Source organism: Pseudomonas sp. Kh14, assembly GCF_900291005.1.
Taxonomy (GTDB): Bacteria; Pseudomonadota; Gammaproteobacteria; order Pseudomonadales; family Pseudomonadaceae; genus Aquipseudomonas; species Aquipseudomonas alloputida.
On sequence record NZ_OLKJ01000038.1, the window covers coordinates 57672 to 286048 of the forward strand.

Annotated in this window: 215 protein-coding genes, 2 tRNA genes, 1 other RNA gene and 2 pseudogenes (2 of these 220 cut by a window edge); 95 read left to right on the forward strand and 125 right to left on the reverse strand. The window is 62.1% G+C overall.

What is annotated here, in order from left to right; all coding sequences use genetic code 11:
• From carB to grpE, 6 genes are all read right to left on the reverse strand, one after another.
• Positions 1-1890, reverse strand: partial view of a carbamoyl-phosphate synthase large subunit gene (gene carB / locus FQ668_RS22640; protein ID WP_010955363.1) — the 5' portion only. Its footprint begins 1332 nt before the window's first position; only the first 1890 of its 3222 coding nucleotides appear in the window; its start codon is at positions 1888-1890; its stop codon lies off the left edge, out of view.
• A 105-nt stretch (positions 1891-1995) separates the two neighbouring features.
• A complete protein-coding gene (gene carA, locus FQ668_RS22645) occupies positions 1996-3132 on the reverse strand; it encodes a glutamine-hydrolyzing carbamoyl-phosphate synthase small subunit (protein ID WP_014592411.1) in 1137 nt (378 codons plus the stop codon).
• A 326-nt stretch (positions 3133-3458) separates the two neighbouring features.
• Positions 3459-4262: a 4-hydroxy-tetrahydrodipicolinate reductase gene (dapB, locus tag FQ668_RS22650; protein WP_012053753.1), complete on the reverse strand. Its 804-nt coding sequence runs from the start codon at positions 4260-4262 to the stop codon at positions 3459-3461.
• Between the two features lie 13 nt (positions 4263-4275).
• Positions 4276-5403: a molecular chaperone DnaJ gene (gene dnaJ, locus FQ668_RS22655; RefSeq protein ID WP_010955365.1), complete on the reverse strand. Its 1128-nt coding sequence runs from the start codon at positions 5401-5403 to the stop codon at positions 4276-4278.
• Positions 5404-5600: 197 nt separating this feature from the next.
• A complete protein-coding gene (gene dnaK / locus FQ668_RS22660; protein ID WP_010955366.1) occupies positions 5601-7526 on the reverse strand; it encodes a molecular chaperone DnaK in 1926 nt (641 codons plus the stop codon).
• Between the two features lie 101 nt (positions 7527-7627).
• A complete protein-coding gene (grpE, locus tag FQ668_RS22665; RefSeq protein ID WP_010955367.1) occupies positions 7628-8185 on the reverse strand; it encodes a nucleotide exchange factor GrpE in 558 nt (185 codons plus the stop codon).
• Positions 8186-8377: 192 nt separating this feature from the next.
• Here grpE and recN point away from each other — a divergent pair, with 192 nt between their 5' ends.
• Positions 8378-10051, forward strand: coding sequence for a DNA repair protein RecN (gene recN / locus FQ668_RS22670; RefSeq protein WP_014592412.1), 1674 nt, complete (start codon positions 8378-8380; stop codon positions 10049-10051).
• Between the two features lie 189 nt (positions 10052-10240).
• Here the strand turns inward: recN and fur are convergent, their stop codons facing one another.
• Positions 10241-10645 carry a ferric iron uptake transcriptional regulator gene (gene fur / locus FQ668_RS22680; RefSeq protein ID WP_003249922.1) on the reverse strand — a complete coding sequence of 135 codons (405 nt, stop codon included), beginning with the start codon at positions 10643-10645 and terminating at the stop codon, positions 10241-10243.
• Positions 10646-10742: 97 nt separating this feature from the next.
• On the opposite strand from fur, the gene FQ668_RS22685 reads away from it, so the two are divergent.
• Positions 10743-11279, forward strand: a complete 537-nt coding sequence (locus FQ668_RS22685; RefSeq protein WP_023390041.1) for an outer membrane protein assembly factor BamE — start codon at positions 10743-10745, stop codon at positions 11277-11279.
• Between the two features lie 63 nt (positions 11280-11342).
• On the opposite strand, the gene FQ668_RS22690 is transcribed toward FQ668_RS22685, so the two are convergent.
• A complete protein-coding gene (locus FQ668_RS22690) occupies positions 11343-11777 on the reverse strand; it encodes a type II toxin-antitoxin system RatA family toxin (RefSeq protein WP_014592414.1) in 435 nt (144 codons plus the stop codon).
• A 163-nt stretch (positions 11778-11940) separates the two neighbouring features.
• On the opposite strand from FQ668_RS22690, the gene smpB reads away from it, so the two are divergent.
• The gene (gene smpB / locus FQ668_RS22695) at positions 11941-12423 is read left to right on the forward strand and encodes an SsrA-binding protein SmpB (protein WP_014592415.1); all 483 of its coding nucleotides are present in this window, start codon (positions 11941-11943) and stop codon (positions 12421-12423) included.
• A gap of 163 nt (positions 12424-12586) precedes the next feature.
• On the opposite strand, the gene FQ668_RS22700 is transcribed toward smpB, so the two are convergent.
• Positions 12587-13354, reverse strand: a complete 768-nt coding sequence (locus tag FQ668_RS22700; RefSeq protein WP_010955371.1) for an FCD domain-containing protein — start codon at positions 13352-13354, stop codon at positions 12587-12589.
• A 256-nt stretch (positions 13355-13610) separates the two neighbouring features.
• On the opposite strand from FQ668_RS22700, the gene FQ668_RS22705 reads away from it, so the two are divergent.
• The 5 genes from FQ668_RS22705 to ssrA all read left to right on the forward strand — a co-directional run bounded on the left by FQ668_RS22705 (position 13611) and on the right by ssrA (position 20833).
• The gene (locus FQ668_RS22705) at positions 13611-15281 is read left to right on the forward strand and encodes a lactate permease LctP family transporter (protein ID WP_144180669.1); all 1671 of its coding nucleotides are present in this window, start codon (positions 13611-13613) and stop codon (positions 15279-15281) included.
• A 62-nt stretch (positions 15282-15343) separates the two neighbouring features.
• Complete coding sequence (gene lldD / locus FQ668_RS22710) at positions 15344-16489, forward strand: FMN-dependent L-lactate dehydrogenase LldD (RefSeq protein ID WP_021784340.1); 1146 nt, start codon at positions 15344-15346, stop codon at positions 16487-16489.
• 75 nt (positions 16490-16564) lie between these two features.
• Positions 16565-19375: an FAD-binding and (Fe-S)-binding domain-containing protein gene (locus FQ668_RS22715; protein ID WP_019438966.1), complete on the forward strand. Its 2811-nt coding sequence runs from the start codon at positions 16565-16567 to the stop codon at positions 19373-19375.
• 679 nt (positions 19376-20054) lie between these two features.
• On the forward strand, positions 20055-20342 hold the full coding sequence (locus tag FQ668_RS22720; RefSeq protein WP_014592419.1) for a hypothetical protein: 288 nt from the start codon (positions 20055-20057) through the stop codon (positions 20340-20342).
• Positions 20343-20441: 99 nt separating this feature from the next.
• Positions 20442-20833, forward strand: a transfer-messenger RNA (tmRNA) gene (ssrA, locus tag FQ668_RS22725).
• 228 nt (positions 20834-21061) lie between these two features.
• Here the strand turns inward: ssrA and FQ668_RS22730 are convergent.
• The 3 genes and pseudogenes from FQ668_RS22730 to FQ668_RS22740 form a co-directional block, all read right to left on the reverse strand.
• Positions 21062-21241, reverse strand: a pseudogene (locus tag FQ668_RS22730) (helix-turn-helix domain-containing protein); the annotation flags it as partial.
• Between the two features lie 127 nt (positions 21242-21368).
• The gene (locus FQ668_RS22735) at positions 21369-21977 is read right to left on the reverse strand and encodes a LysE family translocator (RefSeq protein WP_144180671.1); all 609 of its coding nucleotides are present in this window, start codon (positions 21975-21977) and stop codon (positions 21369-21371) included.
• Positions 21970-22269, reverse strand: coding sequence for a hypothetical protein (locus FQ668_RS22740; protein ID WP_144180673.1), 300 nt, complete (start codon positions 22267-22269; stop codon positions 21970-21972). Before FQ668_RS22740 ends, FQ668_RS22735 begins: the two co-directional genes overlap by 8 nt.
• A 101-nt stretch (positions 22270-22370) precedes the next feature.
• Here FQ668_RS22740 and gcvA point away from each other — a divergent pair, with 101 nt between their 5' ends.
• From gcvA to FQ668_RS22755, 3 genes are all read left to right on the forward strand, one after another.
• The gene (gene gcvA / locus FQ668_RS22745; protein ID WP_144180675.1) at positions 22371-23273 is read left to right on the forward strand and encodes a transcriptional regulator GcvA; all 903 of its coding nucleotides are present in this window, start codon (positions 22371-22373) and stop codon (positions 23271-23273) included.
• 445 nt (positions 23274-23718) lie between these two features.
• Positions 23719-23961, forward strand: a complete 243-nt coding sequence (locus FQ668_RS22750) for a hypothetical protein (RefSeq protein ID WP_143495241.1) — start codon at positions 23719-23721, stop codon at positions 23959-23961.
• Positions 23962-24033: 72 nt separating this feature from the next.
• Positions 24034-24297, forward strand: a complete 264-nt coding sequence (locus FQ668_RS22755) for a DUF3077 domain-containing protein (protein ID WP_003249898.1) — start codon at positions 24034-24036, stop codon at positions 24295-24297.
• Positions 24298-24336: 39 nt separating this feature from the next.
• Here FQ668_RS22755 and FQ668_RS22760 read toward each other — a convergent pair.
• Positions 24337-24725, reverse strand: a pseudogene (locus tag FQ668_RS22760) (nuclease); the annotation flags it as partial.
• A gap of 179 nt (positions 24726-24904) precedes the next feature.
• On the opposite strand from FQ668_RS22760, the gene FQ668_RS22765 reads away from it, so the two are divergent.
• Both FQ668_RS22765 and FQ668_RS22770 read left to right on the forward strand, forming a co-directional pair.
• The gene (locus tag FQ668_RS22765) at positions 24905-25288 is read left to right on the forward strand and encodes a nucleotide pyrophosphohydrolase (RefSeq protein ID WP_070384363.1); all 384 of its coding nucleotides are present in this window, start codon (positions 24905-24907) and stop codon (positions 25286-25288) included.
• A gap of 24 nt (positions 25289-25312) precedes the next feature.
• Complete coding sequence (locus FQ668_RS22770) at positions 25313-27181, forward strand: DUF2075 domain-containing protein (protein WP_070384364.1); 1869 nt, start codon at positions 25313-25315, stop codon at positions 27179-27181.
• A gap of 46 nt (positions 27182-27227) precedes the next feature.
• Here the strand turns inward: FQ668_RS22770 and FQ668_RS22775 are convergent, their stop codons facing one another.
• From FQ668_RS22775 to FQ668_RS22810, 7 genes are all read right to left on the reverse strand, one after another.
• Entirely contained in the window at positions 27228-28235 is a 1008-nt protein-coding gene (locus tag FQ668_RS22775; RefSeq protein WP_070384365.1) for an Ldh family oxidoreductase, read from the reverse strand.
• A 230-nt stretch (positions 28236-28465) separates the two neighbouring features.
• On the reverse strand, positions 28466-29299 hold the full coding sequence (locus tag FQ668_RS22785) for an ABC transporter substrate-binding protein (RefSeq protein ID WP_004576158.1): 834 nt from the start codon (positions 29297-29299) through the stop codon (positions 28466-28468).
• Positions 29300-29356: 57 nt separating this feature from the next.
• Entirely contained in the window at positions 29357-30016 is a 660-nt protein-coding gene (locus FQ668_RS22790; RefSeq protein WP_144180677.1) for an amino acid ABC transporter permease, read from the reverse strand.
• Complete coding sequence (locus tag FQ668_RS22795; RefSeq protein ID WP_004576156.1) at positions 30013-30654, reverse strand: amino acid ABC transporter permease; 642 nt, start codon at positions 30652-30654, stop codon at positions 30013-30015. The genes FQ668_RS22790 and FQ668_RS22795 overlap by 4 nt, the downstream gene beginning before the upstream one ends.
• A complete protein-coding gene (locus FQ668_RS22800; protein ID WP_004576155.1) occupies positions 30654-31463 on the reverse strand; it encodes an amino acid ABC transporter ATP-binding protein in 810 nt (269 codons plus the stop codon). Before FQ668_RS22800 ends, FQ668_RS22795 begins: the two co-directional genes overlap by 1 nt.
• 13 nt (positions 31464-31476) lie before the next feature.
• Positions 31477-32784 carry a Xaa-Pro peptidase family protein gene (locus tag FQ668_RS22805; protein ID WP_014592431.1) on the reverse strand — a complete coding sequence of 436 codons (1308 nt, stop codon included), beginning with the start codon at positions 32782-32784 and terminating at the stop codon, positions 31477-31479.
• A gap of 101 nt (positions 32785-32885) precedes the next feature.
• Positions 32886-34922 (reverse strand): NADH:flavin oxidoreductase, encoded by a 2037-nt coding sequence (locus FQ668_RS22810; RefSeq protein ID WP_144180679.1) that lies wholly within the window; start codon positions 34920-34922, stop codon positions 32886-32888.
• A 123-nt stretch (positions 34923-35045) separates the two neighbouring features.
• Here FQ668_RS22810 and FQ668_RS22815 point away from each other — a divergent pair, with 123 nt between their 5' ends.
• Positions 35046-35693: a TetR/AcrR family transcriptional regulator gene (locus tag FQ668_RS22815; protein WP_129932622.1), complete on the forward strand. Its 648-nt coding sequence runs from the start codon at positions 35046-35048 to the stop codon at positions 35691-35693.
• 128 nt (positions 35694-35821) lie between these two features.
• On the opposite strand, the gene FQ668_RS22820 is transcribed toward FQ668_RS22815, so the two are convergent.
• Entirely contained in the window at positions 35822-38215 is a 2394-nt protein-coding gene (locus FQ668_RS22820) for a TonB-dependent siderophore receptor (protein WP_064490868.1), read from the reverse strand.
• 169 nt (positions 38216-38384) lie between these two features.
• Here FQ668_RS22820 and FQ668_RS22825 point away from each other — a divergent pair, with 169 nt between their 5' ends.
• The 10 genes from FQ668_RS22825 to FQ668_RS22870 all read left to right on the forward strand — a co-directional run bounded on the left by FQ668_RS22825 (position 38385) and on the right by FQ668_RS22870 (position 47466).
• Positions 38385-39155, forward strand: coding sequence for a nuclease-related domain-containing protein (locus FQ668_RS22825; protein WP_144180681.1), 771 nt, complete (start codon positions 38385-38387; stop codon positions 39153-39155).
• A gap of 350 nt (positions 39156-39505) precedes the next feature.
• On the forward strand, positions 39506-40024 hold the full coding sequence (locus FQ668_RS22830) for a hypothetical protein (RefSeq protein ID WP_019438944.1): 519 nt from the start codon (positions 39506-39508) through the stop codon (positions 40022-40024).
• Positions 40017-40868 (forward strand): hypothetical protein, encoded by an 852-nt coding sequence (locus FQ668_RS22835; RefSeq protein WP_019438943.1) that lies wholly within the window; start codon positions 40017-40019, stop codon positions 40866-40868. The genes FQ668_RS22830 and FQ668_RS22835 overlap by 8 nt, the downstream gene beginning before the upstream one ends.
• 11 nt (positions 40869-40879) lie before the next feature.
• Positions 40880-41635, forward strand: coding sequence for a hypothetical protein (locus FQ668_RS22840; protein ID WP_014592436.1), 756 nt, complete (start codon positions 40880-40882; stop codon positions 41633-41635).
• A 1-nt stretch (position 41636) separates the two neighbouring features.
• Positions 41637-42773 carry a hypothetical protein gene (locus FQ668_RS22845; RefSeq protein WP_019438942.1) on the forward strand — a complete coding sequence of 379 codons (1137 nt, stop codon included), beginning with the start codon at positions 41637-41639 and terminating at the stop codon, positions 42771-42773.
• A gap of 7 nt (positions 42774-42780) precedes the next feature.
• Complete coding sequence (locus FQ668_RS22850) at positions 42781-43956, forward strand: hypothetical protein (protein WP_014592438.1); 1176 nt, start codon at positions 42781-42783, stop codon at positions 43954-43956.
• Between the two features lie 13 nt (positions 43957-43969).
• Entirely contained in the window at positions 43970-45106 is a 1137-nt protein-coding gene (locus FQ668_RS22855) for a M23 family metallopeptidase (protein ID WP_014592439.1), read from the forward strand.
• A 27-nt stretch (positions 45107-45133) separates the two neighbouring features.
• Positions 45134-46522, forward strand: coding sequence for a hypothetical protein (locus FQ668_RS22860; protein ID WP_014592440.1), 1389 nt, complete (start codon positions 45134-45136; stop codon positions 46520-46522).
• Between the two features lie 74 nt (positions 46523-46596).
• On the forward strand, positions 46597-47022 hold the full coding sequence (locus tag FQ668_RS22865; protein WP_014592441.1) for a hypothetical protein: 426 nt from the start codon (positions 46597-46599) through the stop codon (positions 47020-47022).
• A 15-nt stretch (positions 47023-47037) separates the two neighbouring features.
• Positions 47038-47466, forward strand: coding sequence for a hypothetical protein (locus FQ668_RS22870; RefSeq protein ID WP_014592442.1), 429 nt, complete (start codon positions 47038-47040; stop codon positions 47464-47466).
• A 151-nt stretch (positions 47467-47617) separates the two neighbouring features.
• Here FQ668_RS22870 and FQ668_RS22875 read toward each other — a convergent pair whose 3' ends face one another.
• Positions 47618-48034, reverse strand: a complete 417-nt coding sequence (locus tag FQ668_RS22875; RefSeq protein ID WP_064490862.1) for a hypothetical protein — start codon at positions 48032-48034, stop codon at positions 47618-47620.
• 85 nt (positions 48035-48119) lie between these two features.
• Positions 48120-48731 carry a hypothetical protein gene (locus tag FQ668_RS22880; RefSeq protein ID WP_019438941.1) on the reverse strand — a complete coding sequence of 204 codons (612 nt, stop codon included), beginning with the start codon at positions 48729-48731 and terminating at the stop codon, positions 48120-48122.
• Between the two features lie 115 nt (positions 48732-48846).
• On the opposite strand from FQ668_RS22880, the gene FQ668_RS22885 reads away from it, so the two are divergent.
• Entirely contained in the window at positions 48847-49194 is a 348-nt protein-coding gene (locus FQ668_RS22885) for a hypothetical protein (protein WP_014592445.1), read from the forward strand.
• A gap of 18 nt (positions 49195-49212) precedes the next feature.
• Here FQ668_RS22885 and FQ668_RS22890 read toward each other — a convergent pair whose 3' ends face one another.
• Positions 49213-49866 carry an OmpA family protein gene (locus FQ668_RS22890; RefSeq protein ID WP_014592446.1) on the reverse strand — a complete coding sequence of 218 codons (654 nt, stop codon included), beginning with the start codon at positions 49864-49866 and terminating at the stop codon, positions 49213-49215.
• Positions 49863-50354 (reverse strand): hypothetical protein, encoded by a 492-nt coding sequence (locus FQ668_RS22895; RefSeq protein WP_014592447.1) that lies wholly within the window; start codon positions 50352-50354, stop codon positions 49863-49865. The genes FQ668_RS22890 and FQ668_RS22895 overlap by 4 nt, the downstream gene beginning before the upstream one ends.
• A gap of 291 nt (positions 50355-50645) precedes the next feature.
• On the opposite strand from FQ668_RS22895, the gene FQ668_RS22900 reads away from it, so the two are divergent.
• Positions 50646-51179: a hypothetical protein gene (locus FQ668_RS22900; RefSeq protein ID WP_014592448.1), complete on the forward strand. Its 534-nt coding sequence runs from the start codon at positions 50646-50648 to the stop codon at positions 51177-51179.
• Positions 51180-51217: 38 nt separating this feature from the next.
• Positions 51218-52471 carry a DUF6685 family protein gene (locus FQ668_RS22905; protein WP_070384374.1) on the forward strand — a complete coding sequence of 418 codons (1254 nt, stop codon included), beginning with the start codon at positions 51218-51220 and terminating at the stop codon, positions 52469-52471.
• Positions 52472-52579: 108 nt separating this feature from the next.
• Here FQ668_RS22905 and FQ668_RS22910 read toward each other — a convergent pair whose 3' ends face one another.
• From FQ668_RS22910 to FQ668_RS22930, 5 genes are all read right to left on the reverse strand, one after another.
• Positions 52580-53011 (reverse strand): hypothetical protein, encoded by a 432-nt coding sequence (locus tag FQ668_RS22910; protein WP_241791621.1) that lies wholly within the window; start codon positions 53009-53011, stop codon positions 52580-52582.
• 111 nt (positions 53012-53122) lie between these two features.
• Positions 53123-54946, reverse strand: a complete 1824-nt coding sequence (locus FQ668_RS22915; RefSeq protein ID WP_019438937.1) for a DUF2235 domain-containing protein — start codon at positions 54944-54946, stop codon at positions 53123-53125.
• A 28-nt stretch (positions 54947-54974) separates the two neighbouring features.
• Positions 54975-55427, reverse strand: a complete 453-nt coding sequence (locus tag FQ668_RS22920) for a hypothetical protein (protein ID WP_014592452.1) — start codon at positions 55425-55427, stop codon at positions 54975-54977.
• Between the two features lie 90 nt (positions 55428-55517).
• On the reverse strand, positions 55518-55904 hold the full coding sequence (locus FQ668_RS22925) for a hypothetical protein (protein ID WP_014592453.1): 387 nt from the start codon (positions 55902-55904) through the stop codon (positions 55518-55520).
• A gap of 169 nt (positions 55905-56073) precedes the next feature.
• Positions 56074-59058: a DotA/TraY family protein gene (locus tag FQ668_RS22930; protein WP_019438935.1), complete on the reverse strand. Its 2985-nt coding sequence runs from the start codon at positions 59056-59058 to the stop codon at positions 56074-56076.
• A gap of 962 nt (positions 59059-60020) precedes the next feature.
• Between FQ668_RS22930 and FQ668_RS22935 the strand changes: the two genes are divergently transcribed.
• Positions 60021-60566: a hypothetical protein gene (locus tag FQ668_RS22935; protein WP_026031971.1), complete on the forward strand. Its 546-nt coding sequence runs from the start codon at positions 60021-60023 to the stop codon at positions 60564-60566.
• Between the two features lie 10 nt (positions 60567-60576).
• Positions 60577-60930, forward strand: coding sequence for a hypothetical protein (locus tag FQ668_RS22940; protein ID WP_014592456.1), 354 nt, complete (start codon positions 60577-60579; stop codon positions 60928-60930).
• Positions 60931-61027: 97 nt separating this feature from the next.
• Here FQ668_RS22940 and FQ668_RS22945 read toward each other — a convergent pair whose 3' ends face one another.
• From FQ668_RS22945 to FQ668_RS23065, 25 genes are all read right to left on the reverse strand, one after another.
• On the reverse strand, positions 61028-61876 hold the full coding sequence (locus tag FQ668_RS22945; RefSeq protein ID WP_014592457.1) for a hypothetical protein: 849 nt from the start codon (positions 61874-61876) through the stop codon (positions 61028-61030).
• A gap of 36 nt (positions 61877-61912) precedes the next feature.
• Positions 61913-62485: a hypothetical protein gene (locus tag FQ668_RS22950; RefSeq protein ID WP_223279197.1), complete on the reverse strand. Its 573-nt coding sequence runs from the start codon at positions 62483-62485 to the stop codon at positions 61913-61915.
• 5 nt (positions 62486-62490) lie between these two features.
• On the reverse strand, positions 62491-63294 hold the full coding sequence (locus FQ668_RS22955) for a hypothetical protein (protein WP_019438933.1): 804 nt from the start codon (positions 63292-63294) through the stop codon (positions 62491-62493).
• Between the two features lie 288 nt (positions 63295-63582).
• Positions 63583-64377, reverse strand: a complete 795-nt coding sequence (locus FQ668_RS22960) for a hypothetical protein (RefSeq protein ID WP_014592460.1) — start codon at positions 64375-64377, stop codon at positions 63583-63585.
• A 12-nt stretch (positions 64378-64389) separates the two neighbouring features.
• Positions 64390-65358 carry a hypothetical protein gene (locus FQ668_RS22965; protein WP_019438932.1) on the reverse strand — a complete coding sequence of 323 codons (969 nt, stop codon included), beginning with the start codon at positions 65356-65358 and terminating at the stop codon, positions 64390-64392.
• 133 nt (positions 65359-65491) lie between these two features.
• On the reverse strand, positions 65492-66802 hold the full coding sequence (locus FQ668_RS22970; RefSeq protein WP_014592462.1) for a hypothetical protein: 1311 nt from the start codon (positions 66800-66802) through the stop codon (positions 65492-65494).
• Positions 66803-66857: 55 nt separating this feature from the next.
• Entirely contained in the window at positions 66858-67076 is a 219-nt protein-coding gene (locus FQ668_RS22975) for a hypothetical protein (RefSeq protein WP_019438931.1), read from the reverse strand.
• Positions 67077-67179: 103 nt separating this feature from the next.
• The gene (locus tag FQ668_RS22980; RefSeq protein WP_014592463.1) at positions 67180-68379 is read right to left on the reverse strand and encodes an ATPase, T2SS/T4P/T4SS family; all 1200 of its coding nucleotides are present in this window, start codon (positions 68377-68379) and stop codon (positions 67180-67182) included.
• Positions 68376-69269, reverse strand: a complete 894-nt coding sequence (locus FQ668_RS22985) for a type IV secretory system conjugative DNA transfer family protein (RefSeq protein ID WP_230855413.1) — start codon at positions 69267-69269, stop codon at positions 68376-68378. The genes FQ668_RS22980 and FQ668_RS22985 overlap by 4 nt, the downstream gene beginning before the upstream one ends.
• A gap of 14 nt (positions 69270-69283) precedes the next feature.
• Positions 69284-69784 carry a DotD/TraH family lipoprotein gene (locus FQ668_RS22990; RefSeq protein ID WP_223279199.1) on the reverse strand — a complete coding sequence of 167 codons (501 nt, stop codon included), beginning with the start codon at positions 69782-69784 and terminating at the stop codon, positions 69284-69286.
• An 81-nt stretch (positions 69785-69865) separates the two neighbouring features.
• Positions 69866-70390, reverse strand: a complete 525-nt coding sequence (locus FQ668_RS22995) for a transglycosylase SLT domain-containing protein (protein ID WP_019438929.1) — start codon at positions 70388-70390, stop codon at positions 69866-69868.
• A gap of 2 nt (positions 70391-70392) precedes the next feature.
• On the reverse strand, positions 70393-71010 hold the full coding sequence (locus FQ668_RS23000; RefSeq protein ID WP_014592467.1) for a hypothetical protein: 618 nt from the start codon (positions 71008-71010) through the stop codon (positions 70393-70395).
• A gap of 115 nt (positions 71011-71125) precedes the next feature.
• Positions 71126-74077: a hypothetical protein gene (locus tag FQ668_RS23005; protein ID WP_019438928.1), complete on the reverse strand. Its 2952-nt coding sequence runs from the start codon at positions 74075-74077 to the stop codon at positions 71126-71128.
• An 11-nt stretch (positions 74078-74088) separates the two neighbouring features.
• Positions 74089-77151 (reverse strand): type IV secretion system protein IcmB/DotO, encoded by a 3063-nt coding sequence (locus tag FQ668_RS23010; RefSeq protein WP_019438927.1) that lies wholly within the window; start codon positions 77149-77151, stop codon positions 74089-74091.
• Positions 77152-77214: 63 nt separating this feature from the next.
• A complete protein-coding gene (locus tag FQ668_RS23015) occupies positions 77215-77961 on the reverse strand; it encodes an HNH endonuclease (RefSeq protein WP_014592470.1) in 747 nt (248 codons plus the stop codon).
• Between the two features lie 73 nt (positions 77962-78034).
• On the reverse strand, positions 78035-78415 hold the full coding sequence (locus FQ668_RS23020) for a hypothetical protein (RefSeq protein WP_014592471.1): 381 nt from the start codon (positions 78413-78415) through the stop codon (positions 78035-78037).
• 37 nt (positions 78416-78452) lie between these two features.
• Positions 78453-79037 carry a hypothetical protein gene (locus tag FQ668_RS23025; RefSeq protein WP_014592472.1) on the reverse strand — a complete coding sequence of 195 codons (585 nt, stop codon included), beginning with the start codon at positions 79035-79037 and terminating at the stop codon, positions 78453-78455.
• 15 nt (positions 79038-79052) lie between these two features.
• Positions 79053-79676, reverse strand: a complete 624-nt coding sequence (locus FQ668_RS23030; protein WP_019438924.1) for a hypothetical protein — start codon at positions 79674-79676, stop codon at positions 79053-79055.
• A gap of 10 nt (positions 79677-79686) precedes the next feature.
• Positions 79687-81114, reverse strand: coding sequence for a DotG/IcmE/VirB10 family protein (locus FQ668_RS23035; protein ID WP_019438923.1), 1428 nt, complete (start codon positions 81112-81114; stop codon positions 79687-79689).
• Complete coding sequence (locus FQ668_RS23040; RefSeq protein ID WP_014592475.1) at positions 81111-82124, reverse strand: DotH/IcmK family type IV secretion protein; 1014 nt, start codon at positions 82122-82124, stop codon at positions 81111-81113. The genes FQ668_RS23035 and FQ668_RS23040 overlap by 4 nt, the downstream gene beginning before the upstream one ends.
• Positions 82125-82126: 2 nt before the next feature.
• Positions 82127-82891: a DotI/IcmL family type IV secretion protein gene (locus FQ668_RS23045; RefSeq protein WP_014592476.1), complete on the reverse strand. Its 765-nt coding sequence runs from the start codon at positions 82889-82891 to the stop codon at positions 82127-82129.
• A complete protein-coding gene (locus FQ668_RS23050) occupies positions 82881-83147 on the reverse strand; it encodes a hypothetical protein (protein WP_019438921.1) in 267 nt (88 codons plus the stop codon). Before FQ668_RS23050 ends, FQ668_RS23045 begins: the two co-directional genes overlap by 11 nt.
• A 920-nt stretch (positions 83148-84067) precedes the next feature.
• Positions 84068-85459, reverse strand: coding sequence for an amino acid permease (locus FQ668_RS23055; RefSeq protein WP_014592477.1), 1392 nt, complete (start codon positions 85457-85459; stop codon positions 84068-84070).
• Positions 85460-86341: 882 nt separating this feature from the next.
• Positions 86342-87697 (reverse strand): glucarate dehydratase, encoded by a 1356-nt coding sequence (gudD, locus tag FQ668_RS23060; protein ID WP_019438920.1) that lies wholly within the window; start codon positions 87695-87697, stop codon positions 86342-86344.
• A 19-nt stretch (positions 87698-87716) separates the two neighbouring features.
• Positions 87717-89069: an MFS transporter gene (locus FQ668_RS23065; protein WP_019438919.1), complete on the reverse strand. Its 1353-nt coding sequence runs from the start codon at positions 89067-89069 to the stop codon at positions 87717-87719.
• Positions 89070-89328: 259 nt separating this feature from the next.
• Between FQ668_RS23065 and FQ668_RS23070 the strand changes: the two genes are divergently transcribed.
• On the forward strand, positions 89329-90030 hold the full coding sequence (locus FQ668_RS23070) for a FadR/GntR family transcriptional regulator (RefSeq protein WP_019438918.1): 702 nt from the start codon (positions 89329-89331) through the stop codon (positions 90028-90030).
• Positions 90031-90118: 88 nt separating this feature from the next.
• Here the strand turns inward: FQ668_RS23070 and FQ668_RS23075 are convergent, their stop codons facing one another.
• From FQ668_RS23075 to FQ668_RS23090, 4 genes are all read right to left on the reverse strand, one after another.
• Positions 90119-91129 (reverse strand): NAD(P)-dependent alcohol dehydrogenase, encoded by a 1011-nt coding sequence (locus FQ668_RS23075; protein WP_014592480.1) that lies wholly within the window; start codon positions 91127-91129, stop codon positions 90119-90121.
• A gap of 164 nt (positions 91130-91293) precedes the next feature.
• Positions 91294-91884 (reverse strand): HAD family hydrolase, encoded by a 591-nt coding sequence (locus tag FQ668_RS23080; RefSeq protein WP_014592481.1) that lies wholly within the window; start codon positions 91882-91884, stop codon positions 91294-91296.
• Positions 91881-92750, reverse strand: coding sequence for an acyl-CoA thioesterase II (gene tesB, locus FQ668_RS23085; protein ID WP_003249851.1), 870 nt, complete (start codon positions 92748-92750; stop codon positions 91881-91883). The genes FQ668_RS23080 and tesB overlap by 4 nt, the downstream gene beginning before the upstream one ends.
• 149 nt (positions 92751-92899) lie before the next feature.
• The gene (locus tag FQ668_RS23090) at positions 92900-93469 is read right to left on the reverse strand and encodes a GNAT family N-acetyltransferase (protein WP_019438917.1); all 570 of its coding nucleotides are present in this window, start codon (positions 93467-93469) and stop codon (positions 92900-92902) included.
• A gap of 179 nt (positions 93470-93648) precedes the next feature.
• Here FQ668_RS23090 and FQ668_RS23095 point away from each other — a divergent pair, with 179 nt between their 5' ends.
• From FQ668_RS23095 to FQ668_RS23105, 3 genes are all read left to right on the forward strand, one after another.
• Complete coding sequence (locus FQ668_RS23095) at positions 93649-94335, forward strand: histidine phosphatase family protein (protein ID WP_019438915.1); 687 nt, start codon at positions 93649-93651, stop codon at positions 94333-94335.
• Positions 94336-94537: 202 nt separating this feature from the next.
• Positions 94538-95452 (forward strand): histone deacetylase, encoded by a 915-nt coding sequence (locus FQ668_RS23100; RefSeq protein WP_026031969.1) that lies wholly within the window; start codon positions 94538-94540, stop codon positions 95450-95452.
• Between the two features lie 148 nt (positions 95453-95600).
• On the forward strand, positions 95601-96839 hold the full coding sequence (locus tag FQ668_RS23105) for a TIGR03862 family flavoprotein (RefSeq protein ID WP_019438913.1): 1239 nt from the start codon (positions 95601-95603) through the stop codon (positions 96837-96839).
• A 105-nt stretch (positions 96840-96944) separates the two neighbouring features.
• Here FQ668_RS23105 and FQ668_RS23110 read toward each other — a convergent pair whose 3' ends face one another.
• From FQ668_RS23110 to FQ668_RS23130, 5 genes are all read right to left on the reverse strand, one after another.
• The gene (locus FQ668_RS23110) at positions 96945-98276 is read right to left on the reverse strand and encodes a DEAD/DEAH box helicase (RefSeq protein WP_014592486.1); all 1332 of its coding nucleotides are present in this window, start codon (positions 98274-98276) and stop codon (positions 96945-96947) included.
• A gap of 55 nt (positions 98277-98331) precedes the next feature.
• Entirely contained in the window at positions 98332-99252 is a 921-nt protein-coding gene (yedA, locus tag FQ668_RS23115) for a drug/metabolite exporter YedA (protein ID WP_014592487.1), read from the reverse strand.
• 139 nt (positions 99253-99391) lie between these two features.
• Positions 99392-100003 (reverse strand): PolC-type DNA polymerase III, encoded by a 612-nt coding sequence (locus FQ668_RS23120; protein ID WP_019438912.1) that lies wholly within the window; start codon positions 100001-100003, stop codon positions 99392-99394.
• A 9-nt stretch (positions 100004-100012) separates the two neighbouring features.
• Positions 100013-100492, reverse strand: coding sequence for an NYN domain-containing protein (locus FQ668_RS23125; RefSeq protein ID WP_019438911.1), 480 nt, complete (start codon positions 100490-100492; stop codon positions 100013-100015).
• A 161-nt stretch (positions 100493-100653) separates the two neighbouring features.
• On the reverse strand, positions 100654-101412 hold the full coding sequence (locus FQ668_RS23130) for a DUF2076 domain-containing protein (RefSeq protein ID WP_019438910.1): 759 nt from the start codon (positions 101410-101412) through the stop codon (positions 100654-100656).
• Between the two features lie 167 nt (positions 101413-101579).
• Here FQ668_RS23130 and FQ668_RS23135 point away from each other — a divergent pair, with 167 nt between their 5' ends.
• Both FQ668_RS23135 and FQ668_RS23140 read left to right on the forward strand, forming a co-directional pair.
• A complete protein-coding gene (locus tag FQ668_RS23135; protein WP_019438909.1) occupies positions 101580-102236 on the forward strand; it encodes a YciC family protein in 657 nt (218 codons plus the stop codon).
• An 85-nt stretch (positions 102237-102321) separates the two neighbouring features.
• Positions 102322-102840, forward strand: a complete 519-nt coding sequence (locus FQ668_RS23140; RefSeq protein WP_019438908.1) for a hypothetical protein — start codon at positions 102322-102324, stop codon at positions 102838-102840.
• Between the two features lie 69 nt (positions 102841-102909).
• Here FQ668_RS23140 and hrpB read toward each other — a convergent pair whose 3' ends face one another.
• Positions 102910-105438, reverse strand: a complete 2529-nt coding sequence (gene hrpB / locus FQ668_RS23145; protein WP_019438907.1) for an ATP-dependent helicase HrpB — start codon at positions 105436-105438, stop codon at positions 102910-102912.
• A 116-nt stretch (positions 105439-105554) separates the two neighbouring features.
• Between hrpB and FQ668_RS23150 the strand changes: the two genes are divergently transcribed.
• Positions 105555-105974: a hypothetical protein gene (locus FQ668_RS23150; RefSeq protein ID WP_019438906.1), complete on the forward strand. Its 420-nt coding sequence runs from the start codon at positions 105555-105557 to the stop codon at positions 105972-105974.
• Between the two features lie 22 nt (positions 105975-105996).
• Positions 105997-106869, forward strand: a complete 873-nt coding sequence (locus FQ668_RS23155; RefSeq protein ID WP_019438905.1) for a cation diffusion facilitator family transporter — start codon at positions 105997-105999, stop codon at positions 106867-106869.
• 157 nt (positions 106870-107026) lie between these two features.
• Here FQ668_RS23155 and FQ668_RS23160 read toward each other — a convergent pair whose 3' ends face one another.
• Positions 107027-107863 carry a DUF6515 family protein gene (locus FQ668_RS23160; RefSeq protein WP_014592518.1) on the reverse strand — a complete coding sequence of 279 codons (837 nt, stop codon included), beginning with the start codon at positions 107861-107863 and terminating at the stop codon, positions 107027-107029.
• Between the two features lie 395 nt (positions 107864-108258).
• On the opposite strand from FQ668_RS23160, the gene FQ668_RS23165 reads away from it, so the two are divergent.
• Together FQ668_RS23165 and FQ668_RS23170 are read left to right on the forward strand one after the other, a co-directional pair.
• Entirely contained in the window at positions 108259-108735 is a 477-nt protein-coding gene (locus tag FQ668_RS23165; RefSeq protein ID WP_003249795.1) for an Lrp/AsnC family transcriptional regulator, read from the forward strand.
• 54 nt (positions 108736-108789) lie between these two features.
• Positions 108790-108993 carry a DUF2788 domain-containing protein gene (locus FQ668_RS23170; RefSeq protein ID WP_003249787.1) on the forward strand — a complete coding sequence of 68 codons (204 nt, stop codon included), beginning with the start codon at positions 108790-108792 and terminating at the stop codon, positions 108991-108993.
• Positions 108994-109105: 112 nt separating this feature from the next.
• Here the strand turns inward: FQ668_RS23170 and FQ668_RS23175 are convergent, their stop codons facing one another.
• The 4 genes from FQ668_RS23175 to FQ668_RS23190 all read right to left on the reverse strand — a co-directional run bounded on the left by FQ668_RS23175 (position 109106) and on the right by FQ668_RS23190 (position 115166).
• The gene (locus tag FQ668_RS23175; protein WP_014592519.1) at positions 109106-109738 is read right to left on the reverse strand and encodes a pseudouridine synthase; all 633 of its coding nucleotides are present in this window, start codon (positions 109736-109738) and stop codon (positions 109106-109108) included.
• 6 nt (positions 109739-109744) lie between these two features.
• Positions 109745-111208, reverse strand: a complete 1464-nt coding sequence (gene amn, locus FQ668_RS23180; protein ID WP_014592520.1) for an AMP nucleosidase — start codon at positions 111206-111208, stop codon at positions 109745-109747.
• A gap of 105 nt (positions 111209-111313) precedes the next feature.
• Entirely contained in the window at positions 111314-112966 is a 1653-nt protein-coding gene (locus FQ668_RS23185; protein WP_019437043.1) for an acyl-CoA dehydrogenase family protein, read from the reverse strand.
• A gap of 211 nt (positions 112967-113177) precedes the next feature.
• Positions 113178-115166 carry a hybrid sensor histidine kinase/response regulator gene (locus tag FQ668_RS23190; RefSeq protein WP_014592522.1) on the reverse strand — a complete coding sequence of 663 codons (1989 nt, stop codon included), beginning with the start codon at positions 115164-115166 and terminating at the stop codon, positions 113178-113180.
• 265 nt (positions 115167-115431) lie between these two features.
• On the opposite strand from FQ668_RS23190, the gene FQ668_RS23195 reads away from it, so the two are divergent.
• The 4 genes from FQ668_RS23195 to FQ668_RS23210 all read left to right on the forward strand — a co-directional run bounded on the left by FQ668_RS23195 (position 115432) and on the right by FQ668_RS23210 (position 118956).
• Positions 115432-116229, forward strand: a complete 798-nt coding sequence (locus tag FQ668_RS23195; RefSeq protein ID WP_019437044.1) for a hydroxymethylpyrimidine/phosphomethylpyrimidine kinase — start codon at positions 115432-115434, stop codon at positions 116227-116229.
• A 13-nt stretch (positions 116230-116242) separates the two neighbouring features.
• A complete protein-coding gene (gene thiE / locus FQ668_RS23200; protein ID WP_004576913.1) occupies positions 116243-116866 on the forward strand; it encodes a thiamine phosphate synthase in 624 nt (207 codons plus the stop codon).
• Positions 116867-116882: 16 nt separating this feature from the next.
• Entirely contained in the window at positions 116883-118166 is a 1284-nt protein-coding gene (gene hemL / locus FQ668_RS23205; RefSeq protein WP_003249773.1) for a glutamate-1-semialdehyde 2,1-aminomutase, read from the forward strand.
• Between the two features lie 244 nt (positions 118167-118410).
• Positions 118411-118956: a tetratricopeptide repeat protein gene (locus FQ668_RS23210; protein WP_014592525.1), complete on the forward strand. Its 546-nt coding sequence runs from the start codon at positions 118411-118413 to the stop codon at positions 118954-118956.
• A gap of 3 nt (positions 118957-118959) precedes the next feature.
• On the opposite strand, the gene FQ668_RS23215 is transcribed toward FQ668_RS23210, so the two are convergent.
• The gene (locus tag FQ668_RS23215) at positions 118960-119286 is read right to left on the reverse strand and encodes a DUF1820 family protein (RefSeq protein ID WP_003249769.1); all 327 of its coding nucleotides are present in this window, start codon (positions 119284-119286) and stop codon (positions 118960-118962) included.
• 232 nt (positions 119287-119518) lie between these two features.
• Here FQ668_RS23215 and FQ668_RS23220 point away from each other — a divergent pair, with 232 nt between their 5' ends.
• The 4 genes from FQ668_RS23220 to lnt are packed head-to-tail and all read left to right on the forward strand — an operon-like array spanning position 119519 to position 123374.
• The gene (locus FQ668_RS23220) at positions 119519-120517 is read left to right on the forward strand and encodes a PhoH family protein (RefSeq protein WP_014592526.1); all 999 of its coding nucleotides are present in this window, start codon (positions 119519-119521) and stop codon (positions 120515-120517) included.
• Positions 120510-120983, forward strand: a complete 474-nt coding sequence (ybeY, locus tag FQ668_RS23225) for an rRNA maturation RNase YbeY (RefSeq protein ID WP_076402298.1) — start codon at positions 120510-120512, stop codon at positions 120981-120983. Before FQ668_RS23220 ends, ybeY begins: the two co-directional genes overlap by 8 nt.
• Positions 120984-121008: 25 nt before the next feature.
• Positions 121009-121848: an HlyC/CorC family transporter gene (locus FQ668_RS23230; RefSeq protein WP_003249762.1), complete on the forward strand. Its 840-nt coding sequence runs from the start codon at positions 121009-121011 to the stop codon at positions 121846-121848.
• A gap of 8 nt (positions 121849-121856) precedes the next feature.
• Positions 121857-123374, forward strand: a complete 1518-nt coding sequence (lnt, locus tag FQ668_RS23235) for an apolipoprotein N-acyltransferase (protein ID WP_070384387.1) — start codon at positions 121857-121859, stop codon at positions 123372-123374.
• Between the two features lie 146 nt (positions 123375-123520).
• Here the strand turns inward: lnt and FQ668_RS23240 are convergent, their stop codons facing one another.
• Entirely contained in the window at positions 123521-124282 is a 762-nt protein-coding gene (locus tag FQ668_RS23240) for a YdcF family protein (RefSeq protein WP_014592528.1), read from the reverse strand.
• A 134-nt stretch (positions 124283-124416) separates the two neighbouring features.
• A complete protein-coding gene (locus tag FQ668_RS23245; protein ID WP_010955411.1) occupies positions 124417-124731 on the reverse strand; it encodes a hypothetical protein in 315 nt (104 codons plus the stop codon).
• 227 nt (positions 124732-124958) lie between these two features.
• On the opposite strand from FQ668_RS23245, the gene leuS reads away from it, so the two are divergent.
• The 5 genes from leuS to FQ668_RS23270 all read left to right on the forward strand — a co-directional run bounded on the left by leuS (position 124959) and on the right by FQ668_RS23270 (position 131066).
• Positions 124959-127565, forward strand: a complete 2607-nt coding sequence (gene leuS / locus FQ668_RS23250) for a leucine--tRNA ligase (RefSeq protein WP_010955412.1) — start codon at positions 124959-124961, stop codon at positions 127563-127565.
• A 61-nt stretch (positions 127566-127626) separates the two neighbouring features.
• Entirely contained in the window at positions 127627-128232 is a 606-nt protein-coding gene (lptE, locus tag FQ668_RS23255; protein WP_014592529.1) for an LPS assembly lipoprotein LptE, read from the forward strand.
• A gap of 39 nt (positions 128233-128271) precedes the next feature.
• The gene (gene holA, locus FQ668_RS23260; protein WP_014592530.1) at positions 128272-129309 is read left to right on the forward strand and encodes a DNA polymerase III subunit delta; all 1038 of its coding nucleotides are present in this window, start codon (positions 128272-128274) and stop codon (positions 129307-129309) included.
• 215 nt (positions 129310-129524) lie between these two features.
• Positions 129525-129689: an alternative ribosome rescue factor ArfA gene (gene arfA / locus FQ668_RS23265; RefSeq protein WP_014592531.1), complete on the forward strand. Its 165-nt coding sequence runs from the start codon at positions 129525-129527 to the stop codon at positions 129687-129689.
• Positions 129690-129749: 60 nt separating this feature from the next.
• Positions 129750-131066 (forward strand): lytic murein transglycosylase, encoded by a 1317-nt coding sequence (locus FQ668_RS23270; protein ID WP_014592532.1) that lies wholly within the window; start codon positions 129750-129752, stop codon positions 131064-131066.
• 33 nt (positions 131067-131099) lie between these two features.
• Here FQ668_RS23270 and FQ668_RS23275 read toward each other — a convergent pair whose 3' ends face one another.
• The 13 genes from FQ668_RS23275 to FQ668_RS23335 all read right to left on the reverse strand — a co-directional run bounded on the left by FQ668_RS23275 (position 131100) and on the right by FQ668_RS23335 (position 143483).
• Complete coding sequence (locus FQ668_RS23275; RefSeq protein WP_014592533.1) at positions 131100-132038, reverse strand: LD-carboxypeptidase; 939 nt, start codon at positions 132036-132038, stop codon at positions 131100-131102.
• 98 nt (positions 132039-132136) lie between these two features.
• Positions 132137-133153, reverse strand: a complete 1017-nt coding sequence (lipA, locus tag FQ668_RS23280) for a lipoyl synthase (protein ID WP_003249742.1) — start codon at positions 133151-133153, stop codon at positions 132137-132139.
• A 2-nt stretch (positions 133154-133155) separates the two neighbouring features.
• Positions 133156-133803, reverse strand: a complete 648-nt coding sequence (lipB, locus tag FQ668_RS23285; RefSeq protein ID WP_003249738.1) for a lipoyl(octanoyl) transferase LipB — start codon at positions 133801-133803, stop codon at positions 133156-133158.
• Positions 133803-134078 (reverse strand): DUF493 domain-containing protein, encoded by a 276-nt coding sequence (locus tag FQ668_RS23290; RefSeq protein WP_003249736.1) that lies wholly within the window; start codon positions 134076-134078, stop codon positions 133803-133805. Before FQ668_RS23290 ends, lipB begins: the two co-directional genes overlap by 1 nt.
• 73 nt (positions 134079-134151) lie before the next feature.
• Positions 134152-135312, reverse strand: coding sequence for a D-alanyl-D-alanine carboxypeptidase family protein (locus FQ668_RS23295; protein ID WP_014592534.1), 1161 nt, complete (start codon positions 135310-135312; stop codon positions 134152-134154).
• Between the two features lie 220 nt (positions 135313-135532).
• Positions 135533-136534 (reverse strand): septal ring lytic transglycosylase RlpA family protein, encoded by a 1002-nt coding sequence (locus FQ668_RS23300; RefSeq protein ID WP_014592535.1) that lies wholly within the window; start codon positions 136532-136534, stop codon positions 135533-135535.
• On the reverse strand, positions 136534-137544 hold the full coding sequence (gene mltB, locus FQ668_RS23305) for a lytic murein transglycosylase B (protein WP_014592536.1): 1011 nt from the start codon (positions 137542-137544) through the stop codon (positions 136534-136536). Before mltB ends, FQ668_RS23300 begins: the two co-directional genes overlap by 1 nt.
• 17 nt (positions 137545-137561) lie before the next feature.
• Positions 137562-138665 carry a rod shape-determining protein RodA gene (gene rodA / locus FQ668_RS23310; RefSeq protein WP_003249727.1) on the reverse strand — a complete coding sequence of 368 codons (1104 nt, stop codon included), beginning with the start codon at positions 138663-138665 and terminating at the stop codon, positions 137562-137564.
• A 38-nt stretch (positions 138666-138703) separates the two neighbouring features.
• The gene (gene mrdA, locus FQ668_RS23315) at positions 138704-140593 is read right to left on the reverse strand and encodes a penicillin-binding protein 2 (RefSeq protein ID WP_003249725.1); all 1890 of its coding nucleotides are present in this window, start codon (positions 140591-140593) and stop codon (positions 138704-138706) included.
• A gap of 16 nt (positions 140594-140609) precedes the next feature.
• Entirely contained in the window at positions 140610-141077 is a 468-nt protein-coding gene (gene rlmH, locus FQ668_RS23320; RefSeq protein ID WP_003249722.1) for a 23S rRNA (pseudouridine(1915)-N(3))-methyltransferase RlmH, read from the reverse strand.
• A 10-nt stretch (positions 141078-141087) separates the two neighbouring features.
• Entirely contained in the window at positions 141088-141507 is a 420-nt protein-coding gene (rsfS, locus tag FQ668_RS23325) for a ribosome silencing factor (protein WP_009685825.1), read from the reverse strand.
• 43 nt (positions 141508-141550) lie between these two features.
• Positions 141551-142243 carry a nicotinate-nucleotide adenylyltransferase gene (gene nadD / locus FQ668_RS23330; RefSeq protein ID WP_014592538.1) on the reverse strand — a complete coding sequence of 231 codons (693 nt, stop codon included), beginning with the start codon at positions 142241-142243 and terminating at the stop codon, positions 141551-141553.
• Positions 142212-143483, reverse strand: a complete 1272-nt coding sequence (locus FQ668_RS23335) for a glutamate-5-semialdehyde dehydrogenase (protein WP_004576854.1) — start codon at positions 143481-143483, stop codon at positions 142212-142214. The genes nadD and FQ668_RS23335 overlap by 32 nt, the downstream gene beginning before the upstream one ends.
• Positions 143484-143787: 304 nt before the next feature.
• Between FQ668_RS23335 and FQ668_RS23340 the strand changes: the two genes are divergently transcribed.
• Complete coding sequence (locus tag FQ668_RS23340; protein ID WP_010955424.1) at positions 143788-144456, forward strand: DNA-3-methyladenine glycosylase; 669 nt, start codon at positions 143788-143790, stop codon at positions 144454-144456.
• Positions 144457-144458: 2 nt separating this feature from the next.
• Positions 144459-145775, forward strand: coding sequence for a bifunctional DedA family/phosphatase PAP2 family protein (locus FQ668_RS23345; protein WP_014592539.1), 1317 nt, complete (start codon positions 144459-144461; stop codon positions 145773-145775).
• A gap of 130 nt (positions 145776-145905) precedes the next feature.
• Here the strand turns inward: FQ668_RS23345 and FQ668_RS23350 are convergent, their stop codons facing one another.
• The 3 genes from FQ668_RS23350 to FQ668_RS23360 are packed head-to-tail and all read right to left on the reverse strand — an operon-like array spanning position 145906 to position 147581.
• The gene (locus tag FQ668_RS23350; RefSeq protein WP_003249708.1) at positions 145906-146496 is read right to left on the reverse strand and encodes an LON peptidase substrate-binding domain-containing protein; all 591 of its coding nucleotides are present in this window, start codon (positions 146494-146496) and stop codon (positions 145906-145908) included.
• 9 nt (positions 146497-146505) lie between these two features.
• Complete coding sequence (locus FQ668_RS23355) at positions 146506-147222, reverse strand: LrgB family protein (RefSeq protein WP_004576852.1); 717 nt, start codon at positions 147220-147222, stop codon at positions 146506-146508.
• Positions 147219-147581, reverse strand: coding sequence for a CidA/LrgA family protein (locus FQ668_RS23360; RefSeq protein ID WP_014592540.1), 363 nt, complete (start codon positions 147579-147581; stop codon positions 147219-147221). Before FQ668_RS23360 ends, FQ668_RS23355 begins: the two co-directional genes overlap by 4 nt.
• A gap of 143 nt (positions 147582-147724) precedes the next feature.
• Here FQ668_RS23360 and FQ668_RS23365 point away from each other — a divergent pair, with 143 nt between their 5' ends.
• From FQ668_RS23365 to FQ668_RS23410, 9 genes are all read left to right on the forward strand, one after another.
• Positions 147725-148180, forward strand: coding sequence for a MaoC family dehydratase (locus FQ668_RS23365; RefSeq protein ID WP_014592541.1), 456 nt, complete (start codon positions 147725-147727; stop codon positions 148178-148180).
• Positions 148181-148296: 116 nt separating this feature from the next.
• Positions 148297-149175: a 50S ribosomal protein L11 methyltransferase gene (gene prmA / locus FQ668_RS23370; protein WP_003249700.1), complete on the forward strand. Its 879-nt coding sequence runs from the start codon at positions 148297-148299 to the stop codon at positions 149173-149175.
• A gap of 43 nt (positions 149176-149218) precedes the next feature.
• Complete coding sequence (locus FQ668_RS23375) at positions 149219-150574, forward strand: DUF3426 domain-containing protein (protein ID WP_144180685.1); 1356 nt, start codon at positions 149219-149221, stop codon at positions 150572-150574.
• Positions 150575-150781: 207 nt separating this feature from the next.
• Positions 150782-151795, forward strand: a complete 1014-nt coding sequence (gene dusB, locus FQ668_RS23380; RefSeq protein WP_003249695.1) for a tRNA dihydrouridine synthase DusB — start codon at positions 150782-150784, stop codon at positions 151793-151795.
• The gene (fis, locus tag FQ668_RS23385; protein WP_012274390.1) at positions 151792-152112 is read left to right on the forward strand and encodes a DNA-binding transcriptional regulator Fis; all 321 of its coding nucleotides are present in this window, start codon (positions 151792-151794) and stop codon (positions 152110-152112) included. The genes dusB and fis overlap by 4 nt, the downstream gene beginning before the upstream one ends.
• An 81-nt stretch (positions 152113-152193) precedes the next feature.
• Entirely contained in the window at positions 152194-153801 is a 1608-nt protein-coding gene (purH, locus tag FQ668_RS23390; RefSeq protein ID WP_014592543.1) for a bifunctional phosphoribosylaminoimidazolecarboxamide formyltransferase/IMP cyclohydrolase, read from the forward strand.
• A 146-nt stretch (positions 153802-153947) separates the two neighbouring features.
• Positions 153948-155243 (forward strand): phosphoribosylamine--glycine ligase, encoded by a 1296-nt coding sequence (gene purD, locus FQ668_RS23400; RefSeq protein WP_003249685.1) that lies wholly within the window; start codon positions 153948-153950, stop codon positions 155241-155243.
• A 135-nt stretch (positions 155244-155378) separates the two neighbouring features.
• On the forward strand, positions 155379-158150 hold the full coding sequence (locus FQ668_RS23405) for a hybrid sensor histidine kinase/response regulator (protein WP_019437009.1): 2772 nt from the start codon (positions 155379-155381) through the stop codon (positions 158148-158150).
• A gap of 75 nt (positions 158151-158225) precedes the next feature.
• Positions 158226-158822: a MarC family protein gene (locus FQ668_RS23410; RefSeq protein WP_014592545.1), complete on the forward strand. Its 597-nt coding sequence runs from the start codon at positions 158226-158228 to the stop codon at positions 158820-158822.
• Between the two features lie 40 nt (positions 158823-158862).
• On the opposite strand, the gene FQ668_RS23415 is transcribed toward FQ668_RS23410, so the two are convergent.
• From FQ668_RS23415 to cobG, 7 genes are all read right to left on the reverse strand, one after another.
• Positions 158863-159519, reverse strand: a complete 657-nt coding sequence (locus tag FQ668_RS23415) for a hypothetical protein (protein ID WP_144180687.1) — start codon at positions 159517-159519, stop codon at positions 158863-158865.
• Complete coding sequence (locus FQ668_RS23420) at positions 159512-160201, reverse strand: hypothetical protein (RefSeq protein WP_144180689.1); 690 nt, start codon at positions 160199-160201, stop codon at positions 159512-159514. The genes FQ668_RS23415 and FQ668_RS23420 overlap by 8 nt, the downstream gene beginning before the upstream one ends.
• Before the next feature lie 51 nt (positions 160202-160252).
• On the reverse strand, positions 160253-160936 hold the full coding sequence (locus FQ668_RS23425; RefSeq protein WP_144180691.1) for a hypothetical protein: 684 nt from the start codon (positions 160934-160936) through the stop codon (positions 160253-160255).
• A gap of 118 nt (positions 160937-161054) precedes the next feature.
• Positions 161055-162752 (reverse strand): precorrin-3B C(17)-methyltransferase, encoded by a 1698-nt coding sequence (gene cobJ / locus FQ668_RS23430; protein WP_144180693.1) that lies wholly within the window; start codon positions 162750-162752, stop codon positions 161055-161057.
• Entirely contained in the window at positions 162740-163471 is a 732-nt protein-coding gene (locus tag FQ668_RS23435; protein WP_144180733.1) for a precorrin-2 C(20)-methyltransferase, read from the reverse strand. Before FQ668_RS23435 ends, cobJ begins: the two co-directional genes overlap by 13 nt.
• Complete coding sequence (locus tag FQ668_RS23440; protein ID WP_014592551.1) at positions 163471-164097, reverse strand: precorrin-8X methylmutase; 627 nt, start codon at positions 164095-164097, stop codon at positions 163471-163473. The genes FQ668_RS23435 and FQ668_RS23440 overlap by 1 nt, the downstream gene beginning before the upstream one ends.
• Entirely contained in the window at positions 164090-165421 is a 1332-nt protein-coding gene (gene cobG / locus FQ668_RS23445) for a precorrin-3B synthase (RefSeq protein ID WP_172830942.1), read from the reverse strand. Before cobG ends, FQ668_RS23440 begins: the two co-directional genes overlap by 8 nt.
• Positions 165422-165664: 243 nt before the next feature.
• Here cobG and FQ668_RS23450 point away from each other — a divergent pair, with 243 nt between their 5' ends.
• From FQ668_RS23450 to FQ668_RS23530, 17 genes are all read left to right on the forward strand, one after another.
• The gene (locus tag FQ668_RS23450; protein WP_014592553.1) at positions 165665-166876 is read left to right on the forward strand and encodes a bifunctional cobalt-precorrin-7 (C(5))-methyltransferase/cobalt-precorrin-6B (C(15))-methyltransferase; all 1212 of its coding nucleotides are present in this window, start codon (positions 165665-165667) and stop codon (positions 166874-166876) included.
• Positions 166869-167963: a cobalt-precorrin-5B (C(1))-methyltransferase gene (locus FQ668_RS23455; protein ID WP_019437005.1), complete on the forward strand. Its 1095-nt coding sequence runs from the start codon at positions 166869-166871 to the stop codon at positions 167961-167963. The genes FQ668_RS23450 and FQ668_RS23455 overlap by 8 nt, the downstream gene beginning before the upstream one ends.
• Positions 167960-168679 (forward strand): cobalt-precorrin-6A reductase, encoded by a 720-nt coding sequence (locus tag FQ668_RS23460; protein ID WP_014592554.1) that lies wholly within the window; start codon positions 167960-167962, stop codon positions 168677-168679. Before FQ668_RS23455 ends, FQ668_RS23460 begins: the two co-directional genes overlap by 4 nt.
• A gap of 128 nt (positions 168680-168807) precedes the next feature.
• Positions 168808-169245, forward strand: a complete 438-nt coding sequence (locus tag FQ668_RS23465; RefSeq protein WP_014592555.1) for an NfeD family protein — start codon at positions 168808-168810, stop codon at positions 169243-169245.
• A gap of 26 nt (positions 169246-169271) precedes the next feature.
• Entirely contained in the window at positions 169272-170126 is an 855-nt protein-coding gene (locus FQ668_RS23470; RefSeq protein WP_014592556.1) for an SPFH domain-containing protein, read from the forward strand.
• A 120-nt stretch (positions 170127-170246) separates the two neighbouring features.
• Positions 170247-170636: a DUF2946 domain-containing protein gene (locus tag FQ668_RS23475; protein ID WP_144180695.1), complete on the forward strand. Its 390-nt coding sequence runs from the start codon at positions 170247-170249 to the stop codon at positions 170634-170636.
• 47 nt (positions 170637-170683) lie between these two features.
• Entirely contained in the window at positions 170684-171169 is a 486-nt protein-coding gene (locus FQ668_RS23480; RefSeq protein ID WP_014592558.1) for a copper chaperone PCu(A)C, read from the forward strand.
• Positions 171170-171191: 22 nt separating this feature from the next.
• The gene (locus FQ668_RS23485; protein WP_014754592.1) at positions 171192-171623 is read left to right on the forward strand and encodes a DUF2946 domain-containing protein; all 432 of its coding nucleotides are present in this window, start codon (positions 171192-171194) and stop codon (positions 171621-171623) included.
• Between the two features lie 66 nt (positions 171624-171689).
• On the forward strand, positions 171690-173756 hold the full coding sequence (locus tag FQ668_RS23490) for a TonB-dependent copper receptor (protein ID WP_070384401.1): 2067 nt from the start codon (positions 171690-171692) through the stop codon (positions 173754-173756).
• Positions 173757-173811: 55 nt separating this feature from the next.
• Complete coding sequence (locus tag FQ668_RS23495; RefSeq protein WP_144180697.1) at positions 173812-175179, forward strand: PepSY domain-containing protein; 1368 nt, start codon at positions 173812-173814, stop codon at positions 175177-175179.
• Between the two features lie 204 nt (positions 175180-175383).
• Positions 175384-176790 (forward strand): D-serine/D-alanine/glycine transporter, encoded by a 1407-nt coding sequence (cycA, locus tag FQ668_RS23500; protein ID WP_014592562.1) that lies wholly within the window; start codon positions 175384-175386, stop codon positions 176788-176790.
• 249 nt (positions 176791-177039) lie between these two features.
• Positions 177040-178305, forward strand: coding sequence for an urea ABC transporter substrate-binding protein (gene urtA / locus FQ668_RS23505; protein WP_003249642.1), 1266 nt, complete (start codon positions 177040-177042; stop codon positions 178303-178305).
• Positions 178306-178431: 126 nt separating this feature from the next.
• Entirely contained in the window at positions 178432-179919 is a 1488-nt protein-coding gene (gene urtB / locus FQ668_RS23510) for an urea ABC transporter permease subunit UrtB (protein ID WP_014592563.1), read from the forward strand.
• Positions 179919-180998: an urea ABC transporter permease subunit UrtC gene (gene urtC / locus FQ668_RS23515; RefSeq protein WP_019437186.1), complete on the forward strand. Its 1080-nt coding sequence runs from the start codon at positions 179919-179921 to the stop codon at positions 180996-180998. The genes urtB and urtC overlap by 1 nt, the downstream gene beginning before the upstream one ends.
• Complete coding sequence (gene urtD, locus FQ668_RS23520) at positions 180995-181852, forward strand: urea ABC transporter ATP-binding protein UrtD (protein WP_144180699.1); 858 nt, start codon at positions 180995-180997, stop codon at positions 181850-181852. The genes urtC and urtD overlap by 4 nt, the downstream gene beginning before the upstream one ends.
• A gap of 153 nt (positions 181853-182005) precedes the next feature.
• Entirely contained in the window at positions 182006-182704 is a 699-nt protein-coding gene (gene urtE, locus FQ668_RS23525; protein WP_003249634.1) for an urea ABC transporter ATP-binding subunit UrtE, read from the forward strand.
• A gap of 31 nt (positions 182705-182735) precedes the next feature.
• On the forward strand, positions 182736-183251 hold the full coding sequence (locus FQ668_RS23530) for a GNAT family N-acetyltransferase (RefSeq protein ID WP_014592567.1): 516 nt from the start codon (positions 182736-182738) through the stop codon (positions 183249-183251).
• Between the two features lie 142 nt (positions 183252-183393).
• Here the strand turns inward: FQ668_RS23530 and FQ668_RS23535 are convergent, their stop codons facing one another.
• Positions 183394-183699, reverse strand: coding sequence for a chaperone modulator CbpM (locus tag FQ668_RS23535; RefSeq protein WP_003249630.1), 306 nt, complete (start codon positions 183697-183699; stop codon positions 183394-183396).
• 2 nt (positions 183700-183701) lie between these two features.
• Positions 183702-184661, reverse strand: coding sequence for a curved DNA-binding protein (gene cbpA / locus FQ668_RS23540; protein ID WP_019437188.1), 960 nt, complete (start codon positions 184659-184661; stop codon positions 183702-183704).
• A 164-nt stretch (positions 184662-184825) separates the two neighbouring features.
• On the opposite strand from cbpA, the gene FQ668_RS23545 reads away from it, so the two are divergent.
• Complete coding sequence (locus FQ668_RS23545) at positions 184826-186097, forward strand: Hsp70 family protein (RefSeq protein WP_012053839.1); 1272 nt, start codon at positions 184826-184828, stop codon at positions 186095-186097.
• Between the two features lie 201 nt (positions 186098-186298).
• On the opposite strand, the gene FQ668_RS23550 is transcribed toward FQ668_RS23545, so the two are convergent.
• The 3 genes from FQ668_RS23550 to FQ668_RS23560 all read right to left on the reverse strand — a co-directional run bounded on the left by FQ668_RS23550 (position 186299) and on the right by FQ668_RS23560 (position 188515).
• Positions 186299-187306: an AI-2E family transporter gene (locus FQ668_RS23550; protein WP_014592570.1), complete on the reverse strand. Its 1008-nt coding sequence runs from the start codon at positions 187304-187306 to the stop codon at positions 186299-186301.
• 69 nt (positions 187307-187375) lie between these two features.
• Complete coding sequence (locus tag FQ668_RS23555; protein WP_014592571.1) at positions 187376-187663, reverse strand: PsiF family protein; 288 nt, start codon at positions 187661-187663, stop codon at positions 187376-187378.
• Between the two features lie 63 nt (positions 187664-187726).
• Positions 187727-188515: a helix-turn-helix domain-containing protein gene (locus FQ668_RS23560; protein WP_014592572.1), complete on the reverse strand. Its 789-nt coding sequence runs from the start codon at positions 188513-188515 to the stop codon at positions 187727-187729.
• Positions 188516-188740: 225 nt separating this feature from the next.
• On the opposite strand from FQ668_RS23560, the gene FQ668_RS23565 reads away from it, so the two are divergent.
• Positions 188741-189622, forward strand: a complete 882-nt coding sequence (locus tag FQ668_RS23565) for a DMT family transporter (RefSeq protein ID WP_014592573.1) — start codon at positions 188741-188743, stop codon at positions 189620-189622.
• Between the two features lies 1 nt (position 189623).
• Here the strand turns inward: FQ668_RS23565 and FQ668_RS23570 are convergent, their stop codons facing one another.
• Positions 189624-190514, reverse strand: coding sequence for a triacylglycerol lipase (locus tag FQ668_RS23570; protein ID WP_012053841.1), 891 nt, complete (start codon positions 190512-190514; stop codon positions 189624-189626).
• A 123-nt stretch (positions 190515-190637) separates the two neighbouring features.
• Between FQ668_RS23570 and osmE the strand changes: the two genes are divergently transcribed.
• Together osmE and FQ668_RS23580 are read left to right on the forward strand one after the other, a co-directional pair.
• On the forward strand, positions 190638-190979 hold the full coding sequence (gene osmE, locus FQ668_RS23575; RefSeq protein ID WP_014592574.1) for an osmotically-inducible lipoprotein OsmE: 342 nt from the start codon (positions 190638-190640) through the stop codon (positions 190977-190979).
• A gap of 42 nt (positions 190980-191021) precedes the next feature.
• The gene (locus tag FQ668_RS23580; RefSeq protein WP_004576962.1) at positions 191022-191552 is read left to right on the forward strand and encodes a bacterioferritin; all 531 of its coding nucleotides are present in this window, start codon (positions 191022-191024) and stop codon (positions 191550-191552) included.
• A gap of 39 nt (positions 191553-191591) precedes the next feature.
• Here the strand turns inward: FQ668_RS23580 and FQ668_RS23585 are convergent, their stop codons facing one another.
• Positions 191592-193658, reverse strand: coding sequence for an AsmA family protein (locus FQ668_RS23585; protein WP_070384405.1), 2067 nt, complete (start codon positions 193656-193658; stop codon positions 191592-191594).
• Positions 193659-193997: 339 nt separating this feature from the next.
• On the opposite strand from FQ668_RS23585, the gene FQ668_RS23595 reads away from it, so the two are divergent.
• From FQ668_RS23595 to FQ668_RS23610, 4 genes are all read left to right on the forward strand, one after another.
• On the forward strand, positions 193998-194495 hold the full coding sequence (locus tag FQ668_RS23595) for a hypothetical protein (protein WP_039612255.1): 498 nt from the start codon (positions 193998-194000) through the stop codon (positions 194493-194495).
• Between the two features lie 122 nt (positions 194496-194617).
• Positions 194618-195253, forward strand: a complete 636-nt coding sequence (locus tag FQ668_RS23600; protein WP_003249603.1) for a TetR family transcriptional regulator — start codon at positions 194618-194620, stop codon at positions 195251-195253.
• Positions 195254-195305: 52 nt separating this feature from the next.
• Positions 195306-196406 (forward strand): AGE family epimerase/isomerase, encoded by a 1101-nt coding sequence (locus FQ668_RS23605; protein WP_081384633.1) that lies wholly within the window; start codon positions 195306-195308, stop codon positions 196404-196406.
• Between the two features lie 105 nt (positions 196407-196511).
• Positions 196512-196760, forward strand: coding sequence for a hypothetical protein (locus FQ668_RS23610; protein WP_014592578.1), 249 nt, complete (start codon positions 196512-196514; stop codon positions 196758-196760).
• A 49-nt stretch (positions 196761-196809) separates the two neighbouring features.
• On the opposite strand, the gene FQ668_RS23615 is transcribed toward FQ668_RS23610, so the two are convergent.
• The 6 genes from FQ668_RS23615 to FQ668_RS23640 all read right to left on the reverse strand — a co-directional run bounded on the left by FQ668_RS23615 (position 196810) and on the right by FQ668_RS23640 (position 203262).
• Positions 196810-197574 carry an SDR family oxidoreductase gene (locus FQ668_RS23615; RefSeq protein ID WP_014592579.1) on the reverse strand — a complete coding sequence of 255 codons (765 nt, stop codon included), beginning with the start codon at positions 197572-197574 and terminating at the stop codon, positions 196810-196812.
• 593 nt (positions 197575-198167) lie between these two features.
• Positions 198168-198884: an ABC transporter ATP-binding protein gene (locus FQ668_RS23620; protein WP_004576969.1), complete on the reverse strand. Its 717-nt coding sequence runs from the start codon at positions 198882-198884 to the stop codon at positions 198168-198170.
• Positions 198881-199756 carry an ATP-binding cassette domain-containing protein gene (locus tag FQ668_RS23625; protein WP_010955466.1) on the reverse strand — a complete coding sequence of 292 codons (876 nt, stop codon included), beginning with the start codon at positions 199754-199756 and terminating at the stop codon, positions 198881-198883. Before FQ668_RS23625 ends, FQ668_RS23620 begins: the two co-directional genes overlap by 4 nt.
• Positions 199753-201054 (reverse strand): high-affinity branched-chain amino acid ABC transporter permease LivM, encoded by a 1302-nt coding sequence (livM, locus tag FQ668_RS23630; RefSeq protein ID WP_019437192.1) that lies wholly within the window; start codon positions 201052-201054, stop codon positions 199753-199755. Before livM ends, FQ668_RS23625 begins: the two co-directional genes overlap by 4 nt.
• Before the next feature lie 2 nt (positions 201055-201056).
• On the reverse strand, positions 201057-201971 hold the full coding sequence (locus FQ668_RS23635) for a branched-chain amino acid ABC transporter permease (protein ID WP_014592581.1): 915 nt from the start codon (positions 201969-201971) through the stop codon (positions 201057-201059).
• Positions 201972-202125: 154 nt separating this feature from the next.
• A complete protein-coding gene (locus tag FQ668_RS23640; protein WP_003249588.1) occupies positions 202126-203262 on the reverse strand; it encodes a branched-chain amino acid ABC transporter substrate-binding protein in 1137 nt (378 codons plus the stop codon).
• Between the two features lie 512 nt (positions 203263-203774).
• Here FQ668_RS23640 and pncB point away from each other — a divergent pair.
• Entirely contained in the window at positions 203775-204980 is a 1206-nt protein-coding gene (gene pncB / locus FQ668_RS23650) for a nicotinate phosphoribosyltransferase (RefSeq protein WP_014592583.1), read from the forward strand.
• 3 nt (positions 204981-204983) lie between these two features.
• Positions 204984-205811, forward strand: a complete 828-nt coding sequence (gene nadE, locus FQ668_RS23655; protein WP_053868172.1) for an ammonia-dependent NAD(+) synthetase — start codon at positions 204984-204986, stop codon at positions 205809-205811.
• Positions 205812-205922: 111 nt separating this feature from the next.
• Here the strand turns inward: nadE and azu are convergent, their stop codons facing one another.
• Complete coding sequence (gene azu, locus FQ668_RS23660; protein WP_003249580.1) at positions 205923-206372, reverse strand: azurin; 450 nt, start codon at positions 206370-206372, stop codon at positions 205923-205925.
• Positions 206373-206720: 348 nt separating this feature from the next.
• Here azu and FQ668_RS23665 point away from each other — a divergent pair, with 348 nt between their 5' ends.
• Positions 206721-207308 carry a TIGR00730 family Rossman fold protein gene (locus tag FQ668_RS23665; protein WP_019438728.1) on the forward strand — a complete coding sequence of 196 codons (588 nt, stop codon included), beginning with the start codon at positions 206721-206723 and terminating at the stop codon, positions 207306-207308.
• A 136-nt stretch (positions 207309-207444) separates the two neighbouring features.
• Here the strand turns inward: FQ668_RS23665 and FQ668_RS23670 are convergent, their stop codons facing one another.
• The 9 genes from FQ668_RS23670 to rnr all read right to left on the reverse strand — a co-directional run bounded on the left by FQ668_RS23670 (position 207445) and on the right by rnr (position 217584).
• Positions 207445-209745: a YgiQ family radical SAM protein gene (locus tag FQ668_RS23670; protein ID WP_014592586.1), complete on the reverse strand. Its 2301-nt coding sequence runs from the start codon at positions 209743-209745 to the stop codon at positions 207445-207447.
• A 284-nt stretch (positions 209746-210029) separates the two neighbouring features.
• Positions 210030-210245 (reverse strand): DUF3077 domain-containing protein, encoded by a 216-nt coding sequence (locus FQ668_RS23675; protein ID WP_019438726.1) that lies wholly within the window; start codon positions 210243-210245, stop codon positions 210030-210032.
• A gap of 173 nt (positions 210246-210418) precedes the next feature.
• The gene (dnaB, locus tag FQ668_RS23680; RefSeq protein WP_010955472.1) at positions 210419-211816 is read right to left on the reverse strand and encodes a replicative DNA helicase; all 1398 of its coding nucleotides are present in this window, start codon (positions 211814-211816) and stop codon (positions 210419-210421) included.
• 113 nt (positions 211817-211929) lie between these two features.
• On the reverse strand, positions 211930-212376 hold the full coding sequence (rplI, locus tag FQ668_RS23685; protein WP_003249568.1) for a 50S ribosomal protein L9: 447 nt from the start codon (positions 212374-212376) through the stop codon (positions 211930-211932).
• A gap of 20 nt (positions 212377-212396) precedes the next feature.
• Positions 212397-213260 carry a hypothetical protein gene (locus FQ668_RS23690; protein WP_003249565.1) on the reverse strand — a complete coding sequence of 288 codons (864 nt, stop codon included), beginning with the start codon at positions 213258-213260 and terminating at the stop codon, positions 212397-212399.
• A 33-nt stretch (positions 213261-213293) separates the two neighbouring features.
• Complete coding sequence (rpsR, locus tag FQ668_RS23695) at positions 213294-213524, reverse strand: 30S ribosomal protein S18 (protein WP_003249563.1); 231 nt, start codon at positions 213522-213524, stop codon at positions 213294-213296.
• A gap of 28 nt (positions 213525-213552) precedes the next feature.
• Positions 213553-213978 carry a 30S ribosomal protein S6 gene (gene rpsF, locus FQ668_RS23700; protein WP_003249557.1) on the reverse strand — a complete coding sequence of 142 codons (426 nt, stop codon included), beginning with the start codon at positions 213976-213978 and terminating at the stop codon, positions 213553-213555.
• 289 nt (positions 213979-214267) lie between these two features.
• On the reverse strand, positions 214268-215014 hold the full coding sequence (rlmB, locus tag FQ668_RS23705; protein WP_019437577.1) for a 23S rRNA (guanosine(2251)-2'-O)-methyltransferase RlmB: 747 nt from the start codon (positions 215012-215014) through the stop codon (positions 214268-214270).
• Positions 215011-217584: a ribonuclease R gene (rnr, locus tag FQ668_RS23710; protein WP_003249552.1), complete on the reverse strand. Its 2574-nt coding sequence runs from the start codon at positions 217582-217584 to the stop codon at positions 215011-215013. Before rnr ends, rlmB begins: the two co-directional genes overlap by 4 nt.
• 272 nt (positions 217585-217856) lie before the next feature.
• On the opposite strand from rnr, the gene FQ668_RS23715 reads away from it, so the two are divergent.
• The 4 genes from FQ668_RS23715 to FQ668_RS23730 all read left to right on the forward strand — a co-directional run bounded on the left by FQ668_RS23715 (position 217857) and on the right by FQ668_RS23730 (position 220936).
• Positions 217857-217943 (forward strand) — tRNA-Leu (locus FQ668_RS23715).
• 88 nt (positions 217944-218031) lie between these two features.
• Positions 218032-218118 (forward strand) — tRNA-Leu (locus FQ668_RS23720).
• Between the two features lie 239 nt (positions 218119-218357).
• On the forward strand, positions 218358-219371 hold the full coding sequence (locus FQ668_RS23725) for an extracellular solute-binding protein (protein WP_003249550.1): 1014 nt from the start codon (positions 218358-218360) through the stop codon (positions 219369-219371).
• Positions 219371-220936, forward strand: a complete 1566-nt coding sequence (locus FQ668_RS23730) for an iron ABC transporter permease (protein WP_003249548.1) — start codon at positions 219371-219373, stop codon at positions 220934-220936. The genes FQ668_RS23725 and FQ668_RS23730 overlap by 1 nt, the downstream gene beginning before the upstream one ends.
• 82 nt (positions 220937-221018) lie before the next feature.
• Here FQ668_RS23730 and FQ668_RS23735 read toward each other — a convergent pair whose 3' ends face one another.
• The 6 genes from FQ668_RS23735 to hflK form a co-directional block, all read right to left on the reverse strand.
• On the reverse strand, positions 221019-221486 hold the full coding sequence (locus tag FQ668_RS23735; RefSeq protein ID WP_076402318.1) for a DUF2867 domain-containing protein: 468 nt from the start codon (positions 221484-221486) through the stop codon (positions 221019-221021).
• A gap of 174 nt (positions 221487-221660) precedes the next feature.
• Complete coding sequence (locus FQ668_RS23740) at positions 221661-223595, reverse strand: methyl-accepting chemotaxis protein (RefSeq protein ID WP_041167101.1); 1935 nt, start codon at positions 223593-223595, stop codon at positions 221661-221663.
• Between the two features lie 338 nt (positions 223596-223933).
• On the reverse strand, positions 223934-225226 hold the full coding sequence (locus FQ668_RS23745; RefSeq protein WP_003249542.1) for an adenylosuccinate synthase: 1293 nt from the start codon (positions 225224-225226) through the stop codon (positions 223934-223936).
• A 56-nt stretch (positions 225227-225282) separates the two neighbouring features.
• Positions 225283-226470 carry an ATP phosphoribosyltransferase regulatory subunit gene (locus tag FQ668_RS23750; protein WP_010955481.1) on the reverse strand — a complete coding sequence of 396 codons (1188 nt, stop codon included), beginning with the start codon at positions 226468-226470 and terminating at the stop codon, positions 225283-225285.
• A gap of 301 nt (positions 226471-226771) precedes the next feature.
• On the reverse strand, positions 226772-227641 hold the full coding sequence (gene hflC / locus FQ668_RS23755) for a protease modulator HflC (RefSeq protein ID WP_014592592.1): 870 nt from the start codon (positions 227639-227641) through the stop codon (positions 226772-226774).
• Positions 227641-228377 carry the 3' portion of an FtsH protease activity modulator HflK gene (gene hflK, locus FQ668_RS23760; protein WP_014592593.1) on the reverse strand. The gene runs 445 nt beyond the window's last position, so the window shows 737 of its 1182 coding nt (coding positions 446-1182); its start codon lies beyond the right edge, outside the window — the gene reads right to left on this strand; the stop codon is at positions 227641-227643. The genes hflC and hflK overlap by 1 nt, the downstream gene beginning before the upstream one ends.

Sequence of the window (228377 nt, forward strand, 5' to 3'; positions counted from 1 at the left end):
GCGGCAGACTTCCAGCACGTCTTCCAGGGTCAACGGCTCGAAGTACAGGCGGTCGGAAGTGTCGTAGTCGGTGGAGACGGTTTCCGGGTTGCAGTTGACCATGATGGTCTCGTAACCGTCTTCACGCAGCGCCAGGGCTGCGTGCACGCAGCAGTAGTCGAACTCGATACCTTGGCCGATACGGTTCGGGCCGCCACCCAGGATCATGATCTTGTCGCGGGTCGACGGATTGGCCTCGCACTCTTCCTCGTAGGTGGAGTACAGGTAGGCGGTGTCGGTGGCGAACTCGGCGGCGCAGGTGTCGACGCGCTTGTACACCGGGAACACTTCCAGCTTGTGGCGGTGGCGACGCAGGTTCTTGTCGGTGATACCCAGCAGTACTGCCAGGCGCTGGTCCGAGAAGCCCTTGCGCTTGAGGCGCAGCATGTAGTCCTTGTCGATTGCCGACAGGGCCAGGGTCTTGACCTTCTCTTCTTCTTTGATCAGGTCTTCCATCTGCACCAGGAACCACATGTCGATGCCGGTCAGATTGAAGATTTCTTCGCAGGTCATGCCCGAACGCATGGCATCGGCGACATACCAGATACGCTCAGCACCCGGCACGGTCAGTTCGCGCTTGAGGATGCTGGCGGCTTCCGGGCTGGCCAGGTCGACTTTCGGGTCGAGGCCGCAGGCGCCGACTTCCAGGCCGCGCAGGGCTTTCTGCAGGGACTCCTGGAAAGTACGGCCGATGGCCATGACTTCACCCACGGATTTCATCTGGGTGGTCAGACGGGCGTCGGCTTTCGGGAATTTCTCGAAGGCGAAGCGTGGCAGCTTGGTGACGACGTAGTCGATCGACGGCTCGAAGGACGCTGGGGTGCGACCGCCAGTGATGTCGTTCTGCAGCTCGTCGAGGGTGTAACCAATGGCCAGCTTGGCGGCGATCTTGGCGATCGGGAAGCCGGTGGCCTTGGAGGCCAGGGCGGACGAACGCGATACGCGCGGGTTCATCTCGATGACGACCATGCGGCCGGTGTTCGGGCAAATGCCGAACTGGACGTTGGAACCGCCGGTTTCCACACCGATTTCACGCAGCACCGCCAGCGAGGCGTTGCGCATGATCTGGTATTCCTTGTCGGTCAGGGTCTGTGCCGGGGCAACAGTGATCGAGTCACCGGTGTGCACACCCATCGGGTCGAAGTTCTCAATCGAGCAGACGATGATGCAGTTGTCCTTCTTGTCGCGGACCACCTCCATCTCGTATTCCTTCCAGCCGATCAGCGATTCGTCGATCAGCAGCTCTTTGGTCGGCGACAAGTCCAGACCACGGGTGCAGATTTCTTCGAACTCTTCACGGTTGTAAGCGATACCGCCGCCGGTGCCGCCCATGGTGAACGACGGGCGAATGATGCACGGGAAGCCAAGCTTCTCGAGGACCGCATTGGCCTCTTCCATGCTGTGGGCGATACCAGAGCGCGGGCATTCCAGGCCGATGTCCTTCATGGCCTTGTCGAAGCGCGAACGGTCTTCGGCCTTGTCGATGGTGTCAGCGTTGGCACCGATCATCTCTACGCCGAACTTCTCCAGAACGCCGTGGCGCTCCAGGTCCAGGGCGCAGTTCAGGGCGGTCTGGCCACCCATGGTCGGCAGGACGGCGTCCGGGCGCTCTTTCTCGATGATCTTGGCCACCGATTGCCACTTGATCGGCTCAATGTAGGTGGCGTCGGCCATGGCCGGGTCGGTCATGATGGTGGCTGGGTTGGAGTTCACCAGGATGACGCGGAAACCTTCCTCGCGCAGGGCTTTACAGGCCTGCGCGCCGGAGTAGTCGAATTCGCAGGCCTGGCCGATCACGATCGGGCCAGCGCCGAGAATCAGGATGCTTTTGATGTCTGTACGTTTTGGCATGGTGGTCACTCAAATCCGGGGTCAGTCGGCAAGCCGCTTTGAACAATCTGGGTCAGGCGCTGCCGGGCGCGGCGTGTGCCGGCCCGGGGCCTTGAAGCAGGATGCTCAGCGGCGCTTGGCCATGGCATCGGTGAAACGATCGAACAGAGGCGCGACGTCGGTCGGGCCCGGGCTCGCTTCAGGGTGGCCCTGGAAGCTGAACGCGCTCTTGTCGGTACGCTCGATACCCTGCAGGGTGCCGTCGAACAGCGACTTGTGAATGGCGCGAACGTTACCCGGCAGGGTCGCCTCGTCAACGGCGAAGCCGTGGTTCTGGCTGGTGATCATGACCACACCGGTATCCAGGTCCTGGACCGGGTGGTTGGCACCGTGGTGGCCGTGGCCCATTTTCACGGTCTTGGCGCCGGAAGCCAGGGCCAGCAGCTGGTGGCCGAGGCAGATGCCGAATACCGGGATCTCGGTTTCGAGGATTTCCTTGATCGCCTGGATCGCGTAGTCGCACGGCTCAGGGTCACCAGGGCCGTTGGACAGGAACACGCCGTCCGGGTTGAGTGCCAGCACTTCGCTGGCAGGGGTCTGGGCCGGCACCACGGTCACGCGGCAGCCACGGGCAACCAGCATGCGCAGGATGTTCAGCTTGACGCCATAGTCGAAGGCGACCACATGGTAAGGCAGGTCGGCTGCGTCGATGGTCGGGTGGCTGTCGGTTTTCAGCTCCCACACGCTGGAGCGCCACTCGTAGCGTTCCTTGGTGGAAACTACCTTGGCCAGGTCCATGCCCTTCAGGCCTGGGAAGCTGCGGGCGGCGGCGATGGCGGCTTCTTCGCTGATGTTGTCACCGGCCAGGATGCAACCGTTCTGGGCGCCTTTTTCACGCAGGATACGGGTCAGGCGGCGGGTGTCGATGCCAGCGATGGCAACGACGTTGTTGGCCTTGAGGTACTCAGGCAGCGACTGGGTGTTACGCCAGTTGCTGGCCAGCAGCGGCAGGTCACGGATGACCAGGCCAGCGGACCAGACGCGGTTCGACTCGGCGTCTTCCGGAGTAGTACCGGTGTTGCCGATGTGCGGGTAGGTCAGGGTAACGATTTGCTGCGCGTAGGAAGGGTCTGTAAGGATTTCCTGGTAGCCGGTCATAGCGGTGTTGAATACCACCTCACCAACGGTCTGACCGTCGGCACCGATGGCTTCACCGCGAAAAATACTGCCGTCGGCAAGGGCGAGTATGGCTGGCTTTGTCAAGAAGACCTCCCGTAAATCAAGCATGAAAGGGCGATCGCAGGTTGCAAAAAAGCGGAGTGACGTATGGACACGTCACCCCGCTTTCATGTGCTGAATTCAATTCGCTGCGCGCTTTTAGTGGACACACTAAAGCTGTAGCTTACAGAAAAGTGTGTTTTCGGTCTACCGTGGATGTGTCTCTAAAACACATCAATGCGACAGACTGACATCTGTGTTGGCTTCTTCGCGGGCTTGCCCGCTCCCACAGGGACCGCACCAGCCCAAGAGCAACGCCGCACCTGTGGGAGCGGGCAAGCCCGCGAAGAAGCCAACACCACACTCACGGCTTAACGCAGCTCAAGCACATCCTGCATGTCGTACAGCCCCGGCTCGCGCCCATCCAGCCACAGCGCCGCACGCACGGCACCCTTGGCGAAGGTCATGCGGCTGGAAGCCTTGTGGGTGATTTCCAGGCGCTCGCCTTCGGCAGCGAACAACACGGTGTGATCGCCCACCACATCGCCGGCACGCACGGTAGCGAAACCGATGGTCTTGCGATCACGCGCGCCGGTCTGCCCTTCACGGCCATATACGGCCACTTCCTGCAGATCACGGCCCAGCGCATTGGCAACCACTTCACCCATGCGCAGTGCGGTACCCGATGGCGCATCGACCTTGTGCCGGTGGTGCGCCTCGATGATTTCGATATCGACATCATCGCCCAGCACCCGCGCAGCCATATCCAGCAGCTTGAGGCTAAGGTTGACACCCACGCTGAAGTTGGCGGCGAACACGATTGGAATGTCCTTGCCAGCTTCGGCCAACAGCTGCTTCTCTTCGACTGTAAAACCGGTCGTGCCGATGATCATCGCCTTGCCGTGTTTGCGGCAGAACGCGAGGTTCTTCAGGGTCACCGAGGGGTGAGTGAAGTCGATCAGTACATCGAACTCGTCGGCAACCTTGGCCAGGTCGTCGGACAGCAGCACGCCAATTCGGCCAAGTGCCGCCAGCTCTCCGGCATCAGCCCCGACCAACGAGCTGTCAGGGCGATCGATCGCCGCAGTCAGCCCCGCGCCCGATGTTTGTTGCACGGCTTCGATAAGGGTTTTGCCCATCCGCCCCGCCGCGCCCATCACTGCAATACGTCGCATAACCTGTTCCTTGTCAGAGATCGCCGAAGAAGCGCTTCACACCATCGAACCAGCCGCTGGCCTTGGGCGAGTGGGAACTGTCACCTTCCAGCGAATCACGCAGCTCTTCGAGCAGCTCGCGCTGACGGCGACTGAGATTGACCGGGGTTTCTACGGCCACACGGCACAGCAGGTCACCCGCACCACCGCCACGCACCGGGGCAACGCCCTTGCCACGCAGACGGAACTGCTTACCGGTCTGGGTGCCTTCCGGAATCTTCAGCTTCACGCGACCATCCAGGGTCGGCACTTCCAGCTCGCCACCCAAGGCAGCATCGGTGTAGCTGATCGGCACTTCACAGTACAAATGCTTGCCGTCGCGCTGGAAAATCTCGTGCTCACGCACGCTGATCACCACGTACAGGTCGCCAGTCGGGCCACCATGAGTACCAGCCTCGCCCTCACCCGACAGACGGATGCGGTCGCCGGTATCGACACCTGCCGGCACCTTGACCGACAGCGTCTTGTATTCCTCGACACGACCTTCACCATGGCACGAAGTGCACGGGTCGGTAATGATCTTGCCTTGGCCATGGCAGCGCGGGCAGGTCTGCTGCACCGAGAAGAAGCCTTGCTGCATGCGCACCTGGCCGATGCCGCCACAGGTCGGGCAGGTCGACGGGGTCGAGCCCTTCTTGGCACCGGAACCGTCGCACGGCTGGCAGTTGACCAGGGTGGGCACGCGGATACTGACCGTGGTGCCACGCACCGCTTCTTCCAGGTTCAGCTCCAGGGTGTAGCGCAGGTCGCTGCCGCGCTGGGCACCGCCTCGACCGCCACCGCGACCACCGCCGCCGAAGAAGTCGCTGAACACATCACCGAAGATGTCGGAGAAGTTGGCACCACCAAAGCCGGCACCACCGCCACCCATGCTTGGGTCGACACCCGCATGGCCATACTGGTCGAAGGCCGCACGCTTGCTCGCGTCCGACAGCACTTCGTAGGCCTCGTTGGCCTCCTTGAACTTGTCTTCCGACTCTTTATCGCCCGGGTTGCGGTCCGGGTGGTACTTCATCGCCAAACGGCGGTAAGCCTTCTTGAGGTCCGCTTCAGTGGCGCCGCGCTCGACACCCAGGACCTCATAATAATCACGCTTGGACATAGGTCATTTGCACCTTGTTGGGCGTGTGGCATCTGCGCCACGCCATCAGCACCCGCGCGCGACCCTCAAGAGCCGCTGACAGATGCTGTAAAAATTCTCGAATTCCAGATACGCCAACGCGGGAGCAAGCCCCCGCGCGGCGACATCCTACCAGCTCCCCGGCAAACGACGGGGAACTGGCCGACAACATGCAGGGATTACTGCTTGTTGTTGTCTTTCACTTCTTCGAACTCGGCGTCAACCACGTCATCGTGCTTGGCTTCCGGCTCGGCCTGCTGCGCGCCACCCTGAGGCTGTTCAGCCGACTGCTCGGCGTACATCTTCTGGGCAACCGGGGCAGAGACCTTGGACAGCTCCTCAACCTTGGCGTCGATGGCAGCCTTGTCGTCGCCTTTGACAGCGGCTTCCAGGGCAACAACGGCGGCCTCGATGGCGGTTTTCTCTTCAGCGGTAACCTTGTCACCTGCATCAGCGACCATCTTGCGGGTCGAGTGCACCAGCGCGTCACCCTGGTTACGGGCAGCAGCCAGCTCTTCGAACTTGCGGTCTTCCTCGGCGTTGGCCTCGGCGTCACGCACCATGCGCTCGATCTCTTCGTCCGACAGGCCGGAGTTGGCCTTGATCACGATCGACTGAGTCTTGCCGGTGGCCTTGTCTTTCGCACCTACGTGCAGGATGCCGTTGGCGTCGATGTCGAAGGTCACTTCGATTTGCGGCACGCCACGCGGTGCTGGCGGAATGTCAGCCAGGTCGAACTTGCCCAGCGACTTGTTCTGCGCAGCCTGCTTACGCTCACCTTGCAGCACGTGAATGGTCACGGCGCTCTGGTTGTCGTCGGCAGTCGAGAACACCTGCGACTTCTTGGTCGGGATGGTGGTGTTCTTCTCGATCAGCGCGGTCATCACGCCACCCATGGTTTCGATACCCAGGGTCAGCGGGCTTACGTCCAGCAGCAGGACGTCTTTCACGTCACCGGCCAGTACCGCACCCTGGATGGCAGCGCCCATGGCGACGGCTTCGTCCGGGTTGACGTCCTTGCGCGCTTCTTTACCGAAGAAGTCGGCTACTTCCTTCTGCACCAGCGGCATGCGGGTCTGACCGCCGACCAGGATCACGTCGTCGATCTTGCTGGCGTCGATGCCGGCGTCTTTCAGGGCGATGCGGCAAGGCTCGATGGTACGCTTGACCAGGTCTTCGACCAGCGACTCCAGCTTGGCGCGGGAGATCTTCACGTTCAGGTGCTTAGGACCGGTGGCATCTGCAGTGATGTACGGCAGGTTGACGTCGGTCGACTGAGCGGACGACAGCTCGATCTTGGCTTTTTCTGCGGCTTCTTTCAGGCGCTGCAGGGCCAGAGGATCGTTCTTCAGGTCCATGCCCGACTCTTTCTTGAACTCGTCGACAAGGTAGTCGATCAGGCGCATGTCGAAGTCTTCGCCACCCAGGAAGGTGTCGCCGTTGGTAGCCAGTACTTCGAACTGGTGCTCACCGTCGACTTCGGCGATTTCGATGACCGAAACGTCGAAGGTACCACCACCCAGGTCATAAACGATGACGGTGTGGTCGCCCTTGGCCTTGTCCATACCGTAAGCCAGTGCAGCGGCAGTCGGCTCGTTGATGATGCGTTTTACGTCCAGGCCAGCGATGCGGCCGGCGTCTTTGGTAGCCTGGCGCTGGCTGTCGTTGAAGTAGGCCGGAACGGTGATGACCGCTTCGGTGACTGGCTCGCCGAGGTAGTCTTCGGCGGTCTTCTTCATTTTCTTCAGAACTTCGGCGCTGATCTGCGGCGGAGCCATTTCCTTGCCAGCAGCCTCGACCCAGGCGTCACCGTTGTTCGCCTTGACGATCTTGTACGGCACCAGCTTGATGTCTTTCTGCACGACATCTTCTTCGAAGCGGCGGCCAATCAGGCGCTTCACTGCGAACAGGGTGTTGTGCGGGTTGGTGACAGCCTGGCGCTTGGCCGACTGGCCGACCAGGATTTCGCCATCGTTGGCGTAGGCCACGATCGAAGGGGTAGTACGCGCACCTTCGGCGTTTTCGATGACTTTGACGTTACCGTTTTCCAGAATGGAGACGCACGAGTTGGTGGTCCCCAGGTCGATACCGATGATTTTACCCATGTTAACTCTCCCGAAACTTGAATTTGGTAGCAGCGACTACTTTGGCCAACTGCGGTAATACTTGAAGGCTTGACACCTAGATGGGGATGCCCCGAAGGATTTCAAGCCTTTTCATTGATCGAGGGTTGCGCCGCGCTCGGCGCCTTGCTGACCACCACCATGGCGGGGCGCAGCAGGCGGCCGTTCAGCAGGTAGCCCTTCTGGAACACGTTCAGCACGCTGTTTGGCTCGACCTCGGCGTTTTCCTGCATGGCCATGGCCTGGTGGTGCTCAGGGTTGAACGGCTGGCCGTGCGGGTCGACAGCTTCAAGGTTGTAGCGCTTGAGGGTGTCCTGGAACATCTTCAGGGTCAGCTCGACCCCTTCGCGGATCTGCTTGACGTGCTCATCGTCGGCACTGGAGTGAGCCAGGGCCAGTTCCAGGCTGTCGATCACCGGCAGCAAGTCGCTGGAGAACTTCTCCAGGGCGAACTTGTGGGCTTTCTCCACATCCTGCTCGGCACGACGGCGTACGTTCTGCAGGTCGGCAACGGCGCGCAGCGCCTGGTCCTTGGCTGCGGCCAGCTGTTCCTCGAGCTCCAGAACACGGGTATCAGCTGCATTGCCTGCACCGGTTTCTTCCACGTTAAGGTCTTTCTCGTTCAGCTGCTCATCAGCCATGGGGTCTCTCCTGCGCAATTTTGTGGACTGCGAGCCAGGCTCGCCTTGGATGTCGGCTATATGGGGCCGGAAAAACCAGGTTCAAGGGGCAAGGTGGTTTTCGAGGCTGCAACAGAATCTGCGAAGGGGCATTGGCAGGCCTGAAAAAAGTACTGTATAAATAACCAGACCTGATTTCCGGGAGCCGCCCCCATGCTGGTGCACCTGTCCATTCACAACTACGCCATCGTCGAGCACCTCGACCTCGAAATCGCCCGTGGCATGTCCGTCATCACCGGCGAGACCGGTGCCGGCAAATCGATCATGCTCGACGCCCTCGGCCTTGCCCTGGGCGACCGTGCCGACAGCGGCGTGGTGCGCCCCGGCACCGACAAGGCGGACATCCTGGCCACCTTCGACCTGGTGGACATTCCCGAAGCGCATACCTGGCTGGCCGAGCGCGACCTGGACAACGAAGGCCTGTGCATCTTGCGCCGGGTGATCACCGCCGAAGGCCGCAGCCGCGGCTACATCAACGGCACGCCCTGCCCGCTCGGCGACCTCAAGGCGCTGGGCGAACTGCTGATCGATATCCACAGCCAGCACGAGCACCAGTCCCTGCTCAAGACCGACACCCACCGTCGCCTGCTTGACGAGTATGCCGGTGCCGTCGACCTGGCCCGCCAGGTACAGCTTGCAGCCAAGCGCTGGAACCAGACCCGCCTGGAGCTGGAGCGCCTGTCCAACTCGGGCGACGAGCAGCGCGCCCGCCACCAGTTGCTCAGTTACCAGCTGGAAGAGCTGGACAACCTCGGCCTGGGCGAGCACGAACTGGAGCAGCTGGAGCAGGAACACAAGAACCTGACCAGCGCCGAAGCCCTGTTCGGCATCTGCCGCCAGGTCATCGACCAGTGTAGCGAGAGTGATTCGGGCAATGTGCTCAGCGCCCTCACCTCCAGCCTCAACCGCCTGGGTGCCGCCACCAACTCGCCCAAGGCACTGAGTGAAGCGGCCAACCTGATCGCCAGCGCGCAGATTCAGGTCGAGGAAGCCGTGGGCGAACTCAACCGCTTCCTCGACAACTTCGACGCCGACCCGATGCGCCTGCAAGCCCTGGAAGAGCGCCTGGACACCATCTACACCCTGGCGCGCAAACACCGGGTGCACCCCACCGAGCTGCCCCACCTGCAACAGCAACTGATGGAGGAGCTGGAAGGCCTTAACGCCAGTGACGAGTCGATCGAGCGGCTGGGCGAAGAGCTTGCCGCCTACGCCCAGCACTATAAAGAGAAGGCGCGCGAACTCAGCGGCCTGCGCCAGCAAGCGGCGCAGCAGCTGGCAGGCGCGGTGGAGCAGGAAATCCAGCGCCTGGGCATGCCTGGCGGGCGCTTCTGCATAGAGCTGACACCCAACGAAGGCGCAGACCTGTCACCCCATGGCCTGGAGCAGATCGAACTGCTGGTCAGTGCCAACCCAGGCCAGCCGCTCAAGGCCCTGGCCAAGGTGGCGTCGGGTGGCGAACTGTCGCGCATCAGCCTGGCGATCCAGGTCATTACCGCGCAGACCTCGCGCATTCCTACCCTGGTGTTCGACGAAGTCGACGTGGGTATTGGCGGGCCAACGGCAGAAATCGTCGGTCAACTGCTGCGGCGCCTGGGCGAGCGCGGCCAGGTACTGACCGTGACCCACCTGCCGCAGGTGGCGGCGCAGGGGCATCACCATTTGTTCGTGCACAAGGTGCGCAACAGCGACACCACCCACACCGCCGTGGCTAGCCTTGGCAAGCGTGAGCGCGTGGAAGAAGTGGCGCGAATGCTCGGCGGTATCGACCTGACCAAGGAATCCCTGGCCCATGCACGCAAGATGGTGGTGAGCGGCAAGGCCTGAGCCCTTCTTTTCCAGGACGATTCGCGGGCACGCCCGCTCCCACAGGGTGATCACAGGATCTGAAACCTGAGGTGTACCTGTGGGAGCGGGCGCGCCCGCGAAGAGGCCGGCACGGACAACACATCTTTTAGCCCCAGAAAGCACAAAGGCGACCCGAAGGTCGCCTTTGCTATCCATAACGAAAAATCGTTACTTCTTCTTACGCACGTACAGGACCAGATTGTGGTCCACCAGCTCGAAGCCATGCTCGGCTACGATTTCGCGCTGGCGCTTCTCGATTTCGGCGTCCATGAATTCGATGACTTCACTGGTATCTACGTTCACCATGTGGTCGTGGTGACCGCCATCAGCCAGCTCGAACACTGCATGACCGCCGTCGAAGTTGTGGCGAACCACCAGACCCGCCGCCTCGAACTGGGTCAGCACGCGATAGACGGTGGCCAGGCCTACATCCTCGCCAGCCTCCATCAGCGCCTTGTAGACATCCTCTGCACTCATGTGACGCTGCTCGGTAGAGTCGAGCATCTGAAGGATCTTGACTCGAGGCAGGGTCACCTTGAGACCGGCTTTGCGCAATTCGCTATTTTCAACCATGGTCAGCTTTCTCGCCGATGCTGCTTCGCAGCTTCTCTTAATACGGGTATGATCGGGGTTTACGTTGTCCAGCCAAGATAGTGGAAGTCGCCCACCGATGCAAAACACCAAGCTCTTGCTAACCAGCCTCACCCTAGTGGGACTGCTCGCACTCGCCGGTTGCTCGTTTCCCGGGGTTTACAAAATCGACATCCAGCAGGGCAATGTCGTCACGCAAGACATGATAGACCAATTACGCCCGGGAATGACCCGCCGGCAAGTAAGGTTTATCATGGGCAACCCGCTGATTCAGGACACCTTCAACACTAATCGTTGGGATTACCTGTACAGCCTGCAGCCTGGTGGCGGTAAACGTCAGCAAGAACGCATGAGTGTATTTTTCAACGAAAGCGATCAACTGGTCAGCCTGTCTGGCGACTTCATGCCAGGCGTAAGCCGCGATCAGGAAATCCTCGGCGGCAGCAGCGACACCACCGTCAGCCCAGCCACCGAGCCAGGCCAGGCCGAACAGCCGGCAGCGCAACCTGAAGAAAAACCGGCCAAGCCTGGTTCGACCGAAGAGTCCATCCAGCGCGAGATCGACACCATCGAGACCACCCCGGTCCCGACCCCGGCACCGCTGGAAACCCGCTAAGCGGGAACAGCAGATGCAAAAAAGCCCGGACCTGGTCCGGGCTTTTTGTTTGCGCCTTATCCGTCAGGCATTCAATTGCTTGGCGCGCTGGCAGAACGCATCGACCAGTGTGTTGGCCGCCTGATTGAACAGCGGGCCCAACGTTGCGCGCACAATCGGCCCAGCGTAATCGAAGGAAAGGTCCAGGCTGATCTTGCAGGCTTTTTCACCCAGCGCCTTGAACACCCACACACCATGCAACTGGGTGAATGGCCCTTCTTCGAGGTTCATCTCAATGGACTGCCCCGGCACCAGCACGTTACGCGTCACGAAGTGCTGGCTCATACCACCCTTGGCCACTTCGAGCTTGGCACGCATGTGTGTATCGCTGGTTTCGATCACCGTCGAGGCCGAGCACCACGGCAAAAACTCAGGGTAGCTGGCCACATCGTTGACCAGATCGTAAAGCGCCTGGGCGGGGTATGGCAGCAGGGCGGAGCGTTGAATATGGGTAGTCATCCAGGCGTCACTTCCAAGGCTGGGTGGCGACGCTTCGCAGCGTGCCGAAAACAGGTTCTGTGCGTATGACAGGGTTTGTATTGTCCGGTATTCATTCCAGTGGCTCAAGCACACCGAAATCCCATAGCGGACGACGCGCGGACTTGCCTATAATGCCGCCCCTATGGCTAAGCAAAAAAAACATCCGACCGGGACCATCGCGCAAAACAAGAAAGCGCGACACGATTACTTCATCGAACACAAGTTCGAGGCCGGGCTGGTCCTGTCCGGCTGGGAAGTAAAAAGCCTGCGAGCCGGCAAGGCGCACCTGACTGACAGCTACGTGCTGCTCAAGGACGGTGAGGCCTGGCTGTTCGGCAGCCACATCACCCCGCTGACCACGGCCAGCACCCACGTCATCGCCGACCCTACACGCACCCGCAAGCTGCTGCTGAACAAGCGCGAGCTCGAGCGCGTGGAAGCGGCCGTGGCGCAAAAAGGCTACACCTGTGTGGCTTTGGCGCTGTACTGGAGCAAGCACCTGATCAAGTGCGAAATCGCACTGGGCAAGGGCAAGAAGGAATTCGACAAGCGCGACACCATGCGCGAACGCGATTCCAACCGCGAGCTGCAGCGGGCTGTGCGGAACAAGGGCAAGGAAGACTAACCAGCCTGCCTGGCCGCTGTGGGAGTGGCCTTGTGTCGCGAAAGGGCTGCGAAGCAGCCCCAGCAATCTGCGCATCGACGCCGATCCTGGGGTCGCTCTGCGACCCTTTCGCGACGCAAGGCCGCTCCCACAGGCCCCGCGTTACAGCACAAAGAGCGTGCTCTCAGCGCCCGCTGCGCCGCTCCGCCCGCGCCACCCGCTGCGCTTCTTCGTGCGCCTCATGCAGCACCTCCTGCACATACAAAATGTGCCGGCTGGACACCTCTCGCGCATCCTCCGCCCTGCCCTCGACAATCGCCAGGTACAGTTCCCGGTGCTGACTGATCAGCATGTCCCGGGTTTCGGTGCGCTGCTGGTACATGCCGCCGATGTTGGTCACCACGTTGCGCTTGAGCAGGTCGAACAGCCCCCGGATGGTGTGCAGCAACACCGCGTTATGGCTGGCCTCGGCGATCGCCAGGTGAAAGCGCGCATCAGCCGCGCCCTCCTCGGCACGGGTCACCTCATCGACCCTGGCATAGCAGTCCTGCAGCGCATCGAAGGCCGCCTTCAACCGTGCCCGGTCCGGCTCGGTGGCACGCTGGGCAGCGTAATAGGCGCAGGACGCCTCCAGGGTATGGCGGAATTCGAGCAGGTCACGCTGCGCTTCGGCACTGTGCTCGAGCAACTGCAGCAACGGGTCGCTGAAGGTGGACCCCAACGACTCCGCCACAAAATTACCCCCGCCCTGACGGCTGACCAACAGCCCCTTGGCCACCAGCTTCTGGATCGCCTCACGCAGTGACGGGCGGGACACACCAAACTGTTCGGCCAGGACGCGCTCGGCCGGCAGCCGCTGCCCCGAGGTCAGCGTGCCTTCCAGAATCATCCCTTCCAGCCGATCGACAATGTCGTCGGACAGGCGCCGTTGGCGTACCTGATCAAAAACCATCACATGCTCTCCACAAACCCCCGGCAAATTTCAGGGGGTGTCTATTCTCGCCGATCCAGGCCACGCAAACACCCATCAAGCCGCGATTTTCCGAGCACATCAGACGCCCGCTCATCGGCACGCGACCAAAGTTTTGCACGGGACAAATTGACACACCCACGGCAGCGCTTTTAACCTAGCGCCCAGCCATTGTAAATTGGTCTTACCAATTATCCAATGCCAGTGCCTGACCAACAACAATTAGGGGCCACCCCATATGCAAACCTGGCAACAACTCTATAGCCCGCTTGGTAGTCTTGGCTTGTCCGCACTGGCGGCGGTCATCCCTATCGTGTTCTTCTTCCTGGCCCTCGCCGTGTTCCGCCTCAAGGGCCACGTAGCGGGCAGCATCACCCTCGCGCTGTCGATCCTGGTGGCGATCTTCGCCTTCCAGATGCCTGTCGACATGGCCCTCGCCGCCGCGGGTTACGGCTTCCTCTATGGCCTCTGGCCAATTGCCTGGATCATCGTTGCCGCGGTGTTCTTGTACAAACTCACGGTCAAGAGCGGCCAGTTCGAGGTGATCCGCAGCTCGGTGCTGTCGATTACCGACGACCAGCGCCTGCAAGTGCTGTTGATCGGCTTCTGCTTCGGCGCCTTCCTCGAAGGTGCGGCAGGCTTTGGCGCACCGGTGGCCATCACTGCCGCACTGCTGGTGGGCCTGGGCTTCAACCCGCTGTACGCTGCCGGCCTGTGCCTGATCGCCAACACCGCGCCAGTGGCCTTCGGCGCCCTGGGCATCCCGATCATCGTGGCCGGCCAGGTTACCGGTATCGACGCCTTCCACATCGGCGCCATGACCGGCCGCCAGCTGCCGCTGCTGTCGCTGTTCGTGCCGTTCTGGCTGGTGTTCATGATGGACGGCCTGCGTGGCGTGAAGGAAACCTGGCCTGCCGCCCTGGTCGCCGGCCTGAGCTTTGCCGTCACCCAGTACTTCACCTCGAACTTCATCGGCCCGGAACTGCCAGACATCACCTCGGCTCTGGCCAGCCTGATCAGCCTCACCCTGTTCCTGAAAGTCTGGCAGCCCAAGCGTGCGTTCAGCGAGGCCAAGGGCAGTGTCGGCGCAGCCGTTGTGCAGCCAAGCGGCAGCCAGCCTAGCCCGTACAGCTTTGGCGAGATCTTCAAGGCCTGGTCGCCGTTCCTGATCCTCACCGTGCTGGTCACCATCTGGACCCTGAAGCCGTTCAAGGCGGCTTTCGCTCCGGGCGGCGCGATGTACAACTTCGTGTTCAACTTCGCCATCCCGTACCTCGACCAGCTGGTGATCAAGACCGCACCGATCGTTGCCGCGCCGACCGCCATGCCGGCGGTGTTCAAGCTCGACCCGATCTCCGCCACCGGCACCGCGATCTTCCTCTCGGCGCTGATCTCGATGGCGGTGCTGAAGATCAACTTCAAAACTGGTCTTACCACTTTCAAAGAAACCTTCTGGGAACTGCGCTGGCCGATTCTGTCGATCGGCATGGTGCTGGCTTTTGCCTTTGTCACCAACTACTCGGGCATGTCCTCGACCATGGCCCTGGTGCTGGCCGGTACCGGCGCCGCGTTCCCGTTCTTCTCGCCGTTCCTCGGCTGGCTGGGCGTGTTCCTGACCGGCTCGGACACCTCGTCCAACGCCCTGTTCGGCTCGCTGCAGGCCACCACCGCGCACCAGATCGGGGTCAACGACACCCTGCTGGTGGCGGCCAACACCAGCGGCGGCGTAACCGGCAAGATGATCTCGCCGCAATCGATCGCCGTGGCCTGCGCCGCTACCGGCCTGGTCGGCAAGGAATCCGACCTGTTCCGCTTCACCGTCAAGCACAGCCTGTTCTTCGCCACCATCGTCGGCCTGATCACCCTGGTCCAGGCTTATTGGCTGACCGGCATGCTGGTCCATCACTAAAGTGAAAGGGGCCGGGCGCCATCGCGCGCCCGGCACTCCCACAAGCAACGCTGCGAGAATCCATGATCATTTCTGCCTCTACCGACTATCGCGCCGCGGCCCAACGCAAGCTGCCCCCCTTCCTGTTCCACTACGCTGACGGCGGCGCCTACGCCGAGCACACCCTGCGCCACAACGTGTCGGACCTGGCCGGCATCGCCCTGCGCCAGCGCGTGCTGAACAACATGTCCGAGCTCAGCCTGGAAACCAAGCTGTTCGACGAAACCCTGAGCATGCCGGTGGCCCTGGCCCCGGTCGGCCTCACCGGCATGTACGCCCGTCGCGGTGAAGTGCAGGCAGCGCGCGCGGCAGCCGCCCACGGCATCCCGTTCACCATGTCTACCGTGTCGGTGTGCCCGATCGAAGAAGTGGCGCCCGCCATCGACCGGCCGATGTGGTTCCAGCTGTATGTGCTCAAGGACCGCGGCTTCATGCGTAATGCCCTGGAGCGGGCCAAGGCCGCCGGCGTCAAGACCCTGGTGTTCACCGTGGACATGCCCGTACCCGGCGCTCGCTACCGCGACGCCCACTCTGGCATGAGCGGCAAGAACGGCCCGCTGCGCCGCGTGCTGCAAGCCATGACCCACCCCGAGTGGGCATGGGACGTGGGCGTGATGGGCCGCCCGCATGACTTGGGCAACATCTCCAAATACCGTGGCAACCCCACCGGCCTTGCCGACTACATCGGCTGGCTGGGCAACAACTTCGACCCGTCCATTTCCTGGAAAGACCTGGAGTGGATCCGCGAGTTCTGGGACGGCCCGATGATCATCAAGGGCATTCTCGATGCCGATGACGCCCGCGATGCGGTCAAGTTCGGTGCCGACGGCATCGTGGTGTCCAACCACGGCGGCCGCCAGCTCGACGGCGTGCTGTCCAGCGCCCGCGCCCTGCCGGCCATTGCCGACGCGGTCAAAGGCGACCTGAAGATTCTGGCCGACTCGGGCATTCGCAGTGGCCTGGACGTGGTGCGCATGATCGCCTTGGGTGCCGACACCGTACTGATCGGCCGCGCCTTCCTCTACGCCCTTGCCGTGCATGGCCAGGCCGGCGTGAAAAACCTGCTTGAGCTGTTCGAAAAGGAAATGCGCGTGGCCATGGTGCTGACCGGTGCCAAGTCGATCAGCGAGATCACCCGCGACTCGCTGGTACGCGAACTGGGCGCCTGAACGCCTGCAAGAACCACCGCCTGAATGACCCGGGGCATGTAGCGCACAGACGCCACAGCCCCGCGAGGAGACTGCATGAGCCTGCCCGCCGCGTTCCTGCGTGATGCCGAGCGCCTGATCCCCGCCGAACGCCGCTTCGACGACCCCACCTCCACCCTGGCCTTCGGCACCGACGCCAGCTTCTACCGCTTGATCCCCAAGCTGGTGGTGCGCGTCGAGTCCGAGGACGAAGTGGTCGGCCTGATCAAACTGGCCCAGCGCGAGCGGGTGCCGGTCACCTTCCGCGCTGCCGGCACCAGCCTGTCTGGCCAGGCCATCAGCGACTCGGTGCTGATCGTGCTCGGCGATAACTGGAACGGCCGCGAAATCCGTCGCCAGGGTGAGCAGATTCGCCTGCAACCCGGCGTGATCGGCGCCCAGGCCAACGCCTGGCTGGCCCCCTTCGGGCGCAAGATCGGCCCCGACCCGGCCTCGATCAACGCCTGCAAGATCGGCGGCATCGTCGCCAACAACGCCAGTGGCATGTGCTGCGGCACCGCGCAAAACACCTACCACACCCTGGCGGGCCTGCGCCTGGTGCTGGCCGACGGCACCCGCCTGGACAGCGAAGACCCGGCCAGCGTCGCCGCCTTCGAAAGCAGCCACGCCGAACTGCTGGAAGCACTGGCCCGCCTGGGCCGCGAAACCCGCGCCAACACCGCGCTGGCCGAACGCATCCGGCACAAATACAGGCTGAAGAACACCACCGGCCTGTCACTGAACGCACTGGTGGACTACGACCAGCCGCTGGACATTCTGCAGCACCTGCTGGTCGGCTCGGAAGGCACCCTGGGCTTCATCAGCGCCGTCACCTACGACACCGTGCCCGACCACCCGCACAAGGCCAGCGCCCTGCTGGTGTTCCCCAGCGTCGAAAGCTGCTGCCGCGCGGTACCCGTGCTCAAGCAGCAGCCGGTCTCGGCCGTGGAACTGCTCGACCGCCGCAGCCTGCGCTCGGTGCAGAACATGCCCGGCATGCCGCTGTGGGTAAAAGGCCTGTCGGACAATGCCTGTGCCCTGCTGATCGAATCCCGCGCCGCCAGCCAGAGCCTGCTGCACGAGCAACTGCAGCAGATCATGGCCTCGATCGCCGACTTCCCGCTGGAACAACAGGTGGACTTCAGCGAAGACCCGGCCGTGTACAACCAGCTGTGGAAAATCCGCAAGGACACCTTCCCCGCCGTCGGCGCCGTGCGCCAGACCGGCACCACGGTCATCATCGAAGACGTGACCTTCCCCGTCGAGCAACTGGCCGAAGGCGTCAACCGCCTGATCCAGCTGTTCGACAAGCATCACTATGACGAAGCGATCATTTTCGGCCACGCGCTGGAAGGTAACCTGCACTTCGTCTTTACCCAGGGGTTCAACAGCGCCGAAGAAGTCGCCCGTTACCAGGCGTTCATGGACGACGTGGCGCAACTGGTGGCGGTGGAGTTCGGCGGCTCGCTCAAGGCCGAGCACGGCACCGGGCGCAACATGGCGCCTTTCGTGGAGCTGGAGTGGGGCCACGACGCCTACCAGCTGATGTGGAAGCTCAAGCGCCTGCTCGACCCCAACGGCATCCTCAACCCCGACGTGGTGTTGAGCGACGACCCGGATATCCACCTGAAAAACCTCAAGCCGCTGCCTGCCGCCGACGAAATCGTCGACAAGTGCATCGAGTGCGGCTTCTGCGAACCGGTGTGCCCGTCCAAGGGCCTGACCCTCAGCCCGCGCCAGCGCATCGTCATGTGGCGTGACATCCAGGCCAAGCAACGCGCCGGCATCGACACCCGCGCACTGATGCAAAGCTACCAGTACCAGGGCATCGACACCTGCGCCGCTACCGGCCTGTGTGCCCAGCGTTGCCCGGTCGGCATCAACACCGGCGAGCTGGTGAAGAAACTGCGCAGCCAGGCCGCCGACCACGCTAAAACCGCCGACTGGCTAGCCGAGCACTTCCACACCGCCCTAAGCGGTGCGCGCCTGACCCTGACCGCCGCCAATACCGCACGCAAGCTGCTTGGCGCCCCGCGCCTGGGCCGCCTGAGCGCCTCGCTGAGCAAAGCCAGCAAAGGCCGCCTGCCACAGTGGACCCCGGCCATGCCGCAACCGCTGCGCCCCCTGGCCTTCGGCGCGACCAGCAACGACGCCCGCCCCCGCGTGGTGTACCTGGCTGCCTGCGTCTCACGGGTAATGGGCCCGGCCTATGCCGACCGCGAACAAAGCTCGCTGCTGGACAAAACCCGCGCCCTGCTGGAAAAGGCCGGTTACCAGGTGGTGTTCCCCGACAACGCTGACAGCCTGTGCTGCGGCCAACCGTTCGCCTCCAAGGGCTACCCCGAGCAGGCCGAACACAAACGCCAGGAGCTGATCACCGCCCTGCTGCACGCCAGCCGCGGCGGCCTCGACCCGATCTATTGCGACACCAGCCCCTGCACCCTGCGCCTGGTGCAGGACCTGGGCGACACCCGGCTGGACCTGTACGACCCCGTGCGCTTCATCCGCACTCACCTGCTCGACCGACTGGAGTTCACCCCCCAGGACGAACCGGTAGCCGTGCACGTAACCTGCAGCACCCAGCACCTGGGCGAAAGCCAGGCCTTGATCGAACTGGCGCGGCGTTGCAGCAAACAGGTGGTGATCCCGGAAGGCATTCATTGCTGCGGGTTTGCCGGTGACAAAGGCTTTACCACCCCCGAGTTGAACGCCCACTCGCTGCGCAGCCTGAAGGACGCCGTGCAGTATTGCAGCGAAGGCATTTCCACCAGCCGCACCTGCGAGATTGGCCTGTCGAGCCACAGCGGCATCGACTACCACGGCCTGGTCTACCTGGTAGACCGCGTCACCCGGCCACGCAGCCTTTAACGCGTTGATATAGGTGGGGAGCGCTGTGTAGGAGCGGGTTGGAGGTGGACACACATTGGTGACTGGACACAGCCCGTCGTGTAGGAGCGGGTTTACCCGCGAAGAGGCCGGCCCTGCTGGCCAATCTCTACCCGTCGTCCACCGTCGCAGCCGCCACCGCATTCGCGGGTAAACCCGCTCCTACACCGATTGTTGGTGCCCACACATCGGTGGTTGTACACAGCCCGTCGTGTAGGAGCGGGTTCACCCGCGAAGAGGCCGGCCCTGCTGGCCAATTTCTACCCGTCGTTCACTATTGCCGCCGCCACCGTATTCGCGGGTAAACCCGCTCCTACACACAGATTGATGGTGGACACACATCGGTGGTTGTACACAGCCCCCCCGTAGGAGCGGGTTTACCCGCGAAGAGGCCGGCCCTGCTGGCCAATTTCTACCCGTCGTTCACTATTGCCGCCGCCACCATATTCGCGTGTAAACCCGCCCCTACACCGATTGGTGGTGCCCACACATCGGTGGCTGTACACAGCCCGCCGTAGGAGCCGGTTCACCCGCGAACACCGGCAACGCCGGTGCCATCCCCACCTCAATATCGCCCCGCCACCATCCCGATTGAACCCCCGCCAATCCCCCACAGTCCACCTTACAGGCCCACCTTCCAGAGGCCCCAGAGGAGACACCCATGAAAGGTACCGCACTTTCGGCCCTGTTCGCGGCCGCCACCCTGCTGGCTTCGCCGGTGTTCGCCGCCGATGACCTCTGCACCACCAACCTGCAAAAGATCGACGACAGCATGGCCACCGCTGGCGCCACTTCCGAAGGCCTGGACAAGGCCATCACCGAGCACGTCGACAAAGCCAAGGCCGCCCAGGCCTCGGGCGACACCAAGGAGTGCATCGCCATTACCAGCAAAGTGCTGGAGCGCCTGGAAAAAACCGAGAAAGGCAGTAGTGGCAACGGCGGCGCATGAGCCCGAAAGCGGGCGACTGGACCGGCTGTCGACGTCGCCCGCGCAATGGCGTATACTCCGTCCTACGCGCCGTAAGGTGCGTTAGCCAAGAGCTAGTGCGGGGCCGATTAGGATTCGACGCCGGTAGCGAAACTCTAGGTGCATGCCGAGTTGGTAACAGAACTCGTAAATCCACTGTTGCAACTTCTATAGTTGCCAATGACGAAACCTACGGCGAGGAATCCTACGCTCTCGCAGCGTAAGTGACCTTTGCTTCTGGTAGCTTCGGCTCCAGCAATCACTAGGGGATGCCTGTAAACCCGAAATGATTGTCATACAGAACAGGATCGTCGCGTAGCACGTTGTGGGCGAAGTGACTAAAACTTACACAACTCATCCAAAGCACCCTGCCCGTCGGGCGGCTGCGGATTAAATCAGTAGACACGGCTAAGCATGTAGTACCGACAGCGGAGTACTGGCGGACGGGGGTTCAAATCCCCCCGGCTCCACCAAATCCAAAGAAGAAGACGCCCTCGGGCGTCTTTTTTTGTGCCTGGCATTTGGGCGCTGCGGGTCGAAAAATCGGAGTTAACCCTTCCTTGCAGGGCGTTTCCCAAACCGCATCGAAGCCGGCATTCCTTGCCAAAACTCCCGCGAACAGGCGTCGGAACTGATGGGCTATGAATAGGGTAGGCAACGCGTTGAGATCAGCAATTTGACTCACCAAAGCTCAGTCGCCCTCACCCCACCAGCGACAATCCCCTACCCACCCCACCACGCGGCAGATCCTCGAGCCCGTCGATACCATTGGCCAGGTACCGACTACGCCACTTGAACACCACCGGCGCGGTAACGTTCAGCCGCAAGCTGACCTCCTTCGGTGTCAGTCCACTGTCCAGCAACAGCAGAATCGAGGCCCGGGTAACGCTACGATAGGGCATTCGCCCGGAGCGGGCAGTCTTCCTCAGATGTGCGCGGTCGTCATCCGACAGCAGGAATTCCAGTGCCTTCCTGGCCATGCAGCCTCCTGGTTACATTCAAAACGGTTCATTTGCTGGCCGACGCCATCAGCATGCCAAAACAGAAGAAAGTGACGCCCGAAAGCTTGCCGACAATCCGCGCGCCGCGGTTGGTCGACAACCAGCCCCTGGCGCCGTTGGCCATCAGCGCATAGCCGGTGTGCACCAGCACCACCAGCAGGGCGTAGGACGACACCAGTATGAAGAACTGGCTGTAGTAGCTGTCCTGCGCACGGATGAACTGCGGGAAAACCGCCAGGAAGAAAAATCCTGCTTTGGGGTTGAGCAACTGGATCGACAGCGCCTCGACAAAACGACGCCAGGGTTGCGTGGCGGTCACCGTGAGCTCGGGGATGAAGCGCTGCGTGCGCCACATCTTGACCCCCAGGTACAGCAGGTACAGGGCACCAACATACTTGAGCACGGTGAACGCCATCGCAGAGGTCGCCAGGATCAACCCGACACTGCTGGCCGAGAGTCCGGCGACGATGAAGGCGCCCAGGGCGATGCCGAGGATCCCGGGCAGCGCGCCGCTCCATCCATGGCGCAGGGCGTTGGAAAGTGTCAGCACCACTCCGGGGCCAGGGCTGAGTACGGTAAGCGTCGCGAGAATGAGGAACAGTCCATAACTAGCCATGCAGCATGCCTCCTGGCAGCAGGTTCAACAACGTCCGCGCCGCCCAGAGCAGGTATTGCCCCAGCAGCCCGGTGAACAGCAGGCCGGCACCGACCACATAGAGGTACGGTTGCAAGCCTTGATAACGCCTCCACCCCCGCTCGCCACACAGCGCCTGAATACAGGTGGCGCCATCCAGCGGTGGCACCGGCAGCAGCAGATACAGCAGGACATCGCCGGGCAGGCACAAGCCAACTATCACGGCAGCGCGCAGCGAATCCCGATCGGCAGCTTGGGTGGTGTTCACAGTCATGGGGCGGTGGCCAAGGCAGAAACAGCGGCCTTCAGGGTGGCGCGAAGCGCGACTGCTGACAAACGCTTTAATTGCGCCTCTGATGTGACTAAATTAGACAGATGATCGCCGACCTCCCCCCCTTGAACGCCGTCCGTGCCTTTGCCTCGGCTGCGCGTCACCAGAGCTTCAGCCGTGCCGCCGAAGAGCTGCACGTTACCCACAGCGCCGTCAGCCGCCATATCCGGCTGCTCGAGGAACACCTGGGGGTGGTGCTGTTCGAACGCCGCAACCGGCAATCGCTGCTGACCCCGATCGGCAAGGTCTATTTCGAACAGATCAGCCAGGGCCTGGCGCAGATCGCCAACGCCACCCACGCCCTGACCCGCGGCAGTGCGCCGCGCAAGGTAGTGATCAATGTCCGACCGTCTTTCGCGGTGCGCTGGCTGATCCCGCGTCTGCCCGATTTCATGGCGCAGCATCCGGACATCCAGCCTGAGGTGGTCACCAGCACCCTGGCCCCGGACCAGTCACGGGAAGCCTTCGATGTGGTGGTACGCCGTGGCAGCTCGGGCTGGGCGGCCAACGTGGAACCGCACGTCCTGCTCGAGGACGACATGCTGCTGGTCGCCGCACCCGCCCTGCTGCAGGCGATACCGGTAGTTGCACCGAGCGATGTGCTGCGCCATACCCTGCTCTCGGGCCGCACCCGCAGTGGCGACTGGGCGGCCTGGTGCAAACTGGCCGGCATCAGCCAGCCGCAGCGCCAGCCAAGACTGCAGTTCGACCACATGCACCTGGTGCTGCAGGCCGCCGTCGATGGACTTGGCGTGGCGCTGTGTCCGGCCTCGCTGCTGGGCAAGGACCTGGCCACCGGTCGCCTGCACAGCCCACTGCCACACCTGCGCCTGCCACTGACCCGTTACTACTACGGGGTATCCCAGGATGCGGTCGCCGAGACCCAGGTGTTCATCGACTGGATGTTCTCGCAGTTCAGCCCAGGCAGCGACCCGTTGCCGTTATGAGCGCCACTGACACGCAGCGCGCCGTCCTGCACCGGTAACGGCGTATCGAGAAGACACCTGCAGTGTTATCGAAGGGGGCCTCGGGCGTCTTTTTTTGTGCCTGCCATTTGGGCGCTGCGGGTCGAAAAAATCGGATTTAACCCCTTTCTTGTAGGGCGTTTCCCAAAGATACTGCCTGCGCCTGTTTTCCGTTGCACACGTTAAATACGGTCTCTAGTCTCGACGTGTCGTTGGCATTCAACGACCGGGTTTAGCCGCCCGCTATCGTCAGACAACACAGCCGTGCAATTCCGAGCAATCGGCATTGGCGCTTTATGGCGGCTGTGCGTGGGGCACCTTCGGGTGCGCCGGGTGCCTGACGTCCCGGTCGGCTAACCCGCGTACAGTTGCCACCTTACTGTTTAGCCGCGGTGGGTGGTTGCTTCACTACGACAGGAGCCACGCCATGCTAAAGATAGTCCCCGACCCACCCCATCACCTCCACTCCCTGGAAGACACGATCATGATGGCCTCGGACTACGCGCTCTGTGCAGAAGCCGTAGCCCAGCAGGCAATACTGATGCAGCCCAAGTCGCCCGCATCGGTTTTGATCATGGCCTCGATGCACGAGCTAGAAGCCCTGCGGCGATTACTCGAATCCGCGCTGACGCAAATACAGCAAACAGCCAACCCGCAACCGATGCATTGATTCGCATACTGAGCGGAAAAACTGTGGAAGCCCGGCTTACCGGCGCATCAGCAGAACCAGGGAGATTGATCAATGACAACCGAAGACACCCAATGCACAGTGGGTAAAACCATCTTCTTTCAAGGCGAAAACCAGACCCACCCACTGTTCCGCATCGAAGCCGGCATTCCTTGTCAAAACGCCCGCGAACAGGCCTCGGAACTGATGGGCTACGCACGGGACCTGACCATCGACGGGCTGATGGAAGATAAGCCTAAACTGATCTGGGCGGCGCATTACCTCTGTGCTTTGGGCAAAGCGCTACTGGATGATGCCGAACTCGGCATGATGCGTTAAGCCCTGCGTCTTCCATTTACGTGGCCGCGATCACACGACCTAGGTGGCGGCCATATCATCGAAATGCGGGAAGCGCTCCTTCAAACGCTCAATCGTAGATCTCCATTTCGGTGTTTTTGGCCGACACACCGTATTCTGATTGCCGAACATCCCAATCTCTCGGACTGCCTGACTGATCGGCACGGTTTGCAACCATTGCACCGGAACGAAATACTCGCACTGCTCTGGGTCGTCGATGAATGCTGCGTCGTAGCTAGCACGGGATGCCACCTCCAGAACTAGACGCTCCTGGCCATCTTTCATCACTGTAAATTCATTTGCAGGTGATGCACCACCGAGAACCCGGCCCCCCCCACATAACCCTGCTGCGGAATATTTATCCACACACGGTCCCCAGCAGATAGCTGCTGGAGAGTCTTACTGCACCAAAAGTCCACCATTCAGGCGACTGCAACGTAGAGTGTATGTAGCGAGCGTTGGCAATCAAACCTATCGACAGCTGATAGGTAAAAAACTCAAAAAATACTCGGAAAGCAACAAAAACTCTTACAATCCAAGGCCGGATTTCCTACACATTTTCCCCACCGCTGACCAAGAGATAGCCCCCGTGAGTGACTCAGACGGCTCATCCGCGCCACTGATTGACGTAGTGAAGCTTGCCGCATCGCTCCAGCGGTTCGCAGATGACCGCGACTGGCACCAGTTCCACTCCCCCAAAAATCTCATCCTGGCTCTCACTGGCGAGGTAGGCGAGCTGTGCGAGATTTTCCAATGGATGAGCGATGCCGACTCGATCTCCGCCGCAACAGATCCCGAAATCGGCCAAGCCGTTAAGGACGAATTGGCGGACGTACTGATGTACTTGGTTCGCCTGAGCAGCGTACTCGGCGTTGACCTCAACGAGGCCGTGACACAGAAACTCGCCTCGAATGGCCAGAAGTACCCCGTGGATAAAGCCAGAAGCAACAGCAAAAAGTACGACCGACTCTGACCAACACGCACCTAAGGACAACCCGTGATCGTTTACGCTGCGACCAAACAGCAATTTCTTCAAGACAACGATAACGATGACATTGAGGAGGTGATCCTCAGGCATTACAAGGAAGCTACCGGCAAGAACGTTGGCACCTCGGAAATCAGGTCGTGGCAAGGATCCCTGACATACATGGCCAAGGTCCTTAGAGATGAAGGCCTGCCGAGCGATGCAGGCCTGGCCATTGAATTGCACATTCCGCAGTCGTCGAAGCGAATCGACTTTCTACTCACCGGTCGCGACGAAAACCAGGCAAAAAAGGCCGTACTGATCGAGCTGAAGCAATGGAGCAAGGCCAACGCCACAACCAAAGACGCCATCGTCAAAACGGCGTTGGGTGGCGGCCTCATTGAGACCATTCACCCGTCCTATCAGGTGTGGTCATATGCAGCGCTGTTGGAAGGCTTCAACGAGGCGGTGTATGACAAAAGCATCGAAATTCGTCCGTGTGCCTACCTCCATAACTATGTCAGCGACGGCATCATAGATTCGGCTCACTACGGGCCCCACATCAGCAAGGCTCCACTGTTCCTGAAAGGCCCGGAAGAGCTCAGTAAACTCCGAAGCTTTCTGAAAAAGCATATAACTCATGGGGACAACAAAGAGGTTCTTTACGAACTGTCCGAAGGAAAAATTCGCCCGTCCAAGGCGCTAGCCGAAGCCCTCGGCGGGTTGATGAAAGGCAAACCCGAGTTCGTGTTGATTGACGATCAGAAAGCAATTTTTGAGTCGGCGCTGGCGGCAGCAAGCGAGGCCTCGGAGCAAGCACCCAAGGTGATGATCATCGAAGGTGGACCGGGCACCGGGAAAACTGTTCTCGCTATCAATCTGCTGGTGAAGCTCACCGAATTGAAGCTGATGAGCAAATACGTCTCCAAGAATGCTGCCCCACGCAAGGTCTACGAAAGCAAACTGGTTGGCACCATCAAGCGCAGCCATTTCTCGAATTTCTTTTCAGGCTCTGGGGCATTCATCGACACTGAGCCCAACACATTCGATGCGCTTATCGTGGACGAAGCTCATCGGCTGAATGAGAAAAGCGGGCTTTATGGAAACCTTGGGGAAAACCAGATCAAGGAGCTGATTGACTCAGCGAAATGCTCCATCTTCTTTATCGATGAAGACCAACGTGTAACCTTGAGCGATATCGGCAGCAAGCAGGCGATACGCGCCTTTGCAAAAGCCAAGGGCGCTGTGGTTGAAGAACACGTGCTGTCTTCGCAGTTTCGCTGCAGTGGTTCTGACGGTTACCTGGCATGGCTGGATGACACGCTAGGAATTCGCTCGACGGCAAACCCGACGCTTGAGACTCAAGAGTACGAGTTCAAGGTGTTTGACTCACCTCAGGCGATGCATGAAGCAATCAACGAGAAAAACCACGGAAACAAAGCTCGTGTGGTTGCGGGCTATTGTTGGCCTTGGTTGAGCAAGAAAGACCCCGCCGCTGCTGATATCGTCATTGGTGACTACAAACGCCAATGGAACCTGGATCAGGATGGCAGCCTGTGGATCATCGCTGAGAACTCCATCGAGCAGGTTGGCTGCATTCATACCTGCCAAGGTTTGGAAGTCGACTACATCGGAGTGATTATCGGGCCAGACCTAGTCGTACGTGACGGTCAGGTAATGACATCCCCGGATGAGCGCGACAAGCACGATAAATCGATTCGCGGCTGGAAAAAAATGATGAAAGAGCAACCTACCCTCGCGAAAAATGAAACAGACCTGATCATCAAGAATACATATCGAACCCTGATGACACGCGGGATGAAGGGTTGCTATCTGTACTGCACCGACAAAGAGACTGCGCAATACTTCAAGAGTCGGCTTAGCCAACACAGCAATCATTGACGGTATCGTTTGCTTCTGGCGCAGCCGGCATTGGCAAAGGACGTGACTACCCCACTTGCACCTTAAACGCATCGTACGCTGCTAACGGCAGGCTGATCCCCTCACGAACCGCACGAGCATAAGCTTGCTCTTTACCCTTCCCCGGCAGGTAAACCCCCAAGGCCTCAAGCCGAGCCATCTGCTCGCCCAACCTTAAAGCAAAGCACTCGTCCAGCAACCTGGGAGCAATACCAATCACCAGCATCCCAGCCCCAGGGGATTCACTACCAGCACGGAAATCCGCTGCATCCAACGACCAATTGGCCCCCGTCACCCCCGCCGCAAGCACCTCAACCATCAACGCAATATTAGCCCCACGAACGCCCCCAAATGCCAGCAATGTCCCATGCAGTGCCTCCCGCGCGCTGCGCGTTTCATTGCCTTGTGCATCAACCGCCCAGCCTGCCGGTATCGCCTCCCCCGCTTCAGCGGCCCGCACCAGGTTTACGTAGGCCGTGGCGCTGCTAGCTTGGTCAATCGCCAGTAACCGCCCCGTGTCACTGGCGGCGGCAAATGCGATGGGGTTAGTGGAGTACAGCGGCCGGCTCTGGCCAGCCACGGTGAGCAGCGGTGAGCCATTGGTGAACGCCAACGCGACCAGCCCCTCCCGCGCCAGGCGACGGGTGTAATAGCCCAACTCGCCGCAGGTGAACGCGTTGAACTGCGCAAACAGGGCGATACCCAGTTGATGCGCATTGCTGCACAGCGCTGGGAAGGCGCGATCGAACCCCAGTTGCGCGATGCCTCGGGCCGCGTCGCAGCGGATCATGGCCGGCGCGACCTGGGTCACGATGGGTTCGGCCGCCGTGGCGATTCGGCCGGTGGCAAAGCCGCTTAGGTAGTCCGGCAAATGGCCGAAACCGAGTTCGTGTTGGCCATGGGCCTGGGCTGATACCGTGGCGGCGGCAAGCGCCGAGGCCACGGCGTGGCTGGCGCCGTGGGCCAGGCAGAGCTGTCGGGCGAAGGTGGTGGCATCGGTCAGGGACAGGCGCTTTTCGGGGTTTTCGTCGTCCATGGTTTCAGTGTTCCCGGATAGTAGGTGTGCCGCAGGCTGAAAACCTGCAGGGGCGGGCTTGCCTGCGAACACCGGCACAGCCGGTGCCAACCACCGCGTTGGATTCTTCGCGGGCACGCCCGCTCCCACAGGGTATGCGGCGCGCTCACGGGCCTTGTTCTCTGCGCGACAGCGCAGCCCGGAGGGCTGGGTAATCTCCCACAGGATTTGGGTCGTTCAGTTAGTCACCTTTACTGAATCATCCTCGGCTCACCCACTTTTGCAGCCTCGCGGTCCAGGCCAAACGAGGCGAGGATTTCTGCGATTTCACCCGAGGCGTGCAAAGCCTGGATGTTCTTGCCCAGCGCCTCGCCCAGGGCGGCGTTGGCCTTGGTGTACGGGAAGGCGCTCTGCCCGGGCTCAAGCGTGGCCTTGACCCGTTGATCGGGCTCGGACACCTTGATGCTCTTGCCGGGGTAGCCGCCCTTCTGCTGCGAAGAAACGGCCACCGCGAAGCTGTCCGCGCCAACCTGGATGCGCCTGGACGCCAGGTCCTGGGCCATGGCCACGGGGTTCGGGTAGAGCACCAGGTTATCGCCAAAGGCTTTCTTCAAATCGTCCACCCACAGGTAGCCTTGCACGGTGCCGATACGCTTGCCATCCAGTTCGGAAATCTTCGTGTAACCCTCATCCGAAATGATGCCCATCACGTCCAGGTACAACGGTGCCGACAAGCCCAACGCCTTGCTGCGCTCTGCCGTGCGATACCAATCGCCGATGCCGACATCGGCGCGCTTTGCCACCACTGCCTGGACGACGGCTGCCGTGTCCACCACCATGGTTTTGACTTTCAGGCATTCGCGCTCGGCGATACGCTTGATGATCTCACCATCCACACCGCTCAACTGGTTGTTCGGCCCCGGTATCGAGTAAGGCGGGAAGACATACGCCGCCACGGTCAGCACACCCGGGGTGATGGTTTCAAACTGGTTCGCGGGGGTGCATTCGGCCAAGGCGTACGGGGCGCCGGCCAAGGTCGAGCACAAGAACATCCAACGGGTAAAACGCTTGAATGAGCGAGTCATGACGTCACCTTTGCAATAAGAGAGCAGCAGCCGAAATCGGCGCGAGTGGATTTGTTGTTATGGCTGGCTGGGGGCCAGTCTTTTTTCCAGCGCTGCCACACCCAAGGTCGCCGGGGCGCAGACAGCGGCATACATCAAACCGGCCAGTATCAGCACCGGCATGTACTCGAACGTGGAAGAGCCAATGGAGGACGCCCGGCTGACAATTTCTGGCAGGGCGATGGTGAAACACAGCGACGAGGCCTGGAACATCATGATCGAGAACCCTAGCAGCGATGGCAGCGCCACCCGCAAGGCCTGAGGCAGGATCACAAAGCGCAGCGCGTCGAACCGGTTGAGGCCGATCACTTCGGCGGCCTCGGTTTGCCCTGCGGCCACCGACTCGATGCCACCGCGAATGATTTCACTGGTGTAGGCCGCCGTGCAGTACGCCATGGCCAGCGCAGCAGCCCAGAACGAGGTCAGGGTGAGGTTGACGCTGGGCAGGCCAAAGTAGAAATACTGCAGCAGGATCAACGCCGGTGCGCCACGCCCCAGTTCCACCACTACCAGGGAGGGGTAACGCAACCAGCGGCTCGGCGACGAAACGCCCAGTGCCAGCAACAGCCCCAGCACAACGCCCAGGCCCAGGCTCACGGCCGTGACCTGCATCGACAGCACAAAGCCCTTCCACAACTCCGGCAACCATTGCCCCCACATCGTCAGCAGTTCGCTCATCGGGCAATCCTCTGTTTCAACGTGGCCGACAGCCAACGAGAGAACAAGGCCACTGGCACGCTGAGCACCAGGTACACCACCGCCGCCGCGCTGTAGACGCTCAGGCCCTGAAAGGTTTGCTGTGAAACCTGGTAAGCCTGAAAGCTGATTTCACCAACGCCAATCGTCGAGGCCACGGCCGAATCCTTGAGCAGGCCAATGGCGTAGGTGGCTGAGGTGGGAATGGCGATACGCACCAACTGCGGCAACACCACATCGAAAAACCGTTGCGGCGCCGACAGGTTAAGCACATAGGCGGCTTCGAACTGGCCGGCGGGAATTGCCGCGAACGCACCGCGGTACACCTCGGACATATGCGCCGCCGTGATCAGCCCCAGGCCAACCACCGCTGCGGTAAATGGCGACAGGCTGATATAGCCGCCACCGATGCCGAAGAAGATGAAAAACAGCCAGACAATCGGGGGGATTGAGCGCAGGGTCAGCACCAGCATGGCAGCCAGAATGCTCAGTACCTTGAACCTGGACATGCGCAGGGCACAGATGGGAAACCCCAGCACTACGCCGACACAGAATGCGAGCACGGTAACGGCAATGGTCCAGGGTATGCCGTTCAACAGCATCATCAGGATGTCTTTCATCAGCGATTCCTCACTGCCTGGAGGAACTGGATCACCCGTTCATGCTCGGGCTCGCGCATCACTCGCTGGCTCGGCCCGTGTTCGATGATGCGCCCGTCAGCCATGACCACCACCCGGTCGGACACGGTTTCGGCGAAGTGCATCTCGTGAGTCACGACAATCATCGACATGCCTTCGCCGGCCAGCTCTTTCATCACCGCCAGCACCTCCAGGCCCAGCTCGGGGTCCAGCGCCGAGGTCGGCTCATCGAACAGCATCAGCTCAGGGTCCAGTGCCAGGGCGCGGGCGATGGCGATCCGTTGCTGCTGGCCACCGGAGCAGCGCGCCGGATAATGCTGGGCCTTGTCAGCCAGCCCAACGCGTTCGAGCAGTTGCAAGGAGCGGGCGTCGGCTTCTTTGGCGCTGCGGCCCAAGGTGCGGATTTGCGCCAGGCTGACGTTGCGCAGCACCGTCAGGTGCGGGAACAGGTTGAACGACTGGAACACCATGCCAATGCGCCGGCGCAACTTCAGCAGCTCTGTACGGGGCAACGCCTTGCCAGCTTCGATGTGCACGCCATCCATGCTGACCCGCCCCTTGGTCGGCGGCTCCAGTTGGTTGATGCAGCGCAGCAAGGTACTTTTGCCCGACCCACTGGGGCCGATAATGGCCACCACCTCGCCCTTGTTCATTTCAAAACACACGTCGTGCAAGACGGGGTAAGGGCCAAACTGTTTATGAATGCCTTCCAGGCGCAAGAACGGTTCGGCGCTGGCCACCGGGCGCGGCGCCAAGGTGGGTGCGGTTTCGATCACAGTCATGCTGCTCATGGTTTTGCTCCAGCTATCGATCGCCGTCGACCAAGGGTGTGCGCGAGAGTTTGATCGGCCCGTTGGCGCTGATCAGCACCTGTTCTTCGAGCTTCACCCCTTCCCCACCGCCTTGCTCACCGATGTAACTTTCCACCGACACCACCATGTTTTCCTCGAACAGGCCGTCGTACCCCCACTCGGCAAAATCCACCGCGTAGGCGACGCTGGGGTACTCGTCCACCAGCCCGACGCCGTGCAGCATCATCATGTAGCGGTTGTGCTCGAAGCGCTGGGGCACCGGCCAGCAGCGCTCGGCGAACTCCCGAAAGGACAGGCCCGGGCGCAGCAGTTCGACGTTGTGGTTGATCTGCTGCGAGGCGATGTCCAGCAAGTCGCGTTGGGCCATGGTCGGCGCCTTGCCGGGGCAGATGAAGCTGCGCGAGATGTCTGAAAGGTAACCGCCGGGCCCGACCATGTCGGTGTCGAAACAGACCATTTCACCGGCCTTGATGACCTTGTCGGTGGCGTCCTGAAACCACGGATTGGTGCGCGGCCCGGAGCTGAGCAGGCGGCTTTCGGCCCACTCTCCGCCGTGCGCGACGTTGGTGCCGTGCATGATGCTCCACAGCTGGTTTTCAGTAACCCCCGGCACCAGGCTTGTGCGCATCCGGGCAATGGCCAGGTCGCACACGCCCATGGACACCCGGTGGCTGGCCACTTCTTCAGCCGATTTGATCAAGCGTGCCTGCTCCATCAATGGCTGCGCATCGAACAGCTCAATGCCCTGGTGTGTCAGGCGCTGCGCGCCCCAAGGGTCGCAGCGGTCGACCGCCAAGCGGCGATTGCCGCCACCGTGGCGGGCCATCAGGTCCGCCACCTCCTGTGCCCAGCGCTCGGCTTTTTCCTGCACACGGGGGCCGGCGAGGAAATACAGCCAGGGAATCGCCGGGCGAATTTCATCGATGGTTTCAACGTGCTCGCTGTTGTGCCGGCTGCTGGTGAACTCGAACAGCACCACCGGGCCGTCGGTGGCGACGAACACATAGCGGCTGGGCGAGTGCATCACCCACAAACCAAGGTTATTGGTGTCGGTGGCATAGCGAATATTGATCGGATCGGCCAACAGAATGCCGGCGTAATCCTGGGCGCGCAGTTGCTCGCGAATGCGCTCCAGGCGGTAATGGCGCAAGGCTTTGCGATCGATGGCGGCATACGCATCGAGTAACGCCGTGTCGACCGGCGCGATGGCATGTTCAGTGACCTTGGCATCGCTGCGAAAGCGCAGGTCGCGTTCGGTTAACGCCGTGAGCAGCTCAATGGAATCAGAACCCGTTTGCATGCAACAACCTCCGCTGAGTCAGACCAACTTTCGGGGCAGTAACTAAAAGGTTTCTAAATCTGGTGACGGCTGTCTTTATTGTTGTGGGCGACGCAGGGCGGCTAGAGGTCCTTGACCAGCCGTAGGGCATCGTAGATGGCCGCATGGGTATTGCGCGACGCCACTGCATCACCAATGCGGAACAGCTGGAAGCGCCCTTCGGGGTTGCTGACAACGGTTTGCGGCTTGCCGACAATCAGGTCCATGTACTCCAAGGCACCTTCGTTGCTGGCCAGGGGTTTGAGGTCGAAATACAGTTCGTCCAACGGCCGGGTGCCGTGGTTGACCACCACCTGATCCACCAGGCGCGTTTTTGTCAGGTCGCTGTAATCGGTGCCGATCGTGGCCAGCAATTGGTCGCCTTGTTTCTCCACGGCCTTGAGGCGGTAGGTGACGGTAAAGGTGGTGTCCAGGTGCTGTAACGCGCGCATGTAGGGCACCAGGTTCATGCCCATGACTTCTGGCGCGAACGAGCGGTCGGGGGTCATGATTTCAGTCTTGGCGCCACTGCGGGCTATGAATTCGGCGGCTTGCAGGCCGGCATGGTCGCCCGCATCGTCGTACACCAGCACATTGCGCCCAGGCTTCACGTCGCCGGAAATGATGTCCCAGCTTGAAACCAGAAACTGATTGCCGTGCTCCAGCACTTCAGTGTGCGGCATGCCCCCGGTTGCCACGATCACCACGTCGGCGTTTTCATCGAGCACAATCGCGGTGTCTGCCCAGGTGTTGAAGTGGAACCTCACGCCAAGGCGCTCGCATTGCGCCATGCGCCAATCGATGATGCTGATCATTTCCTTGCGCCGCTCGGACTGCGCGGTCAGGCGAATCTGCCCGCCGGGTTTGTCCGCCAGCTCGTACACCACCACCTCGTGGCCGCGCTCGCCTGCCACACGCGCCGCCTCCAGGCCACCAGGGCCGGCGCCGACAATCACCACTTTGCGCTTCTGCACAGCCTTGGGTATTTCATGAGGCATGGTGGTTTCACGCCCGGTCGCGGCGTTGTGGATGCAGTAGGCGGCGCCTGCGTTGTAAATGCGGTCCAGGCAATAGTTGGCGCCTACGCAAGGGCGGATATCGTCTTCACGGCCTTCGATGATCTTGCGCACGATGTGCGGGTCGGTCATGTGCGCGCGGGTCATGCCGACCATGTCCACCAACCCCGAGGCAATGGCATGACGCGCCGTGGCCACGTCGGGAATTTTTGCTGCATGGAAGGTCGGGAAGCCGGTCAGCGTCTTGATTTCGCCGGCAAAGTCCAGGTGCGGGGCATTGCGCATACCCTGGATCGGGATGATGTCAGTCAGCCCGGCGTCGGTGGCGATGTTGCCGCGAATCACATTGAGGAAGTCGATCATGCCACTGTCTTTCAACAGTTGAGAGATCTGCAAGCCCTCCTCTTTTTGCAGGCCACCGGCGAGCACTTCGTCCCCGGTGTAGCGAATGCCGACAATAAATTCCGGGCCCACGCGCTTGCGAATGGCCGTGAGCACATCGAAGGTGAAGCGCAGGCGGTTTTGCAGCGAGCCGCCGTACGGCCCTTCCAGTTCGTTGGTCAGTGGCGACCAGAACTGGTCCATCAAGTGGCCGTAGGCTTGCAGCTCGATGCCATCCAGGCCGGCGGCCTTCATGCGTTCGGCGGCATCGGCATAATCGCGAATGATGCGGTCGATGTCCCACTGTTCAAGCTGCTTGGGGAAAGCGCGGTGGGCAGGTTCCTGATTGTGGGAGGGCGACACCACCGGTAGCCAGTCGCCTTTGTCCCAGCGGGTACGCCGGCCCAGGTGAGTGAGCTGGATCATCACCGCTGCACCATGTTCGTGGCACTCGTCGGTCAGGTCTTTCATCCAGCCGACCACTTCGTCCTTGTAGGCCAGAATGTTGTTGAACACGGGTGGGCTGTCACGGGAGATCGCGGCGGAGCCTGCGGTCATGGTCATGGCTACGCCGGCTTTGGCACGTTCAACGTGGTAGGCACGGTAGAGCTTTTTCGGCATCCCGTCTTCCGGGTAGGCCGGTTCGTGGGACGTGGTGATGATGCGGTTGCGCAGGGTCAAATGCTTGAGGCGATAAGGCTGAAGTAGCGGATCGTTTTTCATATCGGTCTCGCAAACAGGTCATCAGGCACGCCGACAATATGCCCCTGTGTACACAGGTGTCAATACTCTTGACGATGGTGTACATTTACCACAAAGCGCACATTGAAAAGGGAAGAAATGCCCATGAAAGGAACCACTTCAAAGGCGGAAGCAGCAGGCCGAGGCTCACTGGAAGGCTGGCTTAATGCGGCCTATGAAAGCCTGACCGAGTCAGGTGTGGATGCCGTGCGCGTGATGCCGCTGGCCAAGAAACTGAATTTGTCGCGCACCAGCTTCTACTGGTTTTTCGAAGACCGCGATGCCTTGCTCGTGGCCTTGATCGAGCAATGGAAAAACAAGAACACCTTCAACCTGGTGACCAAATCCCAGGCCTATGCCGAGTCCATCACCGAGGCGATTCTCAACGTCTTCGACTGCTGGCTGAACAGCGAATTGTTCGACTCGCAATTCGAGTTCGCCATGCGCAGTTGGGCGCTGCAGTCGCCGGAAGTGGCGCAGGAAATCGGCCAGGCAGACGCGCAACGCGTCGAGGCATTGCGGCAGATGTTCGACCGTTTCGGCTTTGAACACGATGCTGCGATTACCCGCGCCCGTTCCATCTACCTGACGCAAATCGGCTACATCAGCATGAAAACCCGGGAGCCCCTGGCCCAGCGCATGCGCTACATCCCCGAGTACCTGAAGATATTCACCGGCAGGGAACCGGAAGCCCGTGAGCTGGAGCGCTTTTATCAGCGCAACGGTTTTAGCGGGGCCGATTTGAAGGTCTAAAAACACCGACTCACAAGTGAGCCTCTTTGAAGATACGGGGGTTCATTGCAAGCTTCAGGATCTTGCGCACCTGTAGGCACGGGTTTACCCACGAACAGGGGCGCAACCCGTGCCATCCCCTGGCCGCCTTACCAGCTATAACTCACCTTCGCCGTCACCTCACGCCCCGGGTTGTAGTAATTCGCCGTCCCCGACCCCACCACATGCTGCTCGTCAAACAGGTTGCTCACATTCAGCGCCAGGTCGGTCCCTTTGGCGATCTTGTAGTTCAGCGCCGCATCGAACAACGTGGTCCCATCGCTCTTCTTGGTATTGGCAGCATCCATGTAGTACGCCCCCACATACCGCGCGCCCAGGCCGACACTCACATCAGTGCCAGGTATGTCGTAGTAGCTCCACAGCGATGCGGTGTGTTTGGGCGCCGTGGTGAACTCATTGCCCTTCAAGGAAGAGCCGTCATACAGCGACCCGCGCAGCACCTCGGACTCCATGTAGGAGTAAGCACCAATCACGCTGATGTCTTGCGTGACTTGTGCCTTGGCTTCCAGGTCAAGGCCACGCACGCGTGACTCGCCCACCGTCTGCTGCTCGATGATGCCGCTTGGCAACACCACGGCAATGGTGACGTTCTCTTGGGTCAGGTCGTAAACAGCGGCGGAGAAGAGTGCGTCCATGCCCATGGGCGAATACTTGATGCCCACTTCGTATTGCTTGCCGGTCTGCGGGGTAACGCCCACTTGCGGGGGCGAGACGGACTCCACCATGCTCACGTAGGTCGACACTTCATCGTTGACGATATAGGTCAGTGCCGCGCGGTAGGAGGTTTCGGAGAAGTTGTCCTTTTCCGTCTGCTCGCCACCGATGTATTCCTTGCTCGACAGGTCCATCGAGTCGTTACGCACGCCTGCGGTCGCGATGACGCGGTCAAAGAACGACAGGTTCTGCTGCAGGAAAACCGCCTTGGTGGTGGCGTCATTCTTTTTGCGGGTATAGGGCGTGATGCCGCCAGGCACGCCGGTGAATACCGGGTTGGCGATGTCGATGGAGGGCGCCAGGCCGTAGACCGAGCTCTGTTTGGTCGTCGAGTCGAGGTACTCGACGCCCACCAGCGTGCTGCTGTCGATGTGTTCGAACTGGGCATCGTACTGCAGCATCAGGTTGCCATTGAGCTGATCGGCATCGCTGTCGGTGCCGAAGACGTAGCGTGGAATGGTAGTTCCAACACGCGAGGCGTTGTCGCTCAGGTAGGCGTAGCCAAAGTCATCGGTCAGCTCGCTGTAGCGCAGGTTGCTGCGCAGGGTGAAGCCGTTGTCGAAGTCGTGGGTAATGTTGCCGCTCAGGCTGGTGCGCTCGACATCGTGGAAGTTGTAGCCGGGCTCGCCGTAGAAGTCGCTGCGGTCGTACTCCTTGTCCAGCGGGTAGCCACCGCTGTTCGGCGAGCTGTTAGTCTTCAGGTAATCCAGCACCACCGTGGCCGAGGTGAAGTCGGTCGGCGCCCAGGTCAGGCCGCCCATGACGAAGCGGTTATCGTCCTGCGAATGGTCGTACTCGCGGTCGCTGTTCTGCATCTTGGCCGTGAAGCGGCCGGCCAGGGTTTGTTCGTCGTTCAGCGCATCGCCTACATCGATCCCGGTTTCGGCATGGTCATAGGAGCCATAGGTCACGTAGCCTTGGCCAAACTTCTCGAAGCGCGGTTGCTTGGTCACGAAGTTGACCGAGCCACCCGGGTCTGCCGGGCCGAACAGGGTGGAGTTGGCACCCCGCAGAATTTCGATACGCTCGTAGGCGTAAGGGTCTTCGCGCACACCGCGCATCGAGCTGAGGGTCAGGCCGTCTCGGTAGGTGGTGGCCTGGAAGCCGCGGATCAGGAAGTAGTCGTTGCGGTCGTCCGAACCGTAGTAGTCGCTGACCACGCCGGGGGTGTACTGCAGCGCCTCTTCGGTGGTGCTGACGCTGCGCTGCTGCATTTCCTTGTTGGTCACCACCGACACGGACGCGGGCGTGTTGAGGATGCTGGTCGCCACCTTGCCCCCTACCCACAACTCCTTGGCAACCACCGAGTTGGCGTCATCGTCGGCACTGGCCTTGACCTTGGCATTGATGATGACAGGCGCCAGGCGGTAGTCCTCGGTCGCGCCCAGTTCCAGCGGGCCGGCAGGCTTTGCCTGGGGGATGACCAGGTAGGCGTTCGGGCCCTGCTGCTCTACCTGCAAGTCGGTACCCTGCAATAGCGTCGACAGTGCTGCCGATGGCGCCAGGCTGCCCTGCACGCCTTGGGTCGTGCGATTTGCCACGCTCTGCGCATCGAAGGATAGGCTGATACCTGCCTGACGGGCAAAGCGGTCCAGCGCCGGCGCCAATGGGCCGCCAGGGATATTCCACTGCTGCATCTGGGTGTTCTGATCAGCGCCCGAGGTTTGCGCCAGCGACGGCAATGCATAGCTGCTCACTACCAAACCCAGAATTGCTGCGTGCAAGGCACGATTCAATGGATGGCGCTGTGGTACCGGTGTCGAACTCATTCTCTAGCTCCGTGGAGGGTCGGCAACTGGCCTGTATTCCGGCCTTATCCACAGGCCGAACGAGAATGAGAAATCACCTCATTTATTTTCGATGCTGAGCAATTCCATCGTGCTATCACGTCAATTTCGGTAAAGTCCGCAGCCCCATGGAACCTTGGAGCAACTAGAAATGGACTTCTTCGCAGTTATCAGCCAGAACGCGGGCACCCTGAGCTGGTTCGTCCCGCTCGTCATACTCCTGATGGTACTCAAGCAGCCCACGACCAAGGGGTATCTTGGCGAGCTGCTGGTGCGCTACTTCGTTTGGCTGAAGCTGGACGAGCAGGTCTATCGCAGCCTGCACAACATCACTCTGGATACCCCGGACGGCACCACTCAGATTGATCATGTGTTCATCTCGGTGTACGGCATTTTCGTGCTGGAAACAAAAAACATGAGCGGCTGGATCTTCGGCAGTGAAAAGCAGGCGCAGTGGACGCAGAAACTCTACAAGCGCACTTTCAAGTTCCAGAACCCATTGCGGCAGAACTACAAGCACCTCAAGGCGCTGGAGGCAACGTTAGGCGTTGACGCCAAGCACCTGCATTCGGTCATCACCTTCGTGGGTGACAGCACGTTCAAGACCGCAATGCCGGCCAACGTCACCCAAGGCAGCAAATTCATTCGCTACATGAAGTCGTACGATGAAGCGGTTTTCAGCGAGGCCGAAGTCGATGCCATGTTAGAAGCCCTGCAGGCAGGACGCCGCGCGCCGACGCTTGCCACCCATCGCGAGCATGTGCAAAACCTCAAGCGCCGCAGCAACCCGACAATCGAGCGACAATGCCCGAAATGCGGCAGTGCCCTACTGGTTCGGAGCTACAAGTCGGGCAACAAGGCAGGCCAACAATTCTGGGGCTGCTCGGCATTTCCCAAATGCCGAATCATGCAAAGTCTCTGAGGCAGCCTTTCACGCCGTAGGGCCAGGCCCGCCCTCCTTCTGACCGGGGCCTCCCTTCTCCCACCTCGCGCAAACCCTGCGCACCAGCCGCTGATTACGCACCACGAGCCGCTCCCGAGTGAGCAAGGTCCGCAGCGTATCAGCGGCCACCCTTCACCGCGCAAGCCACGCCAATCAAGGCATCCAACTGAATCTTCAGGCGCGAACCGCCCGCTGCGCAGTGGCCATTTGCCAACATCGCGCACTTGTAATTCCCATGTCAAAAAGTTGATACGCCAGCATTTTTGATACAGAATTAAAAAAAGGATGCATTTTAGCGTATTTCAGTATGCTTTAACCGAGTGCAGGGAATGGACGAATACACAACCGCCGGTGCGCACATACCGCCCATCGACTCGCTGGACCTCACGGCACACGGCGTCCTTGGTCATTTCGCGAAATCGTCGCGCAATGCCCAACTGGTGAAGTTTCTGGTGAGCATGGACCGCCTGGACCGCTGGACGGTGGACTTCGAAGAGGATGCCTCGACGCATCAGTTCGAGATCCAGTTGCTGATGCAGGAGCTGCAGTCGTTCGTCGAGGCCTATGCACGCGTCCTGCATCAGGTTCCACAGGCATTTGCCGAGTTGCTGGCCCACCTCACCTCTTCGCGCTGCATGTACCTAACTCGTTATGTCGCGCAACACAACGACGCGTTTAGCGGTGCGCTGGCGCCGCTGCTGGCTGGCGACCTGTCGCAACTCGCTGACCTCACGGTATTTCGCCGCCGGCTGGATGCCTTCAGCAAAGCTCACCTGCTCAGCGAGATTTTCTCTGCCGAGCGGCTGCGCGAGATTTCACAGATCATGGAGAGTTACGCAGATGTATGACGGACGACTGAACCCTGTCGCTGTGGCGGTGGGCAAATCTGTGGGCAAGCGCGCGGTGATGGGTGGTGTGCTGGGTGCCTGGCTATTGCTGGCCGGGCCGGCATTCGCCGCCACCAGCAGCCTGGGCTCCTCGTCGAGTACGCTGCTCTCGGAGCAAAGCTCCGTGGTGGCCGAGGCCATCAAGGCCGATGCGCAGGACTGCGCCGACGGCACCAAGCAGGGGACGATCGGTGCCTCCATCAACGACGCGTTGAGAATCCATACTGAACTGGCTGCCGCAACGCCCAATGTCGAGTCGCTATTCAGCGCCACCGCGGATTGCTTTGGGGGCCTGGGCAGCCTGTTCGATCTCTCCGGCTCGATCCCGAGCCTGGGCTCCATTTTCGCGGCAGCCCAGCAAGCGGTATTGAAATACGCGCAGAAGAAGGTCTGTACGGCGATACAGCAGGTTTCTTCGATGGTCACCACCCCCATCAACCAGGCGATCGGCAAGGTCAGCAGCGGCACTTCACTGGCGGACCTGAACGGGCTGACCAATGGCTTGGTCAGCAAGGGCATGAGTACACTCGACCCGGAACTGGGTAGCAGTTACCACAGCACGCCCGCCGGCTACGAGGCCACCTACACCGTCGACGTCAACCCGTTCAACTACATACAGACTGACTTCGGCGGCGGCGCCAGCACTGGTAACGGTACTGGCACCACCACCAGCAGTGCAGCCACCACCCGCACCGTGGCGCCCGCAGCGAGCAACTCATCTTCGAGAACTTCGAGCAATACCAGCCGTTCGTCGTCCGGGTCAGCCAGCGGGTCGTCCGGCTCGGCTGCAGGCCTGTTCAACTAAGGGGGCTGACGATGAAGAAAGTCGCGGCAGTTCTGGCCGTTGGCCTAGGCCTGGGCGCTACGGCGCTTCCGGCCCAAGCACTGACCTGGGCTTCGGTGCTGACATTCATCAGCACCATGCAGAGCGAGATGAGTGCCTGGTCGGTGACCGTCAAGCAGACCGCGTTGTCCGCCAACGTGATCTCGCAAATGGATAACGATTCGAAAAAGCAGCTTGCCAACGCAGTTGGCGCCATCGAGATGTCCGACCGGGCGATGGCGGCCGTGACCTCGTTCGACTCCGCGGTGGGGCAACCGGTCACCAGCAAGTGCATTGCCCAGCAGCAGGGCAAGCTGATGGTCGAAGCGGTGTCACAGCGTGACAAGGACGCGGCGCGCCTGATGGCAACCTATTCCTCGCAACGGGTGGGCTCCAGGGCAGTGGCCGACCGTGAGACCCTGGCCATGCACCGCGACAACTACTGCAGCGTGTCCGAAGCCAGGCAGGGCATGTGCACGCTCAACGCCAACGGTATGCAGGGCTGGGATGTGGACTACGCCGGGCCGTTCAGCGAAATGACCCTCGCCCCGGAAGGCGAGACCGCAGCGTATGCGTATACCGCCATGATCACGGATCAACGTGCGGAAGCATACATCGACTGCACCACGGTCGCCTGCAATGCTGCCCAGTCGCAGCAACTCGCCGCCTCGGCCATGACCGCGATGGCTGCCAACTCTCTCGTAGGGCAGGTGACGGACCGTCGCGTGCCAATGCTCACAGGGCAGTGATATGAATTTTCGGCTCAAGCTAGCCAGCATTGTCGTGGGCTCGACAATGCTCTCGGGTGTTTCCTACGGGGCGCTTTACGGTTTCGGCCCTGCCGAGATGTGGACCGCTGCGCAGATCAGCGCGCTGTCAGCATCCGTGGGCACCAACATCACCACGTTCGGCACGACCTTCGGTAACCAGATGACCATAAAGTTCGAGCAGATCATCTCGGCCGTGGCCGTAGCCACCAAGCAGGAAGCACTGTCAGCGAGTGTGATCGCGGACAACAGCAGGCAAACCGCTGAGCAACTGATCAATGCCAGCCGCGCGCAGCAACAGAACGCGGCCGCGACCAAGGCCTACCTCGACTTCAACGCAGCGACCGGCCAAGGTTTCGACCCTTGCGGCACCGTGATCAAGAACAAGTCGATGGACATCGCATTCACCAGCATGGCAGCCAAGGCCAAGGCAGCTGTCGGTGAGCTGGATGCCTCTCCAGGTCGGCTGGTGGCTTCCACAGGCAAGGCGATGCAGCAACGCCTGCAAGAGCACCGCGACAAGTTCTGTACCGCCGCAGAGGCAGACGCCGGGCTGTGCACGCTCAGTACGCTACCCGGTGGTGACACCAACGCCTCCCTGCTGTTCGAAGCCGCGGATGCTGACTCGCTGGCCACCGAAGCGCGTACCGCCTACATCCAGCACGTGATCGGCCCCCCGGACGAAGCCTTGGTCAAGGCCGCTGGCGCTACGCCCGCCGGCGAAACCTACATGGTGCAGAAAAACCGCAAGGACTCGATGTTGTCTGTACCGGCCTACAGCCTGTCGATGATCAACGCCGCCAACACCCGCAGCACGGAGTTCGGCGGCAAGTCCCCCAATGAAGTGCTCAAGCTGCGCGTGAACCAGTACTTCGGTGGCAAGGAAGCGCAGCAATGGTCGGGCAACCTGGCCCGCCAGACCCAGCGCGGGTTGCTGGTGGAGGCTGCCAAGATGGGTGGCCTCGAAGTCTGGATTCATCAGCAGCAGTACGAGCAGAACCAACGGCTGCTCGCTAACCTGGCAACGCTGGTAATCGCCTCCTCTGACGGCCTGGACGCCCCTTTGGAAGCGCGCTACCAGAAAGTGTTGTCTGAAACAGCAGCGCAGTCGGTACAGTGAGGTGCCCATGAAAAAGGATTTCGACGCAGCGCGTGAAGCGCGCAAATGGAAGGTCTCGCTGGGTGCTTCGCTTGTGCTGACCTCTACGCTGGCTTGGGCCTATTGCCCACCCCAGTATCAGGAAAATACCGTAGCGCCGGCATTCACTGCGGCCACCCAGACACTCAACGGCCTGGTGTCCGGGGTAGATGCTTCGCTGTCGGCCCTGCTTGAAACCGAGAGCCAGCGCCTGACCTCGGCCATCGCGATCCTGACCAAGCAGAAAGCCCTGGCGGCAAACCAGATCGCGGAAGCTGGGCACAATGCTGCCCAGCAAACGGCGACGGGGCTGAAGGTGCTGGCCCAGACCCAGCGGGTCAAGCAGTCACGCTTCGACTACGGTGGCGAATTCGGCCAAGGCTTTTCGCCTTGCTCGGTCTATGCGACACGAACGCTGATCAGTGCCCGCGATGCCGACATGGGCACCGAAGTGCGCCAGCGGGTCAAGTCCGAGATCGTGGCTGCACCAGGCACCTACGCCGAGCCCATCAGCGCCCAGGCTGCACTGGTCAAGGCGCGCAAGCAGTTCTGCACCCAGGACCAGGCAGATTCAGGCTTGTGCGAATCGGTCGGCTCGCTGCCGGGCGCCGACCTGACCGTGGCCACCCTGTTCGAACCCGTCATGGAAAACGAGCCGCTGTACCAGGCGAAAGTCGGGTTCGTCAATAACGTAGCCGGCCTGCCGGACGGCCCGGTGCCAGCATCGGCAGGCAAATCCGCAGCCACCGAAGATTACGCGCTTTCCAAGGCCCGCAAGGATGCGCTGGTATCGCCGGCACTGGCCAGCCTGAAAGCAATCCAGCTCGACTATTCCGGCGTGGAAGGCACGGAAACAGGCACCGACCTGCCACTGGCCGTGCACTTTCGCAACGAGGTCAAACGCTATTCGGGCAATACGCCTCAATATGACAGCTGGGCCCGGGTCATGGCCGCACAGAACGAGCGAGGGGCGCTGATCGAGATCTTGAAGATCAAGGCGCTGGACCTGGCCATACTGGAAAAACAATATCGCCAGTACGAAAGCATGGAGGCCCAACTCGCTTCGCTGGTGTCCATGTCGGTAACTGCCGCGGGTGCGCAAACCCAGACCACCCGGGCAGCGGAAAATGCCGCCAGGCAGAACGTACAGCAGAGCGTGCAGTGACGGAGCGCAAGGGATGAACAGAACGATCCTGCGCGGCCTCGCCGGCCTGAGCCTGCTGGCGTGTGCCCACGGCGCCATTGCGGACACCTGCATGGTGTCCCCCACCGACAAGGAAATTGTTTCCGGTCGTTTCGGCAAGTTCCGGGGTGGCGGCGCGGCCAACCATGGTTCGGCCAACCAGAAGGCGCACATGCACGATGGCCTGGACTTTTCCACCAGCGGTACATCGCAACCGGTATACGCCACCACCGAGGGCAAGATCACTTTCGCCGGCTCTCGCGGATCTGCGGGTAATACGATACTGATCCAGCGGGCCAATGGCGATATCGTCGCCTACTACCACCTCAGCGGTTTTGCCAACGGCATCAAGAAGGGCGTCACGGTCAAGCCGGGGCAGCAGCTTGGCCTGTCAGGCAACACCCCCAGCACGTCCATGACGAAACACTTGCATTTTACCTACGGCACCACGAAAAAAGACGAGGCCAGGGCCAAGGCGTTCAGGGAAAATGCTCATCGAGGGCCCTTCAACCCGGCGCAGTTGCCCTCCCCTTTGGTCAAACCGCAGGTTGACATTGGCTGGAAGACTGACCCGGCCCCCTATTTCTGCCAAACTTACGCCATCCAGGATGGTCATCCCGAGCATTATCCAATCCTCGGCAAAGACACCAAGGCGCAGCACCAGATCCTTTTCGGTAATGTACCTTCGGGCGGGGTTGCGCCAGACTCCACGGCTGAGCCTGTCCAGGTGGCAGCAGCCAACGCCGATGCAGCGCTGGCCGAAGCGGATGGCAAGACGCCTGCGATGTACTTGTCCGACGCTGATGGCTATGGTGCCTTGCCCACCGCTCCGATCGGTGGCTACGACACCATGTCGGTTTCAGAAATGCTGGCGACTGAAGCCAGCCGGCGCTTCAGCGATGCCGAGTGGAACAACAGTATCACCCATGTTTCCAGCCGAGCCCTGTGGGTCGACTACAACCGGGCGGTCGGTGTCGGTAATTATTTGTCGGAAGCGATTTATCGCAAGAAGGAAAAAGTTGAAGCATTGCTTGCCGTTTACGCGTCGCAGAAATTGGCAGGTCAACGGATGCAGACCGACAGGGCCCAGCAGCGAGCCCAGAGAGGAGCTGTTTCCAGATCCATTGAATAACGCGGCGCCCACGAAAGGTAAACACAGATGGAACCCAAAGAACTCGATAAGCCTGATCAAGCCTTCGCTGATTCTGCTGCCGGGCAAACAGCCCAGCCAGGGCGGAGTTATGCAGGCATCCTGGTCCATCATGGCGCAGCACCCTATCAAAACGACCCTGCCAAGCAGGGTAGCTACTACGTAACCCTGCAAACACCTGCCGGTCCACAGACCCTTTGGGGGGCAGGCCTTGAACAGGCCATGCGCGAAACAGCACCCGCCGTCGGCAAACCCGTGCAACTGGATTACCAAGGTGGCGCCGAAGCCGGCAGCGAACAGTCGACACAAGGTCGCTGGAGCGTGCATTCGATCGATACGGCTGCCCTGCAGGCCCACAATAGCGGCCAGCAAACAAACGCCAGGCCGTCGCCAGGCGCCGCGCCAGATATCGACCCAAGCGTATTTGACGCCATCATGAAGGTTGCCGGGGAGGTGAAACCCAAAGGATCGTCCCTCGACCCTGATGAAGTACGCCGCATCAACGCAGCCCTTCTCGACAACGCGAGCAACGCTGCAGAGCCACCGAAACCCGCAGAACCGGCAGAACAGGAGCCACAGCACCCGCGGGACGCCAACGGTGCCGAATCACTGCTCAGGGGCGGCGCCCAACTGGTGGGGGGCGTAGCCTCGCTCACCGGCGCCGCCATGCAAGGTATCGGCAAGGGCGCGAGTGCCCTGGCCTCTGCCCTGCGTGGGGATGGGCAAGTTCAGGATGCACAGGTGCCCTCAGCGCAATCGGCCACTGCGGAAAAACACAGCGCGGCGGTTGAGCCCGGCTCGGCCGAAGAAATGACCGGACGCGTGCAGGTGTTGCCGCGCCTTTCCGAGTACCGGGTAGATCAGGTTGAAAAGGCCGCGACCAACTACGAAAAAGCCCACTCGGCCTTCTGGAACGCTGGGAGCCTGCCTCAGGTGCGCGAGCAGATCGAAACCCGCGCCGAGCAAACCGGCCTGAGCGTTCCCGAAGTGATCGAGAAGATGAAACCCGACGGCGAATACACCGACCTGCACGAAAGCTTCGTCCAGGCCGTAGGTGAGTCCCCCGACGCCCAGAACAGCAAAAAAGCCATGGACAAGGCCCTCACCGGCTGGGCCCGGCAGTACGGGCGCGCCCAGGAAGAATTGCTGAACCCGGAAACCCAGGACAACCCGCACTACGACAAGCTGAAGAACCGGCTGGAAAGCTCAAGCGAGAGCATGCACCGCAATGCGGGCAGCATGCCGGCTTTCGCGGGCGAAACGCAGTCGCATCTGGAGCGCCTGAGGGAAGTGATGCAGCGTATTGGCGAACGCCTGAAGGAAATGGTGCAAGGCATCGTCAGCCTGGTTCGCGGCAAGCCTTCGGGCCCTTCACAGGGCGATGACTTCACCCCTTGAGACAGCCCCCAGCTCAGCCGATTCCCAGAGGGAGCCATGAAGGCGCACGTAATCATCCACGCAAGGAGAATGGAATGACCGAGTACAGCAACTGGAAAGAAATCACCGCCACGCCGGAAGCCCACCTGGAGTTCCTGCGGGTGATCGACGGCAAGCTGGAAGAAGGCCTGGGTGGCCGGAACCTGTATGAAAAACTGTCCAAGGAAATCACGGTGGAAGGCAAGGCCTTCAGCCAGGCCTTCCACCTGAACAAACTGGAAGCCAGCTCGAACGGTTGGGACACCGACGAGACGCCCGACCCGGTGAAGCTCGAGATCGTCGAGTTGACTTCAAGGATCAAGGAGGCTGACCCAGGCTACGACCTGGCCCACTTCATGGTCGGCTATGAGTACATGATCAGCGAGATGAAAGAGCGCGGCGTGGAAGTGAATGCCGGGCTGGACCACAGCGACCCTGTACCAAAGAACCGCAGCGGCTCGGACTACGAGCCGGGCATGTGACGCCGGGAGGCACCTGTGAAAGCGACCATTTCACTCATGCTGGCCTTCGGTATGTCGGCTCTGGCGAGTACTGCCCAGGCCCAGGAAGCCCCCGTGGCCGAGGAGCAATGGCAGGAGCTACCGCGCAATACCACCATCTACGTGCCGGTGCCCAAGCAGGTCACGCCGGTTGCAGCTTATCGTTCGTGCTCGAACCGCTACGAAGGTGAGCGCTGCGATTTCTCCACCCCTCGCCAAGGAGTGGTCGAAGGCACATGCCAGGCACCGGAAATGCGGCAGCCGCCCGCCTATGGCTACGAGATGCAGCAATACCCCGCCCAGGTGCGCACGGCCTTGGTTTGCATGCCCGTCGAGGGCCCGGCTGCTGGCGGCCCGGACAACCCGGGCCACGAGTCGCTCCAACCGCCTTCGACAGCCCCACAAGCGCAACAGCCAGCCCCCTAGCCCAAGGGTGCTGAGCTCTGCAACTTCGGACTCGCTCGCCGTCGGTTTAGCCTTGGCGCGCTTGGCCGCGCCGGCGACCTGAGGCAATTGCTGGTACGTCAGGTCTAAGCTGCTGCCGCCCCTGGTGGCTGGATGTTTACCAGGCCAACACTCACACCGTCGGGTCGGGCGCGTCATCCTGCGGCGTTGCTGACGACTGCGCCATCTTCGCCATCTGTCCGTGCATCAGCTGAATCAGTTCGCGCAGGCGCTCTGCTTCGGCCCTGAGCTGAACGGTTTCTTCAAAATACTGGCGCACATACCCACGCAAGGGCTCCAGCTTCTCGTTGGCTTGCGCCACACCGGCATCCCAGCCTTCAGCATAGCCATGGGAGCGCCCTTTCCTGAAGCCCTCCTTGCGGCCCTGCCCCAAGCCTTCCTGGTAGCCCGCCTGATAACCCTCCTGCAGCCCTTCCTGCCGCCCTTGGTCGCGGCCTACATGGAGGTTGGCAATGGCCTGCTGGACAGAGCCGTTGTAACCGCCATCCAGACTCATGTTGCCCTTGCGTGCAGCCCAGTTATCGTCCATTTCGCCATCTCCCCGGATCGGCGCTTTCCCGGAGCATGCGCCGCTAGATTGTGGTCAATGCCAAACCCGATACTGTCGGCCGGGTTCAACGCGTAGTCTTTACCTCGCTCCCAGCTGCTTGCTGGGCTTCGGCCTGAGGCAAGGCAAAACTGGCCAGCCGATGCAGCGCAACCGCTACCCAATCGCCACCGAAACGCTTGTCCTCCAGCACCGACTTTAGCGCCAGGATCGGCACACAGTGCCTTGCCAGGCCTTGGACATAAAAAGCAGCCGTCCATTCGGGCAGCAAGTGTTTTATATCTTCGTGGGTTTCCACGCTGAACACCAACGCAAGAATACCAGGCAGGGTCTTGACCTCCCGGCTGGGCAGCGCGTCCGCCAGCCAGAAGGCCACTTCGCCAAGCTGGCCGGCCTGGATCGGCAACAGGGCAACGACCTTGTTCCCGTCATGATCAACGACAATACCCGGCTCAAGATCGAGCGTTTCCGCGTCAAAGCCGAGCGCTGCCTGGCGAATGGGCAGCGACTTGAGGAAATGCTCCAGCAGCGTGTACATCTCGAAAGCTGCCGGAATGTCCTTCTGGATGGCCGGCGCACTCTTGGCCATCACACTGACGAAGCCGCCACCCGCCTGGGCGAGAACATCGCCACTGATGGCCTGCGCCACGAAAGCCTCGAGTTCACACAACGAATACATGGTCCCACTCCCGCACAACGGCTCGACTAGACTGAACTTAAACCTGCTGACAGGTCCAAAAACCTCAGTCGTTCGTGTTTTGTATGTTTGCAGCCCAAACTTCAAGGATGTACCAATGACCCATCAGTTTCACTGTGCATTTCATCCCGCGCCGGGCAATGACGGTGGCGTGCTGAACATCGGCCCTGCCTCGGTCAGCATCGACCTGGAAAACCTCTGCCTGTTCGCCAATGTGGTCGGGCAGATCGAAAAGCGCCGGGCGGCCGGCGTAGCCAGGTCAGAGATTCTTGGTGAGTGGGTGGGCAGTGAAGATATCGACTGGGCGCATATCGGCTTTCACCCCTGCCGCGAAAGCTACAGCCTGCGTTACAACGGGGTAGCCTGGGAGGCGCCTGCCGACGCCACCATCGCCGCCGCCGCCGAGGCGCGCTTGTTCCTTGACAACATGCGCCTGCAGGCCTGACCTGACAGCCCTTGCTACCTAGCGAGCGAGGGCCGTGCTCGCGTGGTACTGACCGAAGAACTCGAATTCAACCCGGCGGTTGGCTGCACGGCCAGCGGGGGTGTCATTCGCAGCGATGTAGTCGCCCTCCTGCCCCTCGGCGCTGATTTTCGCCGCTGGTACGCCACGCCGAACCAGGTACATCTTCGCCGCCTGCGCCCTGAGCAAGGCAACCCGGCGATTTGCCTCCACCGTGCCCACACTGTCGGTAAAGCCCACGATCTTCACCTGCAGCGCGTCCTGCGCCGAGCGCACCAGCACGTCGCCATCCTCGGCGCTGGGGCTGAAGCGTGAGTGGCCGAACGCAAAATTGAGCGTCATGTGGTTGATCGAAGTCTGGATCTGGTCCTGTCGCGCCCTGATTGCCAAAAGCTCCTGACGACTGCCATTGGCGTCGGCTTCAGCCGCAGCCAACCGCACCCGCAAGCTCTGGATCTCGATGTTCAGGGCATTGATGGTCTGTTGCATTTGCGCGGTGTTCTGCCCTTGCGCCGAGGGTGCTACATAGGGCACCGGGGCGGCGGGGCTCTCCACCAGCTCGAACCCTGCGAAAGCCTTCGGGGCAAGTGCCACCGAGAGGGCAGCCAGTACCAGCGGCAGCAACCTGCGAGGGGTGGAAACGAAGGTGCTCATACATCTCTCCAATATCGCAGGATCACGAAAACGATGCTCGACCAGGCATACCCCAGCAGCATTACCAGGATGCCTGCCAGCAAGTAGGTACGCAGCGGGTCCATGGCATCCTGGCCCAGCGGCTGAAGCCCGGGAACCAGCGTGGCCGGGAACCAGGCGAACAGCAGCGCCACCAGCGGTGCGAGCCACAGGCCAAGGCGCAACTGGCGATGGTCGCCCCCGCGCGTCCACCATGCGTACCAACCCAGGCTGAGCAGGTAGGCAGGCAGCAACATGACGCTCAGCAACAGGGCTGAAAAGGACAATGCCGCGGCGTAGAAGCGCGGCGACCCTTGGGCCATTTCACCCATCAAGGTCGCAACCACCGCGATGGTAAAAGCGACCAGCGCCACCAGCAGAGGCACCGACAGCAGCCACAGGGCTGCGCGACGATCGCCCACGGCCCTGAAGCCTGGCTTCACGGCAGGTGGAGGTAATGCGTAGGACATGCCTGGAAACTCCTTGTAAGGGTCAGCCGGGCGGCCAGATTCAGAAGAACTGCCGCTGCGTGCCAGCCAACGTTCGACACCCTGTCATCTATCAAAATGACCTGTTAGAAAAATGTAGAAATTGATGGCGAGTATGAATTTGGGGCCTTTTGCCGTCAAGGTTTGAATCTTCGTCACTGGCAGGCACTCACTTGACCAAGCGCAGGGCGTAGCGCACACTCCAGGCATATAAAAAACGTTTTTCTAACAACACGAATTAATAGCAATTTGTCATCCAGAAGGATCTGACGCATGAAAGCCCTGCACCTCGCCCTGCCGCTGCTGGTTTCGCTCGCCTGCACATCGGCATACGCCGCAAACATCGATCAGGCCGAAGCCAATGCCCGCATCACTCAGGCCCTGACCTGCAAGCGCAAGGTTTCCCCTGAACAATTCGAGGCGCTAGTCAAGGCCGCCAACGGCAAGGCCATCGTGCAGGCCTCGGACCTGTCCGACGGCGAGTACACCGTGCCTAACCCACTGGACGTTTACGGCCGCGCCGTGACCAAGCTTGCAATGCACCCAGGCTCCAATGGTGAAGGTGACTTCGATACCTACTCCGGCGTATTCACCGGCGAGAGCATCCAGGCAGTGGCCAAGCTCGCCGACATTCCCAAAGACGAATTCGGCCAGTACAAGAAAGAAGTCGGTAACCACGACCTGTGGCTGTATGAAGATGGCAACAGCACGTACATCAGCTGCTCGTACGACATGCGCACAGTGGTGAAGACCATCAAGAGCACAGCTCGCAAGGCAGCGGATGCGGTACAGCGCGCCACCCAGTAACGCCTTGCGAACCTGTATGCGCTGAAAGGAGTCACGCCATGAGCTTCAGGACACTGGCTGCGAAGTTTCTGGAGGCGGTCAAGGACGACCTGGGCATCCCTGCCCGTTTACGCCGGGTCATCGCCGACACTCCCAAGTTGCGCATGAGGGTGGATGACACCGCCGCCGTCATTGCCTCATCGAGCGTGGTGCGCTGGCATGAGTGGTCGCAGCGTATCGGTTTCGGCCAGGGCAGCGAACAGAACGGTCAGGTCAGGGGCTGGCGCGCCAGCGACGGCCATTACCACAGCGAGCATCGGCAGATCGCCGCACTGGCGCGGCTGGGCAAAACCGAAACCGTGCATGAATTTGCCTGTGACATCGGTGAGATAACTGGCCTGTCCGCCTCCAAATCCGAGCTGTACAGGTTTTTCTCCCTGCAGCAGATGGCCGAGCAAGCCTGCCAGGCTTTCACTCGCGACATGAGCCAGGAGGGGCTTGCGCAGAACCTGGGCTGGCCGGAGATCGGCATCGTGCATGGCGGCAGCGACTTCATGGTGCGCTACGACTGGGATGTTGGCCTGTACCTGGCCAACAACGGCGGCTCGCACCACTTCGTCGCCGCCCGGCATATCGCCACGCAGTTGCAGCAACCGGTTACGCTGCAGGGTCGCCTGGTCCGCAACGGCCTCGATGCCGAGGCCGCCGCTCAGTTGAACGATGAATACGCCATCTATGCCGTGAACAAGGATGCGTTCTTCAATGATGCACTCGATGCCCTGCGCGACTTCAAGGCCACTCACTATTGGGGCGACCTGCCGCAGCCGTATAACAACGGCATGGCGATCTTCCTGCCCAGAGAAGAAGCGCGCTCACGCAAGGTTGCGCAAATCTTCGCCAGCGAAGGCTTCACCGATGTAGGTGAAATGCTGGTGGAACTGGCATCGCCGGATGCGGCTGTGGAGCGCCGGGCGCGCCAGGAAAAACTGCGCGCGCGCATTGAAGCCCTGCCAGGCCTGGAAGCAAAAGCCGGGGTGGCACACCTCTTCGGCAAACACGCGGCAGCCGCCCTGCGCGATCAGTTGCCGACACAAGTGGACTGGCAAACCGTGGAGCAGGCCACCCTGGATGAAGCCTTCGGCATTCACCAGCTCGACGCCCAAAGTGTCTACGAAGCGCTCGCCCAACATAGCCCAGGCGCCGTTTCGAGGCATTCACTGCGAACACTGCGCGCCACAGTCGATGGCTACGCGGCGCTGCATGAGCGCCAATTGGCCAACCTGCCTGCACCCGAGGCACCAAGCCCCGACTGAACGCTTGCCCGGTGGCAGGTCAGCTGACAGTCGAGAGCAGGAAATGCGGCCCTGTTGAAACGCCGAAAATCAATTTTTCAACATGCAAAGTTGCCATAAAAAATCAGCTCAACCAGAGCAGTACTGCGCAGCCAGCTGATGAATGCGCGCAGCCGTTTGCTCCTGAGCGCGAGCCTGCTCGCAAGCCCATGACAGCGTCGCCGAATCAGGAAAATCCTCGGTGATCGCCTTTTTTGCGATAAACCACAGGGCGCGCATGACAAACAGCGGGTCTTCAGTCAGTCGCGTATCTCCCGAGGCCTGCAGGTAAGTAACTAGCGCCTGGGTCGCACTGACCAATCCCTTGTCCTGACTGAACTGGACCAATGTACCCAGTGCCTGCGGATTCATTGAAGGATGAATCGTCAGCGGTGTGCAGCGTTCGGAATCGAGCAAATCCCAAAACGTTACGCCGTCCTTGCAGACCATTCCCACACGGCGACCACCCGCCATGTCATCGACCTCGATGAAGGTGCCTGGCTGGTATTTGTGGATTTTCATCTTCTCGCCCTTACCGATTGAATGGCCGACCACCGCCGGCAACAGGTGCATTCTAAGCAAGCAGGCAGCAAAAAGCCTTACTACTGTGATTAGCGAAACTCAGCCTGACCGTCAGGGCTCGGGAGCTTGCCAGATAACAGTTCGCTGCAACTCGTGGGCGGCTGGGCGGGCAACCATCGCACGCACCAGCGGCTTGCCATCTTCCCCGGGAATTTCGTAATCATCCGTCAAACTGCCTTCCGGCCGCTCGGCAATCCATTGCGCGGCCTGCTTGAGGCCATCATGGAGGAAACCCGCCTGCGCATCTTGTGCCACCTGCCGCATGTCGATTGCGATCAGGACACCGCACTCACCAGCGAACGTCGGCGCCTCATAAGCAGCCTCCAGCCCGCCCACCACGTTGCCGTTGGTGTCGTGGAGCATGATGGGGTCACCAATACTCAGGGGGCCTCGATTGCGGACATAGTCACCGGCATCTTCGACAATACGGCTGGCCTCGTACTCGAAGCCTAGGTCAGCAAAGGCCGATGAGCCTTCGCGGTCGATCCGAAGCACTGCATACTTCGGCGGTATGTTCGGGGTTGGCAGCGGCACCTCTTCAAGGCCGAGCCGTTGAATGTGCTCTATCTCTGGTTTCGAGCCCGCGAGCAATAACGAGAGTTCAGCCACTTGCTTCCGTGACTGCGCAGCCTCTTCTGCCTCGAAGCGTTCTTGTCGAGCCTCTACTGTGCTGCTGAAGCTGCTATCGGGCTGGTAGTCAGGCAACGACGAAAAACCTTCGGCCTTGTCGCTCCACCCGAAGAAGTTCTGACCTAGCTCCTTGCCGATACGTCGGATAACTGGCTCGCCGCGCGAACCATCATTTTCAAATATGACTTTCCGGCCGCTCACCGCGTGATCGAAGGGCTGTTTCTGCCACTCCAGACGCCCCAGGATCTTCCACCCCAGCACATTAGCCGTACCACGCTCCGTCGGAAACGGTCGATTGTTGAGCACTGTCCATGAACCGTTCGCCTCGCGCCTGAATGCCTCATTGCCTTTGAGCAATCGAGAATCGATCAACGCATCCTGCAACCGGTCAGGGTGCTTGATCAAGGCGTTGTATTGTTCGATGCGCTTCATTTCTTCCGGCGGCAACGGCGCCAATTCGACGCCTGCAGACTTCAGGCGATCGTACATGAAGGCCAGTGGACCAGCAGCCAGCAGATCGTTGCGGTAGCCGCCCCCAACTTGAGAGTGCGCGCCTGCGAACTTCACCTCTTCGACTCTTGAGTTGTCGTCGTTACGCAACGCGCTGGTCAGCGGAAACGTCGTACGATACTCATGCATTGCCACCAGGTGAGTGGTCGACTTTACGTTCCTGCTTATTTCCAGGTTCTTGTCAGGGTGGCTTTCAGTTATGGGCAAGCCGTAGGAGGCAACAGTGTCGAATATGGCGAGTTTGTTCACCTGCGCCTGACCAGGCGGAATCAGGTACTCCCGGGTCGCTTTCCACTGGCTATCAAGCTTAGGTACACCCCGATCAATGATCTCGTTCGCCAAGGCACGCGCTTGCGCTGCGCCGCGACTGAAGCCGATCAGGTTCAGGTCGACCTGCAGATCCTGGTTCTTGTTACAAAACGCGACAACGGCCTCGTAGGCTTGCTCGATACGGCTCTCGCTACCGCGCCCGGTACCACGCTCGACCAGGGCAGTCGGTGTGCTGCGCTGATGGCTACCCACCCCGTCGAAGTAGAGCTTTTCTGAGAGGCCCAGGTAATGTGCGGGATCATAGGCGACGGCCTCATGGCCGGAGTTTCGGGAAAGGTTGGTACCTTTCGCCGCATCACACTCATAAAGACGGGCCACGTTAGTGTGGGTGCCCAAAGGTTTGTCGTTGTCCTTGCTATTAGCCGTACCGTCAAAGTACACGCTAAAGTATACATTCTTACTCATGTCATATCCCTATGAACAACTGCAAGCGTCAGCCTTCATTCAACTTCAGAATATGGGCCTTTATGGCCGCACCGGCCCGTTCGATAAAGTCGCCGAAAAACGCCTTGCCCAAGCCCCGCAACGGTGAGCCGTCCAAGGAATCCGCAGCCGCCTCCACGGTGACAATGGCAAACTGCTCGGCAATTATTTCGACACTACGCTTGCGCATCCAGGGCTCGTCATACGGCTTCTGATACCACGTGGCGATCTGGTATGGAATGTCGTCCCTCTCAAATGCCCGGTACAGATGCTCGGCCAGCGCGATAACAGTTTCGCGGATCAGACCGGGATCAATATTGTGCGCTTCAAGCAGCGCCTCCACTGGAGCGTTGGCAACTGCCAGAAGGTCCCCAGTGGTGTAGCCGGGCATCGGTGGAAATACGCCGGGAGGCAACTCAACACCCGTGCCCTTGTTGTCGCCCAAGTTGTCTTCGTCTTGCATATGAACATCCTCATGCAACATACCAAATCCAGATTACCGAGGCTGCTCCAGTACTTGAAGGATTGCCCCGCTCGACTAGTCATCGCCCAACTAGCCAGCTTGCTGCAAGCGCTGAGCAGCAGCATGGTAAAGAATTGTCAGATCCTGCCTGGCACCCATCACTTCATTGTGAAAAACCGCCGACACAAAAGGCGCCACCTTGAAAAAGTCCGGCAGCACTTCCGGAGCGCTGGCATGTATCGGAAAGACCGGATTGGCCGGCGCCGCCAGCTGGAACTGATAACCAAACCCGCCCAACCCCGCGCGTTCGGACAGCGCCTGGGCGATGCACAGCACCGCCACCAGCCCGATTTCCGCCACATCGTCAGCATACAGTTCACCACCATCGTAGATAAACTGCTCACCACGCACGATGGCCTGGTCCGCCAGGCCGGTCAGAAGCCGTCGAAGCTGGTCTTCCAGTTGATTGTCATCCATGCCAAGCCTCCGCCAAGCGATCCGAGTCAGGTATCAAGATACGCACACGATTGCGCGTCACCGTCCAAGACAACCTGGCGCGGGTAAAATTCCGCCCACACTGGCAAATTGCCAGACCATTGTTGCACCTGACAGCGCCAAGCCATGTGCGGCAGGACAGCGCCGTGGTTCAGCGGCTTTCATCATCGCCGTCTTTGTCGCTTGCCGAGCCGCTTCCGGCTGGAAGCGCAGCGTCGTTGAACGCGTGATTCTGGCTCGCTGAATGTTCTGCACCCGCATCAGGCGAGGCAGGCGGCTCCTGGGCCTTGTCGCTGCCGGCAGGTGGCGCCCCACCGGTCAGCGAAGCCTTGTACGCGTCGATCCGGGCGCCTGCACCTTCATGGTAGGCCGCTTTGCCTTCAGACATCGCTGTCGAAAAGGCTTGCTTGTACTCGGCCCCAGCGGCACTTGCAGTAGCGGCTAAACCCGCACCTGCAGTCAGCGCGCCAGCCGATACTGCGTCACGCACCCGGCCACCCAGGGACGCAGAACCCGAGTTGCGCAAAGATTCCACGCCAGACCGCCCCGCAGACAATGCAGCACTGCCCGCGCCACGCATGGCCCTGCCTGTTGCAGCAGCCCCCCCGGCGACCGCCCGCCCGAGGGCGACGCCAGCCGCTTCGCTGCGCTTCTCGCCGAGCGTACGATTGTCAGTCGACGCAGTCTCACCCTTGTTATCGCTGCCTTGGCTTGCACCGCCCGCGCCTTGACCGTTCGCGCTGAGCAGTGGCGTCTTGCCCCCGCGACCACCGCGCGGCCCACCACCCCTCGGCCCACCACCCTCTGGGCCACCACCCTCAGGGCCACCATCAGGAGAACCGCCGCCCTGGGATGTCAGTCGCTTCTGTCCCCCACCCAGGCGCATACCCGAGCCACTCCCGTGCAGCCTCGAACCCACAGAGGCGACGCCGCCGCGCATTTCCGCTGTTGCGCTGGTTTCACCCATGCTGCCGAGGCCGCCGCCGATCCACCTCAGCACCTCGTCAGGCAAGGTCTGAGGCAGACCGAAGATCATGTACAGCACCGGCAGAAGTGTCAGGCCGAACACCATGAACCACCAGGCAAAGGTCAGGAACTCGGCAATGACCCCAACGCCCCCGCTCGAGGAAACGACCGCCCCCCGCATGGCGAAGAAGCCCTGCGCTATGTAGTCGATCACAGGGTCGGATACCAATATCGCGGCAAACAGCCCCAGAACGGCCAGTGCCGGGCGAGCGAACAGCGACAGCAGCAACAGGTAGCCCTGCGTCTGCGAACCCACGAACGTCCGATCGGGTGTCATGTGCATCACGGCCCAGAGCGGGGCAGCAATGATGGATTGCAACACGGCGAGCACCCAGCCGACGAACACGATCATGAACAGCGTGTAGGGCAAGCTGGGAAGGAATACGCCAAAGTAGAAGGCCAGAGGTTCAATATAGGTCGCCAGCAGCGCGAGCTGCTTGATCGGCACCTCCATGACCCAGTCCCACAGCGGGATGACAATCTTGTCGAGATCCAGCCCGTTACCCAGCGCCTTGACCGATGAAACAGTACCGGCCAGCACCCGTACTGCCGTCGCAGCACTTTTGATGGCAACATCGGCGAGCAGTATGCCGCCACGGGCAACGCTCAGGTAATCGCCCACGCACTTCATGCGGTTGAGCGAGCCCCCCATCTGCCCCGCCGTGCCACACAGTGGCGTCTGCCCGTTACTGCCCGCCCCCGTGGCAAGCTCGACCACGTTCTGCATCATGCCGTTGACGAACGAGGACATCTTGCTGTCCATGTCCGCCCTCAATGACCCTACGTTGATATCGCTTTGCGGATCTTTGGGGATGAGGCTCGCCAGATCATCGGCCTTGGCGGGCTTTGCACCGTTGTACGCGTCTTTCTCTTCAGCCTTCTTGTCGATTGCCTCGGTCACAGTGGTGAGGCTGTTGCTCAGCAACGAGAAGCGCGCATCCGAGGGCAGCCCCGCAAGGGATGGCGCACCCACCGAGCCCACCGGTTCGGCAAGCACGTTGGCGATCTGCCCTCGCACCATGCCGACTCGCTGGAACCAGCCCCCAGCCGCAGCCCAGCCATCTTTCGTGAGCGTATCCAGAAAACCCTTCAAGCCACTATCGACGTCGCTCTGGCCGTCAGTGACCTCTTTGACGAGGTTCGTCGCAATCTGGTCTTCCTGCGTCCTGACAATCGTATTGAAGCGGTTTGAATCGACCTTGTCCCAACCGGGATCGTTGATGGTCGCTGGCCATGAGTTGACCCACTTGTCCAGCTCGCCCATCAACTTGCCAGCCGCTTTCACCTTCGCTAACTGAGTTTGTTCATGCACCTTCTCCAACGCCTGGGGAATGGGGTCGGTCTTGGTCTGTGCCGCGTAGGTAGACAGCTTCACGGTGCCGCAGAATGGCTCGCCACCGGCCAGGTTGGTTACCGCATTGCGATCCTTGAGGAAAAACGTGTATTCGGTACGCCCATCGACAAACGTCTGCTTGTCATAGACCTGCTCGACCTGTCCATTGCCCAGGCTCGTGCTCTTGGACTGGACAGCGGGCTGGCTACCAGACCCACTGTTGGCGTAGATGGCGTTTGCTGCCCTGGCACAGTAGGAAACAGCAACGTATTGCCGCGCAAAGTCACGCAAGCCGTAGAAGTTACCCGCCTGGTTGACACCCTGAACGATCCCGTCCGACGACAGCACGCCAATCGCCATGCCGGCCTTGTAGGTGCCATTGGCAAAGCCGATACCCCAGAGGGCGAACATCAGGACGATCAACTGGATGAACGAGTAGCCGCTGGTCGTCGGCAGCAATACGGCACCGCCTGCCACGATCCGCACCGGCGTCCACAAGGACGACCAACTCTTGCCCATTGCCTCCCCGTCGTTGGCCGTGTTTGTTACCCCCATCACTGCCACATACGAGACGATCAGCGACCCGATGATCAGGATGCCGCTGTTGAAGAAGCTGAACATGGTGGCAAGGATGTTCGCGCCGGCTTCCACAGCGTTAGGGTCAGTACCTGCAACCAGGCTATCGATCACTGGCCCGAAAATTCTGCCAAGCATCTTGACCGATTGATCGGAGCAGTCGCTCGGGTCGCTGCACGGTGAAAACGGCATTTGAGCCATTGTGAATACCTACCTGAATCGAGTTGCGGACGGTTGATCTGAATCGTTCGCGACGAATTCCCTTGGAATGCTCCGTCGTCCTTGAATTGGGCTGTCATCCAACCCGGCAAGCCACAGGGCCCAGGCATGCGTCGAGCCCAAGCCATGGCGCTACCCGTGCAACGTTGACTGCCAGGATAGCGAAAGCGCGCTAATCTTAAACCAGAAATCGCCTAATTATCAAAATATTGTTATGTAAGAAAACTAACAATAACTGACATTAGGATGCTAGCTACCTGAAATTTTTGATAGCGACGCTAGACCGAGGCAAAATGTAAAGTCGTGTAAATATTGGCATTTAGCCATCAAACGATGGATAAATAACCGAATTAGCGTGATAACCTTCGCATTCCGCGGAAAACCCCTAGCGCGCAATGGATCATTCTTCAGATGGTGCTTTCACAGGTTTTGAAGTCGGTTTTCAGGCGCCAAAAGCACGACATCGCGCGCTTTCTCCCTGAAGCAAGAATGAATGGCGCGCTTGCGCAGCGCCTGCAGAAGAAGGGTGACGGCGTAGCCAGACCCTGACGAAAAGGCTGTTTTACGGGCAGTTGAGCTAATTCTGCAGCAGTGGCAATTTGGCATTAGCGATCTTGGCTTAGTACGCCCCGACTCGCTCGGCGGGGATACTTAAAGTAACCAAAAAAACGATGATTTCGGGGCAGGCCCAAGAAATGCGAAAGCAAAAATGCTAAGGTCAAGCGAATCGATGAACCCATAGGGTTCGCAAGGGTTTATCCAGCACGTCAGCGGAGATCAGTGGATATCCGCATCAGGCCTACGCGACGCGGCGAGCCGCGCAGGGAAGCAGACGATGCTGAATGCCGACTGGTTGGGCGCGTTCAAGCCCTGTGAATAAATGATGGACATAGATGCAGCTATCAATACGTGATGCCAGCCGATTCGTGATCGGTGCTGGGTTAATGCGCGAGAGAGCCATAGAGGCCTCAGGCAATCCGGCAATCAGCTTTGAGAACGTAGCGCAAGCGGCGCTGCGCGAGGGCCCTGACGGCCAGAAAGTCCGGCAGACCATCGACACCCTTGCCGAACATGAGTCGGCATGGCTGCGCAGCACGCCGCCGCACACCCTGCGCACCGACCGGATCATGCAAAGCAGGGCAGCCGAAGCCAACGCTTTCACGGCCATTCATTGCGCCGTGATCAGTGCCATTGCCTTTGAGGTTGCCACCCCCACCGAAAAGCCCCATGCAGAATCCGGCCTGCGCCAGTCACTGACCCGTGCTATCGATGCGATCGACAATACCCCAGGTTCGCGAGCGGATCGTGAAGGGCTGCTGGGCAGCCTGCGAGACCAGGTGGTGTCCGCAGCCTCTGACGGCGACTTCATGAAACAAGCGCTGCGCCAGAGCGAACAGGCCTACCTGGCTGCCGAGCTGGACAAGACATTCGCCCGCTACACCAAGCCATCGCTGTCGCGCAGCGAGGACCTCAACGACAACAGCATGTAAGGACGAGACCATGCCGACTGCCCAGGACTTCCAGAGCTTCACAGCCTCCGTATTCCCGTCACAAGCGGCGGAAATCGTTATTGCCAAGCAGCCGGTGCTGGCCGAGTACGGTCAGGAGTTGCGCGGTGCAGTCAATCAGCTTGCGCCGGAGGCGTCGCGAGCACTGCTCGCAGAATATGGCGCTGCCTCGCCCACGCTGCTCAGCAGCATCGAAGCGTCCATCCTGCAACGCGAGTTCGCCCATGAACATGCGGCTCAGCAGGCGAACCTTAATCAGAACTGGCTGAACGCGGCCGACGCGCATGCGGCCGGTATCGACGAGTCGGTGGCAGCGGCTGACGATATATGGAATGCGGCTCAGTGATACCCCCAGCCTGCATCGCCTCCCAGCCTGAAAGAAGGGCCGGGTGCCACGGCGACTCGGCGCTTATTCACCACGCCGGCGCAGGGCACCCCACTGCTTAGCGCGAAGCGCTCTTGTACCCGTGCAAGGCATCCTTGCACGAGAGCGACGATACAGTGAAGCGCACCACGTACTGCATATAGTCACCAGGCGCGATATTGGCCGGACGCGCGCCTCTGTCAGCCACCGAATTGTAGGCAAGTACGGCATCACACGTTGTCCAGTCGCCAACCTCGGTATTCTGCTTGGCCGACTGCGTGCGCATCTGCGCAGCAAACCCTGCATCTTCCATGACAACCGGGATACGCTGAGGCGTGGTCGTCAAAGCCACATGCTGCCCACTGCCCACCCCCATGAAGCCTACGCTGATAGTGATGTTACCGTTGCGATCGACACGCGGGAGACCACCAAAACGCGTGGCGAACTGCTGCGTGGCCGCCAACCGAGCAAGGGTCTGCCCTTTCAACCTGGCCCAGTATGCATCGGGCGGATTGTCTGCATCATAGGCAGGTGCCGCCCTGTCGTACGGCTTGCCCGCAAGTTTCAGCGCCAGTTGCCGCTGGAAGTAACGGTCACGGCACTCTTCGTTGACATCGCGATCCAGTTCTTTGCCAGATTTGGCGCTGTACAGCAACGCGGACGCGCAGGTGTAGTCATACTGGCCGTTGAAATACAGGTACTGCCCATTACCAACAGGGCTCTTGGTCGGTATCAGGTCGAGCCCGCCGCTACCTGCACCACCAGCAACACCGGTCACAAGGCCGTTGGGCATCATTGAAGTCAGCGAGCTGACCGTTTCGTCCGAGAAACGAATCTTGGTTGTCCCGTCCGGCATCTGCTCGGTCGTGACACAGCCCGCCATTGCCACGGCAGCCAGCACGGGCAGGATGAATTTACACTTGGTCATGCACGTATCCTTACTTGTAAAGTCTGCTTGAGCGCATCAGAAGAACCGCCCCATGTCTTGCTGCTGCACCTTCGTTTGACGGGTCTCGCGGAGCTGGCGCACCACGTCACCCGGGCGCATCTCGACAGGATCGCCACACGGCTCGCCCACCTCGACCACGTAGCCGTCACACACCGACACCTGGATGAGCTGGACGAAACGAGCAGCGGCCATTCGCGCACGCTTTTCACCCTCGTCGACGAATATGCCCAGCGCCAGCGGTGGCATGCGCGAATCCATGAAGTTCACGCCCTCGACAGACAGGTACAGCCGGTCAGAGACGTAGGCAGCCTCGAAAGGCATGCACGAAGCCCAGGCAGCCTCGAATGGCTGGACGCCCACATACAAGGTGTCGCCTTCCAGGGCAAAGCTGAAACGCCCACTTTGCATGGGCGAGAGCAGTATCACGCGGTCGTGTTCAGGATGGCGCAGCACTTCGTCCCGCTTGAAGTTCGCCGTCCAGCGCAGAAAGTTGGCATACGCCACCACCTGCCTGGCCGCCCGCGCTACACGGGCCCGCTCCTCTGCACTTATTGCCGGCCCGACGTCCTTATGGCCCTGGATCCCCATGTAAATCAGTCCTCGTGCTTTTTGCGTTTTTCCAGCATTGCGAAGAAGTCATCCAGAATCTTGTTCAACATCTTCTGCGGCGTGTGGCCAAAATTCTTGGCGTGCTCCGACACCCGCTCATGGTTGTCATTGCGCAAGGTGTAGGAGTTGGACGGGTCCTTTTTGCGGTTGCGGAACGAAATCAGCCCGGAACGCCGCGCCATCGACATCATGCGCTCGTAGTCCGTGTGCGAAATGTTGAATTTCTTGCGGATGTCGACCTTGGTCAGTCGCTCGTCCGCCTTCATCAGCCGCACAGACTCCACCATCAGGTTATGCAACTGGTTCAGCCGCACCAGGTGGTTGAACCCGCTGTCGATCTGCCCCCGCTCTACAGCCCCGCGATCGGTGTCCGGGCGCGCCAGGCCACTGGAGAGGTTCTTCAGTACGACCTCATCGGACAAGTCGAGCGGGTTTCGGTTCTTCTTGGTTTCCTTGAAATCGGGTGATTCGCCGCTCAGGTAGTACACCGAGCCTTGCTTGGCGATTTCCACTTCCAGGAACGAACAGGCAACCATGAAGATGTCTTCGGTACAGAGCTTGCGCGACACACCCTGCTGAATAGCCTCGCGGCTAAGCGGCTCGTCGGCAGCGCGCATCGCGGCCTGGGTATGCTTGGCCCGCTGGATGTCCTGAACCATGTTGAAATACGACTTCAAAGGCAGCACCTTGTCGGACAGGTTGACCAACGGGTGCAACTCCTTGACGGTGTCGGCCAGTACATCTGGCGAGGGGACCAGCAGCGACCTCAGGCCCTGGGCAAGGGACAATAACTTGGCCCCGTCTTTAACTTCATTCGCTGGTCGCATATACGTACCTAAGATTTCCAATCCAAAATAGTCTTAAAGTGCCTGCGCAGGCATACACACTCCGCTCAAGCAGAACAGCAGCACCAAGCTTCGTAGGCCGGGCCCGCTCTCATTCTCCAATCCTGGAAAAGATCCTCCTTCGGCACCACAAGGCAGCATTCGGGCAACGCGAGAGGGCTCCCCGCCATTCTACGCGCCCGCAAACCAGCGAAAGGCATACCCCATCCATGAAGCAGGAAGCAATGGCAATCATTGCGGCGCCAAGCACCCGATGTCACCACCCTGACCTGGATCAAGCCCCATTGACTGCAGGGTCTGCTTGGTCAATTCCACCTGCGCCTTGATCGACTCCGGGTCGTTCGCCATCTGCTGCGCGACAGCATTTTCAATCGGCGACTGGGAGGAAGCAAGATGAGACATGGTCGCCATCACAGCAATTACCACCAAAGGCGGCACCAGCCAGGCCATTGCGGTCTTGCGCCGGCGCGACCTGGCCTGGCGCTCGGCATTGCTTGCGGCCTGCTCGCGCAGGGCCTTGCGCGAAGGCTGTGGTGCCGCGCCCTGGTACTGCGGGGCAGTCACAGGAACCGGGCGCAGGGCCTCTGCAGGCACTGCCGTCCTTTGCGCTTCTTCGCGCTGGAAGTAGTCGTTCAGGGCCTCGTTCAGGCATTCCGAAAGGGCCTGGCGCACCTTGTAGGCAACCAGCGCAGGCTCGATATGGGTAAGCGCACCCTTGCGGTCTGCCTCGGCATGGAACACCAGCTGCAGGGCCGCCAGTTCGTGACTGGCCTGCACCCCGGCATCGCCCTCGATCGCCAGGCTGACGCTGCCGCTGAGCACCCGCTGATGGCCATCGTCTTCGGCCGCGTCGAAGCCGGCCACTACCAGCGACAGCTGCTGGAAGGCCCTGGCGATACGCACGGTACGGGTCGCCCGCTGTGCGTCATTGGGGCATTGGCTGTCGAACACCACCAGCAGGTGCTCGCCCGAACCGAAGAGGCGGATACTCGGGTCGAACTCGAAGTTCGGCGCTTTGGCTTTCATGTACTTTGCTCCTTAAAGTTTTCCAAAGATGTCTTCAAGCACGACCGCCTGCGAAAGGCCGGTCATCATCCTTGGCTTCCCTGTACGGTGATCGATGAAGAATGCAGCCGGCACACCCGCCTGTTCCTTGCCGTTGTGTTCGAATGCGGCGAACAGAAACGCCAGGTTGGTGCTTAGCTGCTCGACGGTTTCCGGCGATGGCTCGGAGCGGACCTGTTCGTGGTTGCCCAGTACCCGCGCCAGCATCTTCTGGTCCTTGGTCTGCAGGATGGTGGCGGCCAACGGCACGCCATCCGCCGGGTTACCCAGTGCTGCAGACGGGATCCACTTGATCGAATGGCCCTTTGCTGCGTAGGCCCTTGTCAGGTTGTAGGCTTCGCGGCAGTACGGGCAACGCGGGTCGATGATGATGTAGACGGTATCGCCGATGCCGCCCTTGCCTTCCTTGATGCCTGCCAGGGAGTCGACGGTTTTCATCGACTCCGGGATCGCGCCTTTGAAGGTGCCGTCCATGGCTGCAGCTTCGCGCACATTCGGCGCCTCAACGGGTGACATCTGCGGCGCAGCTGGCGCGGCCGCGATCGGGGCAGTAACAGGCGGTGCGACGATGGCCTGGGCAACGCCAGGCAGGAAGGCATCGGAGATATTGCTGCCCGTTTCGGCATTCCAGGCCACGCCGGTGAACAGCACCGCAGAGTCCGGCGTACTGAAAAGCACCACTTGATGGCCGTTCTTCTCAACGGTCCAGGCGGTCAACCCGCCGAGGCCGACCGGTCGGGCGCTGACGATACGCCCATAGCGCGACACCCGTTGCGCGGTCAGGTCATCAAGCTCCTGCTGGGCAGGGTTAACCTGTGCGGCACCTTGAGCGGTGATGAAGGCAGAGAGGTCCGCCGGTTGTGCCGGGGCGGCATGGGCGACGGAAATACCCGCCGCAAGCGCCGCCAGCACGGCGACAGGTCTTGCAATCACACCCTTCATGGCTCGATGTCCCTATTAAGAATCCAATACGACCGTATTCTAACAAAAAAGCAAAAAAAGGCACCAAAAAAACAAAAAAAGGCCATCTACTTAGATGGCCATTTGCTTTTATCCAAACCTTCAAGACTGCGCTTCAGGCAGCCCCTTCATCGAGCGCTGCCCCTTGTGCCGCGGCATACCTCTCCTGCTGCAGGGCCTCATAGCGCTTCTTGTCGGCTTCGGAATACTTGTACGCCGACATCGCCAGCTCAAGACCGTTGACCGCCTTGTCCAGCTGGGGCTCCGCCAGTGACATCCCCGCTTTGCACTCATACAGGAAATGCGACAGGATCCCCGGCGCTTCCGGGAACCCGGCTTGGCGCCCGATCGTCTGCAGGGCATACCACATGTCACGGTCGAAGAAACGCATCCAGCGCATTTCTGCGGGTGGCAGCACACCCAGGCGGCGCGCCTGGAAGAACATGGCAAAGATGATGGTGCGGACGAATGCGTGCGCGTGCAGGATCGCACTGGCATTGGGGTGCTTGATGTACTTCTGGATGATCGCCCGAGGCTCTTCCAGCGGCACTTCGGGCTTCAGCCAGGCATAAGGGTCGCCCTGCTGCTTGGCCTTGCCGGCAGGTGCCTTGAACTGATCCCAGCACCAGGCAACCATGTAGTCGCTGTCGGCCATTGCCGCCTTGAAGGCATTGTCATCCAACGCCGTATCAGTGGCGACCACCCGCGGCAACGCTATCGCCACCAGCAGTGTTTCTGCCGGCGTCAGATTGGCAACCCGGGTCCAGTGCTGGCCCAACTGGCGACGCATCACCTCGGTGGTTTTCTCGCGATCCAGGGTTGGTGCCCAGCTGCGATCCGATTGCTCCTGCCAACCACTGATCAGCAAGTGCCGGTAGGCAAACTGGCGGGAGGTCTGCGACATGCCGAACACTGGGTGGTCCAGCGGCTGGGCGATCAGGTCGAGCTCGGCGAACATGCGCAGGTGCGGGTACTGCGCCTTGTTCTCTTGCACAAAGCTCTTGATATTGTGCGTCTTGGTGAACCTGAGCTTGGGGTGGGTCTTGTTGATACGCAGGAACATGCGCACCGACAGGATCACCATCAACAGCAGGAAAAAACCATTCATGAGCAGCGACGACGAAGTGATTTCACCCCACGCCACGCTGGAAAAATCTCGCTGACAGGCACCGATGATGCCTTCCGGCGCACACATGCGCCCGACCCACTGGTTGATCGAGGCAATACCTGGCAGCGCGGCAAAGTCGCCCAGCACACTTGGCAACCACAGCTCGACGTAGCGAATGTAGGTGTACACCTTGGCAATCTTGTCGTGAGCGAAGTACCAGGCACCCCACCCCCCGAGGTAAAGCACTGCCATGATCCCGAGCAAAATGGCGGGGTCATCCCAGGTAAAGCTCTTCTGCCCACCTCCCTGTTGCTTCATTCAACGCCTCCTCTGGCCGCCACAAAGACTCTGCCGGTCATGTCTGTCTTGCCAACTACCTGGCCAGTTCCTTGAGCAAATTGTGCGTGGTACGCACTCGCCCCACCATGAACACTGCGGCTCGGCGGCAAACCGCCCGCACAGTCATTTTCTTCACCACCTCGATGTAGACCAGGGCAATCGTCATGCACAGCGCCAGTGGCAGCAGAAACTTCCACAGCGCCGGCACCAGCAGCAACATCAACCACGGCAAGGCGGCACTTGCGTTGATCACGAAAAAACGTGCGGGGGGAGCGCATCTGCTCCAGTGATACCGTCCTGTTGCCATAACTTCTCCGTAAACTCGTTGCAGTCAGCATTAATGGGCAGCCCGCACCTCAGCCGTGGCGCAGGTCGCGGGCAGTCGCCTCGCTGATCAGGCCTGCGGCCAGCAGGCGATCCGCCTCGGCAGCAAAGGTATGCCCTTCTTCACGCACGAACTCGGCAACCCGCTGGGTTACCCGGCCCATGTCGGTCAGGTCCATCAAGGTGTCGCGCACCTGCTCGGTAAATCTCAGCCACGATCGCGCAGCGGTGCGTTTGCCATCCACCGTCGGCACAAGCTTCTGCGCCATCATGAAGCGGCTGGTATCGACGAGGTCGTAGATGGCGGTGGCACGCTCCTGCTCCGGAAAGCGGGAAATCATCCGGCGCATGATCGCCGCCACATCCTTGGCGTGCACCGTGCCAAACACCGGGTGCCCCGTCAGCGACAGCTCCACCGCCGCGCGAATGGTCTCCTGGTCGCGCAACTCGCCGATCACGCACAGGCCAGGCGCACGTCGCATGGCCTCGCGGTTGGCCCGGTAAAAGTCTTTGAAGTGCGTGGGAATCTGCGACTGCACGAAGATCGAGTGCTTGCTCTGGACCTTGTCGTAGGTGAATTCGATCGGTTCTTCATGGCTGATCAGGTTGCCCTTGATCGGCGTGTCGTTTTCCAGGATGAAGCGGTTGATGGCGGCAAAGGTGGTGGTCTTGCCATGGCCGGTGGCACCGGCCACATAGACAATGCCATCACGCGGCGTGGCCATTCTGACGATTTCCTCGCTCAGGCCCACGTCCTGGATGCGTGGCGGGTCATCGGGAATGGCCCGGATGACAATCTGGCACGAGGTATCGCCATGGCAGGCGATGGGCGAGGCGTTTACCCGGTAGGCATAACGCAGGCGCGCACCGCGGGCATCCTTGCGCTCCGGGTCGAACAACTCGTAACGCTCGTTGACCGCCGTGCCGGAGACGATATCGGTGGTGGCGGTGTCCCGATTGGCCGCCATCTTCAGCAGTTCGTTGACTTCCCCGACATCCAGCGCACGCCGGGTGACCGCATACATCCGCCCATATTTCTTCACCACCACCGGCAATGCGGGCTGGATGAAAATGTCGCTGACGCCATGGGTCAGGGTTTCCAGCATCATGGCCTTGAACTGGTCGGCGCGATCGAAACGAAACGGGTCTTCGTAACTGGTCAGGCGCTCCAGGCGCTCGATCATCGCACCCGGTTCCAGCATCATCACGTCGTCGTGGAAGTCCTGCTTCATTGCCGCCCGCCTTCAACACCCGCGGGCTGTCGGGCTGCAGCAGGCGATGACGCCGGGCTGCCAGCGCCGGTTACCGGCGCACGGCGCGGAGGGTTGGCAATGGTCGAAGTAGCGATCGAACTGCGCCACACGTTCATGTTTTCGTTGAACTCGGGCAAGGCGGTGATGCGCAGCAGGGTTTCGTCCACCGCCATCGACCGCCCTTCCCGGGTAACCGGGATCTCCGCACCGGAGATGATCGGCATGGTGACCTGGCCATGACGGGCAAACTCATTGAAACGGCGCATACCATCGATATCGCGGTTCATCCGGTCGAAGCCGTAGGTCAGCATCAGGTTGGCCTGCTCGACACCTTGTTGCCAGCCCTCGCGCACGGCCAGTTTCCACACCCGCTCTTCCTCGTCGGAACGCGGCACCAGCGCCGAAACCAACGAGGTGCGGTCGAAGGTGGGCGGCGGGAAGTTCAGGTATTCGCGCCAGCTGGGCGGCACGGAGGAAAAGCGTGCCTGCGACTCGATCTTGTAGGCCGCCCCCGACAGGCGCAGCGTGTAGTCGCCGTCCTGGTTGTACAGGTGGCGCGCTTCGGTGATGACCGGCGGCACGACGCGATCCTGGATCATCAGGCTACTGAAGTCATAGACGGTGTCGAACTCACGCTCGCGCAGCTTCAGGGCTTTGTTGATGTTGGTCAGCTGCCACGCCAGGCCAGCCTTCACCCCCACCTGCAATGCCGCATCGAGAATGGCTTCGCCGCGCGCGGCCGATGCCTGGTTCTTCTCGTCACGCATGGCCTCGATAGCCGACCTGGCATCGCCGGCGTCACTCTGCTGCTGCACGTAGGCGGGTTTGTCATAGAGGCGCTCGGCGTCCTCGAGGGTCATCGGAGGCATGTCCATCGCCATGTTCAGCCCCTCCCCAGCGCCAGCGGTACCGGCTTGTAGATCAAGCGCAGCGTGTTGGTGCTCTTGTCCAGCACCACATCGGCACCGGTATCGATCTGTGCACCCACATCCTTCAGCACATTGATCGGCGTTGCCTTGCGCACCCACACGTTGATGGGCTTGAGATCGACGCGCTTGCCGCTCTCGACATAGGCGTAGCCATAACGGCTGGCGAAGGTCTGCAGAAGCTCCTGAGGCTTGCCAATGAAGTCGATGTCGACCTGGTCGGTGTCTACTGCAGCCTGCCGCGAAGCAGCTTGCACACGGTCGGCGTTCAGCCGCGAAACGTAGGTGTGCTGAGAATTGACCGCTACCGACACCTTGTCGGCGATGATCCGGCTGGCAAACGCCTCGGTGTCTTCGGTAGTAGGCTTGGCAGAGCTGGCACAACCACCCAGCGCAACCAGTGCCACCAGCACACCGCCAGCCTTGCAGGCGCGTGCACCCATGCGTATTCCTTTCATGTAAAAACTCCTGAAGTTGTCTTGTTCATCGACCCGGGGTAACCCTTGCCCAGAAGCCTTGGCATTCTGCGGCGACCTGCGTTACTGGTAGCTGACCACCAGCCTGGCGTGGCGCTGCCGCTCGAGGTACTTGCCCCATTTCACCGCCAGCGGGATCAGGTCTTTCTTGTAGATGTCGTTGAATTTGCGGGTACGCGAGTGGTAATTGGCGGCGCGGGTCCAGAAGTCCTGGCCGTTGTTCTCGTCCAGCTTCTGGCGCAGCAGCCATGCCGCCAACTCCGCGTTGTAACAACCGCGCCAGGCAACATCGGACTTGGTGATCGCCGGGTATGCGGCAAACACGCCTTTCGGGCCCCAGTGGGTGGTATTGATCTGGAAGTGGCCAAGGTCGAAGGTGCCATTGCGGTTCGACACGCTTTGGCCGTTCTTGCCGCTTTCCTTGCTGGAGATGGCCAACAGCACGTTGGCCGGCACACCCTGGCGCTGGGCGGCCTGCACGACGCAGTCGATATCCGCAGGCCGCACGGCATAGAAGTCATCGGCCAGTGCCTGCATGGCGCAGCATATCAGGGCGATGAACAGCCACTGGGGCCGTTTGCGCATCATGGTCAGATGATCCATTTCTGGTGCTGGAACCAGAACCAGAACGCGCCCTCGACGAACAGCTGCCCGGTCGAGACCTGCCAGCTACGATAGGACTTCTTCATGCCGAATACCCACAGCGCGAAGCCGATCGACAGCCAGTTGAGGGCGATCAGGATGCCCGCGCCGGTCGCCAGCATGTAGATGAACCCGGCAATCGCAGCAGCGCTGGCAATGAAGAACGCCCTCGAGTGCAAGCGGTGGCTACGGGCAATCCGGTCGATCTCGTCACGTTCGATGGTGGTCAACTGCGCCTTGACTCGCTCGTTGCGGTAGCGCGCAGCATGCTCCTTGACCTTCTTGACGTCATCCTCTTCAAGCAAGGCGAAGCCGCAGTTGTTGCAACCCCAGCTGTGCAGCACACGCATCTTGCCTTTCGGCCCCTGCTCGAACTCCTGATGGTCACCTTCCGTCTTTAGCAGCACACCCCGCTCGCACTCGGGGCACGCTGGGCTGAAGTTGGAACGCCAGAGTGCCTTGATGTGCTGGTTGCCCATGCGCAGCTGATTCACGCCAAGCACCGCCATCGGCATGGTGATGAACGCGAACTTCGCAGCTTTCTTCCCTGAACTGAACAACCCCATCGCCTCACCTTAGCATGCAAAAATTCTTGTTTCTGATTATCTGTCAGATATCTATCGTCGTCAATTTATGACAAAAAATAGAATCACACGCCGATCTAGGCTCTGACGCCCGGTCTTACTTGGGCGGCTGCTCTTTCATCATCAGGCGGCACTTGGCCTGCAGGTCATTCAGCCGCTCGCGCATGCCGGCCACACCCTGAGCAGCGGGTTCAGGGGTAACGCTGTAGTCCGTTTGCCGGGCAATTTCTGCGCAGGTTTGCTCGATCCGCTCTTGTGCGGCCCACTTGTCCGACAGCGATGCAAAGCCTTCGCCGCTGGCCATCAGCTGCATGTCGAGCATCTGCTGAGGCACGACCATGGCCAGCTCACGTGCCCATTCATCGTCCAGTTCCTGCTCGTCTACCGGTGCAATGGCTGGCGTCACTGGCGTCACGGCCAAAAGGTCGGCAACGGCGAGGATGCTTGCCTGGATCCCCTCCGGGCTCATGGGGTCAATTTGTGGTGCGGGCACTGAAGCTGCTGTAACCATGACCGCATCCGGCACATCGGCGGGGGCCTGCGGCGCCGGTTTTTCTGCCAGTGGTGCTGCTGGAGCCGGCTTCTTCAGGTCGCCGGACAAATACGCCCCAAGCACGCCGAGCGAGGTGTCCAGCCGGCCCAGCAAAGGCCGGTCAGGGTCGGCATAGTTATGCTCGAACACACTGTGCATGCGGGCAAGAGTTGGGTCACCCTTCACTACCGCGCGTACCCGTTTGGCGAAAGAGCCATCCTTCAGGCTGTCGACGAATGCCTGGCGCGACTGCCGGTTCTGCGGCAGGTCCGAAGGCTCAGGCGGCTCGACCGGAATGAAATCGTTGATGCGCATTTCCTTCGGCGCCGGGCCGGCCGTGTAGAAGCCCAGGCCGCGAATAAGCGCCACGCCACCGGTCTTGCCATTTTGCGATTTCTTGCCGATCAGGAAGGTGAACTCGCCGTTCTCCTGCATGGCGACGTCGTCGTAGTTCAACCGGCTGCGCTGCTCGATGGCAATGTTGTCCGACTGCCGCAATTTTTCGTTGCCCGCAACACGTTCGAAGTTGCCCAGCATGGCTTGCGAAGACTCGGCCGCCGCACCCTGCACGCGCCGCCAGGTTTCCGATTCGGTGCCCGAGGTCAGGCGGCCAACGGCGCGAATGTTGGTGTTTTCCCAGGTGGCATCCGCTTCTTCGGCGCTGGATTTCTTCAGCGAGGAAAAGTCCTGCGCCGCGAAGGTGACACTGAAGCCCAGGCTACGCGCTTGGGCCGGGGCCACGGCAAAGCCGACCACGGCGTAATAGCCATATTCGTCGAGAATGGTATAGAACGGGAACTTCGAGCCGGTCGGCCGGCTGTCGATGATTTCGCGCACTACCCCTTCGACCCGGTTGCCCAGGCAGCCGGCCATCATCTGCTTGATGCTGCCTACAATCATCTTGCCAAGCATGCGCATGCTGTCCGGTGCACGCTCCAGCGCCGGCAGCAGCACCACCAGCAAGCGGCGGTTGATCACCACATCATAGAAGTCCACGTCACCGACGCGGGTCTTGAAGATATGGCCGTAGTTGAAGGTCAGGTCGTTGAAGATCCGTCCCAACTGCATGACGATGTAGCCGTGCTGCTCCAGGGTCTTGGTTTCCTGCTTCTTGAACTTCGCCTTCTGGTAGCCTGGCAGCGTCAGCAGGTACGAGCGCAGCGGGGCGACGATCACGTCGAACATCTCACCGTACTTGCCGCCGTGCTCCCACACCAGATCTTCGATGACGTTGAGCTCGAAATATTCCAGGTACTTCTCGGGCGACAGGTTGATGTGCCCCTTGTCCCGCAGGTAGGTCAACGGCCGCGTCAGGGCTGCCACGAACATGATCGCCCGCCCCTTCCACATGTCACCGCCGCCGCCGGAATCATCCATTAGCGACACAATCAGCTCGATCAACATGCCCGACGAGGTGTTGCCCATCATGTTCATGTTGTTGGTCACCTTGTCGACTTGCTTCTCGACGAAGTCGCGGCCAGAGGTGATGAAGTTGATGATCAGCAGGTCATCTTCGCGGCCCAGGTAGCGCGACAGGCGGAAGATTTCCTTCTGCAGCTTGGGGTCACCCTTGCCGTCGACGTAGATGAAACCAGTGTTCTGCACCAAAGCGTTGAAGACGATGCCGAGCAACAGCTCGGTGTTATGGGTGACCAGGCTGTCGTCAGTGATGTAGAGGTGATGCGGGTGATCGATCTCGATGCACTGGCAAGGTGCCTGGCCGGCAGCCGTCACTTTCCACACCTCGGCCCAGCCATTGAACTTGGCCGAGCCGCGCTTCTTGCGCACCTTGGGCAGCATCACCACGATGCCGCGCCCCATCAACTCGCGAATGGCGTCGGTGGTCACGGTATGGGCTTCTTCGCTGCCATCCTGCCCGCGGGTAAGCACCCGCCACAGGTGGTCACCCGTGGCTTGCGCCCGGCGCCCGTCACGCGTGGCCACGGTCCAGATCGGCTGGATGCCCTGCTCAATCACCCGCAGCACCGCAGCCTGCTTGCCATCGGGCGTGCACACGCTGTCGCCGACCCGGATGCGGCCCATTTCCACCCAGCCACCCGGAGTCAGCACCTTGGCATGCTTGGGCTGCGGCTTACCGGAGCCAGTGGTGCCCAGCACCAACTGGTGGGTGCGTAGGTCACTGTCGCCGGCGTAGATCTGCTCTTTGCTCTCCAGGTCATTGCCGAAGAGAGTCACGCCCTCACCTTTCTTCTTGCCCTTGTACGAGCCGTCATTGACGTCCGCCAGCTTAGGCACCCGATAAGGGAAATCGAACGTGCGATTGTCGACGTCGACGAACTTGCGCTTGAACGCCCAGGCCAGCAGCAACAGCAGCTCACCGGAAAAGGGCACCTTGATCGAAATCAGCGCCAGGACCGGTAGCGCGAAGGTTCCGAAAACCGCGCCGTCGGCCGACTGGAAGAAATCACTGAAGCGCTGCCCGGCCAGGCGGGTATCCTTGCGCCTGCGGCTGCTGCTGATTTCATGCTGACGGGATGCGCCCTTGTACTGAGCCATCTGTCACTCCCTCACACTACGTCTTCGAATGCACTGGCGCTGATGTAGTCAGCCACCAGGTCTTTGGCGATCCGCGCGATCACCGACTGCTCCATGTCGTCATCGACGAACTCGACGTCCTTGAACGTCTCTCGCTTCAAGCGTTCGACCATGTCTTTGCACCCCCCTGAAGGGAAGCGCCGGGCCAGCAGGGCCAGCGCATCGGGGCGCGGCATGTGCTCGTAGAGCATGGTGCGCAGCTTGCGGTCCTCGGCGGTCGTGGTCAGTGCCCACAGGCGCATCGGCCCGGCAGACATGGTGAACAGCTGGCTGTAGGTGGCATTCTTGGTCTCGAAGCGGGCCAGGAAGGTACAGCCATGCTTGTTCGCACCGTGCACGAAGTTGACCAGCGCATGCTCTTCGGTGTCAGACAGGCCGATGTTCTTCCGCAACCAGTCGCGGGTTTCCTTGGTGCCCGAGTCGAGGATGAAGGTGGCCGTGGCGATCTTGGTCAGCTGGCCGAAGTCTTCCATCAACTGCGAAGCCAGAATGATCTCCATGTTCCACTTACGGGCCTCGCGGCCATCGGTCTGCATCTGCTCCTGCAAGCCCACGTGGCCACCAGTCTTGTGGAATTCGTCCATGCACATGACCTTGTATTCATCCACCAGGTCGGCCACCAGGCGCTCGTAGAACGGCAGGTACTTCTCGGTGAAGAACGGGAAGTCCTCCTTCGAGAATGCCACCTTCTTCATGAAACACTGGCGGGCGATCATGTACATCAAGGCAGTCTGCTTCTTCGCCGAAGCAGAGCCCTGCAGCGCCACGTCCTGCAGGTCGAGGGCAACGATGCGGGCACTGCCGACGTCGAAACGGGTGTGGTCGGCGAACACCGGGAAGTCGCCGACCGCCTCGCGAATGCCGAGAATGAACGCATCGACCAGGCTGCGCCCTACCTCACCGGAGCCTTCGTACTCGGCACGCACCTCTTCGGTGGATGCCACCGCCACCAGGTCGTTGAGGGTAGGCACCGCATAGCGCTGGGTGACTTCCGCTTCGTACACCATGCCGGCATCGAACATTGCATCGACCAGTTCCCAGTAGGTGGTGGCCGGCAGAATGCGGAAGCCCAGCGCCGCCACGGCGCCGTCGACCACGTCGTTGTGCCCGGGCTTGTAGGTTTCCGGGCTGGCCCTCTCGATCTTGTCGTCCTTGCGCCGGTAGGCCAGGTCAACCATGCGGCCGACGAAGTTGCTCATCCCTTCATAGGGCTTTTCGCGTTCGGGCGGCGTCACCAGGATAGTGAGAAAGTTCTTGTTGAACTCGCGGTCCTTCGGCAGCGGGTAACGCTGGCCAAGCGGAGTGTCCAGTGGGTTGATGCAGTCCTTGCGAGCGTTCTGCAAACGTTTGTACACCACCAGGTGATGCAGCCGTGGTGGCAGGTTGTCGCGCACCAGGTCGCAGAAACCGGACGAAGAAATACCGATGTCGGTGATGCCGATGTAGGGCAACCCGGTCAGGCCCGGCATCAGGCACGATTCGAAGTGGTTGTTGTTCATCAACACCGACTTGCCCGAGCCTGGCTTGCCTGCAATCAGGGTGATCCAGGTGGTCTGCTGCGAGGAAAAACGCTGGTACTTGAGGATCTTGCCATCCAGGCTGCGGTAGATGGTCGACCCTTCCTGGAACGGCGAAGCTGGCCGGGTCAGCGGCAGCATGGCCACGGCATCGCCCAGCGGCGCAGCGGCCGGGTCGCCCAGGTGCTTGGTGGTCAGGGCCAGACAGTTGGACTGAAACGCCTGCATCGGGTTACCGGTACGTTCGATGAACACGGGCTGGCCCCAGGCTTCCAGGGTGCGCCAAAGCTTCGACTTGCGCAGCGCCAGTTCCTTCACGCCCTTTTCGTCCGGGCTGGCCCAGGTCATCGCGGCCACTTGCAGCTTGACCATGCATTCACCGTCACGCACGCGCTCGCGCAGTTCCTTGGTGGCGAGGTTGATGTTGCGGTTCTGCTCGGAGGTGACCGACAGCAGCTGGGCGAACAGGCTCTTCCAGGCCAGCACACTCATGCCGTCGGAGGACAGCATGATCGACACCGAATACGGCAAAGCGCGCGACACACCGTTCTCTTGCGTTTCCGCGCGGTTGAGGCTGTTGAACAGGGTGTTGAAGTATTGCGGCTCTGCCGGTGGAATCGACATCAACAACGGCGCATACACGCGCGAGCCAACCCGCACACTGGTAGGATCCGGCAGCAGACTGGTGCGCTCGCCACTGCCGATTTCAGCCGAAGTGACCATGATTTGGCTGGGCAGCGTGGGGTACATGAACTCCGACATGTCGCCATTGCGCTTGCTGGTCTTCCAGCGCATGGGAATGGCGCTACCCGGAATATAGGGCTTCCAGGTACGCGGCGTGATGTCGGGGTTTACCTTCGCACGGATGGCGCGGATCGCTTCACTGACGTCGAGCACATCCGCCGAGCAACCGAACTCAGGGGACGTCAGGTCTTCGGAAATCTTGGTGACAAAGGAAAGGTGGCGGTCCTTGAGGTAGGAAATAGGCCGCAGCAGGTTCTGCGCTTCGGCGGTGGCCGGCCACTCCGATTCCTTCCTGAACTCGTTCAGCGCCTCGCGCGCCATCGACCTTTCGGTCTGGTCGAGCAGCGCGGGCCGCGACCAGAACACGAGGTAGCATTCTTCGTCATACACATACTGAGCGTACTTGCTGACACCTTCGTTGATCAGGTGCCGCACGTTGAGGTTCAGCCGCTCGGCGGTTGCTGCCTGCTGCAAGGCGTTCTGCTCCAGCGGCGCGGTCGCATCCAGGTCGCGGCTGAAGACAATCTGCAGGTGGTGGCCGCGTACCTTGAAGTACACCGAGAGCGACGCTTCCAGCAGGCTGACCAGGCGTTCGAACTGTTCGCGCCCAAGCACGCTCTTGGTGCCGTTGAAGCGCACGATGGAAGCCAGCGAACCGTCGTTTGCGACGATGGCCTGCCCGCCATCGACCGTTTCCAGGTCGCAATAGTCCTGCACGTCTGCCTTGAGCTGGCTCAGCACCGTCAGGATCACCGCCTCGAGTTTGTTAAACATTTCCTTGTTCTCCCTTGCCAACGCTCTCAACGGCGAGACTGAGCAGCAGTACGAGCGGCTGCATCAAGCAAAATTCTTCAGTAACTGGCCGGTCAATGCCGACCAGTTAGCTGGCAAAAACACCGCACGGTTATTGGCCGCGTAGTATTCGAGTTGTCCATCTTTGAACGCGCTTTTGGTTGGGAACAGCCGTAACGGCGCCAACCATTCAGCGCGCTTGCTAAATTCTTCATCGCTGACAAGTTGCTTGCTCGCGAGGGTTTCCGCCACGCCAAGCACGGTGATGACTTCGCCACCGAATATTTCTTTCAGCGTGTCATTACCACGAAACTTGAAAGCCGCCAGCAGGCTGGCCAGCTTTTCATTGGCCGCCACGTCATCGAGCAACTCATTAACGTAGATACAGCGGGCAATGTTATTGATCTCGGTTTGCGTCAGTTCCTGCACGGCGACGAAAAAGCCGGTGTCATTCATGGCGCAGGCGCCAAGATGATGAACCTGACGACACAGGTTGCAGGCGGTGATCAGGTTTTCCTTGGTGCAGTTGTCGGCATTGCCGTCCAGTGCATGAAGTTCCTGAAACTTTGCAGACTTGAACCCGCAAAAGCGGCAGGTGTAATTGTCGCGCTGCCACACCGAAGTGCGAAGTTTGCTGTTTTCATCGCTGAACAGTTTGCGCTGGTCATCGTCCGAGCGCCACAGCGGCCGACGCACGCCAAATACCGGCTGGTTGGCAGTTCGACTGAGATAGCCACTCGACAACGTGGGCACAGTGTTTGCCCCGCGTTCAGAAGCGTTTGTTTCGCTCACGTCCGAATATTCCCGAAACTGTTCTTGAGGTGCGGGGCATGACGCCCCGCAATAGGTTCAGCGGCGTGCAGCGTTAGTTGACCAAAGTGTTGCGCATGATCCACATCACGGTACCGACACCCGCCATCAGGCCGCCGATGAACAGGCCGACAATCGCCGACATCGGCTTCTCACGCTCATCCTTGGAGGCTTTCCACAGGGTGTACAGGGAGATGGCAACAACTACGAAACCACCAACCGACACCAACGAGATCAGCAGCGTGGCGCCGCCCTGAGCAGTGTCGTCGATGTTGCTCATGACATCACTGGCCGTCTTGCCACCCGACTTGTCCTGGGTCAGGTCGGTTTTGTCGATGGCAAAAGCCGACGGTGCCGCCAGGGCCCCGATAACAGCGGTAGTTGCACGAACCTTGGCCGAATCGTATGCAGCTTTCAGAGTTTTGAGTGCTTTCATAAGTGACGCTCCTTATATTTCATGTTTCGAAAAGCCGTTACGACCACGGCGTGAAGAGGCCAACCAGATTGAATCCGATTGTGTTATTGAGTACATCGCTGAACCATTTGAAGTTCCATGCCAGGACGCCGCCGATGATCCAGCCGCTGGCGGTGCCGAGGCCGGCTTGAGTTTGATTGTTGTAATAACCGTTTACCGTCAACCAACCTTTCACCATGGCGATAAAGCCGACAACCTGCATGATGCCCAGTAGGGCCAGGGTTGCCAGTTGTGCCTGCTCTTGCAAAGTCGTCCCGGTCGAGGAATAGGACAACATGCGCGAATTGGCATAATCCCCGGTCAGGGTTCGCGACATGATGCCCATCCACTCCAGCGTACCGATCGCCAGCAAGATAGAGCCGATCACCAATTGCACACAGGCAGAGCCGACAGAAAAACGCTGTCTTCCGGCCACATATTTCAATGCGTTGTCATGGGTCACGCCCCACAACTCGATCAACGCCGCACCGGTCAGATAGAGGCCGATAAGCACGGCAATACCCTGGCACATCATGATCGCTGTCGGGATGACCTTCCCGATATTGACCATTACATCTACTAGATCGGCAAATCCGGCCGCCATGACAACGTCCCTGTTTTAAAGAGCGGGTGAAGTAACCACGATGCCGCTGTCGCGATCGACGGCAAGCACTTTCAATTCGCGCTGCACCGGTGGCAACGGGTCGCCGGCCTTGACGCTGTCTTCGCTATCGCCATTTTTCACCCAGGCCCGGTGCCCGACCACCGCCTGCACCTTGTAGCCCGAGGACTGCGGGATCGGGTGAGCGCGCCTGGTGTATCCTTGCGAGACAACGGGCGCCGGCTCCCGACGCGGTGGCTTGATCACCTCCACGCGCTGACGGCTGTCTTCGTAGAACTGCATGCGCTGCTGCAGGCCGGACAGGTTGTTATCCAGGGCCTTTATCTGGCTCAACAGCAGTTGAGTATTGCGCTGCGATTCCTCGCGCACGATCTTCAGCTGTTTTTCGCTGTTTTCCTGGGCCTGCAGCGCCGCCTGCGCCTGCTCCCGGGACTTGGCCAGCTCGATGCTCAGCACATCCATGCGTGGCTGTTGCGCCAATTGTGCCTGGGACTGCGGGATGCGCCTGGCCTTGGCCGCTGGCGACGAGGTCGCCTTGATCACGACCACGGCGAGCACAATGAGCGCCAGGAAGCTGCCGGCAAAAACGCCAATGAGTTTTCCGAACGACCAGTTCTTCATGTCGAACTCCTTATCGAGATTGATCGTGAACGTCTTGCAGGAAGAACAGGCCAAAGCCTTTGTTCGCAGGAGTTGCGTAGGTGGCCGGGCGGTTGAAGCCGCGGCGCACTTCGCCGGCGATGGCGGTGCCCATTTCACCGACCGACGAACCGATCACCTGCTTGGTCGAGGGCTCGGTAGTGGTCTGTGCCACAACGCCACTCGGGCTGATGACAGTGGTACCCGCTGTCTGCTGGTAAGCCCGACCGTAGCCGGACAACAGCGAGGCGGCACCCAGGGCGAAATAGCGCTCCATGGTGTGGTGGTCCTTGGTCTCGGCAATGCCCTGCTTGGCATCATCCTCGCGCAATGCCACAGCGCTGATGCGCATGGTCGGACGAGGGTCGTTGACCGGTGGCGCAAGAATGGTGAACTTCACGCGAATGTTGTCGGGCGCCTGCTCGATCTTGCCGATCAGCTTGGAACCGTTCCACTTGCCGCCTCGAATGGTCGCCAGCACGTCACCACCATCATCGGTGTTGACCTCGGCATCGAGCGTGGCGTACATGATGGTACCGGTCTTGATCAGCATCGCCCGGTCGGTGTCACCCACGGCCTCGATGGCATTGGGGTCCTTGTCCTTGGCAGCCCGTACTGCGGGGCCTGTGACACTGCCGCCAGCGCGCTCGGTCGGGTAGTAGCTGACGGTGCTGAAGCTGCTTCTCTCAGCGAAGCCCTTGGCACTTTCAGACTCGCCCATCAGTTGCTTGATCGACTTCAGCGTTTCGCTTTTCAGCTCGCTGACGTACTGGTCGCGCTGCTCCTCGGCCTTTTTCAGCTCCTCCTCCAGACGCCGGCGCTCCTGCTCCTGGGACTGGGCGCTGGCCACACCAGGCCGCTGTGAAACCTGGGCTGAGTCACGAGGCGGCATACCCGCCCCGATGTAAATCTCGGGCGAACGCTGATTGCCGTCATTGTAAGGCTGCCCAGGCACGTTGAACTGCGCGCCCTGGCCACGAGCCAGATCCCGCCCGGTGGACTGCACGATGTTCGGATCGAAGCCAGGCTGATAGGACATCCCGCGCTCGGCAGCCTGTTCGGCCTCCAACATGCTGCGCTGCGCACGGCGCTCTGCTTCGGCCTTGGTAATAGGGTCGATCGACACTTCAGGTTGCGGCGCATTCGGCACGTCCACCGTGGACGCCTTGCCCGCAGGCGCATCCTTCGAAGACATGCCGTTGTAGGCCAGGGCGCCCAGCGCCAGCACGACCAACCCGGCAGCAATCAGCGAGACCTTGCCGACACCGGAACCGAACACCGCCTGCAAGTTGCGCTGCATCTCATCGGACTTGCGCGCCTTCTTCACCTGCGGGCCAGCCGGCCCGTCGCGGTCGGCTACCAGGTGCTCGTCCTCTTCATCGAAGCCCGAGTCGTTCGGCGGCATGTTGTTATCACTCATTGCAGATTCCCTTGCTCGATGAAGACGGTTACGGCTTGCCCGCCAGTCGTGAACGTGACGCTGTTCTGCAGGCCCGCATAGCGATACACCGCCACACCGGTGGTGCTTCGCGCTGCGTTGGTGTAGGCCGGATATTGCGCATCAGCCTTGGCTTTCACGTACATGTTCGGGCCATAGCTCCAGGCCTCGACGCCCTCCAGCCCGGTCACCTTCAGGCGGTTGGCATCTTTCGGCGGCACACCATCCAGGAAGTAGGTCAGCGCATCGTCGATCGACGGCATCCGCAACATCGCCACACTCGCTGTCGCATCCGGGTTGCGCCCCGGCACCTTGGCATCAACACGCATGTCCACTTCTTCCTGGCCGGCGGCCAGGATCAGGATGATCGGCGTGGCCAGGCCGCGCAGGGTGACGGTGACGTTGCCGTAGGCCGCCGCTGTGGCGGGGTCCAGAGTGAGGATGTTGGTCGGTGCGGCAGTACCGTTCTGACCGTTCTGCCCACCTCGCTCGCGACCGTCGCTGAACAGCTCGCGGTTGATCGACACGTTCTGGATCATCCACGGCTGCCCGGCATAGTCGGAGAACACGATCGATGACTGCTGGCCCTTGCTCAGGCGAACGATGGGGGGCGATACCCCCGGGTCGAGGTTGAGTGCCAACGTGCGGGTCACCGGCTTGGCCGGGCTGACATAGGCGGTTGCCTTCTGCTTTTCCCGCTCCAGCCACAGCTGCTTGATCAACTCGACTTGCGACGATGTCAGCTGCGAGTCCTGCACGTCGTTGACCGTGTCACTGATGACATCCTCCGGGCGCGGATAGACCACTTGAGCAGCGCTGGATACCTGCCGGCCCAGGCCATTCATCGGCGGCTGGGGCGGAGCCTCGCTTCCTTGCGCCGCGTCAACCTGCCCTGCGCCACCCTCGGCAGCGGGCGCAGTTGGCGCCTCGTTGGCAAATGCAGGCAAAGCGATAGCGCTCGCAAGCAACGATGCGATCAGATGCTTCTTCATGGTCACTTCCTTGAGGTGTACGGCGACAGCTGAACAGAATCGACGGCAATGCCTTTGATGTTGGTGGCCGAGGCGGGGATCTGGACGATGGTCACGGCGGCGAGGAAGTCCTGGCGCGAGCGCGCCTGCTGGTCACCGCCGACATAGAATTCGATGGCAATCGGTACCTGCACCAGCCAGTAGTTCTGCCCGCTGGCCAGCACACCAGCCTCTTCGACCTGGGCAACCTGGGTGGCCATGGCGCGCAGGATCATCCGCCCCTTGAGCACGCGCTCCAGGTTGCCGGAATCGTCCAGGGTCTTCAGGAAAGCCTTGCGCCCCTCGTCGGTGTACCAGCGGGCGCCCGCAGAATTGAGGTTGGAGCGGTAGTTCACATAGTCGTAGGAGTACGAATTGACCACGGCATCCTTGGCATACTCGGCAAGGGTGGCCGGGGTTACGCGCGGATTGCTCTCGGTCGAGACTTCACAGATCGCGTGATTGTCAGTGGTCGGGATCCAGCGGTACTTCGGGTACCAGAACACCACCGCAGCGATGGTGACGCCAAATACGCAAGTCAGCGCCAACAGTTGGCCCCATACGCGCTTGTTGCGGCGCTTGAGATCGAGGCATTCCAGCTGCAGGCGCTTGACTTCACGCACGGTGGCCGCTGCTTCACCCGGCGTTTCATCCAGCGCCAGCTCCAGCAGTTTCTCTTCGTCCGTGCCCCGCCGAGTCTCCTGCGCTTCGCCACCAGGGGTTCCGTGTTGGGTTTCCTTACTCGACATTGCGGATTTCCCCTGTCGTTCCGTCGTAGATGCAAATCGAGTCGGTTCCGTCATAGAACACGACATTTTCAAAGTTGGTTTGAGTCACCAGCCAGATGGCAGCAACCGCAACAAACGGCAGCAGGCCTATGCACGCCCACTCGCCAACATTCAGCAACACGCCAAGCAAGCGGTTGTAGCGTCGCAGCGCGCGAACATCCACGTCCTGCCCTGCACCGCTGCCCCATGACGTAGTGATAGACCCCAGCTCATCCATATCTCGCTCCATGCGGCGGCATTTTCATCCAAAACTTAGAAAGCTGCAACAGCGAAATTTTGACAGATTGAGATAATACCTGCAATCCGCGACGCATTTTGACACGCCAGCACCCGAGCCTTTGACGCTAAATTGGCCAGATCACGCGAGCGCCCAGCCAAACAAAACCCTGCCCAAAACAGGGCTTTTATCCAATAAATGCTAATAAAATCAGAATGTTGAGATTGAGCGCCCAGCCACCAGATTCGACTGAGCACTTGAGTACTGCAGGTTTTAAAAAATGAAGGCCTTCAGATTATTATGATGCTATAAACCTGACCATTCAGTCATGTGCAGAGGCCAAACCAGCCTGCTTTGAAAAGCCTTTGAGAAACTGTATAACCCACGAATTTCGTGGCTTACAGGGGCTTTAGAGGGCCATACTTCCAGGTTGGTGACGGGGGGAGTTGCAACACTTCCGCCATAACACTCCTAGAACTTGCTCCAGCCTTCCTCCCTGACCTTCACCGAGGGCCTACACCCACACACCTCGGTTTAAAAACCCTCTTAAATCAAGGGAAGCGGCACTTCAAAAGCGCGTTCTGCCGCTTGGCATGTTGCGCAGCGCAACCGCAGAACCGGCGGATAAAATCCGACCGAGGCGTATAAGCCCAACGCCAGAGTAACGACCCAGCATGGCTAAAACGTGATTTTCCAACAAATACACAATATTCCGCGATAACGGCTTTTTGATATCAAACTGCCAGCACTCCTCACATGTTTGGGTGCCCTGCAAATCGAACGCCGCCGGGGCGGCGCTCGATCTCATGGACGATAAAAAACTTGCGACAAACACCCTTCAGCGCCGCCGCTATTTCACGCCCGAAAAAAAAGGGCACCCATCCTCGGGTGCCCTTTGCCTTACAGCCAGGTGAACTGAATCACCCCATCGATCGCGCGCCCACCGGTTGCGCATGGCCCCTCGACGTCACGATCCCCAGGAAGGAAATCACGATCGCCAGGCCCAATGTCGAGCTCACTTCCGCCCGATGCTCAGGCGTGTACATCATCACCGCCAGCGCCCCGGCAATGAAAATGATCACCGCCCAGGTCAGGTACGGGAACAGCCACATGCGGAACTTCAGTTCGGTGTTCTCGCGCTCCAGTCGGCGGCGCATGCGCAGCTGGGAGATGGCGATAACCATGTACACCAACAGGGCGATGGCGCCAGAGCTGGCCAGCAGGAACTCGAACACACCCTTCGGTGCGAAGTAGTTGAGGACCGCGATGGCCGCACCGATCAGGGTGCTGCCGAATACTGCAGCACGCGGTACACCGACCTTGGAGGTCTTGTTGAGGAAGGCCGGGGCGTCACCGCGCTTGGCCAGCGAAAACATCATCCGCGAAGCGATGTAGATCGACGAGTTCATGCAACTGGTAACGGCTACCAGAACCACCAGGTCGACCATGAATGCCGCGTTGGGGATGTTCATGATTTCCAGCGCACGCTGGTACGAACCCACCACCGCCAGCTGCGGGTCGTTCCACGGCACCACCGAAATAATCACGAAGATCGACAGGATGTAGAAGGTGCTGATACGCCAGATCACCGAGCGAGTGGCCTTGGCGATGTTGCGCGACGGGTCGCTGGACTCGGACGCGGCGATGGTCACCGCCTCGGTGCCGATGAAGCTGAACATCACGGTGATGAACGCCCCCACCACTGCCGACCAGCCTTTCGGCGCAAAGCCGCCGTATTCGGCCATCAACCCGCTCAACCCACTGACCTCGCGGTTGGGCAGCCAGCCCATCAGCGCGGCGAAGCCCAGGCCGATGAAGCCCAGGATGGCGGTGACCTTGAGGATGGCGAACCAGAACTCGAACTCGCCGTACTTGGCCACGCTGAACAGGTTGGTACCGGCCAGCAGCAACACCGAAGCCAGGGCGAAGATCCAGCTGTCCACCTGCGGGAACCAGGCGTTCAACACATGCCCGGCGGCCAATGCTTCGATAGGAATCACCAGTACCCAGAACCACCAGTACAACCAGCCGATGGTATAGCCGGCCCAGCGGCCAATGGCCTGGTCGGCATAGGTGGAAAACGATCCGGTGTCGGGGTGTGCCACGGCCATTTCGCCGAGCATGCGCATGACCAGTACCACCAGGGTCCCGGCCACGAAATAGGAAATTATGGTTGCTGGCCCGGCTGCCGCGATGGCGTGGCCAGAGCCTACGAAAAGTCCGGCGCCGATAATGCCGGCGATGGACAGCATCGTTACGTGACGTGGCTTGAAACCTTGTGCAAGGTTGCCATCAGATCCCACGGTGTTCATTGATGTTGTTCTCTTTTTGCTGACACAAGGAAGGACGGGCAGGCGTAGGCGAAAAATATCTCCTTTGAAATCAATAAGTCGACACGTTGTTCGCGCGCTGTTGTTGATATTTGGCACGCGTCACAGAGCAAGGTGTCAGTGCGGTTCGGGGTTCATTTAATCCCCGCATGGCTGTGGGGAATTACACGAGAACGCCACGGAACTGTTCGATCACGACAGGGCATTTCCATCAACGCCAGATGTCGCGAATGGCATATCCGATCGCGCCACAGGCCCAAATGGAGCTTTTGTTTTTCATTTGAATGTGTGTTGCCTGTGCCGGCCTTTTCGCGGGTGAACCCGCTCCTACAACGGTACGTGGCGATGCCACCGATTGATGTAGGAGCGGGCTTGCCCGCGAATGCGGTGGCGGGTGCGACGGTGAATGACTGGGGGTATTGGGCGGCAGGTCCGGCCTATTCGCGGGTGAACCCGCTCCTACAAGGGGGCGTGGCGACGGTGCCGATTGATGAATGCGGTGGCGGGTGCGGCGGTGAATGACTGGGGGTATTGGGCGGCAGGTCCGGCCTATTCGCGGGTGAACCCGCTCCTACAAGGGTGCGTGGCGATGGTGCCGATTGATGAATGCGGTGGCAGGTGCGGCGGTGAATGACTGGGGGTATTGGGCGGCAGGTCCGGCCTATTCGCGGGTGAACCCGCTCCTACAACGGTACGTGGCGACGGTGCCGATTGATGAATGCGGTGGCGGGTGCGGCGGTGAATGACTGGAGGTATTGGGCGGCAGGTCCGGCCTATTCGCGGGTGAACCCGCTCCTACGACGGTGTGGGGCGACACCACCGGTTGATGTAGGAGCGGGCTTGCCCGCGAAGAGGCCCGCAGCCTCAACGCACCAGGCAAGGCCGTTTGTTATCGAAGCTCCAACCCGGAATCAGGAACTGCATCGCCACGCTGTCATCCCGCGCACCCAGCCCCATGTTGCGGTAGCACTCATGGGCCTTGGCCAGTTGGTCTTCATCCAGTTCCACGCCCAAGCCCGGCCGCGCCGGCACTCGCACATGCCCGTCGACAATGCGCAGCGCCTCACGGGTCAGGCGCTGGCCATCCTGCCAGATCCAGTGGGTGTCGATCGCCGTGATCTCACCCGGCGCCGCAGCCGCCACCTGGGTGAACATCGCCAGCGAAATGTCGAAGTGGTTATTGGAATGAGAACCCCAGGTCAGCCCCCAGTCGTTGCACATCTGCGCCACCCGTACCGAACCCTGCAAGGTCCAGAAGTGCGGGTCGGCCAGCGGAATGTCCACCGACTGTAACTGAATGGCATGGCCCATCTGTCGCCAGTCAGTAGCGATCATGTTGGTCGCGGTGGGCAGGCCGGTGGCGCGGCGGAACTCGGCCATCACCTCGCGGCCCGAATAACCGTTCTCGGCGCCGCACGGGTCTTCGGCGTAAGCCAGTACATCGTGCTTGTCGCGGCACAGGGCGATGGCCTCCTTCAGCGACCACGCGCCATTGGGGTCGAGCGTGATGCGCGCTTCGGGGAAGCGTTCGGCCAGCGCTGTCACAGCCTCCATCTCTTCTTCACCGCGCAGCACGCCGCCCTTGAGCTTGAAATCGCTGAAGCCATAGCGCGCTTTGGCGGCCTCGGCCAGCCGCACCACTGCTGCCGGGGTCAGGGCCTTTTCATGGCGCAGGCGAAACCAGTCGTCATCGCTGTCGGCTTCGTTGCGGTAGGCCAGGTCGGTCTGCTGGCGGTCGCCGATGTAGAACAGATAGCCGAGCATCTTCACCGCATCACGTTGCTGGCCCTCGCCCAGCAATGCTGCCATCGGCACATTCAGGTGCTGGCCGAGCAGGTCGAGCAATGCCGACTCAATGGCCGTCACCGCATGCACGGTGATGCGCAGGTCGAAGGTCTGCAGACCGCGGCCCGCCGAGTCACGGTTGGCGAAGGTCTGGCGCATGGCATTGAGCACACGCTGGTAATGGCCGATCGGTTGGCCGACAACCAGGCTGCGGGCGTCCTCCAGGGTCTGGCGAATCTTCTCGCCACCGGGCACTTCACCCAGGCCAGTATTGCCGGCGCTGTCGCGCAGCACCACCACGTTGCGGGTGAAGAACGGGCCATGGGCGCCACTGAGGTTGAGCAGCATGCTGTCATGGCCGGCCACGGGGACCACGCGCAGGTCGGTGACCACCGGGGTGCTGGCATGTACGGCGGGATTGGTCTGCATATTCATGGTTGTTGTCTCGCAGTCATCAGTGGGTCTGGCCCAAGGCCGAAGGGGCATTGAGGTCATCGGAAGGGACGCCCTTGGGGCGAGTGCGTACGAAGAAGATGGCAATCGCCGCCAGCACCGAGGTCACCGCCAGGCCGTACAGCCCGCCCTGGATCGAGCCAGTCTGCTGCTCCAGCAAGCCGAAGGTGGTGGGGGCAACGAAGCCGCCGAGGTTGCCGACCGAGTTGATCAGGGCAATCACCGCCGCAGCGATGCGGGCGTCCAGGTAGCCCTGGGGGATTGGCCAGAACAGTGACGACGCTGACTTGAAGCCGATCGCGGCGAAGCACACGGCGACGAAGGCGAACACCGGCCCACCCGTGGTGGACATGAACATGCCCGTGGCAGCGACCAGCAGGGCGCCCGCCACCCAGGCCTGCTGGAACTTCCAGCGAGCGGAACCGGCGGCGAAGGCGTACATGGCCAGGATCGAGATCAGCCAAGGGATCGAGTTGAAGAAACCGACCTGCATGTCACTGAGGTCGCCCATCCGCTTGATGATGCTGGGCAGCCAGAAGGTGGCGGCATAGATGGTCAGCTGGATACAGAAGTAGATCAGGCAGAACAGCACGATCTGGCGGTCCTTGAGCAGGCTCCAGGCCGACGGCCTGACCGCGCCGATGGCCTCACGCGCTTGCTGCTCGCGGTCGATGGTGGCGACCAGCGCGTCCTGCTCGGCCTTGCTCAGCCACTTGGCGTCCTGCGGCTTGGAGTCGAGCCAGAAGAACACAAAGAAGCACAGCGCCACCGAGGCCATGCCTTCAATGAACAGCATCCACTGCCAACCATGCAGGCCCAGGCCCTGGATCTGCATCAACGCCCCGGCCAGCGGCCCGGAAATCAACGAAGCCAGGGCCGAGCCACTGAGGAAGATGGCAATGGCCTTGCCGCGCTCTGCCGCCGGCAGCCAGCGGGTGAAGTAGTAGATCACGCCAGGAAAGAAGCCTGCTTCGGCCACCCCAAGCAGAAAACGCAACACGTAGAACTGGGTTTCGTTCTGCACGAAGGCCATGGCCGTGGCCACCAGCCCCCAGGTGAACATGATACGGGTCAGCCACAGCCGGGCACCGACCTTTTGCAGCAGCATGTTCGAAGGTACTTCGAACAACGCGTAACCGATAAAGAACAGCCCGGCACCAAAGCCATAGGCCGCAGCGCTGATGCCCAGGTCGCTTTCCAGGTGCGGGCGGACAAAGCCAATGTTGACGCGGTCAAGGTAGTTGACGATGAACATGATGACGAACAGCGGCAGGACGTGGCGCTTGACCTTGGCCACGGCACTGGCCAACGCGTCGCCTTCATGCCGGGCAGACGGAGCGAGGGTGTCGTTCACTTGCGGATCTCCCACTAATTGTTTTTGTGCGGGTCGGGTTGTCTGACATGGCAGTGGGGAGGAGCTTATTCGCAGCGAGGTTGTACGACAAGATCATTAACGTCGGCAAAATAGCAAAATACAAGCTGTCATAATGCTAATTTGATCCGAACGTGCAAAAACAGATCAATTAAATGCTGAATTGGATGCGCGAAAAATCGGCAAAAAATTTTTCTATCGATTAACTTGTCGTACAAGCAAATCAAGAAGCGGATCCCACATGGAACCCGAACACGCTCGCAAACGCGGCCATAGCCGTGCCCATGACCTGGTTTCCAGCCTGACCCAGCAGATTCTGCTGGGCACCTTCAAACCAGGCGACAAACTGCCTTCGGAAAACACCTTGGTGCGCGAGCACGGGGTCAGCCGCACGGTGGTTCGCGAAGCCTTGTCGAAGCTGCAGGCCTCTGGGCTGGTGGAGCCGCGCCACGGGATCGGTACGTTCGTGATGGAGCGCCAGGCCCAGGCCGGGCTGCGCGTTGCGGCGGAGAGCGCGGCGAATGTGCGCGATCTGCTGGAGCTGCGTATTGGCCTTGAGGGCCAGGCTGCCGCGCTGGCCGCACTGCGTCGTGATGAGGGGCAACTGGCGCGCATGCGCCAGGCGCTGGATGACTATCAGGACCTGGCCGCTGCCGGCGACAGCTGCATCGAAGCCGACCGGCGCTTTCACCTGCTGATTGCCGAGGCCACCGGCAATCTGTATTTCACCGAGATGCTGTTGCAACTGGGTAACGGCCTGATACCGCGCAACCGCATGGCCCTGGCCGAGCGCGCGGGGGCCAAGCTGGCGCGGCAAGCGTACCTGGCCAACCTGGAGCATGAGGCGATCCTCAATGCCATTTGCCGACAAGACCCGGATGCCGCACGGGCGGCAGTGTGCCTGCACCTGTCCAACAGCCGAGACCGGCTACTGCCGGACTGACTGTCAGGCAGTGCAAGGCCTCGGGCTTGATGCTACGAACAGAGTGGCGTGCAGGGTGGCCGTTACATACAGCTACCCTGCCCTCACTTCACCAGGTCAGGCAGATCTTGCCGAAATGCCGGTTGCTCTCCTGGTAACGGAACGCCTCGACGATCTGTTCCAGTTCGAAATGCTTGTCCACCACCGGCCGCAGGCCGTTGGCATCAATCGCACGCACCATCGCCTGCTGCTGCGCTCGGCTGCCAACCAGCACCCCTTGCAGCCGAATCTGCCGCACCAGCGCCTGCACCAGCGGCAACTGCCCGGCCACCCCGGTAAGGATGCCGATCAGCGAAACATGCCCGCCAATGCGCGCAGCAATCATCGACTGCTCCAGTGTCGCCGGGCCGCCCACTTCAATCACATGATCGACACCGCGGTTGCCAGTCAGCTCGCGCACCTTCTCACCCCAGGCCGGGGTGCTCTTGTAGTTGATCAGGTGGTCGGCACCCAGGGCCTTCAGGCGCTCCAGCTTGGCATCGCTGGACGAGGTGGCGATCACGGTCGCGCCCGCCAGCTTGGCGAACTGCAGGGCGAAAATCGACACACCGCCGGTACCCTGCACCAGCACCGTGTCGCCGGGCTTGAGGTGATCATCGCTCATCAGCGCCCGCCAGGCGGTAAGGCCGGCGGTGGTCAGGGTGGCAGCCTCGGCATGGCTGAAACCCTGGGGTGCCAGGGTGAAGGCGGTGGTGCGGGCAGTCACCTGCTCGCGGGCGTAGCCATCGATGCCGTCGCCGGGCACTCGGGCAAAGCCCTCGACATTGGCCTGGCCATCGAGCCAGTCCGGGAAGAAGGTGCTGACCACATTGTCGCCGACCTGGAACTCAGTGACGCCATCCCCCACCGCAACCACCTCGCCGGCGCCATCGGCCATGGGGATGCGTCGCTCGCTCGGGCCCCACATGCCGCTGACCACGGCGAAATCGTGGTAGTTGAGGGAACTGGCGTGCAGGCGCACGGTAATCTCGCCGGCCTGGGGGGCCTGGGCCTCGCAGGTGCCGACCTGGACCTTGTCGTAGCCGCCGCCGGGTTGTACGTAGATGGCCTTGCTGCTCATGGGTGGGTCTCCGTATCAGAGCAAAGAATGGGGTTCAGCATAGACAGATCCGGCCCTTTCGCGGGCACGCCCGCCCCCACAGGGGCACCACAGGGCCCGAGACGTGCGCAATACCTGTGGAAGCGGGCATGCCCGCGAAGAGGCCCGCATTGCCAACACAAGCGTCAGCCCAGCATCACCTTCAACGCCCGGCAATCCTCTGCATGCCAATCCACCAGCTCCGGCCAGGGGTTGTCCGGCAGGTTCACCAGCACCGTGCGCGCCCCCGCCGCCCGCCCGCAGTCCAGGTCAAAGCGGTAATCCCCCACCATCACCAGTTCGCTCGGCGTCACGCCCCAGGCGCTGGCAATCTTCAGCAGCCCATCAGGGCTAGGCTTCGGCGCAGCCTCGTCACGCCCGAGAATGTGTTCCACCGGGAAGCAGTCCGCCAGGCCAATGGCCTCCAGCGTTACATGCGCCAGCTCACGCGCATTGCGGGTCAGAATACCCAGCCGGCACCCGCGCCCGGCCAACTCACGCACCAGTTCCACCGCCCCGGTGGCCGCCGTGGAGGCCGTTGCCAGGTCCCTTTCGTGCTCCAGCAACCAGGCATGCTTGGCCGCCGCTTCCTCTGCCGGCAAGGCCGCCAGGTGGGTGAGGATGTCGTGTTCGGCCGGGATGTCCAGCGCCACCCGAATGGCGGCAAAGTCGTGCACGGCCACGGTCAGGGTGCCGTCCATGTCGAACACCCAGTTGCGCACCTCGCCCAGGCTCATGCCCAGTCCTTGCGATGGCGAATCAGGCCTTCCTGGCTCGACGATGCCACCAGTTGCCCGGCCTGGTTGAAAATGCTGCCGCGGCAGAAGCCACGGGAATTGCCGGCCCAGGGGCTATCGGTGGCGTACAGGAGCCACTCGTCGGCGCGCAGGTTGCCGTGAAACCACAGCGAATGGTCGAGGCTGGCGATCTGCATGTCGCGCTGCCACACCGATTTGCCATGGGGCAGCAACGCCGTGGTCAGCAGGCCGAAGTCCGAGGCGTAGGCCAGCATGTACTTGTGCAGGGCAGGCACGTCAGGCAGGTTGCCGTCGGCGCGGAACCAGGCGTATTTCACCGGGTCGCCCGGCTTGGGGTTGAACGGGTCGCGCTCGGTGACCGGGCGGATCTCGATCGGCTTGGCACACAGCACCTTGTCGCGAATGCGCTCGGGTAACTGGTCGGCCATGGCACGGGCCAGTTCGACCTCGGTAGGCAGGTTTTCCGGGCCGACCACGTCAGGCATCTGCGCCTGGTGCTCGAAGCCTTCCTCGTCGTACTGGAACGATGCACTGCAGGTGAAGATGGTCTGGCCCTTCTGGATCGCCGTCACCCGCCGCGTACTGAAGCTGCCGCCATCGCGCACGCGGTCTACCGAGTACACCACTGGAAGGCTGGCATCGCCCGGGCGCAGGAAGTAGCCGTGCAACGAATGCACATGGCGCGCGTCCTCGACTGTCTGACTGGCAGCCGACAACGACTGGCCCAGCACTTGGCCACCGTAAAGCTGGCGGAAGCCCAGGTCCTGGCTACGTCCACGGAACAGGTTCTCCTCGATGGATTCGAGGCTCAACAGGTCGACCAGGTCGTCCAACACATGACTCATCGGCGGTTCTCCGTAGGAGCGAGCCTAGCTCGCGATGCGCCGCCCGAGCGGCGCTCGATTTCACAGGCGCTGAACGTGTTACGGGCAAGCGCCTTCCAAGTAGGCAAATGATACAGCGTTTGTCATTCGCGCCGGGCATGGCTGTGCATTCAGGCGCGCAGAGTGCGCTCCCAGTGCGCGCGATCGATCCGGTACAGCACATGCGGGCGCAGCGGGTGGCCGATGGGCAGGCGGGGGTGCTCGAAGCTGCCTTGCAGGTCCTGCTGCATGCCGATGGCTTGCATCACCTTCTGCGACGGCAGGTTGCATTCGCTGGTGAACGACACGACCTCCTCCAGGCGCAACTGGGCAAAAGCACAACGCAGGCAGGTCCACGCCGCTTCGCTGGCAAAGCCAAGGCCCCAGTGACGGCGTGCCAGACGCCAGCCGATCTCCACCGCCGGGGCAAAAGGCGCGTCGAAGTTGACATTGAGCAACCCGGTCATGCCGATGAACGCGCCACTGTCCTTGCGCTCCAGGGCCCACAAACCAAAACCGTACTCATTGAAATGCCCACGCACGCGGCCGATCAACGCAGCCGCCTCAACGCGCGTCAGCGGCGCCGGAAAGTAGCGCATCACCTGTGGGTCGGCGCACAGTGCGGCGAACTCGCGCAAGTCATCGTCATGCCATTGGCGCAGCACCAGCCGTGCGCTTTCCAGTTCAAGGATGGGGGTCATCGGGCCTGCTCCGGTTTACCGCCTTGCAGTTTACAGCGTAGGCGCGGGCGCGGGTTTCACCCAGCCCGCAGCCGCCAAATGCAATTTTCACACGCCCTTCACCGGCCCCCGACAGGCCGCTTGGCAGGATGCCGCCATCCACCACCGCGCCAGCCGCGGTATTGCCAACGGAGCAACGCATGCTATCGAGCAACACCCTGGGGCACCCTGCCATTCATGCCCGGCGCAAGCGACGCCTGGCTCGCAAAGCCGTCGGAGCCGCCCTGGGCCTGTGCATGGTCGTGGCGGCGTTGACCACCTGGCTGGTGACGAGGACGCACATCGTGGACCTTGGCAACGAGCAACAACTGAGTGACAGCGGCATGCTGCAGGACTGGGCCGACGGTGCGGTGATGGTGATGATCCGCCACGCCGAACGCTGCGACAGCGCCCCCGGCCCCTGCCTGGACGACCCCACGGGGATCACCCTGAGCGGCAGCCAGGCCGCTGCCCGCGTGGGCCAAGGGCTGCACCAGCTGGGCCTGAACAAAGCCGACCTGCTCAGCAGCCCGAAACTGCGCACCCGGCAAACCGCGCACTTCATACTCGGTCAGGCGGTGGCCAGCGAGGACTGGCTCGAAAGCTGCGACAGCCAGTTCGCCAACGAAGCGCTTGCACACAAACGCGCGGGCCACAACCTGGTGCTGGTGACTCACAACGGCTGCATCGACCACTTTGCCCGCCAGCAGCACGTTGCTGGCGGCGAACGTCAAAGCAACTATGCCAGCGCCCTGTTCGTATCAGTGGATGGCAATGGCAAAGCACGCATCCTCGGGCGACTGAACGAACCTGACTGGCAACGCGTATTGGCCAGCACAGGAAAATAGCCTATGTGGGAGCGGCCTTGTGTCGCGATTGGGCAGCAGCCCCAAAATTTCAGCGCAGATGCACACATTGCTGGGGCTGCTGCGCAGCCCAATCGCGACACAAGGCCGCACAAAGGGCCGGTACCGGCGCAAGAAACAGGAACTCCCATTGCAGTCACCCGTCATGGCAAGATCAGCACTGGCCCTGATTGCGACCCCATCCATGCCGTTGCCGCTGATCTACCACGAAGATTACAGCCCGGAGTTCCCCGCTGAACACCGCTTTCCGATGGACAAGTTCCGCCTGTTGCACGACCACCTGGTCGGCAGCGGGCTGACCACCGACCAGGCCCTGCTGCGCCCGGACATCTGCCCCAACGACATCCTCGCCCTGGCCCATGACCGCAGCTACATCGCGCGCTACATGAACGGCGAGCTGTCGCGCGAGGACCAGCGCCGCCTCGGCCTGCCCTGGAGCGAGGCCCTGGCTCGGCGTACCGTGCGCGCCGTCGGCGGCTCACTGCTGACTGCCGAGATGGCGCTGCAGCACGGCATCGCCTGCCACCTCGCCGGTGGCACCCACCACGCCCATTACGACCACCCCGCCGGCTTCTGCATTTTCAACGACCTGGCGGTGATCAGCCGCTACCTGCTGGAAGCAGGCCGGGTACATCGGGTGCTGATCTTCGACTGCGATGTGCACCAGGGTGACGGCACCGCGCGCATCCTGCACGACACGCCCGAGGCCATCACCGTGTCGCTGCATTGCGAGCAGAACTTCCCTGCCCGCAAGGCACAAAGCGACTGGGACATCCCCCTGCCCCGAGGCATGGGCGACGCAGCCTATCTGAAGGTGGTGGACGACGCCCTGAACTACCTGCTGCCGCTTTATCAACCCGACCTGGTGCTGTATGACGCCGGTGTCGACGTGCACAAGGACGACGCCCTGGGCTACCTGCAGCTGACCGACGCAGGCGTTGCCGCCCGTGACGAAGCCGTGCTGCGCCACTGCCTGGGCCGCGATATCCCGGTGATGGGCGTGATCGGCGGAGGCTACAGCAAGGACCGCACAGCCTTGGCCAGACGCCACGGCATCCTTCACCACAGCGCGGCACGTGTCATAGGTTGTTCACAATGACTGTGGAACCGCTTGTGGATAACCTGCGCGAAAGGCGCTGCAGCCCTTTACTGGCAAGGCCTGCGTGACACTGGCTATTTTTTGACCAGTGCTTCCATGGGCAGCGCTGCGGTAGAATGCGCCTCTTTTCCACAGCCTGCTGCCCACCATGCCCGATCTGACCCCCGCATCCCCTCCCCCCGCTGTCGTCATCGGTGGCGGCCCCGCCGGCCTGATGGCTGCCGAAGCACTGGCCAGGGCAGGCCTGGCGGTCGAGGTCTTCGATGCCATGCCTTCAGTGGGCCGCAAGTTCCTGCTGGCGGGTGTCGGCGGCATGAACATCACCCATTCCGAGCCCTACCCGGCGTTCGTGGCACGCTATGCCGAACGCCAGGGCGAAATCGAGGCCCTGCTACGCGACTTCGATGCGGACGCGTTGCGCCAGTGGATTCATGGTTTGGGCATCGAAACCTTCGTCGGCACCTCGGGCCGGGTGTTTCCTACCGACATGAAAGCCGCACCGTTGCTGCGTGCCTGGCTCAAGCGCCTGCGCGACAACGGGGTAGTTATCCACACCCGCCATCGCTGGTTGGGCTGGAACACCGATGGCAGCTTGCGAATTGCTTATCCACAGGGCGAACGGCAGGTGAAAGCCTCGGTCGTGGTGCTGGCGCTGGGTGGCGCCAGCTGGGCGCGCTTGGGTTCTGACGGCAGCTGGCAACCGCTGCTGGCAGAACGGGCTGTGGATATCTCGCCTTTGCAGCCGAGCAACTGCGGTTTTGAAGTAGAGGGCTGGAGCGCGCTGCTCAAGGACAAGTTCGCGGGCGCACCGCTGAAGAACATCGCCCTCAGCGTCCCGGGCAGCGCACCGCGCAAGGGCGAGTTCATCCTCACCGCCCAAGGTGTGGAAGGCAGCCTGGTGTATGCCTGGTCGGCACCGGTACGCGAGGCCATCCACCGTGAAGGCCGCGGGGTACTGTTGCTCGACCTGCTGCCGGACAAGCCTGTGGACAAGATTGCCCAGGCACTGGCCAAACCACGCGGTTCACGCTCCATGGCCAAGCACCTGCACAGCCAGCTGGGGATTGATGGGGTCAAGGCGGCACTGCTGCGCGAACTGACCGATCAGGCGACCTTTGCCGACGTTGATGCTCTGGCCCGGGCCATCAAGGCATTGCCCATTACCCTGGTACGCACGCGGCCGCTGGATGAAGCGATCAGCAGTGCCGGCGGGGTCCGCTTCGAGGGCCTGGATGAGGGGTTGATGGTCAAGGGAATGCCGGGGGTGTTCTGTGCCGGCGAGATGCTGGACTGGGAGGCGCCGACCGGGGGGTATCTGCTCACGGCGTGCTTTGCCAGCGGCTTGCGCGCCGGGCGGGCAGCGGCAGATTGGGTGCGGGCTTCCTGACAGCTTGCCGGGGCTGCTTCCACAAGTACTGCGTCAATCCAGATTGTGCAGCCCATGTGGGAGCGGCCTTGCGTCGCGAAAGGGCCGCAAAGCGGCCCCAAAACCTCAAGGCTTGCGCTTGCGCGGCCCACCATTGAAGCTCGGCACCTTGCGTACAGCCTTCACCGCCGGTTCCGCACTGCCAGCTTCACTGCTGTCCATCCAGCGCCCCAGCCCGCGCTTGGCGCTGTTTTCTTTCGGCTTCTTGGGCTTCTTCGGTTTCTTGATAACCTGCCCACTGGCATCGGTCATCGGCACCCGGTGCTCGGGGATGAAATCCGGCTCTTCATGACGCGGCAGGGTCTGCCGGGTCAGCACCTCGATAGCCGCCAGCAGTTGCACTTCATCCGCACACACCAGCGAAATCGCCTCGCCCTTGTTGCCCGCCCGCCCGGTACGCCCGATGCGGTGCACGTAGTCTTCGGCAACGATCGGCAGGTCGAGGTTGACGACCAGCGGCAAGTCATCGATATCCAGGCCACGGGCCGCCACATCGGTCGCCACCAGCACTTGCACCTCACGGGCCTTGAAGCTGTCCAGCGCACGCTGGCGGGTCGCCTGTGGGCGATCACCGTGGATGCCGTCGGCATTCACGCCTTCAGCCAGCAAGCGCTCCACCAGTTGGTCGACGCCATTGCGGGTCTTGGCGAACACCAGCACCTGCTTCCAGCGCTGTTTGCGCAGCAGGTGGCAGAACAGGTCGGCCTTGCGCTTCTTGTCCACAGGCACCAGCCACTGCTTGACGCTGGCGGCCGTGGCGTTGCGCGGGCTGACTTCGATACTGAGAGGGTCATTCAGCGCAAGCCCCGCCAGCATGCGAATCTGATCGGAGAAGGTGGCGGAAAACAGCAGCGTCTGGCGCTTGCGTGGCAGTGCCGCATACACCGACTGCAGCTCTTCGGCAAAGCCCAGGTCAAGCATGCGGTCGGCTTCATCCAGCACCAGTGTCTGCACCTGGTTGAACTTCACGGCGTTCTGCCGGAACAGGTCGAGCAAGCGGCCGGGGGTAGCCACCAGCAGGTCGACACCCCGGCGCAGGCGCATCATCTGTGGGTTGATACTGACCCCGCCATACACCGCGTAAGTACTCAACGGCAGGTTCTCGGCGTATTCGCGCACGTTGTTGTGCACCTGCTCGGCCAGCTCACGCGTGGGTACCAGTACCAAGGCGCGGATCGAGTTGCTGGCCACCTTCTCGCCCTCCAGCGCCAGGCGCTGCAGCACAGGCAGGGCAAAGCCTGCAGTCTTGCCGGTACCGGTCTGGGCTGCGGCCATCAGGTCGCGGCCGGCCAGCACGGCGGGGATGGCTTTGGCCTGCACCGGGGTCGGGGTGGTGTAGTCCAGTTGCTGCAGCGTGCGCAGCAGCGGTTCGATCAGGCCGAGTTTGGCGAAATTCATGGCAATACCGTCAGGGGGTTCAGCGAAGGCGGCAAGTTTACCGCATCGCCCCTGCCTACTTGCAGATTTCACCTTTCAACGGTGGCACAGGTTCAGGCGCCTTGCGCCACTGCGGCAAGCCGATCAGCACCACCGCGCCGATGATCACTGCCATCGCCACACACTCTTCAGCGCCAATCTGCTCACCGGCAAAGACGATCCCCAGCAGCACCGCCACCGCCGGGTTGACGTAGGCGTAGCTGGTGGCCGCTGCCGGACGCACATGCTTGAGCAGGTACATGTAGGCACTGAACGCCAGGATCGAACCGAAGAACACCAGGTAGGCCAGCGCCCCCCAGCCAGCGGCGGTCGGCAGCTGTGTCATGCGTTCGCCCGATAGCACACTGCCCAGCAACAGCACCGCCCCCCCGACCAGCATTTCCGCTGCGCTGGCCATCGGCCCCTGGGGCAGCGGCAAGGTCTTGCTCCACACCGAGCCAAACGCCCAGGACGCCGCCGCGAAGATGATCAGCGCAGCACCTATCGGGCTTGCCTGCAGGTTGGAGCCCAGGTTCAGCAGGCCGATGCCCACCAGCCCAAGGGCTATCCCCGCCCACTCCAGCTTCGAATTGCGGTGCCCGAACAACAGGCCGAACAGCAAGGTGAACAGCGGCACCGTCGCCACCGCCAAAGCCGCCACGCCCGAAGCCACGCCGGCATGCTCGGCCACGGTCACCCCGCCGTTGCCACAGCTGAGCAACAAGAAACCGATCGCCCCTGCCGCCCGCCATTGCGGCCAGGTAGGTGCCGGCACGCCGCGCCAACGCAGGAAGCCGTACAGCAGCCCCCCGGCGATCAGGAAGCGCACACCGGCCATAAGCATCGGAGGCCAGCTCTCGACGCCGATGCGAATGAACAGGTAAGTGGAACCCCATACCAGATACAGGGCCAGGAAAGCGCCAATCAGCAGCAGCGGGAAACGACGGGAGGCAGGCATGGGGAAAACTCGAAATCCGTTTACGGGTGACTCAGTTTAACGGCCTGCCTGGGTGAAGGGACGTTACAGAACGGGTGCAAATGAGCGGCACAATTCTGGTGCGTTCGACGCAGGCGATAGTTCCCCAGACGTTCACTTGCTAATCCCTGCAGTACTTGGCCAGCGCTTCGCGCAGCTTCGCAGCCGGGGTCTTCTGCAGCCGGCAAAGCAGCTCGTGCGACAGTTGCTGAACCCCGTGGTCCTGGCGCAACACACCCGCCAGATGCTGCAGCAGGTTGGCGGCCATTTCGGCATCGGCCATGGCCCGGTGCGCAGTCCCCGTGTCCGGCAACCCAGCCCAGCGTGTCAAAGTGCCCAGCTTGTGGTTCGGCGCCGCGGGCAGCAGGCGCCGTGACAGCAACAGGGAACACGCGAAGGGCTGGCTGCGGCTGCGGCCAATATGGCTTAGCTCGTAGTCCCAGAACTTCTGGTCGAAAGCAGCGTTGTGCGCCAACAAGGGGGTGCCACCGACGAACTCGGCCACCTCGTTCATCACTTTCTCCACCGGCGGCGCACTGCGCAGCATGGTGGTGGTGATGCCGGTCAGCCCTGCGACGAAGGCCGGCACCGGCACGCCAGCGTTCATCAGGCTCTGGTAGCGCTCGACAATGCGCCCACCTTCAAGCATTACCACCGCCACCTCGGTGGCACGGCAGCCGGTACCGGGGGAAATGCCGGTGGTTTCAAAGTCGATGACAGCGATACGTTCCATGAAAAGACCTTAGTGTTTAAGCAACAGCGCGCCTTCGATGGGCACGTAGCGGGTGGCAGCACGGATCAGTGACAACGCCGTCAGCCCCGGTACGCCATACACCACCGCTTCGGTGCCATGGCGCTGGATTACCCGTTCCAGCAGCAGGTCGAAATCACCGTCGCCGGAGGCCAGCACCACCTGGTCGACCCGGCTGGCCGCGTCGATCACATCCAGGGTAATGCCCACATCCCAGTCACCTTTGGCCGAGCCATCGCTGCGCTGGATGAACGGTTTGAGGCGCACATCGAAACCGAGGTTGCGCAAGATCTGCTGGAACTGCTGCTGTTTGCTGTCGCCACGGTCGATGGCATAAGCCAAGGCCTCGACGATCTGGCCTTCGCGGCTGACATCGGCCCACAGGGCGGTGTAGTTGAAGTGGCAGCCGTGGGCCTGGCGCACGGTGTAGTAGAGGTTCTGCACATCGGCGAACAACGCGATCTTTTTCACCTGGGAACCTCATTTTTGGCCTGGAGTGCTGCGGGGGCTGCTGCGCAGCCCTTCGCGGGCACGCCCACCCCCACAGGTATCGCGCGTACACCTGTGGGAGCGGGCGTGCCCGCGAAGGGGCGCAAAGCGCCCCCGGAAATGCCAGCAGTATGCCAGACCTGTCAGACGTAAGAATCGTCGTCCGAGAAGAACCCGCCGTCATCGCTGCCAAAACCACCGTCGGCGTATCCACCCTGGTCACTGCCCCAGCCACCGTTGTCAGCCACTTGCTCCTGCCCGCCCTGGTCGTTCCAGCCGCCACTGTCGCTGGCTGGCGCCGGCTCTTCCTTGATGACCTCGACCACTTCTTCCGGTTGCGAGTTGTGGTTGAACAGGCTGCTGATCCCCTGCGCCAGCAGCACACCACCGGCCACACCGGCGGCGGTCTGCATGGCCCCGCCAAGGAAGCTGCTGGCCCCGCTGCGCGCAGGCGCGGCGCCATAGCCAGGCTGCGGCGCCTGAGGTTGGGCAAAACCAGGTGCCGACGGCTCGCGCCAGCCACCACCGGACGCTACAGGGGGCACCGAAGGACGCTGTGGCTGCACCGCCGGGGCTGCGTTGCGCCCACCCGAACCAAAGATGCTGGACAAGAAGCCACCCCCGCCATTGCTCGGCGCACTGCTGGCGGCTTGTGCCGCCTGAGCCTGGGCACGGGCCTGCTGCAGCTCGGCTTGCAGCTGCTTGTTCTGTTCGTCGAGGCGCTTGATCGCGGCCTCCTGTACCAAAATCGCCTGGGCCATGTAGTAAGGCGCCGCCGGTTGCTGACGCACGTGCTGCTCGATGCACGCCTGGGCTTGCGCGTCACGCGGCTGGCTCGGGTCTTCGGCTTGCTTGAGGCGGCCGAACAGGCCGTCGATCAGGGTTTGTTCTTCAGTGTTCATGGGGCGACCTCGTGGGGTAGCGGGACATCGGACAGCGTCAAAGATGGGGCGTACAGGCGCGGGATTCAATCACTGCTGCGGTGAAACTTTTTTCAGCAAGTGACAGCCCCAGGCCTGCTTTGGGCTAAAGTTAGGCCCCTGTTTTTACTGCCATGCGATGTTGACTGATGAATCCGCTGAGCGTTTTGCGCGACTCCTTGTACTTCTTCCGCCGTCACCTGCCAAACATCCTGCAGCTGTGCCTGCCGCTGGTGGTGGTGGAAGCCCTGCTCACCCAATTGCTGGACCGGCAGCTGGGCGACCAGGCATCACCGGCCTACGGCATGCTGGTCAGCCTGTTGTTCTACCCGCTGTACAGCGCAGCCCTGATCCTGTACCTGGACACGCGCAGCAACGGCCAGGAAATCGCCAAGCGCGACCTGTTCGCCCGCGCCCTGCAGCTGTGGCCGCAACTGGCTCTGCTGATCCTGATCAGCTCGCTGCTGATCATGGCCGGCCTTGCGCTGTTCATCTTCCCGGGGGTGTGGATCATGATCAACCTGGTGTTCGCCGAGTACCTGCTGGTGCTGCGCGGCCGGCCGGTGGTGCAGGCGATGCGCGAAAGCGCAAGCATGACCACCGGGCATTTCATGCGCATCATGATCTGCGTCTTAGGCGTGCTGGCACCGATCTGGCTCATCGACGGGCTGCTGTTGATGGCCTTCCCCGAGCCATCACCTGGGATGGAACTGGCCATGGACAGCCTCAGCGGCTTCCTGCAGCTGTTCAGCACCGTGGTGCTGTACCGCCTGTTCATGTTGCTGGAAGGTGAAGCCCGCACCTGAGGCCACCGGGGAATGTTTTCGGCCTGCCGGCTGCCCAGCCCTGGCGCCAGAGTGCACATCCTCAATGCTATTCAAGGAGTGCACCATGAACGAAACCATTCAGGCCGGGTACGCCAGGTCTTTTCGCGGCAAGCTGTACATGCGCACCGTCGACCGGGACATCCCGCTACGCCTCAGCCGCAGTTCAGACAAGTTCGGCTGGGGCATTACCCCTGAGGATGACTGGTTGCAGGCGGGGGGAAGGCAGGACTCGCCGGTGATGGACTTTCATTACCACTCGCGGACCAACGATCGCCTGCACTACCGCATCAGCATGCCAGGGCGCCCGGAGACCAAGAAACTAGGGGTCAGCCGCAATGGCTATCTGGGCTTCTACTGGCATGCAGACGTTAGCGAATACTGGAAAATCGAGCCGCTGGCGCTGACAGATGAAGGCCTTGTCTGCCATCTGCGCGACCAGCGGGGCTACAGGGTCGGCGCCCTCCCGGATACGCCGCACAGGAGTGGGGAGTGGGTAGCCTGGCTCAACGTCGAGGAAGGCGAAGTGATCACTTTCCTATTGAGGCAGGCAGATCGAGCTTCACTGGCGGGTGCAATACGATGAATGGCACCACCACTGACACGTGGTGACCAGAGCATGATTTTTTCGGCCTGCCGCACTCGGTGGTGTGCATCAGCGCCCTCTCGGCTTGGCCCTGGCGGTAGCCTCGGCCACCAGAGGGTCGTCCGGCCAGTAGTGCTTCGGATACCGCCCTTTCAGGTCTTTCTTAACCTCGGCATAGGTCGTGCGCCAGAAACTGGCCAGGTCCTGGGTCACCTGCACCGGCCGACGCGCCGGTGACAGCAGGTGCAGCTTGACCTGCTGCCGGCCATTGGCGATGCGCGGGGTGTCGGCAAGGCCGAACAGTTCTTGCAGACGCACGGCGAGAATCGGCGGGGTTTCGCTGTAATCCAGGCGGATGTTCGAGCCGGACGGCACGGCCAAATGCACCGGGGCCTGTTCTTCCAGGCGTTGCGGCAGCGGCCAGGGCAGCAGGTTGCGCAGCATCGACGGCAAGTCCAGCGCAGCAAAGTGGCTGAGGCGCGATACTTTGCTCAGGTAAGGCTGTAACCAGTCTTCCAGGCTGGCCAGCAAGGCTTCGTCCCCCAGGTCAGGCCATTCGCTGTGGCCATCCTTCTGCAGGTCGAGCTGACGCAGCAGCGCCACACGTGCCTGCCATTGCCGCAGTTCCGGCGTCCAGGTCAGCAGGTTCAAACCTTTGCGCCGGACCAGGCCAAGCAGCGCTCGGGCCCTGGCTTCATCATCCAGCCCGGGCAACGGCTCGCGGCTGAGGACCAGTTCGCCAACCTTCACCTGGCGCTCGGCGCGCAACACCTGATCGCGCTCGTCCCAATCGAGGATATCGACCCGCTCGACCTGCTCGGCCAGTACCCCCTCGAGCAACGCCGGATCGAATTCGGCAGCCAGATAGATCCGCTCCTCACGCTGCCCCTGGCGGCTACCCAGGTCGGCGATCACCAGCCATGGGCACTTCATCAATGCATCGACTTCGCCAAACAGGGCCGCACGGCCGTTGGCGAGCCGATACTCCGCCCCACCCGCCCGGCGCTGCTGGGCGACCCGGTCAGGGTAGGCCAGCGCCAGCAGGGCGCCCAGCCAGCGTGGGTGGTCCGGGTCGGCGACCGGCGCACCGACCTTGCCACGCAACAGGCCACGGTATTGCCGGGCCAGCTGACGAGCACGCTGCACACCCCCCTGGCCGCCACGCTCAGCCTTGCTCTCACCGCTGACCAGCGCAAGCCGGCTGTGCAAGTCAGCACCACCGCCACGCTGAATGTCCCGCTCCCCCAGCAGTGCAGCCACATCGCATGCCATCTGTGCCAGGCCCAGGTCCTGGCCGCGCAGCAACAAGTGCGCGATGCGTGGGTGAGCCGGCAGTTCGGCCATGGCCTGGCCATGTTCGCTGAGGGTGTCGCGGCTGCCCGGCTTGAAGGCGCTGAGTCGCGCCAACAGGTCCTGTGCCTGGGCGAACGCTGCAGCCGGTGGCTGGTCGAGCCAGCGCAACTGCTCGGGCGTTACACCCCAGCGCGCCAGCTGCAGGGCCAGCCCGGCCAGGTCGGCCTGGAGAATCTCGGCACTGCCATGGGCGGCCAGCTGGTCATGCTGGGCCTCGGACCAAAGGCGGTAGCACACACCGGGCTCCAGGCGGCCGGCACGCCCCGCGCGCTGGGTGGCGCTGGCGCGGGAAATGCGCTGGGTGTCCAGGCGGGTCATGCCGCTGCCGGGGTCGAAGCGCGGCACCCGGGCCAGGCCTGCGTCGATCACCACGCGCACGCCATCGATGGTCAGGCTGGTTTCGGCGATGTTGGTGGCCAGCACCACCTTGCGCAGGCCCTTGGCCGGCGGGTCGATAGCGGCGCGCTGGGCATTGAGGTCGAGCTCGCCATGCAGCGGGCACAGCAGAATCTCGGGGCGCGCGCCCAGCGCCTCCTGAAGGCTTTGGTGAACCCGGCGGATCTCGGCTTGCCCAGGCAGGAACACCAGCACGCTGCCGGCCTGGTCAGCCAGCGCATGCAGCACGCAGTCCACCACCCGTGGCTCGATGAACTCGCCTGGCTGAAACGGCCGCCCCCAGCGGATATCCACCGGATGCATGCGGCCTTCGCTGCTGACCACCGGGGCATCGTCCAGCAACCGCGACAGGCGTTCGCCTTCCAGGGTCGCGGACATCAGCAGAATCTTCAGTGGCGGGTCGTCACGCAGCAACTCGCGGCCGTTAAGGCTCAGCGCAAGTGCGAGATCGGCATCCAGGCTGCGCTCGTGAAATTCGTCGAAGATCAGCAGGCCCACCCCTTCCAGCGCCGGGTCGGCTTGCAGGCGGCGTGTGAGGATGCCTTCGGTCACCACTTCGATCCGGGTTTTCGGCCCGACCTTGCTGTCCAGGCGGATGCGGTAACCCACGGTTTCCCCAACCTGCTCGCCCAGCTCACTGGCCAGCCGTTCGGCCGCTGCCCGCGCAGCCAGGCGCCGTGGCTCGAGCATGAGGATGCTCTGCCCGGCCAGCCATGGTTCGTGCAGCAGCGCCAGTGGCACGCGGGTGGTCTTGCCAGCGCCGGGCGGCGCTTCAAGCACCGCTTCGTCACGGTTTTGCAGAGCCTGGCGCAGGGCGGGCAAGGCAGCATCAATGGGTAATGAAATCATGGTGGTCCTCGAACAGTCTCGCGAGTATAACGGCGAACCCAGCCTGCTCTATCATGGTCTTAACATCAGGTGCAGGCGCTTCGCTTGTCCTGCTGAACACCTTTTCGGAGATTTACATGCGCATCTCGACCCGCGTCATCGGTGGCGTCCTCATCGCCACCCTGCTGACCCAACTGACGGCCTGCGGCACCATTTTCTACCCGGACCGGCGCGGCCAGATCGGCGGCAAGATCGACCCTGTGGTTGCCGCCATGGATGCCATTGGCATCCTGTTCTATGTAATCCCGGGGCTGATTGCCTTCGGTATCGACTTCGCCACCGGCGCCATCTACTACCCAGGTGGCCGCACTGCCCAGGTTGACCCGGCCAAACTGCAAGAAGCCGTCAGCCCGGATGGCAAGGTCGACAACCTGAAGCTGCAGGCCATTCTGGAAAGCGAACTGGGCCAGCGCCTGCCGCTGAACGACCCACGGCTTATCCAGCATCGAGGCAGCATCGAACAACTGGCCAGCCTGGGCCTGGTCCCGGCAGCCTGAGCCACACGGACACTGACCACGGATGATCACTACCCCGGCTGAACACCAGCGCCTGCTCCGCCTGGCCACGCGCGCGTCACTGGCGGTGGCCAGCATCCTGGTGCTGAGCAAGGCGCTGGCCTGGTGGCTGAGCGGGTCGGTGAGCCTGCTGGCCGGGCTGACCGACTCGGCACTGGACGCCGTGGCCTCGTTCCTCAACCTGCTGGCGGTGCACTACGCCCTGCGCCCGGCCGACGACGATCACCGGTTCGGCCATGGCAAGGCCGAGGCCTTGGCCGGTATGGCTCAGGCGCTGTTCATCGGTGGCAGTGCGGTGCTGATCGGGGTGCAGGCGGTCGAGCGCCTGTCCACCCCGCAACCGCTGGGTGATACCTCAATCGGTATCGCGGTGATGCTGCTGTCGCTGGTGCTGACGGTCGCCCTGCTGGCACTGCAGCACAAGGTAATCCGGCTCACCGGCTCTACTGCGGTACGGGCAGATTCCCTGCACTACCGTTCTGACTTGTTGCTCAACGGCAGCATTCTGCTGGCCCTGTTGCTGGCGCGTTTTGGCTGGCCGCAGCTGGATGCGCTGTTCGGCCTGGGCATCGCCTTTTACATCCTCTGGAGCGCGCTGCAAATTGCCCGCGAAAGTACGGCGATCCTGATGGACAAAGCGTTACCCAGCGACGTTGGCGAGGACATGGCTGCGCTGGTGCTGGCCGTTGCAGGCGTGAAAGGCGTGCATGACCTGCGCACGCGCGTGTCGGGCAACCAGTGGTTTGTGCAACTGCACCTGGAACTGCCGGGGCAACTGCCGCTGCATGAGGCGCATAGCTTGTGCGTGGAGGCCTCGCGGGTGATCCGCCAGCGTTACCCACAGGCGGACGTGATGGTGCACGCCGACCCGGTATGAGGTAAACACCCATGCCCCACCGATTACGCAATCCCTTGTAGGCGCGGGTTCATCGCGAAAGGGCCGGGGCTGCTGGCCAATTTCCACCTGCCGATCACCGTTGCCGCCGCTACCGTATTCGCGGGTAAACCCGCTCCTACACAGTTCCGTGCAGGGATCAGTTGATGCTGTAACCCCGACCACTGAAGCAAGCCCCCAGCGCCCGCTGGTAGTGGCTGAGCACCGTGGCCGCCGGTGCGTACGTCGCCGTCGCCGGGTCGAAGCCTGACTGGCTCACCGCCCAGCGATGGCACTGGTAGCGGTCCTGTTCCTGCTGTTCCTGACCCTGGCCATACATCGGATAAGCCACCACGTCATACCCGCCATTTGTCGGGGCCACCGGCACGGGCGACGGCACGCCGACCGGTGGGTTGACCACCACATATTCCTGGCTGTCTGCCAGGTACTGGTAATAGGTATCGGCCACCAGAAAGAACAGCGCGCCACCCAACCACACTTCCCGCGCATAAGGCGGCAGGTAATTGACCCGTACGCCGTACGGCGGGGTCACCACGATGTAACTGCCCCCGTGCGGGCGGTACCAGTAACCCCCCGAGTAGAAATAGTCAGCGCCCCGGTAGGGTACTTTCCAATAGCGGTCAGAAAAATGGTCCACCGTGTGCCCTGGTCGATACTGCGGCCCAGGCCCCCAGCCATTGCCGTGGCCATCCGGGCGCCCGTGCCAGTCGCCACCGGGCCGTTGCCCCGGGCCACCGGCCTGCCAATGGTGATCATCACCGTGGCGGCGAGGAATGTCCTGGTAATACCCCTGGCGCGGCGGTTGGGTCTGGCGCACTTCGTCGCGCGAGTTGAGCGAGCGCCCCGGCCCACCCTCACCTTGCACCTGCTGGCCACGTTCACCGGGCCCTTCGCCGGGCCCTTCAGCCAAGGCACCAAGGCTGATGCTCAAACCCAGCAAACCAACACCTGCCAACTGCCAGATGCGCGACGTCATGGTGTTCCTCTCGGTAGAAAAAACTGCAACCAACGCCAGTCTACCGCGCCCACCACACAGGCCAATTAAAATTCCCGACATGAAAAAAGGGAGGCCACAGGGCCTCCCTTCAGGAATTGTCGTCCGTGCTCGGCACTTGTGGCGCCGGCTCACCTCACAGCGTCTTCTGGAAGCTGTGTAGCCCGGGGGCCTGCAGATCCTGTTGGATGGCTGGCCGCGACCGCCCGCCTAGGGCGCGTCGCCGTGGACTGATGTCCGGGCAGTGATTCTGGTGATAAAGATACCGGACAGGCTGCGACAGAGGATTGCGAAGATTGCTCAGATAAATAGCACTTGCGCAATTTTTCACCCTGGATTGATAATTCGCAGCAATCCGAACAGAAAAGGCAAATGCCATGAGCAAACTTGACCGCTACGACCTGAGCATCCTCGCCGAATTGCAGCGCGATGCGCGCATTTCCAACCAGGAATTGGCCGAACGCATCGGCCTGTCGCCATCGCCATGCTCGCGTCGGGTCAAGCAACTGGAGGACGACGGCTACATCTCGCGCCAGGTGGCCCTGCTCGACCGCAAGAAGCTGGGCCTGAGCCTGACCGCCTATGTGCTGATCGGCATGGACCGCCACACCCCGGAGCGCTTTGAAACATTCGAGGCCGCCATCCGCAACCTGCCACAGGTGCTCGAATGCAGCCTGGTCACTGGCATGGATGCCGACTATCAGTTGAAAGTGGTGGTGCCGGACATGGACCATTACCAGAAACTGCTTCTCGGCAGCCTGACCCGTATCGAAGGCGTCACCAGCGTGCGCTCGAGCTTCGTGCTCAATCAGGTACTGGCCAGCACCGAGCTGCCATTGACCCACCTGCGTTAAATGCTTACGCCAGCCGACGTATAATCGGACGCTCAACCCGCCTGGAGAACACCGATGGATCCCGCCGTATTCGAAGAATGGATGATGATCATTCTGGTCACCGTGTTGATCGGTTTCATGGGCTTCATCGTCTGGGACCTGGCAAAAAAGTCAAAGGCGGGTAAGTTCGGGACGCTGATCCTGTTCTTCGTGCTGGGCCTGGGGGTGCTGGCCTTCATCATCAAAAGCGTGGTGGTGGGGTTTCTGGAAGGCGTATAAAAAATGTCAGGGCCATTCGCGGTCACGCCCACTTCAACCGTTGGCGCTGCCTTCAAGTACTGCGACGTCCCTGTGGGAGCGGGCGTGCCCGCGAACAGGCCCCTGACCTGAACTAAAGCTTGGCAGGGACCTCCCGCCAGCAACCCTGCTCTAGCCCATCCAGCGCCCAGTCACCAATGCGCACGCGCACCAGGCGCAAGGTCGGCAAGCCCACTGCTGCCGTCATCCGCCGCACCTGGCGGTTACGCCCTTCGCGAATCACCAGCTCCAGCCAGCTGGTCGGCACGCTCTTGCGAAACCGTACCGGCGGGTTGCGCGGCCACAGTTCGGGTTCTTCCAGGCGCCGCGCCTCGGCCGGCAAGGTCGGCCCATCGTTCAGCTCCACGCCATCACGCAAGCGCTGCAACTGCTCGTCACTCGGTTCGCCTTCCACCTGCACCCAGTAGGTTTTGGCCAGCTTGTGCTTCGGGTCGGCGATCCGCGCCTGTAGCCCACCATCATTGGTCAGCAACAGCAGGCCTTCGCTGTCGCGGTCCAAACGCCCGGCCGGGTATACGCCCGGAATGTCGATGAAGTCCTTGAGCGTCGCGCGCCCTTCACCATCGCTGAACTGGGTCAGCACGTCGAACGGTTTGTTGAACAGGATCAGGCGCGGCTCGGCGGGTGGCGCCTTGGCCTGGCGACGCGGGCCGGCGGCAGGCCGCGCCTGAGGGCGGCGCGGCTTGTTACGGGGTGGCAGTGACATGAATCCTCAGCGGAACGGCGGCTCATCGAAGCTGCGCAGTTTACGCGAGTGCAGCGAGTTGAGCTCGGTGCGCAGCAGGTCGAGGGCAGCAATGCCGATCTTCAGGTGCTGGCTGACCGCCCGGTTGTAGAAGGCGTTGGCCGAACCTGGCAGTTTGATCTCGCTGTGCAGCGGTTTGTCGGACACACACAGCAAGGTGCCGTAAGGCACGCGCAAACGGTAGCCCTGGGCAGCAATGGTGCCGCTTTCCATGTCCACCGCCACGGCACGCGACAGGTTGATCAGCGGGCGTTCCTGAGCCCAGCGCAGCTCCCAGTTGCGGTCGTCGTAGGTCAATACGGTGCCGGTGCGCAGGCGCTTTTTCAACTGCTCGCCACGCTCGCCAGTGACCTGCGCGGCGGCCTCTTGCAAGGCCATCTGCACTTCGGCCAGGGCCGGGATCGGGATATTCGGCGGCACGACCCGGTCCAGAATGCCGTCACGGCGCATATAGGCGTGTGCCAGCACGTAGTCGCCGATGGTCTGCGACTGCCGCAGGCCGCCGCAGTGGCCGATCATCAGCCAGCAATGCGGACGCAGCACGGCCAAGTGGTCGGTGATGTTCTTGGCGTTGGACGGGCCCACACCAATGTTGACCAACGTAACGCCATCGCCGTCGGCGGCGATCAGGTGATAGGCCGGCATCTGGTAGCGGTGCCAGACCACGCTGGCCACCAGGGCCTGGGTTTCGCCATGGTCCATGCCCTTTTCGATCACGACGTTGCCTGGCAGCACCATACGCACGAAGCGTGGGTCGTCACGCAGTTGTTCCAGGCCATGGCTGATGAACTGGTCGACATAGCGGTGGTAGTTGGTCAGCAGGATCCACGGCTGTACATGGCGCCAGTCGCTGCCAGTGTAGTGCACCAGGCGGCGTAGCGAGAAGTCGACGCGCGCGGCATCGAACAACGCCAGTGGCATGATTTCAGCACGGTCCCAGTCGTACAGGCCATCAGCGATGTTGTCGGTGGCCGCCGACAGGTCGGTGCTGGGGAACACCCGCGCCAGCTGCGCAGCGGTAATGCCACTACCGGCCAGCTCGTCGCCCTGGTCGACCACATAGGGGTAAGGGATGTTCTGCTCGCTGACGCCGACTTCTACCGTAACGGTGTAGTCATGCATCAGCGGGCGCAGTTGCTCCAGCAGGTAGCCACGGAACGCAGCGGGCTGGGTGACGGTGACGCTGTAGGTGCCGGCAACCTGGACCTTGGCATAGGCGCGGGTGGTGGCGGCGACTTCGCCATGGCTGTAGTAGGTCAGGCGCAGTGCCGGGTAGCGGAACAGGTCGCGCTCATCTGTATCGGGCTCGGTACGGTCCTTCAGGTAACGCTTCAGGGCCTGACTCAGGGCACCTGTGGCCTGTTCATGCAAGGCCGCCAGACGGTCGACGGCCTGTTCGGGGGTATCAACGACTACAAAAGCGTGGCTCACACTGTGCTTCCTGTCTGGACATGCATGTGATCCATCTTGCCTGCCTTCTTGGTTAAATACACCCCCATTGATCGGTGTTGGGTTCATTCGCGGGCAAGCCCGCTGCTACAGCGGCCAGGCAGGCGTAGCCCTTGTGACCAATGCCATCACATCCACACCTCGCGGCAGCACCCCGTACACCCGGCCACCACCGGCCAAGCGGCTGCCGATAAACGCATCACTGACGTCTGCATTCCCGGCCTCCAGCAGCAGCTTGGCCTGCAACGCCAGGGCAATATCCTCGGTCAGTTGCCGCGCGCGGTACTGCATGTCGCCGGTGTCGGCAAACGCCCCCTTGAGGTTGCCGATATGCGCCGCCAGGCGCGGGTCACCATACCCGTCACCCAGCTCGACAAACAGTGCATCGAGTACGCCCGGCTCCTTGGACAAGGCCCGCAGCACATCCAGGCACTGCACGTTGCCCGAGCCCTCCCAGGTCGAGTTGACCGGTGCCTCGCGGTACAGCCGTGGCAGAATGCTGTCTTCCACATAACCCGCGCCACCCAGGCATTCGGCGGCTTCGTTGATCATGGCCGGCGCACGTTTGCAGATCCAGTACTTGCCCACCGCCGTGACCAGTCGGGCGAAATGCGCCTGTTGCGGGTCGTCCAGTTGCTCCAGCGCCTGGCCCATGCGCAAGCTCAGGGCGAGCGCAGCCTCGCTTTCCAGGGCCAGGTCGGCCAGCACGTTCTGCATCAATGGCTGCTCGTTCAGCACCCGCCCGCCGACCTTGCGATGCGCGCAATGGTGGGCCGCCTGCGTCAACGCCTGGCGCATCAGCGCGCTGGAGCCGACCATGCAGTCAAATCGGGTCATGGCGACCATCTCGATGATGGTCGGCACGCCGCGCCCCTCTTCGCCAATCATCCACGCCAGCGCACCGCGGAACTCCACCTCGCTGGAGGCGTTGGAGCTGTTGCCCAGCTTGTTTTTCAGGCGCTGGATATAGAACTGGTTGCGGTTGTCATCGGGGCGGTGGCGCGGCAGCAGGAAGCAGCTCAGGCCTTTTTCGGTTTGCGCCAAGGTCAGGAAAGCGTCGCACATCGGCGCCGAGCAGAACCACTTGTGACCAACCAGCTCATAAGCCTGACCCGGGCCCGGCGCACCGACCGGATAGGCCCGGGTGGTGTTGGCGCGTACATCGGTGCCGCCCTGCTTTTCGGTCATGGCCATGCCCAGGGTGACCCCGGCCTTGTGCCGGTCGCCAACGTTGCGCGGGTCGTATTCGCAGGCAAGGATTTTCGGCAGCCAGTATTCCGCCAGCTCAGGCTGCAGGCGCAATGCCGGCACGGCGGCAAACGTCATGGTCAGCGGGCAGCCGGTGCCGGCCTCGGCCTGGCTGTGCAGGTAGGTCATCGCAGCCCGTGCAACATGGGCACCAGCACGGGGTTCGGCCCATGGTAAAGAAGGCAGGCCATGTTCGACGGCGGTACGCATCAGCTCATGGTAGGCCGGGTGGAACTCCACCAGGTCGATGCGATGGCCATAGCGGTCGTGGCTGCTGAACTCGGGTTTGTGCGCGTTGGCCAGGAAGCCTGCCTGCATCAGCGGGCCGCCGGCCAGGGCACCATAGGCGTCGATCCGCGACTCGGCCCAGCCCGCGCCAAAACGCCTTGACCATTCTTGCAATGGCAGGTCGAGGCGGTACAGGTTGGCGCCGTCGAGCGGCGGTGGCTGGTTGGTGACTTCGTGGGTTTCAGCGTACTGGTGCAGGCTCATCGGGGGGCTCCTGAATCCGGGTAGGCTTGAGAGACCCAGTGAAGCACTGCTTGCGGGGTAGTCAAAGGGGTATTAATGACTAAACGTGTGGTTGCTGGCGTGTGCGCGCGCGTAGGAGCGGGTTTACCCGCGAATACGGTGGTGGCGGCAACGGTGAATGGTGGGTGGATATTGGCCAGCAGACCCGGCCCTTTCGCGGGTGAACCCGCTCCTACAGCGAGCGCCGCGCCTGCAACATGTGCGGGCTCATCTGCGCCTGCGAAATCGCCATGTTCAAACTCAACTCGAAGCGGCTACCCAACCCGCGCGTCGATTCATGTGCCAATCTGGCCCCCAGCAACTCCCCCATCTGCCGGCAAATCGACAACCCGATCCCCAAACCGCCATACCGCCGGGTCATCGAACCATCGACCTGGAAGAACCGCTGGTACAGGATCGACTGCTCCAGATCATCGAAACCGATACCGCTGTCGCTGACGGTAAAGGTCAACGCCAGATCATTCGGCCCCACCCGGCGGCCGCGCACCTGAATCATCACACCGCCCTGATGGGTGAACTTCAAACCGTTGTCCACCAGACAACCCAGGCAGTGCGCCAGCTTCTGCCCGTCACCGAGCAACCCGTCCGGCAGGTCGGCCGGAATGTCCAGGCTCAGGTACAGGCCTTTGCCCAGCGCCTGCCCGGCATAACCGGCGCGCAAGCCCTGCAACAGGGCGCGCAGGCTGAACGGTGCCGGCTGCGCCCGCAGGCGGCCGGCCTGCAATTCGGACAGGGTAAGAATGGCATCGACCATATCCATCATGCCTTGGGCAGACCCCACTGCCGTGTGATGGTACTGAGCCATTTCAGCCCCCATCGGCAGGGTGTGCATCAGCTCGAGCGAGCCAATCACACCATTCATCGGGGTGCGCAGTTCATGAGTCACGCTGGCCAGGAACTCGTCCTTCAGGCGATTGCTCCTGGCCAGTTGCAGGTTCAGTTGCTCCAGCGTACGCCCTGTATCACGCAAAGTCTGCGCCTGCTGCTCGCGCAGGCTGTTGATGCGGTCGGCCAGCGCCAGCGACAGCAAGGCCACTTCCAAGGCCGAACCCAGCTGGCTGGCATACATGGTGATGAACACGTTCGGCAGGTAGCCCAGCACCATCAAGGTGTTGACCAGCCCGCCAAGCAGGAACGCCGTCCAGGCGATGATGAACCAGCGCGCCACTCGCAAGCCGCGCCACCAGGCATACAGGCCGGCGCTGAAGACGCTTATGGTGAACAGCAGCGCCAGCAGCGTGGCCATGCGCAGCGCAATGCCGTAGGGCATGCTCACCGCCAGTACCATGACCAGCGCCCCCCCCAGCATCAGCAGTTGCAACAGGCGATCAAAGCCACGGTTGATGCTGCCCAATTGCAGGAAGTGCCGGGCGAACTGGCAACCGAACAGCCCGGCTGCACCAATGAACAAAGGCGTGGAGGCATTCGCCCACCAAGGGCTGTCTGGCCAGAAATAGGCTACTCCGGCGCCGTTCACCGAGACTTGGTAAAGGCCGAACGACGCGATGTAAAGGATGTAATAGAGGTAGCTGACGTCACGCACGCTGAGGTAGATGAACAGGTTGTACACCAGCATCACCAGCAACACGCCGTAGATAATCCCCAGCACATACAAGCGCGTGGGCTGCTCTTCCAGGTAGGCTTCAGGGGACCATAGCGCCAGCGGCACTTGCACCGAACCCTGGCTGTGCAGCCGCAGGTACGCAGTGGTCACCTTGCCAGGCGGCAATTGCAGTTCGAACAAGTAGTTGTTCTGCCGGATCTGCCGGCTGTCGTAAGGCAAGGCATCGCCGGTGCGCTGCGCCAGGCGGTACAAGCCGCTGCTGTCAGGCAGATACAGTTCGAGGTGATCCAGCGGCGGGTAGGCCAACTCCAGCAGCCATGACCTCGGGGCAGCGTTGGGCGCGGCAGTGGGGCGCAGTTCGAGCTTGAGCCAGAACACCGAGGTGGAGTAACCGGCGTTCAGCACATCCTCATGGTGGGGCTGAAAGTGTTTGGCGAAACCGGGGGCACTGACCTGAGCAATGCTGGCATTGCCATCGGGGTCTTCATAAACCTGCATGGCCTTGCCCAGTGGAAGGTGCCGGGTAGCGTCGTCGAAATCGACCGCTCCGGCCAGCACGGGCAGCAAACCCAGAAGCACAATCAGCAAATAGCGCATACAGCCCCAGCATGGCCTGTCCGGTCGCGTCGCGGTAGCCTCCCATCCGTTTGAGACGACGTGATCCTGCAGAACCCGTTTATCGAGTTATCCGAGCACTCTAGCATAGCCTCACAACCTGGCAATCGGCCACATAAAAACACAAAGAAAAGGCTCTAAATCAATGCTTTCAATAGAAAATCAATCGACAACTTGACCGATCGATCAGTAAAACTCGTTTGTCGGACGATCCGCCCAAACAGGTTTGGTGGTAAGCTCGCCGACCATGAATATCTACAGCTCCCGCCCCGTTGTCCTCTGTCTCTCCGGCCACGACCCCAGTGGCGGCGCCGGCTTGCAGGCAGATATCGAAGCCCTGATCGCCCAAGGCTGCCACGCTGCACCTGCAGTGACCGCCCTGACCGTGCAGGATACCGTCAACGTTTCCGACTTCCGCGTGCTCGACCGCGAGTGGGTGCTGGCCCAGGCCAACGCCGTGCTGGCCGACTCCACGGTGGCCGCCGTCAAGTTGGGCATGCTCGGCTCGATCGAGATGGTCGACACCGTCGCCGAACTGCTGGCCGCCCACCCTCACCTGCCGCTGGTCTGCGACCCGGTGCTGCGTGCTGGTGGCGGTGGCCGCCTGGGCAAGGACGAAGTGGGCTACGCCCTGCGTGAACGGTTGCTGCCGCTGGCGACCATCGCCACACCGAACCTGCCCGAAGCACGCATCCTCGCCGAACTGCCCGAGGGCACCGCTGACGAATGTGCCGAGAAACTGTTGCCGTTCTGTAGACACCTGCTGATTACCGGCGGTCACGGCGACGAAGACGAAATCCACAACCGCCTGTACACCCAGGAAGGCCAGCACTTCACCTGGACTTGCCAGCGCCTGCCGGGCAGCTACCATGGCTCGGGCTGCACCCTGGCCAGTGCCCTGGCCGGCCGCCTGGCGCTCGGCGAGCAGCTGGAAAGCGCCGTGCGCACCGCCCTGGACTACACCTGGCGCACCCTGCGTGACGCCGAGCAACTGGGCAAGGGCCAATACGTGCCGCGCCGCCTGCCCCTGGACTTCTGCTCCTGATACGAGGCTTTCAATGAAGCTACGCGGTCTGTACGCCATCACCGACAGCCAGCTGCTCGCCGGCCGTTTCCTGTCCCATGTCGAGGCGGCCCTGGAAGGCGGCGTTTGTCTGCTGCAGTACCGCGACAAGAGCGACGATGCAGCGCGCCGCCTGCGTGAAGCCGAAGGGCTGATGAAGCTCTGCGAGCGTTACGGCACCCAGTTGCTGATCAACGACGACGCCGAACTGGCCGCCCGCCTGGGTGTCGGTGTGCACCTGGGCCAGACCGACGGCCCGCTGACCCCGGCCCGCGCACTGCTCGGCCGCCAGGCAATCATCGGCTCCACCTGCCACGCCAGCCTCGAACTGGCCGCCCAGGCTGCCAGCGAAGGCGCCAGCTACGTGGCCTTTGGCCGCTTCTTCAATTCTGTCACCAAGCCGGGCGCGCCCGCTGCCAACGTCGGCCTGCTCGAGCAGGCCCGCGCCCAGGTGAAACTGCCGATCGCCGTGATCGGCGGCATCACCCTCGACAACGCCGCCCCGTTGGTCGCCCACGGCGCCGACCTGCTGGCGGTGATCCACGGCTTGTTCGGTGCCGACAGCGCGCAGGAAGTCACCCGCCGCGCCCGCGCCTTCAACGCCTTGTTCGCATCCTGATTCGAGAGATACTTCCATGTCCCGTTCCGAAGCCCTGTTCGCCCAAGCCCAGAAGCACATCCCTGGCGGCGTCAACTCGCCGGTCCGCGCTTTCAAGAGCGTTGGCGGCACGCCGCTGTTCTTCAAGCATGCCGAAGGCGCCTATGTCGTTGACGAGGACGACAAACGCTACGTCGACTACGTCGGCTCCTGGGGCCCGATGATCCTCGGCCACGGCCACCCGGACGTGCTGGACTCGGTACGCAAGCAGCTGGAGCACGGCCTGTCCTACGGCGCGCCCACCGCCATGGAAACCGAGATGGCCGACCTGGTCTGCTCGATCGTACCGTCGATGGAAATGGTGCGCATGGTCAGCTCGGGCACTGAAGCCACCATGAGCGCCATCCGCCTGGCCCGTGGCTACACTGGCCGTGACGCCATCATCAAGTTCGAAGGCTGCTACCACGGCCACTCCGACAGCCTGCTGGTAAAAGCCGGCTCCGGCTTGCTGACCCAAGGCGTGCCAAGCTCGGCAGGCGTGCCAGCGGACTTCGCCAAGCACACCCTGACCCTGCCGTTCAACGACATCGCCGCCGTCGAGAAGACCCTGGCCGAAGTTGGCCAGACCGTGGCCTGCATCATCGTGGAGCCGGTGGCCGGCAACATGAACTGCGTACCACCGGCACCGGGCTTCCTCGAGGGCCTGCGCGAGCAATGCGACAAGCATGGCGTGGTGCTGATCTTCGACGAAGTGATGACCGGTTTCCGCGTCTCGCTCGGCGGCGCCCAGGGCCATTACGGCATCAAGCCGGACCTGTCGACCTTCGGCAAGATCGTCGGTGGCGGCATGCCGGTCGGCTGTTTCGGCGGCAAGCGTGAAATCATGGGCTGCATCGCCCCGCTCGGCCCGGTCTACCAGGCCGGCACCCTGTCGGGCAATCCGCTGGCCATGGCCGCCGGCCTGACCACCCTCAAGCTGATCAGCCGCCCAGGCTTCCACGCCGAGCTGACCGACTACACCAGCCGCATGCTTGACGGCCTGCAGCAACGCGCCGATGCCGCTGGCGTGCCATTCGTCACCACCCAGGCCGGTGCCATGTTCGGCCTGTACTTCAGCGGCGCCGACGATATCGTCACCTTCGAAGACGTGATGGCCAGCGATGCCGAGCGCTTCAAGCGCTTCTTCCACCTGATGCTCGACGGTGGTGTATACCTGGCACCGAGCGCATTCGAGGCGGGCTTCACCTCCATCGCCCATGGCGACAAAGAGCTGCAGATCACCCTGGATGCGGCTGAGAAAGCCTTTGCTGCCCTGAAGTGATGGCCAGCCTGTACCGGCCTCTTCGCGAGCAACCCCACGCCTACACTCATGAAAGCGACACCCCCTTGTAGGCGCGGGTTCACCCGCGAAGAGGCCGGCACAGGCAATAATTACGCACGCACAATCAGCTGACTTCCCCAACCAAGCAGAAATTCGAGTAAAACTTTGTAAGGTTGGCGCTGCTTATCCCATAATGTGCCACCAGAGACATTGGCCGCAGCTTTGCAGAGGTAAGTCGATCCCCATGAACCGCACCGGCCGCGCCCTGACCCTGGGCTGCCTGTTGCTTCTTCAGCCCCTGCTGGCCCTGGCGGAGGGCGGTAACTCGTTGCTGATTCCGGCGGCGGGCCGCTGCACCTTGAACGTTCAGCCTGAAGACCTGGCAAACGCCCTCAAGGCCTGCGAGCAGACGGCGACTGCGGGGGATGCCCAGGCGCAATTCGAACTGGGCGAGTATTACTACACGCAAACGCCAAAAAACCTGGGCAAAGCCCTGGACTGGTTCCAGAAGGCATCGCTGCAGGGCCAAGCCGACGCCCAATACCGTCTGGGTGCCATGTTCTTCCATGGCGAAGGGGTCAAGGCCAACAACGTGCAGGCCTACATCCTGCTGAAAATGGCTGCGGTCAATGGCGCCGAAGATGCGCTGGACATGGCCGACGAAGTGACCGAGCAAATGCCCCGCGACGAACTGGAGCATGCCACCCAGGTGCTCGGCCAGATTTTCCGCAAGTACCTGCTCGAACTGCAGAACGCCGAAGGGCGCACGCCGTTCTCGCCGCTTCCCTGAAGGTCACTTTTCCGGCATTGGCATCGGGAACGGCATCACATTGCCGCCGCCCTTGGCCTCGCTGATCTTCGCCGTGCCCAGGCGCTCCACCTCATCGATGCGCACAATCGAGTGCATCGGCACGAAACTGCGGACCACTCCGTCGAACTGGCTCTTGAGCTTCTCCTCACTCGGGTCCACTACCAGTTGCGAGCGCTCTCCGAACACGAACTCCTCGATTTCCAGAAAACCCCACAGGTCACTCTGGTAGATCTGCTTGGCGTACATCTCGAAGACCTGACCCTGGTTCAGGAAGATCACTTTATAGATGGCGGGTTCGCGTTTGCTCATGTTCGGCCAGATAACACATGCGTAAGAAAAGGTAGGCATGATACCTGTTCTGGCCTGTTCACGGGTGGACCCGCGCCCACAGGATCCCCACCAGCCTTGCAGGAGCGGGTTGACCCGCGGGGAGGCCAGAACAGCCCGTACATACCGTTGAACGTTTCAGTGCTTTCGCCACTGCCATTCAAGGGTTATTCTTGAGTTCAACTCCATCGCCGTCGAGCGGCTAAAAACGACCTTGAACGCACCCATAGAACCCCATCGTTTCATCCTCGAACCCTTCGAGGCCCACCGTTTCGCCAACTTGTGCGGCCAGTTCGACGAGCACCTGCGCCTGATCGAACAGCGCCTGGCCATCGAGATCCGCAACCGTGGCAATCAGTTCGAGCTGATCGGCGAACCCAGGACCACCTCTGCTGCCGAACAGCTGCTGCGCCGTCTCTATCGCGAGACCAAGGCCACCGACCTGTCACCGGAAACCGTGCACCTGTACCTGCAGGAGTCGGCTGTCGAAAACATCGACAACCCGGCCGTCAACGAGGTCAGCGTGTCGCTGCGCACGCGCAAGGGCAATATCCGCCCGCGCGGGCTCAACCAGCAGCGCTACGTCAAGGAAATCCTGGCCAACGACATCAATTTCGGCATCGGCCCGGCCGGTACCGGCAAGACCTATCTGGCCGTAGCCTGCGCCGTGGACGCGCTGGAACGCGAACAGGTACGCCGCATCCTGCTGGTGCGCCCGGCAGTCGAGGCGGGTGAAAAACTCGGTTTCCTGCCCGGCGACCTGGCACAGAAGATCGACCCGTACCTGCGTCCGCTGTACGACGCCCTGTACGAAATGCTCGGCTTCGAACACGTGGCCAAGCTGATCGAACGCCAGGTGATCGAAATCGCCCCTCTGGCCTACATGCGTGGCCGCACCCTGAACAACAGCTTCATCATCCTCGACGAAAGCCAGAACACCACGCTCGAGCAGATGAAGATGTTCCTTACCCGCATCGGTTTCGGATCAACTGCGGTGATCACCGGTGACATCACCCAGGTCGACCTGCCCCGTGGCACCAAGTCGGGCCTGGCGCACGTCATCGAGGTGCTGAAGGACGTTCCGGGGATCAGCTTTACCCATTTCCAACCCAAGGATGTGGTTCGTCACCCACTGGTTCAGCGTATCGTCGAAGCCTATGACCGCTTCGAAGCCCGCCAGCCCAAGCCCGAGGCGCCCGGCAAAGATGCTTGAACTTGATATCCAACGGGCCACGGATGCTGCCACTCCAGAAGACGCCGCCTTGCGCCGCTGGTGCGAATTGGCGTTGCGCCAGCGCAGCGCCGACTCGGAAATGACCATTCGCCTGGTCGACGAAGCCGAAGGCCGCGAGCTGAACCACACCTACCGGCACAAGGACTACGCGACCAATGTGTTGTCGTTCCCGGCCGATGTGCCCGATGAGCTGCTCGATATCCCGCTGCTGGGCGACCTGGTCATCTGTGTAGCGGTGGTCCAGCGCGAAGCGGCCGAACAAGGCAAATCGCTGGAAGCGCACTGGGCGCACCTGGTCATCCACGGTTGCCTGCACTTGCTCGGCTATGACCACATCGAGGATGAGGAGGCCGAGGAAATGGAAAGCCTGGAACGGGAATTGCTGGCAGAACTGGGTCACCCTGACCCGTATGCCGATGATGAAACCGACTCAATCACACACTGATACACGAAGGATCACGAGAACCGCCATGAGCGAAGATCGATCGAGCAACGGGCAGAAGTCCTGGCTGGGTAAACTGACCCAGGCTTTTGCCCATGAGCCGAAAAACCGCCAGGAGCTGCTTGAGCTGCTGCGCGAAGCCCATCAGAACAAATTGCTGGACAGCGAAGCGCTGACCATCGTCGAAGGCGCCATTCAGGTCGCCGACCTGCAAGTTCGCGACATCATGGTGCCGCGCTCGCAGATGAACAGCATCAAAGCCGGCCAGTCGCCTCGCGAGTTCCTGCCGGCAGTGATCGACGCCGCGCACTCGCGCTACCCGGTAATTGGCGAAAGCCATGACGATGTGCTCGGGATCCTGCTCGCCAAAGACTTGCTGCCGTTGATCCTCAAGGAGAACGGCGACAGCTTCAACATCAAGGACCTGCTGCGCCCGGCCACCTTCGTACCCGAGTCCAAGCGCCTGAACGTGCTGCTGCGTGAATTCCGCGCCAACCACAACCACATGGCCATCGTCATCGACGAATATGGCGGCGTGGCGGGCCTGGTCACCATCGAGGACGTGTTGGAGCAAATCGTCGGGGATATCGAAGACGAGCACGACGTCGAGGAAGACAGCTACATCAAACCACTGCCCAGCGGTGATTTCCTGGTCAAAGCGCTTACCCCGATCGAGAACTTCAACGAGTTCTTCGACAGCGAGTTCTCCGATGACGAGTTCGACACGGTCGGCGGCTTGGTGATGAGCGCCTTTGGCCACCTGCCCAAGCGCAACGAAACCACTGAGATCGGGTCTTACAAGTTCCGTATTCTCAACGCCGACAGCCGGCGGATACACTTGCTGCGCCTGACCCCGATCACCCGTTAAGGACAAACATGCGTTGGATCACCCGCCCCGGCTGGCCCGGTAATCTGCTGGCCCTGGCGGCCGGTGCTTCCACCCTCCTGGCCCTGGCGCCGTTCGACATCTGGCCGTTGGCGGTGCTGTCCATCGCGGTGCTCTACCTTGGCCTGCGCGAGCTCAGCCCGCGCCAGGCCATGTGGCGTGGCTGGTGGTTTGGGTTTGGCCTGTATGGCGCCGGCACCTGGTGGATCTACGTCAGCATGAACACCTACGGCGGCGCTTCGCCGCTGCTGGCAATCGTGTTGTTGCTGGCGTTCTTCGCCGCACTGGCCTGGTTCTTCGCCCTGCCCACCTGGCTGTGGGCGCGCTGGCTACGCCGCAACGAAGCACCACTGGCCGACGCCCTGTGCTTCGCCGCCCTCTGGCTCCTGCAAGAGGCCTTCCGCGGCTGGTTCCTGACCGGTTTCCCCTGGCTCTACGCCGGCTATAGCCAACTGGACGGCCCGTTGGCCGGCCTTGCGCCGCTGGGCGGGGTATGGCTGATTTCCTTCACCCTCGCCCTCACCGCCGCCCTGCTGTGCAACCTGCACCGCCTGCGCACCCGCCCCTCGTTCCTGGCCGTGGCCAGTGTGCTGTTGCTTGCTCCCTGGGGGCTGAGCCTGGCGCTCAAGGGCCATGCCTGGACCATTCCGGCAGGCGAGCCGCTGAAAGTGGCGGCGATCCAGGGCAACGTCGAGCAGGACCTGAAATGGGACCCCGCGCACATCGACGCGCAACTGGCGCTATACCGCGACCTGAGCTTCAGCTCCAGGCCGGTGGACCTGCTGGTGTGGCCGGAAACCGCCGTTCCGGTGCTCAAGGACCAGGCCCAGGGCTACATCGACGTGATGGGCCGCTTCGCCGCCGAGCGCCACTCGGCGCTGATCACGGGCGTGCCGGTGCGTGAAGAAGTGCACCACCAGCGCCGCTACTACAACGGCATCACCGTCACTGGTGAAGGCGATGGCACCTACCTCAAGCAGAAGCTGGTGCCATTTGGCGAGTATGTGCCGCTGCAAGACGTGCTGCGTGGGGCCATCGAGTTCTTCAACCTGCCCATGTCCGACTTCGCCCGCGGCCCGGAAGACCAGCCGCTGCTGCAGGCCAAGGGCTACCAGATTGCCCCTTACATCTGCTACGAGGTGGTCTACCCCGAGTTCGCCGCTGGCCTGGCTGCGCGTAGCGACCTGCTGCTGACCATCAGCAACGACACCTGGTTCGGCAAATCGATCGGCCCCTTGCAGCACCTGCAGATGGCGCAGATGCGCGCGCTTGAAGCCGGCCGCTGGATGATCCGCGCCACCAACAACGGCGTGACCGCGCTGATCGACCCGTTTGGCCGCATTACCACGCAAATTCCGCAGTTCCAGCAGGCCGTGCTGTATGGCGAGGTGGTGCCAATGCAGCAGCTGACGCCTTACCTGCAATGGCGCTCATGGCCGCTGGCGATTGTCTGTGCATTGCTGCTGGGCTGGGCGTTGCTGGCAGGGCGTATTGCAAAAACCGTCTGATTGGCGATACGCGGCCACTGTAGGAGCGGGTTTACCCGCGAATACGGTAGTCGCGGCAACGGTGAACGGCGGGTGGAGATTGGCCAGCAGGGCAGGCCCTTTCGCGGGCAAGCCCGCTCCTACAGGGGATTATGTAAGCCGGTGAATCAGTAGAACACCCGATACCCCATTAACCCCACCACTTCATTGAACAACTGCCCGCTCTGCCACATCGCCCGGCTCTCTGGCAGCAGACCGCCAAACGGCCGCGCATGATCGCGCCCAAGGAACCCCACCGGCGCCGGCACCACCTCGAACCCCGCCTGTTCAAAACTCCAGCGTGAGCGCTGCATGTGCCAGGCCTGGGTCACCAGCACCACCCGGCGAAACCCCAAAGGCTGCAGCACCTTGGCCGTCAGCTGAGCATTTTCCCAGGTCGTGCGGCTGGCCTCTTCGCGCCATTTCACCTCGACAGCGAAATCTTCATGCAGGCGCTCCGCCATCAGCCTCGCCTCGCTGGGCGGCGTGCCGTAATGCAGTCCACCACTGGTCAACACTGGCAGGCCCGAGGCCTTGGCCAGCCGCGCGGCAAAGCGCATACGCTCCAGTGCCGTGGCCGTGGGCTGGTCACCGCCACCCCAGGCCGGGTCCCCGCGCTCGCGCCCGGCGCCCAGCACCACAATGGCATCCGCCCGGCGCGCCAGGCCGGCCCAGTCGCTCACGGCCAGCGGCGGCTCACTTTCCAGCACACGGGCTGTTTCCTGCACCACCAGCGGCAGGCTCATCAACCACAGGCCACCCAGCCCTACGGTAAAGCAAAGCGCCGCCAACCGGGGCCGACGCGTACGCAGCCACCATGCCGCAAGCAGCAGCAAGAACAGCACGCCCGGCGGCATCAGCCATTGTTTGATGAAGAATCGGATCGGCATCGGCCACACCTCCTTGGCAGGCGTGCAGCCTAGAAGGATCGACGCCGGTCAACAAGTGCGTACCGGCGTCGATCTTGAGTTGTGTGATAGTGAAGAACCGGCGCGCGATAGCCTGCGCCTGGCGTCCTGAACGGCTAGCGATGTGGCAGCGTCCTGGATCTCGCCGTACTGGCGGGGCGTTTCTTGTCCTTGAGCCAGATGATCTTGGCCGATGTCGGCTCCGCTTGTGGGTAACTGCCGACAGGGGCATTGTGGCGCTCCGGAAGGGATTCCAGGTAGGCCTTGATCACTTCGAACTCTGCGTGGCTCAGGCCACGCAACTCAAGCTCAGCTGGCATCTCGTCGCGCAATCGCACCGAGGTCCTGGCCGTTTCCAGTGCCAGGCCAAGCCGGTCGATCAGGCGCTCGTAAAGCTCCGGTCTGATTGCGGGTAGCTGCGTCTCTCCCATCCGTTCACCTCATTGAAGGTAAGAATATCTCCCCCCACACCTGAGCTTAGCGTCGTTGCAAAAAGCAGCCGTGCGCCGCGACCAGCGGGCATTCGCAACGAAGGTTTCCCACGATGCGCGGCGCTGCTGTATGCTACGGCGTTCACTCTAAACGACACCGGAGTGCCGGACGCAGCGAGGTTCCGCTGCCTGGAACAAGGTCTCTTCTCTCTCAGCCAAAAGTAGCCATGCACGAACAATACACGCCCCGTGATATCGAAGCCGCCGCCCAGAAGTTCTGGGACGAGCAACAATCGTTCGCTGTTACCGAACAGCCAGGCAAAGACACCTACTATTGCCTATCGATGTTCCCGTACCCGAGCGGCAAGCTACACATGGGCCACGTGCGCAACTACACCATCGGTGACGTGATTGCCCGCTACCAGCGCATGCTGGGCAAGAACGTCCTGCAGCCGATGGGCTGGGACGCTTTCGGCATGCCCGCGGAAAACGCGGCGATGAAAAACAACGTCGCCCCGGCCAAATGGACGTACGAAAACATCGACTACATGAAGACCCAGCTCAAGAGCCTGGGCCTGGCCATCGACTGGGCACGTGAAGTCACCACCTGCAAACCCGACTACTACCGTTGGGAGCAGTGGCTGTTCACCCGCTTGTTCGAAAAAGGCATCATCTACCGCAAGAACGGTACCGTGAACTGGGACCCGGCAGACCAGACCGTACTGGCCAACGAACAAGTCATCGACGGCCGTGGCTGGCGTTCGGGCGCGCTGATCGAGAAGCGCGAAATCCCGATGTACTACTTCCGCATCACCGATTACGCCGACGAGCTGCTGGAGAGCCTCGACGAGCTGCCGGGCTGGCCTGAACAGGTCAAGACCATGCAGCGCAACTGGATCGGCAAATCGCGCGGCATGGAAGTCCAGTTCCCGTACGACAAGGCCAGCATCGGCCACGAAGGCACCCTCAAAGTCTTCACCACCCGTCCGGACACGCTGATGGGCGCCACCTACGTCGCCGTCGCCGCCGAGCACCCGCTGGCCACCCAGGCTGCGCAGGGCAACCCGGCGCTGCAGGCGTTCATCGATGAGTGCAAGAGCGGCAGCGTTGCCGAAGCCGACATGGCCACGCAGGAGAAGAAAGGCATGGCCACTTCCCTGCTGGTCGAGCACCCGCTCACTGGCGAGAAGCTGCCAGTATGGGTCGCCAACTACGTGCTGATGCACTACGGCGATGGCGCGGTAATGGCCGTGCCGGCCCACGACGAGCGCGACTTCGAGTTCGCCCACAAGTACAACCTGCCGGTCAAGGCCGTGGTGCGTACCAGCGCTGGCGATGAAGTCGGCAGCGAGTGGCAGGCCGCCTATGGCGAGCACGGCCAGCTGATCAACTCCGCCGAGTTCGACGGACTGGACTTTGCTGGCGCCTTCGACGCCATCGAAGCGGCCCTGATCCGCAAGGAACTGGGCAAATCGCGTACCCAGTTCCGCCTGCGCGACTGGGGTATCAGCCGCCAGCGCTACTGGGGCTGCCCGATCCCGATCATCCACTGCCCGTCCTGCGGCGACGTACCAGTACCGGAAGACCAGCTGCCGGTCACCCTGCCGGAGAACGTGGTGCCGGACGGCGCCGGTTCGCCACTGGCGCGCATGCCTGAATTCTACGAATGCAGCTGCCCGAAATGCGGTGCTGCGGCCAAGCGCGAAACCGACACCATGGACACCTTCGTCGAGTCGTCCTGGTACTTCGCCCGCTACGCCTCGCCAAACTACGACAAAGGCCTGGTCGACCCCAAAGCCGCCAACCACTGGCTGCCGGTAGATCAGTACATCGGCGGTATCGAACACGCGATCCTGCACCTGCTGTACGCGCGCTTCTTCCACAAGCTGATGCGCGACGAAGGCCTGGTCACCTCGAACGAGCCATTCAAGAACCTGCTGACTCAGGGCATGGTGGTCGCCGAAACCTACTACCGCGTTGCCAGCAACGGCGGCAAAGACTGGTTCAACCCGGCCGATGTCGAAATCGAGCGTGATGCCAAAGCCAAGATCATTGGCGCCCGCCTGAAGACCGACGGCCTGCCGGTGGAAATCGGTGGCACCGAGAAGATGTCGAAGTCGAAAAACAACGGCGTCGACCCGCAGTCCATGATCGAAGCCTACGGCGCCGACACCTGCCGCCTGTTCATGATGTTCGCCTCGCCACCCGACATGAGCCTGGAATGGTCCGACTCCGGCGTCGAAGGTGCCAGCCGCTTCCTGCGCCGTGTCTGGCGCCTGGCTCAGGCTCACGTCAGCCAGGGCCTGCCAGGCAAGCTGGATGTTGCCGCCCTGGACGACGCGCAAAAGGTCATCCGCCGCGCCATTCATGCGGCCATCAAGCAGGCCAGCACCGACGTGGGCCAGTTCCACAAGTTCAATACCGCCATCGCCCAGGTGATGACCGTGATGAACGTGCTGGAAAAGGCCCCGCAAGCCACCGAACAGGACCGCGCCCTGCTGCAGGAAGGCCTGGAAGCCGTCACCCTGCTGCTGGCGCCGATCACTCCGCACATCTCTCACGCGCTGTGGCAGCACCTGGGCCACGCAGGCTCGGTGATCGATGCCGCCTGGCCAAGCGTCGACGAACAGGCGCTGGTGCAGGACTCCATTACCTTGGTGGTTCAGGTCAACGGTAAACTGCGCGGCCAGGTCGAGATGCCTGCCGCTGCCAGCCGCGAAGAAGTCGAAGCCGCTGCCCGCAGCAACGAGAATGTCCTGCGCTTCATCGATGGCCTGACCATCCGCAAGGTCATCGTGGTACCGGGCAAGCTGGTCAACATCGTCGCCAACTGATGAAAACGCCCACCCGCATTGGCTGCGGGTGGGCGGAACAGGCCCAAAAGGGAGCAACAACATGATCAAACGCAATTTGCTGGTAATCGGCCTGGCGGTCATGCTCAGCGCCTGCGGTTTCCAGCTGCGCGGCACCGGCGCCACCGAGCTGAGCGTGAAGGAAATGGACGTCAGCGCGCGCAATGCCTATGGCCCGACCGTGGTCCAGCTGCGTGAAGTGCTGGAACGTAGCGGCGTCAACGTGCACGCTGGCGCACCGTATCGCCTGGTGCTGACCAACGAACAGGAGCGCGAGCGCTCGGCGACCTACAACAGCGGCAACCGTACCGCCGAGTACGAGCTGACCACCAAGCTGGACTACAGCATTCTGGGCCTGAACAACCTGGAGCTGATGAGCGACAAGCTGGAGGTGCGCAAGGTCTACGTGCGTGACGGCTCGAACATCACCGGCTCCGAGCAGGAAGCCAAACGCGCCCGCGAAGAAATGCGCCGCGACCTGGTCAACGCCATGGTCGTACGTTTGCAAATGCTGTCCCCGTCCCAACTGGATGAGCTGCAGCGTAAAGCCGACGAGCGCGCCCAAGCCGAAGCTGCCGCGCTGGAGGCTGCCCGCCGCCAGCAAGCCGAGACGCCTCAGCAATCGCCACTGGAAGTACCGGGCAACTAAGCCCGTGAGGGGCGCCCTCGGGCGCCCCGCTTGCTCCCCATGAAACTCGCCCCCGCCCAACTCAACAAGCACCTGCAAGGCGCCCTGGCACCGGTCTATGTGGTCAGCGGCGACGACCCGCTGCTGTGCCAGGAAGCTGCCGACGCCATCCGCAATGCCGCGCGTCAGCAAGGTTTCGATGAACGCCAGGTGTTCAGTGCCGACGCCAACTTCGACTGGGGCACCCTGCTCCAGGCCGGTGCAAGCCTGTCACTGTTCGCCCAGCGCCGCCTGCTGGAACTGCGCCTGCCCTCGGGCAAGCCCGGTGACAAGGGTGCCGCTGCGCTGATGGAATACTGCGCCAACCCCGCCGAAGACACGCTGCTGCTGATCAGCCTGCCCAAGCTCGACAGCAGTGCGCAGAAGACCAAGTGGGGCAAGGCGTTGATCGAAGGCACCCATTGCCAGTTCATCCAGATCTGGCCGGTGGATGTGCACCAGCTCCCTCAGTGGATCAACCAGCGCCTGCAACAGGCCGGCCTGTCAGCCCAGCGTGATGCCGTCGACCTGATTGCCGCGCGCGTGGAAGGCAACCTGCTGGCAGCCGCGCAGGAAATCGAAAAACTCAAGCTGCTGGCCGAAGGCAGCCAGATCACCGTGGAAACCGTGCAGGCTGCCGTCGCCGACAGTGCCCGCTTCGATGTCTTCGGCCTGGTCGATGCCATTCTCAACGGCGAGGCTGCGCATGCCCTGCGCATGCTCGAAGGCTTGCGCGGTGAAGGTGTGGAGCCGCCAGTCATCCTCTGGGCCTTGGCCCGTGAGCTGCGCCAACTGGCGGGGCTAGCCCAGCAGTTCAGCCAAGGCGTGCCATTGGACAAAGCGTTCAGCCAGGCCCGCCCGCCCATCTGGGACAAACGCCGACCGCTGGTCAGCAAGGCCCTGCAGCGCCTCTCGGCGCAACGCTGGGCGCAACTGCTGCAGGATGCCCAGCGAATCGATGCGCAGATCAAAGGGCAGGCTGAAGGTTCGCCGTGGATTGGCCTGGCGCGGCTGTCGCTTTTGATGGCTGGCCAACGCCTGGCCCTGCCTCCCGAGTAACTGCGGCCACTGTAGGAGCGGGTTTACCCGCGAAGAGGCCGGCCCTGCTGGCCAATCTCCACCCGCCGTTCACCGTTGCCGCCGCTACCGTATACGCGGGTAAACCCGCTCCTACATAGGCACCAGCGCCTCGACCATATACACAATCAATTGGCCCCCACCCCTCGGGGGGCCTACAGTGCGCCGCGAAACCCACCCAACCCGGGAAGCCCGCCATGAGCAAAAAGCTGAAAAAGCACGGCCCCAACAAGGCCAAGTCCATCGTTGCCCAGCCACTGTTCCGCTGCCGCCAGGAACAGCCGAACAAGGGCAAAGGCAGCTACCGCCGCGAAGCCTTCCAATCGAGAGATTGGGAGGCTTCCTACTTTTTGGCTGCATGAAAGCATCGCAAGCGCAGGCATGGTATGGTCGTCACCTGACCTGCAACTCTGGATCTGTGCATGCTCTTCCGTCTTATCCCCCGCTGGGAAACCCGCCAGCTGATCGCGGCCTCCAGCTTCATTCTGCTCGTGGCCTGTGCGGAAAAGCCCACCGCCGCCGACGCGCTGCCGCTGGCCCCTGCCCAACCCAATCCCGTGGTGACCGTGCCCGGCGCAACGCCCGACGTCAGCACTGACATCCAGCCCCTGCAAACCTTCGCCCAATGGCAAGCGGGCTTCCGCGAGCAGGCCCTGCAAGCCGGCATTTCGCCGAGCACCTTCGACCGTGCCTTCCTCGGTGTCACCCCCGACCTGGACGTGATCAAGGCAGACCGTAGCCAGCCGGAGTTCACTCGCCCGGTGTGGGAATACCTCGAAGGCGCCCTGTCGCCCCTGCGTGTGCGCAACGGCAAGAAGCTGCTGGAGCAGAACGCCGAGCTGCTGACTCGCCTTGAGCAACGCTATGGCGTGGACCGCCAGGTGCTGGTCGCGGTGTGGGGCATGGAAAGCAACTTCGGCCAGTTCCAGGGCAGCAAGTCGGTAATCCGCTCGCTGGCCACTTTGGCCTATGAGGGCCGCCGCCCACAGTTCGCCCAGGATCAGCTGATTGCCGCGCTGCAGATCATCCAGCATGGTGACATCCAGCCTGAAGCCATGCGTGGCTCGTGGGCCGGCGCCATGGGCCAGACCCAGTTCATCCCGACCACCTACAACACCCATGCCGTTGACTTCGACGGCGATGGCCGCCGCGACATCTGGAACAGCACACCAGACGCCCTGGCCTCAACAGCGCACTACCTGCAGAGTTCGGGCTGGAAACGCGGCCAACCGTGGGGCTTCGAGGTACAGGTGCCGGCGGGCTTCGACTTCTGGCAAGCCGATGGCGCACTGCGCAAACCAGTGAGTGAATGGCTGGCGATGGGCGTGAAACTGCCAGCAGGCACCCAGCTGCCGGCAGGTAGCAACCAGCTGTCTGCCGCCCTGCTGCTGCCGGCCGGTGCACGCGGCCCGGCGTTCCTGGTGCTGGACAACTTCCGCGCCATCCTCAAGTACAACAACTCGTCGTCCTATGCCTTGGCGGTGAGCCTGCTCGGGGATCGCTTCAGCGGCTGGGGCTTCATAGCCGGCAGCTGGCCGAAAGAGGATTTGCCGCTCAGCCGCAGCGAGCGCATGGAGTTGCAGAACCTGTTGAACAGCCGCGGGCATGATGCGGGTAATGCCGATGGCATTATCGGGGCCAATACCCGCAAGGCGATCCGCAATGCCCAGCAAGGGCTGGGCTGGCCGGCGGATGGCTACCCGACCCATAAGCTGCTTGAGAGCCTGCGGCAGCAGTAAGCATTTCGGGGCCGCTGCGCGGCCCCGGTAGTTTCACGCCCTGAACAGATCCTGCTCCAGCACCAGTGTTTGCTGAACACTATCCAGCGTCACCCGAGCCCCCAGGGGCAAACATACATTCGGGTCACAATGCCCGCTGCGCCAGCCCGCCAGCACCGGTACACCCAGCGGTGCAAACGTATCCTCCAGCAATGGTGTCAGCGCGGCTGTGGTAATACCGGCAAAGTCGCCCACCAGCACGCCTTTGATCCCCTCCAGCTTGCCTGCCAGGCGTAACTGGGTCAGCAGCCGATCCACCCTGTACAACGGCTCGTTGACATCCTCGATGAACAGGATGCAGCCCTGGGTATCCAGCTCGGCAAGCGTCCCCATGGTCGCACCCAGCATCGACAGGTTGCCCCCCAGCAGCGGCCCGCTGGCCGCCCCCGGCAGCACGCAGCCCAAAGCGAAACCCGCCGGGTGCGCGACCTGCTCGCCTGCCCTCACATGCCCTCCCAGTTGCGCCAGCAACGACGACTCGGTCGGTGGCAACTTGGCCCCCAACAGGTCGGCATTGAGCATTCCCCCATGGAAGGTCACCAGTCCGGCATGCCGGTAGATCGCCGTATGCAGCGCGGTGATGTCGCTGTAGCCGATCAGCGGCTTGGGGTTGCGCCGGATCAGTTCAAAGTCGAGCTGGTCAAGCAGGCGCATGCTGCCGTAGCCGCCACGCATGCACAGGATGGCGTCCATGGCCGGATCGGCAAACGCTGCATGCAAGTCCTGCAGGCGTTGCTGGTCCGGCCCCGCCAAGTAGCCCTGCGCCTGCAGGGCACCCGGGTAGATATGGCAACGGTAGCCGCGGTCAACGAACCACTGGCTGACCTTGTGCGCATCAAGCCGCGCCGCGCCCGCCGGGGCGACAATGGCAAAACATGCGTTGGCCGGCAGCGCGGCTGGCAGGGTGGGTTGGAAGGTTTTGGCGCAATACATCGCGGCTCCTTGCAGCGCATGGGACACAAACAAAAATGCCGATGCCGCCCTTGGGCGCGCATCGGCATCTGTGGCTCTGCTCTAGGCTAGAGCATAGCTCAGAGCTTGATCTTGGCTTCGTGGGCCTGCTGGTCGGCGTGGTACGAAGAACGCACCAGCGGGCCAGAAGCAACGTTCTTGAAGCCCATCTTGTAACCTTCCTCGGCAAACCAGGCAAAGGTGTCCGGGTGAACGAAACGCTGCACCGGCAAGTGGCTGCGCGACGGCTGCAGGTACTGGCCGAGGGTAAGCATGTCGATGTCATGCTCGCGCATGCGGTGCATCACTTCGATCACTTCCTCGTCGGTTTCGCCCAGGCCGAGCATCAGGCCCGACTTGGTCGGTACGTGCGGCACCAACTGCTTGAACTTCTGCAGCAAGTCCAGCGACCAGTCATAGTCCGAACCCGGGCGCGCGGCCTTGTACAGGCGCGGTACGGTCTCGAGGTTGTGGTTGAACACATCCGGCGGCTCTTGCGCGGTGATTTCCAGGGCAACGTCCATACGGCCACGGTAGTCCGGCACCAAGGTCTCCAACTGCACGCCCGGCGACAGCGCGCGGATTTCGCGGATGCAGTCAGCGAAGTGCTGGGCACCACCGTCACGCAGGTCGTCGCGGTCCACCGAGGTGATCACCACATACTTCAGGCGCAGGTCGGCAATGGCAACCGCCAGGTTTTTCGGCTCGTCCAGATCCAGCGGCTTCGGTCGGCCGTGACCAACGTCGCAGAACGGGCAACGACGGGTGCAGATGTCACCCATGATCATGAAGGTGGCGGTACCACCCGAGAAGCACTCGCCCAGGTTCGGGCAGGAGGCCTCTTCACACACGCTGTGCAGTTTGTGCTTGCGCAGCAGTTGTTTGATGCGGTCAACCTCGGGCGACACCGGGATACGCACGCGAATCCAGTCGGGCTTCTTGGGTAGCTCATCGGTAGGGATGATCTTCACCGGGATGCGCGCGACTTTGTCGGCACCACGCAGCTTGACCCCAGCTTCCACCTTCTTCGGCGCTGGGCGCGGGGTGGCATCCTGGGTAGGTATCAGGTTCGGCACGGCTTCTTGCACAGTTGTCATATTCAGTCGATTCCGCCCGTGAGGGTCGTCTGCTCAGCGTAGTCGAGGTGCTTGACCAGCTGTCCGCGCAGCCTTGTCCTGACCTCGTCGAGTTCGATCGGACCTGCCAGGTCGCGCAGCTGGGTCATCGCCAGCCCCGCATAGCCGCAGGGGTTGATTCGGCGGAATGGCGCAAGGTCCATGTCCACGTTCAGGGCAAGGCCGTGAAACGAACGGCCGTTGCGAATTCGCAGGCCGAGGGAGGCGATTTTCGCTCCGTCGACATAGACACCCGGGGCATCGGGCTTGGCAGACGCCTGAACAGCATAGCTGGCGAGCAGGTCGATCAGGGCCAGCTCGATACGGCTGACCAGCTCACGCACGCCAAAGCCCAGCCGGCGCACATCCAGCAGCAGGTAGGCCACCAACTGCCCGGGGCCATGGTAAGTGACCTGACCGCCGCGGTCGGTCTGCACCACCGGTATGTCGCCCGGCACCAGCAGGTGCTCGGCCTTGCCGGCCTGCCCCTGGGTGAAGACCGCAGGGTGCTCGACCAGCCAGATTTCATCCTGGCTGTCCGGGCTGCGCTGCTCGGTAAAACGACGCATGGCCTCCAGCACCGGTTCATAGGGCTGCAGGCCAAGCTCGCGAAAACCGAGGCAGGCGGACATCAAAGCACCATTTTCACGATGCCGGTAGCGCGCAGGGCGCTGTTGATATCGTGCAGCTGGTTCTCGCTTTCGGCAACGATGTGCAATTGCACGGTGGTGTATTTGCCTTCCTTGCTCTGGCGTTCGGCCAGGGTGGAAAGGTCGACTTTGGCGTGCTTGCTGAGAATCTCGATCACCGTGTCCTTGAAACCGACAACGGTGTCACCGATGACCTTGATCGGGTAATCGTCGCAAGGGAATTCGATCTTGTGCGACTTGACGTCTGGTTCGCTCATGGCGGAAACGGCCTCGTAAGCCGTGGCAACAACAACACCCCCGCGGTAGGCGCGGGGGCATGCAGGTCACGTATCAGTTGAACAACCCGTAGAAGAATAGACGGATGCTATCCCACATACGGCGGAAGAAACCACCTTCCTCGACGCCATCAAGGGCGATCAGGTCGGCGCTGTGAACCACTTTCTCGTCCAGTTTGACTTCCACTTTGCCGATCACGTCACCTTTGGCGATCGGTGCGGTGAGCTGCGGGTTCATGGTCATCGAAGCCTGCAGACGCTTCAATTGGCCTTTAGGCATAGTCATGGTCAGGTCGTCAGCCAGGCCAGCCTTGATCTGGCTGGTAGCGCCCTTCCAGACCGGGGCCTGGGTCAGCTCGGTGCCCTTCTGGTAGAAGGTCTGGGTTTCGAAGAAGCGGAAACCGTAGGTCAGCAGCTTCTGGGTTTCGGCAGCACGCGATTGTTCGCTGTTGGTACCGAACACCACTGCGATCAGGCGCTGGCCGTCACGAACGGCCGACGCCACCATGCAGTAGCCGGCTTCGTCGGTGTGACCGGTTTTCAGGCCATCGACGGTCTTGTCACGCCACAGCAGCAGGTTGCGGTTAGGCTGCTTGATATTGTTCCAGAAGAACTCTTTCTGCGAGTAGATGGCGTAGTGGGCCGGGTCGACGTTGATGATCGCACGGGCCAGGGTCGCCATGTCGTGCGCCGACGAGTAATGCTCGGGGTGCGGCAGACCGGTCGGGTTCATGAAGTGGCTGTTGGTCATGCCCAGGTCGGCAGCCGTCTTGTTCATCATGTCGGCAAAGGCGTCTTCGCTGCCGGCGATGTGCTCGGCCAGGGCGACCGAGGCGTCGTTACCGGACTGGATGATGATGCCGTGCAGCAGGTCGCTGACCGTTACCTGGCTGCCAACCTTGATGAACATGCGCGAACCGCCGGTACGCCAGGCGTTTTCACTGACGGTAACCGGGTCGCTTTCACCGATCTGGCCGCGACGGATGTCCAGGGTGGCGATATAGGCGGTCATCAGCTTGGTCAGGCTGGCTGGCGGCAGGCGCTCGTCACCGTTGTTCTCGACCAGCACGTTGCCGCTGGACGCGTCCATGAGTACGTAGGACTTGGCTGCCAGTTGCGGTGGCGCCGGCGTCATCTGCTCCGCCGCAAAGGCGGCAGGCGTGATCAGCAGCAGTACAGGCAGGCAAAGTCGTTTGGCAAGGTTGGTGATGTTCATCCGTCTCTCGAAAATCGCTAATGGTCTGAGATGTTCCCTGGGCAAGATCATGTGCCCAGCGCCAGTCAGTCTAGTTTTATGGCCAATGGCCTGGCCCGCGAATGTGCGGCTTTATGTCGCTGCGGGCAAAAGCGGTCATTGTACATGGCCGCGACCGGCAATTCATGACAAAACCGATAGTTTGGTGTTGCCGTCTTCGCAGGCGCGCCCGCTCCCACAGTCAGTCTGCTGTGACCAGCTTTGCCTGCCCCAAGTTCGCCAGGCGAATGCTGTCCTGTGCTTGCTGGATCTCGCCCTGGCTGCCGATCGGCCCCAGGCGCACGCGGTGCAGGGTCTGCTGGTTACGCACGATCGAGCTGATGAACACGGGTGCATTGACCATGGTGCTGAGCTTGGCGCGCAGTAACTCGGCAGCGTCCGGGTTGGCGAACGCGCCTACCTGCAAGAAACTGCCACCGTTACCACCGGGCACGTTGTTGCCACCCACCTGCACGGGTACCACGGGCGCTGCGTGCTGCTGTGGCGGCGGGGTCCACTGCTCGACCCGCCCGGTACTGGCCGGTATTGCCTGGGTCTGCGCCACTTGCGGCTCCTTCAGCACCATCGGCGGCGTTTGGCCGCGCTGAGCCCACCACTGCTGCGGGTCGATACCCTCGACGCGCACATGCGCGGTGCCGATCTCGGCATAGCCAAGCTTTTTCGCGGCAGCATAGGACAAGTCGATGATTCGGTCGGAATAGAACGGGCCACGGTCGTTCACCCGAAGGATCACGCTGCGGCCGTTCGCCAGGTTGGTCACCCGCACATAGGCTGGCAGCGGCAGGGTCTTGTGCGCTGCGCTCATGCCATACAGGTCGTACAGCTCGCCATTTGCAGTGTTCTGCCCGTGGAACTTGGTGCCGTACCACGATGCCGTACCCTCGGCGCGGTAGTTGCGCGAGTCCTGCATCGGGTAGTAGGTCTTGCCAAGCACTGTGTACGGGTTGGCCTTGTAGTTACCGGTGTGCACGGTCGGGGTGGCATCGGGGATCTTGTTCACATCCACGTCCCACCACGGCGCGCCGTCCTTGTGCGCCCGGTTGATGTCCAGGCCCGGCTGGCTGCGCACGACGTTGCCACTGCTTTTCGGGGCCGGGCGGTTGGAAGAGCAGCTGGCCAGCGCCACACCGACGGCGAGGCAGGTGAGCAGCTTGAAAGCGTTGGCAGAGATGATTGCGCGCATTACTTGACGCCCCGTACTTGAACCAGCTGTTCCGCAAGCTGATGTACCGCCATGGCATACATCACGCTGCGGTTGTAGCGAGTGATCGCGTAGAAGTTCTTCAGGCCCATCCAGTACTCGGGGCCGCTCTCGCCCTCAAGACGGAAGGCGGTAACCGGCAGATCATCGCGCAGCGAATCATGAACCGACCAGCCAAGCGTACGCAACTCCCCTACCGTTTTCACCGGCTCGATGCCGGTGGTCAGGCCTTCGTCGGCGCGCTCACCTTCCACCCAGGCGCGACTGACCACACCCTCGCCGGCCACCCAGCCGTGGCGCTTGAAGTAGCTGGCCACGCTGCCGATGGCATCGTCAGGGTTGTTCCAGATATTGATATGGCCGTCCCCGTCGAAGTCCACCGCGTAGTTGCGGAAGCTGCTTGGCATGAACTGCGGCAGCCCCATGGCGCCGGCGTACGAGCCCTTGAGCGTCAAGGGATCGAGCTGTTCCTCACGGGCCAGCAGCAGGAACTCACGCAGCTCCTTGCGGAAGAACTCGGCCCGTGGCGGGTAGTCGAAGCCCAGCGTCGACAGGGCGTCGATCACCCGGTAGTTGCCGGTATTGCGGCCAAAGAAGGTTTCCACGCCAATGATCGCGACAATGTACTGCGCAGGTACGCCGTACTCCTGCTCGGCACGTGCCAATACAGCCTCGTGCTGACGCCAGAAATCCACACCGCGAGCGATACGTGCATCGGTGATGAACATCGGCCGGTAGTCCTTCCACGGTTTGACCCGCTCGGCCGGGCGCGATATGGCGTCGAGGATCGACTGCTTGCGCTGCACCTCACGAAACACACCCATCAGTTGCTCAGGCGCAAAACCGTAGTCGCGGCTCATTTCGCCAACAAACGCGGCTACCTCGGGCGAGCCGTCGTATTCGCCGGCATGGGCCAGCTGTACAGCGCCGAACAGGCCCACCGCACCGATCCAAGGCGCACAACGGGCAGCCCAGTTACGCACTGCTTGCATGAAATTGTTCACCTTATTCAAACCTGCGCGATCCATTTGCGGTGCGTATGGATCGACATCAAAACGCCAAACGCTGACAGCAGCGTCACCAACGATGTTCCGCCATAGCTGATGAAAGGTAACGGCACGCCCACCACGGGCAGAAGGCCGCTTACCATTCCGATATTGACGAACACGTATACAAAAAAAGTCATGGTCAGGCTGCCCGCAAGCAGCTTGCCGAACAGGGTCTGCGCCTGGGCGGTGATCACCAGGCCACGGCCGATCAGCAGCAGGTAGACAATCAGCAGCAGGCAGATGCCGACCAGGCCGAATTCCTCGCCGAGCACGGCGATGATGAAGTCGGTGTGGCTTTCCGGCAAAAAGTCCAGGTGCGACTGCGTGCCAAGCAGCCAGCCTTTGCCAAACACCCCGCCCGAGCCGATCGCTGCCTTGGATTGGATGATGTTCCAACCGGTGCCCAACGGGTCGCTTTCAGGGTCGAGGAAGGTCAATACCCGCTGCTTCTGGTAGTCGTGCATGACGAAGAACCACATTGCCACCGCGACTGGCACGGCTGCCGCCAGCACGCTGAGGATCCAGCGCCAGCGCAAGCCGCCCATGAACAGCACGAAGGCACCAGAGGCCAGGATCAGCAGCGCGGTCCCCAGGTCGGGCTGACGTACGATCAGCATGAACGGCACGCCGATCAGCACCAGGCTGATCGCCACGTGCTTCAAATGGGGCGGCAAGGTGCGCTTGGACAGGTACCAGGCGATGGTCGCCGGCATGATGATCTTCATGAATTCCGAGGGCTGGAAGCGGATCACCCCAGGAATGTTGATCCAGCGTGTGGCCCCCATGGCGTTGTGGCCCATTACGTCGACCACTACCAGCAACAGCACCCCGGCCAGGTAGGCCAATGGCACCCAACGCGCCATGAAGCGCGGCTCCAGCTGGGCGATGACGAACATCGACACCAGACCGATGCCAAACGAGGTGGCTTGCTTGAGCAGCAGGTCCCAGTTCTTGCCACTGGCCGAATACAGTACGAACAGGCTGCCGGCTGCAAGGGTCAGCAGAATGATCAGCAAGGGGCCGTCGATATGGATGCGTTGCAGAAAGCTCGCACGCCGACGCATCACATCCTCGCTGGAGAGCATGCGATCGAAATTGTTCATCACAGGGCCGATTCCTGGGTAACGGTGGCGGGCGCGAACTCGGGTTTGAGCCGGCCATTTTCGTCGAGCAGCCAGGCGTCCATGATCTGGCGTACCACCGGAGCGGCGACACCCGAGCCGGACTCACCGTTCTCGACCATCACCGAAACCACGATTTTCGGGGCTTCGGCTGGGGCAAACGCGACGAACAGGGCATGGTCACGGTGGCGCTCCTGGAGCTTGTTGCGGTCATACTTCTCGCCCTGCTTGATCGCCACCACCTGGGCGGTACCGCTCTTGCCGGCAATGCGGTATTGGGCTCCGGCAGCTGCCTTGCGCGCGGTACCGCGGGCGTTGTGCATCACCTGTTCCATGCCATGGGTGACCTTGGCCCAGTCGGACTTGTCACGCAGCACGATGTCTTCCATGGGGTTGTCGTCTACCGGCGGCAGGCCTTCGATGGTCTTGGCCAGGTGCGGGCGGTTCCACACACCTTTGTTGGCGATCAGTGCAGTGGCCTGGGCCAGTTGCAGCGGCGTAGCCTGCATATAGCCCTGGCCGATGCCGAGAATCAGGGTTTCGCCAGGGAACCAGGCCTGGCGACGGGTGGCACGCTTCCATTCGCGCGACGGCATCAACCCGGCAGACTCCTCGAACATATCGAGGGATACCCGCTGGCCGATACCGAATTTGTTCATGTAGCTGGACAACCGATCGATGCCCATCTTGTGCGCAAGGTCATAGAAGTAGGTGTCGTTCGAGCGCATGATGGCGGTGTCCAGGTCGACCCAGCCATCACCGGAGCGGTTCCAGTTACGGTATTTATGGTCGTAGTTGGGCAACTGGTAGTAGCCAGGGTCGAACACCCTGCTGCTGGCATTCACCACGCCACTGTCCAGACCGGCAATAGCCACCGCCGGCTTGATGGTCGACCCCGGCGGGTACAAGCCACGCAGCACGCGGTTGAACAGCGGCCGATCGATCGAATCGCGCAATTCGGCATAGGCCTTGAAGCTGATGCCGGTGACGAACAGGTTGGGGTCGAAGCTAGGCTGACTCACCATCGCCAGCACCTCGCCGGTTCGCGGGTCGAGCGCAACCACTGCACCACGCCGGCCTCCCAGCGCGGCTTCAGCGGCCTCCTGCAGCTTGATGTCCAGGCTCAGCACAATGTCCTTGCCCGGCTTCGGGTCGGTGCGCTTGAGCACCCGCAGCACCCGGCCACGGGCGTTGGTCTCGACTTCCTCGTAACCCACCTGACCATGCAGGGCGGCCTCGTAGAAGCGCTCGATGCCGGTCTTGCCGATATGGTGGGTGCCGCTGTAGTTCACCGGGTCGAGCGTTTTCAGCTCTTTCTCGTTGATCCGCCCTACATAACCCACCGAATGGGCGAAATGCGCACCCTGCGGGTAATGCCGCACCAGCTGTGCCACCACTTCCACACCCGGCAGGCGGAACTGGTTTACCGCCACGCGGGCGATCTGCTCTTCGTTGAGCTCGAACAGGATCGGCACCGGTTCGAATGGCCGGCGGCCCTGGCGCATGCGCTTCTCGAAAAGGGCACGGTCGTCAGCGGTGAGTTCAAGCACTTCGACGATTGTATCCAGCACTTCCTGCCAGTTACCCGCACGTTCGCGGGTCATCGACAGGCTGAAGCTGGGCCGGTTGTCGGCAACGATCACCCCGTTGCGGTCGAAGATCAACCCGCGGGTTGGCGGGATCGGCTGCACATGCACCCGGTTGTTCTCCGACAGCGTGGAGTGGTAGTCGTACTGGATGATCTGCAGGTAGTACAGCCGTGCGATCAACACACAAACAAGCAGCATGATCGCCACTGCGCCGACCACGACGCGGTTGCGCACCAGGCGGGCGTCTTTCTCGTGGTCCTTGAGACGGATCGGCTGCGACATCGGACTGCTTACAGGCTCATTTGTGGTAAGGGTGCCCGGACAACACGGTCCAGGCGCGGTAGATCTGCTCGCCGATGAGTATCCTTACCAACGGGTGCGGCAAAGTCAGCGGCGACAGCGACCAACGTTGCTCGGCGCGCGCGCAAACCTCAGGCGCCAGGCCCTCCGGGCCGCCCACCATCAAATTCACCGTGCGCGCATCCAGGCGCCAGCGGTCCAGCTCGGTGGCCAGCTGCTCGGTACTCCAGGGCTTGCCATGGACCTCGAGGGTGACAATGCGTTCCCCAGGCTGCACCTTGCTCAGCATGGCTTCGCCCTCCTGACGGATCAGGCGGGCGACGTCGGCATTCTTGCCACGGGTGTTCAGCGGGATTTCCACCAGCTCCAGCGACAGCTCGGCGGGCAGGCGCTTGGCATATTCATGCCAGCCTTCCTCGACCCACTTCGGCATGCGCGAGCCGACCGCAATCAGGCGCAGACGCACAGCGCTTTCCTTATTCGCGGTCTTTGAGCTTGTCGGAGTACTCGTGAGCATGGTCCGGGCTGTGGTGCTTGCCATCGGCGGCACGGCTTTGCTCGGCACCCTGCCACAGACGCTCAAGGTCGTAGAACTGGCGGGCAGCGGCGGTCATCATGTGCACGATGACGTCGTTCAGGTCCAGCAGCACCCAGTCGCTGTCGCCTTTGCCTTCTTCACCCAGTGGCTGGGCGCCCTTGGCCTTGACTGCTTCACGGACCTTTTCGGCCATCGCGTTGATCTGGCGGTTGGAGGTACCGGTGGCAATGATCATGTAGTCGGTCAGGCTGTGCTTCTCGCGCACGTCGATGACCTGGATGTCCTGGGCCTTGACGTCTTCCAGCGCTGCCTTGGTCACTGCGACCAGTTCTTCGCCGTAAATTTTCTGCTTGGTCATATAAAACTCGTTCAACTCGTTGGATGAGGCGCCAGAGGCACCGTCAGTTGGGCGCACGATACAGTTCGTGCGCCTCGATATAGGCCAGTACGGCGTCCGGCACCAGGAACCTCACCGATTTGCCGCTGGCCAGCAGCTGTCGGATCTGTGTAGCCGACACCGCAAGCGGCGTCTGCCAGACGAACGAAATATTTCCCGCCGGGCCGGACATGGCGGTGGGATCGCTCTCCGAGCGCGCAGCCAACAGGTTGCGCAACTCGTCAGGGGGTTCTACGTCGGCATCCGGACGTTGCAGTACCAGGATGTGACAGTGTTGCAGCAATTCTTCCCAGCGATGCCAGGCGGGCAGGCCACAGAAGGCATCCCAACCCAGCACCAGGAATAGCTGGTCGTTGCCGGACAGCTCGGCGCGGATCGATTCCAGCGTATCGATGGTGTACGACGGCTTGTCACGTTCCAGCTCGCGGGCATCGACGCTCAGGCAAGCGACGCCCTGCACCGCTTCACGGACCATGGCCAGGCGATCCTGCGCGGCCACCTGTGGCGTGTCGCGGTGCGGCGGCCGGGCATTGGGCAGCAGGCGTAGCTCATCGAGCCCCATGAACTCGGCCACTTCCAGCGCGCTGCGCAAGTGGCCGATATGCACGGGGTCGAAGGTACCACCTAGAATGCCGATACGCCGGACTGCCTGGGCCTTGCTCAACTCAGCAGGACCCCTGGCCGCGCAACTGGCCATCGCCGATCACCACATACTTCTCGCAGGTCAGGCCTTCCAGGCCGACAGGGCCGCGGGCATGCAGCTTGTCGGTGGAAATACCGATTTCCGCACCCAGGCCGTACTCGAAGCCATCGGCAAAGCAGGTCGGGGTGTTGAGCATGACCGACGCCGAGTCGACCTCAGCCATGAACTGACGGGCTTCACCCTGGTGTTCGCTGATGATCGAGTCGGTGTGGTGCGAGCCATAGTGGTTGATGTGCTCGATGGCCTGGTTCAGGCCGTCGACCACGCGAATCGACAGGATCGCATCGAGGTATTCCGTGTGCCAGTCGGCTTCGGTGGCCGGTTTGGCGCTGATGATAGCCTGGGTACGCTCGCAACCGCGCAGCTCCACGCCCTTCTCCACGAAGCGGCGGGCCATTTCTGGCAAAAAGCGCTCAGCCACTTGCTGGTCGACCAGCAGCGTTTCCATGGCACCGCAGATGCCGTAGCGGTAGGTCTTGGCGTTGAAAGCCACATTCCAGGCCTTGTCCAGGTCGGCATGCTGGCTGACATAGATGTGGCAGATGCCGTCCAGGTGCTTGATCACCGGCACGCGGGCATCGCGACTAATGCGCTCGATCAGGCCACGGCCTCCGCGCGGTACGATGACATCGACGAATTCCGGCATGCTGATCAGCGCGCCCACGGCTTCGCGGTCGGTGGTTTCGACCACCTGCACCACCGCCGCCGGCAGGCCGGCTTCGGCCAGGCCACGCTGAATGCAGGTGGCAATGGCGCGGTTGGAGTGTATGGCTTCGGAACCGCCCCGCAGGATGGTTGCATTGCCCGACTTGAGGCACAGGCTGGCGGCATCAATGGTCACGTTCGGGCGCGATTCATAGATGATCCCGATCACCCCCAGCGGGGTACGCATCTTGCCTACCTGAATGCCCGATGGACGGTAGCTCATGTCGCGGATGGCACCGACCGGGTCCGGCAGGCTGGCCACCTGGCGCAAGCCGGTGATCATGCCGTCGATACGCGCCGGGGTCAGCGCCAGACGGTCGAGCAGTGCGGGCTCCAGGCCACTGGCGCGGCCGGCGGCCAGGTCCAGCTCGTTGGCAGCGGTGAGTTCGGCACGGGCAGCGTCCAGCGCGTCGGCGGCGGCTTGCAGGGCGCGGTTCTTCTGCGCAGTGCTGGCACGGCCAATCACCCGGGAAGCCTCACGGGCAGCGCGACCCAAGCGGGTCATGTAGTCAAGAACGGACTCAGTCATGGGTTCGGTGTCTTGGCGAAGGGGAAATCGGCTGATTATAACTGCCGCGCAGGTGTACGCCCAGCGGCGGGTGGCGGATGGTAGAAAATGGATGGGGCAATGTGTAGGAAAGATGTAACCGGGGTTATCGAGATTTCCACCTCCTGTTGCGGCCCTTTCGCGGGCGCGCCCGCTTCCACAGGGATTTGTGTAGGAGCGGGTTTACCCGCGAAAGGGCCGGCACTGCCAACTTCACCCTCCAATTCAGCCTCGATTAAGCCATTCATTGCTATCATCCCCGCCTCTCCAGCCACGAACTGCCCGCATGCCAGCCCTGCCCGACAGCTTTTTCGACCGCGACGCCCAGACCCTGGCCAAGGCCCTGCTGGGCAAGGTCATCCGTCACCGCCACGGCGACCTGTGGCTGGCCGCGCGGATCATCGAGACCGAGGCCTACTACCTTTCCGACAAAGGTAGCCACGCTTCGCTCGGCTACACCGAAAAACGCAAGGCGCTGTTCCTGGATGGGGGGCACATCTACATGTACTACGCCCGCGGCGGCGATTCGCTGAACTTCAGCGCCCACGGGCCGGGCAACGCGGTGCTGATCAAGTCTGCCTATCCTTGGCAGGACACCCTCTCGGGGCCCGACAGCCTGGCGCAGATGCAACTGAACAACCCCGATGCAAGCGGCAATATCCGCCCGCAAGAGCGCCTGTGCGCCGGCCAGACCCTGCTATGCCGGGCCCTGGGCCTGAAAGTGCCGCATTGGGACGCCCAGCGTTTCGACGCCGAACGCCTGTACGTCGAGGACTGCGGCAACGCCGTGCCCCGGGTGATCCAGGCTGCTCGCCTGGGCATCCCGCACGGGCGCGACGAGCACCTGCCATACCGCTTCGTCGATGCCGAGTACGCCCGTTTCTGCACACGGAACCCGTTACGTCGCGGCCAAGTCGAAGGCCGTGATTTCTTCATTCTCGAACAAGGAAGCTGAACATGGGCCAATGGCTCGACAGTCTGACCGGCTGGCTCAGCGCCAACCCGCAGTGGCTTGGCCTGGCGATTTTCCTGGTGGCCTGCATCGAATGCCTGGCCATCGCCGGCATTATCGTGCCGGGCACCGTACTGCTGTTCGCCGTTGCCGTACTGGCCGGTAACGGCACGTTCAGCCTGGGCGAAACGCTGCTCCTCGGCTTTCTCGGCGGCCTGCTGGGCGACGCCTTGTCTTACGCAGTGGGCAAGTACTTCCACCAGAACATCCGCCGCCTGCCGCTGCTACGCCACCATCCGGAATGGATCGGCAGCGCCGAAAGCTACTTCCAGCGTTATGGCATCGCCAGCCTGCTGGTAGGCCGTTTCATCGGCCCGCTGCGGCCGATGCTGCCAATGGTCGCCGGCATGTTCGACATGCCCCTGCCGCGCTTCATCGCCGTCAGCCTGTTGGCGGGCGCCGGCTGGTCGGTAGCCTACCTGCTACCCGGCTGGGCCACCGGCGCCGCCATGCGCCTGCCCCTGCCGGAAGGTTTCTGGCTGGACGCCGGGATCATCGCCGGCGCCCTCGCGGTGCTGATCGGCCTGAGCCTGAATACCAGCCTGCGTGACCAGCGCCACGGCACCCGGCTGGTTGCCGCGCTCAGTTTCATCACCCTGGCCGGTGTATTCCTCGGCTGGCGCTACTTCCATGAATTCGACCAAGGCGTGATGACACTGGTCCAGGAGCATCGCAGCCAGGCCATCGACAGCACCGTGGTGCTGGTGACACGGCTAGGCGATTTCCGCACCCAGTTGTTCCTCGGCGCCCTGCTGACCGGCCTGCTGCTGCTTGCCCGTCAGTGGCGACACGCATTTTTCGCGGCGGGCGCGTTGATGGGCACGGCGATCGCCAACGGCACACTGAAATGGCTATTTGCCCGAGCCAGGCCGGAAGTACTGACCGATCCACTGACCAGCTACAGCATGCCCAGCGGGCACAGCTCGGCATCGTTCGCGTTCTTCCTGGTAATGGCCGTACTGGCAGGGCGTGGGCAGCCACCCCGGATGCGCCTGACCTGGGTCATGCTGGGGTGCATTCCAGCGCTGGCGATTGCCCTGTCGCGGGTGTACCTGGGGGCGCACTGGCCAACCGATATCCTGGCTGGGGCCCTTCTGGCCTGTTGCGTATGCGCACTCAGCCTGACACTGGTGCAACGCCAGCAGCCCCTGCCAGCCCTGCCGCTACGGGTGTGGTGGCTGGTGTTGCCGGCATGTGTGGCGCTGCTGGCGTTCTTCGCCATGCATGCGTTGCCGCAGGCGTTGGCCAGGTATCAGTATTGATGTTGCCTGTGCCGGCCTATTCGCGGGTGAACCCGCTCCTACAATGGGTATCGCGTGGTTCACAGGGTATTACGCGCGTTGTAGGAGCGGGTTTACCCGCGAAGGGGCCGGCACCGGCAATACAGCACCATCAGGCGAACAATTCACCCTGAATCCGCTCCAGCAGCTTCTGGATTTCCCCCAGCCGCTGCTGCGGCGAATCGAGGGTCAGCAGGTCCAGCTTGTCCTCTTCCATGAACGGCAACAGATACGCCAGCTGATTGGCCAGCGCCTGACGCCCGTCCACCGGGCGCGGCATGCCCAGCGCTTCGACCATGGGGTGCTCACCCAGAGCCACCAGCAGCGCCAACAGGTCGTCATCGGCTTCCAGCAATGGGCTGTCTGCCTGCTCCGGCAGCCATTGCACCTGGCCCACCAGCAACTGGTCCTTCTGCACCTCGGAGCTTTCCAGGTTGAAGCGCCGCACGCCCTCGACGCGGATACCCAGTAAGCCGTTATCCTGCTGCACGAAGTCGCGGATCACCGCTTCACAGCCGATCGAGGCGACCACCGGCGGTGCCTTGCCGACTTGTTCGCCCTCAAGGATGCACACCACCCCAAACCCTTCGCCCTGCTTCATGCAGCGCCCGATCATGTCCAGGTAGCGCGCCTCGAAAATCTGCAAATCGAGAAAGCAGCCAGGAAACAGCACGGTATTGAGCGGAAACAGCGGTAGCGTCATCACAATTCCTCAAGCCACCAGGCTGACTGCCAGCGGCAGGAACACCGCTGTAGCCACTCCCATCAGGCTCATCGCCAGCGCGGCAAAGGCGCCGCATTCGTCACTTTCCTGCAGGGCCACCGAAGTGCCCACTGCGTGTGCGGTCACGCCCAGCGACATGCCGCGCGCCTCAGGGCTGTGCACGCCGAAGCGGCTCAGCAACGCCGGGCCGAAGATCGCCCCGATCACCCCGGTAATCAACACGAACACCGCGGCCAGGGCCGCCACGCCGCCAATCTGCTCAGCCACCAGCATGGCGATCGGCGAGGTGACGGACTTCGGCGCCATGGTCATCAGGATCATGTGCTCGGCACCGAACCACCAGCCCAGCACCAGGCAGCAGAGCGTGGCGAACAGGCCTCCGACTACCAGCGTAGTAAATGTAGGCCAGAACAGCTGGCGGATGCGACGCAGGTTAAGATAGAGCGGCACAGCCAGGGCCACGGTAGCGGGCCCCAGCAGGATGTTCATGATTTCGGTGCTTTTGCGGTACTCGCTGTAATCGATGCCGCACAGCAGCAACACACCGATCACCAGCAGCATCGATACCAATACAGGTTGCAGGAAGATCCAGCGGGTTTTCTCGTAGGCTGCCAGCACTACCTGATAGGCCCCCAGCGTGATGCCGATACCGAACAATGGGTGATGAATGACCGCATCGAGCGCGCCCTGCCAATCGAGCATCATGGCTGCTCCTCACGCTTGCCCTGGCGCTGGATGAGCTTTTGCATCAGCACACCGACGAATACCAGGGTCACCAGGCAGGAGATCAGCAAGGCCCCGGAAATCGCCCAGAAGTCGGCAGCAATGTCCTTGGCATATACCATCACCCCGACTGCCGGCGGCACCAGCAGCAGCGGGAGATAGCGCAGCAAGCTGCTGGCGGCCTCGTTCAGCGGCTTGCCGACCTCACCGCGGGCCATGAGGAAGAGCAGCAGCAACAACAGGCCGATGATCGGCCCGGGCAAAAACGGCACAAACAGGTGATTGATCGCCGTCCCCAGCAGCTGGAACAGGACCAGCCAGGTCAAACCACGCAACAGCATAAGCATCTCCCTCGGGCATGGCCGCCATTATAAGCACGCACAGCTTCAGACCGATATTCGCCGAAAAGCGGGCAACTTGACTGAAACGGTTCGCCGTGCTGATCTTGTACTTTCGTACCAATTGACAGCCCGGAGAGTCCGCGATGCCCCATGTACCGGTTACAGAGCTTTCGCAGTACGTTGGCAAGGAGCTGGGCCACTCGGAGTGGTTGAAGATCGACCAGCAGCGCATCAACCTGTTCGCCGAGGCGACCGGCGATTTCCAGTTCATCCATGTCGACCCTGAGAAGGCGGCAAAAACCCCGTTTGGCGGCACGATCGCCCATGGTTTCCTGACCTTGTCGCTGATCCCCAAGCTGATCGAGGACATCCTCGTCCTGCCGCAAGGGTTGAAGATGGTGGTGAACTACGGGCTGGACAGCGTGCGCTTCATTCAGCCGGTCAAGGTCGACAGCCGGGTTCGGCTGAAGGTAAAGCTGGGCGAGGTGGTGGAGAAAAAGCCGGGGCAGTGGCTACTCAAGGCGATTGCCACGCTGGAGATTGAGGGTGAAGACAAACCTGCTTATATAGCCGAGTCGCTGTCACTCTGTTTTGTCTGATACATGCCCGGGGGCTGCTGTGCAGCCCCCGATCCACAAATCCCCCGCACTCGCGTAAACTGCCAGCCTTCGCGCAGCCTAGGGCTGCCCCTGTCGATTTATCAAAGGTGCCCGCCATGCCCTGGCTGCAAGTACGCCTGGCCATCAGCCCGGAACAAGCCGAAACCTATGAAGATGCGCTACTTGAAGTAGGCGCCGTCTCGGTCACGTTCATGGATGCCGAAGATCAACCGATCTTCGAACCAGACCTCAACACCACCCCGCTGTGGTCGCATACTCACCTGCTGGCGCTGTTCGAGGCCGATGCCGACCCTGAACAGGTGTTCGCCCACCTGCGCCTGCTGACCGGCGCCGAGCTGCCCGAGCACCAGGCCGAGGTGATCGAGGACCAGGACTGGGAACGCAGCTGGATGGACAACTTCCAGCCGATGCGCTTCGGCCGCCGCCTGTGGATCGTGCCCAGCTGGCACGATGCCCCGGAAAAGGACGCCGTGAACCTGCTGCTCGACCCGGGCCTGGCCTTTGGCACCGGCACCCACCCCACCACGGCCCTGTGCCTGGAATGGCTCGACGGCCAGCAGCTTGAAGGCACCCAGGTGCTGGACTTTGGCTGCGGTTCGGGCATCCTGGCCATCGCTGCGCTGCTGCTGGGCGCTCGCGAAGCGGTAGGTACCGACATCGACGTGCAGGCCATCGAGGCTTCGCGCGACAACGCCCAACGCAACGGCATTGCCGACGAGAAACTGGCGCTGTACCTGCCCGAGCACATGCCGGCGATGCAGGCCGACGTACTGGTTGCCAACATCCTCGCCGGCCCCCTGGTGTCGCTGGCGCCACAGTTGTCCGGCCTGGTTCGCCCAGGTGGTCTGCTGGCGCTTTCGGGCATCCTCGCCGAGCAAGGTGAAGACGTGGCCGCCGCTTATGCCGCCGACTTTGAACTGGACCCGATCGTCGTGCGCGACGGCTGGGTGCGCATCAGTGGTCGGCGTCGCTAAGCGGGCCTAGAATACTTTTCTGCACAGCTCCCCGGATCGCCGCATGACCGACAGTTTCGTCACCCAGTGCCCGCATTGCCAGACCAGCTTTCGCGTCACCCACCACCAGTTGGGCGTGGCGCGTGGCGTGGTGCGCTGCGGTCACTGTCTGCAGGTATTCAATGCCGCCAAGCAGCTGCTGGAGCAAAACCGTGCCGCTACCACCAGCGCCCCCGTGGTGCCAGCACCGGTACCTCCAGCGCCTGCCGCCCCACTGGCCGAGCCGGCGCAAGAGCCCGCCGACAGCGTACGCGGCACCCCTCCTGACCAGGACTGGGCGCTGACTGCCCAGGCGCTGGACGAGCTCGACCTCGACAAGGAACTGGAGCGCCTGGAGCGTCGCGGCCAACCGGCCCCGGCCCGCACGGCCAGCCAGGATGAGAACCTGCAGGCCCGGCGCGATGAACTTCACCCGGACGAGCACGCAGAAGACCTTTTCGGCACGGCTACCGATGAGCCCTACGTGCCGCAGGAACCGGCAGAGCCTACCCCGGTGCTGCTGGAACCGGAACCTTTGGAGCTCGACCTGGAGCCTGCACCCGGCGAACGCACCGAGCCTACCCTGGGCAGCAACCTTGACCTGGACATCGATGGCGAGCCCCCCGTGCACGGTGCGGCCGTACGCGATGACCAGCCCGCATTCAGCGAACCGCTGCGCATCAGCGATGACGAAACCCCGGAAAAAGGCCTGAGCGCCCGCGACGATGAACCACTGGCGCTGCGCCTGTCGGCGCATGACGACGAGCCCGTCGAGCCGCTGCCCGGAGAGCGCCTGGAACCAGGCTTTGCCAGCAAACCCGAGCGCTCCTCGCGCAAGGAGCCGCTGGTCGACGTGGTCGACGACCCGCTGCAGCTAGGCTGGGAAAAACCCGCACCCAACTGGGGCAAGCGCCTGCTGTGGGGCTTTCTGACCCTGCTGGCTGCCGGCCTGCTGGCGTTCCAGTACGTGTGGTTCCATTTCGACGAAATGGCCCGCCAGGACCAGTATCGGCCGATTTTCCAGCAGATCTGCCCGATGGTCGGTTGCCAGGTGCCTACCCGCGTCGATATTGCACGCATCAAGAGCAGCAATCTGGTGGTGCGCAGCCACCCGGACTTCAAGGGCGCACTCATTGTCGACGCGATCATCTACAACCGCGCACCGTTCGCCCAGCCGTTCCCATTGCTGGAGCTGCGCTTCGCCGACCTCAATGGTCAACTGATCGCCAGCCGTCGCTTCAAGCCCAGCGAGTACCTGTCGGGCGAACTGGCAGGGCGTGGCGAAATGCCCAGCCAGACGCCAATCCACATTGCCCTGGACATCCTCGACCCTGGGCCGAAGGCCGTGAATTACAGCCTGAGCTTCCGTTCGCCGGAGTAGGCGGCAAGCGGCCAGCAGCAAGCGACAAGACAAGAAGCCCCAACCGTGACCGCTTTTCGTCTTGTCGCTTGCTGCTTGAAGCGCAAAGGCATAAGCCGACAACTGTTCAGATTTTATCCAAATCCATCTTTATCCAGTCATCGAGAGCGGGTATCATGCCAACCCTTTTTCGAACTCCAAGATTCGGCCCCACAACAGGGATCACCTATGTCGGCGGTACGCATCGGCCAATACACACTACGTAACAACCTGATCCTCGCGCCCATGGCCGGGGTCACGGACCAGCCTTTCCGTACACTTTGCCAGCGCCTGGGCGCCGGCATGGTGGTGTCGGAAATGGTAAGCAGCGACATGAGCCTGTGGAACAGCCGCAAGTCGAGCCTGCGCCGCATCCATGAAGGTGATCCCGAGCCACGCTCGGTGCAGATCGCCGGCGGTGATGCGCAGATGATGGCAGCGGCGGCAAAGGCCAATGTCGAAGCAGGTGCCCAGATCATCGACATCAACATGGGCTGTCCGGCAAAAAAAGTCTGCAACAAAGCCGCAGGCTCTGCTTTATTGAGAGATGAAGCCTTGGTCAGCGAGATCCTCCACGCCGTGGTCAGCGCCGTGGACGTACCGGTGACCCTGAAAATCCGCACCGGCTGGGACCGGGCGAACAAGAACGGCCTGAACGTGGCGAAGATCGCCGAACAGGCTGGCATCCAGGCGCTGGCGGTGCATGGCCGCACACGTGCCGACCTGTACACCGGCGAAGCCGAGTACGACACCATCGCTGCCATCAAGCAGGCGGTGTCAATCCCGGTTTTTGCCAACGGCGATATCACCTCGCCAGAAAAGGCCCGGGCGGTGCTGGAAACCACCGGGGTCGATGGCCTGTTGATTGGCCGGGCTGCCCAGGGGCGGCCATGGATCTTTCGCGAGATCGAGCATTACCTGCGCACTGGCGAACATCTGCCAGCGCCGCAACTGGACGAAGTGGAACGCATCCTGCTGGAGCATCTGGCCGCGCTGCATGCCTTCTATGGCGATGTGATGGGCGTACGTATCGCCCGCAAGCACGTTGGCTGGTACCTGGCAACACGACCCGGCGGCAAGGAGTTTCGCGCCCGGTTCAACGCTTTGGAAGACACACAAGCGCAGTGCGCCAACGTTCGCGCGTTTTTCAGCGAACGTCGACAGAGCCTTGAGACAGAGGACGGACAAGGGGTGGCCGCATGACGATGATGACCGAGACATTTGTGAGTGGAACAACGCCCGTGAGCGACAACGCCAACCTGAAACAGCACCTCAACACGCCGAGCGAAGAGGGCCAGACCCTTCGCGACAGCGTCGAGAAGGCGCTGCACAACTACTTCGCCCACCTGGAAGGCGCGACCGTGACGGACGTGTACAACCTGGTGCTCTCCGAAGTCGAGGCGCCCCTGCTCGAAAGCGTGATGAACTACGTGAAGGGCAACCAGACCAAGGCCAGCGAGATGCTCGGGCTGAACCGAGGCACCCTGCGCAAGAAGCTCAAGCAGTACGACTTGTTGTAAGCCAGAATCCCATCCAGAAAAGGCGACTCCCTGAACAGAGGCGCCTTTTTTGCTGACTCCACCGCGTTATTGGAACCCGAAATGACCGACCAGACTACCCGCCTGCCAGTCCGCCGCGCCCTGATCAGCGTCTCCGACAAGACCGGTATCCTCGAATTCGCCCGTGAGCTGCAGCAGCTCGGTGTCGAGATCCTGTCCACCGGCGGCACCTACAAGCTGCTCAAGGACAACGGCGTAAACGCGGTGGAAGTGGCCGACTACACCGGCTTCGCCGAAATGATGGATGGCCGGGTCAAAACCCTGCACCCGAAGATCCACGGCGGTATCCTCGGCCGTCGTGGCACCGACGACGCCATCATGAACGAGCACGGCATCAAGCCGATCGACCTGGTTGCGGTCAACCTGTACCCGTTCGAAGCCACCATTTCCAAGCCTGGCTGTGACCTGCCGACCGCCATCGAGAACATCGACATCGGCGGCCCGACCATGGTCCGTTCGGCAGCCAAGAACCACAAGGACGTGGCCATCGTGGTCAACGCCAGCGACTACGCCGGCATCGTCGAAGGCCTCAAGGCCGGTGGCCTGACCTATGCCCAGCGCTTCGACCTGATGCTCAAGGCGTTCGAGCACACTGCCGCCTACGACGGCATGATCGCCAACTACATGGGCACCATCGACCAGGCCAAGGACACCCTGAGCACTGAGGCGCGCAGCGAATTCCCGCGCACCTTCAACAGCCAGTTCGTCAAGGCACAGGAAATGCGTTATGGCGAGAACCCGCACCAGAGCGCGGCGTTCTATGTAGAAGCCAAGAAAGGCGAAGCCAGCATTTCCACCGCTGTCCAGCTGCAAGGCAAGGAACTGTCATTCAACAACGTGGCCGACACTGACGCCGCGCTGGAATGCGTAAAGAGCTTCGTCAAGCCGGCCTGCGTCATCGTCAAGCACGCCAACCCGTGCGGCGTGGCGGTAGTACCGGAAGACGAAGGCGGCATCCGCAAAGCCTACGACCTCGCCTACGCGACCGACACCGAATCGGCGTTCGGCGGCATCATCGCATTCAACCGTGAACTGGACGGCGAAACCGCCAAGGCCATTGTCGACCGCCAGTTCGTCGAAGTGATCATCGCCCCGAAAATCTCCCAGGCCGCCCGCGAGGTGGTGGCTGCCAAACAGAACGTACGCCTGCTGGAGTGCGGCGAGTGGCCAGCCGAGCGCGCTGCCGGTTGGGACTTCAAGCGCGTCAACGGTGGCCTGCTGGTGCAAAGCCGCGATATCGGCATGATCACCGCCGATGACCTGAAGATCGTCACCAAGCGTGCCCCGACCGAGCAAGAGATCCACGACCTGGTATTCGCCTGGAAAGTGGCCAAGTTCGTCAAGTCCAACGCCATTGTCTACGCCAAGCAGCGCCAGACCATCGGCGTCGGCGCCGGCCAGATGAGCCGCGTCAACTCCGCCCGCATCGCTGCAATCAAGGCAGAGCACGCTGGCCTGCAGGTGCAGGGCGCGGTCATGGCGTCGGATGCATTCTTCCCGTTCCGTGACGGCATCGACAATGCAGCTAAAGTGGGTATCAGCGCCGTGATCCAGCCGGGTGGTTCGATGCGTGATGCTGAAGTCATCGCTGCTGCCGACGAGGCCGGCATCGCGATGGTCTTCACTGGCATGCGCCACTTCCGCCACTAATTACGCGGATCCCGAGGCGAGTCGAGATCCTGTGGGAGCGGGCTTGCCCGCGAATACGATGGTGGATTCACCGCCGCATTCGCGGGCAAGCCCGCTCCCACAGTGTTCGGCGCAAGCCACGGGATCACTTGAATCGAGGTTTTGACATGAAAGTTTTGATCATCGGCAGCGGCGGCCGTGAGCACGCCCTGGCCTGGAAAGTCGCCCAGGACCCACGCGTCGAGAAAGTCTTCGTTGCCCCGGGCAACGCCGGTACCGCCATTGAAGCCAAGTGCGAGAACGTCGCCATCGACGTGTGTGCCCTGGAGCAACTGGCCGACTTCGCCGAGAAAAACGTCGACCTGACCATCGTCGGCCCGGAAGCACCGCTGGTTATCGGCGTGGTCGACCTGTTCCGCAGCCGCGGCCTGGACTGCTTCGGCCCAACCAAGGGCGCGGCCCAGCTGGAAGGCTCCAAGGCCTTCACCAAGGATTTCCTGGCGCGTCACAAGATCCCGACCGCCGACTACCAGAATTTCACCGAGATCGAGCCAGCGCTGGCCTACCTGCAGGAAAAAGGCGCGCCAATCGTGATCAAGGCCGATGGCCTGGCAGCTGGCAAGGGCGTGATCGTCGCCATGACGCTGGAAGAAGCCGAAGCCGCCGTGCGTGACATGCTGGCTGGCAACGCCTTCGGTGAAGCAGGTTCGCGTGTCGTGATCGAAGAGTTTCTCGACGGCGAGGAAGCCAGCTTCATCGTCATGGTCGACGGCCACAATGTGCTGCCCATGGCCACCAGCCAGGACCACAAGCGCGTCGGCGACCAGGATACCGGCCCGAACACGGGCGGCATGGGCGCCTACTCCCCTGCCCCGGTCGTTACCGCCGACGTGCACCAGCGCGTGATGGACCAGGTGATCTGGCCAACCGTGCGCGGCATGGCCGAGGAAGGCAACGTCTACACCGGCTTCCTCTACGCCGGCCTGATGATCGACAAGGCGGGCAACCCCAAGGTCATCGAGTTCAACTGCCGCTTCGGCGACCCGGAAACCCAGCCGGTCATGCTGCGCCTGGAGTCGAGCCTGGTCCTGCTGGTGGAAGCTGCATTCGCCAAGGCACTGGACAAGGTCGAAGCACAGTGGGACCCGCGCCCGAGCCTGGGCGTGGTCCTGGCCGCGGGCGGTTACCCGGGCGACTACGCCAAGGGCGACGTGATCAACGGCCTGGACGCTGCCGCCAAGATCGAAGGCAAGGTATTCCATGCCGGTACTGCGCTCAAGGATGGCAAGGTAACCACCAACGGCGGGCGCGTGCTGTGTGCCACCGCCATGGGCAGCACCGTTGCCGACGCGCAGCAGCAGGCTTATCGCCTGGCCAAGGAAGTCAGCTGGAACGGCAGCTTCTACCGTTCCGACATCGGCTATCGGGCCATCGCCCGCGAGCGCGGTGAGCACCAGCAGTAAGTACTACCGGTATGCCGTAGCGGTTTCAGCCTGCGGCATCCGGCTCGTCGACAGGGCCCGGAATGGGCCTTGCCTTCGACTTGGCGCGCCGCGCATAGTGAGTACCCGGCACATCGGCCAAGAAGGGATTTCGTAGTGCGTCGGCTTCGGATTGCCTCAGCTCTGATCGTCAGCTTGCTGACCCTGCTCTGCATGTTTCCGGCTGCGGCCGAACATGACGGTGGCTGGACCGTTCTGCTCGACGAACAGGCCAACCTGCAACTGAGCGATGTGCGCTCCGAGCGCTATCGCAACCAGTTCAGCCCACTGCCTCTCGCCGACCTTGATGCTGCCCCGGCTGGACAGGCCTTGTGGCTGCACTATCGTCTGGCACCAGGTGACCAGGAGCAACTGCTGCGGGTATTTGCCCCGGACCTTTCTGGCCTGGACCTCTACGCCCTCGAAGGCGAACAACTTCTGCGTCAGCTGCACCACGGGCACCAGGCCGGCAATGCCAGCCCGACCCTGCGAGGCAGCGACCATGTATTGCCCCTGCCCTACAGCAGGCAACCGCTGGACATCTACCTGCGCCTGGTCTCAGAGCACCAGCTGCGTCCGGCCATCAGCCTTGAGCCTGCGGCCGAGGCAGCCTCTGACCAACGCCAGCCGCTGCTGTTCGGCATGCTGTTCGGCGGCCTGATCATGCTGATCATGCACAACCTGATCCGCTTCCTCTACACCCGCTCCAGCACCACCCTGATCCTGGCGCTGTACCACGGCCTGATGCTGCTCAGCGGCCTGATCCTGCTGAACCTCAGCGGCCCTTGGTGGCATGTGTGGCACAGTGCGCAAACGCCTGCCGCCTATCTGACGCTGGTCCTGGCCGGCCTGTCCGGGTTGTATTTCACCCAACATTTCTTTTCGCCGTGCAATTCGCCCCGGCTTAACCGCCTGCTGCAAGGTGAGATGCTGATTGTCGGGCTCAGTGGGCTGGTGCTGCTGTTCATCGATACCCTGCCACTGAACCTGATGACCTACGCCCTGATGGCGCTGGGCAGCGTGAGCATGCTGCTGGTCAGCAGCTACCACTGGTACAAGGGTTATGCGCCCGGACGCCTGTTCAGCCTGGCCATGGTGGTGTTCAACCTCGGAGGCCTGGTACTGCTGCCAGCCCTGCTGGGCCTGACACGCACCTCGACACCCTGGCTGCTGTGTATCCTGCTGGGCCTGACCGTGGTCAGTGGCCTGCTGCTCAACCTGGCGGTCAGTGAACGGCTGCGGCGCATAAGCGAGGAGCGCTTCAGCGCCAGCCGTGCGCTGGCCGCCAGCGATGCAGAAATCAACGCCAAAGCCGAGTTCCTGGCCAAGATCAGCCACGAAATCCGCACCCCGATGAACGGCGTGCTCGGCATGACTGAACTGCTGCTGGGCACACCGCTGTCGGTGAAGCAACGAGATTATGTGCAGACCATCCACAGCGCGGGCAACGAGCTGCTGACGCTGATCAACGAAATTCTGGACATTTCCAAGCTGGAATCCCGGCAGATCGAGCTGGATGATGTGCAGTTCGACCTTAACGCGCTGATCGAAGATTGCCTGAACATCTTCCGCGCCAAGGCCGAGCAACAGAACATCGAGCTGATCAGCTTCACCCAGCCACAAGTACCGCGGGTCATCAGCGGAGACCCGACGCGCCTGCGCCAGGCCTTGTCGAGCCTGCTGGAAAACGCCCTGAAAAACACCGACCAGGGCGAAATCCTGCTGGTGGTTGCGCTTGATCAACGCGGCGAGGTGCCACGCCTGCGTATCGCCGTGCAGGACAGCGGCGAGCCGTTGCCCGCCGCCGACCGTGAAGCCTTGCTGCAGGCCGAGCTGCACAGCCACCACTTCCTTTCCAGCAACAAGCTGGGCGGCCACCTGGGGCTGGTCATCGCCAAACAGCTGATCGGTCTGATGCAGGGCGAGTTCGGCATCAAGAGCAGCACCGGCATGGGCAACACCTTGTGGCTGACCTTGCCGCTGGACCCTTCACGCCTGGAACAGCCACCGGCGGACCTCGACAGCCCGTTGCGCGATGCCCGCGTGCTGGTGGTCGACGACAACGACACGTGCCGCAAGGTGCTTGTACAGCAGTGCAGCGCCTGGGGCATGAACGTCAGCGCGGTGCCGTCCGGCAAGGAGGCTCTGGCCCTTTTGCGCACCAAGGCACACCTGCGCGACTACTTCGACGCGGTGCTGCTGGACCAGAACATGCCCGGCATGACCGGCATGCAGCTGGCCGCCAAGATCAAGGAAGACCCGAGCCTGAACCACGACATCCTGGTGGTGATGCTCACCGGCATCAGCAATGCACCGAGCAAAGTCATCGCGCGCAACGCCGGGGTCAAGCGAATACTGGCCAAGCCGGTGGCTGGTTATACATTGAAGACCACCCTGGCCGAGGAGCTGGCCCAGCGCGGCCGCGAACAGGCGATGCCTGCCAGCCTGCCTGGCATCCCGCAGGCGCTGGACCTGCCTGGCGACTTCCGCGTGCTGGTCGCCGAAGACAACAGCATCTCGACCAAGGTGATCCGCAGCATGCTCGGCAAGCTCAACCTCAAGCCCGATACCGCCTGCAATGGCGAAGAGGCCTTGCAGGCAATGAAGGCGCAGCATTATGACCTGGTGTTGATGGACTGCGAGATGCCGATACTGGACGGTTTCTCGGCCACCCAGCAGTTGCGGGCCTGGGAAGCTGAAAACCAGCGCCAGCGCACGCCGGTGGTGGCACTGACAGCGCACATACTGGCCGAACACAAGGAGCGCGCGCGGCTGGCAGGCATGGACGGACACATGGCCAAGCCGGTGGAGTTGTCGCAGTTGCGTGAGCTGATTCAATACTGGGCCAATCACCGGGAAGCCAAGGTGGACCCGGCACATACGTCCTGACCGATATCCAATGCTCTTGCAGGAGCGGCCTCGCGACACAAGGCTGCGCCGGCATAAACCCAAGGAACACTGCTCATGCTCCATGAGTTGTTCAGCGTCTACCTGAAAATGCTCGTGCTCTACAGCCCGTTCTTCGTGCTGTCGTGTTTCATCAGCCTGACCCGCGGCCACTCCAGCAAGGAGCGCAAGCAACTGGCCTGGAAGGTCGCGTTCGCAGCCTTGGTCGCCAGCGTGATGCTCTACCTGTTCGGGCGCGCGATCTTCGGAATATTCGGCATCACCGCCGATGCCTTCCGCATCGGTGCCGGCAGCGTGCTGTTCATTTCGGCCCTGGGCATGGCCCAGGGCAAGCCGGCGGTACAAGCCGACAACGTGCAGCAGGATGTGACCATCGTCCCGCTGACCATTCCGCTGACCGTTGGCCCCGGTACCATCGGTGCCCTGTTGGTGATGGGGGTGAGCCAGCCACACTGGGATGAAAAACTGCTGGCCATCGTCAGCATTGCCCTGGCCAGCTTCACCGTAGGGCTGGTGCTGTATCTATCGCACGGTATCGAGCGCCTGCTCGGTGACCAGGGTTTGCAAATCGTCAGCCGCCTGATGGGCCTATTCGTCTGCGCCCTGGCAGCACAGATCATCTTTACCGGGATTCGCGGTTACCTGCTGCCCTAGGGGGCAGAGCCTAAGCTGTCCAGATCGGTAGGCCGCAGGCCTACAATTGCAGCTCAAGGATAGCCTTGCCATTTTGCTTGTCGACACTGGCCTGGGCCCGCTTGCGGTAGTCTTCGCGGAACCCCTGCAAGTTGAAGTGGATCACTTCGACACGCATGTCCAGGATTTTTACTTCACTGTTCAACTGCATGAACAGGAAGTCCCTGGAGGTCTTTTTCATCGACATTTCCATGTGGACCAACACCATGTCGATGAAGCCGCTCGACTGCTGTGAGCATGGCAGCAACTGAAAGCGCCCGACCGCTTTGGAGACTGCCCTGGATTCAAACGCGGTCAGTGCCTGGCTGTCATTGCGCAGCGCCTGAAGCGACGACTGGGCAGATTGATAATGACCGGCGGAGCCTTTCTGGCGAACCTGGGCAAGCGCCTGCTCGGCAAGGCTGGCCCTGTCGGGCCCCGGTCGAGTCGCAGTGGGCGCGAGCCTGCCATCAAAGCCCAGAAACGCAAGGTTACGCCAGTAGTTCCTGAACCAGTCCGGCTCCAGGCCTTCGTTAAAGTCCCCCCAGGCTACTTGCTGGGCAAACGCATTGGCCAACAGGATGTCGTCACGGGCTTCGCGGCTAACACCTGGCAAGAATGACAGCAGGCTGCTGTGGACGAGTTTGCCACTGGCGACACCTTGATTGAACTCACTCATTTTCGACTCCTGATGTTGTGGCAAGTTTGACCTGGCTGCGGTACTGCAATTGCTTGACCTTGATAGCGTCATGCAAGCCCGGACTTATCGAACTGATCACTTTTTCATGGGTGAAATAATTGGCATCGAACTGCTGAGTGGCATGGGCACTTGAAAGATTCAGCGGCTGCCACAGCCAATCCATCGCCAGATGCTCTGCTGTGCTAAAGCCCAACTCGGTACTGATGACGCCTGAGTCGGCCAGTATCAGGCGCAACTCCATACGCACATGGCTCACGCCTTCATCGTCCGGGGGCCGAACACATTCCGTCCATAACAACTGTTCCATGGCACCGTCTGGTTGGGCGGAGTAGACGTCGAGGCATCTGGCTACCGGCCCCTGCAGGGCGCTGGGCACACCTGCCAAGAGCTTGGCCCGCAGCATGCTCCACGGTTCACAGGCCACTGCGGTTGCAGCAGGCACGGCGCCGGAATGCAAGGTCGCGACAGTGCAGCCGAAGTTACCCTGAATTCGCAGATAGTCCTTGTGCCAATCAGCGTCCTGAATGGCGTGCCCCTTGTTAGCGGTCAGGTAGGCTGCCAGCTGAATATCCAACAGTGCTTCTGCTCGTGAAGCACTGACATTGTTGTTGATCAATACCAAGCTATTGCCGTTCAACCACAAAGTGTAATTGGCTTGCATCAGTATGCCCTCCAAGCCCGTCGACGCCGTGTCGACAGGCCAACTTCATGGTCAGAGTTCCAGTGCCAGCAGGACCTGCAGGGCATTGTCGTCAAGTTTGGTTTCTATAATGGCGCGAACTTTGTCGTATTGGCGCTTATCGAAATTCAACACCGCACCACAAGCAAAGTTGGAAGTACCGTTGCTTTCCCACTTGAACAGCAGATAGTTGGCAGCCTTGTCAGGCTTGGCGTCGGTTTGGATCGCACTGACCAGCATCGCCACTTGGCCGCCGTCCGTCTGCTCGCACTTGGTAAGGCTCAGCCCGGTTCGGTCATCTTCAACCGACCTGCGGTCGAGCAACTCGACGTTTTTGGTGCTGGCGGCCAAGGCTGAAACAACCGTTTTGCCGAGATTGTCCAGGGCGGTTGCCACATCACCAGTGAAAACGCCATATGCCGCCTGCAGGCCCTTGCCCAGCAAGTTGCTGATCTCAAGGCGCATATTGCGTTCAGTGACCTGCTGTACATCGACATTGGTCGGCGCCCAGCCCATCTTGGACATCAGGTAGATGTAGTGTTTGAACCAGAGTTGCGTTTCACGGATAGGGTCATGCTGCTTGTTGGCACCTTGCGTTGCCAGGGCATGACAAGCCTTTGCAGCATCGCGGTTTTGCTCACCCATCAGGTCGGGGAACACGAACAGATTCTTGTCCGGCAGAACCTGAAGCTGCAGCTTCTCTTTATCGGTCGTCATGGGAAAGGTCTCCAGGAAGGGTACGGTCGGAGCCAAATAGCTCCAGCCGCAAACCTACCTACGACCTTTACCTCAATCTGCCACGAAGCAGTTCCTCATCTGCCCGCGCTACCGCCGCTTACGGCTTTGCGCCATACCAGCGCGGGGTATACACCCAAACCCCGCCAGCTGCGCGGTCGAAAGTGCAGGTAGTGGAAGATCCAACCAGCACCATGGTGCGCATGTCGACCATTTCTGGCAGCAGTTCGGCCAAGGTGACTACCTTCAGCGTCTGCCCCGGCCTACCGATGTCACGGCCTAGGACTACAGGCGTATTCCCGTCACGGTGTCGACGCACAACCTCCAGGGCCACACCGAGCTGGTGTGGCCTGGCCTTGGAGATCGGGTTGTAAAAGGCCAGCACCAGGTCGGCCTGGGCAGCCAGGTCCAGGCGTTTTTCAATGATCGACCAGGGCTTGAGGTTGTCCGACAGCGACATCACGCAGAAGTCATGCCCCAGCGGTGCACCTGCCTGGGCGGCGGTTGCCAGCGAGGCTGAAACCCCCGGCAAGATCTGCAGGTCAACGCGATGCCAGGTGGGGTCGCTGGATTCGTGCAATGCTTCGAGCACCGCAGCAGCCATGGCGAAAACGCCCGGGTCACCCGAAGAGACCACCACCACCGAACGGCCTTGGGCCGCCAGTTCGAAGGCATGTCTGGCACGCTGCATCTCTTCGCGGTTGTCGGTGCAGTGCAGCACCTGGTCGCGGCGGAACGGGCCAGCCATGCGCACGTAAGTTTCGTAACCGAGCACATCTTCGGCCTGCGCCAGTTCGGCCTTGACCGCCGGCACCATCAGCTCCGCCGCACCTGGGCCAAGGCCGATGACCGCCAGGCGACCGCGACGGCGGCCGACCTGCGCTACGTCGACCGGGGCAGGCGCCACCGCGACCACGACTTCTTCAAGCGCTATCAACTCGGCATCGGGCACCGCCGCAGCGACCATGCTGGCCACATCGCCAGAGCGGGTAGCGAAGCGCAAGGGGACACCCAGGGCCTGCGCAGCTTCTTGCAACGCGCTGTCGGCCATGGTTCGCTCGTCGGCCAGCACGCAGGCTACCGAGGGCTCGGCAATGCCGGCCTGCTGCAGTGCTGCGCGAATACTGTGCAGATTGCCACCTGCAACGCCCACGACCACCAGGCGCGGGTGGATCAGCAGCTCGTCGCGGTTGGCCGGGCGCGCCTGATGCCCCACATGGATGGTGCGCTGCGCCGCTTCGCTGGCGGGCAACTGCGCCAGCTGCAACCACGGGGCGTTACCTTCGATGCGCACAGACTCACCCGCCAACAGGTCGGATACAAAGCGCTTGCCTTGCTCGATGTCGGCCAATGCATAGCCCTGCGGCGGGTTCAGCAGGCAAGTCCCGAAGCGCAACTCGCCACTGGTAGTGATGGCGGCGGAAACGCCCAGTGCGTCAGCGATTTCGCGTGCCATCACGTTCACCCCGCCGAGGCCTCCGAGCAACGGCACTACCGCACTACCATCCTCGGCCACGGCCAGTACCGGCGGCTCGCTGCCCTTCTCGCTGAGCAGGCTGGCCAGGCTGCGGATGACGATACCCGCGGCGCACAACGCAATGATCGGCGTGTCTTGCTGGTACAACCCGCGCAGGGTATCGCCGAACGACGCGTACGACTGGTCCGCACCCTCGACACGCCCCTCGAGGCCATGGATCGTGGCCTGTGGATAACAGGCCTGGATACGCTGCGCCGTCGCCAGGCTGCCCGGGCCGAGAATGACGATGGCCGGTGCCCTGCGCATGTTCAGCCCTGCCATTTTTCCCCCGGCACGATGATCAGCGAGAAGTAGGGTGACGACTGCGGGTCGACCTGGTCCAGCGGCACGATCTTCTGGTTGGCCATGGTCGCCCGTTCCACATACAGCGCACGCCCATCCAGGCCCAGGTCGGCCAGCACTTCGCGCACCTTGGGGAAGTTGCGCCCAAGTTTCATGATCACCGCTGCATCGGCGTCGGCCAGACGGCGCTTGAGCTCTTCAGCGGGCAACACGCCGGACAACACCGACAGGCTCTGGTTACGGTACACCAGCGGTGCCCCCAGCACCGAAGCGCCACCGAGCATGGAGCAGACACCGGGGATCACTTCTGCCTCGTAGCGCTGCGCCAGGCGGTCATGCAAGTACATGTAGGAGCCATAGAAGAACGGGTCGCCTTCGCAAATCACCGCCACGTCGCGGCCGGCATCCAGGTGCTCGGCCACCTGGACGCTGGCCTCGTCGTAGAAGTCGCTGATCACTTGCTCATAGGACAGCGGCGCCGGCAGCACTTCGGTGGTGACCGGGTAGACCAGCGGCAGCAAGGTCTGCTCGGGCTGCAGGTGCACCTCGATAATGCCGAAGGCATTGCCACGCTTGCCCTTGGCCACGAAGTAGCCGACCACCGGTGCCTCACGCAACAGGCGCAGGGCCTTGAGGGTAATCAGTTCAGGATCGCCAGGGCCCACGCCCAGGCCAAGCAGTCGTCCGCGCGGGGCCATCATTCCACCTCCGTGGCCAGGGCGTTGACCGCCGCGGCGGCCATCGCGCTGCCGCCCAGGCGGCCTTGCATGATCACGAACGGCACGCCACGGCTGTCGGCGGCGAGCATGGCCTTGGACTCGGCAGCCCCGACGAAACCGACCGGGAAACCGAGGATCAGCGCCGGCTTGGGCGCACCGGCGTCGAGCATTTCCAGCAGATAGAACAGCGCGGTAGGGGCATTGCCGATTACCACCACGCTGCCTTCCAGGTGCGGGCGCCACAGCTCCAGGGCTACGGCCGAACGTGTGTTGCCGGCATCTTTGGCCAGGCCCGGCACGCTTGGGTCGCGCAGGGTGCAGATGACTTTGTTGTCGGCTGGCAGGCGGGCCCGGGTGATGCCTTCGGCCACCATGTGCGCATCGCACAGGATCGGCGCGCCGTTAAGCAGCGCCTCGCGCCCGGCCCGGCCGGCACCTTCGGAGAACTGCAGGCCATTGATGGCATCGACCATGCCACAGGCGTGGATCACGCGCACGGCGAGCTTTTCGAGGTCTGCGGGGATCCGCTCGAGTCGGGCTTCCTCGCGGATGATCCGGAAGGAATTGCGATAGATCTCCTGACCATCGCGGATGTAGTCAATCATCAAGGTGCTCCGTCGGCAGGTCGAGCATGGCGCCTGCTTCATTCAAGGTAAGGTCGGTGGCGCGCAGGGCACCGAAACCCGGCTGGCGCGCATCACGCAGGTACAGGTCGTAACGGCCCGGCGAACGGGCCAGCAAGGTGGCCGGGGCAACATGGGCCACGGCGCAGGAACGGGGGCAGCCGGACAGGTGCACGCTGGCAGGCACGCCAGGGCCCAACAACGCGGCCAGGACAACGGCGTCAGCCTTGGTCTCGGCAAGGGCCTTGGCGCAGCCGCTGGCACCGGTGCAGGCGCTGATACGCGCCAGGGGTTCATGGTCGTGGCACAGCAACCCCAACGCAGACAGTTCGGCCAGGGCCTGATCGATGTGCTGCGCTTGCAGGTTGGTCAGCACCAGGCTTTGCCAAGGGCTAAGGCGCATGCTGGCATCGCCCAGTTCACGGGCAATACGTGCGGCGCCACGCAGCATCGCGGGGGTCAGGCGGCCTTGCGGCGGGGCAGCGCCAAGGGCAATACCCTGCGCCTGGGGCAATCTGCCCAACCACGAGGCGCGGTGCGGTTCACGCCGCCAGGTGAGCACGGCAGCATCGCGGCGGATATCCAGGCCGAGCCCAGCGACAAAATCGGCTGTCGGGTACACCTCAAGCAGCTGGCGCATGCGCGTGTGCGTGGGGGATGCCAGATCGAGGAAGTGCTCCAGGACGGCGCGCACCAGCATCAGGCCCTGCGCCAGCGGCACCGCACCGAGCGCCTGGCCCTCTGCCGGGCAACCTGCCAGGCCAAACGCCAGCCAGGTCTGCTGGTCCAGGTGCAGGGGCGACAGCCACAGGTCATGAGGGTGCTCGAGCATCGCCAGGCGCTCGCCTGCATCCAGCTGCACAGCGAACTTGGCCGACAGCTGGTGAAAGCGCGGGGTGCCTTCCAACAGGTCGAGGATCTGCCCGGCCAGCGGCCTGGCGTCCAGCAGCATGAGCGGGTCATGCCCGGCCAGCGGGCTGAGCATCACGTTGCGCACATCGTCACCCGCGGCATCGCGTGGTCCCAGGCCAGCTGCGAGCAGTGCCTCGACCAAAGCGCGATGCTCGCTGCCAATGCCGCGAATCTGCAGGTTGCCACGGTTGGTGGCCTCGATCACGCCGCCAGCAAAGCGCTCGGCCGCCGCCGCCACGGCTTCGGCCTGCTCGGCCAGCAGCAGGCCACCCGGCAGCTTGATACGGCAGATGCCGCCATCACGGGCACTGACGATACGCCACAACCCCGGGCAGGCCGAGGGACGAGGGATGACAGTGGGGGCTTCGGCCTGGGTCAATGGGGTGTCCGGCAATCTGTGAAAGTGCGCTTGAGTGTAGAAGGCGCGGTATTATGCCTGCTTTGTCCGGTGGCATGAAAAGCCGGTGGTCGAGCATCCTCGGCGATTAAGTAGAAATTCAGGACCGCGTCGCCTTCTTCGCGGGCTCGCCCGCTTCCACAGGATCACTGCAGGCTGCACAGGCTGCCCGGTATCTGTAGGAGCGGGCTTGCCCGCGAAGGGGCGCGAAGCGGCCCCAAAAATGGCGGATCGAAATACATGACACCCTGGCTGACAGTAGTAGGCATCGGCGAAGACGGCTTCAGCGGCCTGGGCAAACAGGCCCGGCGCGCCCTGCTGGGCGCTGGGCGGGTCTTCGGCAGCCCGCGCCAGCTGGCCTTGCTGCCACGTTGCGTGACCGCTGAACAGCTGGCCTGGCCCAGCCCGTTCTCGTTGGCCCCGGTGTTGAACCTGCGCGGCGAGCCGGTGTGCGTACTGGCCAGCGGTGACCCTATGTTCTACGGCGTCGGCGCCAGCCTGGCGCGCCAGGTGCCTGCTGCAGAAATGCGCGTGCTGTCGATGCCCTCTTCCAGCGCCCTGGCCGCTGCCCGCCTGGGCTGGCCGCTGCAGGACCTGCAGGTGGTGTCGCTGGTGGCCCGCCCCCTGGCGGCGCTCAATGCCCACTTGTACAGCGGCATGCGCCTGCTGGTGCTGAGCAACGATGGCGACAGCCCGGCGGCAATTGCCGCGCAGCTGCGCGAGCACGGCTTCGGCCCAAGCCGCCTGCAGGTGTTCGAGCACTTGGGGGGCGTGGACGAACGTGCACTGGCCGGCACCGCCCAGGACTGGCCGCACACCGGTATCGCGGCGCTCAACCTGGTCGCCATCGAATGCCTGGCTACACCGGATGCCCCCCGCCAGCACCGGCTGGCCGGGTTGCCGGACGCCGCATTCCGGCACGATGGCCAGTTGACCAAGCGTGATGTCCGCGCCATCACTCTGGCGCGCCTGGCACCGCAGCCTGGCGAACTGTTGTGGGATGTGGGCGCGGGTTGCGGCTCGATCGGCATCGAATGGATGCGCGCCCATCCGTCATGCCGTGCCCTGGCCATCGAGGCCGACGAAGGTCGCCAGGGTTTGATTGAGCATAACCGCGATGCACTGGGTGTACCCGGCCTGCAACTGGTTCGCGGCCAAGCGCCAGCGGCGCTGCAAGGCCTGGAACAACCGGATGCGATCTTCATCGGAGGCGGCGTTACCCGCACAGGTGTACTGGACCTGTGCTGGGCAAGCCTGCGCCCCGGCGGCCGCCTGGTGGCCAACGCCGTCACCCTGCAAAGCGAACTGACCCTGGCGCACTTTCGCGAACAGCACGGTGGTGAGCTGACCCGTATCCATGTCGCTCATGCCCAGCCCTTGGGTGCGTTCGACACCTGGCGCCAGGCGCTGCCGATCACCCTTCTGGAAGTGCTGAAACCCGCCGATGCGTGAAGAAACCCGCGAACAGCCCGCGCCTCTGCGCAGCGGCCTTACCACCGGCAGCTGCGCCACCGCCACCAGCCTGGCAGCGGCCAAGCTGCTGCTCACCGGGCAGCGTGATGATGCAGTGGACATCACCCTGCCCAAAGGCAAGGTTGTGCAGATGCGCCTGGAATTCTGCCGCCTGATCGGCGAGTGCGCCGAGGCCGGCACCCTTAAGGATGCGGGTGACGACCCGGACGTGACCCACGGGGCCCTGCTCTATAGCCAGGTGCGCCTGCTGGCAGAACCTGGCATTGGTTTTGTCGCCGGCAGCGGCGTGGGCACGGTGACCCGGCCGGGGCTGGTGCTGGCGGTGGGTGAACCGGCCATCAACCCGGTGCCTCGGCGCATGATCAGTGAACACCTGCAACACCTTGCCGACGCGTGCGGCTACCTTGGCGGCTTCGAGGTCACGGTCAATGTGCAAGGTGGTGAGCAACTGGCCCTGAAAACCATGAACCCGCGTCTGGGCATTCTCGGTGGGCTGTCGATCCTCGGCACCAGCGGCATCGTGCGGCCGTTCTCCTGCGCGGCCTACATTGCCTCGATCCACCAAGGCATCGACGTGGCCCACACCAATGGCTACACGCACATAGCCGCGTGCACCGGCAATGCCAGCGAAGACACCATGCGCCGCGTCTACGGTCTGCCGGAAATCGCCCTGATCGAAATGGGCGATTTCGTCGGCGCGGTGCTCAAGCACCTGCGCAAGGTACCGGTGCCGCGCCTGACCCTGTGCGGCGGCTTCGGCAAGATCAGCAAACTGGCCGCCGGGCACATGGACCTGCACAGCCGTCACTCCAGCATCGACTTGCCGCAACTGGCAGGTTGGGCCGCAGACATTGGCGCTGACGAGGCGTTGCAGGCTGCCATCAGCAGCGCCAACACCAGCCAGCAAGCGCTCGCCCTGGCTCATGCGGCCGGCATTGCCCTGGGTGACGCGGTGTGTGCCCACGCCCTGGCCTTCGCCCGTAGCGTCGTGCCGGCGCAGGTGCACGTGGAAGTGTTCGCCATCGACCGCCAAGGCGGCATCGTCGGCCAGGCGGGTGTGCAATGACTGCGCGCATCCTGTTGCTGGGGGGGGTCACTGAAGCCCTGGCTATCGCCCGCCGGCTCGGGCCTCGACATGTCTACAGCCTGGCCGGTATCGGCCGCGTGCCGCAGGGCTTGGAATGCCAGGTGCGGGTCGGGGGCTATGGCGGTGTCGAGGGCCTGACCCGCTACCTGCGCGAAGCGGGCATCACCCTGCTGATCGACGCCACCCATCCCTATGCCGCGCAAATCAGCCGCAATGCCGCCAGCGCCGCACGCAACGCCGGCATCCCGTGCTGGGCCTTGCGCCGCCCCGCCTGGCAGGCGCAAGCGGGGGACGACTGGCGAGAAGTCGAGGATTGGGCAGGGTTGATCGAAACACTGAAGCCGTTCCGCAGGCCACTGTTCACGCTAGGACGCGAGCCGCTGCAGCACCTGGACGAGATTCCGCCAGAGCAGTTCTGGACCTTGCGTGCGCTGGAGGCGTGCCCTGGCAACGAGCGCTGTGAAGTGATTGGCGCACGTGGGCCGTTCCATATCGAGGATGAGCGGGCGTTGTTCCAGCGCCGCCACATCGATGTGTTGATCAGCAAGAACAGCGGCAGTGTGGCGACCGAGCCGAAGCTGGAAGTGGCGCGGGAGCTTGGCGTGCCGGTGCTCGTCCTGAAACGTCCGACACTACCGGAGGTGGACCGGACATTCGACTCACTGGTGGACCTGGCAACAGCGCTCGCCCTCTAGGCGCTGCCCTTTCCCGACACAAAGGCACTCCTACAAAGACTTCAGACTTTTCTTCCAACCAACCCAGTGGCCCGTTGCCGCTCTGCTGCCTTAAACTCGACGCCCCTCCCCCGGAAGGTTTCACCCATATGGAAATGCAATGGTGGATCTGGCTGGTCTTCGGCATCGCGCTGATCCTGCTTGAACTGGTCCTGCCAACGTTCTTCATACTCTGGTTCGGCATCGGCGCCGTGCTGGTCTCGCTGATCTCGCTCGCCGCACCCAGCCTGCAACTGGACATGCAGGTCCTGCTGTGGGTACTGCTATCGTCGGCCACCACCGTACTGTGGTTCAAAGTGTTCCGGCGCAAGCAACCGGATGTGCGCTGGACTGCCGACAGCGTGATCGGCGAAGTGGGCCTGCTGACCGCTCCCGTGTCGGAGTTCCAGAAAGGCCGCGTACGCTTTCAGAAGCCGATCCTCGGCAACGAAGAATGGACCTGCGTCGCCGATAGCCAGATCGCCGTCGGCGAGCGGGTACGCCTGACCGCCATTGAGGGGAACACCGCCCGCGTTATCCGGGCCTGAATCCGCATTAAAAGGAATTTTGCAACATGACCAGCCTCATCGTCGTCGGCGCCATCGCCCTGTTCGTCCTGATCACCGTGTTCAAGGGGGTGCGCATCGTGCCCCAGGGCGAGGAGTGGATCGTCGAGCGCCTGGGCCGCTACCACAGCACCCTCAAGCCGGGCTTGAACATTGTCATCCCCTACATGGACGTGGTCGCCTACCGCCTGCCGACCAAGGACATCATCCTCGATGTGCAGCAGCAGGAAATCATCACCAAAGACAACGCGGTAATCGTCGCCAACGCCCTGTGTTTCGCCAAGGTAGTCGACCCGCAGAAAGCCTCGTATGGCGTGCAGGACTTCTCGTTCGCCGTCACCAGCCTGACCATGACCTCGCTGCGCGCCATCGTCGGTGCAATGGACCTCGACGAGGCGCTATCCAGCCGCGAGCAGATCAAGGCTCGTCTGCGCGATGCAATGTCCGAGCAGACCGAAGACTGGGGCGTGACCGTACGCTCGGTGGAGATTCAAGACATCAAACCTTCGGAAAACATGCAGCTGGCCATGGAACGCCAGGCCGCGGCCGAACGTGAGCGCAAGGCCGACGTTACCCGCGCCGAAGGGGCCAAGCAGGCGGCGATCCTCGAAGCAGAAGCGCGCCTGCAGGCGGCCAGGCTGGATGCCGAGGCACAGATCAGCCTGGCCGAGGCCTCGGCGCGCTCGATTTCGCTGGTGAAGGAAGCGGTGGGCAACGAGACCGTACCGGCGATGTACCTATTGGGCGAACGCTATGTGGGCGCGATGGAGAACCTGGCGGGGAGCAGCAATGCCAAGGTGGTGGTGTTGCCCGCGGATCTGCAGGAGACCGTGCGTGGGCTTATGGGGCGCGGCAAGGCTTGAAAATGCTGGGGGCGCTTTGCGCCCCATTACCAGACCACCTGCGTCACTTCACCGCACCCCGGCATTTTTACCTATACTCCGCCGTACAATAGCCACCACGATTCCTGACCGGATCTCTCCATGCCCCCACGTCGGCACATTGCCTGGATAGCCTGCCTTGCAGTGCTGTTCAACCTGCTGGCCATGCCGCTGTCTTCTGCTGCGCCCAAGGGCCCGGCCGAGCAGTTGCTGTGGGGGGCTTTCTGTTCCAGCATGGCCAACAAGGCCAACGTCGACGTTCAGGCCCTGGCCAAGATCGACCTAGGCCCGCAAAGTGACGACAGCGTCGGCATGATGAACTGCTGGTGCTGCTCCGGTGCCGTGCCGCTGCTGGCCCTGCCCGGCTACCCGCCACAGTTGCACAACCCGCCGACACTGCTCAGCGGGCTGCTGCCGCCACCTGCCAAGTACACACCCACGCCCCGCCAGCTCTGGCCTGGGCTAAACCCTCGTGCCTCTCCACTAGCCTGAGTTCATCATGCTGTCTGCCTGAACCAGAACGGAAACGGAGATTCACCATGCTCAAGCACGCCCTCGTCATGGCCGCCCTGCTGCTGCCGGGCGCCTTTGCCAATGCCCACGAATACAGCGTGGGTGACCTGCACATTGCCCACCCGTGGTCGCTGCAGTTGCCACCCAACGCGCCTAACGTCGCCGCGTATTTCGTGGTGCACAACAATGGCCAGGCTGATGACCGCCTGCTCAGCGTCGACAGCCCCATCAGCGATGATGCGCAACTGCATGAGCATGCCATGAGCGCCACTGGCGCCATGAAGATGCAACAGGTGCCCAGCGTGGTAGTGCCTGCCGGCAAGGACCTGACCTTTGCCCCCGGTGCCTACCATGTGATGCTGATGCAGCCCAAGGACCGTAGCCTGCTCAGCGAAGGCAAACGCTTCCCGTTGACCCTGCACTTCGAAAAGGCCGGCGACATCACCGTCGAAGTGGCCGTGCAGAAGCAGGCGCCTGCGGACCAGCCGCAAGCCCACGAACACGCGCACTGATACCTGCTGACAGGCACGCGCCATGAGCCTGCCGCGCCACAGCATCGGCCGTACCACCCGCCCTGACCTCAGGCGCGCCGGTGGCGGATGGCTGAGCCTGTTCGCCATGTGGATGATCTTCATCGGCCCGCTGATTTCCCAGTCGATGCCGATGGACCACCACGCGGGCATGAACATGCCGATGGACATGCCGATGGCGGCTGCCCATCAGCATGGCGGCGACGCCCATCACGGCCACGGCGGCGATGGCCAGTTGCATGTGATGTGGGAAAAGTGCGGTTACTGCAGCCTGTTGTTCAACTGCCCGGCCCTGCCCCAGGCCCTCAGCCCGCTCAGCGCCGGCAGCATCGTCCCCACCACCCACCTGCTTGCGCCAACGCACCAGGGCCATGCCCGGCAGGCTGTATTCCCTGGTGCGCGCAGCCGCGCCCCGCCTTCTTCGATCAACGTCTGAAACCACATTTTGCGCACGAAGCCAGGAGGCTTCGCGCTAACTCATGACTGATCGACTGGAATCATTATGTCCGGCTGCACCCCTGTTTTTGCCTTGTCCCTGCGTGGGACCATCGCCGCCCTGTGCGGCTCGCTGCTCGCGCCCATGGCCCTGGCCGCCGACCCTGGCCATGAAGACCATATGCACGACGCACCCGAGCTGAGCCCGACGGTGATCACCGCCGTGGCCCCGAGTTCGCCGCTGACCGTGGTCACCAACCCGAAAGACCCGCGCCAGCCAGTGCCGGCCAGCGACGGCGCCGACTACCTGAAGACCATCCCCGGCTTCTCGGCGATCCGTGCCGGCGGCACCAACGGCGACCCGGTATTGCGCGGCATGTTCGGCTCGCGCCTGAACATCCTCACCAACGGTGGCCTGATGCTTGGAGCCTGCCCCAATCGCATGGACGCGCCCACGTCCTATATTTCGCCAGAAACCTACGACCGCCTGACCGTGATCAAAGGCCCGCAGAGCGTCATCTGGGGGCCCGGCGGCTCGGCAGGCACCATCCTTTTCGAGCGCGAACCGGAGAAATTCGGCACCCTCGGCAGCCGCGTCAACGCAAGCCTGCTGGCCGGCTCCAACGGCCGTTTCGACAAGGTACTGGATGCCGCTGCCGGCAACAGTCAGGCCTATGCCCGCTTCGTCGGCAACCAGTCACGCTCGGACGACTACCACGACGGCAACGACGACACCGTGCCGTCGCGCTGGGAGAAGTGGAACGGCGATGTCGCCCTCGGCTGGACACCCGACCAGGACACCTTGCTGGAACTGACTGCCGGCAAGGGTGATGGCGAAGCCCGCTACGCCGGGCGCGGCATGGACGGCTCGCAGTTCAAGCGCGAAAGCCTGGGCCTGCGCTTTGAAAAGTCCAACCTCGGCGAGGTGCTGGACAAGGTCGAGGCGCAGGTCTACTACAACTACGCCGACCATGTGATGGATAACTACAGCCTGCGCACGCCGTCGGGTAGCGGCATGATGGGCATGCCGATGGTCAGCAACGTCGACCGCCGCACCATGGGCGCACGCATCAAAGCCACCTGGCGCTGGGCCGACGTGCAGCTGATCAGCGGCATAGACGCGCAAACCAACGAACATCGCCAGCGTGGCGGTATGGGTGTGGACGCACACAAGGGCCAGGCCTGGACCAAGGACGCTGACTTCCACAACTACGGCGCCTTCAGCGAACTGACCTGGTACGTCAGCGGCGAGGACCGCTTGATAACCGGCGCCCGCCTGGACCGCGCCTCGGCGCGTGACTTCCGCAAAACCAGCGCCACCAGAGGCGACACCCGTGCCGACACCCTGCCGAGCGGCTTCATCCGCTACGAGCACGACCTGGCAGCCATTGCGGCCACCACCTACATCGGCCTCGGCCACGCCCAGCGCTTCCCCGACTACTGGGAGCTGTTCTCACCCAAGCTGGCACCCGCCGGGGCAGCCAACGCCTTCGACGGCATCAAGCCAGAGAAAACCACCCAGCTCGACTTCGGCATCCAGTACCGCACCGAGCGCCTGGAGGCCTGGGCTTCGGGCTATGTCGGGCAGATTCGCGACTACATCCTGTTCGACTACCGCACCGGCATGATGGGCATGAGCACCTCGCAGGCGCAGAACATCGACGCCCGCATCATGGGTGGCGAACTGGGCGCCGCCTACCAGCTGACTGACAACTGGAAGGCCGACGCCACGCTTGCCTACGCTTGGGGCAAGAACAGCAGTGACGGCAAGGCGCTACCTCAAATGCCTCCCCTGGAAAGCCGCCTGGGCCTGACCTACAGCCGCGATGCGTGGAGCGTCGGCGCACTGTGGCGGCTGGTGGCGGCACAGAACCGCATTGCCGAAAACCAAGGGAACGTCGTCGGCAAGGACTACGACAAGAGCGCCGGCTTCGGCGTGTTCTCCCTGAACGGCGCCTACAAGGTGAACAACAACCTCAAGCTAAGCGCAGGGGTCGACAACCTGTTCGACAAAACCTACGCCGAGCACTTGAACCTGGCCGGGAACGCCGGGTTCGGCTACCCGGCTACAGATCCACAGCCGGTCAACGAGCCAGGCAGGACCTTCTGGACCAAGGTCGACTTCAGCTTCTGACAACAACGGGCGCAGCTTCGGTTGCGCCTTTCAGCTGGTCAAAAAGGAGGTTCCCATGAGAGGAACACGCGTCTCTTTCTACAACCTGGCCTGGCGTTGGCATTTCTATGCGGGGCTGTTCGTGGCCCCGTTCATGATCCTGTTGGCAATCACCGGGATCATCTACTTGTTCAAGCCCCAGCTCGACCCGCTGCTGTACCGCGACCTGATGGTGGTCGAGGCCGGCCAGCACCGGCAGGGCGCAGACACGATGCTGGCTGAAGTGCGCCAAGCCTACCCAAAGGGCCACATCGCCCAGTACTTGCCGCCACTGAACGCCGAGCGCAGTGCGCAGTTCGTGGTGCATGACGGCGGGCGCGAACTGAACGTGTTCGTCGACCCATACAGTGGCAAGGTCCTCGGCGAACAGGACGGCAAGCAGAACCTGCAGGCCATCGCCCGCGCCCTGCATGGCGAGCTGATGGTCGGCACGGTCGGTGACCGGCTGGTGGAACTGGCTGCGGGCTGGGGCATCGTGCTGGTGGTATCGGGCCTGTACCTGTGGTGGCCGCGCGGGCGCAGTGGCGCTGGCGTGCTTTGGCCGCGGCTGACGGCACGCGGCCGGCTGCTCTGGCGTGACCTGCACGCGGTAACCGGTTTCTGGGGTGCGGCCTTGCTGTTGTTGATGCTGATCAGCGGCATGACCTGGACCGGCTTGTGGGGCAAGCAGTACGCTGATTTGTGGAACCGCTTCCCGGCAGCCATGTGGAACGACGTGCCCAAGTCGGACCAGCAGGCGCGTGAGCTGAACAGCGCACACCGCCAGACCGTGCCCTGGGCCATGGAAAACACGCCGATGCCACAGTCCGGTGCACACGCCGAGCACGCCGGGCACCACATGATGTCGGACATGCCCGCAGCGCCCCAGGTGAGCGTGCAGCACGTCGAAGACATTGCCACTTCGCGTCAGGTCGAGCCGGGCTACAGCATTACCCTGCCCACCACTGCCGACGGGGTGTTCACCATTGCCGTGTTCGCCGACGACCCGCGCAACGACGCCACCCTGCATGTCGACCAATACACCGGCAAGGTTCTGGCCGATGTGCGCTGGCACGACTACAGCCCGGTCGCCCGCGCCACCGAACTGGGCGTGATGCTGCACGAAGGCAAGATGTTCGGGGCGCTGAACCAGATCATCATTCTGCTGGTGTGCCTGATGATTCTGCTGGGTTCGGTGAGCGGGCTGGTGATGTGGTGGAAGCGCCGGCCTGAAGGCGGCCTGGGCGTACCGCCTTTGCGTCATGACCTGCCACGCTGGAAGGCGGCGGTGGCAGTGATGCTGGTACTGGGGGTGATGTTCCCGCTGGTGGGGGTGTCGATGGTGGTGATGTGGGGGGTGGATAGTTTGGTGGTGAGGCGCCGCCGGGTCTTGGCCAGCGCTTGAGCCTTGTATTGCCTGTGCTGGCCTCTTCGCGGGTAAACCCGCTCCTACGAGGGACCGTGTTGCCTTTGTAGGAGCGGGTTTACCCGCGAAGAGGCCGGTACAGGCGAAATGCTGAGCCGAAAATGCAGAGTCGATCTGTCGCGCCCCGATCTGGAACGCGCGTGTTAGCCTAGCCGGCTACCTCTGACAAGAAGACTGCAGCCTATGACGCAAACCTCACCCATAGCGACAGATGAACCGCACCTGCAACGCAACCTGACCAACCGCCACATCCAGCTGATCGCCATCGGCGGCGCGATCGGTACCGGTCTGTTCATGGGCTCAGGCAAGACCATCAGCCTGGCCGGGCCATCGATCATCTTCGTCTACATGATTATCGGCTTCATGCTGTTCTTCGTCATGCGCGCCATGGGCGAACTGCTGCTGTCGAACCTGAACTACAAATCGTTCATCGACTTTTCCGCCGATCTGCTCGGCCCCTGGGCCGGCTACTTTACTGGCTGGACCTACTGGTTCTGCTGGGTGGTCACCGGCATTGCCGACGTGGTCGCGATCGCCGCCTACACGCAGTTCTGGTTCCCCGACCTGCCGCAGTGGATACCGGCGCTGACCTGCGTAGGGCTGCTGCTGTCGCTGAACCTGGTTACAGTGAAAATGTTCGGCGAAATGGAGTTCTGGTTCGCCCTGATCAAGATCGTTGCCATCCTCGGTCTGGTCGCTACCGGCCTGTACATGGTCATCACCGGCTTCACCTCGCCCAGCGGGCGCACCGCCCAGCTGGCCAACCTGTGGAATGACGGCGGCATGTTCCCCCATGGCCTGATGGGCTTCTTCGCCGGTTTCCAGATCGCCGTGTTCGCCTTCGTCGGCATCGAGCTGGTGGGTACCACCGCCGCCGAAGCGAAGAACCCGGAACGCACCCTGCCGCGGGCGATCAATTCGATCCCGATCCGCATCATCGTGTTCTATGTGCTGGCGCTGATCGCGATCATGGCCGTGACCCCGTGGCGCGACGTGGTGCCAGGCAAGAGCCCATTCGTTGAGTTGTTCGTGCTGGCAGGCCTGCCGGCGGCAGCGAGCATCATCAACTTCGTGGTGCTGACCTCGGCGGCTTCGTCGGCCAACAGCGGCGTATTCTCCACCAGCCGCATGCTCTACGGCCTGTCGCAGGAAGGTGACGCGCCCAAGGCCTTTGAAAAACTGTCGAGCCGTTCGGTGCCGGCCAACGGCCTGTACTTCTCGTGCACCTGCCTGTTGCTCGGTGCAGTGCTGATCTACCTGGTGCCGAACGTGGTCGAGGCGTTCACCCTGGTCACCACCGTGTCGGCGGTACTGTTCATGTTCGTGTGGACGCTGATCCTGCTGTCATACCTGAAGTACCGCAAAAACCGCGCGGCGCTGCACCAGGCATCGAACTACAAGATGCCGGGCGGGCGCTTCATGTGCTACGTGTGCCTGTCGTTCTTTGCGTTCATCCTGGTGTTGCTGAGCCTGGAAGCGGATACGCGTTCAGCGCTGGTGGTGACACCAATCTGGTTTGTCGTGCTGGCAGTGACCTACCAGCTCGTACGCAGCAGGCGCCATCCCCGCACGGCCGTGCGCAACGGCTGATGGCCTCGGGGGCAGCTCCCAAGAAGGCACGGTGTACACCGTCCGATGTGGGAGCGGCCTTGTGTCGCGATGGGCCGCACCGCGGCCCCAATCTTGTGCACACAAATCCATCAGGCACCAACCTGGATCCAACCAACGCCCCAACACCTCGCACAGCCCCTCTAAACCGCACCTTTCGCCACTAGGCACACCCCTTGCAACGCCCTCCCCGCTTGCCCAACACCATAAAAAACTCAGCGGAGAGAGCACATGAAGCGTCGCAGTCTGATCAAGGCCCTTACCCTCAGCGCATCGATTGCGGCGATGGGCCTGAGCTGGAGTATCCAGGCCGCCGAGACCATCAAGGTCGGTATCCTGCATTCGCTTTCCGGGACCATGGCCATTTCCGAGACATCGCTCAAGGACATGGCGCTGATGACCATCGAGCAGATCAACGCCAAGGGTGGCGTGAACGGCAAGATGCTGGAACCGGTGGTGGTCGACCCGGCGTCCAACTGGCCGCTGTTCGCTGAAAAGAGCCGCCAACTGCTGACCCAGGACAAAGTGGCCGTGGTGTTCGGCTGCTGGACCTCCGTGTCGCGCAAGTCCGTTCTGCCCGTGTTCGAAGAACTCAACGGCCTGCTGTTCTACCCGGTGCAGTATGAGGGCGAAGAGATGTCGCCGAACGTGTTCTACACAGGCGCCGCCCCGAACCAGCAAGCGATCCCGGCCGTGGAATACCTGATGAGCGAGGACGGCGGCAGCGCCAAGCGCTTCTTCCTGTTGGGCACCGACTACGTCTACCCGCGCACCACCAACAAGATCCTGCGCGCATTCCTGCACAGTAAAGGCGTGGCCGACAAGGACATCGAAGAGGTGTACACACCGTTTGGCCACGCTGATTACCAGACCATTGTCGCCAGCATCAAAAAGTTCTCTGCCGGCGGCAAGACCGCTGTCATTTCCACAGTCAATGGTGACTCCAACGTGCCGTTCTACAAGGAACTGGCCAACCAGGGCCTGAAGGCCACCGACGTGCCGGTCGTGGCCTTCTCGGTGGGCGAGGAGGAACTGCGCGGCATCGACACCAAACCGCTCGTGGGCCACCTGGCGGCATGGAACTACTTCGAATCGGTGGATAACCCGGTCAACCAGAAGTTTGTCGCCGACTGGAAGGCCTACGCCAAGGCCAAGGGCCTGCCAGGTGCCGACAAGGCCGTGACCAACGACCCCATGGAAGCCACCTATGTAGGCATCCACATGTGGGCGCAAGCGGTGGAGAAAGCCAAGTCCACCGACGTCGACAAGGTGCGTGAAGCACTGGCCGGACAGAGCTTCGAGGCACCGTCGGGCTTCACCCTGACCATGGACAAGACCAACCACCACCTGCACAAGCCGGTGATGATTGGCGAGATTCAGGATGACGGGCAGTTCAGCGTGGTGTGGGAAACCGAGCAGCCACTGCGGGCGCAGCCATGGAGCCCGTTCATTCCGGGCAATGACAAGCGGCCAGATTACGCCGTGAAAGGTAACTGAGTGCATGGGGCTGCTTTGCAGCCCATTCGCGGGTGAACCCGCTCCTACAGGATCCCCACCGGTGAAATCCCTGTAGGAGCGGGTTCACCCGCGAAGAATCCAACACCGATTCCCAGGATTGCCCGCATGCTCAGACTCCTGCTCACCCTCCTGCTGCTAATCCCCCTGGCAACCCACGCCAGCGAGGGCGAATTCTTTCTCACCGCCAAGCCCGCCGAGCAAGGCCGACTGCTCGAAGGCTGGGCAGCACAACCCGATGCTGCGCGCCTGCCGCTGCTGGAAAACCTGCGCCAAGGCCGCATCGCTGCCGACGACACCCGCAAGGTGCGCCTGAACAACCGCCTGCGCGGCCTGATCGACAACGCCCTGGCCAGCCATCAGTTGCTCAGCGACAACATCGACACCCGCCTGGCCGCCGCCCAGCAATTGCAGAAAAGCGCACAACCCGCGCAAATGGCCTTCCTCGACCGGCGCTTCGCCGCCGAGCCGGACGCCGCCGTACAGGCCGCCCTCGGCCTGGCCCTGGCCAACCTGCAACTGGGCGCCAGCGAGCCAGCAGTGCGCCTGGCCGCCGTGCGCCTGTTAGGTGAAACTGGCGACCCGCTGGCCCGCACCCGCCTCGAAGCCCTGCTGCAGCCCGATGCGGAACGCGACCCGGGCGTGCGCACAGCCGCCGAAACGAGCCTGGCCCAGGTCAAGCGCAAACTGCTGGTAGGCGAACTGCTCGGCCAGGCCTTCAGCGGCCTGTCGCTGGGTTCGGTCCTGCTACTGGCAGCGCTGGGCCTTGCGATCACCTTCGGCCTGCTTGGGGTGATCAACATGGCCCATGGCGAGATGCTGATGCTCGGCGCTTACAGTACCTACATGGTCCAGGTACTGCTGCAGCGCTTTGCCCCAGGCGCCATCGAGTTCTACCCGCTGATTGCCCTGCCGGTGGCCTTCGCCGTCAGTGCCGGGGTAGGCATGGCGCTGGAGCGCACGGTTATCCGCCACCTGTACGGCCGCCCACTGGAAACCCTGCTGGCCACCTGGGGTATCAGCCTGATCCTGATCCAGGCCATTCGCCTGCTGTTCGGCGCGCAGAACGTCGAGGTGAGCAACCCGGCCTGGCTGTCCGGCGGCATCCAGCTGCTGCCCAACCTGGTGCTGCCATACAACCGCCTGGTCATCATCGGCTTCGCCCTGGCCGTGGTGCTGCTCACCTGGCTGCTGCTCAACCGTACCCGGTTGGGCCTGAACGTGCGCGCAGTCACCCAGAACCGCAACATGGCCGCCTGCTGCGGCGTGTCCACCGGGCGCGTCGACATGCTCGCCTTTGGCCTTGGCTCGGGCATCGCCGGGCTCGGTGGCGTGGCCTTGAGCCAGGTGGGCAATGTCGGCCCGGACCTGGGCCAGAGCTACATCATCGATTCATTCCTGGTGGTGGTGCTCGGCGGCGTCGGGCAACTGGCCGGTAGCCTCTGGGCCGCGTTCGGCCTGGGCATCGCCAACAAGCTGCTGGAGCCGCAGATCGGTGCCGTACTCGGCAAGATCCTCATCCTTGCGTTGATCATTCTGTTCATCCAGAAACGCCCGCAAGGCCTGTTCGCCCTAAAGGGACGGGTAATCGACTGATGAACCAGCCACTGCTTGTCACTGCTACGCAAAAGGCCGGCCCACGCCTGACCCTTGCCATCGGTGCCGTCGTCGTCCTGCTGCTGGTGGCTTTGCCACTGTGCTCACTGCTGCCGGCAGATCATGCCCTGCACGTGTCGGCCTACACCCTGACCCTGGTCGGCAAGATTCTCTGTTACGCCATCGTCGCCCTGGCTCTGGACCTGGTCTGGGGCTATGCCGGGCTGTTGTCCCTGGGCCATGGCCTGTTCTTCGCCCTGGGCGGCTATGCCATGGGCATGTACCTGATGCGGCAGGCCGCCGGCGAAGGCCTGCCCGGGTTCATGACCTTCCTGTCGTGGACCGAGCTGCCCTGGTACTGGGCCGGTACCCAGCATTTCGCCTGGGCCCTGTGCCTGGTGGTGCTGGCGCCCGGGCTGCTGGCGCTGGTGTTCGGCTGGTTCGCCTTCCGCTCGCGGATCAAGGGCGTGTACTTCTCGATCATGACCCAGGCCCTGACCTTTGCCGGCATGCTGCTGTTCTTCCGCAACGAAACCGGCTTCGGCGGCAACAACGGCTTCACCAGCTTCCGCACCATCCTCGGCTTCGACATTGCAGCCCAGGGCACCCGCGCGGTGTTGTTCCTGCTGACCGTGGGCCTGCTGCTGGCCAGCCTGTACCTGTGCTGGTGCCTGACCCGCAGCAAGTTCGGCCGCCTGCTCACCGCGGTGCGTGACGCTGAAAACCGCATGATGTTCTGTGGCTACGACCCGCGCGGCTTCAAGCTGCTGGTGTGGGTACTGAGCGCCGTGCTGTGCGGCCTGGCCGGTGCGCTGTACGTGCCGCAGGTGGGCATCATCAACCCCAGCGAGATGTCGCCGACCAACTCGATCGAAGCCGCCGTCTGGGTAGCCTTGGGCGGGCGCGGCACGCTGATCGGCCCGCTGCTCGGTGCCGGCCTGGTCAATGGCATGAAAAGCTGGTTCACCGTGGCCTTCCCCGAGTTCTGGCTGTTCTTCCTCGGCGCGTTGTTCATCCTCGTTACCCTGTACCTGCCCAAGGGCGTGGTCGGCCTGTTGAAGAAAAGGAGCCAGCCATGAGAGGCGTGCCCCCAGTCCACCCGGAGTTCATGCTGGAACCGGTATTCGACAACCTCGGCGCCGGGCGCGATGCCATCGGCCTGGGCCACAGCCGCAAGGCCGGCCTGGATACCCGGCACGGTACGGTGCTGAGCCTGGAAGACATCAGCGTCAGCTTCGATGGCTTCAAGGCGCTCAACACGCTGAACCTGTACATCGGGGTGGGCGAGCTGCGCTGCATCATCGGCCCCAACGGCGCCGGCAAGACCACGATGATGGACGTAATCACCGGCAAGACCCGCCCCGACAGCGGCACGGCTTACTTCGGCGACACCCTCGACCTGACCCGCATGAGCGAATACCAGATCGCCCAGGCCGGCATTGGCCGCAAGTTCCAGAAGCCCACAGTGTTCGAAGCGCTGACCGTGTTCGAGAACCTGGAACTGGCGCTGAAGACCGACAAGTCGGTGTGGGCCAGCCTGGCCGCGCGCCTGAGCGGTGACCAGCGCCAGCGCATCGAGGAAGTGCTGACCACCCTACGCCTGCTGCCGCTGGCCCAGCGCCAGGCCGGCTTGCTGTCGCATGGGCAGAAGCAGTTTCTGGAGATCGGCATGCTGCTGGTGCAGGAGCCGCAACTGCTGCTACTGGATGAACCGGTGGCCGGCATGACCGATGCCGAGACCGAATTTACCGCCGAGCTGTTCAAGGGCCTGGCCGGCAAGCATTCGCTGATGGTGGTGGAACATGACATGGGCTTCGTCGGCAGCATTGCCGACCATGTGACCGTGCTGCACCAGGGGAGCGTGCTGGCGGAAGGCTCGCTGGAGCAGGTGCAGGCAGATGAGCGGGTGGTCGAGGTGTATCTGGGCCGGTGACCGGATTTGAATTTTTGGCGCCTGTGCCGGCCTCTTCGCGGGCAAGCCCGCTCCTACGACGGGAACCGCCCCCTGGCATTACGCCCACTGTAGGAGCGGGTTTACCCGCGAAGAGGCCGGGCCAGGCACAGCATCCCTTTCAGGAACTCTCACATGCTCAAGATCGACACCCTGCACCAGTACTACGGCGGCAGCCACATCCTGCGAGGCCTGTCCTTCGAAGCCAAGGTCGGCGAAGTGACCTGCCTGCTGGGCCGCAACGGCGTGGGCAAGACCACCTTGCTGCGCTGCCTGATGGGCCTGGTGCCCGCCCGCGATGGCAGCATCGAATGGGAAGGCAAGCCGATCACCGCGTTCAAACCACAGCAACGGGTACAGGCCGGCATCGCCTACGTGCCCCAGGGCCGCGAGATCTTCCCGCGCCTCACCGTCGAGGAAAATCTGCTGATGGGCCTGTCGCGCTTCCCCGCCCGTGAAGCCCGCGAGGTACCGGCCTTCATCTACGAACTGTTCCCTGTGCTGGAGCAGATGAAACAGCGCCGCGGTGGCGACCTGTCTGGAGGCCAGCAGCAACAGCTGGCCATCGGCCGCGCCCTGGCCAGCCGCCCGCGCCTGCTGATTCTCGACGAGCCGACCGAAGGCATCCAGCCGTCGGTGATCAAGGAAATCGGCGCGGTTATCCGCCGCCTCGCCGAGCGTGGCGACATGGCGATTTTGCTGGTGGAGCAGTTCTACGACTTTGCCGAAGCGCTGGCTGACCAGTACCTGGTCATGGCCCGAGGCGAAATCATCCAGCGCGGTCGCGGCGAAAACATGCAAGCCGAAGGTGTACGCGGGCTGGTAACCATTTAATCTGCGAGCAACGACCTTGCGAGACGCTGTCATGAGCTACGAAATCCGCGATGCCCTGCCCACCGATGTGCCAGGCATACTCGACATCTACAACGACGCGGTGCTCAACACCACGGCGATCTGGAACGAAACCCCGGTGGACCTCGGCAACCGCCAGGCCTGGTTTGAAGCGCGGGCGCAGCAGGGCTACCCGATTCTGGTGGCGGTCGATGAAACCGGCGTGCTGGGGTATGCCTCGTTTGGCGACTGGCGGCCTTTCGAGGGCTTTCGCCTGACCGTTGAGCACTCGGTGTACGTGCGCAGCGACCAGCGTGGCAAAGGGCTCGGGCCGGAGTTGATGGCGGCGCTGGTCGAACGCGCGCGCGGATGTGGCAAGCATGTGATGGTGGCAGCGATCGAGCGTGGCAATGCAGCGTCGGTGCGCCTGCATGAGCGGCTGGGCTTCGTGGTGACCGGCCAGATGCCGCAGGTGGGTGTAAAGTTTGGCCGCTGGCTTGATCTGACCTTCATGCAACTGGTGCTGAACCCGGGCGCCGAACCAACCTGAAATGCGCTCCATTGGGGGAGCGGCCTTGTGTCGCGAACGGCTGCAAAGCAGCCCCGGCAATTTTGCGGTGGAGCAAAGATCTGGGGCTGCTGCACAGCCCATCGCGACACAAGGCCGCTCCCACAGATGCCGGCAAGGCAACTTACATCTGGATAAACCGGCCCAGCCGCTGCTTCAGCATGTTGTTCTCACTGCGCAACTGCTGCACTTCCTGCAGCAGCTCCAGCGCCAGCGCCACCCCTTCCCACTCAAGTTCCAGCTCCTGGTGCAGCTTCACCGCTCGTTTGGTCACCAACGGCGCCTGATCGTCAAACAGCCAGTCCTCCGGCGTTCGCCCGGAAGGTTCGACAATGCCGTGTTCGACGATTTCGATCACGCATTCAGCCGTGACATCGGCTTCCTGACACAGGGTACGCATGTCCAGTTGAACGATCAGGGTGCTGCTCATGATCACTTACTCCATTGTGTCCTCGGGTTGAACGCAGCTTTCTCGGAAAGCTTGGTCCAAAGTTCGCGGGCAGATTCGTCAGACGCGGGCGGCATGACCACCTTGAGCTGCGCATAAAGGTTGCCGCGCTCTCCTTGCTTGTTCGCCAGGCCCTTGCCCGGTACACGCAGGCGCTGGCCGCTCTGGCTGTCAGGACGGATGGTCAGGTTGATCTTGCCATCCAGGGTCGGAACCGCCACCTTGGCGCCCAAGGCCGCCTCCCACGGTGCCAACGGCACAGTGATGATCAGGTCATGACCTTCGACATCGAACAGCGGGTGCGGTGCCATGCGGATGGTCAGGAACAGGTCACCGTTGGCCCCGCCACCGCTGCCCGGCGCGCCCTGGCCCTTGAGGCGGATGCGCTCGCCGTCGGTCACCCCAGCCGGAATCCTCACGTTCAAGGTCTTGGTGGTGAAGCCGGTGCGCTGGCCCATGGCATTGGTTTGCGGCACCTGGAAGCTGATCTGCTTGGACTCCTTGCTCAGGGTCTCTTCAAGGAACACTGCCAGTTCAAGCTCCACGTCCTGCCCCCGCCTGCCGGCACTGCGTTGCTGCTGCCGGGCGCCACCGAAGGGGTTGCCACCCGCACTGCGCCCACCGAAGATCGAGCTGAAGAAGTCGGAGAAGTCGCCGCCTTCGAAGCCGCCGCCACCGCCGCGGTTTTCCCAGCCCGGTGGTGCCTGGAACGGCCGGCCATGCTGGCCGCCGTACTTGCGGATTTCATCGAACTCGGCACGTTTTTGCGCGTCGCCCAGCACCTCATAGGCCTCGTTGGCCTCCTTGAATTTCTCCTCGGCGTCGCGCTCCTTACTGACATCGGGGTGATACTTGCGCGCCAGTTTGCGGTACGCGGCCTTGATCGCCTTGTCGTCCGCAGTGGGCTCTACGCCGAGTATCTTGTAATAGTCTTTGAAGTCCATTTATGGATCACCAATGTGAATGTGCATGTTGCAACTGAAGATAGGGGTCAAGCATAGCCTTTCAAGACCGACTTGGGTTTGCTTCAAGGCAGACGACTGGTCTTGATTCTGTAGCCAACTGGCATACACTGCGCGGCCGTTTTGCCTCCGGAAGCCCATTTCCCATGTCTGACGTATCCCCGGCCCGCGCCCTGGGCATCGACTTTGGCACCTCCAACTCCACCGTCGGTTGGCATCGGCCTGGCGTCGAGTCGCTGATAGCCCTGGAAGACGGCAAGATCACCTTGCCCTCGGTGGTGTTCTTCAATATCGAAGAGCGGCGCCCGGTGTATGGCCGCCTGGCGCTGCACGAGTACCTGGAAGGCTACGAAGGCCGCCTGATGCGCTCGCTGAAAAGCCTGCTGGGCTCGAAGCTGATCAAGCACGACACCAGCGTGCTGGGCAGCGCCCTGCCGTTCAAGGACCTGCTGGGCATGTTCATCGGCGAGCTCAAGAAGCGCGCTGAGGCCGCCGCTGGCCGTGAATTCGACCAGGTGGTGCTGGGCCGCCCGGTGTTCTTCGTCGACGAAGACCCGGCTGCCGACCAGGAGGCCGAGGACACCTTGGCCGAAGTGGCGCGCAAAATCGGCTTCAAGGACGTGTCGTTCCAGTACGAACCGATTGCCGCGGCCTTCGACTATGAGTCGAGCATCAGCCGCGAAGAACTGGTGCTGATCGTCGACATCGGCGGTGGTACCTCGGACTTCACCCTGATCCGCCTGTCGCCCGAGCGCCATCTGGTCGCCGAGCGCCAAAGCGACATCCTCGCCACCGGCGGTGTGCACATTGGCGGTACCGACTTCGACAAGCAACTGAGCCTGCAGGGCGTGATGCCGTTGTTTGGCTACGGCAGCCGCATGAAGAGCGGTGCGCTGATGCCGACCAGCTACCATCTCAACCTGGCCACCTGGCACACCATCAACGCCTTGTACTCGCAGAAGTCACAGCTGGCGCTGGGCAGCATGCGCTACGACATCGAGGACAGCTTCGGTATCGATCGCCTGTTCAAATTGATCGAACAACGCGCCGGGCACTGGCTGGCGATGGAAGTGGAAGCCAGCAAGATCGAGCTGACCGAGCATGACAGCCGCCACATCGACCTGCGCCGCGTCGAGCCCGAGCTGACTGCGGAACTGACCCGCGCGCTGTTCGAAGAGGCGATCGAAGGCCTGCTGGAGCGCGTGCGCGGTAGCGTGACCGAACTGCTGGCCAAGGCTGGGGTAAGCGAAGACCAAGTCGATACGGTGTTCTTCACCGGTGGTTCAAGCGGCATTCCGGCGCTGCGCAACAGTGTTTCGGCGATGCTGCCGAATGCGCGGCATGTGGAAGGCAACATCTTTGGCAGCATTGGTAGCGGGCTGGCCATCGAGGCGCGCAAGCGTTACGGCGCGGCCTGATTTGTCGTTTAGCCTGTAGCCGCGAACGGGCCGGGCCTGCTGGCCAATCTCCACCCGCCGTTCACCGTTGCCGCCGCTACCGTATTCGCGGGTAAACCCGCTCCTACACACCGATCGGGGGGGACACACATCGGTGATTGACCGCAGGCCGTCGTAGGAGCGGGTTTACCCGCGAAAGGGCCGGTACAGGCCAATACATGATCAGACCAGCTCCGCCCGCTTCAGCTCGCTCTTCAGATAGGCATAGTAGATGGGCCCCGCCACAACACCAGGCAGCCCGAACGCCGCCTCGAATACCAGCATCGCCAGCAGCAATTCCCACGCCTTGGCACTGATCTGCCCACCCACGATCCGCGCGTTGAGGAAGTACTCGATCTTGTGGATGACGACCAGGTAACCCAGCGCCGCTGCCGCCACCCAGATCGACAGCGACAGGCCGACGATGGTGATCAAGGTGTTGGACATCAGGTTGCCGATCACCGGCAGCAAGCCCAGCAGGAAGGTCAGCACGATCAGCGTCTTGGTCAGCGGCAGGTGTACGTCGAACAGTGGCATCACCACGGCCAGAAAAATGCCGGTGAAGATTGTATTGAGCAGCGAGATCTTGATTTGCGCGAACACGATGTTGCGAAACGCCTTCACCAGCAGGCTAAGACGTTCGAACAGCGCCGCCGCCAGGGGCTTGCGCCGGGAAATATCGGGAATGCGCTGCAAAGCGATGATGGCGCCGAGGATCATGCCGATGAGCATCGTCACGAACATGTGCGCCATGCCCTTGCCCACCAGCTGCAAATCGCTCAGATGGCTCTTGATCCAGTCGCCGATGGCCACCTTGAACTCTGCGGCACTGGCAGGCAGGTAGCCCTCGATGAAAGGGGGCAACTGGCTGCGGGCTCGCTCGACCAAGGCCATGAACTTGTCCAACGAGGCGCCGGGGTTTTCCGCCTCGTGCAGCAGGAAGCTGAAGGCACCGGCAATCAGCAGTGTCAGGGTGCTGACCACCAGCGTGCCGAGTAGCGCCACGGCCAGCCAGCGCGCGCGTTGGCCAGCAAGAAGCGGTTGCAGGCGCGGGGTCAGCATGTTGACCAGTTCGAACACCAGCAGACCGGCCAGCAGGCTGGGCAGCAACTTCAGGGGCAAAGCCAGCAGCAGCCCGGCCATGACGATGATCAGGCTGGCCAGGGTGATCTGACGGGGGGTAAAGGTCATACAGGCTCGACGGCAGACGGCGGGAATGCCGCAGTCTGCCAGCCTTGGCGGCGCAGGCATAGGCGCAGGTCATTTCTTCTTCAGGCAATCGCTCATGAAGGCCTTGCGCTCATCCCCCTTGAGGGCTTTGGTGGTGGCGTCAGCATTGCAGGTCTTCATTTTCTCTTGCTGGGTTTGTGGCACATCCTTTTTCAGGCACGTGCTCATGAACGCTTTGCGTTCATCGCCCTTGAGGGCCTTGGCAGTGGCGTCGGCGTTGCAGGTTTTCATTTTTTCCTGCTGCGCGGTATTGGCAGCGAAACCTTGGGCACTGAACAACACCGCCAGCGCCAGTAACGGGATTTGCAGCACTTTCATGGAGTGGTCTCCTTGGCTCCGCGCCCGATGCACGGGGGTCGAGCTGAGTGTAGCCAAGAATGTTCAGCGCCCCGCCCGTGCTTGCCGGCGGTACTGCTCGGGCGTACACCGGGCCTGGCGCTGGAACATGGCGATGAACGCCGAGGCGCTGCTGTAGCCAAGGTCGAAGGCGATGGTCTGAATCGGCAGGCCGGCTTCCAGCGCTTCGATGGCACGCAGAAAACGCAGGCGCAGGCGCCATTCGCCAAAGCTGATGCCCAGCTCGCGCAGAAACTGGCGGGCCAGGGTGCGTTCGCTGACGTGTACGCGTGCGGCCCAGTCGGCCAGCGGGCGGTTGTCCCCCGGCTCGGCGCTGAGCGCGTCGAGCACTTGGCGCAAGCCATCGCTGTGGGCAAACGGCAGGTAGCAGGCCAGGGTGGGCGCCAGCAGCAACTGGTCAAGCAGTACCTGTACCAGGCGCTGGTCACGCTCGTCCTCGGCCACCTTGAGATTGCGCCGGGCGAAGTCACCGAGGATGGCCTTGAGGATGTCACTGATCATCAGGCTGCACGGGTGCGGTGGCAGCGCTGCGCACAGGCTGCGGTCAAGATAGATGGAACGGTAGACGATGGCCTGGGGGTTGTAGCAGCCGTGCTCGGTATCGGGCGGCACCCAAACGGCGTAGTGCGGCGGTGACAGGAAGCGCTGGCCGGCCACATCCAGATGCATTACGCCGTGGGCAGTGTAGTTCAGCTGGCCCCAAGCGTGTTGGTGCACGGCGCTGTGGGTGTCGGCAACGAACTCGTCGTGGCGGAAGTACACCGGGGCCGGCAGTTGGGTGAACTGGGGGATATCAAGGTATTTGCGCGGCATGCTGTCTGCTTTGCAGGGTCGATTGTCTGGATAGAAGTATAGGCTTGTTAACAGACATTCGATAATACAGGCCTATCGAGGGCCTGCCTTGCAGGCCCTCGCGGGCTCGCCCGCTCCCACAGGATCTGCGCCAGCCTCCAGGCCCGTGTCCCCCCGTAGGAGCGGGTTCACCCGCGAAGGGCTGCAAAGCAGCCCCAATCCAGCCCCCAACGAGTATCCTGCTGCATGAACTACCTGTTCCCCCTCACCGCCATCCTCATCTGGGCCGGCAACACCGTGGTCACCAAGATGTCCGCCGGTGCCATCCACCCTGCGGAGATCGGCTTCTACCGCTGGTTGCTGGCCGCCTTGCTGTTTACGCCGTTCCTGCTGCCCGCCGTGTGGCGCAACCGTGCAGCCATCCGCCCGCACCTGGCCAAGGTGTTCGTGCTCGGCGTGCTGGGCATGGCGATGTACCAGAGCCTGGCCTACTTCGCCGCCGGCATCACCAGTGCCACCAACATGGGCATCATCCTCTCGCTGATGCCGCTGATGTCACTGGCGCTGTCCATCGCCTGGCTGGGCCAGCGCCTGAGCTACGGTGCCTTGCTGGGCGCAGTGGTGTCATTCTTTGGCGTGCTTGAAGTGGTCAGTGCCGGCCGCCCCGCCAGCCTGCTACAGCAAGGGCTGAACAGCGGCGACCTGTTGATGCTGGTGGCAACCTTGGCCTATGCGCTGTACAGCTTCCTGCTGAAGAAATGGCAGCTGCGCCTGCCGCCGATGCAGCTGCTGTACCTGCAGGTGCTGGTGGCCATCGTCGTGTTGCTGCCGTTGTTCGTGCTGTCAGACAAGACCGGCCTGAACAGCCACAACATCGGCCTGGTCCTGTATGCCTGCGTCCTGGCTTCGATGATCGCGCCACTGGTGTGGATGCAGGCCGTGCACCGCCTGGGGCCCAGCCGCACCACACTGTTCTTCAACTTGCTGCCGCTGGTCACCGCGCTGATCGCCGCCGTGGTGCTCGACGAACAACTGGCCAGTTACCACCTGGTCGGCGGCTTGCTGACCCTGGCCGGCGTAGTGCTGGCCGAACGCTGGACCACGCCGATCCGCCGCCAAGGCACTTGAGCTAAAGCCCCGCCGCCTTGAGCCGGGCGGCATGTTCGGTGAACAGCCGCACCGGCTCCGCGCCTTTGCCCACGGCACCGAGCGACTGGTTGACGATGTCCAGGTGATCGAGCGGGTAATCGTCGCCGATCACCTGCCCCAGGTGCGAACTGAAACGCCCGACCATGCCGTCGCAATGGCCCTTTTCCTTGATGAAACTGCGTGCGAACAGGCGGCAGAAGCGGCTGCTGCCGTCGAAGCGGTTGCGCCCCTGGTCTGTCAGGCCGGGCTGCAAGGTGCCAGACCAGGAGTAATAGCGGACGCCATTGACCTCATAGGCCCCTTCCCCACCCCAGGTTTGCGGCAGGCCCTGTGGATAAGCCTGGTTGAACAGTGCCACCCCGGCGCTGGTCAGCGACTGGTGCGAGGCGTGCACATCTACCGGCAGCGGGTCGCGACGCCAGCCGGTTTCCAGCCACACCAGCAGCACGGCAAACCCATGCAGCACGGCCTTGAGGATGCGCCCCTGGGGTGAATCGCCCGGTGCCGTGCGTTCCAGGTGGTCGGCCAGTTCAGAACCATGGTTGGGCCCGGCCACCGAGGTGACCGAAGCCACTCGCCCGGGCCGTTTGGCCGCTGCGTAACGCGCACTCAGGGCTCCTTGGCTGTGGCCGATGAGGTTGACCTTGTCGACGCCGGTACGTTGGCAGATATCGTCGATGATCGCCAGCAACTGCTCGCCGCGTACCTCGCTGGAATGCAGCGGCGAAACCTGCACCGGAAACACCTGGGCCCCGCCCTTGCGCAAGGCCGGCACAATACCGAACCAGTAGGGGTAGAGCACCATCCGGACAAACCCGAGCATGCCCGGCACCAGCACCAGCGGGTATCGCGTTGCCAAATCCTGCTGCATTGCCGCAGCTCCTTTGCGTGTACGACGAGCCAACACTACAGCGGCCATCATGACCATCGCAATCGAACTCCTGGCGCGCGCTGTGGTTCAAAACCACACAGACCCTTTGCAAGGAGCGGGACCATGTACAAGCAGACCCTGGCAATCCTTCTGGCAAGCGCCACCCTGGCCGCCTGCGGCAGCCGCCCGGAAAACCCGGTGGATTACGTCACCTACCGCGATGAGCCGCTGGTCAAGCAGGTGGAGAACGGTATGACCATGCAGAAGGTCATCGCCATTGGCGGCAGTCCGTCGAGCGTGATCGACCTGCCGCACGGGGGCACCTGCAACGACTACATCCTCAACCGCGACGGCAAGCAGCAGCCCTATTACGTGCGCTTCGATGCCACCGGCCATGTCGATGCCAAAGGCTTCAAGACCTGCAAGCAACGCCAGGAGGACAGCGACGCCCTGCATGGCGCATAAGCCTGTGTTCCGACCCGACCCTGACCCCTGCTGGAGATAACCATGAGCAATGTTGAACTGACCGATGTGAAAACCCTGCGCGAGCGTGCACGCCAGCATGTGGAGCAAGGCGCAGTGACCGAGGGTTACCACGCCGACCGTGAACAGATCCTGCGCCTGCTTAATGAATCGCTGGCCACCGAGCTGGTCTGTGTGCTGCGCTACAAGCGCCACTACTTCATGGCCAGCGGCATCAAAGCCAGTGTGGCTGCAGAGGAATTTCTGGAACATGCCAACCAGGAAGCCGAACATGCCGACAAGCTGGCCGAGCGTATCGTACAACTGGGCGGGGAGCCGGACTTCAACCCTGACAACCTGACCAAGCACTCGCATGCCCAGTACGTGGCCGGCAACTCGTTGAAAGAGATGGTGCTGGAAGACCTGGTGGCAGAGCGGATTGCCATCGACAGCTACCGCGAGATCATTCAGTACATCGGGGATAAAGACCCGACTACCCGTCGTATCTTCGAAGATATCCTGGCGCAGGAAGAGGAGCACGCGGACGATATGTCCGACCTGTTGCAAGGCCTTTGATTTCTGACACCCTCAAGGGGCCGCTTTTGCGGCCCCTTGCTATTTCCGCGCTTTCACCGCCGCCGGCGCCTTGCCTGCCTTCATCTGCTGCAACAACGGTGTGCACTGGTTAGGGTCATCCCCGCTGCTGGGCGCAATCAGCGCCAGCAACCCAGCCGCCGGCCCTGCCACCACCCCCAGCGCAACCATCCCTGCGCCACGCAACGCCAGCGGCAATGCCTGCACACCGGCGTTCGGCTTGGCGAACGGTCCGCGCACATACAGGGGGGAACGCAGCGAGAACAACCGCAGCCCTTTCGATTCCGGGGTGATGTTCAAATCCAGTTGCTCGGAAGCGAAATTCGCCGTGCCGTCGATGTAGATGATCGCGTTCTCGGTATCGAAGATGAACAGCCGCGTAGTCGCCAGGCCATCCTTGATGCCTACATCGGCTGCCGCACAGTTGATCTTCACGTCCTCGTCACCAAACAGCTTGCCGACCACATAGTTGCCCACGTTCAACCCGGCGATTTCCATCAGGCTACGGCTGATGGCGCCATCGTTGATCAGCATGCGCAGGTCGCCACTGGCGGTACCCAGCAAGGCGGCTACCGAGTTGCCACGGCCGCTGATGTCGGCGTCGCCATTGAGCTCACCAAAGCTGGTCTGCATTGGCGCAAAGGTGGGGAACAGTTGCTTGAGCTTGAAGCCCCGCGCAGTCAACTTCGCGCGCCCCTGCAAGGGCACGCTGCGCCCGTCCAGGCGGATGTTGGAGGCAAGGCTGCCGCCGGCCACGCCAAAGCGCAGGGGCTCCAGGCGCAACAGGCCGTCTTCGAGCACCACATGGGCCGACAGGTCAGTAAACGGCAGTTGCGCGCTGTGCACGATGCGTTTGCCTGCAAAGGTGACATCAGCGTCCATTGCCCGCCAACGCTCGGTGCGAAACGCCTCCACTGGCAGCACCTTGCCTGCAGGCTGCTTGCTGGCACCGCCACGGGCCTTCTGTTCGGCATTGGAGTCGGCACCGATCAGCGGCGCCAGGTCCTTGAACAGCAACTGGTTCGATACCAGGTTGCCGGACAGTCTGGGCCGTGGCTGGCTGGCAACGAAGGCCAGGTCCCCATGGATATCGCTGTCGCCGATCTTGCCGTTGAAGCCCTGGTAATTGAACGACGCCCCTTGCGCCGCCTGCAGGTTGGCGCGTAGGTGGCCGTCGGTGGAATAGGCCGGGGTGTCAGGCAAGGTGACGCCGGTCAATGGGTAGAGGTTGCCCAGGCTGGCACCCGACAAACGCAGGCGCAGGTCGAGGGCACCAAGGTTGCGCGGGTCGGTGAGGGTACCGGCGAGCACCACATGGGTGTCGGCGATGCGCACGTCGGCCTGCAGCGGGAACGGCTGGCTGGCGTCCTGCAGGGCCAGCAGGCCACCGATCTTGCCGGTGCCGGACACTGGCTGGCCTTTGTAGCGGCCCTGAGCCTTGAGGGCGAAGGCATAGTCCTGCGCACCGCCGGCCTTCTCGGCGCTGGCCTTGCCGACAATCTCACTGAACGGGATTGGCTTGCCAAGCGGGTCAATCTGCACCTTCATGCTGGTTTTGAGGGTCTGGTCGTCGAAGCTGACGTTGCCTTGGTCAAAGCCGATGGCGCCGATGTCCAGCTGCCATTTGGAAGGTTCAGCGTTCTCATCCTTGGGGCCGAAGTCGAAGACCCAGTTGGCGCGGCCATCGGCCAGGCGAGTGAGGCTGGCAGTGGGCTTGGTGAGGTTGATGCGGGGTATGCTGATCTGCTGGAACACCAGCGGCAGCGGCGCCAGGCGAAACTCCACGCGCTCAAGGCCGACCATCTTCGGCTCCTTGAGCCACTCGGGGTTGCCCAGCGTCAGGTCTTCGGCAATGAAGTGCGGCCAAGGCACCCAGGCACGCCAGCCGCCCTCTTCGGGCTCGGTACGCCAGTGCACGGCGAGGTTGCCGTTGATCGCGAAGGGCCGATGCAAGGCTTCGGAAACCTTCTCATTGAGCAGTGGCTTGACGCGGTTCCAGTCGAAGGTGGCAATCACTACCACCAGGATCGCCAGCACGGTAAGCAGGCTGGCGAGGGTCCAGACGAGGATTCTGACGGGACGCGTCATTGCGTATTTCTCCTTGCGGCATGACAGAAAACAGGCGCAGCGATGGCCTCATAACTCCGACTGATGAAAACCCGTGAGGTTTTATCGATGGCGCCATGATAGCGAAGTTTTTCCTGGCCTCTTGCTCAGAAATTTGTCTCACCAGACTGCACATGTTACCCACCGCCAACCGGGCAAGCGGATTGCCTGCATGGCTGCAATGGCCGGAATAGACGCCCTGAAAACCTCTATCAATATGGTCGATTGTTACCATTACCCGTATGAACTTCTCTCTGGCGTTACGCGGCGTAGCATTGGCTTCGTACCCACTTTCCAGCCCCCGAGAGGAGCACCGAAATCATGAAACGCCATCTGCTGACCCTGACCCTGTCCCTTCTGGCCGCCAACGCTTTCGCCTTGCCTGCGTCCGAGCAACACCTGACATCCGAAGCGCGCTCCAGTGCAGCCGAAATTGCCCAGCCGCTGAAAACCGTAGCTGAAGGTGGTTCCGATCGACTGATCGAACGTACTGGCCGTGTCGCCGAAGGTGGCTCGGACCGCCTGATCGAACAAGCTGGCCGTGTTGCCGAAGGTGGCTCGGATCGCCTGATCGAACAAGCTGGCCGTGTTGCCGAAGGCGGCTCCGATCGCCTGATCGAACAAGCTGGCCGTGTCGCAGAAGGTGGCTCCGATCGCCTGATCGAACAAGCTGGCCGTGTCGCAGAAGGTGGCTCCGATCGTCTGATCGAACAAGCTGGCCGTGTCGCAGAAGGTGGCTCCGATCGTCTGATCGAACAAGCTGGCCGTGTCGCTGAAGGTGGCTCGGATCGCCTGGTTGAACTCAGCCGTGTGAGCTGATCGCCATGGCCGAAAAGAACAACTTCTGTCACAACGCTTGCTCCCCTCCAGGCCCGGTCCATTGACCGGGCTTTGTTTTTTTATCTAGAGTGCCCAGCCTGACCGTTACAGAAGCCCGCATCATGCTGCCGCGCGCCGAACAGAAGCTACAGACCCGCCAGGCCCTGCTCGATGCCGCCTGCCTGCTCATGGAGAGTGGCCGTGGTTTCGGCAGTATCAGCCTGCGCGAAGTGGCGAAGACAGCTGGCATCGTGCCGACCGGCTTCTATCGGCATTTCTCCGACATGGACGCCCTGGGCCTGGCCCTTGTCGCCGAAATCGACACCACCTTCCGCCAAACCATCCGCCTGGTGCGCCAGAACGAATTCGAACTGGGCGGCATCACCGACGCCTCGGTGCGCATCTTCCTCGACGTGGTAGCCGCCCACCGCGCGCAGTTCCTGTTCCTGGCCCGCGAGCAGTACGGCGGTGCACAGGCCGTGCGCCAGGCCATTGCCCGCCTGCGCCAGGATATCAGCGACGACCTTGCCACCGACCTTGCGCGCATGAAGCGCTGGCAACACCTGGACAGCGCCGCGCTTGCGGTGATGGCCGACCTGGTGGTGAAGACCGTGTTCGCCACCCTGCCCGAGCTTATCGACAACCCGGAAGCGGGTTATCCACAGGCCCTGACGCCGCAGGAAAAGATCACCCAGCAATTGCGCTTCATCTTTGTCGGGGCGCGGCATTGGCAGGGGCTCGGCAACCCAGGCTACTGAAAACCCCACTTCTGCTACCATGGCGCCCTGCCCGACAGCGACGAGCGCCCAAATGTCCGACCCCCGCCCCACCCTGCCCGAACTGGCCCGCTTCAACCAGCACTTCGCCGAACGCATCGTGCCGCTGTGGCAAGGCCCGGGCTGGAACGCCGACATGGCCCTGCCCTACGAAGCGCTGGACGCCCAGCACCAACCGTTGCCGGTGCAGCGCTACCGGGCCATGGCCTGTGCACGCCAGCTGTACGTGTTCAGTAGCCGTATCGGCCAACCAGGCGCCGCCGAACGCGCCGCAGCCCTGTTTCGCTCGCTGCAAAAGCACTTCCATGATGCCGAGCACGGGGGCTGGTTCTACAGCATCGACGCCCACGGCAAGCCGCTGGACCGGCGCAAGGACCTGTATACCCACGCCTTCATCGTGTTCGCCTGCGCGCACTACTGGGGCAAAGTGCGCGAAAACCTGGTGGAGTCCACGTTGAATGCCGCGCTGGACATCATCGACCAGCAGTTCGCCCGTGACGATGGCCTGTACGAAGCCTGCCTGGGCGAAGACTGGGCCGACCTCGGCAGTGGCCCGCTGCAAAACCCGCAGATGCACCTGGCCGAAGCGTTCCTGCAAGTAATGGCTGTGCGTGACGACGAACATGTCCGCCAGTCGCTGCTGCAATTGTGTCAGGCGCTCGAGGCGCATTTCATTGAACCGGCCCATGGCCTGATGCTGGAAAAGCCACGCGGGGCTGTGGATAACTGGTTCGAGCCTGGGCACCAGTTCGAGTGGTTCTATCTGCTGCATACCTCCCCGCTGCTGCGTGACACGCCGCTGCATGCGTCAATAGACCGGGCTTTCGGCTTTGCCGAGCAATTCGGGGTGAAGGATGCGGCAGTACTGGCCATGCTCAATGTGGATGGCCGGGTGCTAGATGCCTCCCAGCGTATCTGGGCGCAGGCCGAGTACCTGCGGGCGCTTACATTGCGTGAAGGCAGTAAAGCAAAGCTCGCGGGGCAGTTGGGCGCCCTTTCAGCGCGATTCCTGCGTGACGCCGGTTGGTATGAGTGCCGAGGGGGTGACGGCGCGGTGAGCAGGGATGACATGCCATCGACCACGCCTTATCACTTGGCTACCTGCCTGGAAGGGCTGAATCAGTCGAGCCTCTGACTGTCCATCCAACGAACCTGTCAGGGGTGAGCGTTTCCCTCTGCCGGAAGCATCTCCCCACGCCTATGTTGGTGCTCCTTTCTCGAACGTTCAGGAGTAACCAACATGGAAGCAGAAGCCTTCAAGGCATTTGTCGAAGAGCAGATCAACCGAGCGGCACAGAAGATAATCGATCACGGCCACCGCTATGACGAGCACTCCCATGGCAAACTCAGCTACCTGCTAAGCCTGCGCCGTGTCATCAATTGCGAAGCAACGGCCGAGGACATGGGCCGGCATGACGCCATCAACGATGTCCTTCAAGCGTTAGGCATCATCCCTGAAGAAAGAACCGGCTTTTACTATATCAACTGAGCGATGCGGTTGCTTCGCGAACCGGATCTTTCCGGTTCGCGCCTCGTGCTTAGCCTTTTGATCGGTCGATCGAGAACCCTGCCCAGTCCTGGCTCACCGGCATCAGTTCCAGGCTGTTGATATTGATGTGCGCCGGCTGGTTGAGGATCCAGAAGATGGTCTCGGCAATATCCTGTGGCTGGATCGGCTCCGCACCCGCGTAGGTAGCATCGTACTTGGCCTGGTCACCCCCGAAGCGCACCAGCGAGAACTCGCTCTCGCACAGGCCCGGCTCGATGTTGCTCACACGCACGCCGGTACCGCGCAGGTCGCAACGCAGGCTCAGCGAGAACTGGCCGACGAAGGCCTTGGTGCCGCCATACACGTTGCTGCCCGGGTACGGATAGTTGCCCGCCACCGACCCGACGTTCAGGATCGACGCGCCGCGGCCATGGGCGATGAGCCGTGGCAGCAGCAGGCGAGTGGTGTACATCAGGCCCTTGATGTTGGTGTCGACCATGGTTTCCCAGTCGTCCAGGCTGCAGTTCTGCGCAGCATCCACACCCAGCGCCAAGCCGGCGTTGTTGACCAGACCGCGAATCTTTTCAAAGCCGGCCGGAAGGTGGGCAATAGCCTGCTCCATGGCCTTGCGGTCACGCACGTCCAGCACCAGGCCATGCACTTCGGTCTTGGCCGACAGTTCAGCGCACAGGGCATCCAGGCGCTCTTTGCGGCGCCCAGTGAGTACCAGCTTCCAGCCGGCTTCTGCAAAGCGGCGGGCGGTGGCCTCGCCGAAACCGGAAGTCGCGCCAGTGATGAATACGGTGGACGTCATGCTGTGTTCCTCACGGTAGGTTGTCATGGCAGCTTTGCAGCATGCCCGCGCACGGCGCAGCCAGCAAGCCGCTCAGGGGCTGTTCATTTTTTGTTCATATTCTGCAAACCCTTGCGGCAGAGGGCTCGCCGCCAGGTATGCGCATGTTATCCACAAGGCTTTCCCCACAGATTGGGGGCAACTTGTCCACTGCACGGAACCCTTTCAGCAGGTTGTGGTCGGTGGATATCTTGGCGGTGATGGCGCAAGGCTTTCAAACATGCCGCCTGCAGCGGTCTGTCCAAGGTTTTTACACAGAGTTATCCACAGGGTTATCGCGGCACTTTAAGTGCAGGCAGAGATTTTGAAAGCTTGGGAAAATCATCCACAACCGGGATATGAACAAAAATTGATCAAATCGCTACAGGGCTTGATACTAAAGGGCTTGAGCGATATGCCACCATGTTTTCCACAGGCGGCTCCACACTATCCGTGGAAAAGAACCGGCCTGTGGAAACAATGGCTTGCGAAGGAATATGGGTGTGTTTCGGGAGAAGGGGACGACAAGTTTTCCACATTGAGAAGGGGGCTGCATTGCAGCCCCTGCATACAACTCAGTGCCCGCCCAGATAAGCGTTACGCACTTCCTCATTGACCAACAGTTCCTGCCCGGTCCCGGTCATGCGAATCTGCCCGTTGACCATCACATAGGCCCGGTCCGACAGTTTCAGCGCATGGTTGGCGTTCTGCTCCACCAGGAAGATGGTCATCCCGGTCTTGGCCAGTTCTCGCAGGGTCGAGAAAATCTGCTTGACCACGATCGGCGCCAGCCCCAGCGAGGGCTCGTCCAGCAACAGCAACTTCGGCCGGCTCATCAGCGCCCGGGCAATCGCCAGCATTTGCTGCTCGCCACCGGACATCGTCATGGCCCGCTGGTTACGCCGCTCCTTCAACCGCGGGAACAGCTCGTACATACGCTGCATGTCTTCGTCGGCATGCTTGTCGCCGATGGGGATGGTACCCATCATCAGGTTTTCCTCGACGGTCATGTCGGGAAACACCCGGCGCCCCTCCGGCGACTGGGCAATGCCGTTGGAGGCGATGTAGTGCGAGGATTTGCGGGTGATGTCGGTGCCGCGGTACACGATATGCCCGGATGCCGCCCGCGGCTGGCCGAAAATCGACATCAGCAGGGTCGACTTGCCGGCACCGTTGGCACCGATCAGGCTTACTGTCTCGCCCTCGTTGATGTGCATCGAGACCTTCTTCAGCGCCTGGATCGGCCCATAGAACACGTCCAGGTCCTTCAGCTCGAGAATGGGTGCACTCATACCAGTTCCTCTTCGTCTGCACCCAGGTAGGCGGCAATCACCGTCGGGTTGTGGCGGATGTCCTGCGGCGCACCTTCGGCAATCACGTTGCCGTGGTCCAGCACCACGATATGGTCGGAGATGCTCATGACCATGCCCATGTCGTGCTCGATCAGCACCACAGTGATGTCGTGCTCGTCGCGCAGCACACGGATCATGCGGCTGAGTGCCTCGGTTTCCTGCGGGTTAAGGCCCGCCGCCGGTTCGTCCAGGCAGATGATCTTCGGCCGCGTGCACATGGCCCGGGCGATTTCCAGGCGCCGCTGCTGGCCGTACGACAGCTCGCCGGCCAGGCGGTTGGCGCAATCGACCAAATCGACCACTTCCAGCCAGTAGAAGGCGTGGTCCAGTGCATCGCTTTCGGCCTTGCGGTAGGCCTTGGTATTGAGCACCCCGGCCAGCAGGTTGCGGTTGACCCACATGTGCTGGGCCACCAGCAGGTTCTCCACCACCGACATTTCCTTGAACAGGCGAATGTTCTGGAAGGTGCGCGCCAGGCCGGCGCGATTGACCAGGTGGGTACCGCCGAACATCTTGTAGTACATACGGTTGGCAAAGCGCGCAGGCGACACGAAGTCGGCCGCCTGGAAGCGTTCGCCGAGCAGCTGGATGACGTTGGTGTGGCTGCCGCGCACGTTCAGTTCGATACGTCCGCCACTGGCCTTGTAAAAGCCGGTCAGGCAGTTGAACACCGTGGTCTTGCCGGCGCCGTTGGGGCCGATCAGGGCAAAGATCTGGTTGCGCCGAACCTTCAGGCTGACGTCGCTGAGCGCCTTGATGCCACCGAACTGCATCATCAGGTTGTCGACCGAGAGAATGATATCGTCGCTCATGGCGCCACTCCTTTACGCGGGGTCACACCGGTACGGCTGATGCGGATCAGCCCACGCGGTCGCCAGATCATCATCAGCACCATCAGCACGCCGAACAGCAGCACCCGGTACTCGGAGAAGCTGCGCAGCAGTTCCGGCGCCACGGTCAGCACGAACGCCGCGATGACCACACCCACGGTCGAGCCCATGCCACCCAGCACGACGATGGCGAGGATCAGCGCCGACTCGAAGAATGTGAATGACGACGGGTTGACGAAGCCCTGGTAGGTGGCGAAGAACACCCCGGCCAGACCGGCAGTCGAGGCGCCCAGGGTAAAGGCGGACAGCTTGACCAGCACGTGGTTCAGGCCCATCGAACGGCAGGCGATCTCGTCTTCGCGCAGCGCTTCCCAGGCCCGGCCGACCGGCATGCGAGTCAGGCGATGCTTGATGTACAGCACTGCCAGCACGACCATGAACAGGACCGCGTAGATGAACACGAACTTGAGGCTGGCGTTGTACTCGAAGCCGAAGAACTCGTGGATAGGCACCCCGCCATCCTTGGCCCGGCGGCCGAACTCAAGGCCGAAGAAGGTGGGTGAAGGTGCCGGCATGCCGTTGGGGCCACCGGTGAACGATAGCCAGTTGTTCAGCACCAGGCGGATGATCTCGCCAAAGCCCAGCGTCACGATCGCCAGGTAGTCACCGTGCATGCGCAACACCGGGAAGCCGAGGATGCACCCGGCCAGCGCCGCAGCGATGGCCGCCAGCGGCAGCACGCTCCAGAAGCCCAGCCCCAGGTACTGGTAACCCAGCGCCAGGCCGTAGGCACCGATGGCATAGAACGCCACGTAACCCAGGTCGAGCAGGCCGGCCAGGCCGACCACGATGTTCAGGCCAAGGCCCAGCAATACGTAGATCAGGCCGAGGATGACCACGGTCAGCAGGTACTTGTTGGCGAAGATCGGGAAAACGATGGCAATCACGATCAGCGCGGGGATGATGTAGCGCAGGCGCGACTTGTAGTCCGGTGCGGTCACATGCACGCCCGAGCCACCGCTGTCGAAGCCCAGGAGCATGCGCTGCCCGGGGGCAGTCTGCAGGAACAGGCTGAGCAGGAAGCGCCCCACCATCACACCGCCGACCAGCCAGGCCACGCGGCGCGGCTCGGCATTGAAGGTGTAGCCGTCGAGCACCACGCCAACGACCGGGCCAAACACGATAAGTGCAAGCAGGCCAGCGACAATGGTCTCCAGCAGGCTGCGTTTAAGGTCGAAACCCTTGGTTTCGCTAAGAGAGGCAGTTTTGGCAACGGACATGTTCACACCTTAGCCACGAGCGGGCGACCCAGCAGGCCTTGTGGGCGGAAGATAAGGATCATCACCAGCAGCGAGAAGCTGAACACATCCTTGTAGTCGGAGTTGATCAAGCCTGAGAACAGCGACTCGGAAATGCCCAGGATGATCCCGCCGAGCATGGCCCCCGGCAACGAGCCAATACCCCCGAGCACTGCGGCAGTGAACGCCTTGATACCGATGATGAAGCCGGCGTAGAAGTCGAAGGTGCCGTAGTTCATGGTGATGAGCACGCCGGCCAGGGCGGCCATCACCGCACCGATGACGAACACGTAGGAAATCACCCGGTCGGTGTTGATACCCAGGATCGAGGCCATCTTGCGGTCTTGCTGGGTAGCACGGCACATGCGGCCGAGCTTGGTGTACTTGATCACGTAGGTCAGCAGGCCCATGCCGACGAAGGCCGCCACCAGGATGAAGATCTTGGTATAAGTCAGTTGCACGAAGCCGGTTCCGACTTCGACACGCATGGCGCCTTCCAGCAGGGTTGGCACGCCTTGCTGGCGGGCGCCCTGGCTGATCTGCGCGTAATTCTGCAGGATCAGCGAAATGCCGATGGCACTGATCAGCGGTGCCAGGCGGGTGGAGTTACGCAGCGGTTTGTAGGCGATGCGCTCGATGGTGAAACCATAAACGCCGGTGACGACGATGGTGAACAACAAGGTGCCCAGCATCAGCAGGGGGAACGATTCGACACCGAAGTAAGCCAGCAATGCCAGGCTGATCGCCGCGAGGTAAGCGGAGATCATGTACACCTCGCCGTGCGCGAAGTTGATCATGCCGATAATGCCATAGACCATTGTGTAGCCGATGGCGATCAGGCCATAGACCGACCCGAGGGTCAGGCCGTTGACCAGTTGCTGCAGGAAAATACCATCCATAACGCAATCTCACCTGATTGAGATTGCACGAGCGCCGACCACGGCGCGGGCCACCTGTGCGGGGCCCTCGCAGCGCAGAACTGTGCAGATCTACGAATAAAGACAGGTACCGCGGGGCTTGGGCCCGAGCAAACGCCCGGGCCGCGGGCCGTTGTTATTTTTGTTTTTCCAGCTGGTGGTATTTACCGGTCTTGTCCCACTGGTAGACCACGTAGTCGGACACGGTCAGGTCGCCCTTGCTGTCCCACTTCTTCTCACCCATGACGGTCTGCACCGGGTTGGCCTTGAGCCACTTGGCAGCGTCTTCGCCTTTGTTCGACTTCGCGCCATTGAACGCGGCAGCCAGGGCCTGCAGCGAAGCGTAGGCGTACAGGGTGTAGCCCTCAGGTTCAGTGCCCGCCTTGCGGAACTCTTCCACCACCGCCTTGCTGTCTGGCAGCAGGCGCGGGTCGGCACCGAAGGTCATGTACACGCCGTCAACGTATTGCGCGCCGCCGGCGGTGGACACCAGTTCGTCGGTGACGATGCCATCATCGGACATGAACTTGACGTCCTTCAGGCCCTGCTCGCGCAACTGGCGTACCAGCGGGCCGGCTTCCGGGTGCAGGCCGCCGAAGTAGACCACGTCGGCACCGGTAGAGCGGATCTTGGTGACCACCGCGCTGAAGTCTTTCTCGCCACGGGTCAGGCCTTCGTACAGCACAGGCTTCACGCCGCGTTTTTCCAGCTGCGCCTTGGTCGCGTCGGCCAAGCCCTGACCGTAGGTGTCCTTATCGTGCAACACCGCGACCTTCTTGCCCTTGAGCACGTCGACGATGTAGTCGCCAGCGACGATCCCCTGCTGGTCGTCACGGCCGCACATGCGGAACATGGCGCTCAGGCCGCGCTCAGTGACCTGTGGGTTGGTGGAACCTGGGGTGATGGCGATCACGCCCGCCTCGTCATATACCTCGGAGGCCGGGATCGTGTTGGAAGAACAGAAGTGGCCTACCACGCCAATCACCTTGTCCTGGTCGACCAGTCGGTTGGCCACGGCCACCGCTTGCTTCGGCTCACAGGCGTCATCGCCTTTGACCAGGACGATTTTCTCGCCATTCACGCCACCGGCGGCGTTGATCTTGTCAGCCGCTGCCTGCGCACCTTTCATGTACTGCTCGCCAAACGCTGCGTTGGCACCGGTCATGGGGCCCGCTACACCGATCTTGACGTCGGCCTGAACATACGAAGAAACACCCAGTGCCGTAGCTACGGCCAGAGCCAGGAAACCTTTCTTGTAAAACGTCTGCGACATGAGGTGGTGCTCCTAGAGTTTTTTTGGTTGGCACTACAACTTCTCAGCCCGGTACTCAGAGCAAGGGCCGTGCCATCGGTTTTGTATTCCGGGAAAACACACTGTGAAGGGTGCCTGCAGCCGACGGGCGGCCTTTTCTTTATTGAGCGTGCAACCGTCTGCCACGCGGCAGGCGCCACCACACGTACAGACAAGGAGCAACCGTCGAGTGCCATCATTGCAACCCTGGCAAGTGTTTACGTGCAACCGCCCTGTAACAGCGGACGTCACCGAACTGCACACTGCTGGTGCGCGACTGCTACAGGCGGCACCGTTTCAAGGCTAGCTGGTGCACGGAAAAACACCTCTGTTTTGGCCGTTCCGGCCTCTTCGCCGGCAAACCCGCCCCTACAACAGGAGCAAGTACCCGCACCGTGCAGGAGCGGGCGTGCCCGCGAAGAGGCCGGAACAGCCACACAAGGTGGAAAAGGCTGGCACAATGTCCGCCAATCGCCGCTTCCGGAGCCCCCTTGATGAGCGAAAGCGCATTCGCCGAGCGCATCGTGCACAACCTGCTCGACACCGATTTCTACAAACTCACCATGATGCAAGGTGTGCTGCACAACTACCCGGACGCCGACGTCGAATGGGAATTCCGCTGCCGCAACGGGGAGGACCTGCGCCCCTACCTCGGCGAAATTCGCAATCAGCTCGAACGGCTTGGCGACCTCACCCTGGACGATGGCCAGCTGGCCTTCCTCGAACGCATCAGCTTCCTCAAGCCCGACTTTTTACGCTTTCTGCGCCTGTTCCGCTTCAACCTGCGTTACGTGCACGTCGGCATCGAAAATGATCAGCTGTTCCTGCGCCTGAAAGGCCCGTGGCTGCATGTGATCCTGTTCGAAGTGCCGCTGCTGGCCATCATCAGCGAAGTACGTAACCGCAACCTGCACCCGCACATGCGCCTGGCCGAGGCGCGGGACCAGTTGTACCGCAAGTTCGACTGGCTGCGTGCGCATGCCAGCGACGACGAGCTGGCCGAACTGCAGGTGGCCGACTTCGGCACCCGCCGGCGCTTTTCCAGCCGCGTGCAGGAGGAAGTGGCAAGGGTGCTGCGCGACGACTTCCCCGGCCGTTTTGTCGGCACCAGCAACGTCGACCTGGCATGGAAACTGGATATCAAGCCGCTGGGCACCATGGCCCACGAGTGGATCATGGCCCACCAGCAGCTCGGCCCACGGCTGATCGACAGCCAGATCGCGGCGTTGGACTGCTGGGTACGCGAGTACCGCGGCCTGCTCGGGATCGCCCTGACCGACTGCATCACCATGGATGCCTTCCTCGGCGATTTCGACCTGTACTTCGCCAAGCTGTTCGACGGCCTGCGCCATGATTCGGGCGAGCCGGTAGCCTGGGCGGAAAAGGCCATTGCCCATTACCAGAAACTGGGTATCGACCCGATGACCAAGACCCTGGTGTTTTCCGACGGCCTCAACCTGACCCGCTCGCTGGAAATTTTCCGCGCCCTGCGCGGACGCATCAACGTCAGCTTTGGCATCGGCACCAACCTGACCTGCGACATCCCAGGTGTGGCACCGATGAACATCGTGCTTAAAATGACCGACTGCAACGGCGCGCCGGTGGCCAAGATTTCTGATGAAGCCGCCAAGACCCAGTGCCGCGACGAGAACTTCGTCGCCTACATGCGCCACGTATTCAAAGTCCCCAGCAAGGAGTAACCCATGCAAGCGGTTCAGCAAGAGATTGCCCAGGCGCTGAAGGTACAGCCGCCGTTCGCCGACTCGGCAGCGCTCGAGGCCGAAGTCGCCCGGCGGGTGGCGTTCATCAAGGACTGTCTGGCCAACGCTCGACTCAAGACCTTGGTGCTGGGCATCAGTGGTGGCGTCGACTCACTGACTGCCGCCCTGCTCGCCCAGCGCGCCATCAACGAGCTGCGCGCAGAGACCGGCGACAAGGCCTACACCTTCATTGCCGTGCGCCTGCCGTACCAGGTACAGCATGACGAGCATGACGCTCAGGCATGCCTGGAAGTTATCAAGGCAGATGAAGTTCACACGGTGGATATCGCCCCGGCAGTGCGTGCATTGGCAGCTGAAGTGGCGGCGTTGAAGAACGGCTCGCCGACGCTGGTGGACTTCGTGGTTGGCAACGTCAAGGCACGCACCCGGATGGTCGCCCAGTACACCATCGCTGGCGCTCGCGCAGGTCTGGTGATCGGAACCGACCACGCCGCCGAGGCGGTGATGGGCTTCTTTACCAAGTTTGGTGATGGTGCCTGCGACCTGGCGCCGTTGAGTGGGCTGGTGAAGAATCAGGTACGGGCGATTGCGCGCAGCTTCGGTGCGCCGGAGTCACTGGTGGAAAAGGTGCCAACGGCCGACCTGGAAGACCTGGAGCCGGGCAAGCCGGACGAGGCGTCACATGGCGTGACCTACGCGCAGATCGATGCCTTCCTGCATGGGCAGCCGGTTGACCAGGCAGCGTTCGACATCATCGTCGCCACCTACCGCAAGACCCAGCACAAGCGCGAACTGCCGTTCGCCCCTTGATAAGGCGATAGAAAGACCTGTAGGAGCGGGTTCACCCGCGAATACGATGGTGAACCCACCGACGCATTCGCGGGTGAACCCGCTCCTACAGGGTTCGCCGTCAGCCTTTGATTACTTGACGATGACCTTGCCTTTCATCATCGAGATGTGGCCCGGGAAGGTGCAGAAGAAGCTGTAGTCACCACCGGCTTCCAGCTTGGAAGTGTCGAACTTCACTTCAGTTTCTTTCTCAGGCGCGCCGATCATCTTGGTGTGGGCGATGATCGCGGCGTTGTCAGCCTTCAGGTAGTCCTTATCCAGACCCTGGCTCATGCCTTCGGTGGCAATGGCCTGCATGTCGGCAGTCTTGCTGATCACCAGGTTGTGGCCCATGACGTTCTTCGGCAGGTTGCCGGAGTGGGTCAGTTTGACGGTGAATTCCTTGCAGCTCTTGTCGACAGTGAATTCCTTGCTGGTGTAGGACATCTGGTCAGTCGAGTCGACAGTGACCGAGCACTCGGCGGCGAAGACAGAAGCGCTGGCGAGGGTCAGCAGGGATACCGCTACAGCTTTCGCAAACATCATGAATCTCCTTGGCAGGGTTTTATCAATTGCGAGACTGCCTGAAACCGTTCAGCCCCTTGCTGATATGGGTCAAGGGGGTGTCAAGCGGTCAGCCAGTAGAATTGTTCAATGGATTGTATACAACCAATTTAAGGGCACATCATGCCCTTTTATTAGACGATGGGACAACCTCTCATTTAGGAGCAATACCAAATGCCCATCTCCAACTTCCTCAATAGCCTGCTCGCCGCCTACGCCCACGGGGCCACAGGAGCCATCTGCGAATTCTCCCGACCAGAATGAACCGGCCTTGGAAGCGACGGGCATGCGCCGTACCCTGTGCGCCTGAGTAACAGGAGATGAGCAATGCCCGTACGTTCCGTTTGTGTGTTCTGCGGCGCCAGCATGGGCGCCAACCCTGCCTACCGTGAAGCAGCCGTCGCGCTAGGCCAGGCCATTGCCCGCCGTGGTTTGACCCTGGTGTATGGCGGTGGCGCGGTCGGCTTGATGGGCGTGGTGGCCGACGCGGCCATGGCGGCCGGCGGCGAAGTGGTCGGGATCATTCCGCAGAGCCTGCTGGACGCTGAAGTCGGCCACAAAGGCCTGACCCGTCTGGAAGTGGTGGATGGCATGCATGCGCGCAAGGCCCGCATGGCCGAGCTGAGCGATGCCTTCATTGCCTTGCCGGGAGGGCTGGGTACGCTGGAGGAACTGTTCGAAGTGTGGACCTGGGGGCAGCTGGGCTATCACGCCAAGCCACTCGGGCTACTGGATGTGATCGGTTTCTACGACAAGCTGGGCGGGTTCCTCGACCATATCGTCGAAGAAGGCTTCGTGCGCCCGCAACACCGGGCGATGCTACTGCTGGGGCAGCAGCCGGACGAGCTATTGGAAGGGATGGACCGTTTTATCGCGCCGGTGGTGCCGAAGTGGGTCGACAAGCAGCCTGATTGAAGCTGAGATTTTTGGGACCGCTTCGCGGTCCTTTCGCGACACAAGGCCGCTCCCACATAGGCACTGCGTATGCCGATCAATGTGTGTGGGCCTTGTGTCGCAATGGGCTGCAAAGCAGCCCCCAAAAATCGATCAGTTAACGCGGAATGACAGGCTGACGCGGCTTCTTGTTGCCCTTGCCGCCCTTGCTCGCCTCTTTGCGCTCCTTGGCCGCCTGCTGGTTACGCGCAAACGCCTCGGCCTTGGCCTTTTCGCGCTTGTCCCACGGCTTGCTGCCATCGCTGCCACGCGGCGGCAGGCCGGTGTGCTGGGTGAGGATCTTCTGATCCTTGCCCACCTTGTGGCTACCTGCTGGGGTCGAGTTCTTCCGGCGCGCGCTCTGATAAGTATCGGTCTGCGGCTGGTGCAGCGGGATCAGTTGGTGCTTGCCCGGCCCGATCAGGTCGGCGCGGCCCATACGCTGCAGCGCTTCACGCAGCATCGGCCAGCCCTTCGGGTCGTGATAGCGCAAGAACGCCTTGTGCAGACGGCGTTGCTCGTCGCTCTTGACGATCTCCACCCCTTCGCTCTTGTAGGTCACCTTGCGCAGCGGGTTCTTGCCCGAGTGATACATGGCCGTGGCCGAGGCCATTGGCGACGGGTAGAACGCCTGTACCTGATCGGCGCGGAAGCCGTTGCCCTTCAGCCACAGGGCCAGGTTCATCATGTCTTCGTCGGTGGTACCCGGGTGCGCGGCAATGAAGTACGGGATCAAGTACTGCTCCTTGCCCGCTTCTTTCGAGAACTTCTCGAACATGCGCTTGAAGCGGTCGTAGGTGCCGATACCCGGCTTCATCATCTTGTCCAGCGGGCCACGCTCGGTGTGCTCCGGGGCAATCTTCAGGTAGCCGCCAACGTGGTGGGTGACCAGTTCCTTGACGTACTCCGGCGATTCCACCGCCAGGTCGTAGCGCAGGCCGGAAGCAATCAGGATCTTTTTCACACCCGGCAAGGCGCGGGCCTTGCGGTACAGCTCGATCAACGAGCTGTGGTCGGTATTGAGGTTTTCGCAGATACCCGGGAATACGCACGACGGCTTGCGGCAGTGCTTCTCGATTTCGGGGCTTTTGCAGGCGATGCGGTACATGTTGGCAGTCGGCCCGCCAAGGTCCGAGACCACGCCAGTGAAGCCCGGCACCTTGTCACGCATCTCTTCGATTTCGTGCAGGATCGACTCGTGCGAGCGGTTCTGGATGATGCGGCCTTCGTGCTCGGTGATCGAGCAGAAGGTACAGCCACCGAAGCAGCCACGCATGATGTTCACCGAGAAACGGATCATCTCGTAGGCCGGGATGCGCTCCTTGCCATAGGCCGGGTGCGGCACACGGGCGTAAGGCATGCCAAACACGTAGTCCATTTCCTCAGTGCTCATGGGGATGGGTGGCGGGTTGAACCACACATCCACTTCGCCATGCTTCTGCACCAGCGCACGGGCGTTGCCCGGGTTGGTCTCCAGGTGCAGCACGCGGTTGGCATGGGCATAGAGCACCGGGTCGTTACGCACCTTTTCGAACGATGGCAGGCGGATCACCGACTTTTCCCGGGTCACGGCCGGGCTGTCGAGAATCTGCACCACCTTGGCTTCGTTCGGGTCTTCCTGGTCGCCCTTGGCCTGCTCGATGGCGCAGGCCTGGGTGTCCTGGGTGTTCACGTACGGGTTGATGATCTTGTCGACGCGCCCCGGGCGGTCGATACGGGTGGAGTCGATCTCGTACCAGCCCTGCGGGGTATCGCGGCGCACGAAGGCGGTGCCGCGCACGTCGGTGATGGTCTCGATCTTCTCCCCGTTGGACAGGCGCTGGGCCACCTCGACCACCGCACGCTCGGCGTTGCCGAACAGCAGGATGTCGGCGCTGGCGTCGATCAGGATCGAGTGACGAACCTTGTCCTGCCAGTAGTCGTAATGGGCGATGCGGCGCAGCGAAGCCTCGATGCCGCCGAGCACGATCGGCACATGCTTGTAGGCTTCCTTGCAGCGCTGGCTGTACACCAGGCTGGCACGGTCCGGACGGCTGCCGGCCAGGCCACCAGGGGTGTAGGCATCGTCGGAACGGATCTTCTTGTCCGCGGTGTAGCGGTTGATCATCGAGTCCATGTTGCCGGCGGCCACACCGAAGAACAGGTTCGGTTCGCCGAGCTTCATGAAGTCGTCTTTCGACTGCCAGTTCGGCTGGGCGATGATGCCCACGCGGAAGCCCTGGGCTTCCAGCAGACGGCCAATGATGGCCATGCCGAACGACGGATGGTCGACGTAGGCATCACCGGTCACGATGATGATGTCGCAGGAATCCCAGCCGAGCAGATCCATCTCCTCCCTGCTCATTGGCAGGAAAGGTGCTGGCCCGAAGCATTCGGCCCAGTACTTGGGATAGTCGTAGAGTGGTTTGGCTGCTTGCATGTCAGTGACCGGTTCTGGTGTGCAGGGAAATCGCGGGCGCGGAATATAGCACAAATTTTGACCAAATCCGACTGGATTCGTGGGGATTGGTGGGCGGGGCGACGGTTGGGGGATGGACGTGGCAGGTGGTTGGCTTGAGGGGGGTAGTGGGGTTGCCAGGTGTTCGACAGAATCCTTGCAGCGCCTGTGAGATCAAGCGCCGCGCGGGCGGCGCTCGATCTCACAGGCGCTGAAACTGTTGCGGCGAACTCCTGGCGGCCTTCATGCAACCTGAAGCCAACCCCTCACTGCCTCATCCACAGTTCAGCATCATCCATCAGCGCCTTGGCCATCGCACTCAGGTAATGGGCAGCCCAGATCATCATCGGCTTCTCATCCATCAACCCGGTGATGGTCAGTTCGCGCACATAGCCCATCAACTCCGAAGACTGCTCGCGGGCGTCTCTACACTGGATCCCGGGCTCGATGCGGAACAACGGGTGGGGTAAACCCGCTCCCACAGGTACGGTGCAACTCTTGAAGCCTATGGTGAACCTGTAGGAGCGGGTTTGACCGGGTGATCACCCTGAGCGAGGGGCGGATCATCAGCCAAGGGCAAACGAACATCGCTCAGATTTCAGAGCTAGCAGGCGCACCGCAAACCTTGTAGGAACGGCCTTGCTAGCTCAATGGGTTATTCATCATCATCAAAGTTGTACATCCCCGGCGCCAAGTTCTCGAACCGGGTGTACTTGCCGATAAACGCCAAACGCACGAAACCGATGGGGCCGTTACGCTGTTTGCCGATGATGATTTCCGCCACGCCCTTGTGCTCGGTCTCGGGGTGGTACACCTCGTCGCGGTACACGAACATGATCACGTCGGCGTCCTGCTCGATTGCACCGGATTCACGCAAGTCGGAGTTCACCGGGCGTTTGTTCGGGCGCTGCTCCAACGAGCGGTTCAGCTGCGAAAGGGCAATGACCGGGCAGTTGAATTCTTTGGCCAGGGCCTTGAGCGAGCGGGAAATCTCGGAAATTTCGTTGGTACGGTTGTCACCGGCCGACCCCGGGATCTGCATCAGCTGCAGGTAGTCGACCATGATCATGGCGATTTCACCATGCTCACGGGCCAGGCGGCGGGTACGCGCGCGCATTTCCGAGGGGCTGATACCCGCGGTATCGTCGATGAACAATTTTCGGTCGTTGAGCAGGTTCACTGCCGAGGTCAGGCGCGGCCAGTCGTCGTCGTCCAGCTGGCCGGAGCGGACCTTGGTCTGGTCGATACGCCCCAGGGACGAGAGCATACGCATGATCAGCGACTCACCTGGCATCTCGAGGGAGAACACCAACACCGCCTTGTCGGTACGCAGTACGGCGTTTTCCACCAGGTTCATGGCGAAGGTGGTCTTACCCATCGACGGACGACCCGCGACGATGATCAGGTCGGCTGCCTGCAGGCCGCTGGTCTTCTCGTCCAGGTCGGTGTAACCGGTGGAGATACCGGTGATGTCACTGTCGGAGTTGAACAGCGTATCGATGCGGTCGATGGCCATGGTCAACAGCTCGTTGACGCCCACCGGGCCGCCGGTTTTAGGCCGCGCCTCGGCGATCTGGAAGATCTGCCGTTCGGCATCGTCGAGAATCTCGGCAGCGTTGCGCCCCTGCGGGTTGAACGCGTTGTCGGCGATGTCGGTACTGATGCTGATCAGCTGGCGCAACGTGGCCCGCTCACGAATGATCGCGGCGTAGGCCTTGATGTTGGCCACCGAAGGGGTGTTCTTGGCCAGCTCGGCCAGGTAGGCCAAGCCGCCGACTTGCGAGGACAGGCCTTCCTTGTCCAACTGCTCGTGCAGGGTCACCACGTCGAATGGCTGGTTGGCGTCGGCCAACTTGTGCACAGCGCGGAAGATCAGCCGGTGGTCATGCCGGTAGAAGTCGCCGTCCGACACCTGGTCCAGCACCCGCTCCCAGGCATTGTTGTCCAGCATCAGGCCACCGAGCACGGCCTGTTCGGCCTCGATGGAATGCGGCGGTACCTTCAGGGCTGCGGTTTGCAGGTCAAGCTGTTCGGAGGTGGTGATCTCGTTCATGGCCACGAAAGAATTCTGGAGGATGAAAAAGACAAAGGGCACGGCCTGTCGAAAACAGGACCGTGCCCGATGTTAACTGCCTGACTCGCAAGGAGCCAGCCAGTTAGCGCAGCTTAGGCAGCTACAACGACCACGCGTACGGTGGCTTCAACGTCGCTGTGCAGGTGCACGGCTACGTCGTATTCGCCAACCTGACGGATGGTGCCGTTCGGCAGACGAACTTCAGCCTTGGCCACTTCAACGCCGGAGGCGGTCAGGGCGTCAGCGATGTCGTGGGTGCCGATCGAACCGAACAGCTTGCCTTCGTCGCCAGCGGTGGCAGTGATGGTCACTTCCAGCTCGGCCAGTTGGGCAGCACGGCTTTCAGCCGAAGCTTTCTTGTCAGCGGCTGCTTTTTCCAGCTCGGCACGACGCTCTTCGAACGCAGCCAGGTTGGCGGCGTTGGCAACGGTGGCCTTGCCGAATGGCAGCAGGAAGTTACGGCCGTAACCAGCCTTAACTTTTACTTTGTCGCCCAGGTTGCCCAGGTTAGCGACTTTTTCCAGCAGGATCAGTTCCATTTGGTAAAACCTCTTAACTTTTAACCTTCACCGTTCGCGGAGTCTTTCCCCGGAGGGGACTTGCGACCGCGAAAATCAATCAGGCTGTCGACAATGGCCAGAACCATCAGCAACGGATAAATCAGCTGCATGATCAGCGGTAGCGTTACGTACATCCCCACCAGCCAGAAACCGGCCAGTCGGCCCTGTGCCACCAGCCCGTGCATCAAGGCGATGCCGGCCAGCACCAGTACCAGGCTGGAAGCCGATGCCAGGATGATGAACTGCGGGCCGATAAACGGCGCCACCACCATCACTGCCACCAAGACCGCCATGGTCTGTTTCGGCAACTTCAGTTCGCGAAACTCGCGACCGAAGCCTCCAGGGTTGTACAACGCTGCCTGCCAATAGCGCGCCAGCATCAACGCCAGCACGCTGAACAATTGCACCGTCACTGCTGTGGAAGCGACCAGCACAGGGCGGATCAGCTCACCGGAGAGCACCGGTTGCCCTTCGATTTTCGGCATGGCTTCGGCAAACGCCTTGGCCAGCACATCGAAGGTTTGCGCCAGCGCCAGATCAAGCACGAGGCTGAAAGCCACGGCGAACACGGCACTGGCGAGCAACACCCGGCTCCAGGGGTGCTCGGCACGCAACATGGCGGCCAAGGCCAAGGCACCCGCAATCACCAGAAAGGTGATGGGATCGCCCATGACCCACACGGCCAGCCCGGCCAGCAAGCCGCCGGCGATGACCGATGTAGCATCCTTGAACCCCCGCCGCAGCAGCACGAGGCTGCCGGCAGCGGCACTCAACCAGAACAGCAGCGGCAGTACCGCGCTGATGACCACCACGAGGGTGGCCTGCACACGACCGCGCATGATGAAACTTGCTAACGCTCGCATGCTAATCCCTTACTGCTTGTCGACGACCCGGTCTCAGCGGCCGTGGCTGTCGGTGTAGGGCAGCAGGGCCAGGAAGCGGGCGCGCTTGATAGCGGTAGCCAGCTGACGCTGATAACGAGCTTTGGTACCGGTGATACGGCTTGGAACGATCTTGCCGGTTTCGGATACGTAAGCTTTCAGGGTGTTGAGATCTTTGAAGTCGATCTCTTTCACGTCTTCAGCAGTGAAGCGGCAGAATTTACGACGACGGAAGAAACGTGCCATTTAATAGGCTCCTCTAAAGGTCCGTGGATTACTCGTCAGCGTTATCGCTGGAGTCGCTGTCATTGCTGTCGTCGCCTTCGGCGGAGTCAGCATGCTCAGGACGCTCGCGACGCTCACGGCGCTCGCTGCGGTTCTCTTCAGCCTTCAGCATCTCGGACTGGCCGGTAACGGCTTCGTCGCGACGGATGACCAGGTTACGGATAACGGCATCGTTGTAGCGGAAGTTGTCTTCCAGCTCGGCCAGGGCCTTGCCGGTGCACTCAACGTTCAGCATCACGTAGTGAGCCTTGTGAACATTGTTGATTGCGTAGGCCAGTTGACGACGGCCCCAGTCTTCCAGGCGGTGGATTTTGCCACCATCTTCTTCGATCAGCTTGGTGTAACGCTCAACCATGCCGCCGACTTGTTCGCTCTGGTCCGGGTGAACCAGGAAGATGATTTCGTAATGACGCATGAATGCTCCTTACGGGTTAGTAGTCTGCCAGTGAATCTGGTCAGACAAGGAGTGAATGACACTGTATGTCTTGCACGGAGGGGAGGCACATGAGCGCCTGCCAGCTCGGCAAGGGGCGCAATTGTAGAGAAGCCGGGGCGCACAAGCAAGGTGATTGGTGAATATTTGAACAGCCTGAAACATATTCACAAGCTGCGGGCCCATTCGCGGGTGAACCCGCTCCTACAGGGGAACGCAATCACCCTGTAGGAGCGGGTTCACCCGCGAAGAGGCCGGAACAGGCTGAGAATCAGCGCTTGCCTTGACGCTGACGCACGGCTTCGAACAGGCAAACCCCGGTCGCCACCGACACGTTAAGACTGCTGACGCTACCCGCCATCGGCAACTTCACGAGGAAGTCGCAATGCTCACGGGTGAGCCGACGCATGCCCTTGCCTTCCGCCCCCATGATCATCACCAGCGGCCCGGTCAGATCCTGCTGGTAGATCTCCTGCTCGGCCTCGCCAGCGGTACCCACTACCCAAAGGCCACGCTGCTGCAACTTCTCAAGCGTACGCGCCAGATTGGTCACAGCCACCAGCGGAATGACTTCTGCCGCCCCACAAGCCACCTTTCGCACAACCGGCGTCAGCGTTGCGGATTTGTCCTTGGGCACGATCACTGCCGTGGCACCGGCCGCATCCGCGGTACGCAAACAAGCGCCGAGGTTGTGCGGGTCGGTCACGCCGTCCAGCACCAGGATCAGCGGCGGCGTTTCTGTGCGTTCAAGCAACTCTTCGAGCATCAACTCGCCCCACACCTGGCTCGGACTGACCTCGGCTACAACGCCTTGGTGCACGCCTTCGACCCAGGCATCCATCTCACGGCGCTCGGCCTGGCCGACCGGCACGCGGTTTTCCGCGGCCAGCGCCAGCAAGGTTTCGAGGCGTGGCTCACTGCGCCCTTCCGACAGCCAGATCTGCTTGACCCGCTTTGGATGGTGCTGCAGCAATGCCTGCACGGCGTGTACGCCGTAGATTTTTTCCAGCTGACTCATGAATTGCTCTTGTTTTTGCGTGGTGCGCCGGACTTCGGCGGGCCTTTACGGTGCTTGGTCGGTTTGCCGGACGGCTTGCCACCTTTCTCCGATTTGCTGCCAGCACTGCTGCGCGCGTCGGTCATCAGCGCTTTCTTCATCTCGCGGCTTTTACGCACTTCAGCATTACGCTGCACAGCATCCTTGGGGAAGTACGCTTCGGATGCTTCGCTCTTGCGGCTGCGCGGCTTGGGCGTGGCTTTCGCTTCGGTTGCCGGCTGCTGCTCGGCTTTTTCGGCAACCGGCGCGGCGCCACGCTGCTTGCGGCCGATCGGTGCGGCGAGGGTCTTTTCCGACACTTCGAAATCGATCTTGCGCTCATCCAGATCGACACGCATGACCTTGACTTCGATGGTGTCGCCCAAGCGGAAGCTGCGACCGGTGCGCTCGCCGGCCAGGCGATGGTGTACCGGGTCGAAGTGGTAGTAGTCACCTGGCAACGCACTGACGTGCACCAGACCCTCTACATAGATATCGGTCAGCTCGACGAACAGGCCGAAACCGGTCACCGCAGTAATCACACCCGGGAAGGTCTCGCCCACGCGGTCTTTCATGAACTCGCACTTGAGCCAGTTGACCACGTCACGGGTGGCTTCGTCGGCCCGGCGCTCGGTCATCGAGCACTGCTCGCCCAGTTGCTCCAGGGTGTTTTCGTCGTACGGGTAGATACGCGCCTTGGGGATGCTCATGGCGCCGGCACGCTTGACGTGCGGGGTATCGACCTTGGAGCGGATGATGCTGCGGATGGCGCGATGCACCAGCAGGTCCGGGTAACGACGGATCGGCGAGGTGAAGTGGGTGTACGCCTCGTAGTTCAGGCCGAAGTGGCCGTTGTTCTCGGTGCTGTATACGGCCTGGCTCAGCGAGCGCAGCATCACCGTCTGGATCAGGTGGAAGTCCGGGCGACCGGCGATGCTCGCCAGCAGGGCCTGGTAATCCTTCGGCGACGGGTCCTTGCCCTTGTGCAGGCTCAGGCCCAGCTCGCCGAGGAAGGCGCGCAGTTTTTCCAAGCGCTCCGGCGGCGGGCCGTCATGCACACGGTACAGGGCCGGTACGCCGTGCTTCTGCAGGAACTCGGCGGTGGCCACGTTGGCCGCCAGCATGCATTCCTCGATCAGCTTGTGGGCGTCGTTGCGCACGGTCGGGCGGATTTCGGCGATCTTGCGCTCGTCACCGAAGATGATGCGGGTTTCCTGGGTCTCGAAGTCGATTGCACCCCGGGTGTGACGCGCCTCCACCAGCACCTTGTACAGGTTGTACAGGTTCTTCAGGTCCGGCACGACCTCCTTGTACTCTTCGCGCAGCGCCTTGCCCTCACGGGTACGCGAGTGCTCGAGCATGCTGCTGACCTTGTTGTAGGTCAGACGGGCATGAGAGTGGATCACGCCTTCGTAGAACTGGTAGTCGACCATCTGGCCGGCTTTGTTCATGGTCATTTCACAGACCATGGCCAACCGGTCGACATGCGGGTTCAGCGAGCACAGGCCGTTGGACAGCTCTTCGGGGAGCATCGGCACCACGCGCTCGGGGAAGTACACCGAGTTGCCGCGCTGCTGGGCTTCGACATCCAGGGCAGAGCCCAGACGCACGTAGCTGGAGACGTCAGCGATGGCCACGTACAGGCGCCAGCCACCGGAGAACAGACGCAGCTTGCCCAGCGGTTCGCAATAAACGGCATCGTCGAAGTCGCGGGCGTCTTCACCGTCGATGGTGACGAACGGCAGATGGCGCAGGTCGACACGCTTCTCTTTGTCCTTCTCCTCGACTTCGGAGCGGAACTTGCGTGCCTCCTTGACCACATCATTGGGCCAGACGTGCGGAATATCGTAGCTGCGCAGGGCAACGTCGATTTCCATGCCCGGTGCCATGTAGTTGCCGATGACTTCGACCACATCGCCTTGCGGCTGGAAGCGCGGCGTTGGCCAATGGGTGATCTTGATCTCGACGAACTGGCCGATCTTGGCACCGCCGTTGCGCCCGGCGGTCACCAGCACTTCCTGCTGGATCTTCGGGTTGTCCGGGGTCACGTAGCCGATGCCGCCCTCTTCGAAATAGCGGCCAACCACGCTTTCGTGGGCACGGGAGATGACTTCGACCAGCACGCCTTCACGGCGGCCACGGCGGTCGACACCGGAGACGCGGGCCAAGCCGCGGTCGCCATCGAACACCAGTCGCATCTGCGACGGGCTGAGGAACAGGTCTTCGCTGCCGTCATCGGGAATAAGGAAGCCGAAGCCGTCGCGGTGGCCGGAGACGCGACCACAGATCAGGTCCAGCTTGTCTACCGGGGCATAAGTGCCGCGCCGGGTATAGATAAGCTGGCCATCGCGCTCCATGGCACGCAGGCGGCGGCGCAGGGCTTCGATCTGGTCTTCTTCATACAGACCGAACTCTTTTGCCAGCTCCTCGCGGGCAGCAGGTTCGCCTCGGTCGGCGAGACGCTGCAGGATCAGCTCACGGCTGGGAATGGGGTTGTCGTATTTTTCCGCTTCGCGAGCGGCCTCGGGATCGAGGGATTGCCAATCGGCCATCAGAAGGGGTTCACCTTGGGGTATATAGATAGGAATTCTGGCATAGGCGTATTGAAACCGGAAATGTCTGCCTTGGACAGCCCCCGCTGCAGTGCATAAACAGCAGAAATAGGCTTGTGGAATCAACAAGTTGAATTTTTTGAATTTTTTTTCGATTGGGGGCTTTACAGCCTTGGGGAGCGTCCGTATAGTGCGCACCACAACGACGGACAACCCCGAAGTTGTAGTAGAGATGAACGATGCTGTAAAGCATCAAGTAACCTCGAATGTGTGCCCAGGTGGCGGAATTGGTAGACGCGCTGGTTTCAGGTATCAGTGACCGCAAGGTCGTGGAAGTTCGAGTCTTCTCCTGGGCACCAAGTATTTTCAAGTAACAGATGACCAAGGATCTGTTACTACTGTGTGAAAGCGAACGATAGTCGCCTTCTGCAGATGATGTAAAGCTTTGCCCAGGTGGCGGAATTGGTAGACGCGCTGGTTTCAGGTATCAGTGACCGCAAGGTCGTGGAAGTTCGAGTCTTCTCCTGGGCACCATACAAAAACCCACTAGCTTGCTAGTGGGTTTTTTCTTGCCTGCGTTTTTTGTGCCCCCCTCCCCGACACGCGCACGCTGTAGGAGCGGGTGCACCCGCGAAGAGGCCCGTACAGGCAACACACGCCCAGCCCCCTTGCACCATGGTCTGACCATGAATTTCTCGTCACCCGGCCACTTGAGAAACAATTTCGTTTACCATTGTTTCCAAATATGTAGCCGTAAGCGAGGAAGTACCCGCATGACGATCCGTCCGCAACCGCTGATGCGTACCCTGGCCGCCGCAGTGCTGAGCCTGGTCATCGGCGCTCCGGCCGCCATGGCAGACGCACCGGTCACGCTGACCATGTACAACGGTCAGCACAAGGAAATCGGCGAAGCCATTGCCAAGGCCTACGAGGCCAAGACCGGCATTCACATCGACATCCGCAAAGGCAGCAGCAACCAGCTGGCCAGCCAGATCATCGAGGAAGGTGATCGTTCGCCGGCCGACATCATCTATACCGAAGAGTCCCCGCCCCTGAACAACCTGGGCGAGCTGGGCCTGCTGGCCAAGATTGACGACGCCACGTTGAACATGATGCCCAAGGAGTACGTTGGCGCCAACGGCACCTGGATGGGTATCACCGCCCGTACGCGCATCGTGGTGTACAACCCGAAGAAAGTCGACGAGAAAGACCTGCCGACCACGGTGATGGACTTCGCCAACCCTGAGTGGGAAGGCCGCGTCGGCTACGTACCCACCAGCGGTGCGTTCCAGGAGCAGGCCGTGGCCATTCTGAAGATGCACGGGCGCGAAGCCACCGAAGAATGGCTGACTGGCCTGAAAGCCTTCGGCAAGACCTACACCAACAACATGGTCGCCCTCAAAGCCGTGGAAAAAGGTGAAGTGGCTGCGGTATTGGTTAACAACTACTACTGGTACGCGCTTGAACGCGAACGCGGCAAGCTGGACACCAAGCTCTATTACCTGGCCGACGGCGATGCTGGCAACCTGGTCACTATCTCCGGCGCAGGCGTGGTCAAGGCGAGCAAACACCCGAAAGAAGCCCAGGCCCTGCTCAACTGGATGGCCAGCGAAGAAGGCCAGCGCGTGATCACCCAGACCACCGCCGAGTACCCGCTGCACAAGGGTATGGTTTCTGACCGCGGCCTGAAACCATTCGACGAGCTGCGCCCGCCGAAGATCTCGCCAGCTGACCTGGGCAATGCCGAGGAAGCCATCGAACTTGAGCGTGAGGTCGGCCTGCTCTGATGACTGCCGCCCTGTCCGAACCGGTGCCGGTACGCTTCGTACCGCGCCGCAAGCGCCCTTCCATCTGGGTAGTGCTGCCTGTGCTGTTCCTTGTGGCAATGAGCTTGCTGCCACTGGCTTATGTCGCCATCAAAGCCTGGGAGGCCGGCTGGCGCGAAGCCTTGCACCTGCTGTGGCGGCCCTTTGTCTGGGGGCTGATGCGCAACACCCTGATGCTGATGGTCGGGGTGACGCTGACCTGCATGGTGGTCGGCCTGGCACTGGCCTGGCTGCTGGAGCGCAGCAACCTGGCCGGCCGCCGGTTGTGGGGCGTTGTGCTGTGCCTGCCATTCGCCGTGCCGTCGTTCGTCAGCAGCTTCACCTGGGTGTCGCTAAGTTCGGACTTTGAAGGCCTGGGCGGCGCGATCATGGTCATGGCCCTATCCAAATACCCACTGGTGTTCCTGCCCGTTGCCGCGACCCTGCGCAACCTCGACACCTCGCTGGAGGAATCGGCACGCACCCTGGGTTGCAGCCGCTGGGGTGTGTTCAGCAAAGTCACCCTGCCACTGCTGTGGCCGTCGATGCTCGGTGGTGCGCTACTGATTGCCCTGCATATGCTGGTGGAGTTTGGCGCATTGTCGATCCTCGGCCTGCAAACCTTTACCACGGCGATCTACCAGCAGTTCGAACTGGAGTTCAGCAACGCGAACGCGGCCATGCTGTCTGCCGTGCTGCTGGCGATGTGCCTGGCAATGCTGTGGCTGGAACTGCGGGTGCGCGGCAAAGCCCGCCATGTACGTATCGGCCAGGGCGTAGCGCGTCGTGCGCAACCGGTGCGGCTGCGCGGCTGGGCGGTGCTGGCTCAACTGTTCTGCGTGGGCCTGGCGGTGCTGGGCAGCGGCATTCCGCTGGCGATGCTCGGTTACTGGCTGAGCGTGGGTTCGTCGGCGGCATTCCCGGTGGCGGCCATCTCGAAGGCGTTGTTCACCTCGCTGTCGGTGTCGCTGGGCGGTGCCGGCTTCTGTGTGCTGCTGGCTCTGCCTATCAGCTTCCTGGTGGTGCGCTACAAAGGCCGCCTGGCGATTTGGGCTGAGCGTCTGCCCTATCTGCTGCACGCCCTGCCCGGCCTGGTGATTGCCCTGACGTTGGTGTTCTTCGCCCTGCACTACGTGCCGGCGCTGTACCAGACCACGGCACTATTGCTGCTGGCCTATGCACTGCTGTTCCTGCCGCTGGCCCAGTCGCCGGTGCGCACCGCACTGAACAAGGCCTCACCAACGCTGGAAGAAGCTGCGCGCACCCTTGGCGCCAGTAGCTTTGCCGCATTCTGCCGGGTGACCTTGCCGATCATCTTCCCGGCCATGGCGGCAGCCTTTGCGCTGGTGTTCCTGGATGCCATGAAAGAGCTGACGGCTACCCTGCTGCTCAGCCCGACCGGCATGACCACCTTGGCCACCGAGGTGTGGGCACACACAGCCAACGTCGAGTTCGCGGCAGCGGCGCCTTATGCTGCGTTGCTGATCGTGGTGTCGGGGTTGCCGGTTTACTTGCTGACTACGCGGATGTATCTGAACAAGGCATGAACTTCTTCGCGGGTTTGCCCGCTTCCACAAGCACAGCGCCGTACTCAGGGCCTGCGCTGTACCTGTGGGGGCTTGCCGGCCATCAGATGTTACGCAGCATGCGCCGCACAATTGGCCCATGGGCCTTGCCGACCGGCAACATGTAAAGCCGGCCGAAGGTGTTGAAGCACTGCACCGAGGTGGTCACGCTCAAGCGCTGACACCCCTCCCCCTGATCATCTAGATCCACACTCACCATTACAGCCAGGTGCGTATCACGCGAGGTCAGGACCAGTTGCTGGTTGCTGATGGCCTCGACCCTGAAAAAGTCCAGATGCTCACCCACTACCGGCACCCGCTCGGGGCTACGCGATGAGAAACCGTGAATGGCAGTGACGTTGAAGCGCCGCGAGATGAAGTCGCGCAAGCGGAACGCCTGGGCCAGCCAGCCGGGGACATCCGAGGTCATCGCACAGTAGGCTTGAAGCGCGGTCATGGTTGCAGCGATGTGCACGCTGTCGCAATGAAGAAAATCCAGCTCGGCCGGGGCGGCGACTAGTTGGGCAGACATGAACAACTCCCTTTGCCATGTGTCGTCGCCATCATAGCAACAGCGCCCTCTGTAGGAGCGGCCTTGTGTCGCGATGGGCTGCGAGGCAGCCCCTGGGTATTGGCGACAACCTATGAATTGCCGGGGCTACTTTGCAGCCCATCGCGACACAAAGCCGCTCCTACAAGAACCGGGTCAGGCCCTGAACTGGCCCAGGCTGGCTCGCAGCTGCGCTGCCAGTTCATCCAGCACCTTGCTGCTGGCCGTAGTCTGCATCACCACCTCGGCCGAGCGCTCGGCCTGGGCATGAATGGTTTCTACCCGCCCACGCACCGCCTGCGCACCGCTCGCCTGCTGTTCGGCCGCCCGCGTTGCCAGGCCTATGGCCGCATGCACCTGTTCCACGGCCGCCTGCACCGACTGCTGGCGGCGTTCGTTGTCACGCAGCACCAGCAAGCCTTCGCTAGCCTTGAGCCCAGCCTGGCTGATGGTGGCCACGGCTTCCTTGGCGCCCTTCTGCAACGCAGCGATATGGGCCTGGATATCCCCGGTGGAGCTCTGCGTCTTGCTCGCCAGTGCGCGCACCTCGTCGGCCACCACGGCAAAGCCGCGCCCGGTTTCGCCAGCACGGGCCGCCTCGATGGCGGCGTTCAAGGCCAACAGGTTGGTCTGCTCGGCGATGCCGTGGATCACCGTCAGCACCACTTCGATCTGCTCGCTCTGCTTGGCCAGGCGCTCGATCACCTGGGAGCCGGCATCCACCTGCCCAGCCAGGTTCTCGATCAAACCGGCAAGCTGGGTCGAGGTGCGGCTGTTTTCATCGGTCGCCTGGCGGATATCCACCACTTGCTGCAACGCCGCCTGCATCGCATGACTTTCGGCTTGTGCTTCATCAGCCATGCTCGACAGGTCGCGCAGGCTGGCGGCCACTTCATCGCGCTGCAATGCGGCGGCAGCATCTGCGCCGGCGTTGCGCTGGGCCATCGCGCCAATCTCCACACCCGTGCGCTGCGCCACCTCGCCGGCTTCGCGCACAATCGGCTGCAACTTGTCGACAAAGCGGTTCACTGCCGAGGCCATGTCGCCGATTTCATCTCGGCTGTCGAGCGGCACGCGCTTGGTCAAGTCACCTTCGCCGGCCGCCAGGTCATCGAGGGCGGCAATCAACAGGCGTAGCTTGCTCAGTACCCGGCGGCCTAGCACCAGTGCCACCACCACCAGCACCCCTAGGCCGACCAGCACCAGGCCCAGACCGATACGCCAGCGCAGCTCTGCAGCGGCATCGCGCACGGTTTGCGCGGTATTGGCCTGCATGGCGGCAGCACTGCCCTGCGCCTTCTCCAGGCGCTCGCGCAGGGTCTTGCCGCTATCGGCAGCAGCTCCGACCAGGCTGTCGCCAACCAACTGCTCTCCGCTAGCGATCAGCGCCGCGAAGCGCTGGTCCAGCGCCTTTAGCTCATGGTCGATGCCGGCAGTGGAAACCCCCATCACCACCTTACCGATTTCCGTGCCATTGGGGCTGATCGAGGCTTCGACGAAGTACACCGCCGGGTCACGCCGGGCAGCATCAATCACCTTGTCCAGCGCACGCTCGCCCTGACCCTTTTCCATCAAGGCCTGGTTGATCGGGTTTTGCCGGTTGAGGTAGCGAGTCAGGTGCTGACCCTGAGCGTCGTCGTACACCACGAACAGCACGCTCGGATTGCGCTGCGCGCGTCGTGCGAAATCAGAGAGCACTGGCACATCGTTGTCCCAGATCGCCCGCGGTGCAACCGAAGCCAGCAACTCGGCCATGTCGTTGGCGGAGTCCTTGAGGTTCTTCTCCAAGGTGCTGCGAAGTTGCTGCTGTTCGCTTTGCAGGCGCTCCGACAACCCTGCGCTCAGGCGCTGGCGGGTACTGCTGGACAGGCCGTCGAGCCCAGAGCGCACATCTTGCCCGGCTTGCTCCAGATCGCTTGCGAGTTGGCGGCTGTCATTACCCAGCCGTTCGCCAAGGTCGGCCTCCAGGGCGGTGACCGTGCTTCGGGTGAGCGCAACGGCAACCAGCACCTGCACCAAAAGAGCGATACCAAGGGCAACAAACACAGGCCGCAAGAGGCGGCTTCGTAACAGTGAGAGGATGGCAGACACGGTGTAACCCTCGTGTTTTCTGGCGCCACTATTTTGATGGCATCTACAGAAACTTCTTACAGCAAGGGTTGTGCCGTAGGCAGCAGGGAAATGCGCCAAGGTCTAGCAATGGGGTTTCGTGTGCCGGCCCATTCGCGGGTAAACCCGCTCCTACAACGGCCCTCCCCCCACCGCCGTTGTGTGCCCCACACCCAGTGTAGGAGCGGGTTTACCCGCGAATACGGTAGCGGCGGCAACGGTGGATTGCCGGTGGATATTGGCCAGCACAGACATGCCCACAAATGAAAACGCCGCGGCCCTTCTCAGGGCCACGGCGTCAGATCAGCCTGGAGGGCAGATCAGGCGAACGGATGACGCAGCACGATGGTCTCGTTGCGGTCCGGGCCGGTCGAAATGATGTCGATCGGCGCGCCAACCAGCTCTTCGATGCGCTTGATGTAGTCACGCGCAGCTTGCGGCAGCTCTTCCAGGGTTTTCACTCCCAGAGTCGACTCGCTCCAGCCTGGCATCTCTTCGTACACCGGCTCAAGGCCAATGTAGCTGTCGGCATCGGAAGGCGCGTCGATGACGGCACCGTTCTCGTTCTTGTAGCCGACGCAGATGTTGATGGTTTCCAGGCCATCCAGTACGTCCAGCTTGGTCAGGCAGATGCCCGAGATGCTGTTGACGTCGATGGCGCGACGCAGGATCACGGCATCGAACCAGCCGCAGCGACGGGCACGGCCGGTGGTGGAGCCGAACTCGTGGCCACGCTTGGCCAAGGTAGCACCGGTCTCGTCGAACAGTTCGGTCGGGAACGGACCGGAACCCACGCGAGTGGTGTAGGCCTTGGTGATGCCGAGGATGTAGTCGAGGTACATCGGGCCGACGCCGGAGCCGGTGGAAATACCGCCAGCAGTGGTGTTGGAGCTGGTGACGTACGGGTAGGTGCCGTGGTCGATGTCCAGCAGCGAGCCCTGGGCGCCTTCGAACATGATGTCCTTGCCGGCGCGACGCAGGTTGTGCAGCTCGGCGGTGACGTCGAGCATCATCGGCTTGAGCTGTTCGGCGTAAGCCATGCACTCGTCCAGCGTCTGCTGGAAGTCGATGGCTGGCTCTTTGTAGTAGTTCACCAGCTGGAAGTTGTGGTAGTCCAGCAGCTCACCCAGCTTGGCGGCGAAACGCTCGCGGTGGAACAGATCGCCCACACGCAGGCCGCGGCGGGCAACCTTGTCTTCGTAGGCTGGGCCGATACCACGGCCGGTGGTGCCAATCTTGGCTTCGCCACGGGCTTTTTCGCGGGCCTGATCCAGGGCCACATGGTACGACAGGATCAGCGGCGCAGCCGGGGAAATGCGCAGGCGCTCGCGCACCGGTACGCCTTTTTCTTCCAGCTTGGTGATTTCACGCATCAGTGCATCCGGGGCAACGACCACGCCGTTACCGATCAGGCACTGTACGCCTTCACGCAGGATGCCGGATGGAATCAGGTGCAGAACGGTCTTTTCACCGTTGATCACCAGGGTGTGACCCGCATTGTGGCCACCCTGGTAGCGCACTACGGCGGCAGCATGTTCGGTCAGCAGATCGACGATCTTGCCTTTGCCCTCATCACCCCACTGGGTGCCCAGGACGACGACATTCTTACCCATTACATTGGTCCTCATTCACGCAAACTTGGTTGCCGGCCTGTTGCCGACGCAGAAACTCACTGGGCCAGCGGCAGAACCTGCCAGCGCCCGTCTTGCTGAATCAATTGCCGATCACAATCCGCCTCGAGAGCAGCACTCAACGGCTGGCCAGGCAATGCCTGGACCACACGCTGGCCCTCGTTGCGCAACTGGCAGACTTGCTGCCAGAGGGCCGCGTCGCCACTGTCCGGCATCCAGATGCCGCCAGTTGGCAATACGACCTCCGCTCGCCCCAGTGTGACCAGGGTCTTCAAATCCGTGGAGAAGCCGGTAGCCGGGCGTGCCCGGCCAAAGTCGGCGCCGATATCGTCGTAGCGACCGCCCTGGGCGATCGATTGGCCTTCGCCTGGCACGAACACGGCGAACACCACGCCCGTGTGGTAGTGGTAACCCCGCAGCTCGCCGAGGTCGAAGTACAGCGGCAGGTCCGGGTAGCGCGACGCCAGGCGATCAGCGATTGCCAGCAGGTCGTCCAGCGCCGCCAGCACGCTGGCCGGGGCGCGACCGAGGCGCACGCGGGCTTCAGCCAGTACTTCACGACCACCGCATAGCTCGACCAGAGCGCGCAGCATGCTGCCCAGGTCTTTCGGCAGGTCGGCGGTCAGCGCCTGCACTTCATCGACAGCCTTGCGTTGCATGGCGTCGAACAACTGCTGTTCGACCGCGCCAGACAGGCCGGCGGCACGGGCCAGGCCGCGGTAAATACCGACGTGGCCCAGGTCCATGTGCACATCCGGCACATCGGCCAGTTGCAGCGTGGCGAGCATCAGGCTGATGACTTCGACGTCGCTGGTAGGGCTGGCATCGCCGTACAGTTCGGCACCCAGCTGGATCGGGCTGCGCGAGGTGGACAGGGCACGCGGCTGGGCGTGCAGCACGCTGCCGGCATAGCACAGGCGGCTCGGGCCCTCACGGCGCAGTGTGTGCGCATCGATACGCGCTACCTGCGGGGTGAAGTCGGCGCGGAAGCCCATCAGGCGGCCGGACTGCGGGTCCACTACCTTGAAGGTGCGCTGATCCAGGTCCTGGCCGGCGCCGGTAAGCAGCGACTCCAGGTACTCGATATGCGGGGTGACGACCAGTTCGTAGCCCCAACTCTGGAACAGGTCCAACACCTGGCGGCGCGCGATCTCGATGCGCGCAGCCTCAGGTGGCAGTACTTCCTCGATGCCATCTGGCAGCAGCCAGCGGTCTACCGTTGCCATTACGCCATTTCCCCTCTGGTCCGGGCGGCTTGCCAGCAGGCAAACCGTCAGAAAAGCCGGTATCGCGCACAGCAGCGGGCAGCACTGATCCCAGCGCAGCCACCGTACCCGACACCCTCAAATTGCCTTGCGAGCTGACCAAACTGTCAACCGGCGCTGAGCCAATCAACCTTGCAGACGCAAAAAAGCCGGGAAATTTCCCGGCTGCCTCATCATACACCCCTTTTCATTCAGGATGCACCCCGCCTGGTGCATTAGCTGCCAGGCGGGGTGCCGCTGCATGAAAATCAGGGCCTGAGCATCAAGGCCTGCTCTTGTCCAGGTAACGGAAGAATTCGTTCTTCGGGTCCAGGACCATCACGTCGCTCTTGCTCGAGAAGCTCTCGCGGTATGCCTGCAGACTACGGTGGAACGCATAGAAATCAGCGTCCTGGCTGTAGGCCTTGGCATAGATAGCAGCCGCTTGGGCATCACCATCACCACGGGTTTCTTCCGCTTCGCGATAAGCCTCGGCCAGCAGCACACGGCGCTGACGGTCGGCATCGGCACGGATACCTTCAGCCAGCTCGTTACCCTTGGCACGGTGCTCGCGGGCTTCACGCTCACGCTCGGTGCTCATGCGGTCGAACACGCTGCGGTTGACTTCCTTCGGCAGGTCGATGGCCTTGACGCGCACGTCGACCACCTCGATGCCCAGTTCCTTGCTCGCCATGCGGTTCAGCGATGCAGTGATGTCAGCCATCAGCGCGTCACGTTCACCGGAAACCACTTCGTGCAGGGTCCGTTTACCGAACTGGTCGCGCAGGCCACTTTCCAGACGACGCGACAGACGCTCGTCGGCGATCTGCTTCATGCCGGACGTGGCGGTGTAGAAGCGTTCAGCGTCCTTGACACGCCACTTGGCATAGGCGTCGACCATCACCGCTTTCTTTTCCAGGGTCAGGAACCGCTGGGTCGGAGCGTCGAGGGTCATCAGTCGGGCGTCGAACCTGCGCACCTGGTTAACGTATGGAATCTTCACGTGCAAGCCTGGCTGAACATCCGCCTCGACCACCTTACCGAAGCGCAGCAGTACCGCACGCTCGGTCTGGGACACGATGTAGAAGCTGTTCCAGGCCACGATGGCCAGGACCACGGCGGCGATCAGGGCGATCAGCGATCTATTGCTCATCAGCGGCTCTCCCTAGTACGCAGCGGCTGCTGTTGCTGTTGCATGTCCTGCGCGGCACGGGCGGCCGCATCGTTAGCCGATGGCGACGCGCTGGTGGTTGGCATGGACGGCTTGCGGCTGCCTTCGACCATCTTGTCCAGTGGCAGGTAGAGCAGGTTGCTCTGCCCGTCCTTGGTTGCCACCATGACCTTGCTCGAGTTGCTGTAGACCTCTTGCATGGTCTCCAGATACAGACGCTCACGGGTTACGTCAGGTGCCTTGCGGTACTCGGCAAGCAGCTTGGTGAAGCGGTCTGCCTCACCCTTGGCGCGAGCGATGACTTCATCGCGGTAACCATTGGCGTCCTCGATGATGCGCTGGGCCTGACCACGGGCTTCCGGCACCACGCCATTGGCATAGGACTCGGCCTGGTTGCGGGCACGCTGCTCGTCTTCGCGGGCGCGGATCACGTCGTCGAAGGCTTCCTGCACTTCACGCGGGGCTGCCGCGCTCTGTACGTTCACCTGGGTAACGGTGATACCGGTACGGTAGGTGTCGAGGAAGCGCTGCAGGCGTTCGCGGATATCCACGGCCATCTGCTCACGACCCTCGGTCAACACCTGGTCCATCGAAGTGGAACCCACCACGTGACGCAGTGCACTCTCGGTCGCGTGCTGCAAGCTCACCTCAGGCTGGTCGACGTTGAGCACGAAGTCCTGCAGGTTGCTGATCTTGTACTGGACGGTCAGCGGCACCT

Bases quoted from the DNA above. Each gene is read 5' to 3' on its own strand.
- dapB (WP_012053753.1), bottom strand. From the start codon at position 4,262: ATGCGACGTATTGCAGTGATGGGCGCGGCGGGGCGGATGGGCAAAACC.
- dnaJ (WP_010955365.1), bottom strand. From the start codon at position 5,403: ATGTCCAAGCGTGATTATTATGAGGTCCTGGGTGTCGAGCGCGGCGCC.
- dnaK (WP_010955366.1), bottom strand. From the start codon at position 7,526: ATGGGTAAAATCATCGGTATCGACCTGGGGACCACCAACTCGTGCGTC.
- grpE (WP_010955367.1), bottom strand. From the start codon at position 8,185: ATGGCTGATGAGCAGCTGAACGAGAAAGACCTTAACGTGGAAGAAACC.
- recN (WP_014592412.1), top strand. From the start codon at position 8,378: ATGCTGGTGCACCTGTCCATTCACAACTACGCCATCGTCGAGCACCTC.
- fur (WP_003249922.1), bottom strand. From the start codon at position 10,645: ATGGTTGAAAATAGCGAATTGCGCAAAGCCGGTCTCAAGGTGACCCTG.
- FQ668_RS22685 (WP_023390041.1), top strand. From the start codon at position 10,743: ATGCAAAACACCAAGCTCTTGCTAACCAGCCTCACCCTAGTGGGACTG.
- FQ668_RS22690 (WP_014592414.1), bottom strand. From the start codon at position 11,777: ATGACTACCCATATTCAACGCTCCGCCCTGCTGCCATACCCCGCCCAG.
- smpB (WP_014592415.1), top strand. From the start codon at position 11,941: ATGGCTAAGCAAAAAAAACATCCGACCGGGACCATCGCGCAAAACAAG.
- FQ668_RS22700 (WP_010955371.1), bottom strand. From the start codon at position 13,354: ATGGTTTTTGATCAGGTACGCCAACGGCGCCTGTCCGACGACATTGTC.
- FQ668_RS22705 (WP_144180669.1), top strand. From the start codon at position 13,611: ATGCAAACCTGGCAACAACTCTATAGCCCGCTTGGTAGTCTTGGCTTG.
- lldD (WP_021784340.1), top strand. From the start codon at position 15,344: ATGATCATTTCTGCCTCTACCGACTATCGCGCCGCGGCCCAACGCAAG.
- FQ668_RS22715 (WP_019438966.1), top strand. From the start codon at position 16,565: ATGAGCCTGCCCGCCGCGTTCCTGCGTGATGCCGAGCGCCTGATCCCC.
- FQ668_RS22720 (WP_014592419.1), top strand. From the start codon at position 20,055: ATGAAAGGTACCGCACTTTCGGCCCTGTTCGCGGCCGCCACCCTGCTG.
- FQ668_RS22735 (WP_144180671.1), bottom strand. From the start codon at position 21,977: ATGGCTAGTTATGGACTGTTCCTCATTCTCGCGACGCTTACCGTACTC.
- FQ668_RS22740 (WP_144180673.1), bottom strand. From the start codon at position 22,269: ATGACTGTGAACACCACCCAAGCTGCCGATCGGGATTCGCTGCGCGCT.
- gcvA (WP_144180675.1), top strand. From the start codon at position 22,371: ATGATCGCCGACCTCCCCCCCTTGAACGCCGTCCGTGCCTTTGCCTCG.
- FQ668_RS22750 (WP_143495241.1), top strand. From the start codon at position 23,719: ATGCTAAAGATAGTCCCCGACCCACCCCATCACCTCCACTCCCTGGAA.
- FQ668_RS22755 (WP_003249898.1), top strand. From the start codon at position 24,034: ATGACAACCGAAGACACCCAATGCACAGTGGGTAAAACCATCTTCTTT.
- FQ668_RS22775 (WP_070384365.1), bottom strand. From the start codon at position 28,235: ATGGACGACGAAAACCCCGAAAAGCGCCTGTCCCTGACCGATGCCACC.
- FQ668_RS22785 (WP_004576158.1), bottom strand. From the start codon at position 29,299: ATGACTCGCTCATTCAAGCGTTTTACCCGTTGGATGTTCTTGTGCTCG.
- FQ668_RS22790 (WP_144180677.1), bottom strand. From the start codon at position 30,016: ATGAGCGAACTGCTGACGATGTGGGGGCAATGGTTGCCGGAGTTGTGG.
- FQ668_RS22795 (WP_004576156.1), bottom strand. From the start codon at position 30,654: ATGAAAGACATCCTGATGATGCTGTTGAACGGCATACCCTGGACCATT.
- FQ668_RS22800 (WP_004576155.1), bottom strand. From the start codon at position 31,463: ATGAGCAGCATGACTGTGATCGAAACCGCACCCACCTTGGCGCCGCGC.
- FQ668_RS22805 (WP_014592431.1), bottom strand. From the start codon at position 32,784: ATGCAAACGGGTTCTGATTCCATTGAGCTGCTCACGGCGTTAACCGAA.
- FQ668_RS22810 (WP_144180679.1), bottom strand. From the start codon at position 34,922: ATGAAAAACGATCCGCTACTTCAGCCTTATCGCCTCAAGCATTTGACC.
- FQ668_RS22815 (WP_129932622.1), top strand. From the start codon at position 35,046: ATGAAAGGAACCACTTCAAAGGCGGAAGCAGCAGGCCGAGGCTCACTG.
- FQ668_RS22820 (WP_064490868.1), bottom strand. From the start codon at position 38,215: ATGAGTTCGACACCGGTACCACAGCGCCATCCATTGAATCGTGCCTTG.
- FQ668_RS22825 (WP_144180681.1), top strand. From the start codon at position 38,385: ATGGACTTCTTCGCAGTTATCAGCCAGAACGCGGGCACCCTGAGCTGG.
- FQ668_RS22830 (WP_019438944.1), top strand. From the start codon at position 39,506: ATGGACGAATACACAACCGCCGGTGCGCACATACCGCCCATCGACTCG.
- FQ668_RS22835 (WP_019438943.1), top strand. From the start codon at position 40,017: ATGTATGACGGACGACTGAACCCTGTCGCTGTGGCGGTGGGCAAATCT.
- FQ668_RS22840 (WP_014592436.1), top strand. From the start codon at position 40,880: ATGAAGAAAGTCGCGGCAGTTCTGGCCGTTGGCCTAGGCCTGGGCGCT.
- FQ668_RS22845 (WP_019438942.1), top strand. From the start codon at position 41,637: ATGAATTTTCGGCTCAAGCTAGCCAGCATTGTCGTGGGCTCGACAATG.
- FQ668_RS22850 (WP_014592438.1), top strand. From the start codon at position 42,781: ATGAAAAAGGATTTCGACGCAGCGCGTGAAGCGCGCAAATGGAAGGTC.
- FQ668_RS22855 (WP_014592439.1), top strand. From the start codon at position 43,970: ATGAACAGAACGATCCTGCGCGGCCTCGCCGGCCTGAGCCTGCTGGCG.
- FQ668_RS22860 (WP_014592440.1), top strand. From the start codon at position 45,134: ATGGAACCCAAAGAACTCGATAAGCCTGATCAAGCCTTCGCTGATTCT.
- FQ668_RS22865 (WP_014592441.1), top strand. From the start codon at position 46,597: ATGACCGAGTACAGCAACTGGAAAGAAATCACCGCCACGCCGGAAGCC.
- FQ668_RS22875 (WP_064490862.1), bottom strand. From the start codon at position 48,034: ATGGACGATAACTGGGCTGCACGCAAGGGCAACATGAGTCTGGATGGC.
- FQ668_RS22880 (WP_019438941.1), bottom strand. From the start codon at position 48,731: ATGTATTCGTTGTGTGAACTCGAGGCTTTCGTGGCGCAGGCCATCAGT.
- FQ668_RS22885 (WP_014592445.1), top strand. From the start codon at position 48,847: ATGACCCATCAGTTTCACTGTGCATTTCATCCCGCGCCGGGCAATGAC.
- FQ668_RS22890 (WP_014592446.1), bottom strand. From the start codon at position 49,866: ATGAGCACCTTCGTTTCCACCCCTCGCAGGTTGCTGCCGCTGGTACTG.
- FQ668_RS22895 (WP_014592447.1), bottom strand. From the start codon at position 50,354: ATGTCCTACGCATTACCTCCACCTGCCGTGAAGCCAGGCTTCAGGGCC.
- FQ668_RS22900 (WP_014592448.1), top strand. From the start codon at position 50,646: ATGAAAGCCCTGCACCTCGCCCTGCCGCTGCTGGTTTCGCTCGCCTGC.
- FQ668_RS22905 (WP_070384374.1), top strand. From the start codon at position 51,218: ATGAGCTTCAGGACACTGGCTGCGAAGTTTCTGGAGGCGGTCAAGGAC.
- FQ668_RS22910 (WP_241791621.1), bottom strand. From the start codon at position 53,011: ATGAAAATCCACAAATACCAGCCAGGCACCTTCATCGAGGTCGATGAC.
- FQ668_RS22915 (WP_019438937.1), bottom strand. From the start codon at position 54,946: ATGAGTAAGAATGTATACTTTAGCGTGTACTTTGACGGTACGGCTAAT.
- FQ668_RS22920 (WP_014592452.1), bottom strand. From the start codon at position 55,427: ATGCAAGACGAAGACAACTTGGGCGACAACAAGGGCACGGGTGTTGAG.
- FQ668_RS22925 (WP_014592453.1), bottom strand. From the start codon at position 55,904: ATGGATGACAATCAACTGGAAGACCAGCTTCGACGGCTTCTGACCGGC.
- FQ668_RS22930 (WP_019438935.1), bottom strand. From the start codon at position 59,058: ATGGCTCAAATGCCGTTTTCACCGTGCAGCGACCCGAGCGACTGCTCC.
- FQ668_RS22935 (WP_026031971.1), top strand. From the start codon at position 60,021: ATGCGCGAGAGAGCCATAGAGGCCTCAGGCAATCCGGCAATCAGCTTT.
- FQ668_RS22940 (WP_014592456.1), top strand. From the start codon at position 60,577: ATGCCGACTGCCCAGGACTTCCAGAGCTTCACAGCCTCCGTATTCCCG.
- FQ668_RS22945 (WP_014592457.1), bottom strand. From the start codon at position 61,876: ATGACCAAGTGTAAATTCATCCTGCCCGTGCTGGCTGCCGTGGCAATG.
- FQ668_RS22950 (WP_223279197.1), bottom strand. From the start codon at position 62,485: ATGGGGATCCAGGGCCATAAGGACGTCGGGCCGGCAATAAGTGCAGAG.
- FQ668_RS22960 (WP_014592460.1), bottom strand. From the start codon at position 64,377: ATGAAAGCCAAAGCGCCGAACTTCGAGTTCGACCCGAGTATCCGCCTC.
- FQ668_RS22965 (WP_019438932.1), bottom strand. From the start codon at position 65,358: ATGAAGGGTGTGATTGCAAGACCTGTCGCCGTGCTGGCGGCGCTTGCG.
- FQ668_RS22970 (WP_014592462.1), bottom strand. From the start codon at position 66,802: ATGAAGCAACAGGGAGGTGGGCAGAAGAGCTTTACCTGGGATGACCCC.
- FQ668_RS22980 (WP_014592463.1), bottom strand. From the start codon at position 68,379: ATGAAGCAGGACTTCCACGACGACGTGATGATGCTGGAACCGGGTGCG.
- FQ668_RS22985 (WP_230855413.1), bottom strand. From the start codon at position 69,269: ATGCCTCCGATGACCCTCGAGGACGCCGAGCGCCTCTATGACAAACCC.
- FQ668_RS22990 (WP_223279199.1), bottom strand. From the start codon at position 69,784: ATGAAAGGAATACGCATGGGTGCACGCGCCTGCAAGGCTGGCGGTGTG.
- FQ668_RS22995 (WP_019438929.1), bottom strand. From the start codon at position 70,390: ATGATGCGCAAACGGCCCCAGTGGCTGTTCATCGCCCTGATATGCTGC.
- FQ668_RS23000 (WP_014592467.1), bottom strand. From the start codon at position 71,010: ATGGGGTTGTTCAGTTCAGGGAAGAAAGCTGCGAAGTTCGCGTTCATC.
- FQ668_RS23005 (WP_019438928.1), bottom strand. From the start codon at position 74,077: ATGGCTCAGTACAAGGGCGCATCCCGTCAGCATGAAATCAGCAGCAGC.
- FQ668_RS23010 (WP_019438927.1), bottom strand. From the start codon at position 77,151: ATGTTTAACAAACTCGAGGCGGTGATCCTGACGGTGCTGAGCCAGCTC.
- FQ668_RS23020 (WP_014592471.1), bottom strand. From the start codon at position 78,415: ATGAAAGCACTCAAAACTCTGAAAGCTGCATACGATTCGGCCAAGGTT.
- FQ668_RS23025 (WP_014592472.1), bottom strand. From the start codon at position 79,037: ATGGCGGCCGGATTTGCCGATCTAGTAGATGTAATGGTCAATATCGGG.
- FQ668_RS23030 (WP_019438924.1), bottom strand. From the start codon at position 79,676: ATGAAGAACTGGTCGTTCGGAAAACTCATTGGCGTTTTTGCCGGCAGC.
- FQ668_RS23035 (WP_019438923.1), bottom strand. From the start codon at position 81,114: ATGAGTGATAACAACATGCCGCCGAACGACTCGGGCTTCGATGAAGAG.
- FQ668_RS23040 (WP_014592475.1), bottom strand. From the start codon at position 82,124: ATGAAGAAGCATCTGATCGCATCGTTGCTTGCGAGCGCTATCGCTTTG.
- FQ668_RS23045 (WP_014592476.1), bottom strand. From the start codon at position 82,891: ATGTCGAGTAAGGAAACCCAACACGGAACCCCTGGTGGCGAAGCGCAG.
- FQ668_RS23050 (WP_019438921.1), bottom strand. From the start codon at position 83,147: ATGGATGAGCTGGGGTCTATCACTACGTCATGGGGCAGCGGTGCAGGG.
- FQ668_RS23055 (WP_014592477.1), bottom strand. From the start codon at position 85,459: ATGAACACCGTGGGATCTGATGGCAACCTTGCACAAGGTTTCAAGCCA.
- gudD (WP_019438920.1), bottom strand. From the start codon at position 87,697: ATGAATATGCAGACCAATCCCGCCGTACATGCCAGCACCCCGGTGGTC.
- FQ668_RS23070 (WP_019438918.1), top strand. From the start codon at position 89,329: ATGGAACCCGAACACGCTCGCAAACGCGGCCATAGCCGTGCCCATGAC.
- FQ668_RS23075 (WP_014592480.1), bottom strand. From the start codon at position 91,129: ATGAGCAGCAAGGCCATCTACGTACAACCCGGCGGCGGCTACGACAAG.
- FQ668_RS23080 (WP_014592481.1), bottom strand. From the start codon at position 91,884: ATGAGCCTGGGCGAGGTGCGCAACTGGGTGTTCGACATGGACGGCACC.
- tesB (WP_003249851.1), bottom strand. From the start codon at position 92,750: ATGAGTCATGTGTTGGACGACCTGGTCGACCTGTTGAGCCTCGAATCC.
- FQ668_RS23090 (WP_019438917.1), bottom strand. From the start codon at position 93,469: ATGACCCCCATCCTTGAACTGGAAAGCGCACGGCTGGTGCTGCGCCAA.
- FQ668_RS23095 (WP_019438915.1), top strand. From the start codon at position 93,649: ATGCTATCGAGCAACACCCTGGGGCACCCTGCCATTCATGCCCGGCGC.
- FQ668_RS23100 (WP_026031969.1), top strand. From the start codon at position 94,538: ATGCCGTTGCCGCTGATCTACCACGAAGATTACAGCCCGGAGTTCCCC.
- FQ668_RS23105 (WP_019438913.1), top strand. From the start codon at position 95,601: ATGCCCGATCTGACCCCCGCATCCCCTCCCCCCGCTGTCGTCATCGGT.
- FQ668_RS23110 (WP_014592486.1), bottom strand. From the start codon at position 98,276: ATGAATTTCGCCAAACTCGGCCTGATCGAACCGCTGCTGCGCACGCTG.
- yedA (WP_014592487.1), bottom strand. From the start codon at position 99,252: ATGCCTGCCTCCCGTCGTTTCCCGCTGCTGCTGATTGGCGCTTTCCTG.
- FQ668_RS23120 (WP_019438912.1), bottom strand. From the start codon at position 100,003: ATGGAACGTATCGCTGTCATCGACTTTGAAACCACCGGCATTTCCCCC.
- FQ668_RS23130 (WP_019438910.1), bottom strand. From the start codon at position 101,412: ATGAACACTGAAGAACAAACCCTGATCGACGGCCTGTTCGGCCGCCTC.
- FQ668_RS23135 (WP_019438909.1), top strand. From the start codon at position 101,580: ATGAATCCGCTGAGCGTTTTGCGCGACTCCTTGTACTTCTTCCGCCGT.
- FQ668_RS23140 (WP_019438908.1), top strand. From the start codon at position 102,322: ATGAACGAAACCATTCAGGCCGGGTACGCCAGGTCTTTTCGCGGCAAG.
- hrpB (WP_019438907.1), bottom strand. From the start codon at position 105,438: ATGATTTCATTACCCATTGATGCTGCCTTGCCCGCCCTGCGCCAGGCT.
- FQ668_RS23150 (WP_019438906.1), top strand. From the start codon at position 105,555: ATGCGCATCTCGACCCGCGTCATCGGTGGCGTCCTCATCGCCACCCTG.
- FQ668_RS23155 (WP_019438905.1), top strand. From the start codon at position 105,997: ATGATCACTACCCCGGCTGAACACCAGCGCCTGCTCCGCCTGGCCACG.
- FQ668_RS23160 (WP_014592518.1), bottom strand. From the start codon at position 107,863: ATGACGTCGCGCATCTGGCAGTTGGCAGGTGTTGGTTTGCTGGGTTTG.
- FQ668_RS23165 (WP_003249795.1), top strand. From the start codon at position 108,259: ATGAGCAAACTTGACCGCTACGACCTGAGCATCCTCGCCGAATTGCAG.
- FQ668_RS23170 (WP_003249787.1), top strand. From the start codon at position 108,790: ATGGATCCCGCCGTATTCGAAGAATGGATGATGATCATTCTGGTCACC.
- FQ668_RS23175 (WP_014592519.1), bottom strand. From the start codon at position 109,738: ATGTCACTGCCACCCCGTAACAAGCCGCGCCGCCCTCAGGCGCGGCCT.
- FQ668_RS23185 (WP_019437043.1), bottom strand. From the start codon at position 112,966: ATGAGCCTGCACCAGTACGCTGAAACCCACGAAGTCACCAACCAGCCA.
- FQ668_RS23190 (WP_014592522.1), bottom strand. From the start codon at position 115,166: ATGCGCTATTTGCTGATTGTGCTTCTGGGTTTGCTGCCCGTGCTGGCC.
- FQ668_RS23195 (WP_019437044.1), top strand. From the start codon at position 115,432: ATGAATATCTACAGCTCCCGCCCCGTTGTCCTCTGTCTCTCCGGCCAC.
- thiE (WP_004576913.1), top strand. From the start codon at position 116,243: ATGAAGCTACGCGGTCTGTACGCCATCACCGACAGCCAGCTGCTCGCC.
- hemL (WP_003249773.1), top strand. From the start codon at position 116,883: ATGTCCCGTTCCGAAGCCCTGTTCGCCCAAGCCCAGAAGCACATCCCT.
- FQ668_RS23210 (WP_014592525.1), top strand. From the start codon at position 118,411: ATGAACCGCACCGGCCGCGCCCTGACCCTGGGCTGCCTGTTGCTTCTT.
- FQ668_RS23215 (WP_003249769.1), bottom strand. From the start codon at position 119,286: ATGAGCAAACGCGAACCCGCCATCTATAAAGTGATCTTCCTGAACCAG.
- ybeY (WP_076402298.1), top strand. From the start codon at position 120,510: ATGCTTGAACTTGATATCCAACGGGCCACGGATGCTGCCACTCCAGAA.
- FQ668_RS23230 (WP_003249762.1), top strand. From the start codon at position 121,009: ATGAGCGAAGATCGATCGAGCAACGGGCAGAAGTCCTGGCTGGGTAAA.
- lnt (WP_070384387.1), top strand. From the start codon at position 121,857: ATGCGTTGGATCACCCGCCCCGGCTGGCCCGGTAATCTGCTGGCCCTG.
- FQ668_RS23240 (WP_014592528.1), bottom strand. From the start codon at position 124,282: ATGCCGATCCGATTCTTCATCAAACAATGGCTGATGCCGCCGGGCGTG.
- FQ668_RS23245 (WP_010955411.1), bottom strand. From the start codon at position 124,731: ATGGGAGAGACGCAGCTACCCGCAATCAGACCGGAGCTTTACGAGCGC.
- leuS (WP_010955412.1), top strand. From the start codon at position 124,959: ATGCACGAACAATACACGCCCCGTGATATCGAAGCCGCCGCCCAGAAG.
- lptE (WP_014592529.1), top strand. From the start codon at position 127,627: ATGATCAAACGCAATTTGCTGGTAATCGGCCTGGCGGTCATGCTCAGC.
- holA (WP_014592530.1), top strand. From the start codon at position 128,272: ATGAAACTCGCCCCCGCCCAACTCAACAAGCACCTGCAAGGCGCCCTG.
- arfA (WP_014592531.1), top strand. From the start codon at position 129,525: ATGAGCAAAAAGCTGAAAAAGCACGGCCCCAACAAGGCCAAGTCCATC.
- FQ668_RS23270 (WP_014592532.1), top strand. From the start codon at position 129,750: ATGCTCTTCCGTCTTATCCCCCGCTGGGAAACCCGCCAGCTGATCGCG.
- FQ668_RS23275 (WP_014592533.1), bottom strand. From the start codon at position 132,038: ATGTATTGCGCCAAAACCTTCCAACCCACCCTGCCAGCCGCGCTGCCG.
- lipA (WP_003249742.1), bottom strand. From the start codon at position 133,153: ATGACAACTGTGCAAGAAGCCGTGCCGAACCTGATACCTACCCAGGAT.
- lipB (WP_003249738.1), bottom strand. From the start codon at position 133,803: ATGTCCGCCTGCCTCGGTTTTCGCGAGCTTGGCCTGCAGCCCTATGAA.
- FQ668_RS23290 (WP_003249736.1), bottom strand. From the start codon at position 134,078: ATGAGCGAACCAGACGTCAAGTCGCACAAGATCGAATTCCCTTGCGAC.
- FQ668_RS23295 (WP_014592534.1), bottom strand. From the start codon at position 135,312: ATGAACATCACCAACCTTGCCAAACGACTTTGCCTGCCTGTACTGCTG.
- FQ668_RS23300 (WP_014592535.1), bottom strand. From the start codon at position 136,534: ATGCGCGCAATCATCTCTGCCAACGCTTTCAAGCTGCTCACCTGCCTC.
- mltB (WP_014592536.1), bottom strand. From the start codon at position 137,544: ATGCAAGCAGTGCGTAACTGGGCTGCCCGTTGTGCGCCTTGGATCGGT.
- rodA (WP_003249727.1), bottom strand. From the start codon at position 138,665: ATGCGTCGGCGTGCGAGCTTTCTGCAACGCATCCATATCGACGGCCCC.
- mrdA (WP_003249725.1), bottom strand. From the start codon at position 140,593: ATGTCGCAGCCGATCCGTCTCAAGGACCACGAGAAAGACGCCCGCCTG.
- rsfS (WP_009685825.1), bottom strand. From the start codon at position 141,507: ATGACCAAGCAGAAAATTTACGGCGAAGAACTGGTCGCAGTGACCAAG.
- nadD (WP_014592538.1), bottom strand. From the start codon at position 142,243: ATGGCCAGTTGCGCGGCCAGGGGTCCTGCTGAGTTGAGCAAGGCCCAG.
- FQ668_RS23335 (WP_004576854.1), bottom strand. From the start codon at position 143,483: ATGACTGAGTCCGTTCTTGACTACATGACCCGCTTGGGTCGCGCTGCC.
- FQ668_RS23340 (WP_010955424.1), top strand. From the start codon at position 143,788: ATGCCAGCCCTGCCCGACAGCTTTTTCGACCGCGACGCCCAGACCCTG.
- FQ668_RS23345 (WP_014592539.1), top strand. From the start codon at position 144,459: ATGGGCCAATGGCTCGACAGTCTGACCGGCTGGCTCAGCGCCAACCCG.
- FQ668_RS23350 (WP_003249708.1), bottom strand. From the start codon at position 146,496: ATGACGCTACCGCTGTTTCCGCTCAATACCGTGCTGTTTCCTGGCTGC.
- FQ668_RS23355 (WP_004576852.1), bottom strand. From the start codon at position 147,222: ATGATGCTCGATTGGCAGGGCGCGCTCGATGCGGTCATTCATCACCCA.
- FQ668_RS23360 (WP_014592540.1), bottom strand. From the start codon at position 147,581: ATGCTGTTGCGTGGTTTGACCTGGCTGGTCCTGTTCCAGCTGCTGGGG.
- FQ668_RS23365 (WP_014592541.1), top strand. From the start codon at position 147,725: ATGCCCCATGTACCGGTTACAGAGCTTTCGCAGTACGTTGGCAAGGAG.
- prmA (WP_003249700.1), top strand. From the start codon at position 148,297: ATGCCCTGGCTGCAAGTACGCCTGGCCATCAGCCCGGAACAAGCCGAA.
- FQ668_RS23375 (WP_144180685.1), top strand. From the start codon at position 149,219: ATGACCGACAGTTTCGTCACCCAGTGCCCGCATTGCCAGACCAGCTTT.
- dusB (WP_003249695.1), top strand. From the start codon at position 150,782: ATGTCGGCGGTACGCATCGGCCAATACACACTACGTAACAACCTGATC.
- fis (WP_012274390.1), top strand. From the start codon at position 151,792: ATGACGATGATGACCGAGACATTTGTGAGTGGAACAACGCCCGTGAGC.
- purH (WP_014592543.1), top strand. From the start codon at position 152,194: ATGACCGACCAGACTACCCGCCTGCCAGTCCGCCGCGCCCTGATCAGC.
- purD (WP_003249685.1), top strand. From the start codon at position 153,948: ATGAAAGTTTTGATCATCGGCAGCGGCGGCCGTGAGCACGCCCTGGCC.
- FQ668_RS23410 (WP_014592545.1), top strand. From the start codon at position 158,226: ATGCTCCATGAGTTGTTCAGCGTCTACCTGAAAATGCTCGTGCTCTAC.
- FQ668_RS23415 (WP_144180687.1), bottom strand. From the start codon at position 159,519: ATGAGTGAGTTCAATCAAGGTGTCGCCAGTGGCAAACTCGTCCACAGC.
- FQ668_RS23420 (WP_144180689.1), bottom strand. From the start codon at position 160,201: ATGCAAGCCAATTACACTTTGTGGTTGAACGGCAATAGCTTGGTATTG.
- FQ668_RS23425 (WP_144180691.1), bottom strand. From the start codon at position 160,936: ATGACGACCGATAAAGAGAAGCTGCAGCTTCAGGTTCTGCCGGACAAG.
- cobJ (WP_144180693.1), bottom strand. From the start codon at position 162,752: ATGGCAGGGCTGAACATGCGCAGGGCACCGGCCATCGTCATTCTCGGC.
- FQ668_RS23435 (WP_144180733.1), bottom strand. From the start codon at position 163,471: ATGGCCCCGCGCGGACGACTGCTTGGCCTGGGCGTGGGCCCTGGCGAT.
- FQ668_RS23440 (WP_014592551.1), bottom strand. From the start codon at position 164,097: ATGATTGACTACATCCGCGATGGTCAGGAGATCTATCGCAATTCCTTC.
- FQ668_RS23450 (WP_014592553.1), top strand. From the start codon at position 165,665: ATGACACCCTGGCTGACAGTAGTAGGCATCGGCGAAGACGGCTTCAGC.
- FQ668_RS23455 (WP_019437005.1), top strand. From the start codon at position 166,869: ATGCGTGAAGAAACCCGCGAACAGCCCGCGCCTCTGCGCAGCGGCCTT.
- FQ668_RS23460 (WP_014592554.1), top strand. From the start codon at position 167,960: ATGACTGCGCGCATCCTGTTGCTGGGGGGGGTCACTGAAGCCCTGGCT.
- FQ668_RS23465 (WP_014592555.1), top strand. From the start codon at position 168,808: ATGGAAATGCAATGGTGGATCTGGCTGGTCTTCGGCATCGCGCTGATC.
- FQ668_RS23470 (WP_014592556.1), top strand. From the start codon at position 169,272: ATGACCAGCCTCATCGTCGTCGGCGCCATCGCCCTGTTCGTCCTGATC.
- FQ668_RS23475 (WP_144180695.1), top strand. From the start codon at position 170,247: ATGCCCCCACGTCGGCACATTGCCTGGATAGCCTGCCTTGCAGTGCTG.
- FQ668_RS23480 (WP_014592558.1), top strand. From the start codon at position 170,684: ATGCTCAAGCACGCCCTCGTCATGGCCGCCCTGCTGCTGCCGGGCGCC.
- FQ668_RS23485 (WP_014754592.1), top strand. From the start codon at position 171,192: ATGAGCCTGCCGCGCCACAGCATCGGCCGTACCACCCGCCCTGACCTC.
- FQ668_RS23490 (WP_070384401.1), top strand. From the start codon at position 171,690: ATGTCCGGCTGCACCCCTGTTTTTGCCTTGTCCCTGCGTGGGACCATC.
- FQ668_RS23495 (WP_144180697.1), top strand. From the start codon at position 173,812: ATGAGAGGAACACGCGTCTCTTTCTACAACCTGGCCTGGCGTTGGCAT.
- cycA (WP_014592562.1), top strand. From the start codon at position 175,384: ATGACGCAAACCTCACCCATAGCGACAGATGAACCGCACCTGCAACGC.
- urtA (WP_003249642.1), top strand. From the start codon at position 177,040: ATGAAGCGTCGCAGTCTGATCAAGGCCCTTACCCTCAGCGCATCGATT.
- urtB (WP_014592563.1), top strand. From the start codon at position 178,432: ATGCTCAGACTCCTGCTCACCCTCCTGCTGCTAATCCCCCTGGCAACC.
- urtC (WP_019437186.1), top strand. From the start codon at position 179,919: ATGAACCAGCCACTGCTTGTCACTGCTACGCAAAAGGCCGGCCCACGC.
- urtD (WP_144180699.1), top strand. From the start codon at position 180,995: ATGAGAGGCGTGCCCCCAGTCCACCCGGAGTTCATGCTGGAACCGGTA.
- urtE (WP_003249634.1), top strand. From the start codon at position 182,006: ATGCTCAAGATCGACACCCTGCACCAGTACTACGGCGGCAGCCACATC.
- FQ668_RS23530 (WP_014592567.1), top strand. From the start codon at position 182,736: ATGAGCTACGAAATCCGCGATGCCCTGCCCACCGATGTGCCAGGCATA.
- FQ668_RS23535 (WP_003249630.1), bottom strand. From the start codon at position 183,699: ATGAGCAGCACCCTGATCGTTCAACTGGACATGCGTACCCTGTGTCAG.
- cbpA (WP_019437188.1), bottom strand. From the start codon at position 184,661: ATGGACTTCAAAGACTATTACAAGATACTCGGCGTAGAGCCCACTGCG.
- FQ668_RS23545 (WP_012053839.1), top strand. From the start codon at position 184,826: ATGTCTGACGTATCCCCGGCCCGCGCCCTGGGCATCGACTTTGGCACC.
- FQ668_RS23550 (WP_014592570.1), bottom strand. From the start codon at position 187,306: ATGACCTTTACCCCCCGTCAGATCACCCTGGCCAGCCTGATCATCGTC.
- FQ668_RS23555 (WP_014592571.1), bottom strand. From the start codon at position 187,663: ATGAAAGTGCTGCAAATCCCGTTACTGGCGCTGGCGGTGTTGTTCAGT.
- FQ668_RS23560 (WP_014592572.1), bottom strand. From the start codon at position 188,515: ATGCCGCGCAAATACCTTGATATCCCCCAGTTCACCCAACTGCCGGCC.
- FQ668_RS23565 (WP_014592573.1), top strand. From the start codon at position 188,741: ATGAACTACCTGTTCCCCCTCACCGCCATCCTCATCTGGGCCGGCAAC.
- FQ668_RS23570 (WP_012053841.1), bottom strand. From the start codon at position 190,514: ATGCAGCAGGATTTGGCAACGCGATACCCGCTGGTGCTGGTGCCGGGC.
- osmE (WP_014592574.1), top strand. From the start codon at position 190,638: ATGTACAAGCAGACCCTGGCAATCCTTCTGGCAAGCGCCACCCTGGCC.
- FQ668_RS23580 (WP_004576962.1), top strand. From the start codon at position 191,022: ATGAGCAATGTTGAACTGACCGATGTGAAAACCCTGCGCGAGCGTGCA.
- FQ668_RS23585 (WP_070384405.1), bottom strand. From the start codon at position 193,658: ATGACGCGTCCCGTCAGAATCCTCGTCTGGACCCTCGCCAGCCTGCTT.
- FQ668_RS23595 (WP_039612255.1), top strand. From the start codon at position 193,998: ATGAAACGCCATCTGCTGACCCTGACCCTGTCCCTTCTGGCCGCCAAC.
- FQ668_RS23600 (WP_003249603.1), top strand. From the start codon at position 194,618: ATGCTGCCGCGCGCCGAACAGAAGCTACAGACCCGCCAGGCCCTGCTC.
- FQ668_RS23605 (WP_081384633.1), top strand. From the start codon at position 195,306: ATGTCCGACCCCCGCCCCACCCTGCCCGAACTGGCCCGCTTCAACCAG.
- FQ668_RS23610 (WP_014592578.1), top strand. From the start codon at position 196,512: ATGGAAGCAGAAGCCTTCAAGGCATTTGTCGAAGAGCAGATCAACCGA.
- FQ668_RS23615 (WP_014592579.1), bottom strand. From the start codon at position 197,574: ATGACGTCCACCGTATTCATCACTGGCGCGACTTCCGGTTTCGGCGAG.
- FQ668_RS23620 (WP_004576969.1), bottom strand. From the start codon at position 198,884: ATGAGTGCACCCATTCTCGAGCTGAAGGACCTGGACGTGTTCTATGGG.
- FQ668_RS23625 (WP_010955466.1), bottom strand. From the start codon at position 199,756: ATGAGCGACGATATCATTCTCTCGGTCGACAACCTGATGATGCAGTTC.
- livM (WP_019437192.1), bottom strand. From the start codon at position 201,054: ATGTCCGTTGCCAAAACTGCCTCTCTTAGCGAAACCAAGGGTTTCGAC.
- FQ668_RS23635 (WP_014592581.1), bottom strand. From the start codon at position 201,971: ATGGATGGTATTTTCCTGCAGCAACTGGTCAACGGCCTGACCCTCGGG.
- FQ668_RS23640 (WP_003249588.1), bottom strand. From the start codon at position 203,262: ATGTCGCAGACGTTTTACAAGAAAGGTTTCCTGGCTCTGGCCGTAGCT.
- pncB (WP_014592583.1), top strand. From the start codon at position 203,775: ATGAGCGAAAGCGCATTCGCCGAGCGCATCGTGCACAACCTGCTCGAC.
- nadE (WP_053868172.1), top strand. From the start codon at position 204,984: ATGCAAGCGGTTCAGCAAGAGATTGCCCAGGCGCTGAAGGTACAGCCG.
- azu (WP_003249580.1), bottom strand. From the start codon at position 206,372: ATGTTTGCGAAAGCTGTAGCGGTATCCCTGCTGACCCTCGCCAGCGCT.
- FQ668_RS23665 (WP_019438728.1), top strand. From the start codon at position 206,721: ATGCCCGTACGTTCCGTTTGTGTGTTCTGCGGCGCCAGCATGGGCGCC.
- FQ668_RS23670 (WP_014592586.1), bottom strand. From the start codon at position 209,745: ATGCAAGCAGCCAAACCACTCTACGACTATCCCAAGTACTGGGCCGAA.
- dnaB (WP_010955472.1), bottom strand. From the start codon at position 211,816: ATGAACGAGATCACCACCTCCGAACAGCTTGACCTGCAAACCGCAGCC.
- rplI (WP_003249568.1), bottom strand. From the start codon at position 212,376: ATGGAACTGATCCTGCTGGAAAAAGTCGCTAACCTGGGCAACCTGGGC.
- FQ668_RS23690 (WP_003249565.1), bottom strand. From the start codon at position 213,260: ATGCGAGCGTTAGCAAGTTTCATCATGCGCGGTCGTGTGCAGGCCACC.
- rpsR (WP_003249563.1), bottom strand. From the start codon at position 213,524: ATGGCACGTTTCTTCCGTCGTCGTAAATTCTGCCGCTTCACTGCTGAA.
- rpsF (WP_003249557.1), bottom strand. From the start codon at position 213,978: ATGCGTCATTACGAAATCATCTTCCTGGTTCACCCGGACCAGAGCGAA.
- rlmB (WP_019437577.1), bottom strand. From the start codon at position 215,014: ATGAGTCAGCTGGAAAAAATCTACGGCGTACACGCCGTGCAGGCATTG.
- rnr (WP_003249552.1), bottom strand. From the start codon at position 217,584: ATGGCCGATTGGCAATCCCTCGATCCCGAGGCCGCTCGCGAAGCGGAA.
- FQ668_RS23725 (WP_003249550.1), top strand. From the start codon at position 218,358: ATGACGATCCGTCCGCAACCGCTGATGCGTACCCTGGCCGCCGCAGTG.
- FQ668_RS23730 (WP_003249548.1), top strand. From the start codon at position 219,371: ATGACTGCCGCCCTGTCCGAACCGGTGCCGGTACGCTTCGTACCGCGC.
- FQ668_RS23735 (WP_076402318.1), bottom strand. From the start codon at position 221,486: ATGTCTGCCCAACTAGTCGCCGCCCCGGCCGAGCTGGATTTTCTTCAT.
- FQ668_RS23745 (WP_003249542.1), bottom strand. From the start codon at position 225,226: ATGGGTAAGAATGTCGTCGTCCTGGGCACCCAGTGGGGTGATGAGGGC.
- FQ668_RS23750 (WP_010955481.1), bottom strand. From the start codon at position 226,470: ATGGCAACGGTAGACCGCTGGCTGCTGCCAGATGGCATCGAGGAAGTA.
- hflC (WP_014592592.1), bottom strand. From the start codon at position 227,641: ATGAGCAATAGATCGCTGATCGCCCTGATCGCCGCCGTGGTCCTGGCC.